Origin of the sequence: Alcanivorax sp. 1008 (assembly GCF_020667895.1) — a bacterium.
Classification (GTDB): Bacteria; Pseudomonadota; Gammaproteobacteria; order Pseudomonadales; family Alcanivoracaceae; genus PGZG01.
Genome location: NZ_JAFMPS010000002.1, coordinates 130474 through 356286, shown reverse-complemented (window position 1 = coordinate 356286; position 225813 = coordinate 130474). Strand labels below are relative to the sequence as shown.

Below are 225813 nucleotides of genomic sequence, written 5' to 3'. Positions count from 1 at the left end.
CTGCGTGGCCGCCGCTTTGTGAAGCGGTATCACCCGCTCGCCAGCTATTTTGAGGAAGGTGGGCATCTGGTCATGATGGAAGCTCCGAAACGCTGTGCGCAGTTGATTGGGACATTTGCAAAGGCACATGCCGAGCCTGACAATGATGTGCGAGTTGAAGAGCGGCCGGCTGCTTAAATAGGGAAAAGTTATGCGACTACTTTCGGCGGGTTTGGTGATTTTTTCTGTTCTTGCCGGATGTGGCGGCGGATCCTCTTCAGGTGGTGGCGCCATTGACCCGGGCCCTGCGCCAGGGCCCGATGACCCACCGATAACCGTTGGTGACTGGTACAAGCCGCCTCTTTTCGTGACTTGGCAGTGGCAGTTATCAGAGGAGGTTAATACTTCATACGATGTCGACCTTTACGACATTGACCTGTTCGATTCACCAGAGGCATTAGTCGAGCAGCTGCAAGACAATGGCATAAAAGTAATCTGCTATTTTTCTGCAGGCTCTTATGAGGAGTGGCGTGATGACGCCGACAGCTTTGCGGACTCCGATCTGGGTAATAAGCTTGATGGCTGGGCGGGTGAGCGCTGGTTGGATATTCGCTCCGCCAATGTCCGTACAATTATGGAAAGCCGCCTCGATCTGGCCGTGCTGAAAGGGTGTGATGGCGTAGAGCCGGACAACATGGATGGCTATACCAATAAGCCGGGTTTCAAGCTAACGCCGCAGGACCAAATCTCCTACAACCGCTTCATCGCAAATGCAGCCCATACCCGAGGACTGTCAGTTGGCTTGAAGAACGATCTTGATCAGATAGAAGAGCTGGTTGATTACTATGACTTTGCTGTGAACGAGCAGTGTTTCCAATATAACGAGTGCGAAGCGCTTTCGCCGTTTACGGATAATGGTAAGCCGGTTATGAATGCGGAGTATAAAAATAAGTATGTGACAGATGCAGTTGAAAGGGACGCGCTCTGCGTTGAGTCTATCAATATGCTATTTAGTACCCTGATATTGCCGCTTAATCTGGATGATGAGTTCCGCTATAGCTGTCTGTAATGACCATAAGACCGGTTACAGGCATGATCGTGCAGAATGCCCGGGCTAGCTTATTAGGCTTTTTATCGTTGAAGGCGCTGACGCAGCCTTGATGCCAGGAGTGGGTTGATGAAAGTTAGGGAAGGTTTTGTTGAGTCGGCGGGCCATCAGTTGGCTTATTTGGCGGTGAATGAGCATTTGGCAACGGATAAAGAGCCGGCCATTGTGTTTATCCATGGTGTGTTGGCGTCGGTAAATTTCTGGCGAGATTGTGTTCCGCCGGAGTTTAAGGAGGGCAGGGCTTGGTATTCGCTGAGCCTGCCCGCCCATCATCCTTCGACGGTCCCACAGAATTTTTCTATCGGTGATGTGGACGATGGCTGGTTCTTCCAGGTCATGAGTGGTGGGTTAAAGGGGTTGCTGGGCGACAGGAAGGCGATAGTAGTTGGCCATTCTACGGGTGGCTTTAGTGCGCTGAACATTGCCATTCATCATGCCCCCAATGTGATTGGTATTGTCAGTGTGGCGGGCTTCCATGTTGGTAAATGGGGCGGTGTCGAAGGCATGCTTTTGAAGATTGCGGGCTTAGGTAAGTGGGCCAAGGGCTTGTTTGTCTCCAATATTTCTATTTCCAAATCAAGCCACTTTGTGCGGCGTATATTTGCCTCATTGTTGGCCCATGATCACAAGGCATTTCGGTCAAATCCGTTGAGCAAGCGCATGCTGGAGAATATTGAACCAAATACTCTCTCGCAGGACCCGTCGGCACTATTTGTGTTGTTTAATGGCATAACGTCTTTGGAGATCGCTGACCAGTTACACAAGATCGATATGCCGTGCTATATCTTCTCTGGCACACATGATCCAGTGGTGCCTGCAGAGCAGTCACATGTGTTGGCTGCTAAAGTTCCAAATGCCAAGTCGGTGGAATTCCAGAATGTAGGGCATATGCCTTTCATAGAGGATTCCGATGCCTACTTCGAAGCATTGAATCTGGCTCTTAAAGACATAACAGACAGAGCCTTTAGTCAGGGCCATAGCAAGGATAATAATTGATGGCCTACCCAGCCACCGCGGTAGGTTTGGTCACCAGTCTTGCCTGCGGGAAGTGGCAGGTAAAGGTACTGCCTTTGCCCACCTCGCTTTTGATTTCCAGCCTTCCCTGATGGCGGATCATGATGTGTTTGACGATGGCCAGGCCCAGGCCAGTGCCACCGGTTTCACTATGGCGACTGCTGTCCGGGCGGTAGAAGCGTTCGGTCAGGCGCGGTATATGGGTCGGGTCGATGCCGTGGCCGGTATCGCTGACAGAGAAATGCGCGCCCCGTTCGTCCTGCCAGTAGCGAATGTTGATTTCGCTTTTTGCCGGTGAGTATTTCACCGCGTTGCTGATCAGGTTGCTGAAAGCACTTTCCAACTCCGCTGGGCTGCCGATCAGGCGAGCATCCACGGGAACGTCCACACTGATTTTTTGTTGCTTGTCGCCGCTGAGGGTTTCGGCGTCGTCGCGCATGCGTTGCAGCAGGCCATGCAATAGCACTGCCTGCTGAACCCCTTCCGGCTGACTGCTTTCCAGGCGCGACAGCATTAGCAGATCGTGAACCAGTGCTTCCATGCGCGAGGACTGTTGATCCATTTGATGCAATGCCCGGCGCAGCCGAGTCTGCTCATCCGGCACTGAGCCGAGCAGGGTTTCCAGATAGCCTTTCAGCACAGTTAGCGGAGTTTTCAGTTCGTGGCTGACATTGGCGACGAAGTCCTTGCGCATCTGTTCCAGCTTATGCAGGCGAGTCACATCACGAACCATAATCAGCCGGTCGCCTGGACCAAACTCAGTAACGTGGTACTGCAAGATGCGGTTGTCGTCTTTCGGTGAGGCCAGCTCAAGTGGCTCGCGAAACAGGCCTTGCTGAAGATAGTTGTACAGACGGGGATCACGAATCAGGTTGGTGAGCACCTGATTCATGTCCTGCGAGTGACGGAAACCGAGGAACTGCTCTGCGGTCTGGTTGAAATACTCCAGCCGGCCGTGGCGATCAATCAACAGCACCGCATCTTCCAGGGCATTCACCGATGACTGGGCGCGCTGGATGATGCCGGCCAGTTCTTCCTGAGCGCGGCGTTCCTTGCGGAAGAGATGTTCCAGGCGGGTGTACAGATCACCCCACAGGCCGGAGCTATCCGGTGGCTCGGTGTGTTCTTTCTGAGTTAGCCAGGAATACAGCTCGAATAATTGACGCAGATGCCAGACGATATAGCCGGCCAGCGCGATCACCACCGGCCATAAGCTGTCTAGAGAAACGGCGGCCAGCGCTGCAATCCCTGAAAGAATCAGGATGCGGTTAACTTCACTGGCCAGTCTCGACTTCATGCTGGGTACCTCAGTCGTGAGTGATCAGTATAAGGGTGTTGCGATCAGGAGGCGACGGCAGTCTTGGTGGAAAACCGGTAGCCGGTGCCGCGCACAGTCTGAATAAAACGATCGAAGTTATGCGGCTCCAGAGCCTTGCGCAGACGCCGGATATGCACGTCGATGGTGCGGTCTTCCACGTAGACATTGCCGCCCCACACCTGATCGAGCAGCTGGGTGCGCGAGTAGGCGCGCTCCTGGTGGGTCATAAAGAACTCCAGCAGGCGATATTCGGTTGGCCCCATGTCCACAGGGATATCATTAGCGGAGATGCGATGGCTAACCGGGTCGAGACACAGCCCCTCAACTTCGATGGCTTTATCTGTGGCGCCGGCGCTGCTGCGACGCAAAACCGCCTTGATGCGCGAGATCAGCTCGCGGGTAGAAAAAGGCTTGGTGATGTAATCATCAGCGCCAACTTCGAGGCCCTGAATCTTGTTATCTTCCTCGCTCTTGGCGGTGAGCATGATGATCGGCACTTCACTGGTGGTGTCATCACGCTTCAGGCGCCGCGCCAGTTCGATGCCGCTGATTGACGGCAGCATCCAGTCGAGCAGTACCAGGTCTGGTCGCTGGTCGACAATAATTTCGTGGCCCCTTTGGGCATTGTCGGCTTCGAGTACATCAAAGTCCGCCAGCTCAAGGGCAACTGCCACCATTTCCCTGATGGCCGGTTCGTCATCAATGATCAGGATTCTGTGCTTGGCCATATCCACTACTTCTCGCTATGTGTATGGAGGCCTATTTGATTGCGTTTACATGACAAGGTTATGACAGATACTCCCCCAGCAGGCCGATAAATACTACTAACCCCACCCACTGGTTATTGAGAAAGGCCTGAAAACAGCCGTCACGGCTGCGCTCGCGCATCAACCAGTGTTGGTAAATAAACAGGCCGGCAGCGATGGCCAGCCCGGCCAGCCAGAACGCACCGAAGCTGAGCTGCCGCCCCAGCAGCCACAGGGCGAACAAGGTCATGGCCTGCAGGGCGCCGATCATCAGTTTATCCATCTCACCAAACAGGATGGCCGTACTTTTAACGCCGATCTTCAGGTCGTCGTCCCGGTCGACCATAGCGTATTCCGTATCGTAGGCCACGGTCCAAAGCAGGTTCGCGGTGTATAGCAGCCAGGCGATGGCGGGCACGCTGTTGGTCTCGGCAGCAAATGCCATTGGAATGGCCCAGGAAAATGCCGCCCCGAGCACCACCTGAGGCAGGTGGGTATAGCGCTTCATAAACGGATACAGCACCGCCAGCGCCAGCGCGCCAAACGAAAGCAGGATGGTGAAAGTGTTCAGAAACAGCACCAGCACGAAGGCGACGGCGGCAAGGGCGCAGAACAGCATCAGCGCCTGTTTGCCAGATAGCGCGCCGGTGGCCAGCGGTCGCCCTTCAGTACGCTTCACCTGGCCATCGATATTGCGGTCGGCGAAGTCGTTGATTACGCAGCCGGCGGCACGCATCACGATTACGCCGAGGGTAAAGATGATTACGGTGCCTATGCTGGGTGAGCCCTGACCGGCAATCCACACCGCCCATAGGGTTGGCCAGAGCAGCAGCAGGGTGCCCACCGGCCGATCCAGCCGCATCAGCTGGATCCATGGCCACAGTTGCGGATAACGGGCTTGGACAAAGCTCAGCATGTTTGCCTCAGTGGTTCAGAATGCGTTGGTTGATGGTTTGCAGCCAGGCCGCTTCGTTCCACAGGCCATCGCCGTGGGGGCGAGCCTGCACGGCGGGACAGATGCTGGTGACACCCCGTTCCAGAGCCTGTTCAACGGCGAACTCACAGACCTCCCGGACCCAGCCCCAGTCCGCACTGTTCTCGCTGGCAAGCTGGACAAAGCCGGCGCCGATGACCGGGTTGATACGTCGTACTCGGGAAAAGTCATGCAAAGTTCGAATACGTTCATCAAGGTGGCGCTGCCACTGTTCGCGGCCTCGATGCCAGGCGATGGCGGCAACCCGATTTTGCAGGCCGGCGGCTATTGCTGGCGCTGCGGCTTTGAGCAGCCCGCCGCTGGCCAGAGTAAAGGTTGGGTCGTCGTTGAGCCACACGTGGCTGTCGACAAAATCCAGCTCCGAAGTGTCCAGTGCACGCAGGTGTTTCTCGCTTGCGGCACCAGCAGAAACGCCAAACGCTACCGAGGGAAATAGAGCGCGCAGGCTGCGTGGCACGTCCAGCAGATACTGTTCTGCGCGCTGCTCGGTACCACGGGACCAGATCCCCAGCCGGGCCAGACGATTAGCCGGATGGCTGCCGAAAATATGGCGGCTGGCCCCGTAGGCCGCTGGCGGCAACGGAAAATGCTGACAGAAGTCCACCGCCACCACGGTATCCAGCAAGCCCTCGCGCTTGAGCAGATCCAGGGTCTGTGACCAGACATCGATAAAGTCCTGGGGCCGGCGGATAAAGCTGCGTCTTGATTGCCGGTCTGGCAGAAAGCGGCTGCCCAGCCAGAGGCGCAGATTGCGGCTACGGGCCTGACGGGCCAGCTCGATCAGGCTGCGGCGGGGGTGGACCTGCACCGCCGCTCGTTGTGGTGGCAGTACCTCAAAGCGGTCCAGCACCACGCCATCGGAGCGGGCGGCGATAAGGTGCGGGAAGGCATCAATGCGCAGGGCGTTGTAGCCCCGTTCCACAAGGCCGTCCAAACAGGCGGGTAGCTGCCTGTACTCTCCCTGACGGGCGTCATTGCGGGTCAACCAGCTGTGGTCCCAGCTAGCCAGTGCAAGACGCGGTAATCCAATGCCGGACATTCAGCCAGCCCCTTAAGAACTGCACAACAGAGACCGGCAGCATACCTGTTTCTGTGAACGCCTCAATGGCTGCATAGCCGTCCGGCGGGCCAAAAGGCACTTTAGCTCGTCCGGGTTGTCGTAAAGCACCGACATGGGTTTATGATTCCCCTATGAAAAGACTTGTGCTGCTTACATGGTTGTTCAGTGCTCTGGCTTATGGCGGGGAGACCCTGCCAGATCAGGCGCGTCTGAGTGACGAGGAGAAGGATCATGAGACCCAGCAGCGCTTTGCTGCGCCGGTGATGGCGGCAGAGGAGCTGGAAGAGCTTTATCTGCAAAGCCCGGTGGAGATTGGCGAGTCCACCGCCCGAGCCATGCGCTCGGTGCAGGGGGAGTCGCTTTATTCCGATAGTGATGCCCAGTTTCAGGAGCGTCAGCGCACTGAAACCCGCGTCGCTCCGCCCAGCGAGCTAGCGCCGCCACCGCCGGTACCGGCAACGCTACCCGTTGGTGTGCCGATCCGTCAGCTGTAATCCGGTTAGATCCTCACAGACAGCGGGCAAAGCTGTTGGCCAGATTGTCCAGTAGTGCGCTGTAGCCCACCTTTCCCAGATCGCGGCCCAGCGGATCCGCTTCAACGATTCGGCACTGGCCTGTGCATAGCCGCTCCAGTAGAGCCCGACGTGACTCCGGCTCGGCCATAACGCAGCGGATGCCTTGCTGTTCAATCTGATTTACCAGTGCGATAAAGCGCCGGCTGCCCGGCGAAAGCTCCGTGCTGGCGCTAATCGGTGTCACCTGCCGCAGGCCGAAGCTTTCGGCAAAATAGCCCCAGGCATCGTGGTGGCTGATATAGGGACGCTCGGACAGGGGCGCTAACTGTGCCTGTATAGCTTGTCGTTGGGCGGCCAGACGGGCTGCAAACTGGCTGACAGCAGTGCTGACTGCTTCACTTGTTAGCCCCAGCTTATCGGCCTGATCAGGCAGCGCGCGGGCCAGTTGCAGCATATTATCTGGAGACAACCACAGGTGCGGATCAAGCGGGCCGTGATTATGGTCCTCATGGCCGTGGCCGTGGCCGTGGCCATGGTGCCCATCCTCGTCCTCGTCCACTGCCACCATCTCGCGCTGATAAATACCCTCCAGTGACAGCATTGCCAGCTCGTCTCCCCGGGTGCGAGCCATCAGCTTGGCCAGCGATGGTTCCGCATCCTTGCCCAGCCAGACTACCAGGTCCGCCTGCTGTACTTTGCGTGCCTGACCGGGGGTAAAGGAGGAATCGTGCGGCGTTTGTGAGGGCAGCAGAAAGGTATCCACCGTGACCGTATCACCCAGCACCTCGCGTAATAACATGGCCAGCGGCTCGATGCTGGCCAGCACCCGTGGCTTGCTATCGGCGCCCAGCGCTGACAAAGGACTGATCAGCAACAAAACAAAGACAAGCAAAGTGCGCACAGTGACTCCTTGGTGATGCAGCCCGGTACAGGCAAGGCCGGGTAGTTTATCATCAGCGCCTGATGAAGGAGGGGTAATGACTGAGCCACTGATCGACCTGCAGCGGATCTGTCTGGAACGGGATGGCCAGACCATCCTTGACCATGTGGACATGCAATTGGTGCCTGGCCGGATCACCACCCTGATCGGCCCCAACGGTGCTGGCAAAACCTGTCTGGCGCGGATCGCACTGGGGTTGATGCAGCCAACTAGTGGCAGTATGCATCGTCGCCCCGGCATGCGTATTGGTTATATGCCGCAGAAGTTGCGCATTGATGAAAGCTTGCCGCTGACCGTAGACCGATTTTTGTGGCTGGCCCAGCCCGGCCATGAAGACGATCGCATTGCTGCGTTAAAACGTACCGGCGTGGCCCATGTGCGGGATCGTGCTGTGCAAAAACTTTCCGGCGGCGAACTGCAGCGCGTATTGCTGGCGCGGGCTATTTTGCGCAAACCGGATCTGTTGGTGCTGGATGAACCGGCACAGGGCGTCGATGTGGTGGGTCAGAATGCCTTGTATGGCTTGCTTGCTGATGTGCGCGATGAACTTGGCTGCGGCATTTTGTTGATCTCTCACGATTTACATCTGGTGATGGCGGCCACCGATCAGGTGGTATGCCTGCAGCATCATGTCTGCTGCCACGGCACGCCGGAAGCGGTGCGGCTGGACCCGGCGTACCTTGCCCTGTTTGCCGGCCAGCACGTGCCGGCGGATAACCTTGCCGTGTATACCCACGATCATGACCACGACCACGATCTGCACGGTGATGTTCATAGCTGCAGCAATCCGCATCATCATCATTCCCATGAACACCAGGGCGGGCATAAACATGATTGAGCTGTTATTGCCGCCGCTGTTTGCTGGCCTTGCCGTGGCTCTGGTAGCTGGCCCCATGGGCGCCTTTGTGGTCTGGCGGCGCATGGCATTTTTTGGTGACACTCTGGCCCACGGTGCATTGCTTGGCGCTGCGTTTGGTATTGCTGTCGGCATCAGTTTGTATCCCGCCGTGGTGCTGGTATGCCTGGCCATGGCGTTAGTGCTGGTGGCGATGCAGCAACAGCGTCATCTGGCCAACGACACTTTGCTTGGCATGGTGTCCCATACCACTCTGGCACTGGGTATTGTGGCGGTCAGTTTGCAGCCCGGTGTGCGGGTGGATCTATTCGCATTTTTGTTTGGTGATTTGCTTGCGGTTAACTGGCAGGACGTTGTCTGGCTGGCCGGCGGCGCGGCATTAATTCTGTCCCTGATGATGCTCAACTGGCGCAATCTGTTAAGCCTTACTGTTGATGAAGACATGGCACGCGTTGAAGGCGTGCCAGTGGTGGCAACGCGAATTTTGTTGATGCTGTTATTGGCGCTGCTGATTGCCGGAGCTATTCGTACGGTGGGGGTGTTGTTGATCACCTCGCTGTTGGTGATGCCGGCCGCCAGTGCACGACGACTGGCAAAAACGCCGGAGCAAATGGCGGCGATTGCGGCGGTGCTCGGGACTATTGCAGTAGTTGGCGGGTTGGCGCTGAGCTGGCAAGTGGACACTCCGGTGGGACCGTCCATTGTGCTGGCTGCGGCCGGGGTGTTTTTGGCAACGCTGGTCAAGCCAGCCCGCGGCTGATTAAAGCAGGTTTTAACTTTTCATTGCCTTGGCATGGTGAGCCATATGCTCACCAATAAAACTGGCGATAAAGTAATAGCTATGGTCATAGCCCGGTTGCATGCGTAGCGTCAGCGGGTGACCGGCTTTATCGCAGGCCTGCTGCAACAACTCCGGCTTCAGCTGGTTAGCAAGAAAGTCATCCGCATCGCCCTGATCCACCAGCAACGGCAGTTTCTCGGCGGCGCTGGCAATAAGCGCGCAGCTATCCCATTGAAGCCAGTTGTCGTGATCATCGCCCAGATAAGCCGTGAACGCCTTTTCGCCCCAGGGTACCTGGCTCGGCGCCACGATCGGTGAAAAAGCGGAAACGCTGCAATAGCGACCGGGATTTTTCAGGGCAATCATCAAAGCGCCATGGCCGCCCATGGAGTGGCCGGAAATAGAACGCGCTGAAGTTACCGGAAAGTTTGCTTCAACTAATCCGGGTAGCTCATCAACGATGTAGTCGTACATGCGAAAGTGCGCTGCCCAAGGCGATTGCGTGGCATTGATATAAAAGCCAGCGCCTTGACCGAGATCGTAACCATCGTCGTTGGCAATATCATCACCACGGGGGCTGGTATCCGGCGCAATAATTACCACGCCGTGTTCCGCGGCATAACGCTGGGCGCCAGCCTTGGTGATAAAGTTCTGCTCGTTGCAGGTGAGACCAGATAGCCAGTACAGGGTTGGGCATTTTCCGTTTTGTGCCTGTGGTGGCAGATAAACGGAAAAACGCATGCTGCAACCAAGCGCTGCAGAATCGTGCTGCCAAACCTGCTGACTGCCGCCGAAGCAGGCGTGATCTTCAATCTTTTCCATTACCGTTACTGCCTCAGAAATAAATTACGGTGCGAATCGACTTGCCTTCATGCATTAGGTCGAACGCTTTGTTGATGTCTTCGAGTCCCATGGTATGGGTTACAAAGGGATCCAGCTGGATTTCGCCGCGCATGGATTGCTCGACCATGCCGGGCAACTGGCTGCGACCTTTAACGCCGCCGAATGCGGAGCCGCGCCAAACGCGACCGGTGACCAGCTGGAACGGCCTGGTGCTGATTTCCTGACCGGCACCGGCGACACCAATAATGATACTTTCGCCCCAGCCCTTGTGGCAGCACTCCAGGGCAGCGCGCATCACATTCACATTACCAATGCATTCAAAACTGAATTCGACGCCGCCATCGGTCATGTCGACGATTACTTCCTGAATTGGCTTGTCGTGATCTTTCGGATTAACACAATCGGTGGCGCCCATCTGTTTTGCCAGATCGAATTTTGCCGGGTTGGTATCGATGGCAATGATGCGCCCGGCTTTGGCTTGCTTGGCGCCCTGCACCACAGCAAGACCGATACCGCCCAGGCCGAACACGGCCACAGTGTCGCCTTGTTTTACTTTGGCGGTGTTATGTACCGCACCAATGCCGGTGGTGACCCCACAGCCGAGCAGACAAACTTTTTCATGCGGTGCTTCCGGGTTGATCTTGGCCAGTGATACTTCCGCGACCACGGTGTATTCGCTGAAGGTACTGGTGCCCATATAGTGATAGATCGGCTCGCCGTTGTAAGAGAAGCGGCTGGTGCCATCCGGCATCAGGCCCTTGCCCTGAGTGACGCGCACGGAGCTACACAGATTAGTCTTTCCGGAATTGCAGAATTTGCATTCACCGCATTCGGCGGTGTACAGCGGAATCACGTGGTCGCCGGGTTTAACGCTCGTGACACCTTCGCCCACCTCCATCACAATGCCTGCGCCTTCATGGCCCAATACCGCCGGGAACACACCTTCCGGATCATCGCCGCTCAGGGTAAAGGCGTCGGTATGGCAGACCCCGGTGTGGGTGATTTTGACCAGCACTTCCCCTTTCTTCGGCGGAGCCACATCGATCTCAACGATTTCCAGAGGTTTGCCCGGCCCGAAGGCAACGGCGGCGCGTGATTTCATGGTGTGGCTCCTGTGTCAGGCGTGCGCAATGGGTGATGCATTATCAACGGATCGCGGCAGATCGGTGTGAATGTGGGCAGATGCTTGCACCTGAGAGGTGATGGCGCAAGTGTAGTGGCGTCTCTGATGGCTGTTGAGCGATCAGCGCTATCGGTAAGATGAATTGTGGCGATAGGGGAGAGCACGCCAGTGATGAATGAAATGACCGGCCTGCATGAAGAGCGGCTGGATAAGGTATGCGCCACTTTGAAGGCCAGCGGCGCCCGGCGAGTGCTGGATCTTGGTTGCGGTGCCGGTGCTTTGCTATATCGATTATTGGCGGAGCCACAGTTCGAGCAGGTTGTTGGCCTTGAGCAGTCGTTGCTACGTCTGGCGGAGGCGCGGCAGATGCTGGCGCACCATCTAAATGGCGATTCGCTGCGATTGCAGTTGCTGGCCGGCTCTTACACAGAATCAAATGAATTGCTGGCCGGGTTCGATGCGGCGGCGATGGTGGAAACCATTGAGCATGTGCCGCCGGCAATGTTGTCGTTAGTAGAGGATATTGTGTTTGGTCAGTATCGGCCGCAGGTTCTTTTTATGACCACACCAAACCGGGAGTACAACCCGCTGTTTAATATGGCGCCAAATGAAATGCGCGAGCCGGATCACAAGTTTGAGTGGGATCGCATAAAGTTTCGTCGCTGGGCCAATGGGGTGGCAGGACGGCAAGGCTATAAGGTCATGTTCGGTGGTATCGGCGAGCATCATCCGGAAGCGGGCCAGCCTACGCAAACCGCCCTGTTCAGTCTGCACCAGAAAGGAGTTTCCTGACGGGAATCAGAGGTCCACGCGACGGCGTAGTGCTTTGGTCTGCCCCTGTTTCTTTTTGCTTTCTACGCGCTTGGCTTGAGAGGACCTTGATGGTCTGGTGGCGCGGCGTGGCTTCTTTTCCACGGTAACCGAGCGGATTAACTCTGCAAGGCGACTGCGGCCATCATCGCGGTTTTTTAGTTGGGTGCGAAATTGCTGCGCCTTGATAACAATAACGCCGTCATCGGTAATGCGGCTGTCTTTTAGTGCCAGCAATCGTTCTTTGTAAAGCTCTGGCAATGACGATGCGTGAATATCAAAACGCAGATGGACAGCGCTGGAGACCTTGTTGACGTTCTGGCCTCCAGCTCCTTGTGCACGAATGGCTTCAAGCTGAATTTCATTGTCCGGTACGGACAGGGTGGGCGTGATAACCAGTGCGGCAATCATTTTTTCTTTTTCGGCGCCAAATACTTCATCAGCGTCATAAACCACATCAGTTGAGATGCATCACCTTCGATCTTGATCTTGCCTTCCTGCATGCCCTGCATAAAGACCATCTGATTTTTGCCCGCCTGCATCAGGGTATCTACCGCATAGGAAGCATCTTCAAAGCTGAGCGTCACGGTGGGTGTGGGGTGCAGGCCGTGGCGGGGGATAATACGATCAGGCAAAAAGTGAAAAGAGCGCGCCGGTGGGCCAACTCGGGTGCGCCATTGCATCACCATGTCCTTGCCTGCCAGCTTGCTGCGGAACTCTTCATTACGCCATGCCAGCCAGCGCATTCTCCAACCGAGAATAAGCAGAATCAGCCAAAACTTCATTTGTTGTCCTCAACAAAATTGCCCGGGGGCATAGCAGTTATACAGCAAAGGCTACGCCATCGTGCTGCCTGAAGAAAGCGTAAGCGGAGCGCCTTATGGCTCTCCTGATCTGTTCGGGTATTAGCTGAGTAGTGGCGGCAGCTGTTTATTCAAGGCCTGTTTCTCACTGCAGGCGTCACCGGTCAGGGCATAGCCAAGCAGGGTGCCATCGTCACCGCGGAACAGACACTTGCTGTTCAGGCCTTCGCCTTCACAGTGCCACTCGCCTTTGGCTTGCGGTGCCGGTGGGCAGACAACCGTTGGACAAGCCGGGGTTTTGATAGAAACCGGCATAACGCCATAGGCCACCGGGGTTGGCTCACCAGCCAGTGTTTTGGCCAGCGCTCTGGAGGCAGACATCAGCGGCAGGATGTAGGGCAGCACCAGGCCTTCCACTTCGGCGCAGTCGCCTAGTGCGTAGACATCGGCGGCGCTGGTTTGCAGCAGACGGTCGACAACGATGCCACGGTCAACGTTGATGCCGGCGGTGGAGGCCAGCGCAATACGTGGGCGCAGACCGACCGCCTGCAGGACGATATCAGCCTGCACTTCATTGCCGTCAGAAAGACCTACCAGCACCCCGTCGCCGCTGTGATTACAGGTTTGAGCAAAGGGGCCGAAGTGGAATTTGACGCCGGCGGCCTCCAGTCCCTGTTGTACCGCGCGCGATGCTGGCTCCGGCAGCAGGGTTGGCAGGCAGCGACCCATTGGCTCTATTAGTTCCACCTCAAAGCCACCGGCAAGCAGGTCATTGGCAAACTCACAGCCAATCAGACCGCCGCCAATAATCAGCACTTTCTTTTTGCCGGCCACGGCCTTGCCGAAGCGAGCGTAATCCATCAGGTCGTTAACGGTGTAAACCTGATCCAGAGCATCACCGGTCATCGGCGGGCGGAATACATCAGCGCCCAGTGCCAGTACCAGCTTGCTGTAACCGATCTTTTCGGCACCGAATTCCACCTGCTTGGCCGCTGTATCAATGGCCGTGACGCTAACGCCCGTGCGGATGGTCACATCCAGCTGTGCAGAGGTCTGCTCGGCGCTGGCCATGGCCAGTGCGTCAGCATCCTTCTGTTTGGCAAAGCCATTGGACAGCATCGGCTTGGAGTAATTACGGCCATCGTCGCTGGTGAGCATGATCACCGGGGTGGTCTTGTCGAGCTTGCGCAGCTCTTTGATCAGGTTAAAGCCGGCCAGGCCGGTACCAATGACAATAATCGGTTGCATGATGGATCCCCGGTGCAGGAAAAGCAGATCGCGGACGAAAGAAGGGGCGCCTTGCGCCCCATCTCACTGGCCCTTAGATTTCGACCATCTCGAAGTCGTCCTTTGAGACGCCACAGTCCGGGCAGACCCAGTCTTCCGGTACGTCTTCCCAGGCAGTGCCCGGCGCGATGCCTTCTTCCGGCAGGCCCTCGGCCTCGTCATAGATAAAGCCGCAGACCACACATTCCCACTTTCTCATGTTCTACCTCTCAGGCTTGGCGCGCGGCTGATGCTGACATCGGCCGGTGGAATCTTCAGGGCTGGCTAACCTAGCCATGCGGGCGACAAAAATCAATGACAGCAGGGCATTTTGCCTGCAATTCCAGTGTTCTTTATGGTCTGTGTGGATTGCCAAGGACGGGGGCATTGCGCATAGTGCCGGCGCTGTTTGATGGAGATAACGTGAAAACTGCCAGTCCTTCGCCGTTTCTAGATGCCGAGCTGATGTGGCAGCCGCTGGCCCGTGTGCGGCCGCCAGATCCGCTGCGTAGTTGGCTTGCGGAGGGTGGTTCGCTGACCCGCCGGCTGCAGGGCCATGGCCAGTTCAGCGTCGAGCCGCTGTATCAAAAGATTAGTCGGCCCACGGCGGTGGAAGCCATGCTGCTGGGATTGCCCATGGGGCGCTGGGCGCTGATTCGCGAGGTGCTATTGCGGGTTGATGGGCAGCCGGTGGTGTTCGCCCGCAGCGTTCTGCCACTGCGATCGATTAGCGGGGCCAATCGGGTGTTGGGCCATCTGGCGCGCCGTTCTCTTGGGGCTGAGCTGTTCAAGCTGCCCCGCGCCACCCGGCGGGCAGTGTGGGCGGCGCAGGTGCCGCAGTCGCGCTTGCCGCTGCCGGTTAGTGAGTCTTGCTGGGGACGTCAGTCCCTGTTTATCAAGCGCGCCATGCCGCTGCTGGTGGCCGAGGTGTTTCTGCCGGGATTGCCCCGGTAAGCATGGTTCTAGCCAGATAGCGCCTGCCGCCGCAGTCGATAAAGGCGGGCGAATTCCTCCGGGTCCTTGCTTCCCTGACCCGCAATGGCGCTTTGTTGCTGGCCGGCAAGTCGTGACAGCCAGAAGCGCAGGGCAGCGATGGTGAGTGCCTCCGGGAGTAACGCCAGCTCCTCAGAAGTGAGTGTTCGCACACTTTGATAGCCATGAAGCATGGCCTGCTCATGTTCTGGTAATGGTTTTCCGTGGGTATCGACGCACCAGTCGTTGATGGCCACGGCCAGGTCGTAGACCGGGTGATCATGGCAGGCATTGTAGAAATCGAGCAGCCCGGTTAGCTGGTCATTCTTAAACAGGGCGTTGTCGCGGAACAGATCCGCGTGGACTAGCACTCGGGGGCCGCCGGTGTTTAGCCAGTGATCAATATGTTCTCTGGCGTGGGTCTTTTCCTCTCCTTCTTCCAGTTCATTCAGGCGTGCTGCAAGCAGGCTGCGCTCATCTCCCTGGGGTGCCGGGTTACTGATCTGAATGCCGTGCAGTTGCGCCAGCGCGACACCTATTTGCCGGCAGTGCCGTGGCTCAGGCTGATCAAGATGATGGCCCGGTAGACGAGGCACCAGCATGGCCGGTTTGCCGGCCATGCTGAATATCGTGCCGCGCGGATGGGCCAGCGGGCAGGGCACCGGCAATCCGACGGCCGCCGCCCGGGCGAGCACTTCCGCATACCAGGGCAGGGCCGTGGCGGGCAGTCGCTCGAACAGGGTCAGCACCACATCGGCGCGCATGCCAGTGTTGTCGTTGGCGTCAATCAGGTAGTTGCTGTTCTCGATTCCGGCACTGGCCGGACGAAAGGCGAGCAGCTGCAACCCGGCCTCTTCGAGTAGCTCAGACAGCTCGGTTTCGGTGATCGGAGTAAATACGCTCATGGCCAGCAGTCTAACAGGTCGCCCGGCCTTTCCTCAGCCGCCCGCTGGCGTATACTTGCCCACTGGCGCGGAACTGCAGGTCGCCGTGGGCGGCTAGAAAAACAACAATAAGGAGTCACCATGAGGGGTTATCACATTTTTCCGGTGCTACTGGTCGGGCTGTGTTCGGCGGCGACCGCCGAGATTGCCGTATACCGTGATGCACCGAACTCCTATGTCGCTACCAATATCATGATGACCAATGTGCAGGGGGGTCAGGTCGACCAGAGTCAGGGTGGTTTCAGCGTTCGCATGGGTGGCATGGTGGACCAGAACTTTGGTGCCGAAGTGCGTCTTGCTCGTGGTTTGTGGCATGAAACCCAGCGCCTGCCGGGATCTGTACGACTGCAGATTGATGTCGATCATATTGCCGGTGTTTATGCTGTTGGCCGTTTGCCCTTCGATGTGCCGCTGGTGGAGTTGCCGCTGGTCGACCGACTGTTTGTTCATGCCCTTGCCGGTGTTGCCGATGTTCGGCTGAGGGCAGAGCAGGACATCTGCATCGGCGGTTGTGGCAGTACCACCGTGACGCGCCGATCGAATCTCGATTTCTCCTGGGGCCTGGGCATCGGTGCAGAACTTAAATTGCCGAAAGTTGAACTGCCGGTGCTGAATATGCCGCGACGTGTTGGGTTGTCGTTGGAATATATGAATTACCAAGGCTGGAAAGATGTGGACGTCACCGGTATCGAGGCCGGTGTGATGGTGTTTTTCTAGGTATGTCTTTACGTAGTCGGGTTGAGCGTCTGGCCCTTGCCAGCTTGTTGAAACTGCCGGCGCCTTTGTGCGGCGCTGCGGCTTCGCTGGTTGAGCCGGAGGTGCGTGCTGGTCTGGATGCGCGCTTGCGCCTTTTGCTGTCCGCCAGTGGTCTGCGCCCGGAGCTGGATAGCCTGACGCCAGCCCAGGCCCGCCGTCAGTATGACGAGTTATTCACTTTGATGGACGTGCCCAGAGAGGCCGTGGGCAAGAGCGAAGATTTGGATTTTGCTGGCAATGGCGGTGATGTCACTGTGCGGGTCTACTGGCCTGAGGGACACACTGATGCATTGCGTCCCGGCGTGCTATTTTTTCATGGTGGCGGCCATGTGATTGGTTCGGTTAACGGCTACGATAACCTTTGCCGGTTTATATGTAATCGTCTTGGCGCCGTATTCGCCAGTGTTGAATACCGCTGTGGTCCTGAGTACAAATTTCCCACCGCTGCAGAAGATTCAATTGCCGCCTGGCAGTGGTTCCGCGCCCAAGCACCGTCACTGGGCGCGGACCCGACTCGATTGGGGGTAATGGGAGATAGCGCCGGAGGTAATCTGGCTGCCGTGGTTTGTCAGCAGGCACTGGCGCGCACCCTGCCATTACCGGCTGCCCAGTGTCTGATTTATCCGACGGTAGATGGGCGCATGATTGATGAGTCGGTGAGCCGTTATGCCGAGCACCTTGGCCTGACTCGCAGCCTGATTCACTGGTTCCGTGATCATTATTACCGCACCTTGCAGGATGCTCAGAACCCGCTTGCATCGCCGTTGCTTGCGGCCAGCGTTGAGCATTTGCCGGCGGCCCTGATTGCGGTGGCACGTGATCCATTGCGCGATCAGGGGTTGGCTTATGGCCAGCGTTTGCGTCACGCCGGTGTGGATGTTATCGAGCTGGACTATGATCATTTGATTCATGGCTTTATCGGCATGGGTGGAGTACTGCCGGAAGCGCGTCGCGCCTTGCTTGAAATCTGCCGCACCTTCGGCAAGATGCTCTGACCCCCCCAACAGGAAACCTTGATGCCTGAGCAAAAGCCCGTCGTCCTGATTGACGGCTCATCCTATCTATACCGCGCCTTTCATGCGTTACCACCACTGACCACCTCCACGGGTCAGCCCACCGGTGCGGTGCGCGGCGTGGCAAATATGTTGCGCCGCATGCTCAAGGATTATCAGCCGGATTATGTGGCTGTAATTTTCGACGCCAAGGGTAAAACTTTCCGCGATGAAATGTTCGAGCAATACAAAGCCAATCGACCGCCCATGCCGGACGATCTGCGTGCTCAGGTCGAGCCACTACACACATTGATCCGAGCCATGGGTCTGCCCCTGATCGTCGAAGACGGTGTGGAGGCGGACGATGTGATCGGCACCTTTGCTCGTCGTCTTGCGGCTGAAGGCCGGCCAGTGATTATCTCCACCGGCGACAAGGATATGGCGCAGCTGGTGGATGAGCATGTCACCCTGGTTAACACTATGACTGATACGGTAATGGACCCGGATGGCGTGGTGAAAAAGTTCGGCATCCCACCGTCGCTAATCATCGATTATCTGGCGTTGATGGGTGACAAGGTCGACAACATTCCCGGCGTGCCCGGCGTTGGTGAAAAAACCGCATTGGCGCTGATACAAGGCCTGGGTTCGCTGGAAAGTATTTATGCCAACCTGGATAAGGTGGCTGAGCTGGATTTCCGTGGTGCCAAGAAAATGCCAGAGAAACTGGCGGAGCATCGTGATATGGCATTTATGTCCTATCAACTCGCCACCATCAAAACGGATTGTGAATTAAAAGAGTCTCTGGAAGACCTGCGCCCGGCGTCGCCGGACCGGGAAGCGCTGGAGCGGCTATTTCGGGAGTTGGAGTTCAAGAGCTGGTTAAACGAAGTGCCGGGAAGCGAGTCCGGTAAAGCGCGTCCTGCCACGGTGCCGCCGGTTAGTGCCGCGCCTGCTGTCGCTGAGCTACAACTTTCCCGCGACGGCTATGAGACCGTGGTAGAGCTGGCGGATCTGCAACGCTGGATCGGCATGCTGCAGAAGGCAGATGTCTTTGCTTTTGATACGGAAACCACCAGCCTGAATTATATGGATGCCGAACTGGTCGGTGTTTCCTTTGCTATTGAAGCGGGGGTGGCCGCCTATGTGCCGGTGGCCCATGATTATCCCGGCGCGCCTGATCAACTTGATCGTGATCAGGTTCTGACGCTACTCAAACCCTTATTGGAAAGCGACCAGCATCGCAAGATCGGCCAGAACCTCAAATATGATATGAACGTGCTGGCCAACTATGACATTACCCTGCGTGGTGTTGAGTACGACACCATGCTGGAATCCTATGTGCTTGATTCAGTGGCCACACGCCATGATATGGATTCGCTGGCGCTGAAATATCTTGGCCATAAGAACATTGCCTTTGCAGAGATTGCCGGCAAGGGTAGCAAACAGCTCACCTTCAACCAGGTGGGGCTCGAAGAAGCAGCCCGCTATGCGGCCGAAGATGCTGATGTCACTCTGCAGCTACATCAGGCGCTATGGCCAAAGCTGGAGCATGTGCCATCTTTAGCCAAGGTGTTCCGAGAAATTGATATGCCTTTGGTGCCGGTGCTGTCCCATATCGAACGTAATGGCTGCCAACTGGATGCGGATATGTTGCGCCGCCAGAGTAATGAGTTGGCGAAGAAAATGATTGAGCTGGAACAGAAAGCCTGGGAGGTTGCCGGGCAACAGTTTAATCTCAGCTCGCCGAAGCAGCTTGGTGAAATTCTCTACGGCAAGCTTGGCATTCCTGTAGTAAAGAAGACCCCCAAGGGCCAGCCCTCTACCGCTGAGGCGGTGCTGGAAGAGTTGGCACTGGATTACGAGCTACCGCAGGTGATCATGGATTACCGCAGCGTTAGCAAATTGAAAAGCACCTATACGGACAAGCTGCCGGAAATGATCAGCTGGCGAAGTGGTCGTCTGCATACGTCCTATCACCAGGCGGTGGCGGCCACCGGGCGCCTGTCTTCCAGCGATCCCAATTTGCAGAATATTCCGGTGCGCTCTGAGGAAGGGCGACGCATTCGCCAGGCTTTTGTTGCGCCACCGGGCCGCAAGCTGGTTGCTGCGGATTACTCGCAGATTGAGCTGCGCATCATGGCGCACCTGTCCGGCGATACAGGCCTGCTCGATGCTTTCGCCAAAGGGCTGGATATTCACCGCGCTACCGCTGCCGAGGTCGCTGGTAAAGAAGTGGATGAGGTGACTGATCTGGAGCGGCGAAATGCCAAGGCCATTAACTTCGGCCTGATATATGGCATGAGCGCCTTCGGTCTGGCCAAGCAGCTGGGTATTGGCCGTCAGGAGGCCCAGCAGTATGTGGATAGCTATTTTGAAAAGTATCCCGGGGTGAAGCGCTATATGGAGCGCACCCGCGCGGAAGCTGCTGATAATGGCTATGTCGAGACCCTGTTCGGGCGTCGCCTGTATCTGCCGGATATTCAGTCACGTAATGCCAATATTCGTCAGGGCGCTGAGCGTACAGCGATTAATGCGCCCATGCAGGGCACCGCTGCCGACATTATCAAGCGGGCCATGATTGATGTGGATCGTTGGCTTAGGGAAAGCGGCATTGATGCATTGATGATTATGCAGGTACACGACGAACTGGTTTTTGAAGTGGCACAGGCGGACGTTGATGTGTTGGTGAAGGAAGTTTCCGCGCGTATGACAGCGGCGGTAAAACTGGATGTGCCATTGGTGGTGGATCCGGGGGTTGGCAACAACTGGGATGAGGCGCACTGACAGACTTGCCTGAGGGCGGAGCCCGGCGCATTATCGACAGCACAAGACAATAACAATGCGGAGTAATCATGTCGGGATCGTCAGAGCTTTCCCCGGAAATTCTTGAAGAGCTCCATGTGCTATTGCAGTTCAATCCGGACTGTAGCCAGCAAGGCATCAAGGTGCATCATCATACTGCCTCGGCAGAAACTGTTGCCGCTGCTGGCCGGTTGCACGCCAAGGGTTTGATCACCCAGGACGATGGCGGCTATCTGACCAGCCTTGGTCATAGCGCTATTGAACATGCTCGCGCCCTGTTACTGATTATGCAGCCCCGTCTGCACTGACGGGGATTTTCTGATCTATCTGCTTTATTGAGGTTGTCATGTCTGTCCAGTTTCCCGCCGTTGATCCCGATGGCCTGCTCGAATACTCCGTTGTTTTCACTGATCGCTCACTAAACCATATGTCGCAGCTTTTTCAGGGCGTGATGCGCGATATTCATACCACGCTGCGTCAGGTCTATGGGGCCCATGAAGTAGTGGTGGTGCCCGGTGGCGGTAGTTTTGGCATGGAAGCAGTGGCGCGGCAATTTGCCGGCGGGCAAAAATGTCTGATAATTCGTAACGGCTGGTTCAGCTACCGTTGGACGCAGATTTTCGAGATGGGGAACATTCCCTCAGCGGAGCTGGTGTTGAAAGCACGGCCGATTGAGCAGGGCGAAACCGCAGCATGGGCGCCGCCGCCGTTGGCCGAAGTGCTGGAAAGTATCCGCAGCGAAAAGCCATCTATGGTGTTTGCGCCCCACGTGGAAACTTCCTCGGGAATTATTCTGCCGCCGGACTACCTGCAAGCCGTAGCTGCAGCCGTGCACGAAGTTGGTGGTCTGTTTGTGCTGGACTGTGTTGCCTCCGGCGCTGTCTGGGTGGACATGAAGGCCAGCGGCGTTGATGTGCTCATCAGCGCGCCGCAGAAAGGCTGGAGTGCTTCACCCTGTGCCGCTCTGATCATGCTTGGCGAACAGGCGGTTGAGGTTATGCAGGGGCGCAACAGTAGCAGCTTTGCCTGTGACCTGAAGAAATGGCACCAGATCATGCAGGCCTACGTTAACGGCGGCCATGCCTACCACGCTACCATGCCTACGGATTCGCTGGTTCGCTTTCGTGACGCCATGCTGGAAACCCAGAAGATTGGTTTTGACCAGCTTAAAGAGCGGCAATGGGAACTGGGACGGCGGGTGCGAGCATTACTTGCTGAGAACGGATTTGCCAGTGTGGCTGCGCCGGAGTTCGCTGCGCCAGGTGTGGTTGTCAGCTATACCAGTGACGACATGATTCATAATGGCCGCAAGTTTATCGAACAGGGTCTGCAGACCGCAGCCGGTGTGCCGCTGATGTGTGATGAACCGGCAAGCTTCAAGACTTTCCGTATTGGTTTGTTCGGCCTGGATAAACTCAACGATATCGATCTGGCGGTGGCTAATCTTGGCAAAGCGATCGCCGAAATCAATGGTTGATAAAAACCATCAATAAGCTGCCACCTTTGGTTGCGGCTTATTGACCGCGCCGCTCCTCATGCTGTCTCCGCTCGCTAAACTCCGGTGGAGACTCCAGCGAGTGATTGTCAGTATGGTAACGCCCCTTCAGGTCGTCCCGCAGAATGCGGCCCCATAAAGGCACGCCAACAAAGTATCCGGCGCGGCCAATCATATGCGCAGCCACCGGCGCGGTGAGCATAATGAAAGCGATGATTGCAAGCACTCGCGCCCACACTTCAGCACTACCGAAAAATACTGCGGCGGCCAGCATGATCAGCCCGGAGCCGAGAGCGCCGGCCTTGGTGGTGGCATGCATGCGCATCAGCAGGTCCGGCATGCGTAACGCGCCCAGTGCGGCAAGCAACATCAGCAGTGAGCCCGCCAGCAGGAGCGGGGCAGCGATCCACTCAGTCATCGGCGTGTATCCCCCGTTTCTCCAGAAAGCGGGCAAAGCCCACAGCGGCAAGAAACGCGGTCAGCGCCAGCACCATGGCCACATCAAGAAAGGCAAAGCGCTGTGAGGCGATGGCGTGCACACCAATGAAGCCCACGGTCAGGGAGGCCATTAACTCCAGCGCAACGACGCGATCCGGCAGGCTGGGGCCACGCAACAACCTAACAAAGCTCAGTAGCAATGACAGGCTGAGAATGGCAAAAGAAAGCCAGATAACGATTTCCAGCATGGAGCCTCCTAGCGCAACAGTTCCAGAACCCGTGCCTCAAATTGTTTGATCTGGGCTCGGGTTTCTTCCAGGTCATCCAGATACATGACATGCAAATAGAGGGCGCGCCTGTCAGTGGACACATCCAGACTTAGCGTGCCGGGGGTCAGCGAGATAAGGTTGGCCACCAGAGCGATTTCCCCTTCCGTTTTGGCATCCAGAGGCACGGCAATTACCGCAGGCTTCATGTAATGGGTGGGCGTCACCACATCCCATGCCACCCGCAGATTAGAGCGCACCAGTTCCTTGGCAAAGTAGCAGGCAAACATGAATATTTTTGGCACCCGACGAACATAGGCTGAAAAAACCGGCACTTCACGCAGGGTCAGGCCAAGAATGATGTAGCCAAGAATAAATCCGGTTAACAGGCCGGCACCAGTAATGTTGCCGGATACGGCTACCCATATCAGTGCCAGCAATATGTTCCAGGCGAAGCCACCCATATCAGTTCACTCCCATCACAGACTGAATATAGGCCTGACTGTCCAGTAACTGCGATGCAGTATGTTCGGCCAGCCTATACACAGGCTCGGCAGCGACGCCGATAAGTACGGTCATAGTAGAAAGCGCTACGATGGTGATCACCATCAGGCTGGTGCCGCCTCGCTGTTGTGCTGGTGCCGCAGCACCTTCGGGCAGCGCCTTCCAGAATACTTCGGCCCAGATCTTGGTCATTGAGTAAAGCGTTAATAAACCCACCAGTAACGCCACGCCTACCAACCACCATTGCTGAGCTTCGACACCGGCCTTGATAACAATAAACTTTCCGAAGAAACCAGATAGTGGCGGCAGGCCGGCTAGCGACAGAGCCGGAATCAAAAACAGCACGCCGATCATCGGGTGGCTGCGCCAGACACCACCGAGTTGTTTCAGGTCGTAGCTACCCTGAAGTCGATACACTAGCCCGCTAATCAAAAACAGATTCGATTTAACAATGATGTGGTGAATGATGTAGAACACGCCGCCTATAATTGCCAGTGGTGTATACAAAGCAAGCCCCATCAGCATATAGCCAATCTGACTGATGATATGGAAAGAGAGAATGCGGCGGAATTCGAACTGTGCCGCCGCACCCAGAACTCCCACCAGCATGGTGGCGCCGGCCATGCCCAGCAGTAGATCGCGGGTTAGCGAATCGCCAAGCGGGAAGATCAGGGTGAATACGCGGAACAGAGCATAGACGCCCACTTTAGTCAGCAGGCCGGCAAACAGGGAAGACACCGCCACTCGAGGCGTGTGATAGGAGGCCGGCAGCCAGAAGAATAGAGGGAAGGCACCTGCCTTAATACCGAATGCCATCAGGAAAAGCATGGCGATCACCTGGACCATGGGGTTGTCCTGATGATCCGCAAGTTTAACCGCCAGATCCGCCATATTGAGCGTGCCCGTCAGGCCGTATAGCAGACCGATCGCTGACAGGAATATGGCGGAGGAAACCAGGTTCAAGGTGACATATTTAATCGCTCCTTCCATTTGTGCGCGTTCGCCACCAAGAATCAGTAGCGCAAAAGAAGCTACCAGCATGACTTCAAACCAGACGTACAGATTAAAAATATCGCCAGTTAAGAAAGCACCGTTAACGCCCGCCAGCAGGAGATGCATAAGCGGGTAATAGCCGTAATGTTCATGGGTCTTGCTAATCGTGGCGAGCGAATATACTGCGGTGGCCAGCCCGGTGATGCCGGTGAGCAGTACCATGATGCTGCTGAGCAAATCCGCTACCAGCACGATGCCGAAGGGTGCCGGCCAGTTGCCGGCATACATTACCTGAATGCCATCCGCATACACCGACAGTAGCAACCAGACAGATGCAATCATCAGCGCGCCGGTGCCAAGCACGCTAATGCCACGCTGCAATTGCCGCGAGCGCCACAGCACCAGAGAGAGCGCTCCGGAAATCAGCGGAATCAGAATGGGAAGAGTGGTTTGCAGGGCAACCGCACTGTTCATGTATCGGTGTCCTTCATCTGGTCCATATCGTCGGCCTTGACCACTTCATAGGCCCGGTGGATCAGCACCACGGCAAAAGCCAGCACGCCAAAACCAATCACGATGGCGGTCAGGATCAGGGCTTGCGCCAGCGGGTCGGCGACCACGCCATTCAATACCATGTCAGCCCCCTCCGGTATTAGTGGTGGCGCATAACGGGTCAGACCGCTGCTGGTAAAAATGAGCAGGTTGGCGGCGTTGGACAATAGCACCAGACCGATCACCAATTTGACGATGGAGCGGCGCAGAATCAGGTAGATCGCTGTGGCGTAAAGAACGCCAACTGCGGTGGCTAGCAAGGTGCTCATGCGTCCTCCGCTTCGGCCAGTGATAACAGAATGTTCAGTACGGTTCCGATCACTACCAGATAGACACCGATATCAAACATCAGTGGCGTGCCGATCTTCAGCATGCCGAACATGGGTACGCTCAGCTCGGTCCAGAGTGCACTGAGAAACGGCAAGCCGCTGAACATGGCGATAACGCCCGATGCAATTGCAATGGTAAGCCCCCAGCCGAGCAGGTCTCGCGGATCCAGCCAGATCAAGCGTCGCGCCGATTGCACATCAGTGAAAAAAAGATGCAGTGCGATAGCGGCGGATGCCACCAGCCCGCCAATAAAGCCGCCGCCCGGTTCGTTATGACCGCGCAGCAACAGGAACAGAGAAAACATGATTAGCAGTGGCAACAGGAAGTGGCCAGTGACACGCAGGATCAGGGAGTCAGGTTGGTTGGGCATATTCATCTAGACTTGTCCTCCGCGCGTAACCGGATCATGGCCAATACACCTGTGGCGGCCAGCGCCAGCACAAAAATTTCGCCAAGCGTATCCAGTGCCCGGAAGTCCACCAGAATCACATTGACAATATTGCGGCCATAACCTCCCGGCACGCTTTGCGCCACGTGCCAGTGAGAAATGCTGTCATACAGACGGGCGTCGGCAGCAAAAAGCAACAGACAGGTCATGGTGATGCCAACCGCGCTGGCCACCATTGCATCGCGCAGTCGCAGTGCTGTTGATGTTAGACGCAGGAATCCGGGCAAACGAAACAGCACAAGTACCAACAAGATTACCGTCAGTGTTTCCACCAGTACCTGAGTGATGCCGAGATCCGGCGCACTGAACATCACATATAGAAGGGCCACGGTGAAACCCACAGCGCCCAGGGAGGCAACGGCGCCAAGGCGTGATTCTGATCGTGCTGCTGCCAGGGCTGCGGCCACTAGCACGAATACCAGGGCATATTCGTGCAGCTGAATGCCCTGCAGATTGATGCCCATGGATAGCGCAGGCCAATGTATCAGCATTACAGTCCACACCAGCGCCATAAATGTGAGCAGAATAATCAGCAGGTAGTAGCGCAAGTAGCCGCTCTGAAAGAAGCGTGTTTGCCAGGCAGATATTTTTACCAGCCAGGAGATGGATGCATCGTAACCGCGCTCCGGGCCTGCTTTGGCCAAGGTGTCAGTAAAGCGCGTGTAATGGCGAAATTTATCGCGCCAAAAGTACAGGCACAGGCCCAGCGCAAGAGTGAGCGCGCTTAGTCCCAGAGCAACATTGATGCCGTGCCAAAGGGCAAGATTGGGCGTCACGCTACTGCCCGCCACAGCACTAACCGCTGCGCCCAGTAGTCGCTCATCTACCAGCGGCGCAAACAGGCCAAACAGCAGGCCAAGTGTTGCCAGTACAATCGGGCCCGCTAACAGGGCAGGGGGGGCTTCATGTGGCGTCTTTTTTGTTGCCGCGTTTTTGCCATACCACGGCAGGATGCCAATCAGTGCTGCCACGGCGACCGTCATTGCGGTGCCAGCAATGACCAGCATTGTTATCCAGAAGGCGGCGCTGGACAGTACCGACTCGAACAATAGCTCTTTGGCAACAAAACCGAACATTGGCAGTACGCCCGCCAGCGACAGGGCCGCCACACTGGCGGTCACGGCAGTTATTGGCATGGCACGAAACAGTCCGCCGGTGTCGCGCAAATCCTTACTACCGGTACCGTGATCAATGATCCCGGCGATCATAAACAGCGCACCCTTATACAGGGAGTGTGCCAGCAGGAAGGCCATGGCGGCGCTAAGCGCAATATCGGTACCCAGACCAATCAACATGGTCAGGGTGCCCAGTGCCATCACCGTGGAATAGGCCAGTACCTTTTTGATGCCTGTACTGCGCAGTGCCAGCCAGATGCCGATAAACAGGGTGATGGCGCCAACACCGCCGAGTACCGTGAGCCACAGTTGGGTGCCGCCGAGGGCTGGATTCAGTCGCGCCAGTAGATAGATACCTGCTTTGACCATGGTGGCGGAATGCAAATAGGCAGACACCGGGGTGGGCGCCGCCATGGCATTGGGTAGCCAGAAATGAAACGGAAACTGGGCTGATTTGGTGAAGGCGCCGAGCAGGATCAGGGCCAGTATGGGTGCGTACCAGGCGTGCTCACGAATTACATCGCCCTGACTGAGCAGTGCGGACAATTCATAGCTACCGCCTACCATTGCCAGCATGATCAGTCCTGTCATCAGGGCAAGGCCACCACCCACGGTGACGAACAACCCCTGTAGGGCGGAGCGCCGCGCCGCCGCATCCTCATGATTAAAACCGATCAATAAGTAGGAGGTGATGCTGGTCAGCTCCCAGAACACAAACAGGGAGATCAGGTTATCGGACAGCACTAAACCGAGCATGGAGGCCATAAAGGCGAGCAGGATGGCGTAGAAGCGGCCAAGATCCTGATGTTGTTCCAGATAGCGGCCGGCATAGGCAACAATAAACACGCCAATACCACTGATCAGCAGGGCGAACAGCAGCGACAGGCCATCGACCATAAACGACAGCTGGATACCAAGTGACGGAATCCAGTCATGGCGGATCAGCACGGGACCATCATTGACGCCACTCAACATGGAGGCGAAATAGATAAACAGTGTGGCCGGCCATACGGCAAGGGCCCAGCCGCTATGGCGGCCGAACAATTGATGTAGCCAGGGAGCCAGTGCGGCAACCCCGAAGCCGCCCAGCAGGGCATACAACATGGACAAACCCCTCGTCAGAACTCTGGAGCCATCATGCAAGTTTTACCGGTGTATCACACGAGGCAGGCAAAGACTGTTTACACCAGCGCAGCGTACTGGGACTCATTAACGGTGATCAGGTTCCCGGCCCATGGCATACTTGCGCCGCCTTTTCACGCTGACCTGTCCGGGGTGAACGCCGAGTGAGCGTTTTATTTGCCATTGTCCTGCTGCCGCTGATAGCCGCCTTGCTGCCGCGGCTTGTACAGTCCATGGGTCGCTCCACGGTGGCCATTGTGACGGCATTGCCGGTGCTGTTGGCATTGCTGCTGTTGCTCGGCACTGCACCCTCTGTATTGGTTGATGGCGAATTGTTGCAGGCCGCAGTGCCGTGGTTACCGCAGGCCGGTCTGATGCTGGCATTTCGTCTTGATGGTCTGGCCTGGCTGTTTGCCCTGCTGATTCTGGGCATTGGCCTGCTGGTGATTGTTTATGGCCATTACTATCTGGAAAAGAGCGACTCCGGCGGTCGCTTCTTTTCCCTGCTGCTGTTGTTTATGGCCGCCATGCTCGGGGTGGTCTGTTCGGATAACCTTCTGTTACTGGTGGTGTTCTGGGAGCTGACCAGTATCAGCTCGTTCCTGCTGATTGGTTACTGGTCGGGTCAGGCAGCGGCCCGTAAGGGCGCCCGGATGGCCCTGACCCTGACTGGAGCCGGTGGGCTGGCCTTGCTGGCCGGGGTAATCCTGATTGGCCAGACAGTGGGTAGCTACGATCTGGGTACCGTGCTGGCCAGCGGCGACCTGATCCGCTCGCACGCCCTGTACCCGTTGATGTTGGTTCTGGTGCTGCTGGGCGTATTTACCAAGTCGGCCCAGTTTCCGTTTCATTTCTGGCTGCCCCATGCCATGTCGGCACCCACCCCGGTATCCGCCTATCTGCACTCCGCCACCATGGTCAAGGCTGGGGTTTTTCTGTTGGCCCGTTTCTATCCGGCGCTGGCGGGGACTGATTTGTGGTTTGTGCTGGTTAGCTCCATCGGCCTGGTCACCCTGCTGCTGGGTGCCTGGATGGCGCTGTTCCGGCATGACCTGAAGGGCTTGCTGGCTTACTCCACTATCAGTCATCTGGGTCTGATTACCTTGCTGTTCGGTTTAAGCACCCGGCTGGCGGCAGTGGCGGCAGTGTTTCATGTCATCAACCATGCCACCTTCAAGGCCTCGCTATTTATGGCGGCTGGCATTATTGATCATGAAACGGGCACCCGGGATATCCGCAAGCTGGGCGGCCTGCGCCGTTACCTGCCTCACACCATGGCACTGGCCACCGTGGCGTCCATGGCCATGGCCGGGGTGCCGCTGCTGAATGGCTTTCTAAGCAAGGAGATGTTTTTTGCCGAGGCGGCGGATACACCTCTGTATGGCAGTCTTAACTGGCTGGTGCCGACGCTGGCCACCATCGCTGGCATGCTGTCGGTGGCCTATTCTCTGCGCTTTGTCCATGACGTGTTCTTTGGTCCAGTGCCAGCTGCGCTGGTGGCCCATGCACCCCATGAGCCGAGGCGCTTGATGCGCGTGCCGGTGGAGGTTCTGGTATTGCTGTGTCTGGCGGTAGGCGTGTTCCCGGCTGTGGTGGTCGGGCCGCTTTTGGCTGCGGCGGCTACGGCGACGCTAGGGGGAGAGCTGCCTGAATATAGTCTGGCAATCTGGCATGGCCTTAATGTGCCGTTCCTGATGAGCCTGCTGGCCCTGACTGGCGGCGTCGCCATATATGTCTGGCGCGCCCCCCTATTTGCATTGCAGCGGCGCTGGCCGCGGCCCCATGCGCCGGCCATCTTCGAGCAGGCGGTTCAAGCGTTGGTGGCGGTCGCCGGGCGCTTTGTCCGGTTTATCGACAACGGCGCTTTGCAGCGTTATGTGTCCTGGCTGATGCTGCCCGTGGCCTTGATCATGCTTGCCGCCATGGCCAGCAGACCTGACTGGCTGGGTGAGCATGCACTTACTCCGGTGGACGGTTTGTCGATTCTGGCAACCATTGTTGCGGTGCTGGCGGCGCTGGCCACCGTGGTGCTACGCCGGCAAAGGCTGGTTGCGTTGCTGATGATCAGTGTGGTCGGTCTGATCGTATCGTTGGCCTTCCTGCGTCTGTCAGCACCGGACCTTGCTTTGACCCAGTTATCGGTGGAGGTGGTCACCGTACTGCTGCTGATGCTGGCCATGTATTTCCTGCCTAGCCGGGGAGTCATTGAGTCCACCTGGTGGGACCGCAGCCGCGATCTGTTTCTGTCACTTTCCATAGGCGTTGGTGTGGGCCTGTTGGCTCTGTTCGCCATGACCCACCCGGGTGCCACGATATCTACGTTCTTCATCGACAACAGCATTCCCGGTGGCGGCGGGGCCAACGTGGTTAACGTCATTTTGGTGGATTTCCGAGGCTTCGACACGCTGGGAGAAATCACAGTGCTGGCGATTGCCGCTGCGGGTATTTATGCGCTGCTGGAAAATCTGGGCCTGTGCCTGCCGATCTATGATCCGGAAGGGCGTCCCTGGGCCAAGGATCGCTCGCCGCTGGTGTTGCAGATGATCTCCCGGGCGGTGCTGCCGATTGCTTTGCTGGTGGCCATGTACATTCTGGTGCGTGGCCATAATATGCCCGGCGGCGGGTTTATCGCCGGCCTGATTACTGCTGTCGCTCTGGTGCTGCAGTATGTGGCCAGTGGTGTTCATTGGGTGCATGCCCGGGTGCCACATAACTACCACCCGTTGGTGGCCTTCGGGGTGTTGCTGGCGGGGCTGACCGGGCTGGCCAGCTTGCTGTTGGGCTACCCGTTCCTGACCTCCACATTCGAGTATATCTATTGGCCAATCGTCGGTAAGTTCGAGCTGGCCAGTGCCATGCTGTTTGATCTGGGGGTCTACATCACCGTAGTGGGGGCCACCCTGCTGATTCTGGCGCGACTGGGCAAACTTAGTGTGGTCGAGCAGGAGGAGGGCAACTGATGGAAATCCTGCTGGCAATCATGATTGCTGTTCTGACCAGCTGTGGAATTTATTTGATTCTGCGGCTGCGTACCTTTCCGGTGGTGGTGGGGCTTACCTTGCTGAGTTACGCCGTGAACCTGTTCCTGTTCGCCATGGGCCGGCTGACTCTGAATGCTCCGGCGGTGATTGGTGCTACGGATCAATACACGGACCCGCTTCCCCAGGCGCTGGTGTTGACCGCCATTGTTATTGGCTTTGCCATGACGGCTTTTCTGATGGCGCTGGCGCTGCGGGCCTGGGGCGAGTTTGGTAACGATCACGTCGACGGCACAGCGATCCCCGGCAGTGATGGAGATGACCGTCGATGATAAGTCATCTGATTATGGCGCCGGTGCTGCTGCCGCTGTTTGCCGGCCTGCTGATTCTGCTGGAGGTTCGCCAGCGGCTTTGGCTGCGGCGGGCTACCGGGCTTATTGCTACGGCGCTGTTGTTACCCATCGCATTTTTGCTTTGGCAGCAGGCAGCAGCCGGTGACATAACGGTTTACCGTTTGGGTAACTGGCAGCCGCCATTTGGCATCGTGCTGGTGCTCGACCAGTTGTCAGCCATGATGCTGCTGATCACCGCGTTGTTGGCGTTGCCGGTGTACTTGCACGCCTGCCGTGGCGACGATCAGCCGGGGGCCAATTTTCATAGCCTGTTCCAGTTCCAGCTGCTGGGCATTAATGGCGCTTTCCTGACCGGCGACCTGTTTAATCTGTTCGTCTTTTTCGAGGTGCTGCTGATCGCCTCCTATGCGCTGCTGATGCACGGTCAGGGACCGCAACGTGCCAAGGCCGGGCTGCATTATGTGATTCTTAATCTGGCTGGATCGAGTCTGTTTCTGTTTGGTCTTGGGCTGTTATATGCCGCGACCGGCACCCTGAATATGGCGGATGTGGGCCGAGTGATCTGCGCAGGTGAGCTGGTCTCACCGCTGCTCCTGCAGGTTAGCGGCGCGCTGCTACTGGTGGTGTTTGCCCTGAAAGCAGCGCTATTGCCGCTGAGTTTCTGGTTGCCTGGCGCCTACTCAGCAGCCAGTGCCCCTGTGGCGGCATTGTTCGCGATTATGACCAAGGTGGGTTTGTACGCGATCTGGCGTATGTGGCCGCTGCTCTATGGTCTGCAGGACAGTCCATTGCATGGCATGGTATCGCCTTGGCTCTGGGGGCTTGCTCTGGCCACTATCGCCTTCGCTGCGCTCGGAGTGCTGTCGGCACAACGCCTTGCTGTGTTGGCCTCCTGGCTGGTGCTTGTGTCCGTGGGAACGTTAATGGCGGCGTTAACTGCTTCGACTCCGGCGGCCTGGGCGGCCGGGTTCTATTACATGATTCATTCCACCTTTGCTGCTGCGGCACTGTTCCTGCTGGTCGGTCTGATCAGCGCCCATCGCGGTGTGCTGGCGGATCAGATTGAGGAAGGCTCCGGCCTATCGCCCTTGCTCGGGCTGCTGTTTGTGGTGCTGGCGGTGATGCTGGTGGGCTTGCCGCCACTGTCCGGTTTTATCGGCAAGTTGGTGTTACTGCAGGCCGTGCCTGAGGCGGCGTTCTGGATCGTTTTGTTGCTGGCCAGCCTGTTGCTGTTGATTGCCTTTAGCCGAGCGGGTTCCACCGTTTTCTGGCGCCATCAGGCGGGGGGCAAGCCGGCCACCCTGCCGTTGGCCGCTGCTGCCCCGCTAACTTTTCTGTTGCTGCTGTGTGTGGCGATGGTGGTGCTGGCCGCGCCAATGATGAATGTCGCTGCCAGTACCGCAGAGCAGCTGGCTAACGCTCAGGGCTATATAGATGCTGTGCTCGGCGCCGCAGAGGTGATGCCATGAAGCGCTGGTTGCCCAGTCCGATGCTGAGCTTGATGCTGTGGGGTTTATGGCTATTGCTTGCCAATGACTTTTCACCCGGCCAGATGGTGCTTGGTGTGTTCTTCGCCTGGCTGATACCGGTTATCACCGAGCCCTTTTGGTTGCGTCGTCCACGTATTGTTAAGCCCGGCAAACTGGTCATGTTCGTGCTCATGGTGCATCGCGATATTCTGGTGGCCAATATGGCCGTGGCCAAGCTGATTCTGAGCTCCCCCAGCCAGCTGCGACCCGCGTTTGTTGAGGTGCCTCTGGATACGGATAACGAATTTGTCATCACGGTACTGGCCAGTGTGGTGTCGCTGACCCCAGGCACCGTGTCAGCGGATATCAGCGCCGATCGCCGCACGCTGCTGGTGCACGGACTGGATGTGGAAGATTCGGCAGCACTTGTGGCTTCGATCAAGCAGCGCTATGAGGCGCCCTTGAAGGAGATTTTTGGATGTTGAGCTTCGCCTTGAACGCGGCCTTTGTGATGGTTGGCATCGCCATGCTACTGGGTAGTTGGCGAGTGCTGGTTGGGCCAAGTTTGACTGACCGGGTATTGGCGCTGGACACCCTGTATATCAACAGCATCGCTTTGATTGTGCTGTTTGGTATTTACCTGGGCACCAGTATGTATTTCGAGGCAGCGCTGTTGATCGCGCTGATTGGCTTTGTCAGCACCGTGGCGGTGGCTAAATACCTGCTGCGTGGCGATATCATCGAATAGGAGCGGTCATGTCTGTCTGGGTAGAGGGGTTGGTGGCGGCACTGATATTGATCGGCGCGGGGTTTACCCTGGTGGGTTCCATCGGTCTGGTGCGTTTGCAGGATGTTTATACCCGTTTGCACGGGCCCACCAAGGCCACGACCCTGGGTGTGGGCGGTATTATCCTCGCGTCGCTGGTGTTTTTTACCGCCCAGACCGGCGTGCTTAGCGTCCACGAAGTGCTGATTACGCTGTTCCTGTTTATTACCGCACCGGTGTCTGCCCACCTGCTGGCCAAGACCGCCATGCACCGGCAGGAAAAAAAAGTGCAATCCACTCGTGGCGAGCCATGGCAGCAGTGAACTTTTTCAAAACAGCCCGGTCGTAGCTGGTGACTGCAGGCTGGTAACCCCCGATCCCCCGATCCCGCTGGTCTGCAGTCTCTTGGAACGGCGTCGGTCTTCCCCCAAAGGCCGTCGCAGCAAGCACCCTCGGCAGCCCATCCCCCCCGATTGCTGCCGGGGGTTTTTTTATGCTTCCGAAGTGATGGCGGGGGCAGGTAGATCGAGCCATTCACCAATCTTGTTCCACGCCTCCTCACAGCCCAGACCGTTGGTGGAGGAGAACAGCTGCAGTGTCAGCGGTGCGCGGTGGCCGGTTAGCTGTTTGGCGGTCTTCAGCAGAGTGTTCTTGGCCACGCCGTAGCTAAGCTTGTCGGCTTTGGTGAGCAACAGGTGCAGCGGCATATTCGCCTGGGCTGCCCACTGGATGATCATCTGGTCGAAATCCTTCAGTGGGTGCCGCACATCCATCAATAGAATCAGTCCCTTGAGGCATTCACGGCCGGAAAGATAGCCATCAATCTCCTTTTGCCAGGCGTCACGGGTGCTGCGATCTACCTTGGCGTAGCCATAGCCAGGCAAATCGACGATGCGCCGCCCTTCATCCACGGCAAAAAAGTTGAGCAGTTGGGTGCGCCCCGGTGTCTTTGAGGTCCGAGCCAGGCTCTTTTGCCCGCACAAACGGTTAATGGCGCTGGACTTTCCGGCGTTGGAGCGGCCGGCAAAAGCTATCTCCAGACCCTCGTCAGGGGGGCACTGGGCCAGCTTCTGGGCGCTCTTGTCGAACCGGATCTGGCGTAGTATCTGCTCGACCGGGTGCATTTTGGCGGGTGCGGACACGGGAAATCCTTGCGTTGATTACGGGTATGCCAGCCGCTGGGGCTGGTATATAATCCCCGCCGGCCTGCGTCCCGGCTTTCTACCGAAAGCCAAGACTATACGCAAACTCCTTTTGCCCGACACCGCCTGATGGTGTCCCCGGAGACCTACCATGCGCAAATTGATGCTTACCCTAATGCTTTCCGGCCTCGCCATGACGGCATCTGCCAGTGTTGAGGACAACTACAAGGCCAGCTGCACCTTCTGCCACTCCACCGGCGCCGCTGGTGCCCCGAAAACTGGTGACAAGGCCGCCTGGGCGCCGCGTCTGGAAAAAGGAATGGACGCCCTGCTGCAGAGCTCCAAGTCTGGTATTGGTGCCATGCCGCCGAAGGGCATGTGCAATAGCTGCACGGACGAAGATTTCAAAGCCCTGATCGAATACATGTCGAAGTAAGGATTGATGATGAACAAGCTTAAATTTGCAGTAGTAGTGTTCGCTGCCGCTCTGGCAGCACCGGCCATGGCAGCGGGTGACGCTGCAGCCGGTGAGAAAAAAGCCGCTGTTTGCGCGGCTTGTCATGGTCAGGACGGCAACAGTGCCGGCGGTGATTTTCCGTCGCTGGCCGGTCAGGGCGAAAAGTACCTGACCAAGCAGTTGATGGACTACAAGAGTGGCGCTCGTCAGAACCCCATCATGCAGGGTCAGGCTGCGGGCCTGTCGGAGCAGGATATGGCTGATCTGGCAGCGTTCTATGCCAGCAAAACCATCAAGGGTGGTAGCGCCAAGGCAGAGTTGGTTGAGCAGGGCGAGAGGTTGTTCCGCGGAGGCAATGCTGAAACTGGCGTGGCGGCCTGTGCCGGCTGCCATGGCCCGGCAGGTCAGGGTGTTGAGGCGGCTGGCTTTCCGGCGCTGGCCGGCCAGCATGCCAGCTACACTGAAGCGCAATTGCGCGCCTTCCGTGCTTCTGGTCGCAAGGACATTGGTGCGCCGGTGTACCGTCATAACGACACTGACGGTGAAGGTCTGGGCATGATGCAAGCCGTGAGCGCAAAGATGTCTGACGCAGAAATTCGTGCGGTAGCCAGTTATATCTCTGGCTTGAGCCAGTAAAGCTGTGTTGTAGTAACAAAAAAGGCAGCCAGAGGCTGCCTTTTTTGTTTTATTTCGGTAAAAAAGAGAGAAATCGGTCCCACTGGCGGGATATTTTCAAGGCAGGCCCTGTCCGATCAGACTTGGGCCGTTATGCCCGGTGCTTTTATCAGGAGAATGCAATGCGTCGTCATATGTTAACTTTACTGGCCGCCTTTGGCCTCGCCGTCTCGGTCAGTGCCTGCGCTGAGACAGACCATGCCAGTTTCGCTGTGGATACGCACTACCGCGTTCTGGAAAAGCCTGTGGCAGTGGATGATCCATCCAAGATCGAAGTTCGCGAATTCTTCTTTTATGGCTGCCCGCACTGTTATGACACCGAGGCTCTGGTAGAGCAGTGGCTGGTTGGCAAGCCTGATGACGTTAACTTTGTGCGCAGCCCGGTGCTGTTTATTAATGGTGCCGAGCCTTTGGCGCGAGCTTTCTACGTTGCCCAGAGCAAAGGTATTTTTGATCAGATACACAAGCCGATCTTTGATGCCATTCACAAGCATCGCGAGCCGCTTTTCACGGTTCCGGCACTGACCAACTTCTTCCGTAAGTACGGTGTCGAGCCCAAGGAGTTTAACGAGCTTTATGCATCTTTTGGCGTGTCTACCCGGATTCGTCAGGCTGATGCGGTATCCCGTGAGTCGAAAATCACCGGTGTGCCCGCGTTTACTGTTAACGGTAAGTACGTGGTCCTGCGCCAAAACCTGAAAACCCATGATGAGCTTTTCGGGGTGATAGAGTTTTTGGTGGAAAAAGAGCGTAAAGCGCGTGGTGGCTGATAGCAGCTTATGCTGATTGATCGGGCCCGTCTTGCCTATGCAGAATGGAAAACCCGCCCAGCGGGTTTTTCGTTTGTTCGCGAGGGCATGAAGCGTCAGCGCAGACCGAGCGTGGTGACGCTACCTGATGAGAGTCTCAAGCTACTAAGTTTTAACGTTCAGGCTGGAATTGGCACCCAGGCCTTTGGTGACTACATCACTGGCAGTTGGAAGCACTTTGTTGCCCACCCGCGTAGTGTGGAAAATATTGAGCGTATCGCGGAAATTGTTCAGAGCTATGATGTAGTCGCTCTGCAGGAAGTAGATGGCGGTAGTTTAAGATCGCGCAATCTTAACCAACTGGTGCATATGGCAACCAAAGCGGACTTTCCGTTTTGGCATCAGCAGCTGAACAGAAACCTTGGCCGCCTTGGTCAGTTCAGTAACGGTCTGCTCAGTCGTTTTGTCCCCTATCATATTGAAGATCATCGCCTGCCCGGGTTGCCAGGCCGCGGTGCTATTATTGCTCGTTACGGTCATCCGGATAATCCGCTGATTATGGTTGGCGTGCATCTGGCTCTGGGTGAAAAGTATCGCAACGCCCAGCTGGCCTATCTGTCGCGACTGCTCAAGAAATACCAGCATGTGATCATAATGGGGGACTTTAATTGTTTGCCCGAGCAGCTGGAGCGTTCGCCTCTGGCTGAGCTGGATCTGGTTATGCCAGATGATCCTTTGATGACCTATCCCAGCTGGGCGCCGGATCGGCATATTGATCATATTCTGTTATCGCCGTCATTGACTGTGGCGAACCGGGAAGTGTTAACCGATTGTCGATTATCGGATCATCTGCCGGTGGCCACCGAAATCCTGTTGCCTGCAGACATGCTTGAGGCTGCCCGCCATGCTCCCCGTGCACTGCCGCGCCATGACTGACCCACAGGAATGACTATGAGTGATTCTGCCGCAGAGCATTACATGACAGGTCTAGGCCTTGCCCAGTATGTCTATGGAGCGGAGAGGCTTGGCTTGCCGGCAAAGGAAATTTTGCTCGCCTGCGGCCTTGATCCGGTTTTGTCCGTGCAGCCGGCGCAGCGCATTCCGCAGCGCCAATATGAAAGTTTTCTGCTCCAGCTTGCCTTGCAAAGTGGTGACGAGCAGCTTGGTTTTCATATTGGCCATCAGGTGATGCCAGCAATCTATGGTGCCCTGCCGGCGTTGGGATTTAGTGCCGCCAATGGTCGGGAGGCGATTGTTATGGGGCTGCGCTATCAGGCGCTGGCGGCAGGGAATGTGGAAGGGTTTGAGGCTAGCGAAAAAGACGACGGCATGCTGTTTACCTGGACTATGGTGCATCAGAACCCGGTTATGCGTCGTCATGTAATCGACAATGTATTCGCACTATTGGCGCATATGTGGCGATTTATCAGTGGCGGCAATAACCTCGGTGCGCGCCTTGTAACGCTGGAGTACCCGGCGCCTTCCGCGGAAGTGCGTAAGGCCATGGAAGAACTGTATGGCTGCCCGGTGCGTTTTTCCGCCTCTTCCAACCAGATTGATATGGGGCCACTGCTTCTTGATGCGTCACTGAATATTCATGACCCGGAACAGTTGCGCGTGGCGGAGGAGCTGGCCCGGAAACAGCTGGCGGAGCAGCAACAAAGTCAGACCTGGTTGGCGCAAGTTAAACGTCAGGTGCGCGACCTTATGGTGGTACGTTCGCCGCGTCGTGAGACCGTCGCCGAGCGCTTGAATATATCTGTGCGGACGCTTGATCGTCGACTGGCGGAAGTGGATCTGACCTGGCAGAAACTGCTGGATAGCATGCGCGCACAGCTGGCCCGTGAATATCTGGCCGATCCTGAGATGAATGTGCAGGCCATTGCGACGCGCTTGGGCTTTGCCGATGTGCGAGCTTTCCAGCGCCGCTTTCGGGTCTGGACAGGCACCACCCCTTCGGACTACCGCAGCCGGCTCGCTTGAGACAACATCGCTCATATGGCTACTCAGGTTTTTGTTTACGGTACGTTGATGCGAGGAGAGCGAAACCATCACTGGATGCGTGGTGCAAAATTTATTGGCGGTGCTGTCACGGCTCCGCGATTCTCACTGTGGTCGTTAGGTGCTTATCCGGTGATTTGTCCAAGTGGGCGGACACAGGTTCTTGGTGAAGTATTTCGTCTCACCGATGCGCATCTGCGCCGTCTGGATATTCTGGAGGAGTATCCGCGCTTCTACCATCGCCGTCGCGAGCCAACCCGTTTTGGTCCCGCGTGGATCTATTACCAGAGCAACCCTCCACCACAGTCCCGGTTTTTGCCGGGGGGTAACTGGCGTCGCCGAACCCTGCGGCCTCTGTCACGAAATGGCTTTGCCGGTGTGGAAGCGGTACAGGGGCGCCAGCGCGATCTGTGCTAATCAGTAACGCGTCTCGGCCATGCCGGCAAACTGCTTTGCCAGATAGGTAGCATAGTTGTCCGTCATGCCAGAGAGAAAGTCCACCGCCCGCATAATGCATTGATAGATGCGTTGCTGCTCATCAAGCGCATTCAGTTCAGGTGGAAAGCTGTGGCGACCGATCAGATCGATGATGCGTTGGTGCCGATAGTTCGATTCGTCATGGCGTGCATGGGACACCGCGGCTTCGATCAGGCCGTTAAGTAGTGTGCCGATCACTTCAAAGGCGCCAATCTCCAGTTCTATCTTTCGCGGGTGTTCAAACACTTTCGTTTTGGCCAGTTGCTTGGCGTTTTCAACCACATCGCGCACCGCTGGTTCGCAATGAGAAATCAGGTCGCCTTGCAAAGTGCCGGCGAGAAGTTTGTCGTGATTGGCCATAAAGGCTTCTATGCCAGCTTCGATAAAACGTTCGATAATTTTGCCGCGTAGTAGTGCAGCCTTGCGGCCGACACGCATATCGGATTGCAACAGCGCGCGCACTTCATCGCTATCCGGGAATGCGGGTGCAAGCAGTGCATGTACCTCATCCCAGTGCAGCAGGTCCATTTCCAGCCCATCTTCCAGGTCGATAATGGCGTAGCAAAAATCGTCTGCGGCCTCCACCAGATAGGCCAGCGGGTGGCGCACATAGTGCATCGGCCCCAGCTTTATCAGTCCAGTGGCCTGACAGGTCTCCTCAAAGGCGGCGCTGTCCGCGACAAATGCGCTGTATTTTCCCGGGCGTGGGCAGTCGCTGTCGTCACAGGTGGAAGACAGCCACGGATATTTCAAGAACGTGGCCAGCGTCGCATAGGTGAGCCGCATGCCATCGTCATACTGGTGATATTCCGACTTGGTCAGAATGCGGAAACCCTCGGCGTTGCCCTCGAATAGCGAGAGATCGTTGCGTTGGCACGGCTCAACCAGGTCCAGCCATTGGCTGCCCTGATGTCGAAACCAGGCACGGATTGCTCGCTCGCCGGTGTGACCAAAGGGCGGGTTGCCAATATCGTGTGCCAGACAGGCGGACTGGACAATATCGCCCAGGTCCGCGGCGTCAACCTGTGGCGGCAGAAGCCCCTGTTTAGCTAACCGCTGACCCACCTGAATGCCAAGCGTTCTGCCCACACAGGACACCTCCAGAGAGTGGGTAAGCCGGTTGTGGACATGATCATTGGTAGCCAGTGGATGCACCTGGGTTTTTCTTGCCAGCCGCCGGAACGCGCCGGAGAAAATGATCTTATCGTGGTCGCGCAGAAAGGCAGTGCGACCGGACTCATCTTTCGAGCTTCGCTGACCTAATCGACGTTTGTTGAGAAGCGTTGCCCAATCCATCTTTTCTCCGCACTCAAGAAGCTGCAAGTCGTTTGCCGGAAAGATAGCCAAGCGTCACTGCGCCGAGCCACAAAGTCACTGACAGCATTAGCCAGCCGACACCATATAGCCATTGCTGTTGCTGAAACATCATCACCATTTCCAGGCTGAACACAGAAAAGGTAGTGAAGCCTCCGCAGATGCCCGCCGTAACAAAAAGATGCATGCCGCCACGGGTCCAGAAATGGGTTGCGGGCAGGGCGCTATAAAAGCCGATCAGCAGGGAGCCGATAACATTGGCGACTAAAGTGGGCCAGGGCAAATCAGCACCGGCCAGAGCCAGCCCGAGCAAGTAGCGACTGCCACCCCCCAGCGCACCGCCGACTGCGACCAACAAGTACAGGCGCCAGAGTGGAGTGCCGGACGGGCTACTCATGACAGCGTGGTCGCCAAAGTCAGTCCAAGCGCTGCAGCAATCAGACACAGGGCCAACGAAGCCAGCACATTGATGGCCGCACGCCCCCACTGATTGGCCTGCCAAAGGGCCAGGGTCTGTAAGCTGAATGAGGATACCGTGGTGTAGCTGCCAAGCATGCCAACTACCAGTAGCGCCCAGCCGGAAGTATGTTGTGGGGTTAACCAGTCCACCATGCCACCGGCTAGCAGTCCGATGGCCAGCGCTCCGCTAGCGTTAACCACCAATGTGCCCCAGGGAAAGCTGGATGGCAGCAAACGCTGCACCTGATTAACCAGCCACAGTCGCGTCATGGCGCCCAGAGCGCTGCCGGTCATTACCCAGAGCAAGGTCATTGCAGGCAGTTACCCATGACAATCCGATTCCGTAACTTGATATTCATCAGAGCCGAACCATACTGCACAACCCGGCCTCGCTCCAGTCACCGATTGAGTTCCTCGTCGGTGCAGGTGATGATGCAGTGCTAACGGCCCAGGTAACAGGAGATGCCCATGACTACCGTATTCGATTTCACCGCCCAGGATATTGCGGGTAAGGATGTTGACCTTTCCCAGTACAGGGGCAAGGTGCTGCTGATTGTTAACACCGCCAGCAAGTGCGGTTTCACCCCGCAGTACAAGGGTCTGCAGGCGGTTTTCGAGAAGTATCGGGAGCGTGGCTTCGAAGTGCTGGGTTTTCCCTGCAACCAGTTCGGCCACCAGGAGCCGGGCGATGAGGCGCAGATCAGCGAGTTCTGTGAACTCAATTTTGGTGTCGACTTCCCCCTGTTTGGCAAGATCGATGTGAATGGCGACGATGCTCATCCGCTCTACCGCCACCTGAAGGACGAGGCGCCAGGACTACTTGGTAGCAAAGCTGTGAAGTGGAATTTCACCAAGTTTCTGGTGAACCGCGACGGTCAGGTGGTGAAGCGTTATGCGCCTACTGATAAGCCTGAGGCTTTGGCAAAGGACATCGAAAAGTTGCTGTGAAGAAAAAGGCAGGCATCCACGGATGCCTGCCGAAGCAAAACCTGAGCAACCAGTAATCAGACTTTCTGTCTGGCCCGCTCAATAACTTCGAACAGACCCATTCCTGCCACCATGGCAGCGACAAAGATGCTGGCTTTCAGGCTGCCGCTACCGAAGGCCACCAGTGCCGGGCCCGGGCAGAAGCCGGCCAGACCCCAGCCGGCACCGAAAACCAGTGAGCCGATTACCAGCCTATGGTCGATATCGTTGTTGGTGGGAATGCGCATAGGTTCCCCAATCAGTGAAGTAGGGCGGCCACCAGCGACTCTAAAAGTCACCAGGCCTATCAACACGGCGCCGCCCATAACCAGTGCCAGAGATGGGTCCCAGTTGCCGAACAGGTCGAGAAAGCCAATTACTTTGGCCGGGTTAGTCATGCCGCCCAGAATCAGACCAAGGCCGAAAATAAGGCCGACCAGCAATGCACTGACAAGATGCTTGTGCATATTCAGAATCCTCCAGTGACGTGAACAACAACGTAAACGGTGACGAAGCCTGCGGTCATAAATGACAGCGTGGCGATTAACGAACGCATGGAAAGGCGGGACAGCCCACAAACGCCATGGCCGCTGGTGCAACCGGAGCCATAGCGAGTGCCGATACCGACCAGCAGGCCGGCGACGACCAGCATCGGATAGCTGGCATCAATCTGTGCTTGTGGCAGGGCGGTGACCAGTAACCAGACGCTTGGAGCGATCAACATGCCGGCGAGAAAGGCTACACGCCAGGCGATATCACCGCTCTTCGGTACCAGCAGGCCACCGAGTATGCCGCTGATGCCAGCAATACGTCCGTTGACTAGCAGGAACATGGCAGCGGCAACGCCGATCAGTGCCCCGCCGGCCAGCGAGGCCCAAGGGGTAAAAGCATTCCAGTCGATACTCATTTGGATCAATCCTCCACAGGACAGAAAAGCTGTTGTAGTTGGGCCAGCATGCTCATCACCCGTGGATCGGCGACACGGTAGTAGATCTGCTTACCGTCTCTGCGGGTTTCCACCAGTTCTTCGCGACGCAGTACGGCCAACTGTTGTGACAATGTCGGTTGCGTAATACCCGTGCGCACTTCCAGTTCACTGACGCAGCACTCATCCACGGTGAGCTGGCAAAGCAGCATCAGTCGATCAGGGTTGGCCAGCGTGCGCAGAAAGCCGGTGGCGGCATCGGCGGAGCCACGCAGTGCGTCAATATCCAGAGTGGCTTGGGGCATAGGTTGCCTCCGGCATCATTTAAGCGGAAGACAATATATAAAAATATAAAGTGATATGCAATACAGAATTACGCTAATAATCGCTGTTGCTCACAGGCCGTAGGGCAGGACAGCGTAATAGATGGCGAGGAAGTGGCACAGGCTGCCACCGACGGTAAATAGATGCCAGATGGCGTGGTTATAGGGCAGTTTGTCGGCCAGATAGAACACCACGCCCGCGGTGTAGACGATGCCACCGGCGACGGTCAGCTTCACCCCCAGCGGCCCGACTTGGGTATTCAGCTCACCGGCGGCAAACAGGATCAGCCAGCCCATGGCCAGATACACCAGCACCCGCAGGATCTTGTAGCGGTGGCCGAACAGCAGTTTGAGGATGATGCCCGCCAGCGCCAGCCCCCAAACGATTCCGAACAGAGTCCAGCCCGTGGGGCCGCGCAGGTTGACCAAAACAAATGGGGTGTAGGTGCCGGCAATCAGCAGGAAGATGGCGCAGTGATCGAGCATCTTCCAGATTTCTCTGGCCCGTGGCGACCGGCTGGCATGGTAGAAGGTAGAAGCGGAGTACAGCAGGATCAGGCTGGCACCAAAGATGCTGAAGCTAACAATTTTCCAGATATCACCCAGCGCTGCAGCTTTGCTGACCAGCAGTGCCGTGCCAACCACACTCATCAGGGCGCCAAGGCCATGGCTCAGGCTGTTCAGGCGTTCTTCGCGTAGTGTGTAGTGAGCTTCGTGAGGGAATTGCTCCAGTGACATGACCACTCCTGAGACCAGTACGCAGCCTATCACCTGCCGGTCGTTGCGGGGAACAGGAGATAGCGGCAATCTGCCTGCTTTTAGTTCACCCGTTTTTCTCCCACATCAATCCAAGCTTGACGAAAGTTTAATGGTGGGATGATGAAACGAATAACCAAGGCAGAGCTGCCTGAAAAGAATTGTGCTGTTTGCCAGAGACCATTTCGCTGGCGAAAAAAATGGCGCAGCTGTTGGGATGATGTGCGTTATTGCAGCGAACGCTGCCGGCGGTCACGGTGACTACTCTACTGTGGCTACGGCGAGCACTACGGCTGGATGATAATCCTGCGCTGCGTCATGCCTGTGATGCAGGACGCCTGATTATCGCCAGTCCGGAAAGGCTGCTCCCCTGTTCCCCTGTGGTTTCCTCGATGATGCGGGATATGGCTGGGCATCGACTGGATTTTCGACGTCAATGTCTTGCCAGCCTCGCCTCCGCCTTGTCTCACCGGCAGCATTGTCTGCTACTGGTTGAGAATGACCATATACAGACTTTGGTCCGGTTACTCAGTTTGTATGACATCAAGCACTTGATAATGGACGCCCATCCGGATGTCGAGCAGCAGCAGCGCCTTGAGCGAGAGCTGATCCGCGCTATGCCGCGGTTGCGTATCGACGCTATTGACTGCAACAGCCTGTTCAATGCACTGCAGCTTGGTATCGACGCCAATTCATTGCCGGCTGTGTTTAGCCAGTTTCGACGTTGTATCGAAAAGCAACTTCCAGTGGTGGAGTCATTTGACGCTCCCGAAGTATTGCCTGCCGCAGTAGTAGAAGATGAAATTCCGTCGGTTATTGATCAGCCTGACGCAAGGACGACGGACCGGTTTGCGGGCGGAGAGCAAGCTGGACTGGAACACTTGTACAAGTATCTTTTTGTTGATCGCGATGTGCGACATTACAAAGATACCCGCAATGGATTGCTGCACGATAGTGACGGTTCCCGTTTCTCCGTCTGGCTGGCAGATGGAGCTTTGTCGCCGCGGAGGATATGGACAGAGCTGGACCGTTATGCCGCACAGTATGGTGAGGACAAACATACAAGCTGGTTGCGTGTTGAATTATTCTGGCGTGAATTCTTCCGCTGGAATCTGATGTTGAGAGGGTCAAGTAGCTATCTGCGGCAATATTCATTGCCGCCTCTGTCCGTGGAAGAAAATCAGAAACTACAGGCATGGCAACAAGGGCGTACCGGGATACCGTTTATCGATGCAAACATGATCGAATTGCAACAGACGGGATTTATGAGCAATCGTGGCAGGCAGAATGTTGCCAGCTTTCTTATACATGACCTGCAAGTGCACTGGCTGTACGGCGCGGCATGGTTTGAACAAAACCTGCTGGACTTTGATCTTCCCAGCAATCTGGGCAACTGGGCCTATATTGCCGGATGCGGGAATGATCCACGGCCCCATCGACAGTTCAATATTCTGCGCCAGGCGGACCAGTATGATCCTCAAGCCAAGTACATCAGTCACTGGCTTCCGTGTCTCGCAGCTTTACCGTTGTCGGAACGGCACAGCTGTTTCTGTAGCCCGAACAATCCGCATTGTGCACCGATTATTCCGATGCCATCTGCCTGGCATCCTTATTTGCCCCAATCGAGCGACATGTGATGGCGGGCATTCAGGTAGTTTGGTTCAAGCGCGATCTTCGTGTGGCAGATCATTTGCCCCTACTTCATTCGCTGCAAAGTGGACCAACCGTTCCTCTATATGTGATCGAAACAGATTACTGGCGCCAACCTGATATGTCTTTGCGTCATTGGCTATTCGTCCGTGATTGCCTGAAGGATCTGGATCGGCAGCTACATGCCAAAGGCTCTGGTCTGATCGTCAGGACAGGGGATGTCTGTGATGTATTGTCGATGCTACATAAACGTCATGGTGTTGCTGGTCTCTGGTCCCACGAGGAAACCGGCAACGATTGGACATTCCAGCGTGACCGCCGGGTGGCGAGCTGGTGTCGCCAACATGGCATTGTCTGGCGAGAGATCCCGCAGCATGCAGTGGTACGAAGATTGGCCAACCGTGATCACTGGGGCAGGCACTGGCAGCAGCGTATGACTATGCCACCCGCTGCAGAGCCGGCGAACATTCCAGCTGTGCTTGAGGAGCCCTTGAGTTTACCGTCCGTGCTGGGCTTGGACCTGCGCCCCTGTCCGCTGCGGCAGCCGGGAGGACGGCAACAGGCGCTCAGGTTGCTGCAAGGCTTTCTTCATCATCGAGGCCGATTCTACCGAGGCAATATGTCCAGTCCGGTCAGTGCTGAGAATAGTTGCAGCCGACTTTCTCCTCATCTTGCCTGGGGGACTGTTTCTGTCCGGGAAGTACTGAATGGGCTCTGGCTGCGTCAGCAACAACAGCTGGAGTCGGGCTGGCGGAAATCCCTGCGTAGTTTCGAATCGAGGCTACATTGGCACTGTCATTTTATTCAAAAGTTGGAAGATCAGCCGGAAATTGAGTTTAGTAATATGCACCCCGGGTTCGACGACCTGAGGCCAGCCCAGGTTGATCCGGTGTATTTTGCAGCGTGGGCAGAGGGGCAAACCGGGTTCCCCTTTATTGATGCCTGTATGCGTTCACTTCATGCCACCGGTTGGTTGAACTTTCGCATGCGCGCCATGCTGATGGCATTCAGCAGCTACCACCTGTGGTTGCCATGGCGTCAACCATCTTTACATCTTGCGCGTCTGTTTACCGACTATGAGCCCGGAATTCATTACAGTCAGGTGCAGATGCAAAGTGGTACCACTGGCATCAATGCGCTGCGCATCTACAACCCGGTCAAGCAGAGTCAGGATCAGGATCCGGAGGGTATTTTTATCCGTCGGTGGGTGCCCGAACTTGCCGCTCTGCCCACAGCCTGGCTACATGAACCATGGCGCATGCCGGAGGCTCTGCAGCGCCGTTTTGGCGTAGTGCTTGGACAGGACTACCCGTTGCCAATTGTTGATCATCAGGCGGCGGGGCATGCGGCTCGAGCAAAAATCTCGGAACACCGTCGTCGCCATGGGGTTGCAGAGGCCTCTCAGCAAGTGCTGAGCAGGCATGGCAGTCGCAGGCGCGGATCTCGCCCGCGTTCGGCAGCGGGCCAGAAAAATCATCCTGACCAGCTCGATTTGGGGTTGTAAGCGAGGCTTTTGATTTGGCGGAGAGGGAGGGATTCGAACCCTCGTTACGCTATGAACGTAAACACGATTTCGAATCGTGCGCATTCAACCACTCTGCCACCTCTCCAGATGGTGTGAGGCAGGCATTCTAGCGACAACATGCCAACCAGGCGAGCATGGACTTTGTCAGGGTCTGTATCGATAAGGCCATGTCAATAGGCGCCGACTATGAGGGCAATTCTTTTGCATGCATCGCACTGCCTCGCTCATGGGCGTACCGTATTGGTGTCAGTGCTGAAGAGCACGTATTCACAAGGAGTGAAACATGATTGAACATGCCAAAGAGGTCGCCGATGAGCTGGCCAAGCTGCTGGCCGAGACCTACACCGCTTATCTGAAGACCCATAATTATCACTGGAACGTGACCGGACCGATGTTCCATGGCCTGCATACCATGTTCGAGGTTCAATACACCGAGTTGGCTTTGGCCGTGGATAGTATTGCTGAGCGTATTCGGGCGCTGGGCTCTTTTGCGCCGGGCAGCTATGCGGCCTTTGCGCGCCTGTCTGAGGTGAAGGATGATGAAACGGTGCCGCCGGCAGCCACCATGCTGGCCAATCTGGCTAGTGATCATCGTCTGATAGCAGAGCGCGCCAACAAGGTGATGAAGCTGGCGGCGAAACATGAAGATGAAGGTACCGCGGCGCTTGCCAGTGCGCGTATTGAAATTCATGAAAAGACCGCCTGGATGTTGTCGGCGCATCTTGAGTAACTCTTGGCCTGAGGCAAAGCCGGTAGCGGCTTGCATGGGTGTATAGTCAAAAAAATAGTGACAGGGAGGAGCTGCCCATGACCAGCAAGGGAGAAAGCGTTCGTGACATCATGGCGCGACATCCGGCATCAATTCGCGTTGGTACGGATTTGACTGAAGTCGTTGAGGTGCTGCTGCGCCAACATATGACGGGCTTGCCCGTGGTGGATGAGGCTGATCGTGTGGTTGGCTTTGTCTCAGAGCAGGACTGCCTGCGTACCTTGCTGGTGTCGAGCTATCACGGTGAAGGATCGCCGCGTGTCGAGGATGTGATGTTTCGAGAGCCGCTCACCGTGAAGCTGGATGATGCGGTGGTGGACGTTGCGGAGCAGATGGTCAAGCAAAAGCCGAAGATTTACCCGGTGGTGGATCAGAGTGGTCGTTTGCAGGGGCTGTTGATGCGAGGTCAGGTATTGGCCCATCTAATTGAAAGCCGGCGCCAATAGGCGCCGGTTCTCAGTCTGATTTCGGACCAATAATGATTGGATCAACTTGGGCCTATGATGATTGGATCAATGATGATGATGGGTGGAATGAGCCCGCCTTCAACTAGTTCAAGATCAAGGGTGATGTCAAAGTTCTTGCTGACTAGCCCAGCTCCTGCAATAGCAGCACTACCTTTCAGGCGCACTACTGCGGTGGTGCCGACCTCCCCGATGCCATCGCCTTCTGCGCTGATGCTCAGGCTCTGTAGTTCGACCTCATTTTCAACGGCTCCGCTGAGCAATTCTTCCAGTGTTGCAGTCAACCCTTCTGGGGTAATGTCGATTTGAATGCCTTCGCCAACTTCATTGACTGTCTCACCGGCAAAAGTGCCTGTGGCAGTTCCGTCCCAGGCGGTTCCCGGAGTGGTAACCAGAGTGCCCAGGCCATTGGCAAGGTGGAAGTCGGACGGTGCCTCATCAAGATCTGTTTCCGGATTAAAGCTCTCCGGGTCGAAGTTTCTTAACACGCTATCAAATCCAGTGTTGTCGGCACTGAACAGGGTGTTGAAGAAGTTGAAGGTACCATTGCCTTCCAGTGAGTAGGCAAGGTTGTTGACGTCCCAGGCAAACTCCATATTGCTGCAGAACTCGCCGTTGGCCTCGTCCCAAAATGCATAAGCCTCGTCGACATCAGCGGTGCCCCGCATGGCAAAATCGGTCAGCGTATGAACATTAACTGTGTCAATAGTGGAGCCAAATTGGCTGTACACCACATTGCATAAAACTGAATGATAGGTTTGTTCGTTATAGTCCACCCTCAGGATGATTGGCCCCTCTAGAGGGCTGTACTCCATCTCGTCATCTTCAGGGTCCTGAACAAGTGAAAAGTAGCCGCTACTTTCAACGTAGGCGACATACATATCCCCGTTGGCGTCTTTGATGTCTACGCGAGCACCAACCATCGGGCCGTCAGCCGTTGTGGCCGTACCTTGCAGGGCAACAAAGCTGGTTTGCTCGTCGCCATCCACCAGGTCTGACAGCTTGCAGCCGCTCAGGCCAACACTGGCACACACCGCCACAGTTAATGCTGAGTATCTGAATAATTGCCTCATGCTGTTCTCCTTTGAATTCCGTTCGCTCAGATCTTGAAGCCAATTTGCATGCCGACCGCGTAGGTGTCGCCTTCGCCAATGCCGCCACCAATATCAATATTGAAGCGGTCCCACGGGGTGATACCGATACCACCTGTGAGCATGTCGGAGACATTACTCTTCAGGTCGGTGCGGTAACCACCGCGAAGGTGGAAGTGGCGCCCTGCCGAAAGCTCTACACCGACCCTGGCAAACTGGGTGTCTAGCAGCAGGTCGTAGCCATTGCGTTGGGTCAGGTCCAGATTCGCTTCCAGCTTGAACAGGTCACCGTTGTAGCCTGCGGCGGCGGTGAGTACCGGTGCCATGTCGTAGTCAGTGCCATTCGGGCCGTCGTAACTTTGCGGGATCAGGTTTTCTATGGTGCCGGCCAGGGTTATCTTGCCGTCCTCGCCCACCCGGGTGCTCAGGCCCAGGTCCACGTTCAAGCCGCTGTGCGAGTTAACGTTGGTAGAGTCGACAATGTCGCCGGCATCGAAATTGGCAATATTTTCCTGGTAGGCGATCAGCTCAATGGTCTGGATTTTCACCGTGGCGCCACCGTCAACCTGTAGCCCGGCGAGTTCAAACCCCTTGCCCATCATCAGACCGTACTCCGCCAGCCAAAGCACTGAGGCATTAACTTGCGAGTTCAGGTTGTCCTGATCGCCAACACCATTGGCGATGGCTTCCAGCACGGTTCTGTCGGCCGGGTCGTAGGCGAATGCAGTGCCGATAGCCGCCTTGCCTTTGCCAACAAACGCCATTGGCAGGGACTCGTTGGGAATGGCCACCATCAGTGCGCCGCCAGCATCGATCTGAACCAGCTTGTTGCTGATATCGAACAGTGCGGCTTCAGTGTCATCAACCGCTTGATCCCTTGCAGGGCCGGGCGGTGGTGGGTTGTTTTCCAGTTCGTCGAGAAGGTCCTGGGCGTCTTCTGACGATTCGATAAAGCCGTCTTTGTCGGAGGCAATTACACCGAAGTTAACGGCAAAGCTGAACTGATCATCCTCATCAAATCGATTGAGCATGGCCGGGTTGTACAGGGCCTGATTATATTCGCCCATGGTCATGCCTGTGCCGCCTCGGGCCATGGCTCGGGCATCGTAAACCTCGGCGAAGGCCAGAGGGCTGATAACGGTGCCAGCAATGGCGCTGGCAAGCAGGATTTTACGCATGATGGCTTCCTTGGTGTTATTTGGTCCGATCCCGGCCGGCCGTGGGGTCCCCATCTAAGCCGGATGACTGACTCTAGCATGCTGCTCATAATGTACAAAATCCCTCCCGGAGAGTGCTTGCAGGCCATTTGCACGTTCGGTGATTGGCCTGCCCGGTTGCCTCCGGTAGGGTGACGACTCCCCCAAATTGATGAGAGATCACCATGGAGTATCAGGATATTCGCTATCAGGTCAGCAACCATATTCTGACCCTGACCCTGAACCGCCCTGAGCGCATGAACGCCTGGACTCTGCGGATGCGTGACGAAATGCTGGATGCGCTGTCCCGTGCTAACGCCGACGACGACATCCGGGTAATTGTGGTCACTGGCGAAGGCAAGGCCTTTTGCGCCGGGATGGAGCTGGTGCGTCCGGAAGGCAACATTTTTGGCTATGACACCCCTCAGGGGGACGAGCTGAATATCGAGGAAATACGGGATTCTGGCGGTGAGTTATCGCTTGCTCTGTACAACTGCAACAAGCCGGTTATCGCGGCCATCAATGGCGCCGCGGTGGGCATTGGTATAACCATGACCCTGCCCATGGATTTTCGTATTGCGTCTGAGGGAGCCAAGCTCGGCTTTGTCTTCAGCCAGCGAGGTATCGTCCCGGAGGCCTGTTCAAGCTGGTTCCTGCCCCGTTTGGTGGGTATGCAGCAGGCGCTGGAGTGGGTCTTGTCAGGGGAGATCTTTACCGCCGAGGAGGGTCTGGCAGGGGGCTTGATTCGCAGTGTCCACCCCCGTGGCACGGTGCTTGAGGCGGCCTACGCGCTGGCGGAGAAGCTGATGCAGAAGACCTCGCCCACGGCGGTGGCGCTGGCACGGCAGATGCTGTGGCGTAACCCCTCCTTTGACCATCCGATGATGGCCCACCAGATTGATTCACGACTGATGTATATCGCCAGTGAGCGCATGGATGGCCGGGACGGCTTTAAGGCCTTCCTGGAGAAGCGTGATCCAGTGTTCACGGCCAAGGTCTCCACTGACATGCCGGCAACGCCATTCTGGCAGGACCCGCCGCTGGCCTGAGCGGCGGCTTGCTGGCGTCAGTTCCATACAAGGCATGGCAATGCCAAGTGGTTAGGCTGCTCCCTGAAAACATCATTCAGGGAGTCTGGCTATGCGTAATCTGGAGCAATTTCTTGAGGCCTACGGAGAGAGCCATCGCCATCCGGTAAATCAGGTGGTTCACTTTATCTGTGTGCCGGCGATCTTTTTCTCGACGCTGGGCCTGCTTTGGCTGGTGCCCATTGGCGCTTGGCTGGGGTTGTCCGAATGGATTAATGGCGCCACCGCTCTGGCGGCCGTTGGCTTTGTTTTTTATGCGCGGCTGAAGTTCTGGGTATTGGCCATGATGGCGGTCTGGTTTGCCGTTTCGCTGGCCGGCATTCTGGCGATTCAGGCTGCAGGCTTGCCACTGCTGTGGATCTCATTGGCAGTCTGGCTGGTGGCGTGGGCAGTGCAGGTGTGGGGACACAAGGTGGAGGGCAAGAAGCCGTCGTTTATTGATGATCTGGTATTTTTGCTGGTCGGGCCGGTGTTTGTTTCTGTGGAGCTTGGCGCCAAGCTTGGTATTCGCAGTCGATACGCGTTGCATTCCTGAAGCTAAAAGCAGAACGCCAGCTACCCCTGTGGGTGGCTGGCGTTTTTATTGCCCGGTCAGGCGGTTGCTACTGCAGCCTGCGGTGCACTGTCCTCAACTGACGTACGGATCAGGTGGTCAAAGGCTGCCAATGACGCCTTGGAGCCCTCCCCCATGGCGATGATGATCTGCTTGTAGGGTGCAGTGGTGCAGTCCCCGGCGGCGAATACTCCCGGCACACTGGTCTGACCACGGGCATCCACTTCAATCTCACCGCGATTGCTAAGAGCAACAGTGCCCTTCAGCCAATCCGTATTGGGTATCAAGCCGATCTGTACAAACACACCCTGTAGCTCTAGCTGAACCACTTCATCGGTGATTCGGTTTTTGTAGGTCAGCCCATTCATGCGCTCGCCATCACCGTGCACTTCGGTGGTTAACGCGGAAACGATCACGTCCACATTCTTCAGGCTGCGCAGCTTGCGCTGCAGTACTTCGTCGGCACGCAGCTTGCTGTCGAACTCGATCAGGGTGACATGGGCGACCACGCCAGCCAAATCAATAGCCGCTTCCACACCGGAGTTGCCGCCACCGATTACTGCCACGCGCTTTCCCTTGAACAGCGGGCCGTCACAGTGGGGGCAATAGGCCACGCCGCGGCCACGGTATTCCTGCTCGCCGGGTACGTTCATTTCGCGCCAGCGTGCACCGGTAGCAAGCAATACGGCCTTGCTGCGCAGCACCGCACCATTGGCCAGGTGAACTTCAGTAACGCTGCCCGGCACCAGCTTGTCAGCGCGCTGATTGTTCATAATGTCCACCGGGTAGTCCTTAACATGCTGTTCCAGGCCGGCTGCCAGCTTGGGGCCGTCGGTTTCCTTCACCGAGATGAAGTTCTCGATGGCCATGGTATCCAGTACCTGGCCACCAAAGCGCTCCGCCACCACGCCAGTGCGAATGCCTTTGCGTGCCGCGTAAATTGCCGCCGCCGCGCCGGCAGGACCGCCGCCGACGATGAGCATGTCAAATTGTTCTTTAGCGTTGAGTTTCTCCGCATCACGCTCGGCGGCACCGGTATCAACTTTGGCGAGAATTTCTTCCAGAGTCATGCGACCCTGGCCGAAGCTTTCTCCGTTCAGGCGTACTGCAGGTACGGCCATAATCTGCTTTTCGTTCACTTCATCCTGAAACAGCGCACCATCGATCATAGTGTGACGCACGCCCGGATTCAGAGCCGCCATCAGGTTCAGTGCCTGAACCACGTCCGGGCAGTTGTGGCAGCTCAGGGATATATAGGTTTCAAATTCGAAGTTACCGTCCAGCGCTTTAATCTGGTCGATTATTTCTTGCTCAACCTTGGGCGGATAACCACTGACTTGTAGCAGGGCCAGCACCAAAGAGGTGAACTCATGTCCCATGGGCAGACCGGCAAAATGCACGCCGTTGTCTTCACCAGGGCGGTTTACCGCAAAGGTGGGCTTGCGCACGTTCGTATCATCAGCCTGACGCATGGTGATCTTGTCACTCAGCGGTACGATGTCATCAAGCAGCGCCAGCATTTTTTTGCTGTTTTCGCTGTCATCAGCATAGGCGACCAGCTCGATGGGGCTGACCAGTCTTTCCATATAGGCGCGAAGCTGAGTTTTGAGTGCGTCGTCAAGCATGAGTCAAATCCTTTGTAAGAATTTCAGGAAAATACAATCGCAATTGGGCAGTGCTATTGGGGTGTTACGCCGGCGCTTGTGGCGCCGGAGTACCCCTGCACCCGGATCGCGGATGCAGGGGAGTACAGGTCAATCAGATCTTGCCAACCAGATCCAGGGACGGTGCCAGAGTGGCTTCGCCTTCCTTCCACTTGGCCGGGCATACTTCGCCTGGGTGAGCGGCAACGTACTGTGCTGCTTTTACCTTGCGCAGAAGCTCAGAGGCGTCACGGCCGATGCCACCAGCGTTGACTTCGATAATCTGAATCTTGCCGTCTGGATCGATTACGAAAGTGCCACGCTCAGCCAGACCAGCTTCTTCAATCATCACTTCAAAGTTGCGGGAAATCAGGCCGGTCGGATCGCCGATCATCGGGTACTGAATCTTCTGGATGGTGTCAGAGGTGTCGTGCCATGCTTTGTGGGTGAAGTGGGTATCGGTGGAGACAGCGTAAATTTCCACGCCCATCTTCTTGAACTCGTCGTAGTTGTCGGCCAGATCGCCCAGCTCAGTTGGGCAAACGAAGGTGAAGTCCGCCGGGTAGAAGAATACGACCGACCACTTTCCCTTCAGGTCAGCTTCGCTAACGTCAATAAATTTACCGTTGTGGAAGGCTGTCGCTTTGAATGGCTTCACTTCAGTGTTGATCAGGTTCGACATGAGTAGCTCCTTAAGGTTGATTAGTCGGCCATCGGCGTGTGCCGAGAAAGCATATTAGGGAAAAATGACCCGAGGGTTAATATTATAATTCTTTCCGCTCCGATAGCTTATGGCTATGATTGCCCGGTAAGACTATGTCGGGCGGATACTTTTTATACAGGTGCTAATGAATCTGCAGGGTGGCTTGTTTCTCTGGGCTGATGGCTGGTTGCTGCTGGCGGGGCCGATCCATAATCGGCCGCACCGGCATGTGGCGGCATCGTTGCTGTTTGGCCTGGATCAGCAGCTGAGCGCGGAAGTGGCTGGTGACAAAGTGGTTGCCCGGGCCCTGCTAGTGGCCCCGGATGTGGAGCAATCCCTCGACTCTGCTGGCGCTACTATGGTGGTGCACCTTGATCCCGATAGCCCGCTCTGGTTGTCTTTGCGAGGGCTGCTGGTAAACGGCCATGCCCAGCTTGATTGGGGCGATGAACAGGCGGCCAGATTTCGCCAGCTGGCGGATAGTGTCAGCAGTGAGCCGGCCCATGAGCTGCTTGCCAGTCTGTTACAGGTGTCAGCTGCTGATACGGGGCCTGATCGCCCGGTTGATCCCCGCGCAATGAAGCTGGCTAGCCGGCTGCGCACGGAGCTGCCCGAGCAGCTTAACCTCACCGAGATTGCCGCTCAGCTGGGCCTGTCCGCCGCCCGTCTCAGTCGGCTGTTCCGAGAGGCTTTTGGTATTACGCCAAAGCGTTTTCTGCTGCACCTGAAAATACAGGGCGCCTTGCATTGCTGGCAGCCGGGAATCAGTGCTGCGGAGCTGGCAATGCGAGCCGGCTTTTACGACCAGCCGCACCTGATCCGCACTGCCCGGGAAATGTTTGATACCCTGCCTTCGGCATTAATGGGTAATCCTGCTTTTCGCCTGATTCGCGCCGAGCAGCGGTGATATAGTCTGCGGTCGCACTCGACCTGATTCTAATAACTCTTTTATCTTTAACAGGGAGCTCTTCATGAAACCGGAAACTATTGCCATTCACGGCGGCTTTGCTGGCGACCCCGAAACCCATGCGGTGGCGGTGCCGGTTTACCAGACCACCAGCTATTACTTTGACAACACCCAGCATGGTGCGGATCTGTTTGACCTGAAAGTGCCCGGCAATATCTACACCCGTATTACCAATCCCACCAATGCGGTGCTCGAACAGCGCGTGGCTGAGCTGGAGGGCGGTATTGGTGCACTGGCTTTGGCTTCTGGCATGGCGGCGATTACTGCGGCCATTCAGACCGTCGCCAAGGTGGGGGATAACATCGTTTCTGTTAGTAGGCTGTATGGCGGCACCTATAACTTTTTTGCCCATACCCTGCCGCAGCAAGGCATTGAAGTGCGCATGGCGTCCGGTGATGATCCGGCGGCGCTGGAAGCATTGATTGATGACAACACCAAGGCGGTTTTTTGCGAGTCCATCGGTAATCCGGCGGGCAATATTGTTGATCTGCAGGCGTTGGCTGATGTGGCCCACAAGCATGGCATTCCGCTGATGGTCGACAACACGGTGGCGACGCCAGTGTTATGTCGGCCGTTCGATTTTGGTGCTGATATTGTTATCCATTCACTGACTAAATATATGGGCGGCCACGGTACCACCGTCGCTGGTGTGATCGTCGATTCCGGTAAGTTTCCGTGGAAAGACAACCCCCGTTTTCCCCAGTTTAACGAGCCTGATCCAAGCTACCATGGTGTGGTTTACGCAGAAGCTCTGGGGCCAGCAGCCTTTATTGGCCGTGCCAGAGTGGTGCCGCTTCGCAATATGGGCGCAGCGCTAAGTCCGTTTAACGCGTTTCTGATTTTGCAGGGCATTGAAACTCTGTCATTGCGTATGGAGCGGCATTGTGAAAACGCTCAGAAGGTGGCGGAATTCCTGAAAGCACATAAAAAAGTGAAGTGGGTCAACTACGCCGGTTTGCCTGATGATCGTTACCACGATCTTTCCAAGCGCTATATGAAAGGCACCCCCTCGGCCATTCTCAGCTTTGGTATTGATGGTGGACGTGACGCAGGTGGACGTTTTATTGATGCGCTGCAGATGTTCAAGCGTCTGGTAAATATTGGTGATGCCAAGTCGCTGGCCTGTCATCCGGCAACCACCACCCACCGGCAGTTAGATGAAAAAGAAATGGAGCGTGCCGGCGTGTCGATAGATATGGTCAGATTATCCATTGGCATTGAGCATATCGATGATATTCTCGCCGACATTACCCAGGCGCTGGAAAAGGCCTGACAGAAGAATGACGTCCTGATAGAAAGCGATAAAAAAGGCCCCGCATAGCGGGGCTTTTTTATGCGCACTGATCGCGGTACTGGCCGGGTGACATGCCGGTCCAGCGTCGGAATGCTTTGGCGAAAGCACTCTCGTCAGAAAAACCAAGTTGCTCAGCGACGTCGCTAATACGCGCTTCTTGCTGCAAGGCCTTTTGGGCAAGCTGTAGCAGCTCTCGATCACGTATCTGTTTGAATGACATGCGCTCATCAGCCAGCAGGCGAATCAAATGTCGCCCGCTCATACCGAGGCTGTCCGCAACTTTCTCCTTGCCCCAGCGAGGTTGACTGCAGATTAGCGCGGCCACCTGCCGTGACAGGCTGTGATCACCCAGCTGGCTTAGCTGAGTGTCGGCCAGTTTGAGTAACTGGTCGCGCATTGCCGCGTTTGCTTGAATCAGCGGCAAGGAGAGCATGCCATGGGGGAAGCATATGCTGTTATTGGTGCTGTTAAATATCACCGGGCAGCCGAGCATTTCCTGATAGCGGGAAGCGTCATCCAGCGGTCCGTGGCAGAGTTCAACCCGGCTGGCCTGAAACCCTCCGCCACTATTCCAGTGACTCAGGTTAAGCAGCGCGGCGATTACCGTTTCCACCCGCTCGGCCATCCTTACCTGATAATGGGCGTGATAGCTCAGGCAAACTTCGTCGACCCCTGTCTGCAGGGAAAAGTCACCGCCTTCGCCAACGATCGGATAGTACTCAAGCAGGGCATCCAGGGACTCGCCATAGGTTTCGCAGCTCATCAGCAACAAGCCGGCCAGATCGAGGTGGCCGGCTTGCAACTCAAGGCCAAGGCGCAGGCCAATAAGGGGCTCGTCTGCGGCGCTGCAAAAGGCTTCCCATAAGGCGTCCTGGGACGCCAGAGGAACACGCTCAGCGTCATCCTGCTGCGCCAGCGGCAGATCAATGCCAAGGCGCCCGGCGGCCTGCCGGATGGCCTGAGCAAAACGTAAGGTGACCGTGGGCTGCCGTTGGTTCATGTCCTGAATTAACCGAGCTGGGGTCCCGAGGGAGCCGTTTAATATTAAGAATAATTGCGTAGTGTGGGCCCTGTCTCAGGGTAAATCTATCCCGCTCTTGTTGAGGTTTTGTCATGTATGCAGTGATTGGCGCCGGCCCCATGGGTCTGGCCACAGCCCGTAATCTGAAAAAATACAATATCCCGTTTACCGGCTTTGAAATTCACAGCGATGTTGGCGGCCTGTGGGATATCAATAGTCCGACTAGCACCATGTATGAGTCGGCCCACCTGATTTCCTCCAAGCGAATGACCGAGTTCAATGAATTCCCCATGCCAGACGATGTGGCGACCTATCCCCATCATCGGCAGATGGCCAAGTACTTCCGTGACTATGCAAAGCACTTTGATCTGTACCAGCACTATGAGTTTTCCACCGAGGTGCTGTCGGTGCAGCGTAAGGGTGATCTGTGGCAGGTGACAACCCGTAAAGATGGCAATGACACGGTGCGTGATTTTGAGGGAGTGCTGATCGCCAATGGCACCTTGCATGAACCTAATATCATCAGCCTGCCCGGCGACTTCTCCGGCGAGCTGATGCATGCGGCTCAATACAAGAGCGCAGATATTTTCCGGGACAAACGTGTATTGATCGTGGGTTGCGGAAACTCCGGCGCTGACATCGCTGTGGATGCTGTCCATCAGGCCGCCAGTGTCGATATGTCGGTGCGCCGTGGGTACTATTTCTTGCCGAAATTTCTGCTCGGAAAGCCGGTTGATGCATTGGGTGGAAAATTGAAAATGCCGCGCGCACTGAAGCAAAGACTCGATGCGTTGCTGATCCGAACAGTGATGGGCAAGCCGTCCGACTATGGGCTGCCTGATCCCGACTATCGTATGTACGAGTCACACCCTGTAATCAACTCTCTCGTGCTGCATCACCTCGGCCATGGCGATATCCGCCCGCGCCCGGATATCCGCAATGTGGAAGGCAACACCGTCACCTTTACCGACGGTAGCCAGGCGGACTATGACTTGATACTGACCGCCACGGGTTACAAGCTGCACTATCCGTTTATTGACCATAAGCAACTGAATTGGAGTGCCGGTGACGCTCCGTCCTTATATCTGAATGCTATGCATCCGGATTTAGACAATTTGTTTGTGATGGGTATGGTGGAGGCTACGGGGCTGGGTTGGGAAGGGCGTAACGAGCAGGCAGAAATGGTGGCGTTGTATATTCGCCAGTTAAAGGACGGTAAGCCTTCAGCGCAGAATTTGCGACGCATCAAAAAACAGAAGGCTGGCAAAAGGCTGGATGGGGGCTATAACTATCTGGCTCTGGAGCGGATGGCCTATTACGTTAGTAAGGACGAATACCGCGCCGCTGTGCTCGCGAATATTGCAGCGCTGAGATCCGATCTTGAGCCCTTGCCAGATTCCAGGGTTTTGGCATCGTGACTGACGTGGTGCCCATGAGTAACGTGGCAATGAGCTTCAACAGCGCCGATCTGGTAGTGATGAATGCTGCCATAGCATTGATGATGTTCGGCGTGTCACTACAGCTTAAGAAGCAGGACTTCTCACGTCTGCTGGTTGAGCCGAAGGCCCCCATTGCCGGTTTGATCGCTCAGTTTATTCTTCTGCCGCTGGCCACCTGTCTGGCGACTTGGGTATTACAAGTGCCAGCAGAGTTTGCCCTCGGCATGATTCTGGTGGCGTCCTGCCCGGGAGGAACCTTCTCAAACATTATGACCTGGATGGCCAAAGGCAATGTGGCTGTTTCGGTGACTATGACGGCGATCTCCAGTTTGGCAGCGGTGGTGATGACGCCTTTTAACTTCGCTTTCTATGGTTGGCTAAACCCGCATACCAGGCCATTGTTGCAGCAAATATCTATTGATCCGATCGATCTGCTTTCTCTGGTGGCGTTGGTACTGGCTTTGCCGATTTTTCTTGGCATGGCGGTGGGCAAGCGTTTTCCTTCTCAAGCCGCCAGTGCGGAGCAGCCCATGCGTTGGTTTTCGCTGCTGCTATTTTTTGCCTTCATCGTGATTGCCCTGCAGAAAAACTTCGCTTTATTTGTTAGTCATGTTGGCGCCATATTCCTGCTGGTGATTGCCCACAATGCTCTTGCCCTGCTGGTGGGGCATGGTGCTGGATTGATCGCTGATCTACCACGGGCTGATCGCCGGGCGGTAACTATGGAAGTGGGCATCCAAAACTCCGGGTTGGGACTCATGATCCTGTTCACCTTTTTCCCGCAGGCCGGCGGCATGATACTGATTACCGCCATGTGGGGGGTCTGGCACCTGGTTTCCGGTTTGACGCTGGCGCAGATATGGGCAAGGAGACCGCTATGAGTGATCGCCCCCGAGTATTGATAACCGGCATTGGTGGCTACATTGGCAGTCAGCTTGCCGGTCAGCTGATGCAGCTCTGCTACGTCACCGGCATTGATATCCGCGAGAACAAGTCATTGCCCTGTGCTCATCAGATTATGGATATACGTGATCCGACGTTGGTGGATGTGCTGCGTAAAGATGAAATTACCCACGTTGTCCATCTTGCTGCGGTACTAGAGGATAGCGGCGACAGGCAGAGAGATTTTGATATTGATGTAAATGGCACGCGCAATGTTCTGGATGCTTGCGTCGCCGCAGGTGTAAAGCACCTGACTGTGACCAGTTCTGGCGCTGCCTATGGCTATCACGCAGATAGTCCGGCCTGGCTGGATGAGCGGGATCCGCTGCGTGGCAATGTGGAGTTTGCTTACTCCGACCACAAGCGTCAGGTGGAGGAGATGCTGGCCAGTTACCGCACCTCCCATGCTGGTCTTAAGCAGCTGATTCTCCGTCCTGGAACAGTGCTGGGAGAAAACACCAAAAACCTGATTACCAATTTGTTTGCCCGAAAGCGACTGCTGGCGATTGCCGGTAGCGAGTCGCCCTTTGTATTTATCTGGGATCAGGATGTGGTCAATATTGTCCGCGACGGGGTGCTGCAGAGCAAAGCCGGGATCTTCAATCTTGCCGGTGACGGCGCGCTACCGATCCGCCGGATTGCGACAATTCTTGGCAAGCCGGTGTTGAACTTGCCGCCGCGACTACTCCGGATCGCACTTACTATTGGCAGAAGGCTGGGTATAGGCCGTTATGGCCCTGAGCAGATGGATTTTCTCCGCTATCGACCGGTGCTCAGCAATCAGCGCCTGAAGGATGAGTTTGGCTATACGCCAATGAAAACTTCAGAACAGGTTTTTCAGTTCTATGTCTCCCACGCCCGTGCCCGAGGTGATCTATGAATCGCGTGGTGCTGGTTACTGGAGCCGCTAGTGGTTTGGGTTGGGCGTTAAGCTGCGCCTTCTTGGCGGCAGGGGACAAGGTGGTGCTGGCAGATCGGGATCAACAGCTGCTGCAGCAGCGCAAACAGGAGTGTGACCCGGGCCGAATACTCACCTGTGTCTGTGACGTCACCGACCAGCAGCAGCTGGCCAATCTTATTGGCCACGTGGAAAGTCACTTCGGCGGCCTTGATGTACTGGTGAATAATGCTGGCATTACCCACCGCTCTCCCGCGGCCGACACAGATGCGGCAGTTTTAAAGAAGGTCATGGCGGTGGATTGGCAGGGACCGGTCGAGCTGACTTTGCTGGCACTACCCATGCTCAAGCGTAGTGCTGGCCAGATCATATGCATAGGCTCCATGGCCGGCTGGATGCCGGTGCCGGGCAGGGCGGCCTATTGCGCGGCCAAGTCAGCACTGGCGCAGTTTTTCGAGGTGCTGCGCCTGGAAGTTGCCGCCGATGGTGTGTCCGTATTAATGGTGTACCCGAGCTTTCTGGATACTCCGATTGAACAAAATGCTCTGGGTCACGATGGTGGGCTAGCAAAGCACGCGCGTTCCACCGTTGGTAATATTCGTAGTGCCCAGTGGATGGCGGAGAAAATTATTGGCGCCATGGATCAGCGTCGCCCATGGCTATTTCCTGATGGGTTGTCCGCATTTGCAAGTATTCTATGGCGAGTCTGGCCGTCGCTGTATATGCGGCTAGTTCGCCGTCGTTTTGCCAGCGAGCTACAACGCTAATGGAGTATCTTTGGCTATTAGCCATTTTTATACTTTTCGCGTACACCGTGGAAGCCGTCACCGGCTTTGGCAGCATTGTTATCGCGCTGTCGCTTGGCGCGCTGTTGATGCCAGTGCCGGAACTGTTGCCGATTCTGGTTCCACTAAATATTTTGATGACTGGCTGGCTGACTTCGCGGCTTTATCGGAATATCGATGTCCAGCTTTTACTCAGGCGTATTGTGCCGCTGATGTTGACGGGAACACTTCTAGGCTATTTATTACTTCCGTGGCTCAGTGAGCGTTGGTTAAAGCCATTATTTGGCCTTCTTATCCTGTGGTTTTCGGCCCGGGAGTTATGGCGCCTTAATCATGGAGGGGCGGTACATCATCCAAAATGGCTGACGCCGCCGCTTATGTTTTCGGCGGGGATTACTCACGGACTATTTGCCTCCGGCGGGCCTTTACTGGTTTATGCATTGGCTGGCACATCGTTGGACAAGGCTCGCTTTCGAGCGACATTGATTGCGGTATGGTTTCTTCTAAATAGCAGTCTCACTATTGCCTTTTTACTTGATGGGAGATTGCAGTCTGCGCTTCCAGCGGTATTAATGTTGGCGCCACTATTGCCTGTCGGCGTCTGGCTTGGTGAAAAGCTGCATCATCGGATTGACGAGGGTTTGTTCCGCAAGCTGGTCTACGGGCTGCTGATGGTTACTGGCTCAGTACTGCTAGGTGCAGGGTTGCTAGCCTGATGGGATGTACCCCCTAATCAGGCAGGGTTGGCATCAAGTAGCTGTCTGAAAAGCGTTAGCGCGCGGCTTTCTGGTAGAGATATCTGTTCCCAACGGATTGGGCTGCCTGCGTTAATCGGCTTCTCTACTGTAGCCTGCTGAAGCAGTCCGATTGGTGGGTGTTGATGGTGTGATGAGAATGGCACCGCTTCGCCCCGACACTGAAAGCCACCCAGTCCGCGGTCTATTTTTTCACCGGGCTGCATGTCCTTCTTGGCCAGAGCAATCACCCCGGTTTTCGGCTGCTTACTATTGTTTAGCAGAATCTCGCCACGTAATGCCATGGCGATGGTGGACGGGATCTCCAGGTGGCAAAGTTGAAATGGCTGGAGTAAAAAATAGTAAGGTCCTTCGCCCAGTTTCAGGTAGCGAAGCGCGTCTGCGTCCGGATGTCTGCCAACTATAAAAATGCCGGCGGGGCCGCCCGCATTTAGTACATAGTCACTGATTGGCCCGCCCAGGCTTTCCGCTTCAGCTGCTAGAGTGAGCGCCGCATCCTGTAGATTGGCTGATACCGGGCCAAGCATGCCGGGTCTGGCGATGCGGGCATCACAGCCATTGGCTACCAGTGCCTGCTCGCACTGAATCTTACTGCCATCGGTAAATGCGGTGACCTGCGCCAGACTGATGCCCTGTCGCTCTGCCCAGTACCGCATGTCCTTTGGGGTCGGGTGGTGATTGAGAAAGCCTTTGATGTTGCCGAGCACCAGCGGCTCAAAGCCCATGCTCAATGTCCGGCCATATAATGCGGCCAGACTGCCGGGTTGATCGCCCTCGGCCTCGCTCAGTATTCCCTGGCCAACAAAGGCGCTGCCTACGGTTATATGAAATTCCGTGTTCATGGTGACTACCGGCTTGCCGGCAGCCATTGCTTGCTCAACCACCTCGGTGGCATGCAAAACATCGCCACTGCATTCAACAATCAGGTCTGAGTGGCGTAGCAGGGTGTCCATATCGCCGCACAGCTTTTCCGCATAGGGGTGACTGATTTGTGCAGCAGGGCGGCGCGACAGCACTGGCCCCAACTGATACTGACTGCCGCGGGCCAGATGATCGGCAAGGCCGCGGCCAATAAAGCCGCTTCCGCTGATACCGATAACCGGTTTGGCTGGCATATCCGCCCCCTGAAGATGGAAGAAAAGAGACCCTGAAAACGGGATTCGTTATATTGCCACGCTAATCTGCAATGAGCGACGCCGTTGCCGGCATACGGTAACATGCGCAACTCCAGATTCCCCGGGGAGTGTCATGCCGTCAGTCCGAGAATCCTTTGTCCGTGCCATCAACCGGCTGGTTCGCCCGGGGTTGCTGCAGTACCGCAAGTTCACCGCCGGCGGGCGCGCGTTGCCCTCGTTTATTATTATCGGCACCCAGAAGGGTGGTACTACCAGTCTGTTTCATTATCTCAGCCAGCATCCCCAGCTGGTGCCTTCTTATCGCAAGGAGGTGCACTATTTCGATGGCGGCTTGAAGCCCAAGCGTGACAATTTTGCCCTTGGTGAGCGGTGGTATCGTTCCAACTTCCCGTTGCGTAAGCATATCCGGCAAGGCCAGCAGGCTTTTGAGGCTTCTCCGTTATATGTGTTTCACCCGCTTGCGCCTGAGCGTATCCATGCGCTGCTTCCTGATGCCAAGCTTATTCTGTTGCTGCGAGAGCCAACTGAGCGGGCACTTTCTCATTACTTCCATCAGGCCCGCAAAGGACGGGAAACGCTGTCAGTGATGGATGCGCTGCAGGGCGAGGAAGCACGTCTTGCACCAGTGCTGGCTGAGCACGATTACAAGCACCAAAGTTTTATGCATTTTTCTTACAAGCTTCGTGGCCACTATGCGGAGCAGATCCGTCGTTATCAGGGACTTTTCCCAAAAGAGAATCTTCTGATTTTGGGCAGCGAGAAGTTTTTTTCTGATCCCCATACCGCCCTTAGGAAGGTATTTGAGTTTGTTGGAGTGGATTCGTCTTTTCAGGTTCCGAATCTCAATGCTCGCAATGTGGGCAGTAATCGCAAGAGCGTTGATGCTGATGTCTATCAGTATCTGCAGGACTATTTTTCCCCTCACAATCAGGAGCTTTACGAGTTACTTGGTGAGGATTTCGACTGGTAGTAAAAAAGGGCGCATGGCGCCCCTTTGTTTATCCAGATTTTATCCAGCCAGAGATCCTGACCAGATTTCCTGTTCACAGCGCCTGCACGCCACCGCTTGTTAAGGTGCCGTCGCGATAGTCACGCAGCGCTTGATCAATTTCCGCCGCAGTATTCATCACGAAAGGACCATATTGGGCCACTGGCTCATTTAGTGGCCGCCCGGCGATAAGCAGGAATCTTCCGCCTTGGGCTCCGGCTGTTACTTCCAGCGTGTCGCCACTGCCAAGTAGTGCCGCCGCATGGGTGGGTATGTCTTTGCCATCACTTTGTAGCGTCCCCTCAAATACATAGATAAATGCATTGTGGCTGCTTGCCACCGGCAAGCTAAGGGACTGACTGGCGGCTAGCTCTACATCCATATAAACAGGCTCAGTGCCACCGGCCTGAATTGGTCCGCTATACTTATGGTTGGCGATCTCCAGAGTGCCGGCAATCATCTTGATGCGCACCCCCGGAAGAGGTTCCTGCCATGGCATGCTTGCCGCAGGGACATCGCGGTAGGCCGCTGGTTTCATTTTGTCTTTGGCCGGTAGATTCAACCAAAGCTGAAAGCCGCGCATTCGTCCTTCTTTCTGCTGCGGCATTTCCGAGTGGATTATGCCGCGACCACAGGTCATCCACTGCACGTCGCCGGGTCGCAGATCACCACGGTTGCCCATGTGATCTTCATGCAGCATATGGCCGTCCAGCATGTAAGTGACGGTCTCAAAGCCGCGATGCGGATGAGATGGGAAGCCGGCAATATAGTCATCGGCCTTATCGCTGGAGAACTCATCCAGCATCAAAAATGGATCAAGCCGGGCAAATTGGGATTGCCCCAGCGTGCGGCGTAGTTTTACGCCAGCTCCATCACTGGTGTTCATGCCGGGAATGATGCGAGCAAGTGTGCGTGTGGTCATGTCCCCATCTCCTTATTTGGCCGGTGTGCTGGTTTGCCGATTGTGCGGCGCTGAGTAATCGATCTGTGGGCCAAGTGGCACTACCCGCGACGGATTAATGGTCGGGTGGCTGCGGTAGTAATGGTGCTTGATATGCATCAGGTTAACCGTATCGGCGATGCCCGGCTGCTGATACAGGTCGCGCAAATAGTTGCTCAATGCCGGGTAGTCGGCAATGCGTCGAAGGTTGCACTTGAAGTGGCCCACATACACCGGGTCAAAGCGAACCAGTGTGGTAAACAAGCGCCAGTCTGCTTCGGTAATCTGATCGCCCACCAGCCAGCGTTGTTTCGTCAGCCGTGCTTCCAGCCAATCCAGTTCAGCAAACAATTCCTGTACTGCTTTTTCGTATGCACTTTGTCGGGTAGCAAAGCCCGCTTTGTAGACTCCGTTATTCACCCGGTCGTAGACCCGTGCATTTACCTCATCAATTTGCTGACTAAGTGCTTGCGGGTAGTAGTCACCTTCTTTTGCGCCAATGCCATCAAAAGCACTGTTCAGCATGCGGATAATGTCTGCGGATTCATTACTGACAATGGTTTGCTGTTGCTTGTCCCACAGCACTGGCACGGTTACCCGACCGGAATAATCGGGATTCGCTTTCAGGTACAGCTCATACAGATAAGCTAGCCCGTACAGTTCATCACCGGTCGCGTCGGGAAAGTCGGTATCCAGCGGCCAGCCATTCTCCAACATCAACGGGTTGACCACCGATACGCCAATCATATGTTGCAGGCCTTTAAGCTCGCGCATGATGAGCGTGCGATGGGCCCATGGGCACGCCAGCGATACATAAAGGTGGTAACGACCGCCTTCAGCCTGGAAGCCTGCCTTGCCGTCGGGGCCGGCGCTGCCATCGGCCGTTACCCAATTGCGAAACTGGGCTGCCGAGCGCTCAAAGTGGCCACCGGTGCTATCGGTGTCATACCACTTGTCTTGCCACTGTCCCTTTACAAGTAATCCCATGATGTCCTCCGGTGGCGGTCTGCAAGGCAGGCCCTATTTCGTTCAGGCTGCGGAGCCACTACTTTCCAAAAGTGTTTCGATTTCGGCGTGAGCACCTTGTAGTGCTTTAGCCTTGGCATCGTCGCCCATGTTAACGCCCTCGGCGAAAACGAATTGGACGTCGGTCAAGCCGATAAAACTGAAGAACTGACGCACGAAAGGCTCCTGATGGTCATTTGGGGTGTTGGCATAGATGCCACCGCGGGCCGCAAATACTCGCACCGGCTTATTGTCCAGCAGGCCAACCGGGCCGGTATCCGTGTACTTGAAGGTAATGCCGGCGCGAGCAATGTTGTCGACCCAGGCTTTGAACTGGGATGGCACGCCAAAGTTATACATTGGCAGGCCGATCACCACGATATCTGCGCTACGCAGCTCTGCAATCAGGGCGTCAGACTCTTCAACGTGCCCTTGCTGTTCCGCAGTGCGCTGCTCTGCAGGGGTAAAGAAAGCCCCTACTCGGCTGCTATCCAGATGCGCCAGAGGCTGTTCGGTGAGGTTGCGCAGGACAACCTGGCCTTGTGGATTGGCGGCTTGCCAGCGCTGGATAAAGGCGTTGGACAGCTGGCTGCTGTTGCCGTTATCGCCAAAGATGCTGGTACTGATATGGAGAAGCGTTGCCATGGTGAGGTCCTCGCAGGCTGACTGGATAAGATGGCTCCAGTATCAGATCTGGCATTCAGATGAAAAACCGCATAATTTGGCGCTATTAAATCAAATAAACTGATGTTTGGGAGTGGTTCATGGACTTGAAGGTGTCTTTGGAGCAGTGGCGAGCATTGCTTGCGGTGGTTGACGCGGGCGGCTATGCGCCTGCGGCAGAGGCGCTAGACAAGAGTCAGTCAGCGGTCAGCTATGCCATCCAAAAGCTGGAAACGGCGCTGCAGGTGAGGGTGTTCAAGCTCGAGGGGCGGCGTGCGGTATTGACCGAGGCCGGTGAGATTCTTTACCGCCGGGCCCAGGCGCTGGTGGAAGAGGCGAGCAGGCTGGAGTTGTCGGCGGAGACCCTGTCTCAGGGTGTTGAGGCCCAATTGTATATTGCTGTGGATGCGATTTTCCCGATGTGGCTCCTGTTGAAGTGCCTCGACAGATTCGCTGCCGAGTTTCCTGACATTCGGGTGGAGCTGCTGGAAACCGTACTCAGCGGCACCGATGAAACCCTGCTGCAGCATCAAGTGGATCTGGCCATTACTCCCAGAGTGCCACCGGGGTTTATTGGTGATGCGGTGATGCGCGCCCGCTTTGTTGCCGTGGCGCACCCGGATCATCCCCTTCATCATCTTGGTCGACCGTTAGTGTTTCAGGATTTGCGCCGCCACCGACAATTAGTGGTACGTGACTCCGGTAGTCGGCGTATGGATGCTGGCTGGCTTGGTGCCGAGCAACGCTGGACCGTCAGCCATCTAAGTACTTCTATTCGCGCGGCTGCCATGGGCCTCGGGTTTGCCTGGTACCCGGAAGAAAAAATCCGCGATGAATTGGCCAATGGCACATTGAAGCGCCTCATCATGGAAGAGGGTGAGGAACGTTTTGCTGATCTATATCTGGTATATGCGGAGGCCAATTATGCTGGCCCGGCTGCCCGTCGTTTGGGGGATATTTTGAAGCGCTCCTGTGCTGAGCTGTGCAACAAAAAGGCCTGAGCGGTTTCCCGCCAGGCCTTTTGTAAAGCAGGGCAGTGTCAGAGTTCGATTACATCAATCTCATATACGGTGGTGGTGCCGCTGACTTCATTTCCGACTATCAGCAGCGGCTTGCCAGAAGGGCTCTGTTTTGCGCCAACGAAGGTAAGTCCTTCTGGCGCCAAGTCTCCGGAAGTGCCGAGCGAGGGGTCACCGCTGAAGTCGCGATTGTTAATGTATTGGACGAACTGCGGCGCTTGCGGGTTGCTGATGTTGTAAACCATGATGCCGCCGACTCGCTCAAGGCCAATAAATGCAAACGTTTGGCCGTTAATATTGCCGAGAGCCAAACCTTCTGGCTCTGGCCCTTTGTCATCCGAGCGCGAGTCAAAATCGTTTTCGTCATTGTTGGAGTTAAAAAATTCGCCATTGCGAGCTGCAGTAATACGCTCGAAATCGTTACCACTATCGAACACCAGGGTGCCGTCGGCAGCGCGGATCGAGAATGAGCGGGCTCCATAGGCATAAAGCGCATCGTACTCACAATCCACTTCCGGGTCAGTTGTTAGCAAGGACGGATCACAGCCGTTGCTGACCCCTAGAGTGCTAGTGACATTCAGGCGGCCAAGATCTTCGTCCGCCTGAATGCCGGCGGCGCCAATGTCATCGGTCAGCACCATATCCTTGACTCGAATCTCCTCCGACCACGTGTCGTAATCACGAGCATCGCCTTCGTTGGCGGTGACAATATAGGTTTCACCGTTGAATGAGTAAGAGGCGATGGTGTCCGGCTGGTACATGCCGAACACGGGCCAGTTGCGGATATTGATACGGTCATCACGATTGCTGGCATCAAGCTCATTACCGAAGATGCGGTGATCCTTGAAACCCAGCGGTACGATGCTATCAACCGTTGCATTATCAATATCGATGATGGCGATGGCATTGTTTTCCTGCAGCGAAGCCCACGCTGTGCTGCCATCTTCAGATATCGCAATATACTCAGGTTCCAGGTCCTGAGCGACGCTGGCCCCTGGTCCAAAGATGCGTACGCCGCTGCTGATCAGGGAGGTCTTCTGGGTATTGAAGCTAGTGAACGATGCGGTATTGACCGTCAGGTTATCAACACCATCGGTGATATCGATGATGCTAACCGAGCCCTCTGGGTCGACGCTGTAATCGTCATTCGGCTCGCCCTCATTGGCCACCAGGACCTTATTTCCATCCGGAGTAAAGGCAAGCATATCGGGCAGTGCTCCTACCGTGGCTTCTCCAACTTTGGCAAAACTGGTGGAGTTGTAGAAAACTACCTTGCCTGGATCAGTTTTCGTGTTGGCCTCAATAGCTACCGCCACTAGCTTGCTGCTGACGGCAACACTATTGGCAACTCCGCCTTCGGCGGTGGCATCAATCGTGCTCATCAGTGATGGCATGCTCGGGTCCGACATATCCAGCACGTCGACGGTAATATCATTTGCATTAACTACAAACAGTCGATGCTGGCGAGCATCATAAGCAACAATTTCAGCAGCGGATTCGTCAAAGAAGTTGGCCGGATTGCCGGGTGGCGTATAGGTGCCAGCGACTTTTAGTTGCAGCAGGGTTGCGCTGGTTCCGTTGCTTCCATCGTCGCCTCCGCAGGCGCTCAGACTGGCGGCAATGGCTAGTGCAGAAAGAGTGTATTTCAGATTCATGGGTGGCCCCTGATATGGCAGTGAAATCAATGCATCAGGGTAGAAGTGGATTGTGACAGGTCAGCGGCGAAGATATGACAGAGGGATAACAGTTTTATTTCCTGGCGGCCCGCTGGAAAACAACGAAACTGTAATCGTAGGGATTCGGGCCTTCTGCTTTGAAATCCTGCCGTCCCGCTTCCTGCCACAGCGCCGTATCGTAGTCAGGGAAAAATGCATCGCCGTCTACGTTCGCATGTACTTCGGTGATATACAGCACATCTGCGCGCGGCAGTGCTTCGGCATAAATCTGCGCGCCACCAATCACCACCACCTCATCAACGCCATCAATAAGGGCAATGCTCTCGGCCAGACCAATGGCGTCATCCAGACTGGCAACGACCTTTGCGCCGTCGGCAACATAACCCGACTGGCGGCTGATGACGATATTGGCGCGGCCCGGCAATGGCCCTTTCAGCGACTCCCAGGTTTTCCGCCCCATGATAATCGGCTTGCCGAAAGTCGCCTGCTTGAAATACTTCAGGTCGCCGGGCAGGTACCAGGGCAGTTTGTTGTCACGGCCGATACAGCCGTTGGCGGCTTTGGCAACAATCAGCGACAGCATCATATGGCCACCGGCGCCTTGATGTGCGGGTGTGGGTCATAGCCTTCAAGGGAAAAATCTTCAAAGCGGAAGGCAAAAAGATCCTTAACTTGCGGATTAATTCTCATCACCGGTAGTGGGCGGGGCTCGCGGCTCAGCTGCAGTTCAGTTTGCTCCATATGATTGCTGTATAGGTGGGCGTCGCCGAGGGTATGTACGAAGTCACCCGGCTGCAAGCCACATACCTGCGCCATCATCATGGTGAGCAGAGCATAGGACGCGATGTTGAACGGCACCCCAAGGAAGATATCGCCACTACGCTGATAAAGCTGACAGGAGAGCTTGCCATCGGCCACATAAAACTGGAACAAACAGTGACATGGCGGCAGTGCCTGCCGGCCCTGCTCGGCGTTTTTGTCTGGGCTTAACGCTGGATCCGGCAGCACCGCCGGATTCCACGCGGAAACAACCAGACGGCGTGAATCAGGATTACGTTTAATCTCTGCGAGAATCTCACTGATCTGGTCAATCACTCGTCCATCATGGGTTTTCCAGCTACGCCACTGTTCGCCATAGACTGGACCGAGTTCCCCATCTTCAGTGGCCCACTCATCCCAGATTGATACACCGTTTTCTTTTAGATAACGGATATTGGTATCGCCGGATAGAAACCACAGCAGTTCGTGAATAATTGATTTCAGGTGCAGTTTTTTGGTCGTCAGCATTGGAAATCCTTCGCTGAGATCAAAGCGCATCTGGTAACCGAACACGGCGCGGGTGCCGGTGCCGGTGCGATCACTCTTGACCACCCCGTTATCGCGGACGTGGCGCAGCAGGTCGTGGTATTGCTTCATGGGTTGGCTCCCTGTTTGCGATAGCCCCAGACCATCAAGCCGGCACCGACAAAAATCATCGGCACGCTGAGCAGCATGCCCATGGTTAGCCAGTTGCCCACTAGATAGCCGATATGGGCGTCCGGTTCGCGGAAGAATTCAGCGCCAATGCGAGCGCAGCCATAGCCGATACCAAATAGGCCGGTGACCGCTGCGGCAGGACGGGGTTTGCGTGAATAAATCCATAGCAGAGCAAATAGTGCAACGCCTTCAAAGGCAAACTGGTACAGCTGTGATGGGTGGCGAACCAGCTGCAACGGGTCGCCTGGAAACACCATGCCCCATGACACATCCGTTGGTCTGCCCCACAGTTCGCCATTGATAAAGTTGCCGATACGGCCAGTGGCCAGACCGACCGGCACCATCGGTACGATAAAGTCAGCAACGGTGAAATAGCTCTTGCCGGTTTTGCGTTTGAAGTACCAGAAGGCGGTTAGTACGCCAAGCATGCCGCCGTGGAAAGACATGCCGCCCTGCTGCAATTTAACGATCCACAGCGGATCACTCAGCCACTGATCCAGACCGTAGAAAAGACCATAGCCGAGCCGTCCGCCGATGATCACGCCGACCGCACCGTAGAAAATCAGATCACCCACCTGCTCGCGGGTGAAAGGGCTGCCAGGCTTGCCGGCCCGCCAACTGCCCAGCAGCCAGGCGCCGGTGAAGCCGAGCAGGTAGGTCAGGCCATACCAGTGAACGGATAAGGGGCCAATTGAGAAAGCAACGGGATCAATCTGCGGAAAAGTCATAGCACCAATTTGAGTCCGATCAGAAACAGGGCGCCGGCAAATATACGCTTGAGTGTCGTCGCCGGCAGTCGGTGAGCCAGCCTGGCACCGAGCCGGGCTAGCGGGAAGCTGGTCAGCACTATACCTGCCGCGGCAGGGAGATACACGAAGCCAAGGCTTCCGTTGGGTAACTCCGGATGGTGCCAGCCGGCCACCACAAAGCCAATGCCGCCGCCAACAGCAATGGGCAGGCCACACACCGCCGAAATGGCTACGGCTTGCTGCATGCGCATCCCGCAGGCACTTAGAAACGGCACAGTCAGTGAGCCGCCACCAATGCCAAACATGGCTGATACTGTGCCAATGGCACTCCCGGCCAGCGCCAGTGCTCCACGGCCCGGCAGGCGCTCGTTCTCCCCATTGGCTAGACGGCCACTGCTCAGCGCCATCTGTACAGCGATCAGCATGGCAAAAATGCCGAACAACCTGCCTAACATGGCGCTACTGATGGCACTGGCGAAAAAGGCGCCGGCGAAGGCGCCGAGAAGAATGCCCGCGGATATGGGCAGGGCCACTGGCCAGCGCACCGCGCCAAGCCCTTGGTGAGTGAGGATGGCGCTGATCGAGGTGGCTGCTATGGTAGCCAGAGAGGTGGCGACGGCCAGCTGAGCTGTGATCGCGGCGGGAAAGTCCATCAGCGGGAAGATCATCAGCAGGGCAGGAACAATCACCACGCCGCCGCCCAGGCCAAGCGTGCCTGCCAACAGCCCGGCAACAATGCCAAGGGCAAGAAACAGGATTAGGATTTCAAGCACGGCAAGAACCTCAGCTACACTGCGCCGGTATGCTATCCCAGAAGTCCGGCCGGGTCTGCCCGGCACTGCAGGAGTGGGTCTGATTCATGTGTATCGTGTTGTTCGCTTGGCAAGTTCATGACAAACATCCGCTGCTGGTGGCGGCCAATCGTGATGAGTTCCATCACCGCCCGGCTGAGGCAGCTCGCTGGCGTGGAGATCTGCTGTGCGGCCTCGATCTGGCGGCCGGTGGCACCTGGCTGGGTGTTAGCCGTGCAGGCCGCTTTGCCGCAGTAACCAATTATCGCGAGCCAATTGCCGATCGGCTGCCCGGTAATCGATCCCGTGGCATGTTGCCGATGGGCTTTTTGGAGAGTGAGTTGGCGCCGCTGGAGTATCTTCAGGGGCTGCAGGCGGACCAGCACGAGTATGGCGGCTTTAATCTTCTGGTCAGTAATGGTCGGGAGCTGGCCTGGATGAGTAACCGTGGAGCCGAGCCCCAGCTGGTTGCGCCGGGAATTCATGCGTTAAGCAATGGCCAGCTGGACACAGACTGGCCGAAGGCTCAGCGTGGCCAGGCTCTACTGCGGCAGGTGGTCGCGAATGGCACGGGGGCAGTGGAGCCCGAGCGGCTGCTACAAATTCTCGAAGACGACAGTCTGCCGGATGACGACGCCTTGCCAGATACGGGTGTAGGTCTGGAGATGGAGCGCTTGGTGGCGCCGATTTTCATTCAGTCGGCGGCCTACGGCACCAGGGCCAGTACGGCGGTGATCCAGCATGCGGATGGCCGTTTCGATTTTGCTGAGCAGCGCTGGCAGCCGGGTGGCGGCCGGGCTGGCGACCCCAGTCGATTCGATTGATGGGGCTATCCCAACTAAAGGTAATAAACTTCTGCGTTTTTATTATTTCTGGTTTGGCTCCCGGTACGTAAACTAGGCGCCTCTCCTGATTCCGGGACCATACCGATGGACTGGCAAGGCTGGCTAACGATCTTTATCACCGCGGGTGTATTTATCACCCTGGTGAGCTCATCCCGACTGGGGCCGGACCTGGTGCTGATGGGCGCATTGCTGTTGTTAAGTATCAGCGGCGTGCTTAATCCTCAGGAGGCACTGTCCGGGTTCAGTAACAGCGGCCTGATTACCGTGGCGGCCATGTTTGTGGTGGCGGCGGGCATCCGCGCCTCCGGTGGGGTTGATCTGGTGGTGAACCGGATTCTCGGCAGGCCGAAAGGTGAGCGTGCGGCCATGGTGCGGTTGGCGGCGCCGGTGATTGCCCTGTCTGGTTTTCTTAATAACACTCCGGTGGTGGCCACCATGATTCCGGCGGTGACTCGCTGGGCCAAGCAGTTAAATCTGCCCGCTTCCTCGTTAATGATTCCGCTTAGCTACGCCTCAATTCTGGGCGGCACCCTGACGCTGATCGGTACCAGTACCAATCTGGTGGTCAACGGTCAGTACCAGACGCTTACCGGCAAGGCAGGCTTCGGACTTTTTGATATCACTGTGGTGGGTTTGGTCGCTGCTGTTGCCGGTATTACCTTTCTGCTTCTGGCAGGGCCACGGCTGTTACCGGCGCGGCGCAGTCCGGATGAAACCTTTGCCGATATGCGCAGTTTTACTTTTGAGGTGGCAGTGGCCACTGACGGCCCACTGGTTGGCAAGTCGATTGTCGAGGCAGGACTGCGGCATTTACAGCGTATATATCTGGCTGAAATCGAACGTCATGGCAGTGTGATTACTGCGGTGGCGCCGGATGAAATACTTCAGGGCGGTGATCGTCTGGTTTTTGTTGGTGAAACCGAAGCGATTATTGACGTATTGAGAATCAACGGGTTGGTGCCTTCCGTTGGCCGCCAGCCGGTTATTGAGCGCAACGTGCCAGAGCGAAAACTGGTTGAAGCGGTGGTTGCCCCAGGCTGCGAAGGAGTGGGGAAAACAATCAAGGATGCCCGCTTCCGTGACCGCTACGGAGCGGTGGTGCTGGCGGTGGCCCGCAATGGTGAACACATAAAAGGTCGACTCAGTTCCATCATTTTGCAGCCGGGTGATGTGTTGCTACTGGAGGCGCGCCAGGCATTCGTTAGTCGGCAAAAATACTCCCGCGACTTTCTGTTGATCAATGAGCTTGATGAGGAGCGTCCAGACCATAGCCGGGCATTGCTGTCATGGAGCATTCTGGGTGGCTTGGTAATGCTGGCGGCATTTGGCGTGACCAGCATGCTGAACGCGGCCCTGCTCGGTGCTGGCACCATGATTATGACCCGCTGCGTATCTGTGGCTGAGGCTAAACGCAGTCTTGATCTGACCGTGATTATCACTATTGCTGCCAGTTTTTCCATTGGTGCGGCGCTGCAGAAAACCGGTGCTGCACAGTACCTCGGTGAGGGCATTCTTGGGGTGGCCGGGGATAATCCGATCCTGCTGCTGGTGCTTACCTATCTGGCCGTATCGTTGCTAACGGAAACCATTACTAACAATGCTGCGGCGCTGATTATGCTGCCCATAGTGCTCGCCATTACCTCGGCGCTGGGTCTCAATGAAGGGCCGTTTGTTCTGGCCGTGATGATGGCGGCCTCTGCCAGCTTTGCAACTCCGCTGGGCTATCAGACCAATTTGATGGTGTATGGCCCCGGTGGCTATCGATTCAGTGACTTTCTGCGCATCGGTGTGCCCATGAATATCGTTGTTGGATCAGCAACCATTGCTGCGATCACTGTTTTCTGGCCACTGTCCAGCTGAATAAAATTGATTCAGCTGAGCAGCACGGTGATTTAATATGGCAGCCGGTCGACATGGGGTGGCCGGGATATCTTCTAGTAAATTAATAAAAGGGATGAGAGTAATGAGAAAAAAATTTATGGCGGCTTGCGTTGCCGCCACGGTGGGGTTGTCGGGCTGTGCGAGCATTCTTAGTGAGTCCAGGTATCCGGTTAGTATTAATAGTAATACTCCGGACGCGGTGGTAGTGGTCAAGAATCGTAGCGGTGTTGAAATGCACCGTGCGACTACTCCCGCCATGGTTACTTTGCCCGCCGGAGATGGTTTTTTCCGCAAGGCTAAATACACCATGGAGTTTGAGAAAGATGGATATGTTGGCTCCACCCAGAATCTTGAGCCATCTATGGACGGCTGGTATGTCGGCAATATTCTTTTTGGTGGTCTGATCGGTCTTTTAATAGTTGACCCGGCTACGGGGGCTATGTGGAAGTTGCCTGAGATGGCACATGGCAGCTTGGTTTTAGATCCGCAGTATCAAGCGGCGGAAGATCAAGGTGCCGAAGCTCAAGGCAAGTCAGCAGTTGATCGGCTACGCGACATAAAAGATTTGCATGACAATGGCATCCTCTCTACTGAGGAATATGAGGCTAAGAAAGCCGAGCTATTGGAGGAAATCTGATTTGCAGCGCCCCACCGGATTATTGGCTGGGGCGCTGTTAGTTGGCAGCAAGCATTTACACCGCACGCCGATGGCTGATCAGATCGCCTAGTCCTGCCTTGTCCAGCTGCAGGCCGATGTAAGACGCAATAACTTCGCCATTGTCCATGGCCAGTACTTCGAAGAGGAGTTTGCGTGCTGCAGTAATTTTCATCTTTCGGATCGCTGCCTTGACCCGCAAAAGGTGAGAGGCATTCATGCTCAGGGTGTCGACTCCCATAGCCATCAACATTAGCGCTGATGCCGGGTCGCCTGCCATTTCTCCACACACCGAAACAGGTTTGCCTTCAGCGTGGGCGTGCTCAATAACATGAATGATGGCCTGCAGCACGGCTGGATGCCAGGAGTTGTACAGTGCGGCGACCTGCCTGTTGTTGCGGTCTACCGCTAGCAGATACTGAGTAAGATCGTTGGTGCCGATGGAAAGAAAGTCCACTCGCTGGGCGAGCGCGCGTGCCTGATAAACCGCAGCCGGTACTTCAATCATTACGCCAACGGGAGGCATCACCACATCAAAGCCTTCGCCACGCACTTCCAGCCAGGCGCGATGGATAAGATGTTGTGCTTCCTCCACTTCGAAAACCGTCGTCACCATCGGCAGCATGATGCGCAGATTATTCAGGCCTTCACTGGCCTTCAGCATGGCGCGGATCTGCACCATGAAAATTTCCGGGTGGTCGAGGGTCAAGCGGATACCACGCCAGCCCAGGAACGGGTTCTCCTCTTCGATGGGAAAGTAGGGTAGCTCCTTGTCACCGCCAACATCCAGGGTGCGCATGGTGACAGGGTGCGGAGCAAAAGCCTCGAGCTGCTCACGGTAGATGATCTTCTGTTCATCTTCGGAGGGAAAGCGGTCGCGAACCATAAAAGGAATTTCTGTTCGGTATAACCCTACGCCTTCGGCGCCCCGCTCCAGTGAACGTGAGATGTCTGTCATCAGGCCGGTGTTGACCATGATGTCGATGCGCTTGCCATCTTCGGTTTCTGCCGGCAAGTCGCGCAGCTTTTCTAGTCCGGCAAGCAGGCTCTTTTCTTCCAGGATGATGGCTTCAAACTGGTGCTTCAGTTCGCTATTGGCGTTGGCAATCAGCCGTCCCTTGAAGCCATCGACAATGACCTCGCGGCCATCGAGCTGTTTTAGCGGTAAGCCGGCAGCCCCCACCACCGTGGGGATGCCCATGGAGCGAGCGACAATAGCCATATGCGAGTTGCGCGAACCGCGGCTGGTGGCAATGCCGACAATGTTTTCTCTCGGTACCTCCATCAGCATGGCCGTGGTGATTTCCTCGCCAACCAGAACCGTCTCGTCGGGGTATTCCACCTCGCGGCGCTGATCGCTTTGCAGATGTGCCAATACCCGGCGACCGATATCACGGACATCCGCGGCCCGTTCGCGCAGATAGCTGTCATCCATTAATTCAAAGTTGCGCACATGCTCGTCAATGACCATGCGCAAGGCACCCTGGGCCCATTGGCCAGCACGGATTTTTTCTACCACTTCGCCGGGCAGGGCATGACGGTCAAGCATGCGCAGATAGACTTCAAACAGTGCCTGCTCTTCGCGACCCAGACTGCGGCTAGCTCTTTCAGCCAATGCCCTGACTTCGTGGCGAGCCTTGACCAGAGCGTTGTCCAGCAGGGCGATTTCCGCGTTGATATCCTCGGCTTCCCGGTCTGGTACGGAGGACAGGTCCGCGGAGGGGTAAACCCGGATGGCAATCCCGATGGCTGCACCTTGAGCGCCGGGCAGGCCATCAAAGAAAGCCGGCTCAGGTTCACCGCCGCTAGTGCTATCGGTGGTCAGGTCGCCAGTGGCGCGGGCATGGGCCACCACAGCGGAAAGCTGGGCCGATATGGTCACCAGGAAGGCTTCTTCACTCTGGTCAAAGCGGCGGCTGTCACGCTGCTGCACTACCAGCACACCGAGTACTTCACCCTGATGCATCACTGGCACGCCAAGGAATGCGTGGAATGGATCTTCACCGGTTTCCGCCAGATAGAGGAACTTGGGGTGGGTGAAGGCGTCCTCGAGGTTAAGTGGTTCCTCGCGCTGGCCCACATGGCCCACCAGACCTTCGCTTACATCCAGACTGACATGGCCTACTGCTTCGGCTTTGAGGCCCTCCGAGGCCATCAGCACATAGCGCTGCCGGTCGCGGTTTAACAGGTAAATGGAGCAGACCTCCGTGCCCATGGCGTCACGCACGCGGCGCGCCATAAGGTCCAGAGCTGTACGCAGGTCGGTGGCGCTGTTGACCTCCTGAACAATGCGTCTCAGGGTATCAAGCACGCTCGTTCTCCCGTCGCAACTGGCGCATTGCCGGCGCCAGCTCCCGCAGTGCCCGCACATATACGCCGCGCTTGAACTGCACCACTTTGCGCACCGGATACCAATAGCTTACCCAGCGCCAATCGTTGAACTCGGGGCTGTCACTGGCGGCAAGGTCAATGGCGGACTCAGCGCTGATCAGTTTAAGCAGGAACCATTTCTGTCGCTGGCCAATACAGGATGGCTGGGAAGGGTAGCGTTTATTGCGCAGAAACCGCCGGGGTAGCCGATAGTTGAGCCAGCCCTCAGTGCAGGCCATCAACTCAACGTCATGTTGCTGCAGTCCCACTTCTTCATGGAGCTCGCGGTACAGGGTCTGCTCCGGGGTCTCGCCCGGCATCATGCCACCCTGTGGGAACTGCCAGGCATCCCGGTTGCCGACGCGCCGGCCCCAGAATACCTTGCCTTCCGGGCTCATCAGAATGATGCCCACGTTGAGCCGATAACCCTGTTCATCAATAATGCCGGACATTTCAACCGCCTTATAACTATCTGGCAATTAAACCTTGCTGGAGCCTGCTGTCGCAATGCGAACTGGCCGATAACCCCAATATTGTCGCCACAAATCATCGGAATCCTTTGATATGCTAGCCGCGGGGTACCGGTTACCAAGGAGAGTAGTGATGACGCTGGCGATTTTCGATTTGGACAATACGCTGATTGCTGGTGATTCAGATCATCTATGGGGCCAGTTTCTGGTAGAGCGTGGACTGGTCGATAGTCAGCAGTTCAAGGCTGCCAATGACCAGTTCTATCAGGATTATAAGGATGGCCGGCTGGATATTGAGGCGTATCTGCGTTTTGCCTTGCAGCCGTTGAGCGAGCATGCAATGTCTAACCTGATTGACTGGCGGAATGAGTTCCTTGCTGAAAAAATTGCGCCGATCATGTTGCCTGCGGCTGAGCGCCTGTTGCACAAGCATCGCGATCAAGGCGATACCCTGATGATTATTACGGCGACAAACGATTTTATTACTGGACCGATTGCCGAGCAGCTCGGCGTTGATCATTTGCTGGCCTCGCGTGCCCAGATGATTGGCAATCGTTACACCGGTGAGATTGACGGGGTGCCCTGTTTTCGCGACGGCAAGGTTCAGCGGCTGTATGAGTGGCTTGAGCAACACCATGAGGCGCTGCCTGGCAGTTGGTTTTACAGCGACTCGCATAACGACCTGCCGCTACTTCGTAAGGTTACTAATCCGGTGGCGGTGGATCCGGACCCGGTGCTTTTGCGTGAGGCCCAGATAGAGGGTTGGCAGGTTATTAGCCTGCGGGAGCAACAGGCATGAACCAGTGGCGCCTTACGCCGCTGCTGGCGGCGCTAGTGTTGAGCGGCTGTGATCAGGGTCCGACGGCGCCGCAGGAATCCTTTGCTCCAGTGGGCGAGAGGTCTGTGGAAAAAGTCGCCGTGGAGGCCTTGTTGCGTCAGGAGCAAACCGAAAGACTGCGTCGACTCAGTGCCAGCAGCCGGGTATTTCAGGATGCCATTAATGGACTGCTCGGCGACCCCGTTGATGAACGTTTGAATACCGCCAGAGAAGCCTGGACTCAGCTCTATCGCAGCTTCAATGAGGCTGTGGTTGTGCTGGCCTGTCGCGCTGCGGAATCACCGCAGCTGGCTACCATGCTGCAACGTGCCGATCCATTCCCCATCCTGCCCGGCTACATCGATGGCCTGCAGCAATGGCCAGACAGTGGCATCGTTAATGATGTCAGCCTGCCGCTCAGTCGTGAGTCCCTGTTGGGACAGCAGGGCATCAGTCTGCAGGAGGAAATCAGTGTTGGTTTTCAGGTCATCGGGTTCCTGCTGTTTGGTGAGCCAGATGCGCCGCGCACTGTGGCGGGCCTGAGGGCAGTTCATAAAGCACCGGAGGGCAGCCCGCTGGCAGTGGAAGAGCAGCCGGAGAATCGTCGTCGGGTATACCTCGGCTTGGCCAGCACGTTACTGGTGGAAGACTTGCTGGCCATGTCCGCGAATGCGGATCAGCTGGCACCGGTGGGTGCGGGTTGCCCGGTCGATGCACTGCGCCGCACTGCTGAGAGGATGATCCGGGTGGCAGGCATGGAGGATCGACAGTCTGTCGCCGGCGAATACTATTCCGCGCGGGCTCGTACCATTGCCATGGCTGGGTTACAGCAGGCCATGGCGCCTTGGCTGGAGCAGGATTCGGCACTAAGAGGCTGGTTAATGGAGAGTGGTGTGCAAGCTACTTTACCTGCGCCGTCTGCGGCTGGTGAGCCGGACATACTGTTGTTGCAGCAGTTGCATGCCGGGCTCAGCGCCGGGCGCTCGTTGTTGCAGTAGGGAGCTGTCGGGGAGGGGTGGCTTGGCCACCTCTCCCCGACCTCGCAGGGTCAGAAATTTAATCGGCCAAACACGCCAATCGAGTTGATGTCGTCGCCGAGCTGCAGATCCGCGCCAACGTTGACCTTCTCAGATACTTTGATCAGCGCTTCGCCATACAGGCCGATGTCGTTGTTATCGTACATTCTCATGGCGAAGACCCCACCCGAGAGTTCAATCTGATCACTGGTCTGGTGTCGTACGCCGCCAGCCATACGCAGGCCGGACTCGCTATCGCGATTGTTGCCGACCTCAACCCGGTCAAATAGCAGGTCACCGCTGACCACCAGATCCAGCCCCTGCTGCAGAGGGGTGTGGAAACCGAGGCCACCGCTGAGGCCAAGGCCATCATAATCAGCGGCGCCCACTTCCCCGTCATACAGGCTCAGGCCGCCGCGCAGGAAAAGGTGTTCGTCCAGAGCCCATGAAAGACGGCCGTAAAGTGCGTCGCGGTCGAAGCGGCGTCCCATATCCTGAAGATCGATGCCGAACTGGAAAAAGCTCCAATCGAAATTGTTGTCACGCACTGGGCTGGTCTGCGGTTGGGCAATGGCGGCACTGCTAATGGCGCTGACGAGCGGAATAACGAGAAAAAGCATGCTGCGTTTCATAAGCTCAATCCTTGCTGGTGGGACGAACAAGACCCGATCCTGCTGGCGAAGTTCCAGTCGGTATCGGGCAAAGTGGCAAAATGCCAAATTAGTCACAGGTCAGGGCTGGCCGGTTTGTTCTCTGGTCAGTCCGTAATAGCGGAACAGGAAAACATGTAGTACCGCCCCGGCCACCGCAGTCAGCAGGTCTAATATGATGCCGGCTGCCATATTGCTGCCGCTAAGGTTGGTGAGGATGGCGCCAGCCATGCCGCTGACGGCAAGTAGGCCGAGTAACATTGCCAGCCAGCCAGCGAGCATTTCCCACTGGGTTGCACGGGTGCGCAGTACGCTCTGTTTCAAGGCTTCCGCTGGGCCGGCTTTCTCCAGGGTGACGACAAAAGGGGCCATCGACAGGCGAATATAAATCCATGCGCCGGGAAGAATAAAAAGAAACAACCCCAGTGTGGCTCCCATCAGAACGGCAAGGTTGCACAGCAGCATGGCTGGCATGACGGCCAGTGCCAGCAGGGAGCACTCGCCAATGCCCCGCGCCTTGCCAGCGAGGATGGCTGCAAGCTGAACGATCAGAGCGGCTTCCGCAAAAGTGCGAATAATAAAAATAAGCGATAGCGTTGTGCCGTTAACGCTTATGGTTTCATCTGGCTGGGCGGTAAGGGGCGCGCCCAGAATCAGGGTCATCAGACTGGAAAGCAGCGAGAATGGAATCGCAATCAGGGCGATGGCTGGCAAGTTTCGCCACCAGAAGCTGAAGGTTTCTCGTAGTCGTTCAGAAAGCATGGCAAGAGTCGCGACGGAAAACGGAGAGGCAGTCTACCACCAGTACTTGCCCCAGTTCTCGGGGTTGGCCCAGAAACGGGAATTGTTCCATTCGCGACTGAAGTTGTAGCGGGCCAGGTCATAGCTGTACAGGGCCATTTCCCGGTCATCCTGACGGAACAAGGCGTCGCGGCGCATGCCCATGGCAAGGAAGCCGTTTGATGCCCAGCGCAGTGTCTGCGGCGCCAATTGCTGTTGATATAGAACCACCACCCGTTCCGTATGCAAGTTGCGCAATAAGCCAATCAGTTGGGCGCCGGATTCCCGGGTCATGTATTCCAGCTGATCGGCAATGATGGCCATATCAAAGCGTTGCAGCTTGGCGAGCGGTGTCACGGGGTCGCTTTCACTGAGAGTGTGCAGGCTGGCGCCGTGATGTTGACACCACTGTTCTATTTGCGGCACCGGGTTCAGGCTAATCAACAGCAGGGATGATGGCTGCACACTTTCGAGGATGGCTGCCAGAGCTGTCTGAGGTGTAGCGGCGGAAGCTGAGGAGCTAGTTGGCTGATTCATGCTTTTAGCATAGCGACATTTTTCCGGGAGTGCCGCCCCCACAGGAAAAACTCCTGCGCGGGCGGCCCGTTGCATGCTCAGCCGCCAAACAGCCCTTTGAAGAAGTAGAAGAACAGGATCGACAGGAATGCGCCGGCAGGCAGGGTCACCACCCAAGAGGTAAAGATGGTGCTGATCACTCTCAGATTCAGGGCGCTGATACCGCGGGCCATGCCCACGCCGAGGACCGCGCCGACCAGTGTATGAGTGGTCGACACCGGCACGCCGATACCTGAAGCCAGCACCACGGTGGAGGCGGCGGCCAGCTCTGCGGCAAAGCCCCGGCTTGGGGTGAGTTCAGTAATGCGTTTGCCAACCGTTTTCATAACCCGGCCACCAAGAATGGCGAGGCCGAAGACGATACCAACGGCACCAATCAGCAGGATCCAGTGTGGCATGGCTGACTTGCTGCCGATCTCGCCGCCGGAGGTTAGCACGCTATGGATGGCAGCCAGCGGTCCAACCGCATTGGCGACATCGTTGGAGCCGTGTGCAAAGGCCATGGCACAGGCGGTAAAAATCATCAGGATGGCAAATACTCGCTCCACCGAGGTAAAGCGAAAACCGCGGTTTTCTTCCGGGATTTCCTTTACCCGGGTTAGCAGGATGGCGCCAATAATGGCAATCAGCACGCCCAGTGCAACGGAGTAAAGTACGGCCTGAGCACCACTCAGATGCAGGCCAACATGCTTCAAGCCCTTGGTCATGGTAATCATGGCGACCATGAAGCCGGTCAGAAACATATAAAATGGCACGTAGCGTTTGGCTCGGGCGAACGGGTTCTCGGTGTCCAGAATGAGCTTCTGTACGCTTTTCACCAGGGCAAAGGCAATAAACCCGGCCAGTAGCGGCGAGGTTACCCAGGACAGCACGATATTGCCCATCTTGTCCCACTTCACAGCTTCCATGCCGATGCCAACGGCAGCAAAACCGACGATGGCGCCAATAATGGAATGAGTGGTAGAAACTGGCCAGCCATAGGCAGAGGCCACCGCCAGCCAAATGCCGGCGGCCAGTAGCGAGGCCATCATGCCGTAAATCAGTAGATGGGGGCTCTGCATGATGGACTCAGAGCTGACGATACCGCTGCGTATGGTCTCGGTGACCTCGCCGCCGGCCAGATAGGCGCCGGCGAATTCGAACACGATGGCAATCATAACCGCTTGTTTAACGGTCAGCGCCTTGGCGCCTACGGAGGTGCCCATGGCGTTGGCGACATCGTTGGCGCCCACGCCCCAAGCCATAAAGAAGCCGCACATGGCAGCCAGAATCAGAATCAGTGTGGTGTGCTCGACAAGCCATTCCATCGCTGCGGCCTCCTATCGGGCAACCAGAATTTGCAGGAAACCACCGACCTTTTGCGCCCGGTCAGCGAGATCCCCGACCCAGTCAACGATCTGATAGAGGAAAATCATGTCTACTGGAGGCCAGTCTTTCTCCAGAGTAAACAGGGTGCTGCGGATACGTATCTGCTGCTCGTCAGTGTCGCCTTCAATCCGATCCAGCTCTTCGAGCATACGCTCAATCAGCTTAACTACCTGGCCACCGAAGCCCGTCTCCACCAGTTCGTCCAGCTCATTGATGGCGGTCAGCGTTTGGGCGGAAGCATCAACGGCGCGGCGCACTAGTGCCAGCATGTCATCAGCGACCGCTGCCGGAATCTTCATCTCCCGGCCGAGCATCAGGCCTGCGATATCCTTGGCCTTGTTGGCCACCCGGTCCTGCATGCCGACCATATCCAGCAGGTCGCTGCGAGGCATGGGTAGAAAAAGACTGTTGGGCAGGTTTCGGCGGAACTCTCGTTTCAGGGTGTCGGCCTGATTTTCCAGCTCCTGAATACGCTGCTGGCATTCCCGGGCAAGCTGCCAATCATCAGCGACAACCGCCTCAAAGAACGGCACCAGGGCGGCGGTACAGGCTTGTACGGTTTCGTAGTGGGCTTGCAGGGGGGTAATGGGTGAGCGACCGAACAGGCCCGCTATAGAGCTGCCGAATGTCATGCTAGTGACTCCGCATTGTCATCTTATCGTCATAGTGCGGCGAGTATAGGGGGCACGGGCCAGCAAGTCATTCCTGATATGCGCCGGGGCTGACTCCGGGGCAGGCGCCGGGTACAGTGGGGTAAATAACTGGGAAGCAACCACGTTGAACAACCGTACTCCTGCCGGCAAGGCCGCAACCCACAAACCCGTGGACATGGATATTGATGTTCGCTGGGTTATGCGTGAGCTATTGGAAGAGGGCCGAGTCCCTCAGGAAGACTACAACGTTATCTCGACCACCCCGCGTGACAAGAAGGAGCTGGGCTGGCATCCCCTGCAGGTGGTGGCCAAGTACCAGCTGGCGGACAAGCTCCGCGGTGGCCGCATACTGGATATGGATTTCCTGTCTGAATGGTTGGCAGAGAAGTCAGGTTTGCCGCAGTTTCATGTGGATCCGCTGAAAATAAAGGTCGATCAGGTGACCACGGTGATGTCCTACGCGTTTGCCGAGCGACACGGCATCCTTGCTGTAGAGGTCTCCCGGGATAGCGTCACGGTGGCCTGCGACCAACCGTTCCGTCGCGACTGGGAAGATCACCTGCGCGCCACGCTGCGTGAGCGCGAGCTGAAAGTGGTGTTCGCCAACCCGGAAGATATGCAGCGTTACCGCATTGAGTTTTATAACCTCAGCCGCTCCATTGCAGGTGCTCGAGATCAGGGCGGCCAGTCGCTTAGTAATGTGACCAACTTCGAGCAATTACTAGAGCTTGGAGGTCGCGGCAATCTGGATGCTGAAGATCAGCATGTGGTCGCCATTGTAGACTGGATTCTGCAGTACGCCTTTAGCCAGCGGGCATCGGATATCCATCTGGAGCCGCGGCGGGATGTGGGCAAGATGCGCTTCCGTATTGATGGAGTGCTGCATGATGTTTACGAGCTGCCGGCGACAATTATGGCAGCAGTGGTGGCGCGTCTAAAAATTCTTGGTCGCTTGAATGTGGCAGAAAAGCGTCGCCCGCAGGACGGTCGACTGAAAACCCGAAATTCTGAAGGCGCAGAGATTGAACTGCGTTTGTCTACTTTGCCAACCGCCTTCGGCGAAAAAATGGTGATGCGGATCTTTGATCCGGACGTGCTAGTACGTTCTTTCGATCAGCTGGGCTTTAGCAAGGAAGATCACGAAGTCTGGCAGCGCATGACGCGCAGCACGCACGGCATTATTTTTGTTACCGGGCCGACCGGGTCGGGTAAAACAACCACCCTTTATTCAACCCTGAAGCAGCTCTCTACCTCTGAGGTAAATGTCTGCACCATTGAAGATCCGATTGAAATGGTGGAGCCAAGCTTTAATCAGATGCAAGTGCAGCACAATATTGATGTCGGCTTTGCGGACGGCGTCAAGGCGCTGCTGCGCCAGGATCCGGACATCATCATGATTGGTGAGATCCGTGATCTGGCGACTGCCGAGATGGCAGTGCAGGCGGCGCTTACTGGCCATCTGGTGCTTTCAACACTGCATACCAATGATGCGCCATCATCGATTACCCGACTGATTGATCTAGGCGTGCCCGCCTATCTGATCACATCCACGGTGATAGGTATTATGGCTCAGCGTCTGATACGCACCCTCTGTCCGGACTGCAAGCAGGAAGTGGCTACCGATGAGGTTGCATGGAATGAGCTGGTGCGGCCCTTCAAAATGAAAATGCCGGAAAAGGTTTGTCGTCCGGTGGGGTGTTTGGAATGTCGCGGTACAGGTTATCGCGGCCGTGTAGGCGTGTATGAAACTCTGCCGGTAACTGCGCCGTTGAAGTCGGTCATTCATCGCAATAATGATCTTGAGGCCATTACCCGGCAGGCATTGAAAAACGGCATGAAGCCACTGCGAATCAGTGGTGCATTAAAAGTCGCTCGCGGGCTGACTACAATTGAAGAGGTCATGCGAGTAACACCAATTCAAGATATCCTTTTTTAAAAACTGATTGTTAATTCGGAGACACACCGTGGTTGCTATTGTTATTGGCTTTGTGGTTTTGCTGCTGGTGCTGGTGGTTATGGGGGCAAAGATGGTGCCTCAGGGGTATGAGTATACGGTGGAACGTTTTGGTCGTTATACCCATACACTACGACCAGGCTTGGGCATTATTATTCCGCTGGTTGACTCTGTCGGCAGCAAGATCAACATGATGGAAAGCGTGCTGGATATTCCGCCCCAGGAAGTAATCTCGAAAGATAACGCGATGGTTACTATTGATGCGGTTTGTTTTTATCAGGTGGTCAATGCTGCAAAGGCCGCCTATGAAGTGAATCAGCTTGAATATGCTATTCGCAATTTGACTATGACCAATATCCGTACCGTGCTTGGCAGCATGGATCTGGATGAGATGCTTAGCCAGCGTGATGGCATTAACGAGCGCTTGCTGCGCATCGTTGATATGGCTACCAACCCCTGGGGCGTAAAGGTCACGCGTATTGAGATTCGGGATATTTCGCCGCCAGCGGATCTGGCAGAGGCCATGGCTGGTCAGATGAAGGCCGAGCGGGTAAAGCGTGCCAATATTCTGGAGGCGGAAGGTTTGCGGGCCGCGGCGATTTTGAAAGCCGAAGGTCTCAAGCAAGCAGATATCCTGCGCGCTGAAGGCGCCCGTCAGGCCGCCTTCCTCGACGCTGAGGCGCGTGAGCGAGCGGCTGAGGCGGAAGCCCGGGCCACGGATATGGTGTCAAAGGCAATTGCCGAGGGCGACATTCAGGCGATCAACTATTTCGTCGCACAGAAGTATGTCGAGGCTCTGGGGCAAATCGGTGCCTCACCAAACAGTAAGGTATTTATGCTGCCGGTAGATGCTACCGGTGTGATGGGCGCCATTGGAGGTGTCACTGAGATTGTTCGTCAGACCGTGGGCAAAGGAACAAGCTGATGGATTGGCTTTATCAGCTCGACTATCACCACTGGATCGTTCTTGGCCTGGTGCTGCTGGTACTTGAGGTTTTTGTCGGCGGCAGCTTGCTGATGTGGAATGGCCTGTCAGCAATCTGTGTCGGCATTCTGGTGCTACTGCTTCCGTTGATCGGCATCTATCCTGGATGGGAAATGCAGCTGATCATGTTCGGGGTTGGCGGTCTTGTTGCGCTGTACGCGTGGCGCCGCTACATCAATGAGCCTGTGGCCAGTGATGCGCCTGCACTTAATCGTCGCGGAGCCAGTCATGTTGGAGAGGTGGTCAGACTGGATCAGGCTATCGACAATGGCACCGGCTATATCCATCTGGATGACACTCGGTGGCCGGTGCATGGCCCAGACCTGCCGGAGGGTTCGCTGGTCAGGCTGGTTGCACTGGATGACATGGCATTTCAGGTGGAGCAGGTGGATAATCCGCCGGCATGATGCCTGCTGACTTCTCCTCTTTGCCTGATTCCCTGCGTTCGCTGGCGGAAAGCCATTGGCGAGCTTTTGTTGATTCCGGTCAGTCTCTGCCAGAGGTTCTGGTTCGTGACCTGCCTGTTGTGTGGGCAGGCTCAGACTATGTCGCCGAGCAAATGACCCGCAGGCCAGAGCTGACCCAGTGGTTGGCGGCGCCTGGACGTTTTGCCTCACGGCTGGATCCACTCACTTTGCGTGAAGAGCTCGACCAGTTGCTGGAAGGTGTCGAAGATGAGGCCGAGCTGCAACGCCGTCTAAGGTTTATGCGTCACTGCCATATGGCGCGAATTATCTGGCGAGATCTTCTCGGGTCGCCATGCCGCGGCGGTAGCGTGTACGCGGATACTGTCCATGATCTGAGTCTGCTTGCTGATACCCTGATTGATGTGGCTTTGACCGTACTTTACCGCTGGGCGACCGTTCGTGATGGCACGCCCACGGATGAGTCTGGCACCCCGGTGCAGTTGACGGTTTTGGCAATGGGCAAACTGGGCGCCCGTGAACTTAACCTGTCTTCTGATATTGATCTGATCTTCGCCTACGAATCCGAAGGTGAAACCCGTGGCGGTCGTCGCGAGCTTTCCAATCATGAGTTTTTTGTTCGTCTGGGCCAGCAGTTGATCCGCGCGCTTGATCAGCTGACTGCCGATGGCTTCGTCTTCCGGGTTGATATGCGTCTGCGGCCGTGGGGTAAAAGTGGCGTTCTGGCCGTGGGCTTTGATGCCATGGAGGGCTATTACGAGCAGCAGGGTCGTGAGTGGGAGCGCTATGCGATGATCAAAATGCGCCCGGTGGCGGGAGATATTGCCGCCGGTAAGCGTTTGCGTGATCGCCTTTCCCCTTTTGTCTATCGTCGCTATATCGACTTTGGTGCTTTCCAGTCATTGCGGGAAATGAAGGGGTTGATCGAGCGTGAGGTCAATCGCAAGGGTATTCAGGCAGACGTTAAGCTGGGCCCGGGTGGCATTCGCGAAGTGGAATTTATTGTTCAGGCATTCCAGTTGATTCGTGGCGGCCAGCTGCCGGTGTTGCGAGACCCGCGGTTGTTGGCGGTATTGCCGAAGCTGGAGCAGGCCGGCCTTCTGCCTGCCGATGCGGTGGCGGAATTGCGTGACAACTATATTTTTCTGCGCGATGTAGAGCATCGGTTGCAGGCGGTGGCAGATCGCCAGACCCAGCGCTTGCCAGACACCGATATCGGCTGGCAGCGACTGGCCTTTGCCATGGGCTTCGTGGAGCCAAGTGATTTTCAGCGGCGACTGAATCGGGTGCGTGATCAGGTGCGAGTGCATTTTGACCAGGTCGTGGCTGACCCGGAGCGTAACGCTGACGGTCATGTTGAGGCCGACGATGATCTCAGTGACTTATGGATGGGGCGCCTTGATAAGGCTGCCGCTATAGAGCGTCTGAGTAATCTGGGTATTTGTGACCCAGAGGCGGTGTTGAGCCGTCTGGCAGTATTTCGGGAGTCACGGCCGGTAACCAATATGCAAACCATTGGCCGTGAACGGCTCGATCGGTTGATGCCGTTTTTGATCGAGGCTATTGGTAATCAGGGAGAGGGAGATGTTGCCTGTGGGCGCTTGCTCGGCTTCCTTGAGGCAGTGCTGCGTCGTTCGGCCTATATTGCTTTGTTGGTGGAGAATCCTCTGGCGCTGGGGCAGCTGGTCAAACTGTCTGCGGCCAGTCCGTGGATTAGCGACCAGTTAACCCGCCACCCGGTATTGCTGGATGAGCTTCTGGACGTTCAGACGCTTTATGCTCCCCCGGGTCGCAGCGAGCTGGACGATGAGTTACGTCAGTTGCTTTTGCGTATTCCTGCTGATGATCTGGAGCAGCAGATGGAAGGGCTGCGTAACTTCAAGCAGGCCCACTTGCTACGCGTGGCTGCCTCTGAGGTTACCGAGGTACTGCCGCTGATGAAGGTCAGTGATTATCTGACCTGGCTGGCGGAGTCGATTCTCAATGAGGTGGTATGGCTGGCCTGGAATCCGCTGGTGGAGAAACACGGCAGACCAGTACGTCAAGACGGTGAAAACTGCGATCCCGATTTTGTGGTCATTGGCTATGGCAAGTTGGGTGGCATTGAGCTGGGACATGACTCGGATCTGGATCTGGTATTTCTCCACGATGCTTCCCCCGACGGCATGACAGACGGCGATCGATCGGTGGCTAACGAACAGTTCTTTGCCCGCCTTGGTCAGCGCATCATTCATATCCTTACCGCCCGCACCATGAGTGGGCAGTTGTACGATGCCGATATGCGCCTGCGTCCGTCCGGGGCCTCTGGCCTGCTGGTCAGCTCAATGGTGGCGTTCGAGCGTTATCAAAGTGAGCAGGCCTGGACCTGGGAGCATCAGGCACTGGTGCGGGCCCGCTTTGTCGCTGGTTGCGAACGTGCCGGCCGGGTGTTTGAGGATGTCCGTCACCGGGTGCTATGCAGGCCGCGGGACGAGGCCAAGTTACGTCAGGATGTGCTCGACATGCGTGAGCGTATGCTGGCCCAGCTGACCTTGCCCGGGGACGGTATGTTTGATCTGAAACGCAGTCCCGGTGGTATCGTTGATATCGAATTTATGGTGCAATATGGGGTTCTCAGATGGGCTCCCCGCTTCGGTGAACTGACCCGGTACACCGACAATGTGCGATTGCTGGAAACCCTGGCATCGCTTGATCTGATGCCGGCAGCGGATGCCGGCCTGCTTCGTGAGGCGTATCTCGCTTTTCGCTCTGCTGCCTACCGGCTGGCGCTGCGCAAGGAGCACGCCGTGGTCCCTGAGACCCGGTTCAGCGAGCTCAGCGAAGGAGTCCGCACCATCTGGAAAACCTGGTTTGAATTGTAGGAGCGCCGCCCCCGGCGCGAACATTTGCTGATTATTTGAGGGTATGGCCATGTCGATGGCGGATCGTGACGGTGTTATCTGGTTGGATGGTGAAATGGTTCCGTGGCGCGATGCCAAGGTTCACGTGCTGACGCATACCCTGCATTACGGTATGGGCGTTTTTGAAGGTGTGCGTGCCTATGCAACCGATAAGGGCGCCAGCATCTTTCGCCTGCGTGAACATACGGATCGGTTGTTCAATTCCGCGCACATCATGAATATGAAAATGCCGTTCAGCAAAGATCAGATCGATGCTGCCCAGTTGGCCGCGGTGCGGGAAAATAATTTACCATCAGCCTATCTGCGGCCAATGGTATTTTTTGGTAGCGAAGGCATGGGCCTGCGCGCCAGCAACCTGAAAGTACATGTCATGGTTGCGGCCTGGGAGTGGGGCGCGTACCTCGGAGCGGAAGCGATCGAAAAGGGCATCAAGGTGCGCACCAGTTCCTATACCCGACACCACGTCAATATCACCATGTGCAAAGCCAAGGCCAACGGCAATTACATCAACTCCATGCTGGCGCTGAACGAAGCGCTATCTGCGGGCTGTGATGAAGCTCTACTGCTTGACCCGGAAGGCTGTGTTGCCGAGGGTAGCGGCGAGAATATTTTTATTGTTAAGGATGGTGTGTTGTATACGCCAGAGTTGACCTCCTGTCTTGACGGCATCACCCGCAAGACATTGATTCAGCTGGCTGAGGAAAATGGCATTAAAGTGATCGAAAAGCGCATAACTCGCGATGAAGTATATATCGCAGACGAGGCTTTCTTTACTGGCACCGCTGCCGAGGTGACGCCGATTCGCGAACTGGATGGGCGTGCTATCGGTGAAGGTAAGCGAGGCCCGATCACGGAGAAGTTGCAGAGCATCTATTTCGCACTGGTGCGTGGTGAGCTTCCCCAATACAACCATTGGCTGTCGCCGGTCGCGGGCTGATGAAAGATAGTCTGCAGCTGGCTTTTTATCGCTTTGCAGCGAAAGGGTTCATTCCGGCACACTGGTTTGAACCGGATTTGCCGCCAGTGGAAAACCGGGCGGCCCGAACGGGCCGCCTTTCCATTGAAGTGGTCAGCCACTGCTGGAACTACTCTCATTTTCTGGTTTATCAGCTCAGCTCACTGGTGCGATATCCGCCACAGGATATCGATGTCACCATGACGGTTTTCTACGCTCCTGAGGACGAAAAGACATCACGGCTACTGCAGTTCTTTGCTGCTCAGAAAGTCCCGGGCGTGACCTGGAACTGGCGGCCGTTGCCGAGACAGCAGCTGTTTCGCCGCGGCATTGGCCGTAACCTGGCGGCGCTGGAAACAAAGGCAGACTGGGTCTGGTTTACCGATTGTGACCTGATGTTCCGTGAGGGTTGTCTTGATACGCTGGCGACACTTTTGCAGGGTCGTCGTGATGCGCTGGTGTTTCCTCAGGATGAGCACTGTACCGATCTGCTCGAAGAGGACAATCCGATGCTGAAAGCAGCTGCTGGCGAAGAGCAGGTGCTGGATATCGATACCTCTGAATTTGTTACTTTTCATCCATCTCGTGCCACCGGGCCGCTGCAGATCGCCCATGGTGATGTATGCCGTGCTGTTGGCTATTGCCGCAATATCCGCATTTACCAGACGCCGGTAGAGAGTTTTGCCAAGTGCCACGAAGACCGCGCGTTTCGCTGGTTGTTGCGCAGCCAGGGTGTGCCCTTGCCGATTCCTGGTGTGTACCGCATTCGCCACATCAAAAAAGGACGCTACAGCGGCAGCGAGACAGATACCCGTGTTCGCACCTGGTTGCGAATTCTTCAGGCGAGGCGGCGTGATCCTGTCGAGCGCAAGCCCTAACCTTATCAGGACGTAATCATGTTGTTCTGCATTTTTTCATTCAACCGCGGCCAGTTTCTCGAGAACTGCGTTGCCAGTATTGAACAATGCGCGCCGCATGCCCGGATCGCGGTATTCGACGACAACAGCTATGACGAGTATACCCGTGATGTGTTAAAGCGAATTGCCGACAAGCATGCAGTGATACAGCCAGGCCATCAGAGCCAGCGTCGACTGGGTGGTTTGTATGGCAATATGCAGACAGCACTGGAGTACGCCGCAGACGAGGATCTGGTCTGCTACTTGCAAGATGACACGCAGATGGTGCGTCCGCTGACAGAGCAGGACATGCTGGCGATCAACGCCCTGTTCGATGGTGATGAGCGGATCGGCTTTGTCAGTCCCTGCTTTTTACGCGGTCGTAACCGGCAGCGAGACGTTTCCAGCATGGTGTTTGATTCGGCCAGACAAATCTATTTCCGCCAGGGCACCCGGCAGAGCGCCGGGCAGAACTTTTCCGCACTGCTGATTATGCGTCCACAAAGATTACTGGCAAAAGGATGGAGCTTTGGCCGGTCAGAGCCGGAGAATGATCGTCAGGCCGCTGCGCTTTTTGGTCCCATGGCCTATTTGAAGACGCCTTTTGCAATGTGGCTGCCGGAAGTGCCGACCTATCGTGGCAAGCGTAAAACACTGGCGCTCAAGATTGCCGAGCGCCAGCGCCGCTCTGGCTACTTTCCCTTCCGGATTCTCAGCGATGAGGATGTGACAGCGCTGCGAGATCGGACACCCGACGTTCTGCCCATCGCTGAGGACTTTCTCTCTTGTACTGATGGTGATCCAAAGAAGCCGTGGGCGTACCACCCTATGCAGGATGACCGCTGGCTGCAAAAACTAAGCAGCGTGGAACTGGCGCTGCGCCGTTGGTTCCAGCGCGGCTGAGAGGCACAACTATGCGAGTATTCGTTCTCACCACCGGCCGTGCGGCATCGACAACATTCGCAGAGGCCTGTACGCATATCAACGGCATGACTGCCGGCCATGAAACGCACAAGGGCATGGTTGAAGGTCGCCTCGATTATCCAGACAACCACATTGAGTCTGATAATCGGCTGGTCTGGTTTCTTGGCTCCCTGGATAGGCTGTACGCGGACGAGCAGACGTTCTATGTCCATTTGGTTCGCGATCCTGAGAAGGTAGCGAGCAGTTATCGAGAGCGTTGGCATATCACCGTGTCAGTGGTGCGAGCCTTCTATCACGCTTTTTTGATGAATCGTAAAAAGCCGGATGCAGAGACTGCGCTGCAGGCTTGTCGACTATTTGTTGATACGGTTGAAGACAATATCCGCTTCTTTCTAAAGGGGCGCGATAACTGGATTGATGTCCGGGTTGAATCACTGGAAGAGGATTTCTTCCGCTTTATGGATAAAGCCGGATTGCAGGGTGATCGCGCTGCCATATCCGCGATCCTCAATCGGGTCAGCAATGTCAGCAAACGTAAGGGTAAGCGTCGAGGTCTGTTTAGCCGACTTCAGGCGCGGCTGTCATCGAAGAAGCTGGATATTTCCTGATACTACGTGAGCTGCTTTCGGGGGGTGGCTTGCCAGCATCAAGAAGTTGCCGGACTATTTAGTGATGGACTGAGCATTACCAGAAAATACATTTTGAATATTTCGCACAGGGGCATGCCATGATCGTCTGCCACAAATACAAGTTCATTTTTCTCAAGACCAACAAGACCGCCGGAACCTCTGTGGAAATTGCACTGTCCAGATTCTGCGACCAAGGCGACATCGTGACTCACCTTTCCGAGGATGAGGAGGAGCTGCGCGCCGACGGTGGTGGCCTTGCGTCGCAGCGTTACCGTGCTCCGTGGACCATGTATAACCCACGTGATTGGTATAATCGCATTGTCCATGGTGAGTATAAAAAGCTCTACTACAACCACATTCCAGCGTGGAAGCTGAAGAAACGGCTTGATCCAGAGATATGGGATGGCTACTACAAGTTTTGCGTTGAACGTAATCCATGGGACCGGGTGATTTCCCAGTACTACTGGCGCTGCCGTGATCTTGCCGAAGAAAGCCGCCCTTCTATAGACGAGTTTCTTGAGTCAACCCATGTGCGTTCACTGAGGCGCAAGGGTTTCCAGCTTTACACCATCGATGGCCAGCTGCAGGTAGACAAGATCTGTCGATATGAAAGTCTGGCGGAAGATCTGGAAGATGTGCGCCAGCATCTTGGTCTGCCTGAGCCGTTGGAGCTACCTAAAACCAAGGCCACATTCCGCAGCGACCGGCGACATTACCGCGAGGTACTAACGCCATCTCAGCGTGATCGTATTGCAAATATGTTTGCTGAAGAAATTCGTCTTATGGGTTATGAATACTGAGTGCCTCTACAGGCGATTGCATCTTTAATCAGGTTCGAGTTGAAGTCATTGATTATTTCTATGCCATTCTTGTTGCAAAAATCCTTGCCTTCCTGCCATTCGGACTTTCCTGCAACAAAAACAAAGTTGGCTCCATGCTGCTTCGCGGCGATATAATCTGACTTTGCATCGCCGAAATAGATGGCATGATCGAAACGCCCGTCTGTTTCGATGATTGCAGCCATGTTTTCAATCTTGGTTTTCGGGCTTCCGTATATGCCGTCAAAATAGCCCGCAAGGTTTCTTTTAGCAAAAACCTCATGCAGCTCATATTCTGCACCGCCAGACACAACGTAAATCTTCTTCCCGGCTTCCCTGAGGCGAAGAAGAAGTGACATAACTCCTGGAATACAGGGGCAAGACAGAAGAGCCTCTCGTGTAATGGTTTCATATCTTGCCAGCGCTAACTCATACTCCTTCTGAAAGTCAGTTATTCCCTTGATCTCGCTGAAAAAATGGAGGAATTTGGTGTAGCGAGAAACGCCTCCATTTTCCTTGTGATAGTGAATAAACTGTTCGACAAGGTCCAATGGTTCATCTGGTAGTGCTTGTGAAAACGCAGATGATTTGACCTCATTCGAATCAAGAATGACTCCATCGCAGTCAAAAAAAAATACATCAGTGGAATCCAGAGGTCTCAAGTTGTGCTCCCGCTGTCAACATATATGGGCTTGCTCGCGCAATGCTATTCTTGTGAGGGGTAGTATTGCAGGTCGTCGGCAGCAAGGCTGAGGCCTGACAGTTTCTCGAAGTTGCGGTTTGAATCCAGATAACACGCCTGCAACTTTGTTCTTAATTCACCTGTCATCTGTAGCGATCTATTTCCCGCCAATACACGGTAAAGGTACTTGTACAGGAATTCCGACGGTGTCCGCGCCTTGAGCCCCTCGCCGTATGGACGAATTGGCCAATTCCCGGGAATACGTTGTCTTACCTTATAGTCCTTTCCTGTTCCCTGCAGCGAAGACGAGCCAAGGCCGGAAATGCCAGTAAACTGTCGGATCTTCTCCCAAGTGCATTCGTCATGAAGACGTTCATAAAGCAGTGGCAAAACGTTATCTGGGCCCAGCGCCTCTTGCAGGGCACTCGTTAGATCATCAAATCTCGCTACATTCCCGCCATAGGCCGAGGGTTGGTCTACAAGTCGATCTATGTGCTCTTCAAAATCGCTTTGCGACGCGCCGATTATCCGGTTGGACAATTGAACATAAAGAGACCCAAGCCAGTCGGCCTGATTCCTGACATAGAAAAAAACACGTACACGCCCGCGATCCTTCCATGCATGCTTCTTAAACTGATGAAAATGTTCGGCCAAGTGATATGGCTCTCCAGCCGCAAGTGATGCACGTGCGTCGTTGCCGAAAATTCGTGCTGCATAAATTGCTTCATCGCTATAAAGAATATGTGTGCTGTTTGGCGACGAATTTTTAATGTCCTCGGATAGCATCAAGCCATGGCTTTCCCGCCAAACGCCAGGAGAGCAGTACAAGAAGCTCTTCTTGACGCGTGCCAGTATGTCGTTCTGATTATGAGGTGAGCCCCGGCCGAGTCCGCCTGATTGAGGAAAGACGGCATTCTGAAGATAGGTACTAGCTGTCTTATACAGACCGATATGGAAAGAGATATCAGGCATAAAGGGGCTCCAGATGCGCGTTCGGGGCTAGCACTACTACCAATTAAAGGCCCCAAGCGCAGCATAAGGCCATTTCTGGAGAGTGGTGGCGGTAAAACCGACATCATAATTCAACAAAACAACTCTAAGTAATTCTCGGCTCATAAACGGATCCCTGATCTACCGAATAGGATGTAGGAGTAAGTGCCCTGATCCTCAAGGAGGGGAATGTTGTCAGAAATATTTCCAGCAAATCTGCCATTTCCTTATGCCTATGATCAGTGGAGGTATACCCATCAAAGCCTATTAGACTGACTGCTGAGCACTGTCCTTGAACCGCAATTGCCAAACCATAGCCGGCTGCAAGATGGCTAGGGAGCTGGCACCAAGTGTCGTGCAGCAATGCAGTGTTTCTTGTGATCTGCAACCCATAATTCAGGATCTGCACGCCTTCCAGCCCAAGAGTAAGCTCTTCGCCTAGTCTGTTTATCGGCAAAGCGATCGGCTTTTGACTCTCCCTGTACTGAGCGGCTTCCAGCATAATTCGCGACCGATCAGATGCGACATGGATATCTATTAAATCGCTATCAATGAAATGATTCATATTCAAAGATATGACGACAACGTCGGATCTGCCCTTAATATACCGTTTGATTGCTTCTAAATGCTCGGCTACGCTCTCTCCGGCCCCGATAAGGACTGCTTCCTTGTCTTTGCACCACCCCGTGGCAACCCAGGTCCCTTCGACACTGCCTTCTTGTACGGACTCAGCTTCATTGAGAACTTTCGGGTTAAACGAAGAGGTGTTCCGGGAGCCCATAAATCTGATAGCGTCCAGTATCTCATCATGTGAGTATCGGCTATCTGAAAGCATTACTTGAATGTATGTCGGGTGAATATTCTTTGCTGCCGCAAGATAATAGAGGAGGCTGGGGCCCCATCGATGATGCCTCTGAAGGGGCTCAAAATATTTCAAAACCAAAGAATAAAGGCGCTCTGGATCTACATTGCTTTGTAAACGCTTTTGAAGCTCGAGAAGTAGAATCTCGGTAGCGGCGTTTCCGGCACCCCTTCCCATACCAAGTATTGTCGAGTCAATCCATTTTACGCCGAGATCAATGGCGGCAAGAGAGTTCTCGATTGCGTTGCCTTGATTGTTGTGCGTATGTATGCCTAGATCACCGCTCCAATGCTTACGCAATGCCGAGACGATTCTTGCCACTTCCTGTCTGTCCATATTGCCCAAGGAATCAGCAAAATAAAGAGTCGAAACATTTCCCCATCTTGAAATCTCCGCTGCTGCCCCTTGCAAAGTTTCATCTGGCTTTCCCGCCGACTGCATGAGGTTAACCACTACAGCGTATCCGAGCGCCCTCAGGGTGTCAGCAATATTCCTGGATTGTGGAATTTCGGAAAAATGAACGGCAAGTCTAACTATATGAACTGGCGATTCGGATTTGGGAGAAAAGAGCGCTTTTACTCCATCAGAAATCGGTTGATTGCGAGATAAGAATGTTTTGGCATCGACCATCACGGCTAGCTGAACATCCGGCGGAATTTGCAGAGTTTTTATGTACTCATCTGAGCTATATGCAAACGCCCCAAGAAATCGATCTTGGGGAAATATTCGAGTTCCCAGTTCAATGCAATGGACGCCAGCAGCCGCTATGTTCGCCAGATAGGCGCGAACAATCTCGGGGGAGAAATTCCAGTTGTTGTAATAACCACCGTCTCGAAAAGTACAATCGAGCACATTTATTTCATGGTTCATAAATAATCCTTAATCTTATCCAGGCGCATTTTCTCTGATTAAACCAAGCTGTCTTCTTACTGGCTTTCCGTAAATATCATCCAACCGGGAAATATATTCGGATGCGTCAAGACCTATCACGGCGGCGAGCTTCTCGTCGGCTTCGAATGCGCCAAGGTTAAAATAGTACTTATAGAACTCGATCTGCTCCGCTGGATCGTGAGTCTTTGCAAATGACTTGCACATATCCCTGTTCTTGTAGGCCACATTCGTCCCTTTGCTATCAATTTTCTTATTGACAATGTAGCCAGACGGATAAAGGCTGCTAAGGAAAAGGTCTGCATTGAAAACCTTAATTCTGGAAGGCTCGCACAGAATGCAGTTGTAGAGTACCTTGACAAGAGTATTCGCTGTGGTGAGTCGAAAGCGTGGCAAGGCCGCCGTTGCAAATAAGGGCAAGGCCCTTCTGATTTTATCAACGCTGAGGCGGTGTCGATGATATCTGTCGAGTTTGAAGAGTACTGCGAGCTTCAAATTTGATAGAGATTCCAGTTGGCGGTTGCGAACAACAGACCGCATTTTATGCGGCCCGTAAAAGGAGATGTCACATCGAGTGCCAGTGTTTTCCGGGAGGCCGTTCGGGCCGATATAACCGACCCGAACGACGAGATCAAATTGCTCTATTTCCTTTTCGTTATCTGCCCCCATGGCCGGGCCGACAATGGCAACAGTTCTTCCGTGTACCAGTGACTTCAACAAATCATCCGGGCAGCTCTTTGAGAGAAGATACTTGTTTTTCTGTGCAAAGATCTCGGTATTCGTCTTGATGGTTCCCCTCAGCTGGCAGCCGATATCAATATAGCCCAGATTCGATATCGACCGGATAATCCGGCGGTCGAGATTTTCCCGTTGAGCAAAAGGGTCATTTTCCAGATGGCCCAGGCTCGTGGAATAAAAAAGGCGCAAGTGTAGATTGAGTAAGGATCCTGTAAAAGGAGCCCATCTCTGCTTGGACAAAAATAGAATGCTGTCTGCTGAAAGCGGCAAGATAATACAGCGAAGATAGCTGATAAGTTTCTTCATACCTTGTATTCTTTTCTGTAGTTTTGATGGTGTTAAGGGGCGCCAAACTGCCGCTTGAGAGCAATTCCAGAGCTTGGTTCGTAATCGCGGTCGGAACAAGTTCCGGTAAGCGTATCACAAAGCGCCGATTTTGCTACCGGTCGGAGCGTTCTGGCGATCAGGGCTGAAGGTTCGTGGCCGTCGTAGGGAAGCCAGGCGGTGCCACGGGATATGGTTGGAGGCCGCCGCCCGCTGATGGCGTCGGGTCTTTCGGGTCTGGCTTAATCTGGATGCGTTACCCCCGGAATCATAGTGATTCTCTTGGTGTTAGCTCGGCTGAGCCGCCACATTTTCAGAGAGGAGAGTGGTATGACGGTTTCTGTCTTTCTTCCAATGCGCGCCGGTAGTGCTCGGGTAAGGGATAAGAATAGCCGCCCGTTCCTTAAATCCGGAGATAGTCTGTTTCAGCTAAAAATGCGAGCGGTCGTAGACTTGGCGAAAATGGATGCCATTGAGGAGGTTGTGATCTCGACTAATGATCGCTGCATTATAGAGCAGGCTTCTGAATTTTCAGGGGGTAAAATAAAGGTGCTTGAGCGCCCCGGTGAATTGTGCCTGTCCACTACAAAGGTCGTTGATCTTATAAATTATGTTCCTTCGGTCTGCAAAGGTGATCATATTTTCTGGTTGCACGTGACGTCGCCTTTTTTCGGCTTTGAGGAGTACAAGCAAGCACTTGAGATGTATTTCCAAGCCATTTCAGATGGGCAATTCGATTCATTGATGAGCGTTAACGAGATAAGGCAGTTTATATGGGACGATTCGAAAAAGGAGGTAATCAATGTAGATCGCAGAGTGAATCGTTGGCCCAATACTCAGGATATTGCGCCTCTTTATGAAATAAATCACGCTTTCTATATTGCAAGTCGCTTGGTTTACCAGGGCCTCAATGACCGAATCGGAGAGTCTCCAAAGCTTTTTATATGTGATGGCCTTTTGAAAATGGACATTGATTGGGAAGAAGACTTCAGGGTTGCAAAACTGATAGCAGATTCAGTGCTTTAACCTGATTATCCGTCCTTTTCAGCTTTGATGGTCCGTAGTCTTGCGTGCTACGTATTCGGGCAACTGGGCGATGCCATGGTCTGTCCAGGTCACCCCATGGCGAGCGTTGTAGATACGAAGTTGCTTGTTTTCATTAACCAGCCTGGGATCCTTGTAGCCGCGTTTGTGATCAAGATGAATGACGATGGCGTTATAGCGCACGTGCTTCGGTTTGACCCCGGCATTGATCAGGCGCACGCCGAACTCACGGTCCAGTCCACCCCACGGCATGCGCTCATCGAAGCCGTTGATACGCATCACATCTTCCAGCCAGGCTGAGCCGTTTGAGCCTTTGAAGTTACACTTGGTTGGTGTCAGGGCATTGAAGATTCTGGCCTGACGAGGAGTGGCAGTTAGCTTGCTGTTCTTGTAGCTGGATTTAAGGCCGTGAGCCTTTAACCACTTAAGATCGAAGCAACGCCCGGACAGGATGTCATCCTTGCTGATCGTCTCGCTGGTGCTCATTGGCAGCTTGTGATAGCCGCCGGACAGATAATGCTTCGGTTTCGCTTCGGCGGCGTGTACGGCAAGAAAATCAGCGCGTGGAATACAATCGCCATCAGTAAAAACCAGATAGGGAGCATCGGCCTGCAAAATTGCCTTGTTCAGAATCCGGCATTTACGAAAGCCGTCATCTTCCTGCCAGATATGCTTGATTGTCAGGCCGGTCTGCTCTCGCAAACGGTCAATGGTTTCCCGGGTGTCATCGCGGGAGCCGTCATCACCGATGACGATCTCGAAGTCCTTGTACTGCTGAACGCTGTAGCCCCACAGCACCTTCTCCAGCCAGACTGGAGAATTATAGGTTGTCATGATGACCGATATCTTCATCGCAGCAGTGTCTCGTATGTCAGGCCGGAAAATCCGTGCTGTAGTCAAAAGTGCTGAAATCATCCCGGTACAGTTCCTGTACCAGCGCGATCAGCTCGTCGTCATAGTAGCGGCGCAGCTTGTCGCCGGCACCGGTGGCGTTACGCTTGAACGAGGTCACCGGTTGTTGCAGATCAGGGCGAATGCGGCGTTTGATTTCCGCCAGGTCATGCTCCAGTGATTCTACCTTGCCGATGAAGTCAAACTGCTCCACCGGGATCAGCATCAGGGAGTGCTGTGGTGCCCAGTGGGCATTGCTGTACAGGAATCGCGGCGTCTTCTTTGCCTGCAGCAGAAAATCACGAAATGACGACTCCTTGCCGGCGCGCACGGCGCGTCGCTCTATCTTGTCCAGATAGGCGGACAGGGTGCGGGTGTAAGGATTGCGTACCACCGTAAACTTGAACAGGCTGGCAAAACGCTCCACCTCCGAGCGGCTGAGACGGGCCGGGGTGGCAAACATCTTCTTGGCATCCGGTGAGTCGACGTCGCGACCAAACTTGAGGCGCGCCAGATTGGTGACTACCGTCGAGTTGGCTGCCTTGGGTATCCGATTGCAAAAAAAGCCCAGCTCCATGTCGACCATGCCGCGGTCGTCGGCACTGCGAATCGAGGCCGGTGAGCGAAATGGATAGTGCCGGTAAAACGGCCGGAAAGGCAGTGTCAGGCCGTTAAGTAGAACCTTGTCAAAGGCTGAATGCATGGCGCGTCGTCGGTCTGTGCAGGCAAGCCTGCGGGTTAACGGTACGGCCGCTACTTTATCACAGCTGGCGGGCCTGACTGGTGGATGATCAGCTCTGGCTATGATAGCCATTCAGTAATGCCGGCCAGTCCTGTTGATTCCAGTGCAGCGCCGGGTGTAGGCCTTTTTCCTTGTTCAGCGAGCGTAGCAGGCGAGCCAGATTGGCTTGCTGCCAGTCACCCGGTGCACGCTTGCTGCATTTGTCGAAATCGATCAGCCAGCTGGTCCCGCTCTGATCAAGCAGAATGTTATGGATATTCAGATCGGTGTGATCAATGCCGGCAAGATGAAAGCGGCGGATCATGGCGCCGGTCTGTTGCCATTGATTGCCACTAAGGGGGGCGCGCTGTAACACCGCCAGCAGGTCGCTGGCATCGGCTATCCGGGCAATCAGCAAGTCTGCCCGATACAGGGGGCCGCGGCGGCTCATGCGTGCAGCCATTGGCTTCGGCACCGGCAAGCCGTCCCGATACATGGCTTCAAGCAGGCTCAATTCTCGCATGGCCCGGCTATGGGCCGGTCTGATGCCGGCATACAGGTCCTTGACCAGTCGGCCGAACAGACCGCCGCGGCGGTAGTGACGCAACACCAGATGGCGTTCGCCATCACGCACAAACCAGGTGGTGCCGCGGCCGGTGGCGGTGCCGGTGACCGCCTGGCGTGATTGCCAGAAAGAAGGCTCGAATACACTGCCAGACAGAGTTGACAGGCCATCCTCGCGCAGCCAGCAGGTATCCGTTCCCTGACGGATCTCGACAAAGCCCGCCGGCCGCTTCACCGGTAGGGGTTCCTGCCGTCGGGCTGGTTCTTGAAGCGCCGATGGACCCACAGGTACTGCTCCGGCGCCTTGCGAACATAGTGCTCAATAGTGGCGTTGATGCGGGTGGCATCGGCCAGATCGCTGTCGCCGGGGAAGTTTTCCAGCGGAGCACCGAACTCAATCCGGTAGCGCCCGCCTGGCAGTCGATAGTGAGCGGTGGGCACCACCACGGCACCACTCATGCGGACAATGCGCGTGGTCGCGGTAATGGTTGCCGCAGGCACGCCAAAGAACGGGGCGAACACCGCATGCTGCATTCCGTAGTCCTGGTCCGGTGCATACCAAACTGCCCGCCCTGCCTTCAGGTGGCGTACCAGGCCGCGCAGGTCTTCGCGGTCGATATAGTGCTCTACTTCGCGCCGGCCCCGCTTGATCAGCCAATCCAGCACCATATTGTTGTTAGGCCGATAAACCACGCTGAATGGGCGCACCTTGCCGAGCAGCCTGCTGCCCACATCAATAGTGTTGAAGTGCATGCCAAGCATGAGCACGCCCTTGCCTTCGCCAAGCGGGCCCTCGAGATTCTCCCGACCAATGATTTCCAGGCGCTTACCCAAATCAATGCGCTGGTTGCAGAAAGCCCCGGCCATTTCGGTCAGGGCTTCGCCGGTGCTAACCATGATTTGACGGCTCAGGGTCTGCTGTTGGCCGGCATCAAGCTCGGGGAAGCACAGGCGCACGTTGGTTTCTGCGATGCGTCGCCGGCTGCCAGCCAGATACCACGACAGTCGGCCAATGCCGCGACCGGCTGCGAGCAGCAAATTCCACGGCAGCTGGCCGGCCAGCCAGAACAGGGCTACACCAAACCAGGTCGGCCACCAGGTTGGGTGAGCAAGAGAAGTTGATCGTTTGCGTTTGGCCATGTCACCCCCGGAGGACAGCGCAGAAGTCTACTGGCTCGCCGGAGGCCTTTCCAGCGCAGGGGGTGGCGGTGATCGTGCTAACATCGCTTCGCTGGTGACCCGGGAGCTTGCATGCGTCTGTTATACACCCTGTTTTGGTATCTGCTCATTCCTGTGGTGCTGGTGCGCTTGTGGCAATTGGGTCGTCACGCGCCCGCCTACCGGCAACGCTGGAAAGAGCGTTTCGCCCTTGGCTATGGCGATGAGTTGGCCGACAGCGTCTGGATTCATGCTGCTTCTGTGGGGGAGATGTTGGCCGCCGCGCCAATGATTGAAGCGCTGTTGCAGCGCCACCCGGACACCCCCTTGCTTGTCACCACCACTACACCAACCGGCTCAGAGCGTGTTCAGGCCCTGTTTGGCAATCGCGTACGTCATGTTTATTGGCCCTGGGATACGCCCTGCGCTTTGCGCCGCTTCTGGCGTGCTTTTAATCCACGGTTGGTGATTCTTCTGGAAACTGAACTGTGGCCGAATTTGCTCGCTGCCGCCGCCGCCCGGCAGGTGCCGGTAATGTTGGTTAATGGCCGGCTATCGGAGCGCAGCCATCGCCGCTACCGCCGCCTGAGCTGGCTGATGCGGCCCATGTTGGCCAGCCTGGAAGCGCTCGCTGTACAGACTTCGGCAGAGGCGCAGCGCTTTATTGATCTGGGTGCACGGCGTCAGCGGGTTACCGTCACCGGCAACGTGAAATTTGATATTGCTTTGGATGATGCGTTGGTGGCTCGTGCGGCCCATTTGCGCGAGGGTCTGGGCCAGCGCCCCATATGGATTGCTGCCAGTACCCATCCGGGGGAGGACGAGGTGATGTTGGCTGCCCATAAACGTCTGCGCCAGCAGCAACCTGAGGCGCTCTTGGTGCTGGTGCCCCGTCATCAGGAGAGATTTTCTCAGGTCGCGGAGCAGGTGCTGGCCAGTGGTCATACTATGGCGCGGCGCAGTCTTGAGCAGCTTCCGGCGCCGCAAACCTCGGTCTATCTTGCCGATACCATGGGCGAGCTGCTGATGCTGTATGGCGTGGCGGACATTGCTTTTGTGGCCGGTTCTTTGGCACCCATTGGTGGCCACAATCTACTTGAGCCCGCGCTTTGGTCCAAGCCGGTTATCAGCGGTCCGGTGCTGCACAATTTCACTTTAATCGCCGAGTTACTCGATTCCGCAGGCGGTCATCGGGTGGTGCAGGATGCTGATCAGCTTGGTGCGTTGCTGGATGAGCTGTTCGGTGATCCGCAGCGGTGTCAGCAGATGGGGGACAGGGCACGGCAGGTGGTGGAGCAGCATCGTGGCGCCCTGGCCAAGTTGCTTGAGGTGCTAGAGCAGTATTGGCCGGCGGCTTGATGCGCCGCCGGCCAATGACCATCACTCAGTCAGGTCTACGTTAATTTCGCTGCTTAGCCAGCCGTTGATCAGGTCAATATCATCCGTGGTCAGATCTCCCGCAGTGGCCTGTAGTTGCAGGCTGGCGACAATGTAGTCGTAGCGTGCTGCTGAGTAGTCACGCTGGTTGGCGTACAGATTGCGCTGGGCAGTCAGTACGTCGACAACATTGCGAGTGCCGACCTCATAGCCAGATTCTGTAGCACGTAGAGCGGATTCGGCAGAGCGCAGGGCCTGTTTGCGAGCCGCCACGTTCAGGGCGCTGGCCTGTACCTGGCGAGCCAGTGACTGGGCACCCTGACCAACATCTCGCCATACCAGCCGATAGGCTTCTTCCGCCGCTTGATAGCGGTAGCTGGCTTCCTTGCGCTGACTGTTCAGGCCACCGCCAGCGAATAGCGGCATGGAGGCCTCGATGCCGATGCTTTTGCCGTCGTAGTCGGCCTGGCCGGGCACTGCGGGACCATCAATATTTGAGTAACCCACTACTTCGTAGCGACCCACCAGGTTGACGCTAGGCAGCTGGGCGGAAGTGCGTTGCCGCGCCGCTGCCTTGGCGCTGTCAGCTTCGTAGCGGCTGGCCAGTACCTGCGGATTATTGCTGCGCGCTCGTTCCATCCAGAAAGAAGGCAGTGAGGGTTCCGGGCCAGCCATGGGCAGGTCTTCACGCAGACCAGCCAGCTTTATCCAGGTTTTACCCGTCATTGCTTCCAGCTGGTCGCGGGAAATATCGAAATCCGCTTCGGCCAGAATCAGGCCTGCACGGGAAAGATCGTAAGCTGCCTTGGCTTCTTCGACGTCGGTAATCGGCACCAGGCCAACATCAAAACGCTCCTGGGTCTGCTCCAGCTGACGACTTAGTGCACGCTCTTCTGCTTGAGCGGTGTGCAGGTCTTCCCAGCGTCGCAGCACATCCAGATAACGCTGGGTGACACGCAGCAGAAAGTCTTGACGCGCTTGTTCGAAGCGGGCCTCGCCGGCGTTGCTCAGGGCCTTGCCTTGATTCTTGCTGTACCAGGCATCCGGTCGAAACAGCGGCTGCACCAGAGTCAATGCAGCGACATCGCTGGTGGCCCGGCTTTCGCCGACTGGGCCTTCGGGATCGCGATAGCTACGGGTTAATCCGTAGCTGGCGGTGACGCTGGGCATTAATGCAGCACGTCCCTGATTGGCAAGTTGCTGGTCAGCCTCCAAAGAGCGCTGTGCAGCGGCCCATTCCGGGTCTGCGCCGGAAGCAGCATTAAGAATATCTGTCAGATCGGCGGTATCAGCCAGCGCCTGACCGCAAAGCAGTGAGGCAAGCAGGATGGTGGTAATTCGCATGACGAGTCCTCAAAGGATCGGTGGCGGCAGCAGTGGATAGTAATGGAAAGCTGCAGGGATGACATTGTCGCTTGAGGACGGTTCCCAAACCCTTGTAGAAAATGGGGTTTTACAAGGTTTTTCATCACTGTTCCGTGATTCGGTGCTGGCGTATAGTGGCTCATCCTCAAGAGCGCATATTACCGGAGAAAACGCCGTGCCGGACGATCAAATTCAACCGACTCCCGCCGCCCTGTCTGCCATTGAGCAGTCCTGTCAGCCCATCGCAGGTTCGGAAAAAATATATATCACCGGCAGTCGTCCGGACATTCGCGTGCCGATGCGCCAGATCACGCAATCACCGACGCCGCTGGCTAATGGAGAGTTTGAGCAGAACCCGCCGATTGCCGTGTATGACACATCTGGACCCTATACTGATCGTTCAGTACAGATTGATGTGCGCAAGGGTTTGCAGCCGTTGCGTGATGGCTGGATTGCCGAGCGAGCGGACAGTGAAGAACTGAGCGGGCTGTCCAGTGATTTTGGTCGCCGGCGCGAACAAGACCCGATGACTGCCGGCTTGCGCTTTGCTGCTATCCGCAAACCGCGTCGCGCCAAGTCTGGCGCCAATGTTTCCCAAATGCATTATGCGCGCAAGGGCATCATCACGCCGGAAATGGAATATATCGCTATTCGTGAAAACCAGAATCTGGCCGCTGCCCGTGCCGCCGGGCTACCGGTAGACCAGCATCCGGGGCAATCCTTTGGCGCGGCGATTCCTGCGGAGATCACCCCGGAATTTGTTCGTGATGAAGTTGCCCGTGGTCGTGCGGTGATTCCGGCCAACATTAACCACCCGGAAATCGAGCCGATGATTATCGGTCGTAATTTCCTGACCAAGATCAACGCCAATATCGGCAACTCCGCAGTTACCTCTTCCATTGAAGAAGAGGTGGCGAAGATGACGTGGTCGACTCGCTGGGGTGGTGACACGGTGATGGATCTTTCCACCGGCAAACACATCCATGAAACTCGCGAATGGATTCTGCGTAACTCGCCCGTGCCTATTGGTACTGTGCCCATCTATCAGGCGTTGGAAAAAGTAAATGGCATTGCCGAAGACCTGACTTGGGAAATTTATCGTGACACTCTGATCGAGCAGGCCGAGCAGGGTGTGGATTACTTCACCATCCACGCGGGTGTATTGCTGCGTTACGTGCCGATGACTGCCAAGCGGGTCACCGGCATTGTTTCTCGCGGTGGTTCCATTCTTGCCAAGTGGTGTCTGGCGCATCACAAGGAAAATTTCCTCTACACCCATTTCGAGGAAATTTGCGAAATTATGAAAGCCTACGACGTCACCTTCTCACTGGGTGATGGTCTGCGCCCCGGCTCTATTGCTGACGCCAATGATGAAGCCCAGTTCGCTGAATTGCGCACCCTTGGCGAGCTGACGAAAATCGCCTGGAAGCACGACGTGCAGGTAATGATCGAAGGCCCCGGTCACGTGCCGATGCATATGATCAAGCAGAATATGGAAGAGCAGCTAAAGTGGTGTGACGAGGCGCCGTTCTACACTCTCGGGCCACTGACCATCGATATTTCCCCAGGCTATGACCATATTTCTTCCGCTATCGGCGCTGCCATGATCGGTTGGTACGGCACCGCCATGCTCTGCTACGTGACACCGAAAGAGCATCTTGGCCTGCCCAATCGCGATGACGTAAAAGAAGGCATCATTGCCTACAAGATTGCTGCTCATGCGGCAGATCTGGCCAAGGGCCACCCTGGTGCCCAGTTGCGTGACAACGCGCTGTCAAAAGCACGTTTCGAGTTCCGCTGGGAAGACCAGTTTAATCTTGGTCTGGATCCGGATCGTGCCCGTGCCTTCCACGATGAAACCATGCCCAAGGAAGCCCATAAAGTCGCCCACTTCTGTTCCATGTGCGGACCCAAGTTCTGCTCCATGGAGATATCACAGCAGGTGCGCGATTACGCCGCCGGCCTGGAAGCGGAGAAGGGCATGGCGGAAAAATCTGAACAGTTCCGCAGCTTGGGCAGCGAGATTTATCACCCGGCGGAAAAAGATGCATAAACCCCGGTTTGATGCTGGCGACGTTGAAGTCCTCAATCGGGAAACTCCGTTCCAGGGGTTTTTCCGCGTGGATCGACTGACCCTGCGTCACCGTCTCTACAGGGGGGGTTGGAGTGGGCCGCTTAATCGCGAGCTGTTTATGCGGCGCGATGCGGCGGCGGCGCTCCCCTATGACCCGCAGCGAGGTGAAATCCTGTTGGTCGAGCAGTTTCGGGTTGGTGCGCTGGAGTGGCGTGACAGCCCCTGGTGTCTGGAAATGATTGCCGGTATAGCGGACAAACAAGGCGAGAGTGCAGAAGACTTAATCCGCCGTGAAGCAATAGAAGAAGCCGGTATTACTCTCACCGAGATGGAACAGATCGCCTATTACATGCCCAGTCCCGGTGGCAGTAATGAGCGGCTGCGGATTTTCGTCGCCCGAGCGGACCTGAGCCATGCCGGCGGTGTGTTTGGTCATGAAGGGGAAGGTGAAGATATTCGCGCCTTCACGGTGCCGGTTGATGATATTCCCGCCCTGCTGGCCAGTGGCCGGCTCGACAATGCCGCATCAATTATCGCCATGCAGTGGATGCTGCTGCACAGATCTTCGCTGGACGCAAGATGGCGGTGATAGTGCCGCTATGCTTATAGTCGAATTATGACTGAGTCCTGGGCCGCCAATAAGCGTTACCGCGTGGACCTTCCTGAGCTGATTAGCCAGGGGGAACAGAACTATGCCCGGCTGATGAGGCTGATGCGGGCACTGGGTGATGCGGATCATGTCCGTCTGGTGGTCGGTAGCCAGGGGGAAAGAACGCTCAATGTGCGGGTGTTGCAGCGCTGTCGTTATACTACCGAAATCAGCCTGCAGCAGGACACCTTGCATGCTCTGTTGCCGGGCCCATCGCTGACGGTGCGGTTGTACCATGATGCACGGCTGGCGGAAGTGACCGAGGCCAGCCCATTTCAGCGCGTGGCGGCCCGCCATGACTACCCCAACCCGGCCATGCACCAGCGCGATGAAAAGCAGCAGTGGAACCGCTTTCTTGGCGAATGGCTGCGTCATTTGCATGATCACGGCCGGGCCGATAGCGGTTCCTGGCGTGAACAGGTTGGCGTCCGTAACGGCTGATGGTGGTAATAAACCCATGCTTTGGTTATAAGTGCATGTAATCGCTTGAGGGAGCGCAGGCATTGAGTAAGGAAGGAGCAGGGCCGTTGCGGGTAGTGCAGGTTTCAGACTGCCACCTGTTTGCGAGCACGGAAGGAAAACTGCTGGGTTTGAACACCCAGTTCAGTCTCGACAGGGTGCTGGAGCTGGTTCAGTCCGAGCAGCCCTCCATGGATATAATTCTGGCGACGGGTGATCTGGCTCAGGACTCCTCGCTGGAGGCCTACCAGCGTCTCGATGCTGCGCTTGGTGAGTTCGGCGTGCCGACCTACTGGATCGAAGGCAACCATGACAAACCGGCCCCCATGCTGCAGGCTCTTAAGGGGCATAAGGCACAAATGGGTCCGCTGGTGATCGAGCGCGGCGAATGGACTATCGTCATGCTCGACTCCACCATCCCCGGCGAAGTTCCGGGCGAGCTTTATGATGATGACATCGAGTTTTTGCGGCGCTCACTGAAGAATGCTGCCGGCCAGCACATCATGGTGTGCCTGCACCACCATCCTATTCCCATGGGCTGCAAGTGGCTTGATACCCAGGTGGTGTCCAGCGCGGACCGTTTCTTTGAAGTGATCGACGCGGAGCCCCGTGTGCGAGCGGTAGTCTGGGGCCATGTTCATCAGGAGTTCGATGGCGAGCGGCAGGGCGTGCGCTTGTTTGCGGTGCCGTCCACCTGCGTCCAGTTCAAGCCGCATAGTGATGATTTTGCCGTCGACAAGCAGCCCCCCGGGTACCGCTGGTTTGATCTCTACCCTGATGGACGAATCGAGACGCAAGTATCACGGGTGCAGGGGATTGAGTTTGAAGTGGATATGTCGGTGAAAGGCTATTGACCTCGCTTCTCTATATTCACGGCTTTAACAGTTCGCCCCAATCCCTCAAGGCCCGCCAGATGGCGCAGCACTTCGCCGCCCACAGCTCCTCTGCCCGATTAATTGTTCCATCCCTGCCGCCCGCTCCCCGGGAGGCGATGGCATTGCTGGAGCGGGAAATCGCCGGGGCGGGGTCAGTGGCTCTGGTGGGCTCCTCCCTGGGCGGCTTCTATGCAACCTGGCTGGCTCACCGCCATGGTTTGAAAGCGGCGCTGATCAATCCGGCAGTGCGCCCGTGGGGCTTACTGGATCAGTACTCTGGTGAGCAGGCCAATTACCATACCGGCGAGCGCTACACCCTGCAGCCCGGCTGGGTCGACGACCTGCGCCACTATGAGGTTGACGAAATCAGCGCACCGGAAAATCTGCTGGTGATGCTGCAGACCGGCGATGAAACCCTGAACTGGCGCGACGCCTGGGACTACTATGGCGACTGTAATTTGTATCGCGCGCTCGGCGGCAGTCACGGCTTTGATGACTTTGATGCGCTGATTCCGTTAGTGTTGCGGTTTTCCGGGATCTCTCTGAACTGAGCAATTCATGAGCAATAACTATACCGCCGAGAATATCGAGGTTCTCTCCGGACTGGATCCGGTTAAAAAGCGTCCGGGCATGTATACGGACACCAGCCGTCCGAATCATCTGGCTCAGGAAGTCATCGACAACTCGGTCGATGAAGCGCTGGCCGGCCATGCCAAGAATATCCGTGTCACCTTGCACAAAGACGGCTGCGTCGAAGTGGAAGACGATGGTCGTGGCATGCCGGTGGATTTGCATCCGCAGCTGAAGAAGCCGGGTATCGAAGTGATCCTGTGTACCCTGCATGCCGGTGGCAAGTTTTCCAACAGCAACTACCAGTTCTCCGGCGGCTTGCATGGCGTCGGCGTGTCCGTGGTCAATGCCCTGTCAAAGCAGCTTGAAGTTCAGGTCAAGCGTGATGGCAACGTCTATAAAATGACCTTTGCCCATGGCGACAAGCAATCCGATCTGGAAGTGATTGATACCGTTGGTAAGCGCAACACCGGCACCATGCTGCGTTTCTGGCCGGAAGAAAAATATTTCGACAGTCCGAAAATTTCCGTCAGCCGCCTGCGTCATCTACTTCGCGCCAAGGCGGTATTGTGCCCCGGACTGGCAGTTACTCTTGTTGACCACAACAGTGGCGAAACAGAAAGCTGGCAGTACGAAGATGGTCTGGTCGAATATCTGCTTGATGCTACCCGTGGTTGGGAGAAGGTTCCTGAGGCGCCATTTGATGGAGCCATGCGCGCTGAAACAGAAGCCGCGGACTGGGCTGTACTGTGGTTGCCGGAAGGTGGCGAATTGGTTACCGAGTCCTACGTTAACCTGATTCCTACTGCCCAGGGTGGCACCCATGTTAACGGCCTTCGGGCAGGTTTGCTCGAGGCCATGAGAGAGTTCTGCGAGTTCCGCAATCTGTTGCCGCGCGGGGTCAAGCTATCGCCGGAGGATATCTGGGACCGGGCCTGCTACGTGCTCAGCATCAAGATGCAGGATCCCCAGTTTGCTGGTCAGACCAAAGAGCGCCTCAGTTCACGACAAACCGCCGCGTTTGTTTCCGGTGTGGTTAAGGATGCCTTTAGCCTGTGGTTAAACCAGCACACCGCAGAGGCGGAAAAGTTGGCGGATCTGTGCATCAACAATGCACAGAAGCGCATGCGCGCCGCGAAAAAAGTGGTGCGCAAAAAAGTGACTGCGGGCCCTGCGCTGCCCGGCAAGCTGGCGGATTGTGCCAGCGATGATCCAGCCCAGACTGAACTGTTTCTGGTGGAAGGTGATTCCGCAGGTGGTTCCGCCAAGCAGGCGCGTAGCCGCGAATTTCAGGCAATCATGCCACTGCGCGGCAAGATCCTGAATAGCTGGGAGGTGGACTCCGCCGAAGTACTTGGTTCTCAGGAAATCCATGATATCGCGGTAGCGCTCGGTATTGAGCCGGGTAGCGATGATCTGGGTCCGCTGCGTTACGGCAAGGTGTGTATTCTCGCCGATGCGGACTCCGATGGTTTGCATATCGCCACCTTGTTATGCGCATTGTTCGTACGTCACTTCCCGGCGCTGGTGAAAAATGGACATGTGTTTGTTGCTATGCCGCCGCTGTTCCGTATCGATATTGGCAAGGATATTTATTACGCCCTCGATGAGTCAGAAAAGCAGGGCGTGATGGATCGCATTCGTGCTGAGGGCAAGCGTGGCAAGATTCAGGTTACCCGTTTCAAAGGTCTGGGTGAGATGAATCCGCTGCAGTTGCGCGAAACCACCATGGCGCCGGACACCCGTCGACTGGTGCAGCTATCTATTGAAGCGGGCGATGATACCCATCAGCTGATGGACATGCTGCTGTCGAAAAAACGGGCTGGCGATCGCAAGGACTGGCTGGAAGATAAAGGCAACCTGGCAGAGATTTGATTGATGGCTGACGATTTCGAAAAAATTGCCCTGCGCGACTATACAGAGAAAGCGTACCTCGATTATTCGATGTACGTCATTCTCGATCGCGCCCTGCCGCATATTGGTGACGGCCTCAAGCCGGTGCAGCGGCGCATCATTTATGCAATGAGCGAGCTTGGTCTGAAGAACAGCTCCAAGCATAAAAAGTCTGCACGCACCGTGGGTGACGTGCTGGGTAAATATCATCCGCATGGTGATTCCGCCTGCTATGAGGCCATGGTGCTGATGGCGCAGCCGTTCAGCTATCGCTACCCATTAGTGGATGGCCAGGGTAACTGGGGTTCGCAGGACGACCCCAAATCCTTTGCAGCGATGCGTTATACCGAGTCGCGGCTGGCGCCTTATGCAGAAGCGCTGCTTAGCGAACTGGGTCAGGGCACGGCGGAGTGGGTGCCGAACTTTGACGGCACCCTTGACGAGCCGAAGTTGTTGCCGGCGCGGGTGCCCAATGTATTGATGAATGGCACCACCGGCATCGCCGTTGGCATGAGTACGGATATCCCTCCGCACAATTTGCGCGAAGTGGTTAATGCTTGTATTCATTTGCTGAAAGACCCCGGTGCTTCTCTGGATGATCTGGTCGAAATTATTCAGGGGCCGGACTATCCCACCGAAGCGGAAATCATTACTCCGCGTAACGACATTATTCGCATGTATGCGGAAGGTCGGGGCTCGCTGAAGATGCGTGCCATCTGGGAAATGGAAGAGGGTGACATTGTGGTCACCGCTTTGCCCTATCAGGTATCCGGCGCCAAGGTGCTGGAACAGATCGCCGACCAGATGAACAAGAAAAAGCTGCCTATGGTGAGCGATCTGCGTGATGAGTCGGATCACGAAAATCCGACCCGCCTGGTAATAACGCCGCGCTCCAATCGTGTCGACGTACAGCAGTTGATGAGCCACCTGTGCGCCAGTACTGATCTGGAGAAAAACTATCGGGTCAATCTGAACATGATTGGCATCGACGGCAAGCCAAGGGTCAAGTCGCTGGATGTGATTCTTAACGAGTGGCTGCAGTACCGTATGGTGACGGTACGCCGCCGCCTGCAGTATCGCCTCGATAAGGTTCTGGAGCGTCTGCATATTCTGGATGGCTTGCTGATTGCTTTCCTGAATATCGACGAAGTTATCAATATTATTCGCCATGAAGACGATCCCAAGACCGTGCTGATGGAACGCTTTGCTTTGTCAGACCGTCAGGCGGAAGCGATTCTGGAACTCAAGTTACGGCATATCGCCAAGCTTGAGGAAATGAAAATCCGTACAGAGCAAAGTGAGCTGGCGGATGAGCGTAAATATCTGGAAGACACCCTCGGCTCCATGTCACTAATGAAGAAGTTAGTCGCGAAAGAGCTCAAGGGTGATGCGGAAAAATACGGAGATGATCGTCGCTCGCCGATTGTTGAGCGCGATGAATCAAAAGCGCTGGATGAAAACGAGCTGGTCGCAGCTGAGCCGATTACCGTAGTGCTTTCTGAGCGTGGCTGGATACGTTCTGCCAAAGGTCACGATATTGATCCGTTGTCGCTGAGCTATAAATCCGGTGACGGCTTCCTTTCTGCGGCCAGTGGCAAATCGAACCAGCAGGCCTGTTTTATAGATTCTACAGGGCGCACCTACTCACTGGCGGCCCATGGGCTGCCCAGTGCCAGGGGTCATGGCGAGCCATTATCTGCCCTGCTGGCGCCGCCCAGTGGTGCCAGTTTTATTGCCGCCATGATGGGTGGTGATAAAGAAGCCTGGTTGCTGGCCAGTGATGCTGGTTACGGTTTCGTTGCCCGCCTTGGTGATTTGCATGCCAACAAAAAGGCGGGCAAGGCTGCGCTCACGGTACCAGCAAATGGCAAGGTGCTTGCGCCACGCCGTATTCGCAATCCTCAGGAAGACCTGGTTGCGGTGCTGGCTAACGATGGTCGCCTGCTGGTATTTGCCCTGAAGGATTTGCCGGAGATGCCGCGTGGCAAGGGTAACAAGATGATGGCCATTCCGTCCGCGAGACTGGCGGATCGCTCCGAGTTTGTGCAGGACGTTCAGGTGCTTGGTGCAGACGATACGCTGTTGGTGTACGCCGGCAAGCGGCATATCGGCCTGAAGCCTTCTGATCTTGAGCACTACTATGGTGAACGTGGTCGTCGCGGAGCCAAGTTGCCGCGAGGCTTCCAGAACGTTGACCGGATGGAGGTGGAGCGCAAGGGCTAAGCCCCTGCGCTCCGCTGTATCAGATCACGCCCTGCGCCAGCATGGCGTCGGCAACTTTGACAAAGCCGGCGATGTTGGCGCCATCAACATAATCTACTTTGCCTTCTTTGGCGCCGTACTCAACACAGTTGTGGTGGATGCGCTGCATAATCTTGTGCAGTTTTTGGTCCACTTCGCCTTCGGTCCAGGTGAGGCGCTGACTGTTCTGGCTCATTTCCAAGCCACTTACTGACACGCCACCAGCGTTGGATGCCTTGCCCGGTGCATAAAGAATGCCTACCTCGCGAAACACTTCAATGGCGGGCAAAGTGGATGGCATGTTGGCTCCTTCCGCTATGCAAAAGCAGCCATTTTGAATCAACAGGCGAGCATCCTCTGCGTGCAGTTCATTCTGTGTTGCGCAGGGCAGTGCCACGTCACAGGGAATAGACCAGGGATTGCTGCCAGCGCTATAGACGAGGTTAAACTCCGTGGCCATCTCGGCCAGAGAGCCCCGTCTTTCATTTTTTAAGTGGCGCAGGAAGTACCATTGATCAATGGTCATGCCTTCCGGGAAATGCAGCATGCCGGAAGAGTCAGACATGCTCATTACCTTGCCGCCGAGTTCAAGCGTTTTGCGGGCCGCGTACTGGGCAACGCTGCCGGCACCTGAAATCGTCACACGCAGTCCTTCTAGGGATTGGTCTCGTGTCTTAAGCATTTCCTCAACAAAATACAAAAGGCCATAGCCGGTGGCTTCCGGGCGCAGCAGGCTGCCACCATATGCGAAGCCCTTGCCGGTAAATGTTCCGGTGAATTCATTGGTGAGCTTCTTGTACATACCAAACATATAGCCCACTTCACGGGCGCCCACACCTATATCGCCAGCGGGCACATCCAGATTGGGTCCAATATGCCGATAGAGCTCACACATAAAAGCCTGACAAAAGCGCATCACCTCATTATCGCTTTTACCTTTCGGATCAAAATCACTGCCGCCCTTGGCGCCGCCCATGGGTAGCGAGGTAAGACCATTTTTGAAGGTTTGCTCGAAGGCGAGGAATTTCAATATGCCAAGGTTAACTGACGGGTGAAAACGCAAGCCGCCTTTGTAGGGGCCAATGGCGCTGTTCATCTGTACCCGATAGCCCCGGTTGACTTGTACCTGACCGTTATCGTCCACCCAGCATACACGGAAGATGATTACTCGCTCAGGCTCAACCAGGCGATCAATTAGCCCCGGCTGTTGATAGCGTTTGGTACGTTCAATAAAAGGCCACAGAGAGTGCAGCACTTCCTCGGCAGCCTGATGAAATGGCGCCTGCTCCGGGTCACGTTGACGGAGTTGCTGGAGGAAAGCGTCCAGAGAGATAGGCACATAGACCTCCTTATGAGTGTTTTGAGTACTATAGCCGCTTTTGTTATGCGCCTCCTATTTTCCACCCCCTTATATAGGGGGGGTGGTGAGTCCCTGGTGCATTGGCTAACATCAGGACGGGACAGAAAAATATTAAAAACAGGAGAAAGTCATGATTGGAATCTTCAGAACGGTATTTTTGACGGGCATGCTGGTAGTCGCGCCTGTTTGGGCTGAAAGCGAGGCGCCAGCTCAGGAGCAGGGTTCGGTGGTAGAGGAGTCAGCACAGGCTGTGGCAGAGGATGAGACGCTGGTGGATGTCAGTGTGACCGGTGAGCAAGTAGTCACTGTGAACACAGGTAACGAGAAAGTTGACGCAGCTGCCAATCTGGTTGCCCGCTGCGCAGAGCGCAAAGCTGCTCACACTGCCTGCGGAAGTGGTTTTAAAGCGATTGCCTGTAAAAAGTCTGTCGATATGACTCGTTACCGCGGTCTCGACTGCCCCGACCTATAACCGCCTGTCTTGGCGATCATTCAGGTTAAGCAAATCGAGCAGAGTGGCGAGGTCCGCCACTCTGCTAATAACCTCCAGTTTTTGTCCGCGGCGCAGTCTGCGCAAGCGGTACTCTGCCCGTAGGGCAAGACTCCGATCGCCGATCTGCATGAGCCAGACCATGGTCAGGTTGCTCGCGGCGCGGGTAAAGCGGGCGCCCTTGGCGCCGCCACTCAGGTGTTCTTGATAGCGGCGCTGAGGGTCGGTGCTGATGCCGGTATACAGACGGCCATCACAGTCGAGCAGATACAGCCACCAAAGTGGCTCGTCGCCGCTCATTCTTGAGGGCAGATCACGATGGTGCCAACCGAGCGTCGTTCGAACAGGGCAGCAAAGGCTTCACCGGCTTGCTCCAGAGCAAAGCGTTGATCTGCCTGTGGCTTGAGCTTGCCGGCCAGAGTCCATTCCACCAGGGTGCTGATCACCGGCGGCACGATGGCCGGACTGGTCATTACGGCGCCTCCCCAGTTCACCCCATGGATACTGCACTGTTTGAGCAGCGGCAGGTTCAACGGAATGCTGGCAATGCCGGTGACAAAGCCCACCACCAGAAAACGGCCACCGGGGTTAAGCAGGCGCAGTGCCGGTTCTGCTGTGGTGCCGCCCACGGGATCGTAGACCACATCGATGCCTTTGCTGCCGGCGGCTGACTTGGCAGCTTTGCGCCACTCCGGATCGGTGTAATCGACTACCGCATCAGCGCCGGCATCCAGACAGCGTTGGCGTTTTTCCTCCGTGCCGGCGCAGGCAATCACCCGCGCACCCATGGCCTTGGCGATCTCGATGGCAGTGCTGCCCGTGGTGCCAGAGGCACCCAGCACCAGCAGGGTTTCATCGGCCTTGAGGTTGCCGATCTCACGCAAGCCATACAGACCGGTGGCATAGGCAATAAAGAAGTTGGCCGCATCTTCCAGCTTCAGCTGCGCAGGCAGGGGGAAGCAGGACATGGCCGGCAGGGTCAGTTGCTCGGCCATGGCGCCCATAAAGGCAAAGCCGGCCACTGCATCACCGACCTTCAGGTGGCTGACGCCTTCTCCTACGGCTTCCACCGTGCCGGAGAATGAGCTGCCCGGCACAAATGGCAGCGGCGGCTTGATCTGGTACTCACCCTTGATCAGCAGGCCATCAAAGTAGCCCACGCCAACCCCGGCAACACGCAGTTGCACCTCGCCTTTGTTCGGCGCCCGGCCGGCAATATCGGAGACCTTCAGGGCCGAAGGATCGCCAAAGGCTTCCACTTGTAATGCGCGCATGCTGCTCTCCCGTATTGTTTTGATGTGATTAGCTGGCCTTAGTATAGCGGCCCGGCGTGACCAGATATCACCTCAGCGGGCGCCATGCTGTCATTGTTGCAGACAGCTGCTGGGGAGTAGCCTTTCTGCTCTGCGGCACTTTGAGCCGTGCAGACCAATCAACAAGGAGACCGATCATGGCTGAAGCCTATATTGTCGACGCCGTCCGTACTGCTGGGGGGCGCCGGAATGGCCGCCTGAGCCGCAAGCATCCCGCCGATCTGGGTGGCATCGTGATTGATGCATTGCTCGACCGTACCGGTGTTGACCCGGCTGCCGTTGAAGATGTGATCTTCGGCTGCGTCAGCCAGATCGGTCCGCAGACTTTTAACGTTGCACGCACCAGCATCCTCAGCTCGAAGCTACCGGAATCCGTACCTGGTGTGTCCATTGACCGGCAATGCGGCTCTTCCCAGCAGGCCATCCATTTCGCTGCTCAGGCAGTCATGTCCGGCACTCAGGACCTGGTTATTGCCGGCGGTGTGGAAAACATGAGCATGGTGCCGATTGGCGCGCCGATGACTAAGGTGATGGACTTGGGTTCTCCGTTTGACGGTGAAATCAGCAAGCGTTATCCGGGCGAGCAGTTCAGCCAATTTACTGGCGCCGAGCGTATGGCAGCCAAGTATGGAGTAACCCGCGAAGAGCTGGCCCGCTTTGCTTATAACAGCCATGTAAATGGCGCGGCGGCGACCACCGCTGGCAAGTTCAAGGACGAAATTATCCCCATTGAAGTGGAGATAGAAGGCCAGAAAGTGGTTCACGATACCGATGAAGGTATTCGTTGGGAGCCGGATTACGATTCCATGTTAAGCCTGGCGCCACTGCAGGAAGGCGGAGTGATTTCCGCTGCGTTTGCCAGCCAGATTTGTGACGGCGCATCCGCAGTACTGGTGGCCAGTGAAGCAGCAGTAAAAAAATATGGACTCAAGCCTTTAGCGCGTATTCATACCATGGCGGTAGTGGGTTCTGATCCAACCATGGTGCTGGAAGGCCCTATTCCGGCCACCGAAAAAGTTTTGCAAAAATCCGGTCTGAAAATTGAAGACATGGATCTGTATGAGGTTAACGAAGCCTTCGGTTCCGTGCCGCTGGCCTGGGCCAAGGCGGTAGGCGCAGACATGACCAAGCTGAACGTGAATGGTGGCGCTCAGGCTCTTGGTCATCCGCTCGGCGCCACTGGCAGCAAGCTGGCTGGTTCCTTGATCCACGAACTGCGTCGTCGTGGCGGTCGTTATGGCCTGCTGGCCATTTGTGAAGGCCTGGGAACAGCTAACGCGACTATCTTTGAGGTGCTCTGACTTCGAGATACTTTGATAAAAATACCTATCTCGATGTAATAAAAATGGCGCCATAAGGCGCCATTTTTACTTTCCGCAGCAGGTTTCAGGCAACGACAAAGATCTGATTACCCTCAACTTCCACTGGCCATGTCTTCAGTGCCTTCTCTTTGCGCACAGCATTGAGTAGCTGGACGCCGGGTGGAAAGTTAGCCCACTCCACAACTTCGCCGGTACGGATATCAAAGCGCGCCCGGTGTAGCGGGCATTGAACGCACTTGTCCTCAACGATCTTGCCCTTTTCCATGGATCGGAAAAGGTGGGTACAGCGTGCCTCGGTGGCATAAACACCATCCGACAGGTGAAAAATCAGCACCTTGTCGTCATCGACCTTGACCAGCTTGCTGGTGCCTTGAGCGATTTCTGAAATCTTGGCTACGGGGTGACGCATGTGAAGCTCCTTGCTGTAGTGATTTGCCTGATTGTGCCTGGTAAAGGAGCAGGCACGGCTTTTCTGATCTGCTGGCAAGCAATTAATCCATCGAGCAAGATTGCAGAACCGGGCGACATATACAAGCACTCTGGGCAAAAGCCTGCGCGGCCTATGCTTTATTCAAGTATCAGGCGTGGGTAATAGTCTTCATTGTAGGGAAGCGGCTGTTCCATTCGTGCGGCTATTTCATTGGCCAGCTGCCGGCGCAATCGAGAGACGATGGTGCCACAGGCCGGCACATTGCGTGATGCACCAAATATTTCGGAGCGTGCACTATCCAGTTGCCGAATGATTTCCTCGCGGGTAGTAGATGGCAGAATGCTACTTTCGATATAGGCGGATGCTGCGCGAAGGTCGTCCTTGGCTTCGCCAGTGTAGTCCTGCACCAATTCATCGGAAACACTGGCGCAGTAATCGTGCAGACGCAGCAGTGGAATAAGCAGGGGATCGATGTTGGCTGGCATGATACTAACCTCATTTAGGGCGACGCAGATGATGGAACATCAAGCGAACAAATGACAGCAGGTTCCGTGCCACTTTTACATGGTCTTTATGACATTGCGAAGGCGATGGCGAAATGATGTTGGCGATTCACCCGTCCACTTGCGGAATGCTCTGGAGAAATTAGCCGGGTTTTGATAGCCCAGCTTAGTTGCAACCGCCTGTACTGAAAGACCACTATGCTCAAATAAATTTTGTGCATCGCGACGCCGGCATTCTTCAACTATCAGCAAAAAGGATGTGCCATGACGCTGCAGTTTTCGCTTCAGTGTGCGAGTTGAAATGCATAGCTTTTCTGCCACTTGCTCAAGTCTCGGATAGCCATCACCGGTTAATACCAGCTCCGCGCGTACGCGTTGAGTGATATCTGCCTCCTGGTCGGCGGCCAGTGCCAGTTCCTTTTCACATAGTTCGATCGCTCCACGGGAGGCAAGCGGGTCCGCCATCACTGGTCGTTGGCAAAGGTAGCCTTGCGGCAGGCGCAACATATTGACCGGCTGCTGGAAGTGGGTGGTCGGCAACCGATGTTGCCATTCCTTGTGGTAGTCAGGCTCGGCGTTGTCGAAGCATATTTCCATACCGGGAATATCCAGCAGGTCACGACCGAGTAGCACCGCCGTGGCGCGGGCAATGCCAAGCAAAATATTTTCCACGAAGAACTGACGCATCACAGGAATCGGTTGCCGCTCGCGCAGGATCAGGTTGCCATACTGGTCATCTTCAACGAACTCAAAGGTGAAGCCGGCTTGCCGCAGTCGCGCATAGCGCACTGAAATTTCCTGAGCCTGACGCAGAGTCGCTGCACTCATGGCGGCATATCCCAACACCCCATGCACCGTTGGCCGCATGCGCAGGCCATACTCGTAGCCAAGCGCCGGATCTGCGCTCAGGGCCTGGGCGCGCATCACCAGCAGCGTCCACTGGGTGGGGGACATGCGCGCCTGACTGTTGTCCAGCAGAGCGGGGTCCAGCGGCACGCCCTGCAGCAGGGTAGCGTCAGAAATTCCGCGCTCCGCCAGAATCTCAAGCAGCAGCTGCAAGTAAGCGATAGAGATGCTGGGCTGTTTGGCGCGATACGGGTCTTTCATCTTGGGCCTCATCTGGCATGGCCCATAATGATATGAAGTTTGGCGCGCCAGCGCATCACGGTGTTTTAAAGGGGGTCTTACACTTGCCTCTGGTGCATTTCCGGCGGCGACAAGAAGAGGGTGGTATGGCTGTGCAGTTGGATGGGGCGGTGGTTGCGATAACCGGAGCAGGGCGCGGCATTGGCATGGCAATCGCCAGGCGACTGGCGGCGGCCGGTGCCCGGGTTAGCATTGGTGATATCGACGCAGCGCTGGCTGAGCAGGCTGCGGCCGCGGTAAATGGCTTTGGCTGCGCCCTTGATGTGCGGGATGCGACCTCCTGTGCGGCCTGGCTTGAAGCCACTGAGCAAGCCCTCGGCCCGGTGGATGTGATCATCAATAACGCCGGCATTATGCCCGCCGGTGCCTTTCTTGATGAGAGTGATGCCCTGAGTGACACCCAAATCGACATTAACCTGCGCGGGGTGATACATGGCTGCAAGTTGGCCATGCCGGGTATGGTGGCCCGTGGTCGCGGTCATGTGGTCAACGTGGCCTCCATGGCGGGCCGTCTCGCCGTGCCTGGTCTGGCAGTGTATTGCGCTACCAAGTTCGCCGTAGTCGGGCTGACTGAAACCCTGCGCGAGGAATATCGCGATAGCGGCGTTGCATTTACCACGGTGATGCCAGCCAAGGTCACCACCGAGCTGGCCGCCGGCACCGACAGCGCTGCCCGTGGCGTGCCAACGGTGACCCCGGAGGATGTTGCTGAAGCAGTGTACGATGCCATCACCCATCAACTTCCGGAAGTAACCTTGCCGCGCTATTTACTCGCCCTGAATCCACTGCAAAGCGCAGCGCCCCATTGGTTGCTGCGTGGTGTGCGTCGGGTGTTCGGTGATCGCCGCGTGCTGGAAAAAATAGATGCCAGGGCTCGTGCCAGTTATGACCAGCGTATTGGCGCGCTGGCGAAAAAATCCTGAGGAGGCTGTGATGGCACAGGCGAAAAAGAAGGCCGCTTCCAAGGCGCGCCCAATGGACGTAGAAGTAGTGGTGATTGGTGCCGGAATTAGTGGCATTGGCGCAGCGATACGATTGCGCGAGCAGGGCGAAACAGATTTTATCGTGCTGGAAAAAGCCGAAGCCCTTGGCGGCACCTGGCGCGACAACACCTACCCGGGCTGCGCCTGCGATGTGCCGTCCGCGTTGTATTCCTATTCCTTTGCTCAGAACCCGAACTGGAGCCGGGTATTCGCCGGGCAGGCGGAAATTCTCGACTATGTGAATGATGTCGCCGCCCGCTTTCAGGTGGAGCCCCACATTCACTATGGTGAACCTGCCATTAGCACCCAGTGGGATGAGCGCCGCTGTCGCTGGATGGTGCGCACAGCCAAAGGTGAATATCACGCCCGCACGATTATCTCCTGCGCCGGCTACCTGCATGAGCCTCAGATTCCCGATATTCCCGGGCTAAAAGAATTTAGCGGTACTGTTTTTCATTCCTCGCACTGGGATCATCAGCATGACTTGCGTGGCGAACGGGTCGCGGTGATCGGCACTGGTGCATCGGCCATCCAGTTTGTCCCGGAGATTCAGCCTTTGGTGAAACAGCTGGTACTGTTCCAGCGCACCCCTCAGTGGATCTTGCCAAAACCCAATCAGGCCATGGGCAGCACCTCGCAAAAATTGCTTGGCTTGCCAATGGCAATGGGCGCCCTGCGTGCGGCGTTATATTCCGGGCTTGAAGCCTTTGGCGTTGGCTTTCGCAGGCCGGTGCTGCTCAAGCAAATCGAAAAGATTGCCCGGGCCCATATCAATCTGACGGTTAAGGACCCGGAGCTGCGTGCAAAGCTAACTCCGGACTACACCCTCGGTTGTAAGCGTGTGCTGCTATCGAACAACTATTACCCCGCGCTAACACAGGCAAACGTGGATGTGCTTGCCACCGGCGTTAAAGAAGTGCGCGGTAATGTATTAGTTGGCCATGATGGCAGTGAGCGGGAAGTGGACACTATTATTCTTGGCACCGGCTTCCATGTTTCCGATCCGCCGATTGCCGAACAGGTGCGCGGTACCGATGGCCGCACCTTGGAGGAGATCTGGAATGGCAGCCCACAAGCCTACCGTGGTACCACCATTGCCGGCTTTCCAAACCTGTTTCTGGTGCTTGGCCCGAATTTGGCGATTGGTAACAATTCTGCATTTATCGTTATCGAGTCGCAGCTCAACTATGCCATGGGTGCGTTAAAGAGCATGCGCGACAAAAACCTGATCCGTTTGGAAGTGCGGGAGGCGGTGCAGCGGCGTTACAACAGCAAAGTACAAAAGGCGTTGCAGGGAACCGTGTGGAATACGGGCGGTTGCTCCAGCTATTACATCGACCGTAATGGCAAAAACAGCATCGGCTTTCCATGGAGCAGTAACACCATGCAGCGATTACTGCAGCAATTTGACGTGCAGAGTTATGACACCCAGGCAGCCGATGAAGTAATCGGTGAAAGCATGTCTGTGACCGGTTGAGGAAAGTTAATGACAGAACCAAAACGAGCCCTGGTACTTGGCTGTGGCGCGGTGGCTGGCGCCGCTTGGCAGATCGCCATATTGAATGAGTTGCAGCAACGCCTGGGATGGGATGCCCGCGATGCAGATATTCTTATCGGCACCTCCGCCGGTGCCGTGCTCGCCACCCTGCTCGGCGCTGGGGTCGGCGTCGAGCGCATGCTCGCCAGCCAGCGTGGCGAGCTGCAGGATTGCAAATGGAATCACGACACAGATACCGGCGGCGCTATTCCGCCCCTGCCGCGCCTCGGCTTGAGCGGGGCAAAGCTGTTTGTCCATGGCCTGCGCGGTGAGGTATCACCCCTTACTGCTATCACCGGCCTGATGCCGCACGGTCGCACGGACATGCAGCCTATGATGAATTTGATAGACAGTGTGATCACTCCGGGGAAATGGGTGCCGCACCGTAACACCTGGCTGATTGCCGTGGATGCGGAAAGCGGCCAGCGTGTCGCCCTTGGTCGCGAACATACTGATATGCCGGCCAATCGGGCGGTATGTGCCTCCTATGCCGTACCTGGCGTGTGCCCGCCAGTGCAGTGGCAAGGCAGCACCTATCTGGATGGTGGCATTGCCTCACCAGCTTCCGCCGACTTGCTGTTGGGCGCCGATATCGAAGAAGCCATTGTGCTAGCCCCTATGGCCTCCATGCAGATGGATAATCCGCGCTCGCCTCTGGCGAAGATTGAACGTCGGGTGCGCCGCTATATGACCGCGATTGTTGATCGGGAAGTGGCGCAGCTTCGCGCCGCCGGCATACGCGTAACCCGCATTGATCCGGGCCCTGAGGATCTGGCGGCATTCGGATTCAATATGCTGGACCCAGCCAGGCGTGTTCGTGTGTTTGAAGCTGCCAGCCGTACCGCCGGCCCGGTGGTGCGGCAAGCCCTCGAGGATGCCTGCTGATCAGCGGGTCCACACATCCGTCAGGTTCTTTCCCTGTTGTAAGATTTTGCTTACATGAATCGGTTTGACTCTATTAGATAATCCTTCTGGCCCAGGATTGCGGTGCGGAAGTAAACAGTGCTAATTTCTATCGTGATTCAGAGCGCGCCTTTTAATTATTTCAGCCGTAAGAGTGAGATAGTATGAAGCTATATTGCGTTTTTTCTATTCTGTTTTCATTTCTTCTCTCGGCACAAGCTGTGGCGGACGACACTGAAAATCTGGAAGTTAGAGAGCTAATAGATCATGTGTTGGCGAGCTTGGAGAGAGGGGAATATGCAGAGCTAGCCGATCTATATCATTATCCTAAAGAGTGGTCTGCTGATCAGCTCAAGGAAGACAAATGCAACATGGAGAAAAACTTGGCATATATGGGAGAGCGGTTCGGAAAGCCCTTGAGCGCAAGAACCTTCAAAGAAGCAAAGAATTACTTGCACTTAGGTATTATGAGCGCTTCTAACGATTTCTGGTCTAATTACACGCAAACGATGACAGTTGAGCTTGATATCGAATATCAAAAGGAAGGAAGCGATGTGCTTGTCTTGGAGTTGGTAAAAATTGGGTCGGAAATAAAACTAAAAGCAATTGTCTATGGTCTGAAATTAGACTCTCCTATGGCAGTTATGAGGTTTAAGGAATTTGGCCAAGAATTTACTTTAGATCGGAAAAAGCGTGCCGAAAGTGGAGTGTGCACGTTTGGCATATAATAAGAAGTCTAATTTAATATATTTAGCTCACCCGCTTTCGCGGACACCTTCTCCTAACAGAGAAGACTGGCAATGCCCTGATATAAAAACCCAGAAAGATTTGGGTTTATGCAAGACCACGTACGAGAGCTAGCCGTTTTTTTTACGGCGCCTGGCTGCCAGCGTCCCGGGCCCGAACTCGGGCATGACCTCCCGGGGCTTGAGCGGCTCGTGGCACTCGGAACAGCTGATCTCAGGGACAAAGTACTCGCCGCAGCCCTGGTGTTTGTAGACCATGGGCGCACCGTTGCCGTCATCCATCCATTTGTCGCCCCAGCGCACCATCATCATGATGATCGGGTACAGGTCGAGGCCCTTTTCCGTCAGTCGGTATTCATAGCGCGGCGGGCTTGACTGGTATTCCACTTTTTTCAGCACACCTTGCGCCACCAGCTTTTTCAGGCGCTCGGACAGTCGGTGCCGGGAAATGCCCAATTTTTTTTGGAAATCCTCAAAGCGCCGCACCCGCAGGAATGCATCCCGCAGGATCAGCAAGGTCCAGCGATCGCCAATGACCGACAGGGTTCTGGCCACGGAGCATGTCTCTTCCTGTAACTCTTCCCAGCGCATGACTCACCTTTTTGGCCCGGATTGATTGAGCCGTAATGGGGCTATTGGGGCATTGTAACCTTGTGCGTTCCATTGTGGAACTTACTATCTTTGAGCGGGAGTCCTGAAGCATCAGGCATGGCGCGATACGGGCGCAGGTGCGCGGGTCAACAGGTCGCCCTCGGCCACAGGAGAGACAATATGATCAGGATTCAGGAACGGTCAGAAGTGGTCGAGCGGGATGGCACGGATATGAGCACCGCCTGCGTGCTTTGCTCGCACAACTGCGGCCTCAAGGTGGATGTCAAGGATAACCGCATCGACAAGGTCCGCGCCGATGACACCAACCCAGCCACCACCGGATACAGCTGCAACAAGGCCTATAGCATCGGCCACTATGTGGAGCACAAGCAGCGCCTGGAGCACCCGCTCAAGCGCACCGCTGACGGTGAGTACGTCAGGATTTCCTGGGACGAAGCCATTACCGAGATTGCCGCGAAGCTGAATGCTATTCGCGACACGTCTGGCCCCACCGCCATTGCCCTCAATGGCATCGGTGGCCAGAGCAATCATATGGACGCACTGTTCGCCATGGGGTTTATGGGAGTGGTAGGCACGCCCTGGTACTTCAGTTCCTACGCGCAGGAAAAATCCCAACACCACTGGATCGACCAGCAAATGGCGAAGTCGCCGCCGGGTCTGTATTTCCATGCGGATGCCTGGAACAGTGATGTGATCCTGCTAATGGGCACCAACCCGCTGCTGAGTAACCGCGGCCATAACCCCACAGAGGGATTCAAGAAATTTTTCAAGAATGAAAACAACCGGCTGTTTGTGGTGGACCCGCGCCGCTCGGAGACGGCCCGCCGCGCCCATGTGCATCTGGCAGGCAAGCCCGGCACCGATGCCTACCTGCTGATGGCCATGGTGAAACACATTCTCGACAAGCAGCTGTTTGATTCCGGCTTCCTGAAAGACAAGGCGGTGAATTTTACCGAACTTGAGAAAGCGTTCAGGGATATATCAGTACACGCCATGTGCGCCGCGTGTGAGCTGGATGTGGAATCCGTGACTGACGTGGCCGAGCAATTTGCCCGCGCGGGGAAGGCCAGCATTTTCTATGACCTCGGTGTGGAACAGATACGTCACTCCACGCTGGTCTCCTGGTTGATGAAGGTGTTGTCCATGATCACCGGCAATTACGCTCAGCCCGGTGGCAATATTTTCTCCGGCAGTTTTTCGCCTGCTGTTGCCCCCGTGCCCGCCATGAAGCCTTATATTGCCCCGGTATCCGGCATACAGGGCATTGCCACGCTGGCGCCCATGGGCATGTTCTCGCCTTACCTGCTGCCGGAGGAAATCGAGGCGGGCAACATTCAGGCGTTGATTGTGGAAGGCTCTAATCCGCTGCTGGCCTATGCCGATACCCGCCGTTTTGAAAGGGCCCTGCGAAAGCTAGATTTGCTGGTCGTCATCGAGCCCGCCTTTACCGAGACCGCTCGGGTGGCCGATTACGTGTTGCCAACGCCCACAGGCTACGAAAAGTGGGAGTGGTGCACCTTTCCCAAGGGCTACCCGGAAATTTATGCACAGCTCAGGCCGCCGATCCTGAGTGGCCCAGCAGAAGCCTTGCCAGAAGCCGAGATTTACAGCCGGCTGGTGACCGCCATGGGGCTGGTTCCGAAAGCGCCTGAGGTGTTGCACCAGTTGGCCGGCCAAAAGCATCTGGGCCTGTTTTTTGGCGCCCTCGGCGGCATTGCCGCTTTGCGTGGCCGCATGGACTCGAACAAGACACTGGGCCACGCCATCTTTCGGGCTTACCAGACCCTGGGGCCAAGACTGGAAAACCCCTCGCTGGTCACCGTCTGGCTCACCAGTGTGCTCTATGCCTTATCCTGCCGTCGCGATGTGGTTCGTCACTTGGGGCCCGATTACCGCTTCGCCTCACCCTTCAGGCTCGCCGAGGAGTTGGCTGAGCGTGTCATTAAGCACCCGGAAGGGGTGCAAGTGGCACTGAAGGACGTCGGGGAAAACTTTTCTGAGGCAGTACGAACGCGTAACGGCAAGGTCAACCTCGTGCCGAAAGTTGTGTTGCCACTGATTAAACAGGCCATCGCCTATTCGGAATCAGAAGACGATAGCTTCCCCTACATGGTGTCTGCCGGTGAACGCACCCAGTGGACCGCCAACACCATTCAGCGCAGTAACGAGTGGCGTAAAGGTAAGGGGCCGCACTTCTGGATCAAGGTCAGCCCGAAGCTCGCCGAAGAAATCGGCGCAAAGCAGGACGATATCGTGATTCTGGAAACCGCCGTGGGCCAGCTCGATGCCCCGGTGATTATTTCAGACACTATGCCCGACAAGCTGGTGTCCATCCCCAATGGCTTTGGCATGGAATACCCGGATCCGGAAACCGGCGAGCTGAAACCAGTGGGCCGGAATGCCAACCTGATTACCAGCCTGGATGAGCGTGACCCGATCACGGGGTGCCCATACCTCAAGCATCAGCCGTGTCGGGTTTATAAAAAGGATCTGCTACCAATGAACGCCCCGGCAATTTGAAATAATGGATACACGTTGAGCTTTGCCCGGAAGCCCGGTCCAAAGATTAAGTCATTTTTTACTTAACATTTACTGCCTAAAAGAGTTTGATTAAAGAATGGAAATTGAGCGCGATATCCCGCTGGTTGAAGAAATCCTTGGCTCTTTTAAAAGAGTCATTGGTGAAGATTACAATGCATATAAAAATCACGTATATCGCGTTATCAATCTTTGCTACTCACTTTCCCAACTTGATCCTGTTGGGAAGGAAAAGGTTCAAATTGCTGCATGCTTTCATGACATAGGGATTTGGACTAAGAAGACCCTGGATTATCTTCCTCCGTCAGAGACTGCTGCATCAGACTACCTTCGAGCAACAGGAAGAGATGTGTGGGTGCCGGAGATCTGCGAAATGGTGGAAATGCACCATAGAATTCGATCCTGTAGTGATTGCCGATTTCCTCTGGTGGAATCCTTCCGCCGAGCGGATATTGCAGACTTCTCACTAGGGCTGGTGCCAATGGGCATCGACAGGGAGGTTATTTCCAGGGTTAAAGCAGAGTTCCCGAACAGCGGCTTCCATAAGAGATTGGCTCAGTTGGCTACTATGTGGATTGTCAGGCATCCACTTAATCCATTGCCAATGTTTCGTGGCTAGCGCCCTCGCAATCCGTTTCTAAGCAGCCTCTATATGCGATCAAATTTCAGTGACGATAGGCCCCTGGTGTGACGCCCGTCCAGCCCTTGAATGCACGGATGAATGCACCGGTTTCAGTGAATCCAACTCTAAGGGCAATGTCGGCTACGGGCATACGGTATAGCGTAAGATAGTGAATTGCAGAGTCTCGACGGATAACGTCCTTGATTTCTTGGTAGATTATTCCTTCTTTTTTCAGTTTTTGACGAAGGGTTTTAGGCGTCATATGTAGTGTTCTTGCCACCTCATCAAAGGAGGGGAATCTGCAATCGGTGCAGGCGTCCAGTTGTCGCCGGATCTTTGCGCTGTAGCTGTCGTCATCGGCGGGAACAATCAGTAGCCCAGCGGGAGTTTGTTGAGTGTAATGGGCGAAATCATCATCGCTCTTGACGATCGGTTGATCCAGATAGTGGGCGCCAAAGCGGATGCTGAGGCTATCCTGGTTGAAGTCTCTGGGGCAGGGGAATATGTACTGGTATTCAGCTTCGTGGGGTGGTGATGGGAAGTCAAAGCTGACATGCTTGAGTACGATATTCCGGTCGATAAGCCAGCTGGAGAACCGGTGCCACCCGGAGAGAATAAACTCAGCGAAAAGGTGATTCTCATCCAGAGCTGGGCTGTGCAGGCTGACCTCGATTAAAGCGCCATTCGACTCCTCAGTGAGAGATATTTCATAGCCTGGATTGATGTACCTATGGAAGTCCATGCCTAGCTTGAGTGCATGCCTCAGCGTTGGAGTGTGCAGCATCAGCATGCCGGTATACCTGAAGGCGCCAAGTTTGAGAGGCGTTTCAGTCAGATTAAGGTTCTCGTCCCCAAGGGCCTTCCACGCGCTCCGTGTTAGTGTGACATAGCTTTCGTAGGGTATGCGGGCCCGTTCATCGTCGAGTACCGCTTCTGATATGCCCGCGTGGCGTAAATGCTCTTGGTAATCGATGTTCGCGCGCTTAAGTGAGAGTAGAAGCGTTCTCACGTAATGGCTGGCAATCGTCGTTTTCTGCATATCTGTCTCTAATTGGAGCGAGCTCGAAAGACGCAGCCATCAAGGTATGAGAGTCGCGAGGGCTAAGTAATTACGGTAGCAGCGCTGCCTACGCTGCGCAATCGACCCATTCCCCCTTGCTAGATCCCTGCCAGGGTTCGAATGTGTGCATTGAAAAGTGACTTTGTGTCATGTGGCTCCATTAATCCCGACGCCTATAATCATTGTATCAGTGGGCATGGCGGGCATATTTTCCGAGTGCAGAACCCGCGGTTCGAGAATTCAGAATAAGAATAGACGCAGAGGCTGTCATGTACCTTTATCACTCGATTCAGCGGAATGCCAAGATATTTGGCAAGCAGATCGCTACGGTATGCTCCGGCCGCCAATATACTTGGGCAGAGACCGAACAGCGTATAGCTAGGCTGGCAGGTGCGCTGGCTGCCCATGGTGTCAAGGCAGGAGAGCACTTGGCTATTCTGTCAACGAACTCGGCGCGCTACTTTGAGTATTTCTACGCTGCTCCATGGGTTGGCGCGATCCTCGTTCCACTGAATATTCGTTGGTCCGTTAAAGAGAATGTCTATTCGATAGAAGACTCTAACAGTACCGTGCTTTTTGTAGATGACGCGTTCATGGAGATGGGCCGCCAGCTGACAGCTGAAACAGACCGAATACGCCTGACCATTTATATGGGCGACAAAGAAACCCCGGAAGGAATGCTAGGCTTTGAGCAGCTGATAGAAAAGGGAGAGGCAATTGCTCCTGTAGCTAGCGGTTATGACAGTCTGGCGGGCATCTTTTACACCGGAGGAACCACGGGGTTTCCCAAGGGAGTCATGCTCTCTCATCAGAATATGTGGACTTGCGCTATCTCTGTGATGGCGAATATTGGCCTTAATTGTGAGAATGACCGGTACCTGCATGCCGCGCCCATGTTTCACCTTGCGGATGCAGCCTTTTCGCAATCGGCAGCTATCGGTGGGCTGACACATGTATTCATTCCTTTTTTTGAGGCTGAATCGGTCATCAGGACTATTGAGACGGAGCGAGTAACCCACACGTTACTGGTCCCCACAATGATTAGCATGTTACTGGCGTCGCCCTCATTATCGACAGCCGATTTAAGTTCTCTAAAGACAATAGTGTACGGGGCATCTCCTATGCCCGAGGGTACTCTCATTGAGGCGATGAAGAAGATGCCAACTGTTGGCTTTGTTCAGGCATATGGTCAATCTGAGCTGGGCCCACTATGCAGTATTCTCGGCGCCGAATGGCATGTCCTGGAAGGACCAAAAGCGGGCAAGCTGAGATCGGCCGGGCTACCGGGCTACTGTGTGAACGTTGAGATTCGGGATGCAGACGGACAGGAATTGCCCAGAGGGAAAGTGGGCGAGGTGGTGGTATGCGGCCCCAATAGCATGATGGGGTACTGGAATAAGCCTGAGCAGACCGCCAGTACATTGATTGATGGCTGGGTGATGACAGGCGATGTCGGCTACATGGATGAGGACGGCTTCATTTTTCTGGTTGATCGCTCAAAGGACATGATTATCTCCGGTGGCGAAAATGTTTTTTCGGTCGAAGTCGAGAGTGCTCTTTCGACGCACCCTGCAGTAATGGAGTCCGTAGTAATCGGAATTCCGGATGAGCAATGGGGTGAAGCCGTTCACGCAATCGTGCGTCTCAAGAATGGAGAGAGCGCTACTCGAGAAAGCATTATTTCTCATTGTCGTACACTTATTGCGGGCTACAAAGTGCCTCGTAGTTTGGAGTTCCGTGAGGATCCGTTTCCGACCACAGGTGCGGGGAAACTACGCAAAGTGGAATTGCGGCAGCCATTCTGGGCGGGGGTTGATCGGGGGATTAACTAAGAGGTCTTTCCATGGCTGTGCGCTGCCCGGCATTTTTATGTCGGGCTTTTTTATGCCCCGCACATTAGTTCTTGCGGTACGTGAATCATCGTATCTATCTAACAACATTCCGCCACCTTGTGGTAATTCATTGGTGCGATTCCATCATTGTTGACGAAAGGCGACTGCCTGAAAATATTGCCATTGCAATAAAAACCCATCGTTGGCCAGGTAGGACGAGATAGATGAACGATATTCGGTTTGATGAAAAGGTGGCAATCGTAACGGGAGCAGGTGGTGGTTTAGGGCGTGCCTATGCTCTGGATCTTGCCAAGCGTGGTGCCCGCGTTGTGGTCAACGACCTTGGAGGCAGTGGACATGGTGAAGGGGCAAGCTCTTCGGCGGCAGATAGTGTTGTTGAAGAAATAAGAACTGCAGGAGGCGATGCCGTAGCGAACTACAACTCGGTTGAAGACGGTGCGCAGATTGTCCAGACCGCGATAGATAACTATGGCCGTATCGATATTGTTATTAACAACGCTGGAATCCTGAGAGATAGCAGCTTTGCAAAGATGCAGGATAAGGACTGGGAAATGATCCATAGGATCCATGTCTACGGTGCTTATAAAGTTACCAAAGCTGCGTGGCCCTATATGCTGGAGCAAGGGTTCGGTCGAATTATCTTTACAACGTCTGCTGCGGGAATCTACGGAAACTTCGGTCAGGCAAACTATAGTGCTGCAAAATCCGCTTTGATCGGCCTGGGGCGAACTCTGGCAGTCGAGGGTGGCCGCAAGAACATTCAGTCAAACATCATTGCCCCTATTGCGGGATCACGCCTGACAGAAACAATCTGGCCGGAAGAAGTTTTGAATGCTACTAGTCCAGAGTTCGTCGTTCCTCTCGTCATCAAGCTATGTGCTGAAGAAAACAAAGAGAATGGCTCCCTATTTGAAGTCGGCGCAGGGTGGTTCAGCAAGATACGCTATCAGCGTACCCGTGGGCTGGCACTGGGCACCGAGAGTCCGATTACAGCCGAGCAGATCGCAGATCAATGGGCAACGGTTATCGATTTTACCGATGCTGATACCGCCGAGAGCATTGTCGATACCTTCAAAGCTGTCAGTAAGTGCGTGGGCATCGATTTGCTTGCGGCCAAAAAGTAACTACCCATTTAGAGCGGAGTCAGGCGATGGCAAGTGCACGTGTATCTGGTGTGGGCATGGTCAAGTTCGCCAAGCCAGGCCAGCAAGAGTCATACCGGGTGATGGCCTCAACGGCGATCAAGCAAGCGATAGAAGATGCGGGCATTGAATACAATCAGGTCGAACAGGCGTATGCAGCTTACATATATGGCGATAGCTGCTGTGGCCAGCATGCTTTGTATGATGTAGGGATGAGCGGAATTCCAGTCATAAATGTGAACAACAACTGCTCTTCTGGTTCGTCAGCACTTTTTCTGGCGCGTCAGGCCGTCGAGTCCGGTGCAGTTGAGTGCGCATTGGCATTCGGGTTCGAGGAAATGCAACGCGGTGCGTTGGGTTCGGCGTGGGATGATCGTGAGTCGCCATTTGGCCCAATGATGAACAGGCTGGGCGAATTGTCTGACGCACCGGATGGACCTCTGGCATTAAGGATGTTTGGTCAGGCAGGTACTGCTTATATCGACAAGTACAGTGCTGACCCAAAGATCTTTGGTATGGTCTCTGTAAAAACCCGCAGTCACGCCATACGCAACCCCTACTCACTTTTCGATCAGCCCCTCACATTGGATGAAGTGATGGGAGCCCCCGTGATTTACCCGCCACACCTGACACGTTTAATGGCTTGTCCTCCCACCTGTGGTGCGGCGGCTGCTGTGATTTGTAGTGAAGCATTTGCTCGCAAAAATGGGCTGAATGCTGGCGTCGAGATCGTGGCTCAAGCCATGGTGACGGATTTGGCTGACAGCTGGACCGACCCCATTAACCTGATTGGTGCCGAGATGACGCGCAAGGCGGCTAGCCAGGTCTACGAGCAGGCGGGACTAGGCCCGGAAGATATTCAGGTGATCGAGCTCCACGACTGTTTCACGACAAACGAAGTCATTACCTATGAAGGACTCGGTTTGTGTGCCGAGGGAGGCGCCGAGAAGTTTATCGTCGAAGCAGACAATACCTACGGCGGAAAGTTTGTTGTTAATCCTTCAGGCGGATTGATGTCCAAGGGGCACCCGATCGGCGCTACTGGCCTTGCACAATGCGCAGAGCTGGTTTGGCACCTGCGCGGACAAGCTGGCGATCGTCAGGTGGAAGGTGCGCGGGTGGCATTGCAGCACAACCTGGGGCTCGGTGGTGCTGCTGTCGTGACGATGTATCGCAAGGTATAACCCTGCCTGAAGAAAATACAGCGCAGCAGACACGGTGTTTCGCCGGCGGGGATGAATATCATTGAAATAGGAGAAGTGCATGCTGGATAGATCCCGGATTGGCCATGAGTTCGAGAGTTTTAGTGCGGAAGTAGAGAAGGGTCGTCTTAGGTTTTTCGCGAAGTCCATCGGTGAGACTGATCCCGTGTACTGGGACGAAGCCGCCGCAAGGAGTGCCGGTTACAGGAATATTCCCGCGCCGCCCACTTTTCCATTTTCACTGGATATGGATGGGCCTGAATTACTGCCTGTTATTGATTTTCTGAAGATGGATGTCAGTCGAATTCTTCATGGTGCCCAGGAGTTCGAGTATCCCGGAATGATCTATGCGGGAGATACCATAACGGTAAAATCTAAGCTAAAGGATATTTTCGATAAGAAGAGCGGTGCTTTGGAATTTGTTGTCATGGAAAATTCCTACACCAACCAGAACAACGAAGTTGTAGCTAAATCTACCTGCACGCTGGTTTATCGAAACGCATGATCGAGAGAGGGGAAAAACTATGTCTGAAGTTGTCGTAGGAACGGAAATCGCGTCGTTAGAGCTTCCGCCGATTTCCCGGTTTACATTGGCTCTTTACGCGGGCGCATCTGGCGATCATAACCCGATTCATATTGACAGCGATTTTGCTAAAAAGGCGGGAATGCCGGATGTATTCGCGCACGGGATGCTGTCTATGGCGTATCTTGGGCGCATGCTGACAAACTGGCAGCCCCAGTCAAGGTTGGTTAAGTTCAGTAGTCGGTTTTTGACCATCACACAACTATACGATGTGATTATGTGTAGTGGAAAAGTCACTGAGGTGTTCGAAGAAGGCGGGCAGCAGCGAGCGCGTATTGAAGTGATCGCTGCGAGGAAGGATGGAACGCAGACGCTGGCGGGCGAGGCTATCGTTGCGATTTAGGAATTCGCTCGGAGTGCTCCTTTGGTTTTTTGGGCAGCCCCACGATTAGGCAGCCCAGAGGGTCCCTGGCGATTAGAGCTCGCCAAGGACCTCTGAAAATAGTTCCTAGCCTAGGGCGCCTGATTTTTTCATTTCTTCAATCTCGTCACCACTGAAACCCAGCTCCTGCAAAACTTGCTGGCTATCGGCACCGAGCGAGCCGCCGGCATGCTTGTATCTTGGTCGGTTTCGGGAGAACTTGATTGGGCAGCCAATCTGCCTTAGCACAGAGCCATTTGGCGTGCTGACTTCCACAACCATATCACGCTCTCTAAGTTGTGGGTGTTCCATTGCTTCTATGACTGTCAGGACAGGCTCTACGCACGCGTCGATATCTTTGAAGACATCCCGCCATTCCGAGAATGCCTTGCTTGCGAATATTCTTGTAAGCTCTTCGCGCAAGAATCTTTGATCTTGTGTCTTTTGGCTCAGTCCGAGTTTGCTTAGTTCGGGGCGGCCGACGGCGTCACATAACAGTTTCATAAATTGGGGCTCCAGACTGCCAACTGAAAAGTATCGACCATCTGAAGTCTTGTAGTAATCGTAGAATGAACCGCCGTTAAGCATATCCTCTCCGCGCCCCGGTGAGATGCCAGTGCCAAGTGCTACCGCGCCGGTCATTCCGTTTAGAGCAAAAGAGGCATCAGTCATGCTGATATCGACCATCTGCCCTTTATTACTGCGCTGGCGCTCGATCACTGCAGCCAGAATCCCAGTGACCGCGTGCAAGGAGCCGCCGGCGATGTCGGCTAGCTGAATTCCTAGCGGAAGCGGTCCCTCACCGGCGCGCCCGGTATAACTGGCTGAGCCGGACGTCGCAAGATAGTTGATATCATGGCCAGGGCGATTTTTGTATGGGCCAGTTTGGCCATAGCCAGTGATGGCGCAGTAGATCAGTCGGGGATTAATCGTCTTAAGGGTTTCATAGCCAATTCCGAGACGATCCATGACTCCGGGGCGAAACTGTTCGACGACAATGTCGTACTGCTGGACCAGTTGTTTTACGATTTCGACGGCGCCCGGGTTCTTCAGGTTTAGCCCTATTGAGCTTTTCGAACGGTTTAGATATGAGTGGCTATAAGTGACGCCATGCTCATCAAATGGCGGTAGCTGCCGGGTGAGCTCAGGGCGACCTGGTGCCTCAACGCGCAGTACTTCTGCGCCCATGTCTGCCAGCATCATGGTGGCGTATGGCCCGGGCAGCAGTGTCGATAGGTCCAGAACTTTCAGTCCAGTTAGGGGCATGATGTAAACCTGTTGATGAGTTGGTGAGGCGGCGCGGATAGAAGTGCTGCAGTTTCCGAGAGCCAATTTTCATATCGCAGAATAGGCACTCTGAAAATGTTTAGAAATGACAAATAGGTACTGTTAAGTTCACAAAAGTTGACGCGCTGCTCGTGATAAGGCATCAACAACAACCTGCCGATCGATTATTTAGTCCGGCGGGCGAAAATTAATCGGGTTGAGCAGTCGCGTATGGGGTCAATGCGGCTTTGGCGCCATGAACGCACCATTCGCCCAGTTGGGTCTGGATTCCGGGTAACAGGTACGCTAACAATTCGCCGAAGTCGGGGCGCCGGAAGATGGCGCCCCTTAGCTCCGCATTACATCAACGGACTAGCTAGATAAGGCGGATAACCACAATGCATCACATCTGCGCATACAATTAACGACGCCTATGTATCTGTTAGTTTGTCCGCGAGCGACGTTTGAAAGTTTGCGTGTGCGCTACCGTAGCGACGCCGTCATCAGCGTTAACAGTGTAGAAAGTAAGAGTAAGGTCGTTACCCTGAATTTCTGAAATCACAAAGCCGAGCACGTTTCCCTGCTGATAGATGAACGGATTGCGCGTGGCGTCCCCCTCCAGCTCCCGTGTTTTGGCGCCGGCCCCGGAAATCATGAAGATAGTATTGCCACACTCGGGGATGGAGTGAAGCAGTTGCAGGTCGTGATCATGTCCAGCGACAAAAAGATCGACCTTGCCGCAGATATTTTTCTCGAGCCAGCGGCGATAGTTCTCCCCGGAGAAACGACGAGTGAACAAATCGATGGATGTGATGCCTTCATAGTTTCCAGCATTGCCATGCATGCCATTGGAAAGATACGGATGGTGGCCATAAGCAATTTTCCATTGTGCATTGCTGCTTGCCAGGGCATTGCGGGCCCACTCGCCTTGCTGCCACTCATACCAGACCCAGTATTCCGGATCGGTCTCAAACACGGTCATGAAGGGGTTGGAGTCGAGCGCCAGAAAGGTGGCGGTAGGCGCGCCGCTGTTGGCGGGGTGCGAGTGTTCATAGTAGCGAGAGGGCATGATCCAGCGGTCAGTGGCGCGGTCGTTCCGGTAGCTATATTCAACCTGAATCTCGCCAGTCCGGTTCCAGTTTCCGATGCCGTCGACGACCAGGCTGTTGTCGTGATTGCCGAGCGCCATGTAGAAGGGGAAGTTGGCATTGCGCATGGGCTGTTCGAATTTTCGATCAAATGCATCTTCATAAGGTGATTGCGGGTTCTCATCATAGATATTGTCGCCCAGCCCAATAGCAAACTCGCAGCCACCTTTCTGGTCGCACACAGCTCCCATGGCGTTGGCAACCAGCTCCTGTTCACGGGCGCCGGTGCCGAAGTCCCCAACTGCTACAAATCGAAGTGAAGCTGAGGTGTCGCCGTCGACGGCATAGTCCAAAGGCTTGAACACGGCCTTTACCTCAATATCGCTATCCAGTTTAACCCAGCAGTGCAGCCGCTCGGCGCTGTCACAGCCGCGCCAGTGAGAGAAGCGATAGCCAGCATCCGGGGTGGCGATAAGCTGCGCTTTCTTGATGCCAAATCTGCCTTGGAGATCCTCGTAGTCGCGTACCAGACAGGTGCCAGAATCTGCGCGACAATTGATCATTGCCGGGTTCGACGTGACTGTGCCGCCAGCGGTGGTGATCACCTTGAGGTCACAGGCAGAGATAGCCAAACAGGTGCTTAATAATATAGCGAGTCGAGTCAGTTTTCCGGTTCCACAGATGTTGGTCAGCATGATTGAGCCTTTTAATTGTTATTGGGGCGAAGCAGCGTTAGGAATCAAGTGAACAGTGATGCGCAGGCACTTCCGTGTGCTGGAATACATGCCAGCGTGACAGAGGGCAGTAGCTGACTGTATCGTCTGAATGCTCACAAAATGGGACATAGTGCATGCAGAAAGAGTCAGATTTTGGTCTGAGTCTTGTACGGACGCTCATCGGGCAAGAATAAATGCGTAGACGCGCCGTCTGCAGGCAGTGGAAACCCTTAGTTATGCAGGCGAGTAAAGAAAAGATTTATAGGCTGCCCTGCGTGGCGTGAGCCATGCGCCGGCTTGGATGTTTGGAATGATGATGGGACTGAGAATAGTTCTGCAGATAGTCGGTTTAATAATGCTTATTGCAGGCTTATTCCTGACATATAGCCCGGATTTTGTGAGTAAATAGATTATTAGGAAAATTCCGTGGAGAAATTACATGTTGAGTTATCGCAAGTCCAGCCTTGTGACGTTGTGCTGGCTTTCTCTTTTTGGATGGTCAGGCGACATTGTGGCGCAGCCAGAGGGCATGCTGTCTGCCGAGGAGTCGGATCCGGGAATGATGGGCTGGATGGTAGGGAGTCCGCCGCCTGCAGACAAGCTTATCATGCAGCCGGAGTCTGACTTTTTCAGCTTCCCGAAACTGCGATGGACGGTTTGCCATATTCGTGAGCTGATGCCAACCAAGCAGGTTGGAAAAGGCATTATGCCAGCAATTCCTTTTCGATACGCCCTCGACGACAACATAGATGAGGTTTCATTTATCCCTCTTGGGGGTACCACGCCGATGACCTGGGAACAGTCATTATCTGCCAATTACACAGATGGTGTTTTGATTCTTCATAAGGGCAAGGTGGTGTACGAGAAGTATTTGGGGTGCCTTGGTGAGGCTGGCAAGCATGCGGCTATGTCCATGACGAAATCCGTTACCGGTCTGCTGGCTGAGATTCTCGTTGTGGAGGGCAAGCTGGATGAAACCGCCAGAGTCTCTTCCATTGTTCCTGAGCTTGAGGGTAGTGCGTTCGGTAGCGCGACTGTTCGTCAGGTAATGGATATGACCACAGGCCTGAATTACAGTGAGGATTACTCGAATCCCAAAGCCGATATCTGGGTTTATTCTCAGGCTGCAAGCCCGTTGCCGAAGCCGAAAGGCTATGTCGGCCCAAATGGCTATTTTGAGTACCTGCAAACCGTTAAGCAGCAAGGGGATCATGGTGAGGCATTTGGCTACCGGACGATTAATAGTGATGCGCTTGGATGGATCATCGCGCGGGTCGAGGGAAAAGATGTTGCAGCACTGACTTCCGAGCGAATCTGGCAGAAGATCGGCGCGGAACAAGATGGCTACATGACCGTTGATGCAAAGGGTGTTCCTTTTGCCGGAGGCGGCCTCAGTGCCGGCCTACGCGATCTGGGGCGTCTTGGCCAGTTAATGCTTGATGAAGGGAAGCTTAATGGCAAGCGATTGTTCCCGAAGCAGGTGGTGAGAAATATCCGTGCTGGCGGTGATAAGGGAGCCTTTGCCAAAGCCGGTTATGCCACGCTGGCTGGTGGGAGCTACCGTAGCATGTGGTGGGTTTTCCATAACGATCACGGCGCCTTTGCCGCCCGTGGCGTGCATGGTCAGACCATCTACGTGGATCCAACGGCAGATATGGTTATCGTCAGACTGGCGTCTTACCCTGTTGCCAAGAATGCCAAGATTGACCCGACATCGTTGCCGGCATACCAGGCGGTGGCAGAGTATCTTCTTCAGAAATGAAGAAGCCGGAGCATGCTAATGAGAAACGCCGCCCTGTTCTCGGTCGCCATCGCCTTTTTTCTCGTTGCGATCGCCCTGTTCTATATCGGCATGAACATGCCCGAACTGAATCGCAATCTTGAGCGCCTTTCAGTGGCCAGCGATGTGGTGACGGAAGAGTTCCCCGGTTTGCTGGACACTGCCAATCGCCTTGAACCACATGTTTCACCATTACTGGATGAGGTCGCAGCCAGCCGGCTGCTGGTGGGTCAGGTCGTGCAGGAAGCTGCCGCGTATCGGAGTGAGCTGCCTGCAATGATGTCGAGAGTGGATGCAATGGAATCGCGGCTCGCGGCGGTACAGGCGCAGTTGCCGGAGGTCATGACCCGTCTGGACGCACTGCTGGAAGAATCGAAAGTCTGGCGCCCGGTCACTGAATCCGCGCTGAAGGAATCAGAGGCCTGGCGCTCCAGTATTCCGGATTATCTGATTCGCTCTGAGCAGCTTGTCGCCGGTGCCAGACAAGCTGGAAAGGAGGCGTCCGCAGGGATGGTTGGTGGCCTTATCAGCGGCACACTGAGTCTGCCTTTTCAGGCCCTTGCTAACGTCGGTGTGCTGATTGATCGTCGTTCGATGTCGGCGCGTTTCCTTACCGATGAGGATCAGGCCAACCTGCGCAACGCCGCAATCCATATGCTGCAGAATCCCGAAGAGGGCCTTGCCAGCTGGTCGTCGGTTGGTAGTGGCCATGCCGGTACTGTCGAGGTGGTGGAATCGGCTATCCGAGATGAAGGCCCATGCCATACCCTGAGAATCACCAACCTTTTCCAGCAAGGAAAATCGGACGTTATGACGCGCAAAATTTGTCGGAATGTTGAAGGTAAATGGGCGCTGGCAAAATAGTATTTGATATGTCACTCACAATTTCATGTATGGACTGAGGAATAAAGATGTCTGAGCGATTGACTCATCTGGATGATCAGGGTCGCGCCGCCATGGTGGACATAACCGCCAAGCCTGAGACAGACCGTCGTGCGTTGGCGGAGTGCCGTGTGCGCATGTTGCCAGAGACGCTGGCGATGATAGTAGATGGTCGTCACGCCAAAGGTGATGTGCTGGCGGTGGCGCGTATCGCCGGTATTCAGGCGGCCAAGCGCACCGCAGATCTTATCCCCCTGTGTCACCCGTTAATGCTTAGCAAGGTGCGCGTTAGTCTTGAGGCAGAGGGCGATAGCTGCCTGCATATCCTGGCCGAGTGCCGGGTTAAGGGCGCCACCGGTGTGGAGATGGAAGCGCTGACGGCGGTCTCGGTGGCGGCGTTAACGGTATATGACATGTGCAAGGCAGTGGATCGTGGCATGGAAATTACTGGCTTACGCCTGCTGGAAAAGAGCGGCGGCCGGTCCGGAGATTTTCGCCGTGATGGTGGAGTGGAGCTAGCGTGAAAATTTCCCTGCTTTACTTCGCTCGCTTTCGTCAATGCCTGGGTGTTGATCAAGAAATCATTGATACCGCTGCGGGTAGCACCGTGGCAGATATTATTGATTCTCTGGCCGCCCGTGGCGGTATCTGGCAGGAGCTGTTTGCTGGTGATGCTAGCGTTATGGCCGCCATTAACGAGCAGATGGCCACGTTAGCGAGTGCCGTGCAAGATGGCGACACATTGGCACTCTTCCCGCCAGTCACCGGGGGCTAAATGGACACGGCGCTGCTCGACACGTTAATTACACAAGTGCCATTGGATGTGCAAAGGGCCTCCGACTGGCTACATGCTGACGCAGGCGCCAGCGGCGCGGTGGTGATGTTCAGCGGTCTGGTACGCGGCGAACAGGGTGAAGTGGATACGCTGACACTGGAGCACTATCCCGGCATGAGTGATCGCGTTCTGGCTGAGCTTGCTGCTGATGTTGCAACCCGTTGGCCGCTGCAGCGTGTGCTGGCGTGGCACCGCGTTGGCAGCATGTCGGTGGGTGATGTGATTGTGCTGGTTGGCGTCACTGCGGCTCATCGGCAGGAGGCGTTCTTGGCAGCCAGTTGCCTGATGGATCTGCTGAAAACGCAGGTGCCGTTGTGGAAGAAGGTTAATGGTCCACAGGGTGAGCAGTGGGTTGAGGCGCGGGACAAGGATCTGCAGGCGGCGCAACGCTGGCTGTAAATCGTTAACGATTAAACGGCTCGACAGTAACGTATTCGCCTTGTGATACGGATCCCTGATCCTGCCCTAGCACGATAAAACAGTTTGCCTTACTCATACTTGTGAGCACGCCAGACCCCTGATTGCCTAATGGTGTTACCAATAACTCGCCGTCTTCACTCTGGCTGACGATGCCGCGCTGGTAATCCGCACGTCCCGGCTTTTTCTTGATCGGCGCCTGCAGTTTTGCCTGCATGGTCAGGGCAGCTTGCCAGCCGTTGCCTTGCATGCTGAGCAGGGCTGGCATGGCCAGTTGCATCAAGGTGACCAGCGCGGAAACAGGATTGCCGGGCAGGCCGAAAAATACGCTATTGGGCAGCTTGCCAAAGGCAAATGGCTTGCCCGGTTTGATGGCTACTTTCCAGATATGGATGTCACCGATGTCGCCGACTACCTGACGTACCAGGTCGGCCTCGCCAACGGAAACGCCGCCGGAGGTGATCACTGCATCAGCGCTGGCATCTGCCTCGAGAAAACGTTGCCGCAGCGCTTTGGCATTATCAGCAACATGGCCCATGTCGATAACCGTAAAGCCTGTTTCGCTCAGTGCCGCCTGCAACATGGCGCGATTACTGTCGTAGATCTGTCCGGGACCAAGTGGTTGCCCGGCGGGCACTAGTTCGTCGCCGGTGGAAATCAGGGCGACGCGCAAACGGCGCTGCACTTTCACGGTAGCAATGCCCTGAGAGGCCAGCAGGCCAATATCGGCAGCGCGCAGGCGCCGGCCAGCGGGGAGCAGGGTTTCGCTAGCGCGGATGTCTTCTCCCCGGCGGCGAATGTTTTCTCCCGACTGCAGTTCCCGCTGCAGGCTGACAAGGTCATCGTGACACAGCACCTGCTCCTGCATGATCACTGCGGCGGCGCCCTCTGGCACATTGGCACCGGTCATGATGCGCACGCACTGGCCTGGCTGCAGCGTTCCATTGAAGGGGTGACCGGCGAAGCTGCTACCGATCAGCGTCAGGGCAGTCTTGCTGTGCAGGTCGGCCTGATGAATGGCGTAGCCATCCATGGCGGAGTTGTCTGCCGGCGGCACATCATGGGCGGCGGTGATTGCTTCGCTGGTAACGCGACCTATGGCCTCGGTCAGCGACACAGACTGGCCAGTATTGATCGCCGTAACGGAATCAAGCAAGCGCGCGCGGCACACTTCCAGGGGCAGCATGCCGGGTTCGTCATGACAGGCCATCAGATTACTTCCTTGAAAAACAGCTCTGGATTGTACCTGTGAATCCTCACTGGATGTCAGGCCTTGGTGCTATGGCAGCGGCCAGTGATGGGCGCTAACATGGGCTCAGGTACCGAGCTGCCATGCCTTCACTGAGGTCTTAATCGGCCATCCGTATGGTGTTGCAGCCGTGGTCATTCTGGCCACCGGGTCGCAGGGGAAACGCTGCGGCCTCCCGCATTCGGAAAGGTGACCCCATGCTACAGGACCGTTATGGCAGACGGTTCCGTTATCTGCGCCTGTCGGTAACGGATGTCTGTAATTTTCGCTGCACCTATTGTTTGCCGTCTGGCTACCAGGCGCCGGCGGGCGCTGTGCCTGAAGGGTTTCTCGGGGCGGAGGAGATCGCGGTGATTGCCGCCGCTTTTGCTCGCTTGGGAACCAGCAAGATTCGCCTAACCGGTGGTGAGCCAGGTTTGCGCGCCGACCTTCCCGAGCTGATCCGTATCTGTAAACAGACAGAAGGGATTAACACGGTGGCCTTGACCACCAATGGCTATCGCTTGCCCAAGCAAATTCACGATTGGCATCAGGCCGGGTTGGATCGACTGAATGTCAGTATCGATTCACTGGATCGGCAGGAGTTTGCCAGCATCACCGGCCATGACAAGTTGCCGACCATCCTTGATGGCCTGGACCAGGCTCTGTCGTTGGGCATGCAAGATATCAAGATTAATGCTGTGCTATTGCGCGATGGCTATGCCGATCGCATGCAAAGTTTTCTTTCCTGGCTGCGCGACATGCCGGTTACCCTGCGTTTTATCGAATTGATGCAAACCGGCGACAACAGCGTATTTTTTCGTGACCAGCATTTGCGCGGACAAGAGATGCTGACAATGTTGGTTGAGCAGGGTTGGCAGGAGACTGCGCGGGCGCAGGATGCGGGGCCCGCCCGTGAGCTGTGGCATCCGGACTACGCCGGGCGCATAGGTTTTATCATGCCCTATAGCAGTGACTTCTGCGCCAGCTGTAACCGCTTGCGGGTGTCAGCTCTTGGACGCCTTCATCTATGTTTGTTCGCAGATCAGGGTCACGACATTCGCAGCTGGTGCCGCGACGGCGATGTCGAGGGATTGATGCAGCACCTGCAGGATATGATTGGAGATAAAGGGGAGAGCCACTTGCTACAGCAGCAACACACCGGCGCTACCCGACACTTTGCCATGATTGGCGGTTGAATATTTCGGAGCTTATATGAGCCAGTCCACGACAGAGTTTGTTTCGCTGCGCATCGCCGTGCTTACTGTATCGGATACACGCACACCGGATACAGATACGTCCGGTGCACTGCTGGTTGAAAAATTGTCTGAAGCGGGCCATCAGCTGGCAGATCGCGCTTTGCTGCGTGATGACATCTGGCAGTTGCGTGAGCAGGTGTGCCGTTGGGTTGGTGAAGGAGACGTGCAAGTTATTCTGGTCACCGGCGGCACCGGTTTTACTGGACGTGACTCCACCCCGGAGGCCCTGGCGCCACTATTTAATAAAAGTGTCGATGGTTTTGGAGAGCTATTCCGTCAGCTTTCCTACAGCGAGATCGGCACCTCTACCGTTCAGTCGCGCGCCGTGGCGGGGCTCGCCGATGGCGTGCTGATCTGCTGTCTGCCGGGCTCTACTGGTGCTTGCCGCACGGCCTGGGATGGCATTCTTGCCAGTCAGTTGGATAGTCGCTTTCGTCCCTGCAACTTTGTTCAACACCTGCGCGGTGGGCACGGTCAGCGCTGTGGCTGAACAGCCGGCCATGCTGAATGATTGGCAGTTGCTAGTGTTGGCCGGGGGGCGGGGCAGTCGCCTGGATGGCCTCGACAAGGGCCTGATGCTGATTGATGGGCAACCGGCCGTGCTGCATTTGCAGGCACGACTTTGCGCTCCGGCCATGCTGGTTAGTGCTAATCGCAATGCAGATCGTTATGCCAGTCTTGGTGTGAGGACGGTGGCGGATCAGCGTCAGGAGTTCTGCGGGCCGTTAGCCGGCCTGGAAGCACTGTTGTTGCAATGCAGTAGCGCTCGGGCAGTAGTCGTGCCCTGTGATATGCCAGATTTGCCGCTTTCACTGGCGCAAGACTTGTTGGCCCAACTCGAAGATGAAGACAGCATCGCTGTTGCCCACGATGGTGAGCGGTTGCAGCCTTTGTGCATGGCGTTGTCATCGGCCCGCTGGCGTGGGGATCTGTCACGCTATCTGGATCAGGGTGGTCGCAGTGTGCACGGTTGGCTGGAGGGCAAGCCGCTACGGGTTTGTCAGTTTTCATCAGCACAGGCCTTTTGCAACCTGAACACCGCCGAAGATCTGGCCAGCTATCAACGGTAGGGCTGCTTGATCCTGCCGGTAGCTCGGGCATCATTGTGATCATCGCTCAAGGAAGTATTGGCACCATGACAACTCTGCGACCCGGCATCTACAAGCATTACAAAGGCAACATGTATCAGGTTGTCGAAGTGGCTACCCACAGTGAGACCCTGGAAAAGGTAGTGGTGTATCGGCCCATGTATGGAGAGCAGGGTTTGTGGGTGCGGCCATTGGCTATGTTCACCGAGGAGGTGGATGTTGCGGGGGTGATGGTGCCGCGCTTCGCCTGGCAGTCCGCCAGCCCGGCACCGCAAGCAATCAAGCCGCCAGCGGCCCAGGCGGCTCAGGTTCAGGCCGTGCGGCGCACGGCCGCGCCAGCACTGGCACCGGTTGCGACTCCGGCGGCAACATCGGCTGGCAATCCGGCGGATGCATCCGTGGAAGAGCGGGTTAAGGCAGCCATGTCGGCGGGCGATGACAAGCCGGACTTTTCTTCCATACCCCTGTTTGATAATCCGGCCACCGCAATCAAAGCGGGGCTTGCTGGCGTGGCTGTATTGATTCTGCTGATCTGGTTGTTCTGACTCAGTCCGACAACCAGCTTACCTTGCCTTCGCAGACGGTAAGGCGCACTGCGCCGGGCAGGTTGGTGTCAATCCATGGGCTGTTCTTTCCAGCGGATAACCAATGTTCGCTATGGGTTTGCTGGGCGTGCATGTCCACAACACACAGGCTGGCGGCGCGGCCGATTTCCAGATGACCGATTTGCTGGCCAAGGCAGCGAGCCGGACCACTGGTCAGTAGTTCGATGGCGCGCGGCAGTGTCAGTGCCTGTTTTTCTACCAGTAACAGCATAAGCGGCAGCAGGGTTTCGATGCCTGAGATGCCTGCTTTGGTGGCCGGGAACGGTGCCTGTTTGCTTGAGGAGCCGAGCGGTAAATGCTGCGAGCAGACCGCATCAATGGTGCCATCGGCCACGGCCGCCAGCAGGGCATCGCGATCACTGCGGCTGCGTAGCGGCGGGATGATATGGCAATCGCTGTTGAAATTTTCCAGTGCTGATTCGTCCAGCAGCAGATGATGAATGCTGACATCCGCAGTCACCGGCAATCCACGACGCTTGGCATCACGCAGTAACTCGGCGCTGGCGGCACAGCTGATTTGCTGGATATGCAGACGTACGCCGGTGGTTTCGCAAAGTAGCAGTGCGCGACTCAGTTCAATGGTTTCGGCGACGGCGGGAATACCCGGCAAGCCAAGCCGCGAAGCCACCGGGCCGTCGTGGGCGCAACCGCCGGCGGACAGGGCGGCGTCCTGGGGGCGCAGCATAACCGGAATGTCGAAGGTGGCGGCGTACTCGAAGCAGCGCTTCATCACCAAGGTGTCTTGCAGTGGCTTGCCGGCGTTGCTGACGCCGATGCAGCCGGCCTCTTTCAGGGTAACCATTTCCGCCAGCTGACGACCTTCCAGCCCTTGAGTCATGGCAGCCAGCGGCAGCACTTTGGCAAAGCCGGATTTGAATGAGCGCTCCCGAATCAGGCGCACGATAGCTGCGTTATCAATTACCGGATTGGTATCCGGTTGCGCGCACAGATGGGTGATACCGGCGCTGGCAGCGGCCAGTGCTTCCGAGGCAATCGAGCCGTTACGGCCGCCGGAGGATTCAGATAGGTGTACGCAGGTGTCTACCAGGCCGGGTAACACCAGCATGCCCTCGGCGTTGATAATTTCCGCGCCGGGTGCATCCAGGCTGGCAGCAATTCGCACAAGCCGGCCGTTCTCAATGAGGATGTCGAGCACCTCATCGCGGCCAGTATTCGGATCAATAACGCGGCCCTTGCGAATCAGCAGGTGAGCTTTCTGGTTCATAGACCGCTCTCCTGTCCGCTAATGGACATGGACATCACCGCCATGCGCACAGCGATACCAAAGGTGACCTGATGGAGGATCACCGAGCGTGGTCCGTCGGCCACTTCCGAGGCAATTTCCACGCCGCGATTAATCGGTCCCGGGTGCATAACAATGGCATCCGGTTTGGCTGGCCGCAGGCGCTCGTTATTTAATCCATACAGGCGGTAGAACTCGCCCTCCGAGGGCAGCAGGGCCGAGTCCATGCGCTCTTTTTGCAGGCGCAGGGCAATCACCACATCCACATCACGCAGGCCAGAGGCAAGATCGGTGTAGACGCTGACGCCAAGACTTTCGATGTCCTTCGGCAGCAGGGTTTTCGGAGCGATCACCCGGACTTCCTCGGCGCCGAGAATATTCAGTGCGTGAATTTGCGAACGTGCCACCCGCGAGTGCAGTACATCGCCGATGATGGCCACCTTGAGTCCTTCAAAGCCGCCCTTGTAGTGACGGATGGTGTACATGTCGAGCATGGCCTGGGTCGGGTGCGCGTGGCGGCCGTCGCCGGCATTGATCACAGCCACCTGTGGGGTGACATGGTTGGCGATAAAAAACGGTGCGCCGGAATCGGAGTGGCGCACGATAAACATGTCGCTGGCCATGGCTTCCAGATTCCACAGCATGTCCATCAGGGTCTCACCCTTGCTGGTGGCGCTCTTGGCAATATCGATATTCAGCACATCTGCCGACAGCCGCTTGGCGGCCAGTTCAAAGGTACTGCGCGTGCGGGTACTGGGTTCGAAGAACAGGTTGACCACGGTCTTGCCGCGTAGCAGCGGCACCTTCTTGATGGAGCGGTCGCCGACTTCAACAAAGCTGGCAGCGCCATCAAGGATTTCTTCAAGCAGGGAGCGGGGCAGGCCTTCAATGGAAAGGAAGTGCTTCAGCCGGCCATCGGCGGTGAGCTGGATATTCGCGGATGGCGGCGAGTGAATCATGCAGGCGTCATCTCGATAATGTCCGCAGCGAGTGGTGCGGGTCCGCGTAATTCTACTCGCTGGTGGGGTGGTAATGCCAAGGTCTGGCCACAAATATCCGCACACATTGGCAATTGTCGGTGGCCGATATCAAACAGGGTGGTCAAAATAATGGATGCTGGCCGGCCAAAATCGAACAGTTCGTTCATGGCGGCGCGAATAGTTCGGCCGGTCATCAGTACATCGTCCACCAGCACGATATGGGTGCCTTCCACTTCGAATGGCAGCTGGCTGGGCTTGACGTTGGGGTGCAGTCCGCGGTGGGTGAAGTCGTCGCGGTAGAAGCTGATATCCAGAGAGCCAAGCGGGATCTCATCGTTGAGGCGTTGTCGCAGGGCCTCAGCCACCCACACTCCGCCGGAGTGGATGCCGACCATGGCGAAGTTCTGGATGCCGCGTTGCTCCAGCTGCTGTCGCAGTGCGGCGGCCATGGCATCAAGGCGTTGATCAATATCGCTGCTGGTCCAGTTCACGATTGCTCCTGAGGGGTGATTCCACCGTCGCGGAAATAGCTTTCAATCATCAGCACGGCGGCAAGGCTGTCAACGCGTGGGTCCGGGCCGCGCTTGTTGCGGCTGCCAAGTTGGTCGCGGGCCTCACGGGTAGACAGGCGCTCATCCACCATCCACACCGGCTTGCTGAAGCGGCCATGCAGCTGCCGGGCGAAGCGTCGCGCACGGCTACTGGACTCGCTTTCGCTGTCATCCATATTCAGCGGCAAGCCGACAACAAAGCCGGATGGTTGCCATTCCTGCACCAGTTTCTCGATGGCAGGCCAGTCCGGCACCCCATCACGGCTGACAAGTGCTGCCAATGGATTGGCGGTGCCAGTCAGGGACTGACCACAGGCTACACCAATCTTTTTGCTGCCATAATCGAAACCGAGCAGTGTCTCAGGCATGGCCGGCGTCACCGCTGAGCAGGCGGATATCCACGCCGAGAGTATTTGCCGCCGCCTGCCAGCGCTCGCTAATCGGCACGTCGAACAGGGTGGCAGCATCTGCTGGCACGCTTAGCCAGGTGTTATCCAGCATTTCCTGCTCCAACTGGCCCGGGCCCCAGCCGGCATAGCCCAGCGCTGTCAGGCTACGATTCGGTCCATGCCCGGCGGCAATCGCCTCGAGAATATCGCGCGAAGTGGTGAGCTGCAGTCCCTCCATCAGTTGCTGGCTGGAGGTCCATTCCTCGGTGGTGCTTGGGTGCAGGATAAAGCCGGTTTCCGGGCGCATGGGGCCGCCCTGAACCACCTGATGGCGGCCAGTCAGCGGATCATGCTCGATGCTGAGGTCTTCCAGAATGTCGTCCACGGTCAGTGATGAGGGACGATTCACGGTCAGCCCCATGGCGCCTTCCGCACTGTGCTCAACCACCCAGATGACGCTGTGGTGGAAGTTGGGATCAGCCAGTTGTGGCATGGCGATCAGGAAATGATTTTTCAGGCTTGGGTAGCTCATGGCATCAGTATTGGGGTGAAGCAGGTGAGGAACAAGTCGCGAGACAAGAATTCAGTGAGAAGTCAGCCGTTCGCGGGCGTCAAAGCGCCAGGTGCGGATGATTTCCAGGATATCCACATTGCGGCGCATTTCGTCTGGAAACGGAGCAAACGGCGCGGCCAGACGGACACTCTGAATGGCGGCCTCATCAAGGAAGCGCTGCCCGGAAGACTGGGTGACCTCAATGTTTTGCACCGTGCCGTTAGGCTTTAGCTGCACGGCTAGCCGGACATTGCCAAAGATACCCTCGCTGAGTGCCTTTTGCGGGAAATTGCGGGTGCCGATTTCTTCCACAGCACGGCGAAAGGAGTCCAGATAAAGGGCCTCGTAATGGGCCTTGGCGGATACCGAGGTCAGGTGATGGATCCGAGGGCGTTTTGCGTAGGCCTGCTTCTGAGCGTCCAATCGAGCCTGCAGGCTGGCGATCTCCTTGCTCAGGGCGGCGTCAGATTCCTGCTTGGACTTGGGCAGAGGTGTTGGCGGTGTCGGCTTGTCGATGGTGGCCGGTGCCTTGCGTGAGGACACCCCCTGAGTGGTGATAACGACTCGCTGGGTTGGCACCGGCGAGGGGTCCACCGTGGAGGGCGCCTGCAGATTCACCTGGGCGATATTCTGGCTATCAAATGGCGATTGCTCGGTGGTGGTCACCTCCCGCTTTTCGTCCAGATCCCCTGAGGCCTGCTGGTTGGCCTGGGCAAGAAAGTCGGCGTCCTCTGGCTCGATGTCACTGAGCTGCTGGGCAATGGTGATTTCGATGGTGCGAGCACCCGGAGTCGGCTCGTCCGCGCTAAAGCCCAGACCAAGGATCAGTACGGCATGGAAGGCCAGCGCCAGGAACAGCATAAAGCTGAGCCGGTCGGCAGCGCTGACAGGAGCGGCGGCGGCCATGGCTACTCCGCAACTAGCTGTTCAAGCAGGCAGTCAAATAACTGCCCGGCAATGTTCAGCCCATAGATCTCGTCCAGCTCGCGAATGCAGGTCGGGCTGGTGACGTTGATCTCGGTGAGGTAATCGCCGATTACATCAAGGCCGACGAAATACAGTCCCTTGGCCTTCAGCACCGGGCCCACTTGCTGGCAAATCCAGCGGTCGCGCTCGGTTAGCTCCCGGCCCACGCCGCTGCCGCCGGCAGCCAGATTGCCGCGTAGCTCGCCTTCTTTGGGCACCCGGGCAAGGGCATAGGGCACCGGCTCGCCATTGATCATCAGGATGCGCTTGTCACCTTGAACGATCTCCGGGATGTAGCGCTGGGCCATGATCGGGGTTTTGCCGTGCTGGGTCAGCACTTCGATAATCACGCTGATATTGGGGCTATTCGCCGGCACCCGGAAGATGTTTGAGCCACCCATACCATCAAGGGGCTTCATCACCACGTCGCGCTGCTCTGAGACAAACGCCTTGAGCTGGTCGGCCCGGCTGGCTACCAGAGTCGGGCTGCAGCAATGGGGAAACTCCGTGGCAAACAGCTTTTCGTTGCAGTCGCGCACGCTCTGGGTGCGATTGACCACCAGTACGCCCTCACGCTCAGCCTTTTCCAGCAGATAGGTGACGTAGATGTAGTCATTGTTGAACGGCGGGTCCTGACGCATCAGCACCATGTCGAGGGTGGCCAGATCCAGCTCCGTGCTAGCTCCCTTGTCAAACCACTGCTCGTGATTATCGGTTACATGCAGCTCCGCGGCCTGGGCAAAGGTCCGGCCTTCACGTACGTAGAGGTCGCCTGGCGTCATATACAGCACTTGCCAGCCACGCCTGCGGGCCTCCAGCAGCATGGCGAAGGTGCTGTCCTTCCACGGTTTGATCTTTTCGATGGGGTCCATTACGACCCCGAGGCGGATTGTCATTGCGGCTCCCTTGGCGGCGTGGACATGTTAGCAGTGCCGCTTCCCGGAGACACCATCCGTCAAAGCGCTTTTTTGCAGCCTTTATAAGGTGTTATAGATTGAATGTGGAAACTGTGTTAAAACTCGCCACTGGACTAGGGAAAACATCGTACTAAACGATAAAAAATCCAAAAAATAAGGTAAAACAATAAGTTAGGCCTCATAACTGCGGACGGCTGAAGGCTGCAATCAATGACTGAAGAAAACTTCCAGGATCTTAAGGTGATGGTCATCGACGACTCGAAGACCATCCGGCGTACCGCCGAAACCCTGCTCAAAAAAGCCGGCTGTGAGGTGATCACTGCTACCGACGGTTTTGATGCGTTGGCGAAGATCGCTGATACCAAACCCAATATTATTTTTGTCGACATCATGATGCCGCGTCTGGATGGTTATCAGACCTGTGCGCTGATCAAGAACAACAGCGCCTTTAAGAATACACCGGTGATCATGTTGTCTTCCAAAGATGGCCTTTTTGATAAGGCCAAAGGGCGGATTGTTGGTTCGGATGAATATCTGACCAAGCCGTTCTCAAAAGAAGAATTGCTTGGCGCTATTCGCCAGCACGTTCAGATGTAATTGCCATCTTGGCCATGTTGGCCGAGTGGAAGTGAGGATGCCGTTATGGCGAAGATTTTGATTGTCGACGACTCTCCTACCGAAACTTATAAGTTGCGGGAGATTCTCGAGCGCCATGGACATTCGGTTATTGAGGCGGTGAATGGTGCGGACGGCGTGGCTGTGGCGCGTGCAGAACTGCCCGAACTGGTGTTGATGGATGTGGTTATGCCGGGGTTGAATGGTTTTCAGGCTACCCGGCAGCTAACCAAGGGCTCTGACACAGCGCACATTCCGATCATTATCGTCACCACCAAGGATCAGGAAACTGATCGGGTTTGGGGGCAGCGTCAGGGTGCTAAAGACTATCTGACCAAGCCGGTCGACGAGGAAGTGCTGATGCGCACCGTCGATCGGATGCTGGCGGAAGGGTAAGGGAGTGGTGTTGTGAGTACTGCATCCGCGGCCTTTATCAAACTGGCGGAACTTTCTGCTCGCTGTCGTGAGCGGTCGTGGCAGTTGCCGTCCCGTCAGGATGTCGTGCAGTACTGGAGTGGTATTGGCTTTCTGCTTGATGGTCGTCGGTACGTGGCGCCGTTGGAGCAGGTGTCCGAAATACTTCAGGCGCCTTCCTACACGCGGGTGCCGGGTGTGCATCACTGGATGAAGGGCATCGCCAATGTGCGTGGCCGTTTGATGGCAGTGATGGATCTGACTGGCTTTCTCGAAAAGAGTACGCCGCTGCAGGAAAAACGTCGTCGCTTGCTGGTGATTGATCAGGGCGACCTGTACACCGGTGTAACGGTGGACGATGTATACGGCATGCAGCACTTTCCGGTAACCGGTTATACCGCTGAGCCGGAAGATGTCGATGAAGCAGTGCGGCCCTTTTTACAGGGCGGTTATGAAAAAGATGGAGAGATCTGGCAGGTGTTCAGTATTGAGCATCTCGCAGAGGATCCGAGGTTTCTGCAGGTTGCTCGTACGGGCTGACGTTGCAGGGGAACGGGTGAAACAACAAGAGCAAGGCAGGCCAGGAGCCACGTTATGAATTTCAATCCGGGAGAGGTGTTCGCCAGATTGCGGGGAGGTGCCAGCGGTCCGCTGACGCTGGGTCTGTATGCGGGCGCAGCTATTGCTGTACTGCTGGCGGTATTCAATTTTAGTTATCTGGCGATTCAGGCCAACGTGGCCAAAGATAACATTACCTACGCTTCTGAGCTGCGAGTTGTATCACAGCAGATCGCCAAAAACGCGCTGGAAGCGGCTGCGGGTAACGCCGAGGCTTTCGGGGAACTGGAAGCGGCCAAGACTACCTTCCAGGAAAGCTGGGATCAGGTTAGCGAGGCCAGCGTTGGAGATCCTGAGCTGCTTGGCCGCGTGGGTTTGCTCTGGGATGATGTGAAAGACAGTGCAAACGTCATTCTGAGTGGTGAGGACACGGTACTTGATTTGCATGAAGTGGCAGCCACCCTGTCTCAGACTGTGCCCATGTTGCAGGCAGAGTATGAGGGTGTTGTCGACATTCTGATTATGGGTGAGGCGAATCCTGATCAGGTTGCAATTGCCTCCCGTCAGTCTCTGTTGGCAGAAAGAATTGTTCGCGCTATTGACCGAGTGCTCGCCGGTGGTGAGGGTGCGGTTCAGGCGGCTGACAGTTTCGGCCGTGACGCCAGCCAGTTCGGTCGAATCATGAACGGCATGATCGAGGGCGATGACGCTCTCGGCATTGAGCGTATTGACGATCCGGAAGCGCTCGACTATCTCGCCGAAATTGCTTCGCTGTTCGATGAATTCGTTAACCAGTCCGTTGATGAAATTCTTGAGACCGCGCCGGAGTTGTTCCAGGTGCGTGCTGCTGCGGATAGCATCTTCGCTCGCTCTCAGGACCTGCTGCTTGAGTCCACCAATCTGGCGGATGAATTCGAACAGTCCACTGCAGGCGTTTTCCCATCGGTTCTGGCCGGTCTGATTTTCTCCGGTGTTGCGCTGGGTCTGTTCGTTATCATCGTGTTGCAGCGTGTCACTGAAGACCGCAAGAAGAAAGATGAGCTGGAAGCAGAAAACCAGCGGAACCAGTCTGCTATTTTGCGTCTGCTTGACGAGCTCGGCGACCTCGCTGACGGTGACCTGACAGTACAGGCGACGGTAACCGAGGATTTCACCGGTGCTATCGCTGACTCTATTAACTTCTCCATTGACCAGCTGCGCTCTCTGGTACAAACCATTAACCAGACCGCTGTACAGGTGGCATCCGCTGCCCAGGAAACCCAGTCTACGGCTATGCATCTTGCCGAAGCGTCGGAGCATCAGGCGCAGGAAATTGCCGGTGCATCCGCCGCTGTGAACGAAATGGCGGTCTCCATTGACCAGGTATCTGCCAACGCCTCTGAGTCCGCCGCCGTTGCGGAACGAGCGGTAGCCATCGCCAACAAGGGCGCTGAAGTGGTACAGGCAACCATCCACGGCATGGATACCATTCGTGAGCAGATTCAGGAAACTTCAAAGCGGATCAAGCGACTGGGTGAATCTTCCCAGGAGATTGGTGACATCGTATCGCTGATTAACGACATTGCGGACCAGACCAACATTCTGGCTCTTAACGCGGCGATTCAGGCGTCTATGGCTGGTGAAGCAGGTCGAGGCTTCGCGGTTGTTGCGGACGAAGTACAGCGTCTTGCGGAACGTTCCGCTGCGGCAACAAAGCAGATTGAAACGCTGGTAAAAACTATTCAGACCGATACCAACGAAGCGGTTATCTCGATGGAACAAACCACCGCCGAGGTAGTGAAGGGTGCTCGCCTGGCCCAGGATGCGGGTGTCGCGCTGGAAGAAATTGAGAACGTATCGAAAAACCTGGCTGACCTGATTCAGAACATTTCCAACGCTGCACGTCAGCAGGCGGCCTCTGCGGGCCACATCTCCAACACCATGAACGTTATTCAGGAGATTACCTCGCAGACTTCGTCGGGTACCACGGCCACCGCACGGTCGATTGGTAACCTCGCCGAGATGGCTCAGGAAATGCGTAATTCGGTAGCCGGTTTCCGCCTGCCGACTTAAGTCGCAGGCTGAGCCGGTTCCGGAGTCGGAACCATGATGTCGAGTGCTGCCGTGAAAGATCGCTGGTCGATCAAAAATACGCCTGTCATGGAGCAGGAGCAGTTCGAGCTCTGGCAGGCGTTGCTAGAAGATCGTACTGGTATGACTTTGAACCAGGAGCGTAAGACGTTTCTGGAGACCAGTCTTAATATTCGTATGCGCGAGCTCGGCATTACTGACTACGACGTTTACTACGAGCAGCTGGTTGCCGGTACAACGGAATCGAAGGCAATGGAGTGGTCGGTATTGGTAGACCGCCTCACCGTTCAGGAAACCAGCTTCTTCCGGCATGAGAGTTCCTACGCCTTGGTGGAGGAATACGTCAGCAAGTTTGTCGAGCGGCCAGGTAAGCAGTCGCTGGATGTCTGGAGTGTCGGCTGCTCAACGGGCGAAGAGCCGTATTCTCTGGCCATGCTGATCAATGAGATTTTTAGCGAAAAGAAGAGCCAGCATTTCTTTGGCATTACGGCAACCGATATCAGTTTGCCGACTCTCGGCAAGGCCCGCCGCGGTATCTATCCGGCCCGGCGAGTTGATCGAGTTGATGTCAGTATGCGGGACAAATATTTTGAAAGCGTCAGCGAGCGCGAGTATCAAGTTGTGCCTTCGCTTCGCGATCGAATCTGTTTTGCGCGTCTGAACGTTCTTGAAATCAATAAGGCGCCAATGCAGGACATGGATCTGATTTTTTGTCAGAACATGCTGATTTATTTCAGACGCTGGAGAAAGCGTCAGATTGTTACGCACATGGCCGAGCGCCTTGCCCCAGGGGGCATGATGGTGCTTGGTCTTGGTGAGATTACCGACTGGAGTCACCCGGATCTTGAGCGGGTGCCATTTAAAGACACCCTGGCGTTTCGTCGGCGTCAGGGTTGATCGGGAGCGGACATGACCGACAGGCATGACTATCTGGCACTCGACTGGGTTCGCGGAGAAATTCAGGAGACCCTGAATCAGGCGCAACAAGCGCTGGAAGCCTTCGTAGAAAATCCGGACGACTCCACCCGCATGCGTTTTTGTCAGACCTATTTGCATCAGGTGTATGGCACCTTGCAGATGGTCGAGTTTTATGGCGCTGCGTTACTTGCCGAAGAAATGGAGAAGCTTGCCCAGGCTTTGCTTGATGGTAAGGTTTCTCAGCTTGCGGACGCTCAGGAAACCCTGATGCGTGCCATCTTGCAGTTACCCCCCTATCTCGATCGTGTTCAGGCGGGTCGTCGCGATCTGCCGTTGGTACTTTTACCGCTATTGAATGACCTGCGTGCATCACGCGGTGAGTCCCTGCTTTCTGAAACATCCCTGTTCAAGCCGGATCTTGCCGGCGGTGCCAGTCACGGGTCTGTTCCGCAGTCCGTATTTGAGGATCCGTCGTTCCCGCAGCTTGCGCGCAAAATTCGCCAGATGTATCAGATCGCGCTGCTGGGTGTTATCCGCGGTGAAAACCTGCCTTCCAACTATGGGTTTATGGCGAAGGTATTTACCAAGCTGAAGCACGTTAGCGGAGATGCCGCTATGGCTCCGCTCTGGCAAGTTTCTTCAGCGATGGTTGAAGGGCTTTCTTTAGGGGGGATTCAGCCGGGCACATCTGTTAAATCCGTGCTCGCTCAGCTGGATCGTTTGCTCAGACTGCTTGCCGGTGATGGCGCATCCGTATTGGCTAAGGCTCCTCCGGCGGAGCTGATGAAGAACCTGCTTTATTACATCGCAAAAAGTGATGTTGACGGCCCGGTGTTGCGTGAGGTTCGGGAAAATTATCGTCTTAGTGATGCGTTGCCTTCTGAGGAATTGATCAGTTCCGAGCGCGCCAAGATGAGCGGCCCGGATCAGGCGGCCATGGCGTCGGTGGTGATGGCGCTGTCAGAAGAGATTAACAAGGTTAAGGATGCTCTGGAGACCTTCGTTCATAACGAAGAAACCGATGGCAGCAAGTTGAAGCCGCAAAGCCAGACCCTGAAGCAAGTTGCGGATACTGTTGCTGTGCTTGGCCTGGGGCAGCCGCGCAAACTGGTTGAAGAGCAGCTCGAAGTAATCGATGCCATCGCGGCGGGCAAGAGCGCGCCGGACCGCTCCCTGCTTATGGATGTGGCCGGTGCGTTGCTGTACGTCGAGGCTACGTTGCAGGGCATGACCGGCGATCGTCGCTCTTCAGAGCGACAGAGCGCGTTGACCTCTGTGCCGGATCACGTTGAACGGGCCCGCGATGCGGTGATTCGCGAATGCCGTGCCGGGCTTGAAGAAGCTAAAGATGGCATCGTCGAATTTATCGCTTCGCAGTGGCAGAAAGACCACCTTGCCGAGGTGCCTGCGAAGATCACTGCGGTGCGTGGTGGCCTGGCGATGATTTTGCTGGTGCGGCCGGCGGCGATACTGCGTCAGTGCGTGAACTACATCAACGAAAAGCTGCTGCCGGAAGATGCGAGCAAGCCTGATTGGCGCAGCATGGACACATTGGCAGACGCCATTACCAGTGTGGAGTACTACCTCGAACGAATTACTGACGATCCGGAGTCCGGCGATGAGATGCTGGATTTGGCTCGCAACAGCGTCGAATTGCTGGGCTATCCTATTGCCGATGCGGAGTTTGGTAGGGGAGCGGGAGACGCTGAAGCTGTAGCCTCTGGTGTGTCCGCTTTGGCGACTGAAGAGATCAGTCTTTCGGTGCTACCCATTAGTGAGCCAGTGGCGGCGCAGCCCGTCGCAACTGAGCCGGCCGCCAAACAATCTGAAGACATATCTGAAGACATAGATGAATATGCGACAGAGGAAGTGTCCTTCGAGATCGCTGACGAGGTTTCTGAAGACTCCTCTGAAGAGCCTGACTTAGAGCCGGCTGCGCCGGTGAGTGCGCCAGCCCCTGCACCGGAGCGGGCCGAAGCCGGCGACGACGATCTTATTGATGACGAGATCGTTGAGATCTTTGTCGAAGAAGCCGGCGAAGTACTCGAAGCGTTGAATGAATACTTTCCGCGCTGGGCATCCAATCAGAATGATGAGGAGGCGCTGATAGAATTTCGTCGTGCCTTCCATACCCTGAAAGGTTCAGGGCGGATGGTCGGTGCGACCACGGTGGGCGAGTTGGCCTGGTCTATCGAGAATATGATGAACCGGGTAATCGACCGGACCATCGTGGCAACGCCCATATTGATTGAGCTGGTGCGCACGGTACACGGATTGATTCCTGCTCTGGTGGACGCATTTGCACGCCGCCTTTCCAATCCCTGGGATGTTACTCCGCTCAGCGAGGCCGCGTTTACGCTGGCTGGTGGGGGCACTATCGAGAGCGTGCCGGATGTCACCGCCTCTAGTGTTGCCGCTGAGTCTGTAGCTGAGGAGCCAGTCAGCGAAGCCGCCGAAGAGCCGCAGGAAATCGACGCTTCTGAAGAAGATGACGGCGATGATTCTGATGATGTGCTGCTGGATATTTTTAAATCAGAAGCGCATACCAATATCGCAATGCTGCGCGACTGGTTAGCGAATATTGATCCTGATCTGGCAGAAAATGATCTTGATGATGTGGTCTACCGCGCTTTTCATACGCTGAAAGGCAGCGCCAGAATGGCCGGTGTTCCAGCGGTAGCTGCTGTGGCTGAGCCTGCCGAAGCCTATGCCAGGGCGCTTGCCGGGGCAGGCGGCACGGCAAGCCGGGCCGCCGTTGACTTGATTCGTGATATTACCGAAGCGCTCAACGAAGGGTTAGTCGGCTCTGAGGGCAGTGCCGTTAGTATTGCCGATGCCGACGTACTGATTGAGCGCCTTCATGATGCAATGGCTTTTGCCGATGGAGGCTCCGGGCCAGACCCGCACTTGGTGTCTGTTTTCCTTTCCGCTGGCATGGACCTGATTCTCGATGCAGACAGCCTGCTGGCGGCCTGGTCCCAGAACCCCACCGAGATTTCCGGGCTGGAAAAACTGCGTGATGAACTGGGCTTGCTTGCGGGTAGTGCAGATACCGCGGGTCTCAACGAAATTTCGGAGTTGGCCAGAGCGCTGGAAAGTTGCTATGCAGCTTTGTCGGCACAACAGATTCGTTTGACTGGCGACTTCCTGGATGTCGCCACCCGCGCCCACGAGTCGCTGCTCGATATGATGGATAATCTGGCGGCAGCTCAGGGCATTAAGAGAGATCCTGCCCTATTGGCCTCGCTGGCGGCTTTCCTCGAAGGCGGCCCGGACGATGACGGCCCCGGCGGGATGGAAGTCGAAGAGATCGATTTTTCCGCATTCAGTGAAGAAGAAATTACCGCAACTCCAGCGCCCGCAGATGACAGTGCTTGGGAAAGTGATCTGCCCCCCTTGCCAGATGTGGACTCCTCTTCTTTTGTAGCCACCGAAGAAGTTGAGCTGGCATCAGAAGTTGATCCTGAGCTACTGGAAATTTTCCTCGAGGAAGCTGAGGAAGTTATGGAAAGTGCCGGTGCGGCACTGGATGCGTGGCAGGGAGGGGATGCCAGCCAGTTGGCAGGCCTGCAGCGAGACCTGCACACCCTGAAGGGCGGCGCGAGAATGGCTGGCATTCGACCCATCGGTGACCTGGCTCATGAGCTGGAGAGCCTTTATGAGGGTTTTGCTGCTGGTCAGTTTAGCGCCAGCGACGAACTGTTCGTATTACTGCACCGCTGCCATGATTCCCTCGCTGACATGGTCGATGCCATCCGTGCATCTGGCAATTGTGATCAGGCTCCTGAGTTGGTTGAGGCAATCGCCTCTTTCCTTGCTGGTGGCGATGTTGCTGCGGGCGACGAGCAGGCTAATTCGCTGGACCAGTCGGCGCCGCCAATTGAAGTCGTTGATTCCGCTGAAGATGAGATTCTGCAGCAGCTGATTGATTCGGAAGATGCCGAAGCGGTGGTTCAGCCTGCTGATATTCCTGCTGCGCCCGTTGTGCTGGAGGAGGAAAGCACTCCGCCTCCTCAAGCAGAGCGTGACCCAGAGTTGGTTGAAATATTTCTAGAGGAAGCCGATGAGATTCTCGAAGCGGCTGGCACTAGCCTTGAATCCTGGATGGAAGCAACAGACAACTTGATTGAAGTGCAGTCCCTGCAGCGTGACCTTCATACCTTGAAGGGCGGTGCGCGGATGGCCGAGATACCGGAGCTTGGTGACTTGGGTCATGAGCTTGAGAACCTTTACGAAGGTCTCGCCATGGGCTCTTTGAAGGCCTCGCCGGTGATGTTTGAGTTATTGCACCGCTGCCATGATCGGCTCGCCGAGATGGTGGAGGGCATCAAGGCGTCGCAGGCACTCAACCCGGCTAATGATCTGATCGCTGCAATTCATAGTTATATTGCCGATCCTGCTGCCTTTGTTTTGCCCGATGTGTCGGCGAATCAGGCAGCAGTGCAAGTGGCACCAGCTTCTTTTGCATCGCCTGTTGATGTTCAGCCTTCGGCAGTTGCGCAACCACAAGCGCCGGAGAAAGCTGCTGCCTCCGCAAGCTTTGTTCTGCCCGCCGATGTTGATGCAGATATTCTGGAGATTTTTGTCGAGGAATCCGCAGAGCTTTGCGAGGCTTTGGAAACTCATCTGACCGCCTGGGAACAGCAGCCTGATAATTCAGAGGCTGGGGCGGAGCTCAATCGTGTGCTGCACACCCTGAAAGGCGGTGCCCGACTTGCCGGTTTGAAAGAGCTGGGCGATATCAGCCACGATTTCGAAACTGCGCTAGAAGAGACTGACCTGCGCCAGGCTCCAACGGCCGAGTTTTTTGCTCGCATGCATGCCTGGCAGGACAAGATTAATGAGCTGGTGGAGCAGATCCGTAATGCGGCGGCTGGCCGGCAGTCAGCTGCTCAATCGCCTGCGGCAAGTTTGCCAGCAGCACCACAGGCAGAACCTGCGGCGACCGCGAAAGCAAAAGTTGAGCCACAGCAGCAAAAGCTCACACGTCGCCAGCAGGCTCAGCAGCAGCCGCAGGAAATGGTGCGCATTGACGCTGGCATGCTTGAGTCACTGGTTAACCTGGCCGGTGAAACCAGTATTAACCGCGGTCGTGTGGAGCAGGGCGTAACTGAATTCGCTAACCACGTGCAGGAGATGGGTAACACCATCGAACGTCTGTATGAACAGCTGCGCCGTCTGGATGTGGAAACCGAATCGCAGATCATGTCCACCTACCAGCAGGGTCTGGAGAGTGGCGACTTCGGCGAAGACTTCGATCCGCTTGAGATGGATCAGTACTCCGAGTTGCACCAGATTACCAAGCAGCTTTCCGAGTCGGCCTCTGACTTGCTGGATCTGAAAACCACTTTGATCGATCGTACTCGCGATACTGAAACATTGCTGTTGCAGCAGTCACGAATCAATACGGAACTGCAGGAGCGCCTGATGCGAACCCGCATGGTGCCGTTTACCCGATTGGTGCCGCGTCTACGCCGTATTGTTCGTCAGGTTTCTGGTGAGATTAGCAAGAAAGTTGAGTTTGATGTGGTTAACCCGGAAGGCGAGCTGGACCGGACGCTGATGGAGCGGATCGTTGCGCCGCTCGAGCACATGCTGCGTAACGGCGTTGACCACGGTATTGAAGAGCCGGCCGAGCGCCGCGCCGCTGGCAAGGATGAAACCGGACGTATCACTCTTGAGCTGACCCGAGAGGGTGGCGAGGTAGTGATGATCCTGTCTGATGATGGCAAGGGTATTGATACTGATGCGGTTCGTCGTAAGGCGGTGGAGCGGGGCTTGATGGAAGAAGGCTCCCGCCTGACAGATCAGGAAGTTCAGCAATTTATTTTCAATGCAGGTTTCTCCACCGCAGCGAAGGTAACCCAGATTTCCGGTCGTGGTGTTGGCATGGATGTGGTGTCCTCTGAGATCAAGCAGATGGGCGGCTCCGTCACCATCGATTCGAAGAAGGGGATTGGCACGCGCTTTATGATTCGCCTGCCGTTTACTCTGGCGATGAACCGCGCTCTGATGATTCGCGCCGGCGAGGATGTCTATGCCATTCCGCTTAACCAGATTGAAGGTATTGTGCGGATCAGCCCCTACGAGCTGGAAAACTATTTTGGCGAGGAAGATACCCCCTTCGTTTATGCCGGTCAGTCCTACGAACTGGACTATATTGGTAACTTTGTCCTTGGGCAGAAAAAGCCATCACATCTGATGGCGCAGCAGTCGCCTTTGCCGGTGTTGTTGATTCGTAGCACCGAGCACCAGGTTGCGGTTCTGGTCGATGGCCTGGTGGGCTCGCGGGAAGTTGTGGTGAAGTCTGTTGGCCCACAGCTTGCCACTGTGGCGGGTATCAGTGGTGCCACCATTCTTGGTGATGGCTCGGTTGTAATCATTCTTGATGTGCACTCGCTAATCCGTGCCGCGCACATGCAGCGGCAGCACGGCTTGCTTGAGAGGCGTGCCCGCCAGGATGCCAACCTGCCAGAGGAAATTATTCCAGAGGCGCCGGTTGTCGAAGAGAAGCGCGTGCCTCTTGTTATGGTCACAGATGACTCCGTAACGGTGAGAAAAGTTACTACCCGTCTGCTGGAGCGGAATGGCTTTGAAGTCATGACCGCGAAAGATGGTGTGGATGCTATCGCCAAGCTGGAAGAGCGCCGCCCGGATCTGATGCTTCTGGATATCGAGATGCCGCGTATGGATGGTTTCGAAGTGGCCTCCCATGTTCGCCATGATTCCCGCTTGAAGAATATCCCGATTATCATGATTACCTCTCGTACCGGTGAGAAGCACCGTGAAAGAGCGTTTGAGATTGGTGTCGATCGTTACATGGGCAAACCTTTCCAGGAAGGCGAGCTGCTTGAAACCATTCAGGAGCTGTTGGCGCGGATACAGGAGATTGCCGGCACATGACCTCCGCTGGTCCGCGTATCGGCATCATTGCCGACACAACGCTTCAGGGGCACCTGCTTTCCTCTGCAGTGCGAGGCCAAGGTTACAATGTGGTGGTTAACAGTGATCCCGGTAGTATTGAGCAGAGCTGGCTGACTTCTGGTGATTTGGATCTGTGGGTGGTTGACCTCAATCACGAAGATCGTTGGCAGGATTTTCTTGATCATTTGCTGGAAGGCACCCCGGTACCGATTCTCTTTTCAGATGGCCAGGCGCCGGCCCGCAATTCGCCGCTTTATCCGCGTTGGGAAAGACGCCTGCTGAGTAAGATGTTGGACTATGTGGGTCGCCCACAAGTGGACGTCAAATTGGAATCTCTGGCGCCTGCCAAGCCAGCTATCAGTATTCCCACGCCAAGCGAGTTTCGTAAGGTAGCCATCGGTCCGGTGCCAGAGCGAGTATGGGTTTTGGGGGCGTCATTGGGTGGTCCGGCTGCAGTGAAAGTGTTTCTTGACTGCCTGCCCGCGGAGTTACCGGTCGCATTTATTCTGGCCCAGCACATCGATAGCAGTTTTCTTGAAACCCTGGCAGGCGTTCTTTGCCGTGATAATAGTTTTGCCTGTCGTGTCGGCTACGATGGTGAGCAGTTGAGTCATGGCACCGTGTTAATTGCGCCGGTGGAATATGAAGTGGCGTTTACGGAAACAGGCCGGCTAATGTCTACCGGAAAGCCATGGGAAGGCCCTTATTCGCCCTCCATTGATCAGGTCATTAATAACGTCTCGTCCCGGTTTGCGGATCGAGCTGGTGCTATTCTGTTCAGTGGCATGGGTAATGATGGCTCTATTGCCGGGCCGGCCATGAAGGGGCGTGGTGGGCCGGTCTGGGCCCAGAGTGCTGACAGTTGCGCGTGCAGCAGTCAGCCGGATTCGGTTCGTGATACGGGTTGTGTCAGTTATTCGGGAACACCGGAGAAGTTGGCGTTGGCACTGGTGGAGTATGTCCGTCAGGATATTCGTCGGGGACTGCACTGATTAGGAGAATAATATGGCTGAATTGCCGAAAGAAATTCCCGGGTTGCTGATCCCGATGCATGGCCGCCCATGGGTGGTTCCCAATATTGTCGTGGCGGAAATCATTCCCCTACGCCAGCCTGACCGTCCTGGCCATGGTCCTGAATGGCTGTTGGGCTGGCTCAGCTGGCGTGATCAGGATATTCCCTTGCTGTCGTTTGAGAGACTTAATGAAAGTGGTCAGGTAACCATCGGGCCGGAAGCGCGGATAGCGGTAATTAACACCGTTACCGGCAAGCTGAAATTCTATGCAGTGATTATCCAGGGGATCCCGCGTCAGTCTCGTATTGGCAAGGACGATTTGGTTGAGGAGCCCGTAGATAATGGCCCAGCGGAATCCATGTATGTGCAGATGGGTGGAGACCTTGCGGTGATTCCGGACCTCGATGCCATAGAGCAGGCGATTTCAGGCCTGATGCATTAATGAGCGTAGATCGTGCCCGGCTTGCCCAGCTTGCCAGTCAGTCCACGTTCTACAAGGGCAGGTTTCGTAATCTCGAACGCATCCCATCCCATGGGTTAAAAGATTTTTTTCGATGGCAGATCGAGTCCGGCGGAGGCTTTCCGCCGGGGAAGCGATTCCCTCTTCTCAAGCCCGATCCGCACCTGTTGGCGGAGCCAGCTAAGGTGCCGCGCCTTACCTGGCTTGGACATGCTTCTTTCCTGTTCCAGTTCAGAAATTGCAATGTACTGACAGACCCGGTTTTCTCCGAGCGCTGTAGCCCGGTACAGTTCATCGGTCCTAAACGCTATACCCCGGCGCCCCTTCAGGTAGGCGAGCTGCCGCCGATTACTCATGTCCTGATTTCACACAATCACTACGATCATCTTGACGAAAAAACCGTGCGTGACCTGCATCGACGTTTTGGCAGTAAATTGCAATTTTTTGTTCCTACCGGAGTGGCGGATTGGTTTACAAAGCGCGGCATCACCAATGTGGTGGAACTCGGCTGGTGGCAGGCATCCATAGACTCCCATGGTGAGGCGGAACTGTTTTGTTTGCCGACGCAGCATTTTAGTGGCCGTAGCGCGACGGATCGGAATGCCAGCTTGTGGTGTAGCTGGCTGATGGAAGTTGACGGCTTCCGTCTCTATTTTGGGGGCGATACCGGGTATGCATCTTTGTTTCGAGATATTGGCTCCCTGTTCGCACCGATTGATCTGGCGCTACTACCCATCGGTGCCTATGATCCGCGCTGGTTTATGGGGCCTGTCCATGTCGATCCTGATGAGGCTTTGCGAATCCATCAGGATATTGGTGCGCGCTGCTCAGTGGCGATGCACTGGGGCACCTTTGTGCTGACCAGTGAAGCAATGGATGAGCCACCACGGCGATTACGCCAAGCGATGGCGCAAGCGGGCATTCAGGATGACGTTTTTCGGGTGTTCCAGCACGGCGAAACACAGCAATTTGCGGAATTGATTAAATGAAAGAAATGCATGTTTGGGAGGCGCGCCTGCTACGCGCGTTTTCCCGGTTGCCATTGTCCTGGGTGGTTGGCCTGGCTTCGATATTGGCGAAGCTGTTTGCCTTTGTTCCCTTATCAGTGGCAACTCCCCATCGTAGCGCGCTGATTAATGCATTGGTTTGCTTCCCCGAAAAGAACTGGCAGGCAGCAAAAAAGTTTGCCCGCCAATCTGTCATAGAGACTGCCCGAACCCTGGCGGGCTACAGCCATGTGTGGCTCCGGCCGCCGGAGGAAACGCTTTCCCGAATAACTAAAGTGCAAGGTTTGCAGGCCTGGCAGCAGGCCATAGAAAGTGATCGACCAATACTGTACCTGTCCTTACATCAGTCCAGCTGGGAAGTGCCGGTGTTACTGGTCGGAAAAAATGACCCAGGTGCGCTTATCATGTACCAGCCGGTAGAAGGTAGTGCTCTGGAAGGGCTGGTTAAAAAGGGTAGAGAGGCAACGGGTTGCACTCTGATTCCGACTAATGGAGAAGGTGTGCGGGCGGCGCTGGCTGGGCTTGCCCACGGTAAGTCCATGGCACTACTGGCAGACCATGAGCCGGGAGGGCGGAGCAACCCTTTTGTGCCATTCTTTGGTCATGATGTGATGGTGCCAGCGTTTATCTACAAAGTGATCAAGCGCTTTCAGCCCCATGTCTTTTTTATAAGTGCCCAGCGTAGCGATGATTATCACTATGAAGTCTGGCTGGATCAGGCTGATCCAGCCATGCTCGCCATGAATGAACATGATACGCTAAAGGCCATGACCGCGGGCTTCGAGACTATTATTCGGCGCAACCCCACCCAGTACCAATGGACCTACAAGCGGTTCAGGCGTGGCCCAGGCGGAGCGCGAGGTTGGTATAGGCCGGCGGCGCTCAAGCGTCTGCAGGCAGGCGAGTCACCCGCTAGCGTATTTGTTGAGCCAAAACCTGTTTCCAAGGATGAATAACCAGAAGGCTGGAGATCTACCATGATTGGTAATACTGAAATTTCCTGGGGCTGGATGGCCAAACTGTTTCACTGGCTAATGTTTTTGGTGATTGTTGGTGCCTACGTAGCGGTCAACATGCACGAAATGTTTGAAGAGGGTTCCGCCCAGCGGGACTGGTGGATGATGCTCCACAAGAGCTGTGGTTTGACGGTTTTTGTCCTGGTTTGGTTGCGCCTGGGATGGCGTATGGGGCAGCCAGTGCCGGAAAATTTTGCAGGCCCGCTGATGAGCAAGCTGGCCAGTATCGGCCATGGGTTGCTTTATCTGCTGATGATTGTGGTGCCGGCTTCGGCCCTGCTTATGTCGCAACTTGCGGGCTATCCCGTGAGCTGGTTTGGCCTGGTTGAATTACCAGTTTGGCTGGATGTAAATAAAGAGCTGGCCGGACAGTTAAAAGACCTGCATGCGGAAGTGCTGGCGCCAGCATTATTTGTGCTAATCATTGCGCATCTGCTCGGCGCATTGTGGCATCACTACTTTGACAAGGATGACATTCTTAAGCGGATGTTGCCCTTCTGGCGCAGTCGCGGCTTGTAGCTCTGGCCTTCAAGTTATTCTCCGCGCGCCATCCAGATTGCTGCCAGCAGGGCAGAGGGAGCCGTCTCGGCGCGCAGCACCCTTTGTCCCAGTGCAAACGGACGAAAACCCCGCTTGCCAGCGTGCTCCAACTCCTCAGCACTGAAGCCCCCTTCTGGCCCGGTAAGCAATTGGATGTCGCTGGCGTCCTGCAAGGCAGCGGGAGGTAAAGGCTGCTCGCCTGGATGGGCAATTAGCTTTAGCGTGTCATTCTGTTGCTGCAGATATTCGTCCAGGCTCAGTGGGGCATGGATAAGCGGAATCCTGTTCATGCCGCATTGCTCGCAGGCGCTGGTCACAACCTGTTGCCAGTGTGGCAGGCGCTTGTCCAGACGTCCTCCACCAAGGCGTACTTCGGTGCGAGAAGTGGTAATCAGTTGAAAGGACGCTGCGCCAAGTTCGGTGCCTTTTTGCAGCGCATAGTCCATCCGATCTCCCTTGATTACTGGCAGTGCCAGATGCACGGCGCAGGACGGCGTTCGGTCTGTTTGTTGAAACTCAAGCGGTAGCACCTGCACCTGGCGTTTGCCAATGGCTTCAATACGCGCACGCCACTCTCCACCCTTGCCATTGAACAGGGTGATTTCATTGCCAGGCTGCATCCTCAGCACCTTACTGATGTGATGGCTGGCGTCCTCACCCAGCTCGACAATGCTGTCCAGCTGGAAGTTCTGGTTATCGAAAAAGCGGCGCATCTGGCTTTCCTGTGATTTAGTCGCGAGTCGCGATATCAATACCTTCCATGGCAACCTTGGCCAGATGGTCAATCTGTTCAGGAGTGATGACATACGGAGGCATAAAGTAGGTTACGCTGCCGAGCGGTCGGAGTAGGGCCTGACGGGTCAGCGCGTGTTGATAGACACGCATGCCGCGACGTTCGCGCCAGTCATAGGGGGTCCGAGATGCCTTGTCGCGAACCATTTCCACGGCGGCAATCATGCCGGTTTGACGGACCTCTGCCACATGGGGGTGATCATTCAATGGTTCCAGTGCGCGCGCCATATGGGCGGACAGCACGCGATTGTTTTCAATCACATTGTCGGTGGCGAAAATGTCCATAGTGGCATTGGCAGCAGCGCAGGCCAGTGGGTTGCCGGTATAACTATGTGAGTGCAGGAAGGCGCGCAGGGTATCGTAATCGTCATAAAACATTTGATAGATATGGTCGCTGGTGAGCACTGCGCAAAGTGGCAGATAGCCACCGGTCAGGCCTTTTGACAGGGCCATAAAATCCGGCGTGATACCCGCCTGCTCGCAGGCAAATAGCGTGCCGGTGCGGCCAAAGCCTACGGCGATTTCGTCAGCAATCAGGTGGACCCCATAGCGATCACAGGCCTCCCGTAGCAGCTTTAGATAAATCGGGTGGTACATGCGCATATTGCCAGCACATTGAACCAGTGGCTCCACGATAACAGCGCAAATTTCTTCATGTTTTTCAGCAAGAATTTTTTGCATGCCCTCAAACTGTCGGCGTGAATGCTGCTCCCAGCTTTCCCCGGGTTCGCGGTGGTAGCAGTCCGGACTGGGCGCGGTGAGCACTTCCATTAGCAGAGGTTTGTAGGTGTGCTTATAAAGATCGACATCACCAACAGCCAGAGCGGCAAGTGTTTCGCCATGATAGCTGTTGCCAAGAGTGACAAAGCGTTTCTTTTTCGGCTTGCCCGCGTTTTGCCAGTAGTGAAAGCTCATTTTCAGTGCGACTTCGATACCAGAGGAACCGTTGTCAGCAAAAAATACCCGGGATAGTCCCGGCGCAGTCAGGCCAACCAGTCTCTCCGCCAGTTCAATTACTGGCTCATGGCTGAAGCCTGCCAGAATGACATGCTCAAGTTTCTCCAGCTGATCGCGCACGGCACTATTGATGCGTGGGTTGGCGTGGCCAAAAATATTTACCCACCAGGAGCTGACAGCATCGATATATCGATTGCCATCAAAGTCTTCCAGCCAGACTCCTTCACCGCGGCGGATTGGAATCACGGGTAGTGACTGGTGATCCTTCATTTGCGTGCAGGGATGCCAGAGCACCTCCAGGTCACGGTTCATCAGGGCTTGATTGCTGGACATAGCGACTCCACAGGTTGCGCTGCATGATGATACGGGTCAGATGCTCTGGCCGCAAAAGCAGTGTCAGAAGTCGATGAGCAGGTAGCAGACAAAAAAAACCGACGGAATCAGGGGGGATGCCGTCGGCCAAGAGTTGCAGTTTGCGAAGCGGCACTAAGTCGGGGGGACAGCAGGCCGGCTGGGGGACCGGCGTGCCGCTTCGCAAAACCATGTTCTCGAACATGCTGTGAACAGGGAGTGACGAGGTTTCACGGCATAGCTGGATGTTGTAAAGCAATGCTGTGAAGTGAGATCAGGTGTTGCTCTCAAGCCACTGCAGCAATGTGCTGCATTGATCCTTGCTCACCGCCGTGCCGGGGAGTACCGAGGTGGGCCTTGGCTGTCGGTCGAACCAGAACTTGCCACTGTGACCAATGGGAGCCTGACTGCTGGCCAGCCACACCATGGTATCGGCGCCCATGCGGCTATCGCGAAGCCAGCCCTGCATGCGCCGGTTAAAGGCGGGTAGAGACTTTGCCACGCCTGGAGTTGCGGCCCAGCCCGGGTGCATGCTGCTGAAGAAAATCTGTGGATTTTGTTGCGCCCAGTATTCTGTCACTGCAACCAGCGCCCGCTTTGCTCGGGCATAGGCCTTGCTGCCATCGTAGGGCTCGTTGGCGAACTGCATGTCACCAAGTTTCAGTGGCTGCAGATACATGCCGCCGCTGGACACATTAATGACCCTGCCCCGCGCCTGTGAAAGGGATGGCAGCAGCAGGTTGGTCAGTAGCCACGGACAAAGCAGATTGATGGCCAGAGCGCGCTCATGACCGTCTGCGGTGAGGCCATGTTCCGCAAACAGCGCGCCAGCGTTATTGATCAGTATGTCGATACGCGGATATCGATTGGCCAACTCGGCGCCCACCCGCTTTACCTCGGCCAGCGATGACAGCTCGGCCTCGCAGGTGCTCACCTTATCGGTGGCGGCACCACTGAACTCGCGCACCGATCTTGCTGCCCGGGCGACCTTGAGGGAGTCGCGGCCTACCAGAACAACGCTCGCGCCCAGTCTGGACAGCTCACAGGCTGCGGCCAGCCCGAGGCCGGTGGTGGCGCCGGTGATCACCGCGGTCTTGCCACCCACAGAATCGGACAGCCCCTTGTTTGCCATGGCCAAATAGCCATGTTCGGTGAAGCGTAGTGCTGCCGGTAGCAGCAGGGCATGGCCAAGTCGGTCGGCCAGTCCCGGGCGCTGAATTTCAGTCTGCCTGGTCAGTGCCTGCTGCAAGCCGTTAACTGCCCGTTTGCCCATACGCACCATGAGCGGATTGAGCAGTTTTTCAACGTGACCAGCAGGCCCCTGAAAACGCAGCTCAGCGTGATACTCGATGTCAGTAGAGTCAGGGCCGACAGAGCGCAGGCGGATCACATCGTGGGCGCTGAAGCCATCACCCTGACCCTGAAGATCAATACGCAGCGGAGCATCCAGCGCAGTCACCGTGTAGCGCATGGGCACCCGTCGCCCGGCGCTATTCAGGATCAGGTCGAACTCGCTACCCGGCTTTGGTTCGCCGGGAGTCAGTTTGCTGGCCCTGTAGACGCCCGGATCCCACTGCTCGCTAGTGGAAAAATCAGCCAAATAGCGAAAGCAGTCGGCGATTGGTCGGGGGACCCTGATGGTTTCCTGCAGAGTGATCATGGTGCTGTCCTGATTCAGATGGTGCCATTCTCACGAAGTGCGAGTGAAGAGCACATGATCAGGGCAGCAGACTTTCCAGACGCAACTGCTCGTCGTAGGTTTCCCGTTGCCGAACCAGATAGGCCTGGTCGCCATCCACCATGACTTCGGCGGCACGATTGCGACTGTTGTAATTGCTTGCCATGGAGAAGCCATAGGCACCGGCAGAACGGATTGCCAGCAGGTCACCGCTTTCCAGGGCCAGGGTGCGCTCCTTGCCAAGAAAGTCTCCGGTTTCGCACACCGGACCAACGATATCCCATTGGCGACAATCGGCATCGTGTGGCTGCACCGGAATGATCTCCATCCAGGCGGAATACAGGCTTGGTCGAATCAGATCATTCATGGCGCCATCAACAATGGCGAAATTCTTTTCCGCCGTTGGCTTCAAATACAAAACCTTGCTGACAAATAACCCGGCGTTGGCAGCAATAGCGCGGCCCGGCTCGATATGTACCGGCATGTCTGCAGGAATATGCTTGAGCAGTGCCGCAATATATTCTGCTGGCTCCGGTGGTGTTTCATCGCGATAGCGCACGCCAAGGCCGCCGCCAAGATCAAGATGACGAATCGGAATGCCCTTGGCCTGCAGTCGCTCGACCAGATCCAGCACCCGCTTGAGCGCATCTTCAAAGGGCGTCAGTTTGGTCAGCTGGCTACCAATATGACAATCGACGCCAATCACCTCAATGTGCGGCAAATCTGCGGCGTGCTGATAAAGCGCTGGAGCCTGTTCGATATCGACGCCGAATTTATTTTCCTTCAAGCCGGTGGAAATATAGGGGTGAGTCTGGGCATCCACATCCGGGTTGACGCGGATAGCAATGCGGGCAACCTGATCCTGTTCGCCGGCAACAAGATTGAGCAGCTCCAGCTCAGCAGCAGACTCAACATTAAAACAGTGGATGCCCGCTTTGAGGGCCAGCTCCATTTCATCGGCGGTTTTACCCACGCCAGAAAAAACGATCTTGTCCGGATCGCCGCCGGCGCGCAGCACGCGAGTGAGCTCGCCTCCGGAGACGATGTCAAAGCCGGCGCCAAGCCGAGCTAATACATTTAATACGGCGATATTGGAATTGGCTTTGACGGCGTAGCACACCTGATGGGGGTGCTCGCCAAAAGCCTCATCAAAGGCGCGGAAATGGCGTTCCAGCGTGGCCCGGGAATAGACATACAGTGGCGTGGCAAAGCGCTCAGCCAAATCGGCAACGGCAATTTCCTCGGCAAACAGTTCGCCGTCACGGTACTGAAAATGATCCATGCTCAGGGTCCGGTGGTGAGGTCGGTGGGGGGAGACTCGGCGTCCTGCTTTTCCTGATCTTGCTGTTCGGATTTCACCGGCTTGTCAGGTTCTGCGAAATACAGCGCGCCGCTCTGGCCGCAGGCACTCAGCCACAGGGTTAGCAAAATAAAGGTCAGCAGGCGCACGGAGGTCTCCTTGGTTCAGGGGGCGAGTATAGCCGCTTGCGTCGTCAGCGTCCCCGGCCGGTCAGGATTGACTTGGTCACATTGCCGGTGCCAATCAGACGCTCGCTACCATCTTCGTTGATCACCAGTGCATCGCAGCGCATGGCTCCAAGAGTGCGGCCCAGTCGGTCGACCCAGCTGCGGATCACCACTGTTTCACCGTGCAGGGCGGCGCGTAGCACGCTGGTGTGCACTTCCACGGATACCGGATGCTGGTCGTCGTTCAGTTGTGGCACAACGGCGAAGAAACAGGCCACGTCCATCATTGCGTAAAGAATGCCGCCATGCAGGGCACCCTGAGGGTTGGCGGTGAAGTCGTTGACCGCGAAGCGGACCTCGGCGCGGCCATCGGCGCTATGTACCAGTTCGAGATCACAGGCGCGGTGCAGGGGGTGGTTGAGGACGCCTTCGCGTACCTGTTGCAGTCGGCTCATGGTGGGCTCCGGATTGTTGACGGGCCGCACTGTGCCTGCGCTTGCGGCTGCTGTCTATGACCGGAAGTGGCCTGAATTAATGGCCCGAAAATCATGACTCGCCGGTCATCGGATCGCGCTTCAACCTGCCCGGCATAAGAGTAAAGTATGACGTAGGTCACATTATGACCAGATTGCAGTACCGGTTCCTAGGTCCGGATAAAACAACAATATGGCATCAGGGCGGTGGCCACCATGCGCATCTGTTTGCCGGGAGACGTTTATGAGATTGCTTCTTGCTTTGGTGTTGTTGTGCCCGGCCTGGGTCATGGCAGATACCGATGATTTTGTTCTGGGTCTTTTTCGTCTTGAGCGTTGTGCCTTTATGTCGTCCTCGGACAATGCACGGGTGGATCGAGTTGAGGAGTGCCGAGACATTCTCGCTGATGTAGATGCCACCTTTACAGAGCTGGGTGATTTGGAGTCTGCAGAGCTGGTTGACTCGCTTGCCGAAAACTGGGCTCAGCTGACTGAATTGTATGATCGGGGTTTTGATGATCCGACATCATTTCGCGATCACTACACCTCAGATGATATTCGTCTCAACCGTATCGCGTTGGTCGAGACGCTAGGTGACAGGATTCCCAGCCCGCCGAACCCGGTGGCGTTGGCGGTGTTAATGGAGCGTACCGCCAGCGAATATATCTGGCGCGCCGAAGCGACCATGGGTGCGGGCATGAGTGCCACCGAGATTCTTGATCTGGAAACCATGGTGATGGATATGGATGGTCAGTTCGAGAATCTTCGCGACCGCTTTCCGCAGGATTCTGGTCTGCGTTATGCCTACTCCCGCTACCAGTTTATTCGTGGTTCGTTGTTGAATTACAACTCCGACACGGTGCCCTATCTGGTGGACCGTTATTCCAGCGACATCACGGAAGTGCTGCGTAAGATGGAGCGCGTTAAGTCATAACTCATTGCCGCGGGCAAACGTTTGCCAGAACAGCACCGCTTGCCGGTGCTGTCTGGTTAGCGTCAGAGCGGCGGCGAAGGCCTTGCCGCTGTAGGTGCTTTCCAGTTCCAGACCATTTTTGCCGCCACTGCTGATGGCGTGGCGCGAATCAGGGGTAGCCACCCCGTAACCTTCACCAAAATACTCTTCATGCCAAAGCCACTGCGCATTGCATTTCGCCGGCAGTGTACTGTCTGCGTTGCGCAGTGAGCGCCAGACCTGGTCGACCATGCCGCTAACCACATCGGGATGACATGCAGTGAAAGAGCCGACCTTGGCCGGTGCCACCTGTATGGCATGAACGGTAACCTGCGGTAATACCAAGGCCGCCCCGGCGATAATTCCTGCCACCGTGGCGCCGCTACCTGCAGCAACCACAATATGTTTTGGCGCCGGCAATTCGCCGTTACGGATTTGCTGGTCAAGCTCGAGCATGGCATTAACATAGGCAAAGGTTGCCACCGGAGCAGAGCAGCCGGCGTAGAGAAAATAGCTTTTTCGGTCAAGCCGGCGCGGGTGCAAATACCAGTTCAGCGCGGCTGAAAAAAGACTACCTCTTGCCGTCAGTGTGGCGCCGGCATTACGCATTATTCGTTGATTGAGCCTGACGATGTCGGTTTCCGGCTGCGGAAAGGTAATTACCTCGCAGTGCAGATTCTCCCGCTGACACATTAGTGCAGTGGCTACCCCGGCATTGGTGCCTGTAGCACCCATAGTAATGACCCGGTTGGCCTGTCGGCGACGAATGTCCGCCAGAACAAACTCAAGTTTTCGCGGCTTGTTACCACCTTGATCGCTGCGGGTCAGATCATCTCGTTTGATAAACAGCAGATCGCTGTCGGCAAATTTTTCCACTGGCGTGGGCAATTCACACAGCTCAACCGGCTGTAGAGATGAGAGGGCTGAAAAACGGCGCAGCAGGGGGAAATGTTCAGCGGCCATGCCCGGCATCCAGAGGGGGCCACCATTGCGCGTGGCCTTGAGAGTCGAGTGCCAGCAGATCGCCGAACTGAAGCAGCACCGCTTCGCTTTGTGTGGGGCGCAGGAATATCCAGTCATCCACGTTTAGCTGTTGGGATGCAGACCCGTTGAGCATCATTTGATTGGAGCTGCTGCCGTACAGGCTGTTCTCACTCAGACCGGCGGGTGACTCCGGTTTGGCCATCCATTTGCCGCCATAAATAAACAGTGTGGTGGCCCGATTCGGGTCCCAGCTCTGCCAAAGGCTGCCGATGGGCAATGGCCCTGGCATGGTCAGGCCATCCAGCTTTTTCAACACTGGTGTCGCGATAAAGGCGGCCGGCTGAAAGTCCTGCAGCAGCGGCAAGTCAAAGTCCGTCCCTTTGACCAGGCAAGAGCCGGCGGAGACTTCGTTAAGCGGCGAGCTCTCGTCATGCAGGCGAATGGTTGGGCTGCCTGCCCCATTGAGTACTAAGTCATCGCTCCACAGGTCGTTGTGCTGGCTGCGGATGCGATCCACAAAAGATTGGTAAATGGTATTGGATTTGCGCAGCGACGTTTCCGTGCTTTCAATGAATCCCGGCATCTTGCCAACATGGGCGTCATATCCCATCAGGCCTGCCAGTTGCAGATGCTGGGGATGCTGACGAATCAGATTGAGCAAGTCATCAATTTCTTCAGCTTGCCGTAGGCCGCCGCGATGCAGGCCCACATCAATTTCGATGCTGATTCGAAAGCGCTGCTGCAGGGTTTCGGCAAGCGCCAGATACTGTTCAAGACGCGGTAGGCTATCTATCAACCACTGCACTTGCGCGGCTGGATCAAAGCCGTTGCCGGGTTCCAGCTCAGCATAAAACTGCGCCGCCGCCGCAACCGGCATGGGCTTGCCTAAAAGCAGGTCGGCGTCTGGTTCCGCTGCTGCCAGCGCATTCATAAATGGTTGGTGAAAAGTCATCAGGCGCTGGGAGCCGGTTAGCGCCATGACTTCGCGAATCAACGCCAGCGACGGAAGTGACTTGGCAACAATACGAAATGCCTTGCCGGCGGGCAGGTTATCGATCAGTCGTTCGCAGTTGGCACGCAAGCGCTGGCGATCAATAACGAGTAACGGTCGCCCAGCGCCGAGGGACTGCAGCGTGCCCTGCAGGCCGGCGAAATAATCATTGTGTGGTGCGCCACGATCACCCGGCTTTAACCACCATGCGCCGAGGCCCACAGCGGCAGCGCCGATTAGAAACTGACGGCGCTTCATGCTGCAGGCTCACCGAGAATATGGCGCAGGTGAGCGTTCAGCAGCTTGCCCTGGGGGTCGAGCTGGCGACGCAGTGTACGGAAGGTTTCAAGTCCCGGATGCACGCTGGCAAGGCTGGCAGCATCCATAGTATGTAGTTTGCCCCAGTGTGGACGGCCTTCATAACGCTGCATGATCGGCTCCACGGCATTGAACAGGGTGTTGTATTCCTGACGGTGATACTGGTGCACCGATAGCGAAGCACCGGGACGGCCGCTGAACATGCCGATCAGGCTATTGTCCGCAGCGGTGTAGCGAAACTCGATGGGGAAAAATACATTCATGCGGTCGTCGCGGATTTTTGCGCAGACCTCTTCAAGGCACTCCAGACCTTTATCCAGCGGCACCGTATATTCCATTTCATTGAATGGCACGCTGCGTTTCTGGGCATAGATTACGTGGGCTGGGCCGCGCCGGATTTCTTCCTCGACAAAGAAGGTTACCGCTTTCTGAATTGCCGGAATCAGCCAGGGCGCCTTCATTGAAACGTCGCTGGCCAGCTCCAGCAGTTCGTTGCTGTCCGCCTCTGCCGGCGGAGTGTCCGGCTCATCGGTGGTGCGGGTGATTTTGACAATGGCGGTTTCGCCACGGGGGAAGGCAAAGAACTCCAGATTACGCGTCTTGTGGTGTTCCCGCTCCATCAGATCCATGGCGTCGCGCAGGCCCATTACCCGGGTTTCATCCTGCAGCCGATAGGCGGGTACATTTTTAAAGGTCAGTTCGGTAACGATGCCAAGGGCGCCGAGGGAGGCGCAGGCCGCGCGAAACAGATCGCCATCCGCTTCGCTTAGCTCAAGCACCTCGCCATCCACGGTCATCAGGCGCATGCCGGCGACCATGCCAGACAGGCTTGGCAGTGAGGTGCCCGTGCCATGGGTGGAAGTGGCCACCGCACCAGCCAGTGACTGCAGGTTAATGTCCGGCTCGTTCATAAAGCTCTGGCCGATCTCCCAGTTCTGGGCGCTGGCCATGCCGATACGGGTACCGGGGCCGAAGCTGGCGGTAAGGGCATCAGCGTTATGCCGGCGAATGCCGCTCATGCCCTCAAGGGAAATCATGGTGTGGTCGGTGGGCACCAGGCCGCTAAAGGAGTGGCTGCCACCGAACACTCGTACCGTGCCGCTGGCTGCCTTCAGAATCTGCCGCAGGGCGTCCTCATCCATGGGGAAGTGCATGGCTTCCGGGCTGGCGACCTGATTGCCGGACCAGTTCTGCCAATGTAAGGCGCTGGCAGCATTGGCCAGTAGTCGGCCGGGCAGGGCCATGGCGCCGGCGCCCAGCGCCATGGCTTTAAGCAGTGCGCGCCGCTGCAGGTTGATGCTCATCATTGGAAAGCCCTCGCGTGGTTATGGCACTATCGTACCATAACTATCGTGTCTGGCCAGTTGTCTGTTCAAGTCAGCTATGCGGACTCAGCCATGAGGATAGTGCTCGCCGGTGAGCTGCTCTGACAGCTGCCACAGGCGCTGGCCTTTTTCTGCGTCCTGAGCATAGCGGCGGGCGCGGGCCGGTGCCGGTGCGCCCATGGCTTCGAACCAGCCCCTCGGGCCGTAGTAATGACCACCCTCGGCATCCGCAGAGGTGGCGGCGTACAGGGTGGGCCAGGCACCTTTTTCGGCGCTCTGGGTAAACAGCGGCCAAACCAAGTCCACAACCTTACCGATTTTCAAAGGGCTCTGCTCAACAATGCCGGGCACCGCCAGATTGGTGTTGGAAACCCCCGGGTGGCAGGCCAGCGAACGGGTCAATGCTCCCGCTTGCTGCAGCCGTCGATCGAGCTCAATGGCAAACATAAGATTGGCCAGCTTCGATTGGGCATAGGCTTTCTGCCGACCGTACTCACCTTTCAAGGTCAGATTGTCGAAATGAATCTTGCCGCCGCGATGGGCAATGCTGCTCACCGTGACAATGCGCGACCCTGGTACCTTCTCCATCCGCTCAAGCAACTGCAGGGTCAGGGTGAAGTGACCAAAGTGGTTGGTGCCTATTTGCTGTTCAAAGCCATCCTCAGTGAGGCCTTCTTCAAGCCACATCAGCCCGGCATTGTTGAGTAGCAGATCTATCTTTTCCTGCTGATGACGAATCAGGGTGGCGGCGTCACGCACGCTTTTCTGGCTGGAAAGATCAAGCGGCACAAAGGATAGCGAAGCGTTTGGGATGTCCGCACGAATCTCTTCCATTGCCTGGCGAGCCTTCTTTTCATTGCGGCACGCCATCACCACATGGGCGCCGCGTTGGGCCAGTTCACGGGTGGCATGAAAGCCGATGCCACTATTGGCGCCGGTGATCACGGCGACACGGCCATCCTGTGGCGGAATCTGATTCGGGGTCCAGCTCATGATTTCTCCTTAATCGAAATGGCAAAGACGAGGAGGGCAGTGTGCCCAAGTTGTTCGGCGGCCGCACGGTACAGGTGCGCCAATTATTATTCTTTCGGTGTCACAAAGGGTGTCACAAAGGGTGTCACCAAACTGCATTCTGGCTGCCATAAATCTGCTGCCGCTTTTTAATCATTCCGACCATGTTTCGTCATAACCGAATCCTAACCTCGCATCACGCCATTGTGGCGCCATTTCAACATTGTGCCTGTTTCGAGGAAACGTCATGACTATTCAGGAAAATATTGATCAGCAGCTGATTGATAGCGGCAGTGAGCCGATGTCCAATCTGTCGTCTAACACCCATATGGCCGATATTATTCAGGCCCGTTTTTCCCGCCGTACGGTGCTGCAAGGTACGCTGGGCGCTGCAGCTGTGGGCTTCCTCGGTGCTGGCTTGAGCGGTTGTGGTGGCGACTCGAGTAGCGCTGACGGCAGTAAGACGCTGCAAGCGCCGCGTATTACTTTTGACGCCATTCCAACTTCCCGTGCTGACACCATTACTCTGCCAGCGGGCTACCAGTGGACGCCACTGATTCCCTGGGGCACGCCGATCCTGGGAAGCTTTCCCGCATTCCGTGATGACGGCATGAACACCGGCACCGAGCAGTTGCAGCAGGTCGGCTCCCATCATGATGGCATGCACTTCTTCCCCATCAACGGTGCCTCTGATCATGGCCTGCTGGTGTTGAACCATGAGTACATTGACTCAAAAGTATTTCATGCTGACGGCCCCAGTGCGGCGCCGCGCCCGCAGGATGAAGTGCTCAAGGAAATGGCTGCCCACGGTGTTTCTGTTGTGGAAGTCCGTCGCAGCGCAGCCGGCGGTTCCAACTGGGAAGTGGTTGCTGGTGTTTATAACCGTCGTATCACCGCATTGACCGAGATGGAAATGCGTGGCCCGGTTCGTGGCAATGACAAGCTGAAAACAAAGTTCAGCCCCACCGGCGTTCTTGCCCGTGGCACGTTGAACAACTGCTCCCACGGTTACACCCCGTGGGGCACCTACCTGACCTGTGAAGAGAACTGGTCCGGCTACTTCCGTAACTCCACCGACGACTCTGCCAGCCGTCCGCGCGAACAGTTTCGTTATGGTGTGCCCCATTCCGGTCAGACCAGTCGTTACCAGTGGGAAACTGCCACTCCGGCGCTGGGCAACAACCTCAGCACTCGTTTCGATTGCGGCTCCACCGGCGCCTCAGCGGTAGAAGATTTCCGTAATGAAGCCAACACCATGGGCTGGATTGTGGAGATCGACCCGTTTGATCCGTTCTCCACACCGAAGAAGCGCACCACCATGGGCCGCTTTGGCCATGAAGGAATCGTCTTTGCAGCTCCGGTGGTTGGTGAGCCGGTGGTGTTCTATTCCGGCGACGACGCCCGTAACGAATACATCTACAAGTTTGTCAGCAAAAACGTCTACCAGCAGGGAATGCGTGGTGATGATCTGCTCGACGAAGGCATCCTGTATGTTGCCAAGTTCAATGGTGATGGTTCCGGTGAGTGGTTAGCGCTGGATCTGGATGACCCCACTTTCGCAGCGGCGGTAGCGGCGGCAGACGGCAACGTGGTTAGCGGAATTAACTTCGACGGCTTTGCCGATCAGGGTGACGTACTGCTGAATACCCGTTTGGCCGCTGATATTGCCGGCGCCACCAAAATGGATCGCCCGGAGTGGGGCGCAGTATGTCCACGCACTGGCATGGTCTACTTTACTTTGACCAATAACTCCAGCCGCGCCACCACGGACGAACCCAATCCGCGCGCCAGCAACACCACCGGCCATATTATTCGCTGGTTGGAAGATGGCAGCTCTGCTGCAACTTCTTTCCAGTGGGATATCTTTATGCTGGCCGGTGGCACCAGTGGCCCGATGGCCGGCGCGGTGTTCCCCGGTGACGTTTCAGAAATGCCTTTGACCGAGGACAATATCGCTGCAAGCCCGGACGGCATCTGGTTCGACGGCGCCGGTGTATTGTGGATTCAGACAGATATGTCAGGTAATCAGCAGGCAGGTCTAAGCGCCGATGGCGATTTTGGTAATAACCAGATGCTTGCTGCGGAAACCGATACCGGTGTGATTCGCCGCTTCCTGGTTGGCCCCAAGGATGCGGAAGTGACAGGGGTGGTAATGGCGCCGGATCGCAAGACCATGTTTGTTAATATCCAGCATCCAGGTGATCGTTCGCAGCCCGGCGAGTTTACCTCTAACTTCCCGGCTAATGATGGGGTCAGCCGCCCCCGCTCTACCACGGTGGTTATTACCCGCACGGACGGTGGTGTGATTGGCGTTTGATTTAACCTGCTTGTGTTGATATGCCCGGCCTTGTGCCGGGCATTTTTTTATTGGCCGGGAAGCTGGCCGCGCTGAAACAGAGACAACAGGTCCATGCTCACCGCCAGACAAACATGAACAAATACACCGCCCCAGATGGAGCGGCTAAGACTGGCCAGCACACACAGAATAAGTCCGAATAATAACGAGCCAGCACATTCAAGAAATGGCTTGGGCAAATGAATGGTCAGGTACACCAAACTGGATACGTAAATCGAGCCAATGCCCAGCGACGGTTGCAGCCCGCGCAACAGAAAGCCGCGATAGAAGAACTCAATGCAGAAAAACTGCATTACATAGATCAGCTCCCACAGCAGCAGATCAGTCCAGCTACGGCCGGCCAGATGATAAAAAGGATAGGTGTTTAAAAAGGTGCTGTTGAACGAAGCCAGAATGGCCATGCCGGCCATGATGCCGCCGAAGATTGCGTAGTAACGCCAGTGGTGTAACACATCATTCAGGCGAAGTCCGTATTCCATGGGTGACTCGCGCAGTAGCAGCTTGATCGCCAGTACCGGCACCAGTACATAACCAATCAGCAGCCACATGCCCCACCAGGCATGGCCTGACAGCGTTCCCCAGGGGGACTGGCGCAGCCAGCGGAACCAGGGAGCGACGGATTGGTCGGTAAGATTGGCAAACCATTGCAGCCCTTCGCCAAGACTGGTTTGTATGGCAAGGTAATGATTGATGATCAGCGCCACGGACGTGACCACCGCCACAATCAGCATGCGCCGGTGATCAACTGCAGTGGGAAGCGGTTGTTGCAGCAGATTGCGGATGGGGGTCAGCAAGCCTGATCCAGCGGCCACGGCTCAGTCCTTTGGTGGCGCAAACCTGGCCAGTTGCTCTGGCGTTGCTTCGGTCTGATATTTTGCCTTCCACTGGTCGTAGGGCATGCCGTAGATAATTTCGCGGGCGGCACTCTGGTCGATAGCTACGCCCTGTTCGTCAGCGGCGGCCACGTACCACTTCGACAGACAGTTGCGGCAGAATCCGGCCAGATTCATCAGTTCAATATTCTGTACGTCCTTGCGGCTGTCCAGATGCTCCAGCAGGCGGCGGAACACGGCGGCTTCGATGGCAGTGGTATCAGTCATGTCGGCTCCCTGAAAATCGAAAAACAAATGATACAAACGAAAGGGCCGGCTAAGGCCGGCCCGGATCGTCTTACTTGCGCTTCATCGAGTCAAAGAACTCGGCGTTGGTCTTGGTTTGCTTGAGGCGGTCGATCAAAAATTCGATGGCGCCGATTTCGTCCATGGGATGCAGTACCTTGCGCAGAATCCACATGTTCTTCAGTTCGTCTTCGCTGACCAGACGCTCTTCGCGACGGGTGCCGGACTTCTTGATGTTGATGGCCGGGAACACGCGCTTCTCGGAAACCTTGCGGTCCAGATGCAGTTCCATGTTGCCGGTGCCTTTGAATTCCTCAAAGATCACTTCGTCCATCTTCGAGCCGGTTTCTACCAGCGCGGTGGCAAGAATAGTTAGCGAGCCGCCTTCTTCGATGTTTCGAGCCGCACCAAAGAAACGCTTCGGCTTTTCCAGTGCATGGGCATCCACACCACCGGTCAGTACCTTGCCAGAGCTTGGTTGCACGGTGTTGTAGGCGCGGGCCAGACGGGTCACAGAATCAAGCAGGATGATCACATCCTTTTTGTGCTCAACCAGACGCTTGGCTTTCTCGATCACCATTTCGGCCACCTGAACGTGGCGTGCTGGCGGCTCGTCAAAGGTAGAAGCAACCACTTCGCCGCGCACGGTGCGCGACATTTCAGTGACTTCTTCCGGACGCTCGTCGATCAGCAGCACGATCATATGTGCTTCCGGGTTGTTGCGAGCGATGGAATGGGCGATCTGCTGCAGCAGCATGGTCTTACCGGCTTTCGGCGGTGCCACGATCAGGCCGCGCTGGCCTTTGCCGATTGGGGCAACCAGATCGATGATTCTGGAGGTGATGTCTTCGGTGGAGCCATTGCCCAGTTCCATCACCATGCGCTCGGTGGGGAACAGCGGCGTCAGGTTCTCGAACAGGATCTTGTTCTTGGCGTTCTCAGGGCGGTCAAAGTTGATTTCATCAACCTTGAGCATGGCAAAGTAACGTTCGCCTTCTTTAGGGGGGCGAATTTTGCCGGCAATGGTGTCACCAGTGCGCAGATTGAAACGGCGAATCTGGCTGGGGGAAACGTAGATGTCGTCAGGGCCGGCTAGATAGGAGCCCTCGGCGCTGCGCAGGAAACCAAAACCGTCCTGCAGAATTTCAAGCACCCCGTCACCGGAGATATCGTCACCGTTTTTGGCAACTTTCTTCAGAATGGAAAAAATCACATCCTGCTTACGGGTGCGAGCCATGTTATCGAGGCCCGCCTGCTTGGCGATTTCGATCAGTTCGCTGATCGGCTTTTTCTTAAGTTCAGACAGATTCATGGGTGTATGGTCAGGTTCCGGAAATTATCGGGGCTTGCACCGGGGAGGTGCAGGATCAGGGTTTTCGCAAGGGAAAACGGGTTCGGCGAGGGGCCGAAAGTCTAAGGGAGCGTCTAACGCCTGACGGAATCTAACAGCCTGCACCGGGGCTGTCTAGCCCCGGCCGGCCATTATGTGATCAATGGACGGATGGCCCGGTATGGCCGGGCACCACCTGCCAGTCTCAGAGGGTGCTATCGAGGAACGCGGTCAGCTGTGATTTGGACAGTGCACCAACCTTGGTGGCCTCAACACTGCCGCCCTTGAACACCGCCAGAGTCGGGATACCACGCACGCCGAATTTGCGCGGGGTGTCCGGGTTCTCATCGATGTTGATCTTGGCCACAGTCAGCTTGCCCTCGTACTCTTTCGACACCTCGTCGAGGATCGGGGCGATCATTTTGCAGGGGCCGCACCAGGGCGCCCAGTAGTCGACCAGCACCGGACCTTCGGCTTTCAGTACGTCTTGCTCGAAGCTGGCATCGGTGACATGGATGATATCGCCGCTCATGATTCTCTCCTGAAGAAGTATTTATACAGGCGGGCATCATACCAGCACCGGGCCCGGCTGTTTCAAGGAATCGTAACGATGATGTCGATAGAGATTCGCTGTCGATGTCACGATGATCAATCCCATCCCCCTGCAGAGGGCGTACAATCGGCGTGAATAAAGGAGGATTCTGCCTTGCCTGATGAACAGAAACAGCTCGCCGCCATTGATCTTGGCTCCAACAGCTTCCATATGGTGGTGGCCGTACTTGCTCAGAACGAGATTCGTTTACAGGAAGGCCTGTCTGAAAAGGTCCAGCTGGGAGCGGGGCTGGATAGTGATAACCGCCTTACCGAGGACGCCCAGCAACGGGCGCTGGATTGTCTGAGTCGATTTGCCCAGCGCATCCGCGGTATTCCGCTGGGCTCCGTGCGGGTGGTGGGCACCAATACCTTGCGGGTGGCGCGCAATGCCCGCCAGTTCATTGCCCGGGCGGAAAAGCTGCTTGGCCATGACATCGAGATTGTCGCCGGACGGGAAGAAGCACGTCTCATCTATCTCGGCGTTTCCCATACTCTGCCGGACAATGGCGGCAGTCGTCGGCTGGTGGTGGATATTGGCGGCGGCAGCACGGAGCTGATTATTGGTGAGCGCTTCGAATCCGTGGAAACCGAATCCCTGCATATGGGCTGCGTCAGTTTCAGCCAGCGCTACTTCAACAATGGCGAGATCACCGAGAAGCCTTTTAACAAAGCCATTACTGCGGCCCGGCGGGAAGTGCTGTCCATTGAGGCCGCATACCGGAATCTGGGCTGGCAGCAGGCGGTGGGCGCTTCGGGCACCATCAAGGCCATTGCCCAGGTATGCCAGGACAATGGCTGGAGTGATGGTGCTGTCACCCTTGAAGGCTTGCAGAAAATTCGTAAACGGCTATTGCGCAGTGGCCATATCAACAATCTGGATCTGAAAGGCCTGCGTGAGGATCGCGCCGCAATCTTTCCTGCCGGCGTTGCCATCCTGACCGGTATTTTCGAGCAGCTTGGTCTGGAGAAGATGGACTTCTCCAGCGGCGCCCTGCGCGAAGGTGTGCTCTATGATCTGGTCGGCCGCTTCAGTCACGAGGATGTGCGCGAGCGCAGCATTCAGGCAATGATGAAACGTCATCGCGTGGACGAGGTGCAGGCCCAGCGGGTACATGACACCGCCATGGCGTTGCATGGTCAGGCCTGTAAAAGCTGGAAGCTGGCCGGCGATACCCTGATCGATACATTACGTTGGGCCGCGTTGTTGCATGAAGTGGGTTTTGCGGTATCCCACGCCCAGTTTCACAAGCATGGTGCCTACCTGTTATCGAACAGTGATCTGTCCGGGTTCTCCCGTCAGGAGCAGGATCTGGTAGCGTTGCTGATTCGCGCCCATCGGCGCAAGGTGCCGCTGGCCGCATTTGCAGAACGTCAGCCGGAAGAACAGATGCCGTTGCTGCGTCTGGCGCTGCTGCTGCGCATCGCCGCGCTGCTGCATCACGGCCGTTATGACACCGCGCTGCCAGATATTCGCCTGCGTGCCGGTGAAGACACGCTGGCGCTGACATTCCCTGCCGGCTGGTTGAAAGATCATCCGTTAACGCTCGCGGACTTCGAGCAGGAGCAGGAATTTTTCCGCGTCGCCGGCTACACCCTAACCGTAAAGTAGGGGGCGCTTAGCCGCAGATTTTTTCCAGCAGAACCTGCTGCGCCACCATGGGCTCCTGCGGATTAATCTCCACGCGCCGGTAGCTGCCGTCCGCATCCAGTGCCCAGGATCTGGAATTGTCCTGCAGATATAGCATCAGGCCGTCATCAATAACCCGCTTCTTTAACACCGGATCAAGAATCGGGAAGCAGGTTTCAATGCGGTTAAACAGGTTACGCTCCATCCAGTCGGCACTGGAGCAATACACCAGCTCCTCACCTTCGTGGTGAAAATGATAAACCCGAGTATGTTCGAGGAAGCGGCCAATAATAGAGCGCACCCGAATATTGTCACTGAGCCCGGGAATGCCGGGACGCAGGCAGCAAATGCCGCGAATAATCAGATCGATTTCCACGCCCGCCTGACTGGCCTGATACAGCGCCTGAATGATCTGTTGTTCGGTCAATGCGTTGAACTTGGCAATGATGCGCGCCGGCTTGCCCGCCAGTGCCTGCTCGGTTTCGAACTCGATCAGCTCAAGAATGGATTTGTGCAGGGTGAAAGGGGAGTGCTTCAGCTGCTTAAGGCGGGCTGGCTTACCCATGCCGGTTAGCTCAAGAAAAATCTTGTGCACGTCCTGACACAGATCTTCATCCGCCGTCAGCAAACCATAGTCCGTATAAATCTTGGCTGTCTTGGCGTGGTAGTTACCCGTGCCAAGATGGGCGTAGCGTTTGATGCCGTCCGCCTCGCGCCGCACCACCAGCATCATCTTGGCGTGGGTTTTGTAGCCCACCACACCATAGACAACGATGGCGCCGGCTTCCTGCAAGCGCCGCGCGCCTTCAATATTACTTTCTTCATCGAAGCGGGCGCGCAGCTCCACCACTGCGGTAACTTCTTTACCGTTTCGTGCCGCGGTTTCCAGGTGATCAAGAATTTCCGAGTTGGTGCCGGTACGATAAATGGTTTGCTTGATGGCCAGCACCTTGGGGTCCCGAGCTGCTTCCGCAAGAAAGCTGATTACCGGGTTAAACGAATCGAACGGATGGTGTAGCAGGATATCGCCCTGCTTCATGGCGTCGAAAAGACTATCGTTATTACGGATAACAGCCGGCGTACGTGGGCTAAAGGGCGGGTAATGCAGGCGCGGCTTTTTTACATCCGTGAACATGCGAGCCAAATTTACCGGACCATTGACCTCGTAAAGATCCTGATCCCGTAACTCGAATTGCTTGAGCAAATAATCAATCAACTGGCGCGGGCAGTTGTCGGCCACTTCAAGGCGTACTTCATCGCCATAGCGGCGCGACAGCAGCTCGCCTTTAAGTGCGCTGGCCAGATCGTCCACATCTTTGGAGACCTGCAAGTCGGCGTTACGGGTTACCCGGAACTGGTAGCAGCCGGTGGCCTTCATGCCCGGGAAAAGATCACTGACATGGGCGTGAATCATTGACGACAGGAAGACAAAATTGTCGTTACCGTCCTGACAGATATCATCCGGCATGCGAATCAGTCGTGGCAGCGAACGCGGCGCTGGCACAATGGCCAGGCCGCTTTGCCGGCCAAAGCCGTCCTTGCCTTCCAGCGGCACAATAAAATTCAGGCTTTTGTTCACCAGGCGTGGGAAGGGATGGGCCGGGTCTAGTGCGATGGGAGTCAGCACCGGATAAATCTGATCGCGGAAATAGCGCTTTACCCAGTCGGCCTGTTCTGCCGTCCAGAATTCGCGGCGCAGGAAGTTCACGCCTTCCTCGGCCAGTGCGGGCAGCAGCACATCGTTAAGCAAATGATACTGACGGTTGACCGCCTCATGGGCAATCTCGCCGATCTGCTTGAGGATCTCGCCGGGCAGCATGCCGTCTGGCCCCGGTGTGCCGGCCCCGGTTTCCAGCTGGTTTTGCAGGGCGGCCACACGGATCTCGAAAAACTCGTCCATGTTGCTGGAGAAAATCAGCAAAAAATTAAGCCGCTCCATCAACGGGTGGCGCTCATCGCTGGCCTGCTCAAGCACGCGCAGGTTGAACTGCAACAGGCTTAGCTCCCGGTTAATGTAGTAATCCGGCTTGCCTAGATCCATTGCCGGCTGTCCAGCCGCCATGTCATTCATGCGATCCACCCAATCTATGTAGTAGCGGCTTTGGCCGCGAACGCTCTTTGTTCAACTAGTGCAATCTTTCCGCAACGTTTCTATGTCAGCAGGATGTCAGCAGGATGACAGCGCTGCGATTTAATTGTTCAGCCCTTTAACAACTCCGCCGCCCGTGGCGCAAAATAGGTCAGGATGCCGTCCGCGCCCGCCCGTTTGATGCAAGTCAGCGACTCCAGAATCACCTTGTCCGCATCCAGCCAGCCGTTCTGGAAAGCGGCCATATGCATGGCGTACTCCCCACTGACCTGATACACGAAGGTGGGTGCCCGAAAGGTCTCCTTCACTGCCCGGACGATATCCAGATAGGGCATGCCCGGCTTGACCATAATCATGTCGGCGCCTTCCTGCAGATCCAGCGCCACTTCATGCAGGGCCTCGTCGGCGTTGGCCGGGTCCATCTGATAGGTTTTCTTGTCGGCCTTGCCCAGATTGCCGGCGGAGCCCACCGCATCGCGGAACGGGCCGTAATAGGCGGAAGCATACTTGGCCGAATAGGCAAGGATGCGAGTATGCACATAACTGGCCTGTTCCAGTGCCGAGCGAATCGCGCCAATGCGGCCGTCCATCATATCGCTGGGCGCCACCACATCCGCGCCGGCCTCGGCATGGCTCAGGGCCTGCTTCACCAGCGCCTCAATGGTGATGTCGTTCATCACATAGCCGTCGCTGTCGATAATGCCGTCCTGACCGTGGCTGGTGAACGGGTCCAGCGCCACGTCAGTAATCACCCCCATATCCGGCACCGCTTCCTTGATGGCGCGCACGGCGCGTTGGGCCAGACCATTGGGATTCCAGGCCTCGGCGGCATCCAGACTTTTCGCTTGCTGTGGTGTCACCGGGAACAATGCCACCGCCGGGATGTCCAGCTGCCGCAGCCGCTGCACCTCGGCCACCAGCAGATCAATGCTCAGTCGCTCAACCCCGGGCATGGAGGCAATGCTCTCGCGCTGGTTGCTACCCTCTATAACGAACATCGGGCAGATCAGATCCGCCGGGGTCAGCACCGTCTGTTGCATCAGGCGACGGGAAAAGGCATCGCGGCGCATCCGCCGCAGGCGAGTGGCGGGCCAGGGACCGCGAGGCAGAACAGGCTGTGACACGGAACTCTCCAGTCGAGGATGAGGGTTATTCAATTATTGCTAACCGGGGTAGTGTAACGCTCCGGGAGACGAATCACAGGAGGCGGTTGTGGGTAAAAAGATGGTTTTGGTGGCGATTATCGTGGCGGCGGTGCTGGCCTGGTTCGGATTAGGGCTGGATCAGCACCTGACCTTCGAGGCGATTCGCGCCCGCCAGGACGACCTGCAACGCTACTATCAGACCGAGCCGTTCCAGCTTCTCGGCCTGTACTTTGTGGCCTATATCATCATGGCGGCCCTGTCCCTGCCGGGGGCGGCCCTGCTGACCCTGCTTGGCGGGGCTATTTTTGGCCTGTTCGCCGGCACCCTGGTGGTGTCGTTTGCCAGCACCATTGGTGCCACTCTGGCCATGCTGCTGTCGCGCACCCTGTTCCATGATGCGGTGGCCAAACGCTTTAAGGGCTCCCTCGACAAGATCAACGCTGGCATCGAACGGGACGGTGCTTTCTACCTGTTCGCCCTGCGACTGGTGCCAGTGTTTCCGTTCTTCGTTATCAACCTTGCCATGGGCCTTACCAAGATCAAGGCACGGCGTTTCTATTGGGTCAGCCAGCTTGGCATGCTGCCCGGCACCCTGGTGTTTGTGAACGCGGGCACCCAGCTGGCGCAACTGGAATCCACCGCCGGCATTCTGTCGCCGGGCTTGATCGGTGCGTTCGCCTTGCTGGCACTGTTTCCATGGATCGCCCGCAAACTGCTGGAGCGCATCCGTAGCCGCCACGTTTATCGCGGCTGGAAAAAGCCCAAGCACTTTGATCGCAACCTGATTGTGATTGGTGGTGGCGCCGCCGGTCTGGTGACCAGCTATATCGCTGCCGCAGTAAAAGCCAACGTCAGCCTGATCGAAGACAACAAGATGGGCGGCGATTGCCTGAACACCGGCTGCGTGCCCAGCAAGGCGCTGATTCGTTCGGCCCACACCGCCCACCAGATTCGCAACGCGGAGCAGTTCGGTTTGCAGGCATCCGCACCGACGGTGGACTTCCCCGCCGTAATGAAACGCATCCAGCGGGTAATCGGCGATATCGAACCCCATGACTCGGTGGATCGTTACAGCGCTTTGGGTGTGGATTGCATTAAAGGCCGCGCCACCCTGACCACGCCATGGAGCGTGCAAGTGGAGGGCCGCCCGCTAACCGCCCGGCATATCGTGATTGCCACCGGCGGCCGCCCGAAAGTGCCGCTAATCCCTGGACTATCCCACGCCGGCTACCTCACTTCAGAAAACCTATGGCAGCTGGAAACCCAGCCGGAACATCTGCTGGTGCTGGGCGGCGGGCCAATCGGTTGCGAGCTGGCGCAAGCGTTCCGGCGCCTGGGCAGTGAAGTGACCATTATTGAATTTATGGATCGCTTGCTGCCGCGCGACGACGAAGATGTGGGCGCTGCGGTGCAGGCTCGCTTCGAGCAGGAAGGCATTCGCGTGATCACCGGCCACCGCGCCGTGGGCGTGGTGCTGGAAGGCAGCCGGCGCACCATTGAATGCGCCCCGGCGGGCAAAGAGGGCAGTAGCACCAAAGTTACCGGCGATACGATTCTAGTGGCGGTAGGGCGCGAAGCGAATACGGAAGAAATGGGTTTGGATGTGCTCGGCATTCCGCTACGCCGCGACGGCACCATCGAAACCAACGAGTATCTGCAAACCCGCTTGCCCAATATCTACGCCTGCGGCGATGTCACCGGGCCATACCAGTTCACCCATGTGGCCGGCCATCAGGCCTGGTATGCGGCGGTCAACGCGCTGTTCGGTTTTGTGTGGAAGTTTCAGGTGGATTACTCGGTGATTCCCTTTGTGGTGTTCAGTGACCCGCAAGTGGCGCGCGTTGGCCTGAATGAGCAGGAAGCCAGGCAGCAGGGCGTCAGCTATGAAATCACCCGCTACGGCATCGACGATCTGGATCGCGCCATTGCGGAAGATGAAGCCTACGGCTATATCAAGGTGCTCACTGTACCGGGCAAGGACAAGATTCTGGGCGTCACCATTGTCGGCGCACATGCCGGCGAAATGATTGCCGAATACGTGTTGGCCATGCGCCACGGCCTGGGCCTTAACAAGGTTCTTGGCACCATCCATGCATATCCCACCTTTATGGAGGCCAACAAGTACGTGGCCGGAGAGTGGAAGCGAGCCCATGCGCCGCAGGGCTTGTTGGAGTGGGTGCGCAAGTTTCATCAGTGGCGGCTTCGCTAGAGCAGGCCATTCGGATAGCAGGGCGCTTTGCAGAATTTCAGATTAAGGAACGTGGCCAGCATGAGTACTAAAGAAGGCGGTAAAAACAGGGGCAAGCGCTGGATGCTTGCGGGATTGATCGTGCCGGCGCTGTTTGCCCTGGCGTTGTTGTTCCTGCAACACGCCGAGAGCAAGCGGGTTGCCGAACAGAAGTACAGCCTGTTGCGCGCCGCGGCGGACCTGCCTTATCAGGTCTACGAATCCTCCATGCTGGCGGACCTGCCAGCGCCCGTGGCCCGTTACTTTCGCTATGCACTAACCGATGGCCAGCCATTGATTGGTGCAGTGGATCTTAGCCAAAGCGGAATCCTGAGAACCTCCGTCAGCAGCCCCGACTGGACAGCCTTCACCGCCAAACAACGGGTGGTGCCAGTGGCTCCGGGCTTTGTCTGGAATGCCCGCGTGGCAGTGCGCCCCGGCTTTTATGTCTCCGTGCTGGATAGCTACAACATGGGTGTCGGCGTTGGCCGCGTCAGCCTGTATGGCGCGATCAGCGTAGTGCAGGCAGAAAATATCGCCGAGCTGAACTCTGGTGCCTTGCATCGCTATTTGGCAGAGGCGCCTTGGTATCCCACCGCGTTGCTGCCCCAGGCCGGTGTGCAATGGACAGCGGTGGATGACAACACCGCCATCGCCTCGCTCACCGACAATGGCAACACCGTCTCAGTTGAGTTCCGCTTCAACGAAACCGGACAAATAACCGGCATGTACACGGACGGCCGCTTTGGCCAGTTCGATGGCGGCTATCGCAAAACTCCCTGGCAAGGCGAATTCCGCAACTACGAGTTGGTTGATGGCATGCAGGTGCCACGCTACGGCGAAGTGGGCTGGGTGGTTGATGGCCAGCTTGAGCTAGTCTGGAAGGGCGAGGTGGAAAACTTCCGTTATGGCTTTTTAACCAGCGAGGATACTGGTTCGAGCCAATGATCAATCGCCAGACAGAATTTCCTTATTCCATGCAGGGGGCTAGCGCGTGAGTTGGTTGCTGACCAAGTACTTCATTACCGCTGCGGTAGTGGTGGCCGTATCCGAAGTGGCCAAACGCAGTGACAAGCTCGGCGCCCTGATCGCTGCGTTGCCACTGGTCACCGTGCTGGCATTGATCTGGCTGTATGTGGAACAGCAACCGCAGGAAAAGATTGCCAACCACGCCTGGTACACCTTCTGGTATGTACTGCCGACCTTGCCAATGTTTCTGGCGTTTCCGGCGTTGTTGCCGAGGATCGGATTCTGGCCGACGTTGCTGGCTTGCGTGGTGATGACGGTGGTGTTGTTTGCAGGGTTTGGGGTGGTGATGCGGCGGTTTGGGGTTGAGTTGCTTTGATTTGAGGTGCTTAAGCTGACATGCCCTGAGCCTGCCGAGTACGACGAGTTCCCCTTATTGCTCCTTCCTTAATCCTGCTGACGCCAGTCTTTATGGGTGGCTCTAAATGAACCTAGGCGAACCAAGCGAGGCTAGATAGATCGGGGAAACGCTGTCGAATGAGCTCTTTTCTGGCAGGGAAAATCACTGTGTCGAGAAGTGCTCTACGGGTGGCCGTTTGCCAGTGTGGTGAAGAGCTTACAAGTGAAAATGTGGCGTGAAATAAAGAGAAGTTGGGGCTTGAATTAGAAGATCAGGAGCTTCCGGAGTCCCAGGTTTCATGGCCAAGTCCTATGCGATGCCACGCCTCTTTGAATTGATGATGATCGTAAGAGGTCGGTTGCAGCCAGTAAGATACGCGCCCTTCTTTTTCTCCGCGATGAGCCAATGACTTTACCTCTTCGGGTAAAAGAACAAAAACATTTGGCTCTTTTGCGACATTGTTTACGATGAGCCAGAAGTCACCCATAATTTTTTCAAGTGAGTTTCCGAGCGGAACTGGATTTCGCTTTGAAAGTGATTTTACTTGAACCCCAATAAACTCGGTGCCTTTTTTGTTGTATGCAATTATGTCAATGCCCCGTGCATTTCTGGCTGTTGGCATAACATTCCAGCCCATGCACGATAGCTTGTAACAAGCATAATACATTCCGATATTTCCAGTTACCTGAGTCTCCAATTTCACGCCGGGTTCCTTGTGTGCCTGTTGTGTTCTATTCATGTAGCATTTTCTGTAATTCTTTACGGAGCCACGCTAGCATTCTTCATGGTGCTTTTGAGGATGGTGAGCGTAGCGGCGTGAGCCCACAGGCGCTACTTTTTACTATCTAGAAAGCCTTGCAAAAGCGCCCTGGCTGCTATTTTCCCGCGGAGCGGAAATCCAATCTTATTACCCCGTATGTCTTTGATTACCAATAAATTCGAATCAAACCAAAAGTCCCTTATAACAGTGTCATCCAAAATTTCTGATATTTCTTCGGCCTTTAACTGGTAATCAAGTTCGTATACATAGCCACTTGTAACCCAGTGTGCCATGTAGACACCTTTATCAGTGATAAAGAAAACACCCCATTTCCGGAGCTTTTTATCGTCGTACATCGTTGTGTATTCTTTAAAAAGAACTTCTTTCGAACCGTCATTGACCTTGTCCAGTATAATCGGCCTAAAAGCAGCGGTATGCATTGGGCCGGTTGATGTTTGCATTGGGCCGGGGCTTGCACATGCTGTTAATGCAAAAAATACAAATATACTCATAAGAAAAATCACGTTTTTTTTCATTACAACTTCCTATAATAGGATTAATAATTACTCCACGCCTCAGCGTGATCAAGAATTTCAGCGTCTTGTTATGTTTTAGAATTCCCACTAATTTCTTTTAACTTCTCAAATAATTTACCGCTTCTTGCAAATTCAACAAATTGACTCTTTGACACACATAAGGATATCGCATATCCATTTTTCCGCCCCGGCAGAAGCCCCCAAACTGCGCCCATGCACTCCTCAAATTCAAAAAAAACTGGAACAGATGAATTTGTCCAAGCTTTATGAAAGGCTTCGTCAGGAAAAGGTACAATGAATATTCCCTTTTGATCGGTTCGACGGAAATCTTCGAAGCCTTTAGTGAACCTCTTAGAATCAGTTTTCCTTCTTGATCCATTTAATACCCATACCATTCTTTTATAGAATCGTTCTCTGGATCTTTGCTCTTCCGGCTTAATGTGAGAATACTGAAACTCAACTACAAAGCCATCTCCAGTTCGAACATCGGCAATGTGCCGCTCTCCGGTGTCTTCATCTTTTAGAACGGTTTCCTGCCATTCTTCCGGAAAATAGTCCTTCCACTCTCTGTGCCACTCCGTCTCATTTTCCCAATAAGTGTCACAATCTCTTTTTCTTTTATGGGCCCAATGGTTGACTTTGACTTCGCCACATCGAGATACCATCTCTGAGCCACAGCATGGGCATTCCCCCGTGCGGCCAGGCTCTGCCTCTACCCTTTCTCCGTTAACTATTGCGTATTTCATTCTGGCTCATAGATTGGGATGTCTGTGATTGCGTGGAAACATAACGCCTCACATCACCCGCTGTAAAAAGCGGAGCGACGAAGGAGCGGCGCTTTTTTCAGTCCGAGCGAATTTGATTGTTCGATGCTCATCCAATTCATGCGGTGCGCTTTGCGTAATCCTCACGCCAGGTTTTCAATGAAGTCATGTCAGCCAAAAGATCGTCTGGCTTGGGCAGCTCCACAGGTGATTCTGTTGGCTGCGAGTGTTCAAACCCTGAGTATTTAGTCATGAGCGAATCAAGGCGATTGCAATCGGTGCCCTTTAATTTGGCCAGATCCTTGAGTTTCAACGTATGGACCGGTCGTTGGAATCTTTGAACCACCCCGCACAGCAGATCATTTTCAATAGAGCGCTCCACCAATGTCCTGAAGTCGCTACATATCGACTTCATCAAGATTTCGGCATGTTCAAACTCGCCATTTTCACTCGCCTTTTTTGCATCCTGATACCGCTGATTCATGAGTGTGTTCAGGGCGGATTTAATATCGCTCTGCGAAAGTGGAATGGGGGCTGGCTCTCCGGTCCCCCAGTCCGCAGAGCGGATGCTCACCACATCGGTCCTGATGGTCTTTTTCTCGGCAAAATGCCGGACTGTTCCCAGCAAGGACAGGCGGTGAGTAAAGACAATGATCTGTTTATCCTGAGATAACTCGATCAGCCTTTGAACCACAGCCTCCTCATAGCTTTGGTCTAGCGAGGATATTGGATCGTCAAAAATAAACGGGGCCTGATTGCTCTTGCCGGTGACATCGGCCAAAAATGCCGCAATGGAAACGATCCTATTTTCTCCCTCGCTCAGGACATCGGCGAGCCCATTCTGAGAGGCCCCTCTAAGCTGGAGCTTATGAAGGACGCGGCCCTTGGAGACTTTTGACTTCACGAGCTCGACCTTCACCTGAGACGCGCCAAGGGCCTTGAGCTCCGAGTTGAATCTTTGCACGAACGCATCCGTGATCAAGGCTTCTGCCAGCTCCCCTTTCTTCAGGGACAGGGCTTTGGTGTTGGTCGACTTCTTGGCTTCCTGAATTTGGTTCAGTAGCTTCAACCGGGCGACTTCTTCATCAATGGCGGCGCGGTGCTCAGACAACCACCTTCTGGCCTGTAAGTTGTTTAGCTTCTTCTTGATCTCCTCCCGATTGTCACTTTTGGCATCTTCGTCATATTTTTCCGCTAGTTCATCTAGGCTTTTCGACTGGGCGCTGGCTGCTTCAATCCATTTCGGTGAGAGCAGCGGATCGGGAATGGCTTCTTCGGAATCGATCTCAGGAAGCAGGTCTTTTCTGGCCTGCAATTGGGCAAAGAAATGCGTAACTTGGCTGGCGACTTCATCTTGTGGAATGCCAGCCGCATCGATACGAGTCTTCAGCGCCTCCGATGTCGGTAGCGCCTCGATAGTTTGACTGGCGGTCTCGTATTCCTTGGCCGCATCGGATGCGGCTTTCTGCATTTCGCCATTCACGAAATTCTCAAAGGAGGCCAACCGCTCCTGGGCCTCCTGGGACAAGGTCTGGTGACACAGGACACAATAGGAACCATTAGTAACATTCGGATATTCGGCTTCTTTATAGGCAGCCGATACGGAATAGTTCCGGGCCGCTTCCCAAAGTTCTTTCCAGACATCGGAGCCTATGCCTTCCAGCTCGCTGCCGGAGAACACCTTTTGCGCCGCCGTATCTGCCGCCGTCTTTTTGAGGATCGACTTCTTCTTGGCTGCAATGATCCGTCGGTAATTCTCGTCCGATAATTGTTCCAGATACTTTTGGGCATCCTGGACCAGAGTGTCGATATGCTGTTTCTGCTTTCTAAGCTGCCTCGCCTTTTCTGCCGGTGCCTGTTCGGCAAGGCGCTGCTGCAGCGTTTGCATCTCGGTATCGTCAGCACTGCTAAATGCGCAATGCTTGTCGATGTCCTGGGTGGTGGTCTTGGCACTGATGGCTTCGTACCAGATGCCTTCTGGAGTTACCTTCTTGTCAGCCGGAATATTTGGCTTTTTGGAATGGTGCCGGTTGGCCTCGTTGTCTAATGCCGATGCGACCTTTTCACATGCGAGGATGAGTGAACTGAAGAACGATAGAGCCGGCGGCTCGTAGCTCACCTCGTCTTCGCTGCTAACAAAGACCTTGCCAAACGAGGTGTCGAAAATATCAACGCTATTAAGCTCATCGCAGATACCTTGACCAGACCAGGTATGAGTCTTCGGTACGCCGTCCTGCTCAAACGAAATGCAGGCTTTCTGTGCGACAGAGCCGGGCTTATAGACATTGCGATGGAGGGTGCCCGTCTCGCGGGCTCCGCATACATGTTTGAGGAGTCTGACGTAACCGGACTTGCCTGACCCGTTGTTGCCATAAACAATCGTGATATTGCCCTTACCGAACTCAAGTGGCTTCTTCGGAGCAAGGGCGTTTACTCCTTCGATTTCACTGATTGAACACAAACGCAGGGAGCCTGCTGCGCCCTGGGAGAACGCGGTAGCAGGAAAGGAACAGGTCGTTTTGGGCAGCTTGCCGTCGGCTTCCTGCTGGCAAAGGTTTGCGAGCTCAGAGACGTCCTTGTCATCAAGCTCAGACTGCTGAAGTAGCCGAGTAGCCGCAATCTGGAGCCACTGGGGGCGCTCTGAAAGCCATTTAGTCAAGTTGTCGATTATATTAGCCATTTATCAGAAATTCCCTATGTGCAGGCTCTTTTATCTTGGTAAGCATCGAACGACCTGCGCAGCGGCGCACGAGGTGCGTCCGGCGCCCAAAAGGCCCGCACCGGCGCTGCTTGTTATAACTATAAGCACCCGCTGTCATTTGAGAATTCCTATAGCAGCAAGCACAACACCAACTAAAAATAAAAGCAGGGAAACGCCCAATGCAAGCATCGGATCCTTACCATCTAGCCCCTCAGATATAGATGCAAGCATCTCTCTAATAGACCGATCAGAAACATCTTCCTTGTCCTCGATCGCACTAACATGAAATTCTTTAACGGCTTGCACTGAGTTGCCAATTTTCACGCAAAGATAGAACTTGAAGGCAAGAAATAGGGCGGCGCTCACGGAAAATACGATAGCTGCGAATTTTAGATATATCACGCATGAGATGGGCGCGCTTGAAGATAGCAAGCCAACCGCAATAGCCACACCGCCTGTGTTTGCTAGCAATATAGCCTTGCTTGTTCCCTCAAATACTTCTCGCCCGTTCCTTGACTGGTTTGCTGCCTGAGCAACCAGAAAGCTATGAAGCTTTTCTTTGTCTTCTTCACTTTTATCTGAGTATTTCATGAAATATTACTCTCTCTCTGAGAGTTATAACGCCGCCAACAGGGGCGCCGTTAGGCGTCCCTGTGCGTGGCCTTGTTATGCATCTTTTCCTAGGCGAAACTTTGTTTCCGAGCTAAACATCGTTGGTCCGCCTTCCCACTCCAACTTCTTCTCTCTACCAAGAGTGAAGACAATATGCGGGATCTCGCCTTCGTTTATTCCAGTGGCTCTCCTGATCCCGTCTTCGGTTAACTCGCCATGTTCGGTAATGGCAGCGAGAACCTGCCTCTCTTTCTCATCCCACGACCGATCTACCTGCTCCTTGGCAGACCTATCTATAGTTTCACTTATTAGTGATTCAACTTGTTCTGCAAAACCTTCAAGCCGGTCACTTGTTGAGCCTTGATCGGCGATCAAGTTTTCTATTCTTGCATTTAGTTCTTTTTTCAATGCATCAAAACTATTCTCAAGTTCGCTCTTTTCGAGGCTTGTATCTTCATCAGTTGTTCTCCAGACATGATTTCGCATATCTGTGACGGTGTCCTTCATCATACTGAACGTATCTGAATAGAGCTTATCGAATAGGACCTCTAATCGGTCTACAGTAGAATTAATGTTAGACGAAGCTTTTTCGAGCTCCTGGGATGTCTTGTTTGACATTCTGTAGAAAGTGACTGATAGCCATATCGCGAAGCCTCCTATAATTAAGGAGACAATTGATGCCACCAGTCCTGTTATCTCAGCCCCTGTCATTCGCCTTCCCCTTCTATTGCATAACGCTATGCTCACCGGGTAAATTTGCGATGGCGGCTTTTGTGCGGATCTATGCACAAAAGGTGACAGCGGAAATTTATCCGGTGCAGCTGATTGTTATGTGCTTTTACCATGGAACAGATCCCATGCTAGAGTCTCTAGAAAGCCACTAAGCCTCTCTCCGTTTTCGCCAGCAAGCCTGTAAGCCTCTTGGTGGCTGCCAATAGCGGAGCAGCCATCTATTCCCAATAGAACCGTGTAAAGAGCATCCGTCAATGCCTCTGAGACGATCTTATTAGCAACGCCAATCTGGGCTTCGCTGAAACCGCTTTCTCTCATCAGTTGAAGGCGAGAGATTTCACTATCAGGGGAGAAGTATCCATTACGGATATACTCCCTAAGTTCTTTAAACTCTGCCACGAACCTTTCAGGACTCATTGCCGCCTCTACCGCACATAACAGTTATTAGACAGCATGCTGTGTTTCCAGAAAAAAGCGGCATGCTGTCTAACTCGGCCCTGATCTGGTTGTTGGCTGACATTATTGAACAAAATCAACGCCCCGCGTGTAAGCCATTTCCTACAAGATGGGAAAATATACCGATGGCTGCTATCCAATTATTCACACTGTACATACAGCCACTGCAGTAATGAATGCTGTGCTACAGAAGGGAAGAAGAGATGCGTCGTACTGATACAGCGTCCCGATTGGTCTTTCCCTCAACCTGTGCTCAACTCTGTCCCTGAACCTTTTATTATCAGGAGCCGCCATGACCCCGCTTATCGAAACGCCAGCCCCGATCCTGCTTCCAGTGATGGCCCTGGTGGGCTGGTCGCTGGTGATGTGGCTGTGGATGTACGTTACCCGGCTGCCGGCCATGAGAAAAGCGAAAATGAAACCGGATCCGAATGCGCCGCGTGGTGAACAGATGAGTCAGTTGCCGGCATCGGTACGCTGGAAGGCGGATAACTACAATCATTTGATGGAGCAGCCCACCATTTTTTATGCGGCAGCGCTGGCGTTGGCGGTGATGGGGCAGGGCGATGGAATCAATTTGATATTAGCGTGGGCTTATGTGGGGCTGCGTGTGGTGCATAGTTTGTTGCAGGCACTGGTGAATATTATTGAGCTGCGTTTTGCCCTGTTTGCGCTATCCACCTTGCCGCTGATTGCCATGGCGTGGAATGGCTTGGTAGCGATGCTGTAAGGAGCTGACTGCGAAAGCTCGTAGTACTGCCCGCAAGCGCCAGCTCGCGAAGGAGCTTGCGGGCTATTGCTGCTAGTGCGTTAGCGGCTGTCCACCTCTATTACACCCAGGGTTGTGCCGCTAACCATGGTGCCATCATCACCGATAACCAGCCCGGCGTAGAAGCTGTTGTACAAGGGGTTCCATCCGAGCCACTTGGAAAATTCGGTTTCTCCAGTGTTCCAGTCCAGTGCTTCGATGGTCCACGCGTTCCAGCGTGCACCCACACAGTAGAACATGTTTGAGCTGGCGCTCATGGTCGGTACACCATTGGGACAGCTGGTTTCGGTATTTACCCAGGCAGTTTCCAGGGTTCTGGTTACCGGATCCCATTCGAATTTATGCACTCCAAATGGCTGGTATTCGGTAAAGCCACTGAGAGCTACAGTGATGCCATTGGTGAAGTTGTCGATTAGATCGTTGCCGCTGGTGTCAGGCAGTGCGTCTACATTGCGGTAATCGTTGCTGACGACCACCGCGCCATAGCCGCGCACAAGCACTGACTGTTCTGACAGGGTGGCGGCTCGCGCCGGGTCACCGAAATCCACCGGTACTTCCGCAGCGATGCGTCGGTCTTTGCCCTCAGCAATGGGCTGCCAGTCCTCGGGAATTTCATCGCGCCAGAAGAGCACCAGGTGTGACAGCTCCTGGCCGTCGGTGATGACCACAAAGCGGTCGCCATTGCCGGTGCCCATCAATGATGGTGTTGAGCCAGAGCCTGGCCCCAGTCGGCCGGACCCTGTGGTGTCGCCGCCCGCTTCGTAGAGCGCCCGCCAGGCGCCGTCGTTTTCGTTTGTGCTCAGGGTGGTTCCGGTCCACTGCACCCTGTTCATGGCCTTTTCGCTAACGACGTAGATTCCGCCGGTCTCGTCTGCGGAGATAGAATTTGATATCTCCTCGCCGGTCTGTGCATCACCGAGCTGGACAGTATGGAAAGCGGAAAAATCACGGCTCATTACCGCAACCGTGCCTAGCTTGGTGGCCACCGCCAGACTGCCGTCCCACAGCAAGGTCATGCCAACAATTGGATCTTCCTGTGCGTCACCGCGCAGCACGCTATCCGGCAAGGTGAATTGTCGCTCCAGGGCGATAGGCGATCCTGCATCACCGTGCACTGCATCGACATAGGCCAGCACGGTCACACCGTCAACGGTGAAGAAGCGGTTCTCGTGGTCTACCAGCGTGTAGGCTCCGGATGTGGCGTTGCCAATGTCGTCCAGGCCCGTCCCGGAAGGCTTGTCCAGACGGTCAATCAGCGGCAGCCCTTTCGCATTGGCCGCCAGTTTGTAGACCGCACCAAAAGTAGAGCCCCAGTACACCCGGCTACCGTCAGCATATCGGGGTGACATGGCCACTGTCGGGTTGGTCAGGCCGGTGCCTACATAGTCTGGTGCGCGAAGGTCCCAACGACGCATCGCCGCGGGATAGGGGCTTGAGCCCTGAGAGTAGGGTGTGCGGTGGGTCATGGGCCACGGGCTGTCGGCAAGGAAGGGATTTGAGGGTGGCTCGTGTCCGTCAGCTGACAGCGCGAGACTGCTCATTAGTGTTAGGCTCAGGCCGGTGGCTGCAGACGTGAATGTCCGCGTGAATTTTCGAACCAGCATATTGCTCTCCTTATGGCTGGGTGCGCATGATCGGGGCCGGCACCCCGAGTGCCAGCCACGTAAGACTAGAAGACCGCGAAGCCGAATAAGTGGCGTTAGGCGGCAAGGACTTGCTAAATGGCGACAGAACACCCTGCAAGTAGTGAGAACATCGTAGGCGCAGGAAACACCACCATGGCCACGTGGGCCGGGGCCATTGTGCGCGCACTGCATGAGGCTGGCTGTGACCCTGCGGCGGTGTTGGCATCGGTGGGAATTGATCAGGCACGTACTGACGACACAGCGCACCGCATTCCAGTACACGTGATGACGGCGTTGTGGCGAAGTGCCGTGGCCTCTTCCGGAGATCCGGCTTTTGGGTTGCGAGTGGCCAGGCAGGTCAACGTGACCACATTCCACGCACTGGTGATGGCTGCCATGGCCAGTGACAATTTACCGCAAGCCGTAGATCGCTTGTGTCAGTTTGCATCCATGGTTAGTGACGGGCTGGATATGCAATGCCGTGCCAATGATCAGGTAATGACTATTACCGTGGGCAGCAAGCCGGGTTATCCACGCTTTGCGGCACCGAGTGTCGAGGCCACTATCGGCGCACTGGTGCTGATCGGCAGGCAGATGGTTGGTACCGGTGTCAGACCAGCGCGTGTCATGTTCCGCCATCGGGCCTGCTGCTCCCCCGCGGTATACCGCGATTTTTTCCAGTGTCCGGTAAATTTTTCGGCACGTTGTGATGGGATCAGCATTGCTTTAGCTGACCTTCCCAGAGACGCATTGATTACCCGCAGTCCGAGCCTCGCTCAAGCAAATGCAACGATGTGCAAACAATATATTGACCAGCGTAGTCAGGGCCGGTTGCAGGCGGCGGTCAGGGCGCGGCTCTTCAGCCGCCTGGAGGTTAGCGCCCCGCTGTTATTGCCGCTGGTAGCTGAAGATCTCGCCATGAGTGAGCGTAAGCTACAGCGTCTGTTACGTGAGGAAGGTTGGCAGTTTAGGCAGATTATTGACGAGGTGCGAGCCGATTACATGCTAACGCTACTTAGTGATGGCGATGTCCAATTACAGCAGGCTGCGGATCGATTGGGATTTGATTCTGTCAGTGCCTTTAACCGTGCGTGCCAGCGGTGGCATGGTTGCGCGCCTGGTCTGTTACGTGCGTCTTTGCGTGACGGTAGCTTTTCCTCAAGTGGCAGCCTATAACTCGGATGGCTCTATCCGCAAAGAGCAGCGCGTCGAAAGCGAACTCGATATTCATGCGCACGCCGGGTATGACCATGCTTTGTCGTGCGGCTATGTTACGGCAAGCCTCTCTTCCAGCATTGCCATCATCTTTTCTTTGGTAATGCGCTGTTTCACAGGGCGACAGCCAGCTAACGCTTCCAGCCGGTGCTGGTCCATGATTGACAGTCTTCCCTTCTCATAAAAAATGATGCCCGCATCGCGTAATCGGTTGAGTGCGCCGTTCAATGTTTGCCGCGATGTGCCGGCCAGGCTGGCCAGAGCGTCCTGCGAGATCTGATACGGGATGCGTGTGTGTGCGCCGTCCGGTTGACCACAAAGGTCGCCAAGAAATACAAACAAGTAGGCGCAACGCGTGGCAACATCAGCGCTCTGCATCACCGCGCAGAAGTCGATCATGCCAAGGAACTTTGCATTCGAGGTGGCCAGCATCGCGCTGGATAAACTGGGCCACTGATCAAGCAGTTTCTGGAATTTGATGGCTTCTATCTGCAGGAATGAGGCGCTTTCCCGGATCATTACTTCATTGGCGCGAACGGTCCCGGCAAGCACTTCAGCTTCGCCAAGAATATCACCAGGTGTTCCTATCCCGATGGATGCGAGTCGGCCATCCAGCAACACTTGACTGATTTGGCAGAAGCCACTGACCTGTAGCCAGACATGGTTGGCCGAGGCCCCCGTTTGCCACAGATAGTCGTCTTTCCTCACGGTTATCAGCCGGCTCTGGGCGAGCAATTCTTTGCGCAGATCATGTTGGGCTCCGAACACCTTGTCCAGCAGTCCCAACGTGTTAGTGGCCTTTATATCTCCCATGGTTTTTCTTTACTCTGGTGGGCGCGGAAACCGGTGCGCAAAGCGCTCTGCCATGGCAGCGATGGTCAGACTTGGGTTGACGCCTACATTGGCGGGAATAGCCGCTCCATCCACGACATATAGGCCGGGACAACCGAAGACTTCGTGGTCGACGTTGATGACACCCTGCTCCGGTGTGCCCGCTATCACCGCGCCGCCCAGTACATGGGCTGTGACGGACATGTTGCCAACGCTCTCTGCCACCATGTTCTGTGGGATGCCGTTGCTTGCCGCCGCGAAATGACGCGCCGCGGCATTCGCCTGCGGCAGGTAAGAGGGCGAGCGCCCGCCTTTGGACAGACGTGACTTGAGCCCGCGGCGGCCACCTCGGAACAGTGTCCGACCGTAATCAAAACATAGTTCGTTGTCCGCCTGTTGCATGACCGTGAGGTAGGTCATACGCCGATACCAGCCTCTCGAGAACCAGGTAAACAGACCTTGTGCTGGTTTCAGAATGAGCGCTGCTAGCGTCTTCAGCGCGCGAACAAATGGTCGGGTGCCATCAACCATGGGCACCATATACAGTTTCATGAATCCGTAGCTGGGTGGCAGCCGGTTCTGGGTGATATGGGTGTGTTCATCGGGGTAGAAGTGTGAGGAAATGCTGGTGCCGTGGGTCAGGTCAGTATTTGCATCCCGGGCGAGGATGCCGACCAGTGCTTCGCTGTTGGTGCGCACGTGTTGTCCCAGCGCCTTGGATACTTTGGGCAGGGTACGATGCTGGTCGCGGCTCGAGAACAGAATTTCCATTGTGCCGAGTGCCCCGGCGGCAACCACAACCTTAGGTGCGTGCAGGGGTGCCAGCGGGCGACCAGTCAGGCTGTGCTTGCGGTGAACTCGATAGCCGCCGCCGGTCAGCGCTTCGATATGGCTGACGCGAGTCTCCGGTAAAATTTCTACGCCTGCTTTCTCGGCAAAATACAGGTAGTTTTTGTCCAGACTATTCTTGGCGCCCTCGGTACATCCCGTGAAGCATTGACCGCACTGTGTGCAGCCTGAGCGCATGGGGCCCTTGCCGTTAAAGTACGGGTCGCGTGGTGTGTTTGCAGGGTCGCCAAAAAAAATGCTTTGCGGCACCGGGCCGCATGTTTTTGCAGCCCCCATGGCGACTGCCGCTTTTTTTAGCCAGTCATCCTGCCGGCCCCGATAGGGATTGTCGGCAATACCCAGCATGTAGCTTGCGGTGGCGAAGTGAGGTGCCAGTTCGGCGTGCCAATCCGGATTCAGGTCGCACCAGGCAGGGTCGCCGTAGAACGACGGCTTGGGCTTCAGTGAAACTGCTCCGTAAACCATGCTGCCGCCGCCGACGGCAACGCCACGGAGGATGGCCACATGCTGGAAGATTTCCTGGGCAAAAAAACCATGTAGTCCCAGTGATGGTGCCCACGTCAGCGCACGTGCACTGACGGCGGCCTGATGGAAATCATCTTTTGTAAGCCGTCGGCCCTGTTCCAGTATGGCTACCCGCCAGCCTTTTTCCGCCAGCCGCAAGGCTGTGACACTGCCGCCGAAACCAGAGCCGATGACCAGAACGTCAAAGTCTGACGGGCTCATGACGCACGCTCAAGCAGGAAAGGAAAAGCAAAGAGGCGGATCAGCGGCTTGTCCACAAAGGTAATCCCCAGCAGGGTATTGGCATCGATTGCGCGCAGCTCATCGCGCACCCAGCGCCATGGCCGCGGCGCATCAGGGCCGTAACACAGCGCTAGCCCGTCACTGCCGTCTACCAAGGACTTTACTGACGTCACCGTCATGGTGAGCCGTTCCTCGGTCTGCCCCTTGTGTATTAGCACATTGGTAGCGCTGGTTGCCGTGGTGAAACGCTTTCCCTGCCAGCCAGGCAGGCCGCTTAAGTTGAGGGTTGGTCGGGCTGATGCGCGCATCCATGCCGGTCCCAGAAAGCGTGCCCTGAAGAAACCCTCGCACATGCCGGGCTCCGGCAACGCGAGGCACGCATACAGTGCTTTCAGTTGCCCAATACTGGCAGTATTCACATTCATGGTTGGCCTCCAAAATAGCGTAACAATGGTGTTACGATAAATAAGGGAAGTCAACCACCGCTCGGGCAAAAGCAGAAGGAGGCAATTTGGAGAACAAGGAAAACATGGGCCAGCGCGGGGCCAATCGCAGGGGAAGGCCACCGGTGACGGGCGAGGCGTTGGCGCGCAAGCAGGAAACGGTGCTGCGCGCGGTGGCCGACCTGCTCGGTGAAGTACCGGCCAACGAGCTGTCCGTGGAGCAGGTGATTCTGGCGGCTGGAACATCGCGACCGACCTTTTATCGCTGGTTCCCCGGTGGCCTGGAGCAGGCGGTAGAGATGTTGGTGGCCAGCGCCAACGAGGATTTAATGGCGCGCATCCTGTCCGTCCTTGGCACCACCTCCGACACGCCAACGCGGGTCAATGCTGGTGTACAAGCTTACTTCGACTGGGCCGTAGCCATGGGGCCTCTGGCTCGTGCGATCTATAGGGAAGGTTTTGATAGCACTTCACCGGCCTGGCGTTATCGGCAGGCAACCCTTGAGGCGGTTTACCAGATCATGACGCGCGAAGCGTCACGCTTGGGCTTGCGGGATGTGATGCCGCTGGAAGTGGAAACGCTGGTAGGTTGGCTGGAGTCTGCAATGGTGGTGCTGATGCGCCAGCATCCGATCAGCGATGATGTCGTTGCCCGGCAGGCGCGTTTTGCCAGCGCCATGTTTCTGCGCATGATTGAGTTCCTCGAACAGCAGGCTTAACGTCAGGATAGTTCGCCAGTTTGATGCTGTAAGGAGCTGACTGTGAAAACCCGTATTACTGCCCGCGAACTGTTCGCCATCGACCTGCCCATCCTGCAGTCCCCCATGGCCGGTGCCCAGGACGCGGCGTTAACGCTGGCGGTGTCCGAGGCGGGCGGTCTGGGTGGTTTGCCCTGTGCCATGTTGTCGGCGGAGGTGTTGCAGAAGCAGCTGGCCTGGCTGACCGCGCGCACCAGCAAACCCTATAACCTGAATTTCTTCTGCCACACACCGCCCACGGTGGACGACCAGAAAGAGGTGGCGTGGCGGGCCTCACTGGCGGCCTATTTCCGTGAGTTCAATATTGATCCTTTGCAGATTCCGCAGGGGCCGCAGCGTCAGCCGTTCAATCATGATGTGGCGGATCTGGTGGAGCCGTTCCAGCCGCCGGTGGTGAGTTTTCATTTCGGTTTGCCGGAGGCGGAGCTGCTTGACCGGGTTAATGGTTGGGGCGCGCTGGTGATGGCGTCGGCGACTACGGTGGAGGAGGCCCGTTGGCTGGAGGCCAATGGCGCCGACGTGATCATCGCTCAGGGTGTGGAAGCGGGCGGCCACCGGGGCATGTTTCTGGATGATGATATCAATACGCAGGTGGGCACTTTTGCCTTGCTGCCACAGATAGTCCGCGCGGTGCAGTTGCCGGTGGTGGCCGCTGGTGGCATTGCTGATGGGGCAGGCATTGCGGCGGCGTTGCAGTTAGGCGCGGTGGCGGCGCAACTGGGCACCGCGTTTTTGTTGTGCGATGAGTCGCGCATTTCGGCGCTGCATCAGGCTGCCTTGCAGGAACCTGCGGCGCAGGTCACGGCGCTGACTAATCTTTTCAGTGGCCGTCCCGCCCGTGGCATCGTTAACCGGCTGATGCGCGAGCAGGGGCCCATGAGTCGGCGGGTGCCCCAGTTTCCTTTGGCGGGCACGGCGATTACGGCGCTGCGCAAGGCGGCGGAGCAGCAGGGCAGTAGTGATTTCTCGCCATTGTGGGCCGGGCAGAATGTGACTGGCTGCCGCAAGGTGGCTGCCGCCGAGCTGGTGCGAGAGTTGGCGCAGCAGCTGTCAGAGCTGACGCCGGGTTAGCCTGGTAAATATTTATCTGCATTTCGTGGCATTGTGCCGCCAAAGAGCGGGTGATACGTTTTCTTTAATTTGTATCACTCAGTCAGGTGCTGTCCATGAATGCTCCCGTTTCGTCGCTACAAACCCAGTGGCCCGCGCCGCTTACCGCTCGCGAGTGGGATAAGCGATTCCCGGGGATTCTGGATGCGGTGGGTTTGGTGGCGGCGGGCGCCAACATCATCATGCAGCTGGCTCTGCCACCGGTGGGCTACGGCGTAGCGGAAAGCCGGGTGACCAGTGGCTCCGTTTTCCATCATCCCTTCAAACGCACGCGCACCACGCTGACCTATCTGGCGGTGGCCATGCTGGGTAATGACGAGGAGAAGCAGGCCTATCGCATGGCGGTCAATCGCTCCCACGCCCAGGTGCGCTCCACGGACGACTCGCCGGTGAAGTACAACGCCTTTGATCCGCAGCTGCAGTTATGGGTGGCCGCCTGTTTGTACTGGGGCTATGCGGATTTGCTGGAAAAGATGCATGGCAAACTGAGCCGTGAGCAGGCGCAGGAGCTGTACAGGCTGGCTGAGCCGCTGGGTACCACCTTGCAGGTGCGTGCGGATATGTGGCCGGCGACGCTGGACGAGTTCGATGCCTATTGGCAGGAAAATCTGAAGAACCTGCAGATCGATGATTATATTCGCGGGGTGCTGCTGGATATTGCTGATCTGAACTTTATGCCCGCTCCCATAAAACTGATATTTGGTCGCTTTAACCGCTTTGTCACCGCGGGCTTTCTGCCCGCAGAGATGCGCGAGCAGATGCACCTGCAGTGGAGCGATGCGCAGCAGCGGCGTTTTCAGCGGGTGCTGTCGCTGGTGTTCCGTGTTAACCGGTTTGTTCCCCGCGTGGTGCGACAGGCGCCAACACTATTGCTGATGCGGGATTTCCGTCAGCGCCTGCGCAACAGCAAATCTATGGTGTAAGACGTTGCTGCGGTTGACCGGCTTGGCTGGCCACGGCGTCCTGCGTGTCTGTTTCCGGCCGCTGCCACTCCGGGCCTGCCCATAGGTGTTTCAGTCGTAGCCACAAGGTCCCTGGTCTGCCCACGTCGCGGAACATGGCGATAAATTCATGCAAAGTCAGGGTCACCGGGTTGTAGCTATGAATCGGCCGGGTGATGCCATATTCCGGCGGCAGATCTTCACGCTCTTCAACAAAAGTGCCGAACAGTCGGTCCCAGATAATTAGCGTGCCGGCAAAATTGCGGTCGATATATTCCGGGTTGCGTCCGTGGTGAACACGGTGATGCGATGGTGTGTTGAAAATAAACTCAATGGGTCGCGGAAGCTTGTAGACCCACTGGGTGTGAATGAACCACTGGTAGGATAGATTCAAGGCCAGCGCAAACATGGTCCAGACCGGGTCGAAGCCGAGCAGGATGGCCGGCGTAAAAAACATGAACAGACCGCTGAAGGCGTAGAGGATGCTCTGCCGCCCGGCGGTGGTGAAGTTCATGTGTTCGGATGCGTGGTGAACCACATGGGTGGCCCAGAACCAGCGTACTTTGTGCGCCACCACATGGTAGCCGTAGAACAGCAGGTCAATCAGCAGGTACAGCCCGATAAATGTAAGCGGCGTGATCTCAATGGTCATCAGCCGATACTGATAAACCCAATTCAGAACCGTAAAGACAAATAATGCGTTGACCACCACTTCCAGCAACACATAGCCAACCCCGAGTGCCATGCTGGCAGCGGAGTCCTTCAGGCTGTAGATGTCTGTGTGCCGGAATCGCCAGGCCTCCAGCACGACGGTGAGGGAAAATAACGGCAGCATGGCGACCAGAATCAGTTGTTTAGGGTCGGCGGCTTGATAGGCGGCAATAGCAAATTCGATTGGGTCCATTGTGGGCCTCCTGAGTGACCTGACAATGCTATGACCTCGGCCATATTTGAGATTGACGGATCCCGCCTAAATTTTATCTAATCACGCCATGTCGCCTTACTCTTCCATGCCCTCTGCCATTCGCGTTAATGGCTCCTACGTTCGAGTCCTTATCGACTGGCTGGATCGCTATCAACTGAGCGCACCGTCCCTTCGGGCTGCGGTGCAGCGCTATGGGCCCGGCGATCCAGTGCCTCTGGCACAGTGGCGAGAGCTGCTGCAGCGGGCCGAAGCGGTCCATCCCGGTGACGGGCGTGGCTTGGAAATTGGCGCCTGTATCAGTACCGAGCGAGTTGGTGTGCTGGGCTATCTGGTAGCTGCCAGCGATAACGTTGGTCAGGCGCTCCATGCTTACCAGCGCTTTGAGGCATTGTTTTACGGCATCCAGATGGCGCGCATCAGCATTCGCGGAAGTACCGCTGAGCTTGGCTGGCCACTAGCCGGCCGCAACAGTCCGGGGCTACTAACAGACGAAACCGCTATTTCCGCGCTGGTTAGCTATATGCGTCAGTTGGCACCCAGCGCACCAGGGCCGGTGGAGGTGGCATTCTCGAGTCCGGCACCGGCCCAGCCGCAGGTTTATGAGGCATTTTTTGGTTGCCGGGTGATATTCGCAGCACCTTATGTGAGAGTGCGTTTCCCTGCGGCCTATCTGGATATTCCGCTGCAGACAGCAAACCCGTCCTTAAGGGCGTTGCTTGATCGGCAGTCATTGGCATTGAGTAGTGCGCTGCCTGGCGGTCAATTTTTTGCGCTTCAGGTGCAGCAAGTGATATTGCGACTATTGCCGGCTGCTCGAGCGGCGCTGGCAGATGTGGCAGATGAAATGGCTATGTCGACGCGAACCTTGCAGCGCCGACTGAGGGAGGAAGGACAGTCTTTTCAGGGGTTGCTCGATCGCACTCGGCAGGAGCTGGCGCAGACCTATCTGACTGACGTGTCGTTGTCGCTAGTGGAAATAACCATGCTGCTCGGCTTTGCCGAGCAGAGTTCTTTCAATCGCGCATTCCGGCAATGGTTTGACCTATCTCCGGCAAAGTGGCGGCGGAATCAGCGCGCCACCATGCCGCCGTCCACCGCCAGTGCCTGACCAGTAATGAAGCCGGCCTGCGGCGAGGTGATCCAGACGATGGTGTCGGCGACCTCTTGTACTGTGCCCATGCGGTTCATGGGGTGCAGCGCATCAAAGGCTTTTTCGGTTTCCGGGTCCTGATGGGTGATCCGGTCAATCATTTCCGTTTTGATGGCGCCGGGGCAGATGGCATTTACCCGGACGCCGCTGGTGGCATATTCCAGCGCGGCAGTTTTGGTCAGCTGAACCACACCGCCTTTCGAGGCGCAGTAGGCGGGTAACCCGGCGAAGCCGATCAACCCGGCCACTGAGGCCAGATTGACGATGGCGCCGCTGCCTTGTTTCTGCATGATCTTCAATTGTTCCTGCATGCACACGAACAGGCCGCGCAGGTTGATACTGATTACCCGGTCAAAGTTATCCAGCGAGGACTCTGCGGTGGGCGCCTGCTCGCCTTCGATGCCGGCGTTATTACAGGCCACATCCAGGCGACCGAATAGCTCCATGATTTCCCCATGCATGGCGCGGACTTGCTCCGGGTCGCTGACATCGCAGGCAATAAAGATCGCATCGGCGCCAGTGCGGCGCAGTTCAGCGGCAGCGGCCTCACCGCGCTCGGTATCACGGTCTGATACCACTACCCGACATCCGGCCTTGCTATAGGCAGCCGCAGCGGCATAGCCAATGCCAGTGGCAGCTCCGGTAACCAGTGCAACGGTGTCCTTGGCAAACATGGCGATCTCCTTGCGTCGTGTTTCGGGATAGCCATACTGGCAGCATTGTTCAAACCATGAGTTGATCTGGCGCAATGTCCCGTTGGCGACCTCCCAGCACACCGGCTTCCAAATACATCACCCCGCAAGGCTATCGGGCGATGAATGAAGAGTTGCAGCACCTGTGGAAGGTGAAACGCCCGGAGGTGACCCGTTCCGTGCAGGAGGCCGCTGCCCAGGGCGACCGTTCGGAAAATGCGGAGTACATATATGGCAAAAAGATGCTACGCGAGATTGATAGCCGTATTCGTTTTCTGAGCAAGCGTCTGGACGACATGAATGTGGTGGACCGCCCACCTGCGGATCAAAGCCGGGTGTTTTTCGGTGCCTGGGTAACGCTGGAGGACGAAGACGGCGTGCAGTCCACCTTCCGTCTGGTGGGCCCGGATGAAACTGATGGCAAGCTTGGCTATATCAGTATCGATTCACCATTAGCCCGCGCGCTGTTAAAAAAACAGGTGGATGATGAGGCTGAAGTTGATACGCCTTCCGGTGCCAAGCTCTGGTACATTAGCGGCATTCGTTACCAGCAGGATTAGGCTCCACTATGACTGAAGTTCCTGAAAGTCGTTTTTCCATGATCGTTCGCCGCTCGCTGGCGGGCGGCTTGCTGATCCTGCTGCCCATGGTGATTGTCGGCACTATTTTTAGCTGGATATATGATGCGGCCAGCGGGCTGATCTCACCCTTTACCGGCCCGGTTATTGCCACCTTTGGTTTGCCCAAAGTGCTGGCGGATTTGATCGTGATAGCGCTGCTGATTCTGTTGTGTTTTTTGATTGGCACTTTGGTGGCAACCCGTCTTGGTGCCTGGTTGTGGCTGCGTGCGGAAGAAGTGCTGATGGTGCGCGTGCCCGGCTATCGCAGTGTGCGTGAAATCACGGCGCAGTTATTGGGCAATAGTAATGACTCGCCATTCAAGCGCGGTGAAGTGGCCAGAGTGTGGCTGTATGGCCGTCAGGTGGAGGTGTCCGTGCTGGGTCTGGTGACGTCGCGCCATGAGGATGGCCGGGTGAGCGTATTCGTGCCCACTGGGCCGAATCCGACCACCGGTTTTATCTATCACGTCAGTACGGATCTGGTGGAGTTCCACCCGGAGATCCGGGTGGAGCAGATGATGAAGAGTGTGATTGCCTGCGGCGCGGGTACTTCTGCACTGATCGGCCAGCTGCCCCGTTAGGATGGGCTTCTGCCTATTATCCAGGGCCTTTCTATCTAGGACAAAGCGCCAGTGCTTTTTCTTCAATCTGCGGCTGAATAGTGGCGTCGGCGTTGTACTTGGCGGTTAGCTCATCCAGCGCATCAAGGTCGTCTTCACTGATGCCGTACTTTTCCTCCAGCTTGATCAGCTCTGCTTCCAGCTGTGCCGGTTGGTCCCACAGCTTCTGGTTCAGGCAGTGCTGCTCTGCGGAGTAATCAATGAACTGCTGCTGGCTCATATCCAGTGCCAGGGCGCTGGCGGGCAGCAAGGTAAGGGCGGCAGCGAAGGTGGTAATGGTGGTAACAAGGGCAACTGGCTTCATTATGGCTCTCCCGGTTTATTATTTTGGGTGACGCTGGTGATAGGAGTGTCCTGCCAGCTGTGGGTCTGGTCAATCCCTGATCGGCGCTATCAGTTTTCCTCTAGTCTTCCGCTTGCTCGGCCTCTTCCAGTGCGGTCATGGCTTCCAGCCAGTCGCCTTCCACGCTTTCACATTGCTTGCGCAGGGTGCCCTGACGGGCCAGCAGGTCATTTAAGGTGGCTTTCTGATCCGCCTGATAGAGCGCTTCATCACCTAATTTGGTTTCTACTTCAGCGAGCTGCTGCTGCAGTTTCTCCAGCTGCTTTTCCAGCTTGTCGGCGGCCTGTTTCAGTGGCCGCAGGTTGGCCCGTTTCTGGGCCGCCTGCTGGCGCTTGAGTTTGTTGTCACTGGTGCCGGCGGGGCTGTCGCTGACGCTGCTGGTTTGCTTGTTGCGTTCACGCAGCCAGCGGGCGTAGTCATCCAGATCACCCTCCCATTTCGTTACTGTGCCGTTGGCCACCAGCACCAGTTCGTCGACGGTGGTTTCCAGCAGGTGCCGGTCGTGGGAAACCAGTATCACCGCGCCTTCAAATTCCTGCAGCGCCATGGTCAGCGCTTCGCGCATATCCAGATCAAGGTGGTTGGCCGGCTCATCAAGCAATAGCAGTGCTGGCTTTTGTTGCACCAGCAGGGCCAGCGCAAGGCGTGATTTTTCGCCGCCGGAAAAACGTTTCACTTCGGCAAAGGCGTCGTCGCCGTGGAAACCAAATCGGCCCAGCTCTTTGCGTACCTGTAGCTCTTCCCATTTCGGCTGGGCCAGTTGCATCAGGGCAAAGGCAGTTTTGTCCTGGGGCAGGGCGTCCACCTGTTGCTGATGGAAATAACCGATCACCAGTTCCGGGCCAACGGTGAACTTGCCGCTCAGGGCGGGCAGCTGGGTGGCCAGAGTTTTGATCAGGGTGGATTTGCCCGCGCCGTTGGGGCCGAGCAGACCAAGGCGGCTTTCCGGGCGGATAGAAAAGGTCACATCATGAAGGATGGCCGTGTCGCCATAACCGCACTGCACCTTGACCAGATCGAGCATGGGGTTGGGCAGTTTGAGCGGTTTGGGGAAGCTGAAACTGAAACCGTCTTCCGCATGGGCGGGGGCAATTAATTCCAGTTTCGCCAGTGCCTTCAGACGGCTTTGTGCTTGCCGGGCTTTGGTGGCCTGGGCGCGAAAGCGGTCGATAAATTTTTGCAGGTGAGCGGCCTGGGCTTTTTGTTTTTCGTACACATGGGTTTGCTGGGCCATGCGCTCGGCCCGCTGCCGTTCGAAGGCGGAATAGTTGCCGCTGTACAGGGTCAGGCGCTGCTGTTCGATATGCAGAATATGGCTGATGGTGGCGTCGAGAAAATCCCGGTCGTGGGAAATCAGCAGCAGGGTTTGCGGTGCCTGTTGCAGCCAGTCCTGCAGCCACAGCACCGCATCCAGATCCAGGTGGTTGGTGGGTTCGTCGAGCAGCAGCAGGTCGGCATCCGCCAGCAGCACCCGGGCCAGATTAAGGCGCATGCGCCAGCCACCGGAGAAGCTGGCCACCGGATTGTTTTGCGCGTCAGCGGCAAAACCCAGACCGGCCAGCACTTCAGCGGCGCGGGCGGGTAGTGACCAGGCATTAAGGGCATCGAGTTTTTCATGGGCATGACCAATGGCCATGCCGTCAGCACTGGCTTCCGCATCACGCAGGGCCTGTTCCGCGGCGCGCAGCGGTGTGTTGCCATCCAGCACATAGTCGATGGCGGGCTGGTCCAGCGCCGGGACTTCCTGAGCCATGATCGCCATGCGCCAGTCTGCGGGCACGGACAGGCTGCCAGCGTCCGCTTCAAGATGGCCGCTGAGCAGGGCGAACAGGGAGCTTTTACCGCAACCATTGCGACCGGTCAGGCCGATTTTCCAACCACCGTGCAGGGTCATGCTGGCGTGGTCGAGAAGAATATCGGGGCCGCGTCGCAGGCGCAGGCTTTCAAGCTGGATCATGACGGAGCCGGGTGGAAAATGAAGCGCGAGTGTAGCAGAGCGGGAGATGTTTCTGTCAGGCCGACAGACTCTGTTCGCCGATTCGCGGCTGTTCCAGCCATGCTCTGGCCCACACCGCTAACTCGGTGGCGCTCATTGGTTTGCCCAGCAGGAAGCCCTGAATCATGTCGCAACCAAAACTTTCCAGCAGCATGACGGTTTCCCGGTTTTCCACCCCTTCGGCCACCACTTCCAGACCCATGTTATGGCCCAGCTCAATGGTTGAGTGAACGATCACCGCATCGTCGTCGCTGTGGTCCAGATTCAGAACAAAGGATTTGTCGATCTTCAGTTCGTCCACCGGCATACGCTTCAGTTGCGACAGGGACGAATAGCCCGTGCCGAAATCATCCACCGCCAGTCGCAGGCCAATGCCTTTTAGTCGTGCCAGCATGGCGTGGCCCTGATACTCGTCTTTCATTACCGAGCTTTCGGTGATTTCCAGACATAAAGCCTGGGGCTCTACTTCGGCGTTAGTCAGCAAGGTGGCGATAAAGCCGGGCAGGTCTTCATCCTGCAAATCGCTGGCGGAAATATTCACCGACAGTTGCACCATCAGGTGCTCGCGGTGCCATTGCTGCAACTGCTGCACGGCGGCTTTCAGCACCCAGCGGGTCAGTCGATTGATATGACCAGCGTCTTCGGCAATGACAATAAATTCATCCGGACGCAGTGGTCCCAGGGTGGGGTGGTGCCAGCGGATCAATGCTTCGGCGCCGATTCGTTCGCGATCTCTTAGCGCCGCTTTCGGCTGGTAAAGCAGGTGCAAATCTTCGTTGATCAGTGCTTCCTTGAGGTCGCGGGCCAGCGACAAGCGGCGCAGGTGACGCTCATCCCAGCCGGGCTGATATACCGCCACCTGGTGGCCTGCCTGCTTGGCATCGTACATGGCGATGTCGGCGCGTCGCATCAGGGTTTCGCCATCGGTGCCGTGTTCGGGGAACAGGGCAATACCAATGCTGGCTTCAACATTCAGGTGCAGGTCATCCAGTTCTACGGTTTGTACAACCCGGTCACGAATGCGGTGGGCCACGTGGATGGCCTGGGCGGTATCGACATCGCTGAGCAGCAGTAAAAACTCATCGGCACCAAGACGGGCTGACAAGTCTCGCTCCTTGGTATTGGTGGCAAGGCGCCGCGCCACAACACCCAATACCTGATCGCCCACGCCATGGCCAAGGGCGTCGTTAATTTCCTTGAAGCGGTTCAGGTCCAGTGCCATGACCGCGAAGGGCTTGCCGTCTTTAATGGCTTCCTCCAGCAACAGCAGGGCAACGCGACGGTTGGGCAGGCCAGTGAGGGAGTCATGTTCTGCCTGATGAACAAGGCGCTGCTCGCGTTCCGCGATGGCGCCCTGCATGGCATTGAACGCTTTCGCCAGGGCACTGAACTGGTCATCGCCGCGCACCGCCATGACGGTGTTGTAGTGGCCCGAGGTAATGCGCTGCGCGGCATTGGCCAGTGCCGTCACCGGGCGGCTGATGCCACGGGCCAGCAGCACCGCAGCCAGTACGGCCAGCAGCAGGCCGGCAATGGTCAGCCATATCAGCTGTCGGTCCAGGGCATGGGACGGCGCCAGCACACGCTCCATGGGTAACTGCAGCACGGCACTGACTTCATCAGATAGCGGCAAGGTGAGGAACAGGAAGTTGGCACCTTCGGCAACCGCCTGACCCGGCTCGCTGGAATGGTTGGTGTTGGCAAGCCAGCTGGCGGCGGTCTTCGCCTGCTCGGGCAATAAGGTGCTGGCGATCAGGTCGCGTCCGGTTGTGCTGAGCAGGGAGACATCCAGATTGGTGAGCTGGGACAGATTCCAGACCAGCGCTTCATCAAGCAGATAGCCCACCACCAGCCAGTCGTTCTGGCCTGTATCCGGCACGGGAATCATAACGATTTCATAGGCCTGCCCGGCGAGGATCAGGTAGTCCACCCGGCTCGCCCTGTCCTGCGGCAGGTTCCTTGGTGCGGCGGCTCTTTGCGGGCTGATCAGCCGGCCCTGATTGTTGGATAGCAGCACCAGATCCGCTTTCAGCAGGCTGGCCAGCCCGGTCAGCGCGTTATTGATGGTGGTGACATCGTCGGCTATGACGGCCTGCCGGAATGACTCGTCCATGGCCAGCATGCGGCTGGGCGTACTCAACTGGGTGGCGTGGTGGCCGAGTAGTTCAGAGAAAATATCCGCGCCGATACGCAGTTCCCGTGCGGCGTCCTCCACCAGAGAGTCGTGGATGGCATGGCGCGAGGTCAGGTGGCTGGCCAGTTGCAGCGCACCGACAAGCCCGACCAGAATCAGCATCAATTTGCCGAGGTGGCTGTGGCGCATGAATGCTCCAGACGGGTTATTCGACCTTAATGGCCGCTGTTATTGTTATCTGCCTTGGTGACCAACTCTAGCGCAGGGGAGGCGTCGGCAACAGCTCTACAACGGTCCACAGGTCGGTTTTACAGGCCATTACAGCCGAGGGATGACGCCGCTCAGGTGACGCTGCACTTCCAGCCACTCGATTACCGTGCGCCAGGCATCACGGTCCTGCTGATCTGCTTCGCGCAGGTCAAGCACGCCGCATCCTTCGCCGGCGGCCCGAACATATAGCTGGGTGTCGCGCAGGGTGCTCAGGAACGGAATCTTCAGGCTGGTCAGGAATAGCTCCAGACGGGAGTACATGCGGGTGCGCTCGCGGGCGCGGTTGGCAATCACCGCCAGTCGTTTCGGTCTGCGCCGATTGGCGGGGGATAGCATCACCGCCTGCATAAAGCGGGTGGCGGCGCGAATATCGATGGGGCTGGGCAGCACCGGCACCAAAACCACCCGGGAAATATTCAGCAAGGCATTCAGGGCACTACCGTCGAGGCCCGCCGGGGAATCGATGATCAGCAGATCGTTGGTCTGGCGCAGGGCCTGTTGTAGCTTGCCGGCATGAAAGCTTCTGTCTAACGGGATGGATATCAGGCGGATATCGTCGTTGCCACCTTGCTGGCGTTGCCGGCACCACTGGGAGGCGGATTGCTGGGGGTCAAGGTCGAGCAGGGTGACGTCGCGGCCGCTGCCGGCGTAGTAGCTGGCCAGACTGGTGGAAAGCGTGGTTTTGCCGCAGCCGCCCTTGGCGTTGGCCAGCAGAATGACAAAATGCTGGTCAGCCCGGTTTGCAACGGGGCGCGCCGGGGTCAGAACATCATCTTGTGGAGTTACTGCACTTTCGCTGACAGACATGGTCTCCCCTTTCTGGTGCCACTATAGGATAGCGTAGCCCACTGTGCAGCAGCCGATATGAAAATCGTGACAGGGTGCATCCGTGTGCCATGACAAGGGCAGTTAAACGCCTGTATGCTTGCCGCTTCGCCGGCAATCAGGGGGGGTTGAGGCCATGAAGTATTTTTTGTTGGTTATCGCCCTGGCGGCTGCGGTGCTGGCGGCACTGATGTACGTGCCGATGGAAAACGGTCAACCGTTGATTCAGCCAGACAGCCTTCGTCAGGGTGTCTCCGAGTCGACCGGATTATTTTCCGCTGGACAGCAGGATGAACTGCCTGCCATGTACCGCTGGCGTGATTCATCCGGGAACTGGCAGTTTGGTCAGGTGCCGCCACCTGGTGTGGTAGCGGAACCGATGGAACAAAAAGAGATCCGCACATTGTCCTCTGAGGCTATTCGTCAGGGGACTTCGGTAGATTCACAATAATTACATTACTCGCAATGGAGGCAAGATGAACAAGTTTGCACTGCTGATCGCTGGTACGGTGGCATTGACTGCCTGTGGCGACAATGCGCCCAAGGTTAGTTTGGATAATGACGACCAGAAAGCGGCTTACGCGCTGGGCTTTCGTACCGGTGAGCAGATGCAGGGCCGGATGGATGGTATCGATCTGGACAGCTTTTTGGCCGGCATGCGCACTGGTGCACTGGGTGAAGGCGACAAGGCTCTGATGGACCCGGAAACCATGGATGAAGTGATCATGGCTTTCCAGCAGAAGAAGATGGAAGAGGAGCAGGCTGAAATGGCTCGTGAGGCAGATGAAAACCTGGCCGAAGGCGCAGCATTTCGCGCTGCTGATGCCGAGAAAGAGGGCGTCACCGTAACCGATAGCGGCTTGCAGTACGAAGTGCTGGCCTCTGGCGACGGCGCCAGCCCTGCTGCTACCGACACCGTGGTTGCTCATTACCATGGCACCCTGATCGACGGCACCGTATTCGACAGCTCGGTTGATCGTGGCGAGCCGGCTACCTTCCCGCTGGATCGTGTTATCGAAGGTTGGCAGGAAGCTCTGCCGATGATGAAGATCGGTGACAAGTGGCGCATCGTGCTGCCGCCGCACCTGGCCTATGGTGAGCAGGGCGCGGGTGGTGTGATTGGCCCGAATGCTACGCTGATATTCGAAGTGGAACTGCTCGACATCGTTAAAGAGTAATACCCTGGCACACCACCGGCCTGAGCCGGTGGTGTGTTCTCCTGTCCTAATTCCCGCCGTACTACGTCAGTGTACCAACATCCGCTGTGGCGGACTTTCCCGTTGGTGAATGCTTACAATTAGCTGATCTTCCAGAGCAAACCTCTCTTCCAGCTTGATCAACAACTCATGCAGTCGCTGTGGCAGATTAGCTCGCAGGGCGGTGATATTGCCGTTGCTGTCAAAGTCGTCATTGAATGCCAGGGCTGCATCCGTGGACTCTTCCAGTCGTTGCAGGATGGCGGCTACCAGGGCCCGGTTTTCCGGCTGGGTATGGTGGACCTCTCGGGCCAGTTCCCGGTAAACCTCGAAGTATCCGGCGCTGACATAATCCATCAGCAACTGACAGAACTGCTGCACCCGCTGGGGTAGTGGACTGCGTTGTCGGTCGCTGCTGATCAGGGTGCGCAGGCTGAATAGCATGCGCAGAATCTGCTGGCGTTCGCCCAGCCATTGCTGGACCAGTAATTCAATCCGTTGCCATTGCTGCAGGGCAGCGTGGGAATGGTATGACATGGCTTCCTCCGAAATTCCGTCTTCGTCGTTCCCCTTGTTAGCGGGGGAGGACAAGTAAGGCGCGGCTCGGCGGCGCATGCAATTGGCCGTGGCTGAACTACCTCAAACTTTTTGCTTTTTGCGAATAATAGCGCGTAAAAACATAGGGTTAGCCAAAAGACGGATTTCTCATAAAAAGCCGTGGCGAAAGTCGCTGGAGTTATTGCAGCAGGGCGCTGATCCATGGCCACAGCCATGGCAGGGCGATGGCAGTGAGCAGGCCAGTGAGCCCCAAAGCCAGGGAGGAGTAAGCGCCCGCTCGCTCGCCATACTCGAATGCACGGGCGGTGCCAATGGCATGGGCCACCAGCCCAAGGGCCAGCCCGCGAATTCGGTCGTCGCTGACCTTGAGCAGGCGGAACACCAGTGGAGCGGCAAGCACCCCGACGATACCGGTGATGGCCACGGCGCCTGCCGCCAGAGCTGGGTAGCCGCCGGTCATGCGGCTGACTTCAAGAGCGATCGGGGTGGTGATGGATTTCGGCGCCAGCGAGCCAATAACATCCAGCGGCGCACCACACATGGCCGCCAGGCCGATTGCCAGGCCGGCTGCCAACGGGGCGCCAATCAGGATATATACCAGCACCTGTCCCCAGATCTTGCGCAGGGTGGTCAGCTGGCGATACAGCGGCCAGGCTAGCGCCACGGTGGCTGGGCCGAGGAAAAACTGCAGTACTGCGGTGCCGGCAAGGTAGTCCCGATAGGAAATCCCCAGCAGCAGCAGGGTGATAATCACTGGAACCATGGCCACCAGAAAGGGGTGAGCCAATGGATGCCGGCCGCTGCGTTCATACAGCCACCAGGCCAGACGGTAGCTGGCCAGCGTCAGGAACAGGGCAAACAGCGGGGTATTGAAGGCGCTCACGGCTGGCTCCGCAGTAACAGCTTGAGCAGGGCGGTGACCAAAACCAGGGCAATGATTGTGCCGGCGACGATGGATACCAGCAGGGCTAGACCATGCTTCGAGTAGCGCTCCCACTCCAGCACGATGCCAATACCGATGGGGAAGAACAGCAGGGTCAGATTACCAATCAGCAGATTGGCGGCGGGCGCCACTCGCTGCAGCACCGCCGCTCGGGTGGTCAGGGCAATCAGCAGCAGCACCATGCCCAGCACCGGGCCTGGCAGTGGCAGGCCGAGGGTGCGAACTAGCAGATCACCGGCAAACTGGAATGCCAGCAGGATCAGCAGACCATCAAGCATGGCGACGCAGAAGCTGGAACAGGGCGACGCCGGTCAGGCCGATCGCTACCAGTAGCGACCACATGGGCAGGGAGATGCCGAGGAACAGCCAGTCGATCTTGGCGCATTCGCCGGAGCCGGTCAGCACCATGCTCATGACTTCCAGAAACGGAAACACGTCCATCATGTAGTCCAGCGCCGGGCCGCAGGCGGGCACGTCCTCCGGCGGCAGCCCTTGCAGCCAGATATGGCGGGCGGCCACGGCACCACCGCCGATAGCGCCAATGCCGGCCAGCACAGCGTAAACCCGTTGGCCGACAGCGCCCGGGTTATGCAGGGTGGCGAGCAGGAAGAACAGCCCGGCAAAAATCACTCCGACACGCTGGAAAATACACAGTGGGCAGGGATCAAGTCCCTCGAAATGCTCCAGATACAGGGCGCCGGCGATGGCTACAAAGCAGGCCAGGAAGGCGAAAAAATTTAGTAAACGGGGTGCCAGCAGACGGGTTATCAGGGTCACTGCGACCTCTCCTGTCAGGTTCGGACAACGGCTAATGTGCGGCGAAGGTTAGGGAAAAGGCTGCCGACAGGCAACCTGCACAGTCGCAGACCATGCTTTGCGAGCGGGGTTCCGCTTAGCTGGCGGCGCGTTGTTCGGTCTGTTTGCGCAGCCAGGCTTCGTTGCCTTCTGCCCAACCGGACTCCCACCACTGGATCAGGGTTTCGTCGTCATGTGGGCAGCCGGCCGATGAACGACCGCTGAGGCCCCACAGACAGCCCTGATTGTAGGCTTTGTCACACTCATCATTGCTGTGTTGCGATTTCATCAGCGAACACTCCATGAACAGTCTTAACGCTACCACGGAGGGGTGGACACAATGATGCCGCTCGGTTCACAGAACGGCCCTTTGGTCTGCCGGATGATGTATCAGCTAGTCACGAAAGTAATCAGCGAGAAACTCAGCAAATGGCTGTTGTGGCTCGGCTTCCCGGGCGGCTTGCTCGGCAATGCTCTGCGCGGCCAGATCAGCAAACAGTTTGGCATCCTGCTCGCTGGGCGGCTGGTTGCGGAACAGACTGCGATGCTGCTGCGCCTGACGCATGGCGAACTCGAAGAAGCCGATCTTCTCCTGGGCCATGCATTCCAGTACCCGGGCGGAAGGGGTTAGTTGCGGATTGGCGATTTTGTCGCGCTGCAGGGTCAGCGAACGCTGGTAGTGAGAGCCACCTTCGGCCTGATCGTATAGCTGGGCCAGCTCCTGCATCTGATCAAGTAATTGATTGGCCCATTGGTGCAGGTCAACCTGACGCCCGCCACGGCATAGTTTGATATTTGCTTCGCGACCGTTGTACACGGTCTGGCGAATATTCTGTTTGGCGGCAATCTGATCGCAGGCTTCTACTAACGGCGAATCTTCAAGCAGGCAGAAGCTGGCAAACAGATCGATAAAGCGCATGGTGTCTTCGCTGATGCCCACCGGTTCGAACGGGTCCAGATCCAGCACCCGTACTTCGATGTACTCCACGCCGCCGCGTTGCAGGGCCTGAGTGGGGCGCTCACCTTGACGGATGCTGCGCTTGGGGCGGATGGATGAGTAGTACTCGTTTTCAATCTGCAGAATATTGTCGTTCAACTGACGGTAATCACCATCCACGCAGACGCCGATTTCTTCATAGGAAGGCTCCGGGGTATGGATGGCATGATTGAGTGTGCGCACATAGCTGTCGATATCGTTGTAGCTGATATGCAGGCTCGACTGGGCATTGTTTTGATAACCCAGATCACTCATGCGCAGCGAGGTGGCGCCAGGCCGGAACAGACTATGATCGGCGCGCTTGAGCAGCTGGTGGTCGCGCCCCTTGAGGAAAGATCCACACACCGCCGGGGAAGCGCCAAACAAATAGGTCAGCAACCAGCTGTAGCGATGAAAATTGCGCAGCAGGTCGAAGTAGCGCGCAGAAATATAATCCTGCAGCGGGCGCCGATCACTTTCTGCCTGTTGATGAATTTCCCAGAATGATTTTGGCCAGGAAAAGTTGTAGTGAATGCCGGCGATGGTTTGCATGCGGCGGCCATAACGGTGGCCAAGCCCCAGCCGGTAAATATGCTTCATGCGACCGATATTCGAGGTGCCGTAGTAGGCCACCGGAACGTCGTCATCACCACTGACCTTGCACGGCATGGAGTTAACCCAGAGTAACTCGTCGCCAAGTTGGCTATAGGTGTAGCGATGCACCCGATCAAGAAACTCCAGAGGTGTGCGCACGCCGGTGGTGGCCGGTGTAATGAATTCCAGCAGCGCCTCAGAGTAGTCCGTCGTGATATGCGGATGGGTCAGGGCGGAGCCCAGTGACTGCGGGTGAGGAGTATGCGCCAGTGTTCCCTGCGGGGTGATGCGCAGACTTTCCTTTTCTATGCCGCGCCGGATATCGCACAGTGTGGGTGCGATATTGGCATCCGTCAGAGCTTGCAGGCGGCGATTCAGAGTTTCGCTCATTCGCATTAATCCGCAGTGGCGGGCGCAGCGGTGGCCGCGCCTGCTGTTTATTTACCTTTCTTTTTCGCTTCTTCCTGAGCCTTGGCAAACAGTGCTGCCATACCACCAGTGGCTGCTGGCGGTGCGGATTTCTGTCTGCCTGCACCGCCACCGCCACCGCCACCAGGCCGGCCACCCTGACGAGGGCGATTGTTCTGGCTGCGATTGTCGCCAGCGGCGGGGCGTTCATCATGGCGATCTTCAAGGCGCATGGTCAGGCCAATACGTTTACGGGCCAGATCCACTTCTACCACTTTCACCTTGACGATGTCTCCCGGCGCCACCACTTCGTGAGGGTCCTTGACGAAGGTATTGGACAGGGCGGAAACATGCACCAGGCCATCCTGGTGTACGCCTATATCAACGAAGGCACCGAAGTTGGTGACGTTGGTAACCGCGCCTTCCAGAATCATGCCCGGCTTGAGGTCTTTCATTTCCTCAACGCCTTCCTTGAACTCGGCCGCCTTGAACTCCGGGCGAGGATCCCGCCCCGGTTTCTCCAGTTCGCTGATGATGTCTTTCACGGTTGGTACACCGAAGCGCTCGCAGGTGTAATCCGCCGGGTCCAGTTTGCGCAGGAAGCTGATATCGCCGATCAGGTCCTGCAGCGGGCGACCATGTTTGGCTGCGATCCGTTCAACCACCACATAGGCTTCCGGGTGTACTGCAGAGCTGTCCAGCGGATTTTCGCTGCGCATTACGCGCAGGAAGCCGGCGGCCTGTTCAAAAGTTTTCTCGCCCAGACGCGGCACCTGTTTCAGTGCATCACGATTGGCGAAGACGCCATTTTTTTCCCGGTAGCTGACGATGTTGCTGGCGATGGTGCTGTTCAGGCCAGCAATGCGCGCCAGCAGTGGCGCGGATGCGGTGTTCACATCAACGCCCACCGC

At 56.0% G+C, this 225813-nt stretch carries 229 protein-coding genes, 1 tRNA gene and 1 riboswitch (2 of these 231 cut by a window edge); of the genes, 114 read left to right on the top strand and 116 right to left on the bottom strand.

All coding sequences use genetic code 11. The annotated features are described in order from the left end of the window. The 3 genes from J1C54_RS04540 to J1C54_RS04530 form a co-directional block, all read left to right on the top strand. Positions 1 to 177 carry the 3' portion of an alpha/beta fold hydrolase gene (locus J1C54_RS04540; protein WP_229144948.1) on the top strand. 717 nt of this gene lie to the left of the window's left edge, so 177 of the gene's 894 nt are visible here — the last part of the coding sequence; the start codon falls outside the window, past its left edge; the stop codon is at positions 175 to 177. 13 nt (positions 178 to 190) lie between these two features. Further along, complete coding sequence (locus tag J1C54_RS04535) at positions 191 to 1048, top strand: endo alpha-1,4 polygalactosaminidase (protein WP_229144947.1); 858 nt, start codon at positions 191 to 193, stop codon at positions 1046 to 1048. Positions 1049 to 1156: 108 nt separating this feature from the next. Further along, entirely contained in the window at positions 1157 to 2083 is a 927-nt protein-coding gene (locus J1C54_RS04530; RefSeq protein ID WP_229144946.1) for an alpha/beta fold hydrolase, read from the top strand. Positions 2084 to 2087: 4 nt separating this feature from the next. On the opposite strand, the gene phoR is transcribed toward J1C54_RS04530, so the two are convergent. The 4 genes from phoR to J1C54_RS04510 are packed head-to-tail and all read right to left on the bottom strand — an operon-like array spanning position 2088 to position 6198. After that, complete coding sequence (gene phoR, locus J1C54_RS04525) at positions 2088 to 3398, bottom strand: phosphate regulon sensor histidine kinase PhoR (RefSeq protein ID WP_229144945.1); 1311 nt, start codon at positions 3396 to 3398, stop codon at positions 2088 to 2090. A gap of 44 nt (positions 3399 to 3442) precedes the next feature. Continuing rightward, on the bottom strand, positions 3443 to 4147 hold the full coding sequence (gene phoB / locus J1C54_RS04520; protein ID WP_229144851.1) for a phosphate regulon transcriptional regulator PhoB: 705 nt from the start codon (positions 4145 to 4147) through the stop codon (positions 3443 to 3445). Positions 4148 to 4205: 58 nt separating this feature from the next. Beyond that, positions 4206 to 5081 carry a 4-hydroxybenzoate octaprenyltransferase gene (ubiA, locus tag J1C54_RS04515; protein ID WP_229144849.1) on the bottom strand — a complete coding sequence of 292 codons (876 nt, stop codon included), beginning with the start codon at positions 5079 to 5081 and terminating at the stop codon, positions 4206 to 4208. A gap of 7 nt (positions 5082 to 5088) precedes the next feature. Next, on the bottom strand, positions 5089 to 6198 hold the full coding sequence (locus tag J1C54_RS04510) for a cellulase-like family protein (protein ID WP_229144847.1): 1110 nt from the start codon (positions 6196 to 6198) through the stop codon (positions 5089 to 5091). Between the two features lie 152 nt (positions 6199 to 6350). Here J1C54_RS04510 and J1C54_RS04505 point away from each other — a divergent pair, with 152 nt between their 5' ends. Further along, entirely contained in the window at positions 6351 to 6713 is a 363-nt protein-coding gene (locus J1C54_RS04505; RefSeq protein ID WP_229144846.1) for a hypothetical protein, read from the top strand. A 13-nt stretch (positions 6714 to 6726) separates the two neighbouring features. On the opposite strand, the gene J1C54_RS04500 is transcribed toward J1C54_RS04505, so the two are convergent. Further along, on the bottom strand, positions 6727 to 7635 hold the full coding sequence (locus J1C54_RS04500) for a metal ABC transporter solute-binding protein, Zn/Mn family (RefSeq protein WP_229144843.1): 909 nt from the start codon (positions 7633 to 7635) through the stop codon (positions 6727 to 6729). A gap of 76 nt (positions 7636 to 7711) precedes the next feature. On the opposite strand from J1C54_RS04500, the gene znuC reads away from it, so the two are divergent. Both znuC and znuB read left to right on the top strand, forming a co-directional pair. Then, complete coding sequence (gene znuC / locus J1C54_RS04495; protein ID WP_229144840.1) at positions 7712 to 8512, top strand: zinc ABC transporter ATP-binding protein ZnuC; 801 nt, start codon at positions 7712 to 7714, stop codon at positions 8510 to 8512. Continuing rightward, a complete protein-coding gene (gene znuB, locus J1C54_RS04490) occupies positions 8505 to 9290 on the top strand; it encodes a zinc ABC transporter permease subunit ZnuB (RefSeq protein WP_229144838.1) in 786 nt (261 codons plus the stop codon). Before znuC ends, znuB begins: the two co-directional genes overlap by 8 nt. Before the next feature lie 12 nt (positions 9291 to 9302). On the opposite strand, the gene fghA is transcribed toward znuB, so the two are convergent. Together fghA and J1C54_RS04480 are read right to left on the bottom strand one after the other, a co-directional pair. Next, entirely contained in the window at positions 9303 to 10133 is an 831-nt protein-coding gene (gene fghA / locus J1C54_RS04485) for an S-formylglutathione hydrolase (RefSeq protein ID WP_229144836.1), read from the bottom strand. A gap of 13 nt (positions 10134 to 10146) precedes the next feature. After that, positions 10147 to 11256 (bottom strand): S-(hydroxymethyl)glutathione dehydrogenase/class III alcohol dehydrogenase, encoded by a 1110-nt coding sequence (locus J1C54_RS04480; protein WP_229144834.1) that lies wholly within the window; start codon positions 11254 to 11256, stop codon positions 10147 to 10149. Positions 11257 to 11448: 192 nt separating this feature from the next. Between J1C54_RS04480 and J1C54_RS04475 the strand changes: the two genes are divergently transcribed. Beyond that, positions 11449 to 12069, top strand: coding sequence for a methyltransferase (locus tag J1C54_RS04475; protein WP_229145530.1), 621 nt, complete (start codon positions 11449 to 11451; stop codon positions 12067 to 12069). 6 nt (positions 12070 to 12075) lie between these two features. Here J1C54_RS04475 and arfB read toward each other — a convergent pair whose 3' ends face one another. The 4 genes from arfB to rd all read right to left on the bottom strand — a co-directional run bounded on the left by arfB (position 12076) and on the right by rd (position 14376). Then, entirely contained in the window at positions 12076 to 12498 is a 423-nt protein-coding gene (arfB, locus tag J1C54_RS04470; protein ID WP_229145529.1) for an alternative ribosome rescue aminoacyl-tRNA hydrolase ArfB, read from the bottom strand. Beyond that, complete coding sequence (locus J1C54_RS04465) at positions 12495 to 12872, bottom strand: hypothetical protein (RefSeq protein WP_229144832.1); 378 nt, start codon at positions 12870 to 12872, stop codon at positions 12495 to 12497. Before J1C54_RS04465 ends, arfB begins: the two co-directional genes overlap by 4 nt. Positions 12873 to 12992: 120 nt before the next feature. After that, positions 12993 to 14138, bottom strand: coding sequence for an NAD(P)/FAD-dependent oxidoreductase (locus J1C54_RS04460; protein ID WP_229144830.1), 1146 nt, complete (start codon positions 14136 to 14138; stop codon positions 12993 to 12995). 73 nt (positions 14139 to 14211) lie between these two features. Then, positions 14212 to 14376 carry a rubredoxin gene (rd, locus tag J1C54_RS04455; RefSeq protein ID WP_229144828.1) on the bottom strand — a complete coding sequence of 55 codons (165 nt, stop codon included), beginning with the start codon at positions 14374 to 14376 and terminating at the stop codon, positions 14212 to 14214. 203 nt (positions 14377 to 14579) lie between these two features. On the opposite strand from rd, the gene J1C54_RS04450 reads away from it, so the two are divergent. After that, positions 14580 to 15110 (top strand): chorismate lyase, encoded by a 531-nt coding sequence (locus J1C54_RS04450; protein WP_229144827.1) that lies wholly within the window; start codon positions 14580 to 14582, stop codon positions 15108 to 15110. A gap of 8 nt (positions 15111 to 15118) precedes the next feature. Here the strand turns inward: J1C54_RS04450 and J1C54_RS04445 are convergent, their stop codons facing one another. Beyond that, entirely contained in the window at positions 15119 to 16033 is a 915-nt protein-coding gene (locus J1C54_RS04445; RefSeq protein WP_229144825.1) for a homoserine kinase, read from the bottom strand. 120 nt (positions 16034 to 16153) lie between these two features. On the opposite strand from J1C54_RS04445, the gene J1C54_RS04440 reads away from it, so the two are divergent. The 5 genes from J1C54_RS04440 to J1C54_RS04420 all read left to right on the top strand — a co-directional run bounded on the left by J1C54_RS04440 (position 16154) and on the right by J1C54_RS04420 (position 22099). After that, positions 16154 to 16789, top strand: coding sequence for an outer membrane beta-barrel protein (locus J1C54_RS04440; protein WP_229144823.1), 636 nt, complete (start codon positions 16154 to 16156; stop codon positions 16787 to 16789). A 2-nt stretch (positions 16790 to 16791) separates the two neighbouring features. Continuing rightward, positions 16792 to 17823: an alpha/beta hydrolase gene (locus J1C54_RS04435; RefSeq protein ID WP_229144821.1), complete on the top strand. Its 1032-nt coding sequence runs from the start codon at positions 16792 to 16794 to the stop codon at positions 17821 to 17823. A gap of 21 nt (positions 17824 to 17844) precedes the next feature. Beyond that, positions 17845 to 20604, top strand: a complete 2760-nt coding sequence (gene polA / locus J1C54_RS04430) for a DNA polymerase I (protein WP_229144819.1) — start codon at positions 17845 to 17847, stop codon at positions 20602 to 20604. Positions 20605 to 20672: 68 nt separating this feature from the next. Continuing rightward, entirely contained in the window at positions 20673 to 20930 is a 258-nt protein-coding gene (locus J1C54_RS04425; RefSeq protein WP_229144817.1) for a TIGR02647 family protein, read from the top strand. 38 nt (positions 20931 to 20968) lie between these two features. Beyond that, positions 20969 to 22099 carry an aminotransferase class V-fold PLP-dependent enzyme gene (locus J1C54_RS04420; protein ID WP_229144816.1) on the top strand — a complete coding sequence of 377 codons (1131 nt, stop codon included), beginning with the start codon at positions 20969 to 20971 and terminating at the stop codon, positions 22097 to 22099. Positions 22100 to 22136: 37 nt separating this feature from the next. Here J1C54_RS04420 and mnhG read toward each other — a convergent pair whose 3' ends face one another. Genes mnhG through J1C54_RS04385 form a run of 7 tightly spaced genes read right to left on the bottom strand, consistent with a single transcriptional unit; the run spans position 22137 to position 27867 of the window. After that, positions 22137 to 22535 (bottom strand): monovalent cation/H(+) antiporter subunit G, encoded by a 399-nt coding sequence (gene mnhG, locus J1C54_RS04415; RefSeq protein WP_229144814.1) that lies wholly within the window; start codon positions 22533 to 22535, stop codon positions 22137 to 22139. Then, on the bottom strand, positions 22528 to 22800 hold the full coding sequence (locus tag J1C54_RS04410) for a monovalent cation/H+ antiporter complex subunit F (RefSeq protein ID WP_229145528.1): 273 nt from the start codon (positions 22798 to 22800) through the stop codon (positions 22528 to 22530). The genes mnhG and J1C54_RS04410 overlap by 8 nt, the downstream gene beginning before the upstream one ends. An 11-nt stretch (positions 22801 to 22811) precedes the next feature. Then, the gene (locus J1C54_RS04405; protein ID WP_229144812.1) at positions 22812 to 23285 is read right to left on the bottom strand and encodes a Na+/H+ antiporter subunit E; all 474 of its coding nucleotides are present in this window, start codon (positions 23283 to 23285) and stop codon (positions 22812 to 22814) included. Between the two features lies 1 nt (position 23286). Continuing rightward, positions 23287 to 24792, bottom strand: coding sequence for a Na+/H+ antiporter subunit D (locus J1C54_RS04400; protein ID WP_229144807.1), 1506 nt, complete (start codon positions 24790 to 24792; stop codon positions 23287 to 23289). Further along, positions 24789 to 25139: a Na+/H+ antiporter subunit C gene (locus J1C54_RS04395; RefSeq protein ID WP_229144805.1), complete on the bottom strand. Its 351-nt coding sequence runs from the start codon at positions 25137 to 25139 to the stop codon at positions 24789 to 24791. The genes J1C54_RS04400 and J1C54_RS04395 overlap by 4 nt, the downstream gene beginning before the upstream one ends. Further along, on the bottom strand, positions 25136 to 25576 hold the full coding sequence (locus J1C54_RS04390) for a Na+/H+ antiporter subunit B (RefSeq protein ID WP_229144804.1): 441 nt from the start codon (positions 25574 to 25576) through the stop codon (positions 25136 to 25138). The genes J1C54_RS04395 and J1C54_RS04390 overlap by 4 nt, the downstream gene beginning before the upstream one ends. Further along, positions 25573 to 27867, bottom strand: coding sequence for a putative monovalent cation/H+ antiporter subunit A (locus J1C54_RS04385; RefSeq protein ID WP_229144802.1), 2295 nt, complete (start codon positions 27865 to 27867; stop codon positions 25573 to 25575). Before J1C54_RS04385 ends, J1C54_RS04390 begins: the two co-directional genes overlap by 4 nt. 182 nt (positions 27868 to 28049) lie before the next feature. Between J1C54_RS04385 and J1C54_RS04380 the strand changes: the two genes are divergently transcribed. From J1C54_RS04380 to J1C54_RS04355, 6 genes are read left to right on the top strand one after another with little or no spacing between them, the layout of a single operon-like run. Then, on the top strand, positions 28050 to 30845 hold the full coding sequence (locus J1C54_RS04380) for a monovalent cation/H+ antiporter subunit A (protein ID WP_229144800.1): 2796 nt from the start codon (positions 28050 to 28052) through the stop codon (positions 30843 to 30845). Next, complete coding sequence (locus J1C54_RS04375) at positions 30845 to 31195, top strand: Na+/H+ antiporter subunit C (protein WP_229144799.1); 351 nt, start codon at positions 30845 to 30847, stop codon at positions 31193 to 31195. The genes J1C54_RS04380 and J1C54_RS04375 overlap by 1 nt, the downstream gene beginning before the upstream one ends. Then, complete coding sequence (locus tag J1C54_RS04370) at positions 31192 to 32685, top strand: monovalent cation/H+ antiporter subunit D (protein WP_229144797.1); 1494 nt, start codon at positions 31192 to 31194, stop codon at positions 32683 to 32685. The genes J1C54_RS04375 and J1C54_RS04370 overlap by 4 nt, the downstream gene beginning before the upstream one ends. Further along, a complete protein-coding gene (locus tag J1C54_RS04365) occupies positions 32682 to 33170 on the top strand; it encodes a Na+/H+ antiporter subunit E (protein WP_229144795.1) in 489 nt (162 codons plus the stop codon). The genes J1C54_RS04370 and J1C54_RS04365 overlap by 4 nt, the downstream gene beginning before the upstream one ends. Continuing rightward, positions 33164 to 33433: a K+/H+ antiporter subunit F gene (locus J1C54_RS04360; RefSeq protein WP_229144794.1), complete on the top strand. Its 270-nt coding sequence runs from the start codon at positions 33164 to 33166 to the stop codon at positions 33431 to 33433. The genes J1C54_RS04365 and J1C54_RS04360 overlap by 7 nt, the downstream gene beginning before the upstream one ends. 8 nt (positions 33434 to 33441) lie before the next feature. After that, the gene (locus J1C54_RS04355) at positions 33442 to 33774 is read left to right on the top strand and encodes a Na+/H+ antiporter subunit G (protein ID WP_229144792.1); all 333 of its coding nucleotides are present in this window, start codon (positions 33442 to 33444) and stop codon (positions 33772 to 33774) included. A gap of 168 nt (positions 33775 to 33942) precedes the next feature. On the opposite strand, the gene yihA is transcribed toward J1C54_RS04355, so the two are convergent. Next, the gene (gene yihA, locus J1C54_RS04350) at positions 33943 to 34575 is read right to left on the bottom strand and encodes a ribosome biogenesis GTP-binding protein YihA/YsxC (protein WP_229145527.1); all 633 of its coding nucleotides are present in this window, start codon (positions 34573 to 34575) and stop codon (positions 33943 to 33945) included. A 169-nt stretch (positions 34576 to 34744) separates the two neighbouring features. Here yihA and J1C54_RS04345 point away from each other — a divergent pair, with 169 nt between their 5' ends. From J1C54_RS04345 to J1C54_RS04320, 6 genes are all read left to right on the top strand, one after another. Then, positions 34745 to 35029 carry a cytochrome c5 family protein gene (locus tag J1C54_RS04345; protein ID WP_229144790.1) on the top strand — a complete coding sequence of 95 codons (285 nt, stop codon included), beginning with the start codon at positions 34745 to 34747 and terminating at the stop codon, positions 35027 to 35029. A 9-nt stretch (positions 35030 to 35038) separates the two neighbouring features. Then, on the top strand, positions 35039 to 35686 hold the full coding sequence (locus J1C54_RS04340; RefSeq protein WP_229144789.1) for a cytochrome c: 648 nt from the start codon (positions 35039 to 35041) through the stop codon (positions 35684 to 35686). A 161-nt stretch (positions 35687 to 35847) separates the two neighbouring features. Next, the gene (locus J1C54_RS04335; RefSeq protein WP_229144788.1) at positions 35848 to 36495 is read left to right on the top strand and encodes a thiol:disulfide interchange protein DsbA/DsbL; all 648 of its coding nucleotides are present in this window, start codon (positions 35848 to 35850) and stop codon (positions 36493 to 36495) included. 9 nt (positions 36496 to 36504) lie between these two features. Beyond that, entirely contained in the window at positions 36505 to 37410 is a 906-nt protein-coding gene (locus J1C54_RS04330; protein ID WP_229144787.1) for an endonuclease/exonuclease/phosphatase family protein, read from the top strand. Positions 37411 to 37425: 15 nt separating this feature from the next. Further along, a complete protein-coding gene (locus tag J1C54_RS04325; protein WP_229144786.1) occupies positions 37426 to 38457 on the top strand; it encodes an AraC family transcriptional regulator in 1032 nt (343 codons plus the stop codon). A 15-nt stretch (positions 38458 to 38472) separates the two neighbouring features. Continuing rightward, the gene (locus J1C54_RS04320; protein ID WP_229144785.1) at positions 38473 to 38892 is read left to right on the top strand and encodes a gamma-glutamylcyclotransferase; all 420 of its coding nucleotides are present in this window, start codon (positions 38473 to 38475) and stop codon (positions 38890 to 38892) included. Here J1C54_RS04320 and J1C54_RS04315 read toward each other — a convergent pair whose 3' ends face one another. The 3 genes from J1C54_RS04315 to crcB are packed head-to-tail and all read right to left on the bottom strand — an operon-like array spanning position 38893 to position 41037. Further along, positions 38893 to 40248, bottom strand: coding sequence for a deoxyguanosinetriphosphate triphosphohydrolase (locus J1C54_RS04315; protein WP_229144784.1), 1356 nt, complete (start codon positions 40246 to 40248; stop codon positions 38893 to 38895). 13 nt (positions 40249 to 40261) lie between these two features. Further along, entirely contained in the window at positions 40262 to 40663 is a 402-nt protein-coding gene (locus tag J1C54_RS04310) for a CrcB family protein (protein WP_229144783.1), read from the bottom strand. Next, positions 40660 to 41037 carry a fluoride efflux transporter CrcB gene (gene crcB / locus J1C54_RS04305; RefSeq protein WP_229144782.1) on the bottom strand — a complete coding sequence of 126 codons (378 nt, stop codon included), beginning with the start codon at positions 41035 to 41037 and terminating at the stop codon, positions 40660 to 40662. Before crcB ends, J1C54_RS04310 begins: the two co-directional genes overlap by 4 nt. A gap of 156 nt (positions 41038 to 41193) precedes the next feature. Between crcB and J1C54_RS04300 the strand changes: the two genes are divergently transcribed. Then, positions 41194 to 41673, top strand: coding sequence for a glutathione peroxidase (locus J1C54_RS04300; protein ID WP_229144780.1), 480 nt, complete (start codon positions 41194 to 41196; stop codon positions 41671 to 41673). A 56-nt stretch (positions 41674 to 41729) separates the two neighbouring features. Here the strand turns inward: J1C54_RS04300 and J1C54_RS04295 are convergent, their stop codons facing one another. The 4 genes from J1C54_RS04295 to J1C54_RS04280 form a co-directional block, all read right to left on the bottom strand. Next, the gene (locus J1C54_RS04295) at positions 41730 to 42158 is read right to left on the bottom strand and encodes a DUF6691 family protein (protein WP_229144779.1); all 429 of its coding nucleotides are present in this window, start codon (positions 42156 to 42158) and stop codon (positions 41730 to 41732) included. A 2-nt stretch (positions 42159 to 42160) separates the two neighbouring features. Then, complete coding sequence (locus tag J1C54_RS04290) at positions 42161 to 42598, bottom strand: YeeE/YedE family protein (RefSeq protein WP_229144777.1); 438 nt, start codon at positions 42596 to 42598, stop codon at positions 42161 to 42163. Between the two features lie 5 nt (positions 42599 to 42603). Then, positions 42604 to 42921 (bottom strand): helix-turn-helix transcriptional regulator, encoded by a 318-nt coding sequence (locus tag J1C54_RS04285; protein ID WP_229144775.1) that lies wholly within the window; start codon positions 42919 to 42921, stop codon positions 42604 to 42606. A gap of 90 nt (positions 42922 to 43011) precedes the next feature. Beyond that, a complete protein-coding gene (locus J1C54_RS04280) occupies positions 43012 to 43677 on the bottom strand; it encodes a hemolysin III family protein (RefSeq protein ID WP_229144774.1) in 666 nt (221 codons plus the stop codon). A gap of 138 nt (positions 43678 to 43815) precedes the next feature. On the opposite strand from J1C54_RS04280, the gene J1C54_RS04275 reads away from it, so the two are divergent. The 3 genes from J1C54_RS04275 to J1C54_RS04265 are packed head-to-tail and all read left to right on the top strand — an operon-like array spanning position 43816 to position 46849. After that, entirely contained in the window at positions 43816 to 43956 is a 141-nt protein-coding gene (locus J1C54_RS04275) for a DUF2256 domain-containing protein (protein ID WP_370635608.1), read from the top strand. Further along, a complete protein-coding gene (locus tag J1C54_RS04270) occupies positions 43953 to 45332 on the top strand; it encodes a DASH family cryptochrome (RefSeq protein WP_229144771.1) in 1380 nt (459 codons plus the stop codon). Before J1C54_RS04275 ends, J1C54_RS04270 begins: the two co-directional genes overlap by 4 nt. Next, positions 45332 to 46849, top strand: a complete 1518-nt coding sequence (locus J1C54_RS04265) for a deoxyribodipyrimidine photo-lyase (protein WP_229145526.1) — start codon at positions 45332 to 45334, stop codon at positions 46847 to 46849. The genes J1C54_RS04270 and J1C54_RS04265 overlap by 1 nt, the downstream gene beginning before the upstream one ends. Positions 46850 to 46864: 15 nt before the next feature. On the opposite strand, the gene J1C54_RS04260 is transcribed toward J1C54_RS04265, so the two are convergent. Continuing rightward, positions 46865 to 46955, bottom strand: a tRNA-Ser gene (locus tag J1C54_RS04260). 198 nt (positions 46956 to 47153) lie between these two features. On the opposite strand from J1C54_RS04260, the gene J1C54_RS04255 reads away from it, so the two are divergent. Beyond that, on the top strand, positions 47154 to 47600 hold the full coding sequence (locus J1C54_RS04255) for a Dps family protein (RefSeq protein WP_229144764.1): 447 nt from the start codon (positions 47154 to 47156) through the stop codon (positions 47598 to 47600). Positions 47601 to 47677: 77 nt separating this feature from the next. Beyond that, positions 47678 to 48085, top strand: coding sequence for a CBS domain-containing protein (locus J1C54_RS04250; RefSeq protein ID WP_229144763.1), 408 nt, complete (start codon positions 47678 to 47680; stop codon positions 48083 to 48085). A 41-nt stretch (positions 48086 to 48126) separates the two neighbouring features. Here J1C54_RS04250 and J1C54_RS04245 read toward each other — a convergent pair whose 3' ends face one another. Then, a complete protein-coding gene (locus J1C54_RS04245; protein WP_229144761.1) occupies positions 48127 to 49176 on the bottom strand; it encodes a hypothetical protein in 1050 nt (349 codons plus the stop codon). A 26-nt stretch (positions 49177 to 49202) separates the two neighbouring features. Further along, positions 49203 to 50372 (bottom strand): conjugal transfer protein TraF, encoded by a 1170-nt coding sequence (gene traF, locus J1C54_RS04240; protein ID WP_229144760.1) that lies wholly within the window; start codon positions 50370 to 50372, stop codon positions 49203 to 49205. A 203-nt stretch (positions 50373 to 50575) separates the two neighbouring features. Between traF and J1C54_RS04235 the strand changes: the two genes are divergently transcribed. Together J1C54_RS04235 and J1C54_RS04230 are read left to right on the top strand one after the other, a co-directional pair. Beyond that, complete coding sequence (locus J1C54_RS04235; protein WP_229144759.1) at positions 50576 to 51439, top strand: crotonase/enoyl-CoA hydratase family protein; 864 nt, start codon at positions 50576 to 50578, stop codon at positions 51437 to 51439. A gap of 91 nt (positions 51440 to 51530) precedes the next feature. Further along, a complete protein-coding gene (locus J1C54_RS04230) occupies positions 51531 to 52013 on the top strand; it encodes a DUF962 domain-containing protein (RefSeq protein ID WP_229144758.1) in 483 nt (160 codons plus the stop codon). A 56-nt stretch (positions 52014 to 52069) separates the two neighbouring features. Here the strand turns inward: J1C54_RS04230 and ahpF are convergent, their stop codons facing one another. Next, the gene (gene ahpF / locus J1C54_RS04225) at positions 52070 to 53656 is read right to left on the bottom strand and encodes an alkyl hydroperoxide reductase subunit F (RefSeq protein WP_229144757.1); all 1587 of its coding nucleotides are present in this window, start codon (positions 53654 to 53656) and stop codon (positions 52070 to 52072) included. 133 nt (positions 53657 to 53789) lie between these two features. Then, on the bottom strand, positions 53790 to 54356 hold the full coding sequence (gene ahpC, locus J1C54_RS04220; RefSeq protein WP_229144755.1) for an alkyl hydroperoxide reductase subunit C: 567 nt from the start codon (positions 54354 to 54356) through the stop codon (positions 53790 to 53792). Between the two features lie 166 nt (positions 54357 to 54522). Between ahpC and J1C54_RS04215 the strand changes: the two genes are divergently transcribed. Together J1C54_RS04215 and J1C54_RS04210 are read left to right on the top strand one after the other, a co-directional pair. Beyond that, complete coding sequence (locus J1C54_RS04215; protein WP_229144753.1) at positions 54523 to 55284, top strand: AraC family transcriptional regulator; 762 nt, start codon at positions 54523 to 54525, stop codon at positions 55282 to 55284. A gap of 64 nt (positions 55285 to 55348) precedes the next feature. Next, positions 55349 to 56617 (top strand): O-acetylhomoserine aminocarboxypropyltransferase/cysteine synthase family protein, encoded by a 1269-nt coding sequence (locus J1C54_RS04210; protein WP_229144752.1) that lies wholly within the window; start codon positions 55349 to 55351, stop codon positions 56615 to 56617. A gap of 58 nt (positions 56618 to 56675) precedes the next feature. Here J1C54_RS04210 and J1C54_RS04205 read toward each other — a convergent pair whose 3' ends face one another. Further along, positions 56676 to 57638: an AraC family transcriptional regulator gene (locus J1C54_RS04205; protein ID WP_229144751.1), complete on the bottom strand. Its 963-nt coding sequence runs from the start codon at positions 57636 to 57638 to the stop codon at positions 56676 to 56678. Positions 57639 to 57751: 113 nt separating this feature from the next. On the opposite strand from J1C54_RS04205, the gene J1C54_RS04200 reads away from it, so the two are divergent. From J1C54_RS04200 to J1C54_RS04180, 5 genes are read left to right on the top strand one after another with little or no spacing between them, the layout of a single operon-like run. Next, a complete protein-coding gene (locus tag J1C54_RS04200; protein ID WP_229144750.1) occupies positions 57752 to 59077 on the top strand; it encodes an NAD(P)/FAD-dependent oxidoreductase in 1326 nt (441 codons plus the stop codon). Continuing rightward, complete coding sequence (locus tag J1C54_RS04195) at positions 59074 to 59979, top strand: bile acid:sodium symporter family protein (protein WP_370635607.1); 906 nt, start codon at positions 59074 to 59076, stop codon at positions 59977 to 59979. Before J1C54_RS04200 ends, J1C54_RS04195 begins: the two co-directional genes overlap by 4 nt. After that, positions 59976 to 60920: an SDR family oxidoreductase gene (locus tag J1C54_RS04190; protein ID WP_229144749.1), complete on the top strand. Its 945-nt coding sequence runs from the start codon at positions 59976 to 59978 to the stop codon at positions 60918 to 60920. The genes J1C54_RS04195 and J1C54_RS04190 overlap by 4 nt, the downstream gene beginning before the upstream one ends. Next, positions 60917 to 61705: an SDR family oxidoreductase gene (locus J1C54_RS04185; RefSeq protein WP_229144747.1), complete on the top strand. Its 789-nt coding sequence runs from the start codon at positions 60917 to 60919 to the stop codon at positions 61703 to 61705. Before J1C54_RS04190 ends, J1C54_RS04185 begins: the two co-directional genes overlap by 4 nt. After that, positions 61705 to 62439, top strand: a complete 735-nt coding sequence (locus J1C54_RS04180; RefSeq protein WP_229144746.1) for a sulfite exporter TauE/SafE family protein — start codon at positions 61705 to 61707, stop codon at positions 62437 to 62439. Before J1C54_RS04185 ends, J1C54_RS04180 begins: the two co-directional genes overlap by 1 nt. A gap of 17 nt (positions 62440 to 62456) precedes the next feature. Here J1C54_RS04180 and J1C54_RS04175 read toward each other — a convergent pair whose 3' ends face one another. Then, on the bottom strand, positions 62457 to 63593 hold the full coding sequence (locus J1C54_RS04175; RefSeq protein ID WP_229144745.1) for a hypothetical protein: 1137 nt from the start codon (positions 63591 to 63593) through the stop codon (positions 62457 to 62459). A 133-nt stretch (positions 63594 to 63726) separates the two neighbouring features. On the opposite strand from J1C54_RS04175, the gene J1C54_RS04170 reads away from it, so the two are divergent. Next, positions 63727 to 64584, top strand: coding sequence for a sulfotransferase (locus tag J1C54_RS04170; RefSeq protein ID WP_229144743.1), 858 nt, complete (start codon positions 63727 to 63729; stop codon positions 64582 to 64584). A 73-nt stretch (positions 64585 to 64657) separates the two neighbouring features. Here the strand turns inward: J1C54_RS04170 and J1C54_RS04165 are convergent, their stop codons facing one another. From J1C54_RS04165 to J1C54_RS04155, 3 genes are read right to left on the bottom strand one after another with little or no spacing between them, the layout of a single operon-like run. After that, positions 64658 to 65524, bottom strand: a complete 867-nt coding sequence (locus tag J1C54_RS04165; protein WP_229144742.1) for a pirin family protein — start codon at positions 65522 to 65524, stop codon at positions 64658 to 64660. Positions 65525 to 65536: 12 nt separating this feature from the next. Next, on the bottom strand, positions 65537 to 66529 hold the full coding sequence (locus tag J1C54_RS04160; protein WP_229144741.1) for a glutathione S-transferase family protein: 993 nt from the start codon (positions 66527 to 66529) through the stop codon (positions 65537 to 65539). A 42-nt stretch (positions 66530 to 66571) separates the two neighbouring features. Beyond that, positions 66572 to 67192: an FMN-dependent NADH-azoreductase gene (locus J1C54_RS04155; RefSeq protein ID WP_229144740.1), complete on the bottom strand. Its 621-nt coding sequence runs from the start codon at positions 67190 to 67192 to the stop codon at positions 66572 to 66574. A 119-nt stretch (positions 67193 to 67311) separates the two neighbouring features. Between J1C54_RS04155 and J1C54_RS04150 the strand changes: the two genes are divergently transcribed. Then, on the top strand, positions 67312 to 68211 hold the full coding sequence (locus J1C54_RS04150) for a LysR family transcriptional regulator (protein ID WP_229144738.1): 900 nt from the start codon (positions 67312 to 67314) through the stop codon (positions 68209 to 68211). Between the two features lie 38 nt (positions 68212 to 68249). On the opposite strand, the gene J1C54_RS04145 is transcribed toward J1C54_RS04150, so the two are convergent. From J1C54_RS04145 to J1C54_RS04125, 5 genes are all read right to left on the bottom strand, one after another. Beyond that, positions 68250 to 69884, bottom strand: coding sequence for a choice-of-anchor I family protein (locus tag J1C54_RS04145; RefSeq protein WP_229144737.1), 1635 nt, complete (start codon positions 69882 to 69884; stop codon positions 68250 to 68252). Positions 69885 to 69978: 94 nt separating this feature from the next. Further along, a complete protein-coding gene (locus tag J1C54_RS04140; RefSeq protein WP_229144735.1) occupies positions 69979 to 70491 on the bottom strand; it encodes a dihydrofolate reductase in 513 nt (170 codons plus the stop codon). After that, positions 70488 to 71321, bottom strand: a complete 834-nt coding sequence (locus J1C54_RS04135; protein ID WP_229144734.1) for a thymidylate synthase — start codon at positions 71319 to 71321, stop codon at positions 70488 to 70490. The genes J1C54_RS04140 and J1C54_RS04135 overlap by 4 nt, the downstream gene beginning before the upstream one ends. Then, positions 71318 to 72109 carry a prolipoprotein diacylglyceryl transferase gene (lgt, locus tag J1C54_RS04130; protein ID WP_229144733.1) on the bottom strand — a complete coding sequence of 264 codons (792 nt, stop codon included), beginning with the start codon at positions 72107 to 72109 and terminating at the stop codon, positions 71318 to 71320. The genes J1C54_RS04135 and lgt overlap by 4 nt, the downstream gene beginning before the upstream one ends. Next, complete coding sequence (locus J1C54_RS04125; protein ID WP_229144732.1) at positions 72106 to 72903, bottom strand: sulfite exporter TauE/SafE family protein; 798 nt, start codon at positions 72901 to 72903, stop codon at positions 72106 to 72108. Before J1C54_RS04125 ends, lgt begins: the two co-directional genes overlap by 4 nt. 86 nt (positions 72904 to 72989) lie before the next feature. Between J1C54_RS04125 and J1C54_RS04120 the strand changes: the two genes are divergently transcribed. The 3 genes from J1C54_RS04120 (at position 72990) to J1C54_RS04110 (ending at position 76284) form a co-directional block, all read left to right on the top strand. Then, a complete protein-coding gene (locus tag J1C54_RS04120) occupies positions 72990 to 73745 on the top strand; it encodes an NRDE family protein (protein WP_229144731.1) in 756 nt (251 codons plus the stop codon). 105 nt (positions 73746 to 73850) lie between these two features. Beyond that, positions 73851 to 75626 carry an SLC13 family permease gene (locus J1C54_RS04115; RefSeq protein WP_229144730.1) on the top strand — a complete coding sequence of 592 codons (1776 nt, stop codon included), beginning with the start codon at positions 73851 to 73853 and terminating at the stop codon, positions 75624 to 75626. Positions 75627 to 75729: 103 nt separating this feature from the next. After that, positions 75730 to 76284 (top strand): SHOCT domain-containing protein, encoded by a 555-nt coding sequence (locus J1C54_RS04110; RefSeq protein ID WP_229144728.1) that lies wholly within the window; start codon positions 75730 to 75732, stop codon positions 76282 to 76284. 55 nt (positions 76285 to 76339) lie between these two features. Here J1C54_RS04110 and ptsP read toward each other — a convergent pair whose 3' ends face one another. Both ptsP and J1C54_RS04100 read right to left on the bottom strand, forming a co-directional pair. After that, a complete protein-coding gene (gene ptsP / locus J1C54_RS04105) occupies positions 76340 to 78613 on the bottom strand; it encodes a phosphoenolpyruvate--protein phosphotransferase (protein WP_229144727.1) in 2274 nt (757 codons plus the stop codon). Further along, entirely contained in the window at positions 78606 to 79115 is a 510-nt protein-coding gene (locus J1C54_RS04100) for an RNA pyrophosphohydrolase (RefSeq protein ID WP_370635612.1), read from the bottom strand. The genes ptsP and J1C54_RS04100 overlap by 8 nt, the downstream gene beginning before the upstream one ends. Positions 79116 to 79275: 160 nt before the next feature. On the opposite strand from J1C54_RS04100, the gene J1C54_RS04095 reads away from it, so the two are divergent. Continuing rightward, a complete protein-coding gene (locus tag J1C54_RS04095; protein ID WP_229144724.1) occupies positions 79276 to 79941 on the top strand; it encodes an HAD family phosphatase in 666 nt (221 codons plus the stop codon). Next, positions 79938 to 80957, top strand: coding sequence for an imelysin family protein (locus J1C54_RS04090; RefSeq protein WP_229144722.1), 1020 nt, complete (start codon positions 79938 to 79940; stop codon positions 80955 to 80957). The genes J1C54_RS04095 and J1C54_RS04090 overlap by 4 nt, the downstream gene beginning before the upstream one ends. A gap of 50 nt (positions 80958 to 81007) precedes the next feature. Here J1C54_RS04090 and J1C54_RS04085 read toward each other — a convergent pair whose 3' ends face one another. The 5 genes from J1C54_RS04085 to J1C54_RS04065 form a co-directional block, all read right to left on the bottom strand. Beyond that, complete coding sequence (locus J1C54_RS04085; protein WP_229144720.1) at positions 81008 to 81607, bottom strand: hypothetical protein; 600 nt, start codon at positions 81605 to 81607, stop codon at positions 81008 to 81010. 99 nt (positions 81608 to 81706) lie between these two features. Next, complete coding sequence (locus J1C54_RS04080) at positions 81707 to 82387, bottom strand: YciC family protein (protein WP_229144718.1); 681 nt, start codon at positions 82385 to 82387, stop codon at positions 81707 to 81709. Positions 82388 to 82420: 33 nt separating this feature from the next. Continuing rightward, positions 82421 to 82984: a DUF6231 family protein gene (locus J1C54_RS04075; RefSeq protein ID WP_229144717.1), complete on the bottom strand. Its 564-nt coding sequence runs from the start codon at positions 82982 to 82984 to the stop codon at positions 82421 to 82423. 35 nt (positions 82985 to 83019) lie between these two features. Next, entirely contained in the window at positions 83020 to 84288 is a 1269-nt protein-coding gene (locus J1C54_RS04070; RefSeq protein WP_229144715.1) for an inorganic phosphate transporter, read from the bottom strand. Positions 84289 to 84300: 12 nt separating this feature from the next. Beyond that, positions 84301 to 84981, bottom strand: coding sequence for a TIGR00153 family protein (locus J1C54_RS04065; protein WP_229144714.1), 681 nt, complete (start codon positions 84979 to 84981; stop codon positions 84301 to 84303). A 196-nt stretch (positions 84982 to 85177) separates the two neighbouring features. On the opposite strand from J1C54_RS04065, the gene J1C54_RS04060 reads away from it, so the two are divergent. The 9 genes from J1C54_RS04060 (at position 85178) to J1C54_RS04020 (ending at position 95470) form a co-directional block, all read left to right on the top strand. Continuing rightward, complete coding sequence (locus J1C54_RS04060) at positions 85178 to 86938, top strand: GspE/PulE family protein (protein WP_229145524.1); 1761 nt, start codon at positions 85178 to 85180, stop codon at positions 86936 to 86938. A 28-nt stretch (positions 86939 to 86966) separates the two neighbouring features. Next, a complete protein-coding gene (locus J1C54_RS04055) occupies positions 86967 to 87881 on the top strand; it encodes an SPFH domain-containing protein (protein WP_229144713.1) in 915 nt (304 codons plus the stop codon). Continuing rightward, the gene (locus J1C54_RS04050) at positions 87881 to 88348 is read left to right on the top strand and encodes an NfeD family protein (RefSeq protein WP_229144710.1); all 468 of its coding nucleotides are present in this window, start codon (positions 87881 to 87883) and stop codon (positions 88346 to 88348) included. The genes J1C54_RS04055 and J1C54_RS04050 overlap by 1 nt, the downstream gene beginning before the upstream one ends. Further along, a complete protein-coding gene (gene glnE, locus J1C54_RS04045; protein WP_229144708.1) occupies positions 88345 to 91227 on the top strand; it encodes a bifunctional [glutamate--ammonia ligase]-adenylyl-L-tyrosine phosphorylase/[glutamate--ammonia-ligase] adenylyltransferase in 2883 nt (960 codons plus the stop codon). Before J1C54_RS04050 ends, glnE begins: the two co-directional genes overlap by 4 nt. Before the next feature lie 49 nt (positions 91228 to 91276). Then, entirely contained in the window at positions 91277 to 92203 is a 927-nt protein-coding gene (locus J1C54_RS04040; RefSeq protein ID WP_229144706.1) for a branched-chain amino acid transaminase, read from the top strand. Beyond that, positions 92203 to 93099 (top strand): glycosyltransferase family A protein, encoded by an 897-nt coding sequence (locus tag J1C54_RS04035; protein WP_229144705.1) that lies wholly within the window; start codon positions 92203 to 92205, stop codon positions 93097 to 93099. Before J1C54_RS04040 ends, J1C54_RS04035 begins: the two co-directional genes overlap by 1 nt. Before the next feature lie 18 nt (positions 93100 to 93117). Continuing rightward, positions 93118 to 94020, top strand: coding sequence for a glycosyltransferase (locus J1C54_RS04030; RefSeq protein WP_229144703.1), 903 nt, complete (start codon positions 93118 to 93120; stop codon positions 94018 to 94020). An 11-nt stretch (positions 94021 to 94031) separates the two neighbouring features. Next, a complete protein-coding gene (locus J1C54_RS04025) occupies positions 94032 to 94649 on the top strand; it encodes a hypothetical protein (protein ID WP_229144702.1) in 618 nt (205 codons plus the stop codon). A 119-nt stretch (positions 94650 to 94768) separates the two neighbouring features. Then, positions 94769 to 95470, top strand: coding sequence for a sulfotransferase family 2 domain-containing protein (locus tag J1C54_RS04020; RefSeq protein WP_229144699.1), 702 nt, complete (start codon positions 94769 to 94771; stop codon positions 95468 to 95470). On the opposite strand, the gene J1C54_RS04015 is transcribed toward J1C54_RS04020, so the two are convergent. The 4 genes from J1C54_RS04015 to J1C54_RS04000 form a co-directional block, all read right to left on the bottom strand. Further along, positions 95458 to 96150, bottom strand: a complete 693-nt coding sequence (locus J1C54_RS04015) for an HAD family hydrolase (RefSeq protein ID WP_229144697.1) — start codon at positions 96148 to 96150, stop codon at positions 95458 to 95460. The two genes, J1C54_RS04020 and J1C54_RS04015, sit on opposite strands and share 13 nt — an antisense overlap. Positions 96151 to 96194: 44 nt before the next feature. Then, positions 96195 to 97142 (bottom strand): hypothetical protein, encoded by a 948-nt coding sequence (locus tag J1C54_RS04010; protein ID WP_229144696.1) that lies wholly within the window; start codon positions 97140 to 97142, stop codon positions 96195 to 96197. Between the two features lie 124 nt (positions 97143 to 97266). Beyond that, entirely contained in the window at positions 97267 to 98892 is a 1626-nt protein-coding gene (locus J1C54_RS04005; protein ID WP_229144695.1) for an aldolase catalytic domain-containing protein, read from the bottom strand. Positions 98893 to 98907: 15 nt separating this feature from the next. Next, positions 98908 to 99954 (bottom strand): hypothetical protein, encoded by a 1047-nt coding sequence (locus J1C54_RS04000; protein ID WP_229144694.1) that lies wholly within the window; start codon positions 99952 to 99954, stop codon positions 98908 to 98910. Between the two features lie 348 nt (positions 99955 to 100302). On the opposite strand from J1C54_RS04000, the gene J1C54_RS03995 reads away from it, so the two are divergent. Next, the gene (locus tag J1C54_RS03995) at positions 100303 to 100998 is read left to right on the top strand and encodes a cytidylyltransferase domain-containing protein (protein WP_229144693.1); all 696 of its coding nucleotides are present in this window, start codon (positions 100303 to 100305) and stop codon (positions 100996 to 100998) included. An 18-nt stretch (positions 100999 to 101016) separates the two neighbouring features. Here the strand turns inward: J1C54_RS03995 and J1C54_RS03990 are convergent, their stop codons facing one another. The 4 genes from J1C54_RS03990 to lpxL all read right to left on the bottom strand — a co-directional run bounded on the left by J1C54_RS03990 (position 101017) and on the right by lpxL (position 104332). Continuing rightward, positions 101017 to 101850, bottom strand: a complete 834-nt coding sequence (locus J1C54_RS03990; protein WP_229144692.1) for a glycosyltransferase family 2 protein — start codon at positions 101848 to 101850, stop codon at positions 101017 to 101019. Positions 101851 to 101887: 37 nt separating this feature from the next. Continuing rightward, positions 101888 to 102610 (bottom strand): sulfotransferase family protein, encoded by a 723-nt coding sequence (locus tag J1C54_RS03985; RefSeq protein ID WP_229144691.1) that lies wholly within the window; start codon positions 102608 to 102610, stop codon positions 101888 to 101890. 88 nt (positions 102611 to 102698) lie between these two features. After that, positions 102699 to 103427, bottom strand: a complete 729-nt coding sequence (locus J1C54_RS03980) for a 3-deoxy-D-manno-octulosonic acid kinase (RefSeq protein ID WP_229144690.1) — start codon at positions 103425 to 103427, stop codon at positions 102699 to 102701. Next, on the bottom strand, positions 103424 to 104332 hold the full coding sequence (gene lpxL, locus J1C54_RS03975) for an LpxL/LpxP family Kdo(2)-lipid IV(A) lauroyl/palmitoleoyl acyltransferase (protein WP_229144689.1): 909 nt from the start codon (positions 104330 to 104332) through the stop codon (positions 103424 to 103426). The genes J1C54_RS03980 and lpxL overlap by 4 nt, the downstream gene beginning before the upstream one ends. 111 nt (positions 104333 to 104443) lie before the next feature. Here lpxL and waaA point away from each other — a divergent pair, with 111 nt between their 5' ends. Further along, positions 104444 to 105709 carry a lipid IV(A) 3-deoxy-D-manno-octulosonic acid transferase gene (gene waaA, locus J1C54_RS03970; RefSeq protein ID WP_229144688.1) on the top strand — a complete coding sequence of 422 codons (1266 nt, stop codon included), beginning with the start codon at positions 104444 to 104446 and terminating at the stop codon, positions 105707 to 105709. 21 nt (positions 105710 to 105730) lie between these two features. Here the strand turns inward: waaA and J1C54_RS03965 are convergent, their stop codons facing one another. Beyond that, a complete protein-coding gene (locus J1C54_RS03965; protein WP_229144687.1) occupies positions 105731 to 107071 on the bottom strand; it encodes a TolC family outer membrane protein in 1341 nt (446 codons plus the stop codon). A gap of 196 nt (positions 107072 to 107267) precedes the next feature. Here J1C54_RS03965 and thiC point away from each other — a divergent pair, with 196 nt between their 5' ends. The 7 genes from thiC to parC all read left to right on the top strand — a co-directional run bounded on the left by thiC (position 107268) and on the right by parC (position 115835). Continuing rightward, positions 107268 to 109145 carry a phosphomethylpyrimidine synthase ThiC gene (thiC, locus tag J1C54_RS03960; protein ID WP_370635606.1) on the top strand — a complete coding sequence of 626 codons (1878 nt, stop codon included), beginning with the start codon at positions 107268 to 107270 and terminating at the stop codon, positions 109143 to 109145. Next, a complete protein-coding gene (locus J1C54_RS03955) occupies positions 109138 to 109755 on the top strand; it encodes an NUDIX domain-containing protein (RefSeq protein ID WP_229144686.1) in 618 nt (205 codons plus the stop codon). The genes thiC and J1C54_RS03955 overlap by 8 nt, the downstream gene beginning before the upstream one ends. Positions 109756 to 109782: 27 nt before the next feature. After that, positions 109783 to 110256, top strand: coding sequence for a DUF1249 domain-containing protein (locus J1C54_RS03950; RefSeq protein ID WP_229144685.1), 474 nt, complete (start codon positions 109783 to 109785; stop codon positions 110254 to 110256). Positions 110257 to 110318: 62 nt separating this feature from the next. Then, positions 110319 to 111128: a 3',5'-cyclic-AMP phosphodiesterase gene (gene cpdA / locus J1C54_RS03945; RefSeq protein ID WP_229144684.1), complete on the top strand. Its 810-nt coding sequence runs from the start codon at positions 110319 to 110321 to the stop codon at positions 111126 to 111128. Continuing rightward, the gene (locus tag J1C54_RS03940; RefSeq protein WP_229144683.1) at positions 111125 to 111700 is read left to right on the top strand and encodes a YqiA/YcfP family alpha/beta fold hydrolase; all 576 of its coding nucleotides are present in this window, start codon (positions 111125 to 111127) and stop codon (positions 111698 to 111700) included. Before cpdA ends, J1C54_RS03940 begins: the two co-directional genes overlap by 4 nt. Positions 111701 to 111707: 7 nt before the next feature. Further along, a complete protein-coding gene (gene parE / locus J1C54_RS03935; protein WP_229144682.1) occupies positions 111708 to 113594 on the top strand; it encodes a DNA topoisomerase IV subunit B in 1887 nt (628 codons plus the stop codon). 3 nt (positions 113595 to 113597) lie between these two features. Beyond that, complete coding sequence (gene parC / locus J1C54_RS03930) at positions 113598 to 115835, top strand: DNA topoisomerase IV subunit A (RefSeq protein ID WP_229144681.1); 2238 nt, start codon at positions 113598 to 113600, stop codon at positions 115833 to 115835. Positions 115836 to 115854: 19 nt separating this feature from the next. Here the strand turns inward: parC and gdhA are convergent, their stop codons facing one another. Further along, entirely contained in the window at positions 115855 to 117186 is a 1332-nt protein-coding gene (gene gdhA, locus J1C54_RS03925; protein ID WP_229145522.1) for an NADP-specific glutamate dehydrogenase, read from the bottom strand. Positions 117187 to 117343: 157 nt separating this feature from the next. On the opposite strand from gdhA, the gene J1C54_RS03920 reads away from it, so the two are divergent. Continuing rightward, positions 117344 to 117685 carry a hypothetical protein gene (locus J1C54_RS03920; RefSeq protein ID WP_229144679.1) on the top strand — a complete coding sequence of 114 codons (342 nt, stop codon included), beginning with the start codon at positions 117344 to 117346 and terminating at the stop codon, positions 117683 to 117685. Here J1C54_RS03920 and J1C54_RS03915 read toward each other — a convergent pair. Together J1C54_RS03915 and J1C54_RS03910 are read right to left on the bottom strand one after the other, a co-directional pair. Next, the gene (locus J1C54_RS03915; protein ID WP_229144677.1) at positions 117680 to 118003 is read right to left on the bottom strand and encodes a GIY-YIG nuclease family protein; all 324 of its coding nucleotides are present in this window, start codon (positions 118001 to 118003) and stop codon (positions 117680 to 117682) included. The two genes, J1C54_RS03920 and J1C54_RS03915, sit on opposite strands and share 6 nt — an antisense overlap. Further along, the gene (locus J1C54_RS03910; RefSeq protein WP_229144676.1) at positions 118000 to 118977 is read right to left on the bottom strand and encodes an NADPH:quinone oxidoreductase family protein; all 978 of its coding nucleotides are present in this window, start codon (positions 118975 to 118977) and stop codon (positions 118000 to 118002) included. The genes J1C54_RS03915 and J1C54_RS03910 overlap by 4 nt, the downstream gene beginning before the upstream one ends. 176 nt (positions 118978 to 119153) lie before the next feature. Between J1C54_RS03910 and J1C54_RS03905 the strand changes: the two genes are divergently transcribed. After that, positions 119154 to 120317, top strand: coding sequence for an acetyl-CoA C-acyltransferase (locus J1C54_RS03905; protein ID WP_229144675.1), 1164 nt, complete (start codon positions 119154 to 119156; stop codon positions 120315 to 120317). Between the two features lie 85 nt (positions 120318 to 120402). Here the strand turns inward: J1C54_RS03905 and J1C54_RS03900 are convergent, their stop codons facing one another. The 3 genes from J1C54_RS03900 to J1C54_RS03890 all read right to left on the bottom strand — a co-directional run bounded on the left by J1C54_RS03900 (position 120403) and on the right by J1C54_RS03890 (position 122378). Next, positions 120403 to 120747, bottom strand: coding sequence for a Rieske (2Fe-2S) protein (locus J1C54_RS03900; RefSeq protein WP_229144674.1), 345 nt, complete (start codon positions 120745 to 120747; stop codon positions 120403 to 120405). A gap of 158 nt (positions 120748 to 120905) precedes the next feature. Beyond that, positions 120906 to 121253, bottom strand: a complete 348-nt coding sequence (locus tag J1C54_RS03895; protein ID WP_229144673.1) for a hypothetical protein — start codon at positions 121251 to 121253, stop codon at positions 120906 to 120908. Positions 121254 to 121328: 75 nt separating this feature from the next. After that, on the bottom strand, positions 121329 to 122378 hold the full coding sequence (locus J1C54_RS03890) for an AraC family transcriptional regulator (RefSeq protein ID WP_229144672.1): 1050 nt from the start codon (positions 122376 to 122378) through the stop codon (positions 121329 to 121331). Between the two features lie 125 nt (positions 122379 to 122503). Here J1C54_RS03890 and J1C54_RS03885 point away from each other — a divergent pair, with 125 nt between their 5' ends. The 4 genes from J1C54_RS03885 to J1C54_RS03870 all read left to right on the top strand — a co-directional run bounded on the left by J1C54_RS03885 (position 122504) and on the right by J1C54_RS03870 (position 126568). After that, positions 122504 to 123340, top strand: a complete 837-nt coding sequence (locus J1C54_RS03885; protein ID WP_229144671.1) for an SDR family oxidoreductase — start codon at positions 122504 to 122506, stop codon at positions 123338 to 123340. Between the two features lie 10 nt (positions 123341 to 123350). Next, on the top strand, positions 123351 to 124877 hold the full coding sequence (locus J1C54_RS03880) for an NAD(P)/FAD-dependent oxidoreductase (protein ID WP_229144670.1): 1527 nt from the start codon (positions 123351 to 123353) through the stop codon (positions 124875 to 124877). Between the two features lie 9 nt (positions 124878 to 124886). Beyond that, positions 124887 to 125822 carry a patatin-like phospholipase family protein gene (locus tag J1C54_RS03875; RefSeq protein WP_229144668.1) on the top strand — a complete coding sequence of 312 codons (936 nt, stop codon included), beginning with the start codon at positions 124887 to 124889 and terminating at the stop codon, positions 125820 to 125822. A gap of 182 nt (positions 125823 to 126004) precedes the next feature. Then, complete coding sequence (locus J1C54_RS03870) at positions 126005 to 126568, top strand: hypothetical protein (RefSeq protein WP_229144667.1); 564 nt, start codon at positions 126005 to 126007, stop codon at positions 126566 to 126568. 129 nt (positions 126569 to 126697) lie between these two features. Here the strand turns inward: J1C54_RS03870 and J1C54_RS03865 are convergent, their stop codons facing one another. Next, on the bottom strand, positions 126698 to 127177 hold the full coding sequence (locus J1C54_RS03865; RefSeq protein ID WP_229144666.1) for a helix-turn-helix domain-containing protein: 480 nt from the start codon (positions 127175 to 127177) through the stop codon (positions 126698 to 126700). 180 nt (positions 127178 to 127357) lie between these two features. Here J1C54_RS03865 and J1C54_RS03860 point away from each other — a divergent pair, with 180 nt between their 5' ends. Together J1C54_RS03860 and J1C54_RS03855 are read left to right on the top strand one after the other, a co-directional pair. After that, positions 127358 to 129718: a molybdopterin-dependent oxidoreductase gene (locus J1C54_RS03860; RefSeq protein WP_229144665.1), complete on the top strand. Its 2361-nt coding sequence runs from the start codon at positions 127358 to 127360 to the stop codon at positions 129716 to 129718. A 97-nt stretch (positions 129719 to 129815) separates the two neighbouring features. Continuing rightward, positions 129816 to 130355: an HD domain-containing protein gene (locus J1C54_RS03855; protein WP_229144664.1), complete on the top strand. Its 540-nt coding sequence runs from the start codon at positions 129816 to 129818 to the stop codon at positions 130353 to 130355. A 46-nt stretch (positions 130356 to 130401) separates the two neighbouring features. Here the strand turns inward: J1C54_RS03855 and J1C54_RS03850 are convergent, their stop codons facing one another. Further along, positions 130402 to 131397, bottom strand: coding sequence for an AraC family transcriptional regulator (locus J1C54_RS03850; RefSeq protein WP_229144663.1), 996 nt, complete (start codon positions 131395 to 131397; stop codon positions 130402 to 130404). Between the two features lie 290 nt (positions 131398 to 131687). Between J1C54_RS03850 and J1C54_RS03845 the strand changes: the two genes are divergently transcribed. The 5 genes from J1C54_RS03845 to J1C54_RS03825 all read left to right on the top strand — a co-directional run bounded on the left by J1C54_RS03845 (position 131688) and on the right by J1C54_RS03825 (position 136541). Then, positions 131688 to 133250: a long-chain-fatty-acid--CoA ligase gene (locus tag J1C54_RS03845; protein WP_229144662.1), complete on the top strand. Its 1563-nt coding sequence runs from the start codon at positions 131688 to 131690 to the stop codon at positions 133248 to 133250. A 224-nt stretch (positions 133251 to 133474) separates the two neighbouring features. Continuing rightward, entirely contained in the window at positions 133475 to 134395 is a 921-nt protein-coding gene (locus J1C54_RS03840) for an SDR family oxidoreductase (RefSeq protein ID WP_229144661.1), read from the top strand. A gap of 26 nt (positions 134396 to 134421) precedes the next feature. Beyond that, positions 134422 to 135597, top strand: a complete 1176-nt coding sequence (locus tag J1C54_RS03835) for a lipid-transfer protein (RefSeq protein ID WP_229144660.1) — start codon at positions 134422 to 134424, stop codon at positions 135595 to 135597. A 79-nt stretch (positions 135598 to 135676) separates the two neighbouring features. Next, positions 135677 to 136120 carry a MaoC family dehydratase N-terminal domain-containing protein gene (locus tag J1C54_RS03830; RefSeq protein ID WP_229144659.1) on the top strand — a complete coding sequence of 148 codons (444 nt, stop codon included), beginning with the start codon at positions 135677 to 135679 and terminating at the stop codon, positions 136118 to 136120. Positions 136121 to 136139: 19 nt separating this feature from the next. Beyond that, positions 136140 to 136541 carry a MaoC family dehydratase gene (locus J1C54_RS03825; protein WP_229144658.1) on the top strand — a complete coding sequence of 134 codons (402 nt, stop codon included), beginning with the start codon at positions 136140 to 136142 and terminating at the stop codon, positions 136539 to 136541. A 105-nt stretch (positions 136542 to 136646) separates the two neighbouring features. On the opposite strand, the gene J1C54_RS03820 is transcribed toward J1C54_RS03825, so the two are convergent. Together J1C54_RS03820 and J1C54_RS03815 are read right to left on the bottom strand one after the other, a co-directional pair. Next, positions 136647 to 137825 carry a CaiB/BaiF CoA-transferase family protein gene (locus J1C54_RS03820; protein ID WP_229144656.1) on the bottom strand — a complete coding sequence of 393 codons (1179 nt, stop codon included), beginning with the start codon at positions 137823 to 137825 and terminating at the stop codon, positions 136647 to 136649. A gap of 442 nt (positions 137826 to 138267) precedes the next feature. Then, complete coding sequence (locus J1C54_RS03815) at positions 138268 to 139608, bottom strand: metallophosphoesterase (RefSeq protein ID WP_229144655.1); 1341 nt, start codon at positions 139606 to 139608, stop codon at positions 138268 to 138270. Between the two features lie 460 nt (positions 139609 to 140068). Here J1C54_RS03815 and J1C54_RS03810 point away from each other — a divergent pair, with 460 nt between their 5' ends. Genes J1C54_RS03810 through J1C54_RS03790 form a run of 5 tightly spaced genes read left to right on the top strand, consistent with a single transcriptional unit; the run spans position 140069 to position 143525 of the window. Further along, positions 140069 to 141391 (top strand): serine hydrolase, encoded by a 1323-nt coding sequence (locus J1C54_RS03810; protein WP_229144652.1) that lies wholly within the window; start codon positions 140069 to 140071, stop codon positions 141389 to 141391. 18 nt (positions 141392 to 141409) lie between these two features. Beyond that, positions 141410 to 142273, top strand: coding sequence for a hypothetical protein (locus tag J1C54_RS03805; protein WP_229144650.1), 864 nt, complete (start codon positions 141410 to 141412; stop codon positions 142271 to 142273). Between the two features lie 47 nt (positions 142274 to 142320). Beyond that, the gene (gene moaC / locus J1C54_RS03800) at positions 142321 to 142815 is read left to right on the top strand and encodes a cyclic pyranopterin monophosphate synthase MoaC (RefSeq protein ID WP_229144648.1); all 495 of its coding nucleotides are present in this window, start codon (positions 142321 to 142323) and stop codon (positions 142813 to 142815) included. Continuing rightward, positions 142812 to 143066 carry a MoaD/ThiS family protein gene (locus J1C54_RS03795; protein ID WP_229144646.1) on the top strand — a complete coding sequence of 85 codons (255 nt, stop codon included), beginning with the start codon at positions 142812 to 142814 and terminating at the stop codon, positions 143064 to 143066. The genes moaC and J1C54_RS03795 overlap by 4 nt, the downstream gene beginning before the upstream one ends. Further along, positions 143067 to 143525 (top strand): molybdenum cofactor biosynthesis protein MoaE, encoded by a 459-nt coding sequence (locus J1C54_RS03790; RefSeq protein WP_229144644.1) that lies wholly within the window; start codon positions 143067 to 143069, stop codon positions 143523 to 143525. Between the two features lie 4 nt (positions 143526 to 143529). On the opposite strand, the gene glp is transcribed toward J1C54_RS03790, so the two are convergent. Next, positions 143530 to 144753, bottom strand: coding sequence for a gephyrin-like molybdotransferase Glp (gene glp / locus J1C54_RS03785; protein WP_229144642.1), 1224 nt, complete (start codon positions 144751 to 144753; stop codon positions 143530 to 143532). 98 nt (positions 144754 to 144851) lie between these two features. Next, positions 144852 to 145000: riboswitch (molybdenum cofactor riboswitch) on the top strand. On the opposite strand from glp, the gene moaA reads away from it, so the two are divergent. From moaA to J1C54_RS16695, 4 genes are all read left to right on the top strand, one after another. Further along, positions 144990 to 145970 (top strand): GTP 3',8-cyclase MoaA, encoded by a 981-nt coding sequence (gene moaA, locus J1C54_RS03780; protein WP_229144640.1) that lies wholly within the window; start codon positions 144990 to 144992, stop codon positions 145968 to 145970. It overlaps the preceding riboswitch by 11 nt. Positions 145971 to 145986: 16 nt before the next feature. Continuing rightward, positions 145987 to 146520, top strand: a complete 534-nt coding sequence (moaB, locus tag J1C54_RS03775) for a molybdenum cofactor biosynthesis protein B (protein WP_229144638.1) — start codon at positions 145987 to 145989, stop codon at positions 146518 to 146520. Beyond that, the gene (mobA, locus tag J1C54_RS03770; protein WP_229144636.1) at positions 146513 to 147100 is read left to right on the top strand and encodes a molybdenum cofactor guanylyltransferase; all 588 of its coding nucleotides are present in this window, start codon (positions 146513 to 146515) and stop codon (positions 147098 to 147100) included. Before moaB ends, mobA begins: the two co-directional genes overlap by 8 nt. A 65-nt stretch (positions 147101 to 147165) precedes the next feature. After that, a complete protein-coding gene (locus J1C54_RS16695) occupies positions 147166 to 147663 on the top strand; it encodes a DUF1653 domain-containing protein (protein ID WP_370635605.1) in 498 nt (165 codons plus the stop codon). 1 nt (position 147664) lies between these two features. Here J1C54_RS16695 and J1C54_RS03760 read toward each other — a convergent pair whose 3' ends face one another. From J1C54_RS03760 to gshB, 7 genes are read right to left on the bottom strand one after another with little or no spacing between them, the layout of a single operon-like run. Beyond that, on the bottom strand, positions 147665 to 148948 hold the full coding sequence (locus J1C54_RS03760) for a dihydroorotase (protein WP_229144634.1): 1284 nt from the start codon (positions 148946 to 148948) through the stop codon (positions 147665 to 147667). Continuing rightward, positions 148945 to 149925 (bottom strand): aspartate carbamoyltransferase catalytic subunit, encoded by a 981-nt coding sequence (locus tag J1C54_RS03755; protein WP_229144632.1) that lies wholly within the window; start codon positions 149923 to 149925, stop codon positions 148945 to 148947. The genes J1C54_RS03760 and J1C54_RS03755 overlap by 4 nt, the downstream gene beginning before the upstream one ends. Beyond that, entirely contained in the window at positions 149922 to 150437 is a 516-nt protein-coding gene (gene pyrR, locus J1C54_RS03750; protein ID WP_370635604.1) for a bifunctional pyr operon transcriptional regulator/uracil phosphoribosyltransferase PyrR, read from the bottom strand. Before pyrR ends, J1C54_RS03755 begins: the two co-directional genes overlap by 4 nt. After that, the gene (ruvX, locus tag J1C54_RS03745) at positions 150434 to 150865 is read right to left on the bottom strand and encodes a Holliday junction resolvase RuvX (protein WP_229144630.1); all 432 of its coding nucleotides are present in this window, start codon (positions 150863 to 150865) and stop codon (positions 150434 to 150436) included. The genes pyrR and ruvX overlap by 4 nt, the downstream gene beginning before the upstream one ends. Beyond that, entirely contained in the window at positions 150858 to 151418 is a 561-nt protein-coding gene (locus J1C54_RS03740) for a YqgE/AlgH family protein (protein WP_229144628.1), read from the bottom strand. The genes ruvX and J1C54_RS03740 overlap by 8 nt, the downstream gene beginning before the upstream one ends. A gap of 51 nt (positions 151419 to 151469) precedes the next feature. Further along, a complete protein-coding gene (locus J1C54_RS03735; RefSeq protein WP_229144626.1) occupies positions 151470 to 152345 on the bottom strand; it encodes an energy transducer TonB in 876 nt (291 codons plus the stop codon). 2 nt (positions 152346 to 152347) lie between these two features. Further along, a complete protein-coding gene (gshB, locus tag J1C54_RS03730; RefSeq protein WP_229144624.1) occupies positions 152348 to 153301 on the bottom strand; it encodes a glutathione synthase in 954 nt (317 codons plus the stop codon). A 231-nt stretch (positions 153302 to 153532) separates the two neighbouring features. Here gshB and pilG point away from each other — a divergent pair, with 231 nt between their 5' ends. The 11 genes from pilG to J1C54_RS03675 are packed head-to-tail and all read left to right on the top strand — an operon-like array spanning position 153533 to position 168836. Beyond that, positions 153533 to 153919 (top strand): twitching motility response regulator PilG, encoded by a 387-nt coding sequence (gene pilG / locus J1C54_RS03725; protein WP_229144622.1) that lies wholly within the window; start codon positions 153533 to 153535, stop codon positions 153917 to 153919. A gap of 45 nt (positions 153920 to 153964) precedes the next feature. Beyond that, a complete protein-coding gene (gene pilH / locus J1C54_RS03720) occupies positions 153965 to 154333 on the top strand; it encodes a twitching motility response regulator PilH (protein WP_229144620.1) in 369 nt (122 codons plus the stop codon). 12 nt (positions 154334 to 154345) lie between these two features. After that, on the top strand, positions 154346 to 154891 hold the full coding sequence (locus tag J1C54_RS03715) for a chemotaxis protein CheW (protein WP_229144618.1): 546 nt from the start codon (positions 154346 to 154348) through the stop codon (positions 154889 to 154891). Between the two features lie 54 nt (positions 154892 to 154945). Then, positions 154946 to 156961, top strand: coding sequence for a methyl-accepting chemotaxis protein (locus J1C54_RS03710; RefSeq protein WP_229144616.1), 2016 nt, complete (start codon positions 154946 to 154948; stop codon positions 156959 to 156961). A 33-nt stretch (positions 156962 to 156994) separates the two neighbouring features. Continuing rightward, complete coding sequence (locus tag J1C54_RS03705; protein ID WP_304504398.1) at positions 156995 to 157876, top strand: protein-glutamate O-methyltransferase CheR; 882 nt, start codon at positions 156995 to 156997, stop codon at positions 157874 to 157876. A 12-nt stretch (positions 157877 to 157888) separates the two neighbouring features. Beyond that, complete coding sequence (locus tag J1C54_RS03700) at positions 157889 to 164800, top strand: Hpt domain-containing protein (RefSeq protein WP_229144615.1); 6912 nt, start codon at positions 157889 to 157891, stop codon at positions 164798 to 164800. Next, positions 164797 to 165813 carry a chemotaxis protein CheB gene (locus J1C54_RS03695; RefSeq protein ID WP_229144614.1) on the top strand — a complete coding sequence of 339 codons (1017 nt, stop codon included), beginning with the start codon at positions 164797 to 164799 and terminating at the stop codon, positions 165811 to 165813. The genes J1C54_RS03700 and J1C54_RS03695 overlap by 4 nt, the downstream gene beginning before the upstream one ends. A 13-nt stretch (positions 165814 to 165826) precedes the next feature. After that, a complete protein-coding gene (locus J1C54_RS03690) occupies positions 165827 to 166276 on the top strand; it encodes a chemotaxis protein CheW (RefSeq protein ID WP_229144613.1) in 450 nt (149 codons plus the stop codon). Beyond that, the gene (locus J1C54_RS03685; protein WP_229144612.1) at positions 166276 to 167283 is read left to right on the top strand and encodes an MBL fold metallo-hydrolase; all 1008 of its coding nucleotides are present in this window, start codon (positions 166276 to 166278) and stop codon (positions 167281 to 167283) included. The genes J1C54_RS03690 and J1C54_RS03685 overlap by 1 nt, the downstream gene beginning before the upstream one ends. After that, positions 167280 to 168257 carry a lysophospholipid acyltransferase family protein gene (locus J1C54_RS03680; RefSeq protein ID WP_229144611.1) on the top strand — a complete coding sequence of 326 codons (978 nt, stop codon included), beginning with the start codon at positions 167280 to 167282 and terminating at the stop codon, positions 168255 to 168257. The genes J1C54_RS03685 and J1C54_RS03680 overlap by 4 nt, the downstream gene beginning before the upstream one ends. A 21-nt stretch (positions 168258 to 168278) precedes the next feature. After that, on the top strand, positions 168279 to 168836 hold the full coding sequence (locus tag J1C54_RS03675) for a cytochrome b (protein WP_229144609.1): 558 nt from the start codon (positions 168279 to 168281) through the stop codon (positions 168834 to 168836). Positions 168837 to 168850: 14 nt separating this feature from the next. Here the strand turns inward: J1C54_RS03675 and J1C54_RS03670 are convergent, their stop codons facing one another. From J1C54_RS03670 to J1C54_RS03645, 6 genes are all read right to left on the bottom strand, one after another. Then, complete coding sequence (locus J1C54_RS03670) at positions 168851 to 169570, bottom strand: 16S rRNA (uracil(1498)-N(3))-methyltransferase (RefSeq protein ID WP_229144607.1); 720 nt, start codon at positions 169568 to 169570, stop codon at positions 168851 to 168853. Positions 169571 to 169586: 16 nt separating this feature from the next. Further along, the gene (locus J1C54_RS03665) at positions 169587 to 170939 is read right to left on the bottom strand and encodes an adenosylmethionine--8-amino-7-oxononanoate transaminase (protein ID WP_229144605.1); all 1353 of its coding nucleotides are present in this window, start codon (positions 170937 to 170939) and stop codon (positions 169587 to 169589) included. Positions 170940 to 171231: 292 nt separating this feature from the next. Next, on the bottom strand, positions 171232 to 172617 hold the full coding sequence (locus J1C54_RS03660; protein WP_229144603.1) for an SDR family NAD(P)-dependent oxidoreductase: 1386 nt from the start codon (positions 172615 to 172617) through the stop codon (positions 171232 to 171234). 58 nt (positions 172618 to 172675) lie between these two features. Further along, on the bottom strand, positions 172676 to 173917 hold the full coding sequence (gene lysA / locus J1C54_RS03655; protein WP_229144601.1) for a diaminopimelate decarboxylase: 1242 nt from the start codon (positions 173915 to 173917) through the stop codon (positions 172676 to 172678). 2 nt (positions 173918 to 173919) lie between these two features. Beyond that, positions 173920 to 174084 carry a lipoprotein gene (locus J1C54_RS03650; RefSeq protein WP_229144599.1) on the bottom strand — a complete coding sequence of 55 codons (165 nt, stop codon included), beginning with the start codon at positions 174082 to 174084 and terminating at the stop codon, positions 173920 to 173922. Between the two features lie 44 nt (positions 174085 to 174128). Beyond that, complete coding sequence (locus J1C54_RS03645) at positions 174129 to 174557, bottom strand: PaaI family thioesterase (RefSeq protein ID WP_229144597.1); 429 nt, start codon at positions 174555 to 174557, stop codon at positions 174129 to 174131. 262 nt (positions 174558 to 174819) lie between these two features. Between J1C54_RS03645 and J1C54_RS03640 the strand changes: the two genes are divergently transcribed. After that, positions 174820 to 175509 (top strand): hypothetical protein, encoded by a 690-nt coding sequence (locus tag J1C54_RS03640; protein ID WP_229144595.1) that lies wholly within the window; start codon positions 174820 to 174822, stop codon positions 175507 to 175509. Here the strand turns inward: J1C54_RS03640 and J1C54_RS03635 are convergent. From J1C54_RS03635 to J1C54_RS03620, 4 genes are all read right to left on the bottom strand, one after another. Then, complete coding sequence (locus J1C54_RS03635; RefSeq protein ID WP_229144588.1) at positions 175504 to 176490, bottom strand: 1-aminocyclopropane-1-carboxylate deaminase/D-cysteine desulfhydrase; 987 nt, start codon at positions 176488 to 176490, stop codon at positions 175504 to 175506. The genes J1C54_RS03640 and J1C54_RS03635 overlap by 6 nt on opposite strands. Beyond that, a complete protein-coding gene (locus tag J1C54_RS03630; protein ID WP_229144586.1) occupies positions 176480 to 177760 on the bottom strand; it encodes an alanine racemase in 1281 nt (426 codons plus the stop codon). The genes J1C54_RS03635 and J1C54_RS03630 overlap by 11 nt, the downstream gene beginning before the upstream one ends. After that, the gene (locus tag J1C54_RS03625) at positions 177757 to 179127 is read right to left on the bottom strand and encodes a D-arabinono-1,4-lactone oxidase (RefSeq protein ID WP_229144584.1); all 1371 of its coding nucleotides are present in this window, start codon (positions 179125 to 179127) and stop codon (positions 177757 to 177759) included. The genes J1C54_RS03630 and J1C54_RS03625 overlap by 4 nt, the downstream gene beginning before the upstream one ends. 84 nt (positions 179128 to 179211) lie before the next feature. Further along, positions 179212 to 180138 (bottom strand): oxidoreductase, encoded by a 927-nt coding sequence (locus J1C54_RS03620; RefSeq protein WP_229144576.1) that lies wholly within the window; start codon positions 180136 to 180138, stop codon positions 179212 to 179214. 265 nt (positions 180139 to 180403) lie between these two features. Between J1C54_RS03620 and J1C54_RS03615 the strand changes: the two genes are divergently transcribed. Next, on the top strand, positions 180404 to 182473 hold the full coding sequence (locus J1C54_RS03615) for a PhoX family phosphatase (RefSeq protein ID WP_229144571.1): 2070 nt from the start codon (positions 180404 to 180406) through the stop codon (positions 182471 to 182473). 47 nt (positions 182474 to 182520) lie between these two features. Here J1C54_RS03615 and J1C54_RS03610 read toward each other — a convergent pair whose 3' ends face one another. From J1C54_RS03610 to trxA, 4 genes are all read right to left on the bottom strand, one after another. Beyond that, positions 182521 to 183324, bottom strand: coding sequence for a CPBP family intramembrane glutamic endopeptidase (locus J1C54_RS03610; RefSeq protein ID WP_229144569.1), 804 nt, complete (start codon positions 183322 to 183324; stop codon positions 182521 to 182523). A 3-nt stretch (positions 183325 to 183327) separates the two neighbouring features. Next, positions 183328 to 183612, bottom strand: coding sequence for a DUF1244 domain-containing protein (locus J1C54_RS03605; RefSeq protein ID WP_229144567.1), 285 nt, complete (start codon positions 183610 to 183612; stop codon positions 183328 to 183330). 70 nt (positions 183613 to 183682) lie between these two features. After that, positions 183683 to 184942: a transcription termination factor Rho gene (gene rho / locus J1C54_RS03600; protein ID WP_229144565.1), complete on the bottom strand. Its 1260-nt coding sequence runs from the start codon at positions 184940 to 184942 to the stop codon at positions 183683 to 183685. A 223-nt stretch (positions 184943 to 185165) separates the two neighbouring features. Further along, positions 185166 to 185492, bottom strand: a complete 327-nt coding sequence (trxA, locus tag J1C54_RS03595; protein ID WP_229144563.1) for a thioredoxin TrxA — start codon at positions 185490 to 185492, stop codon at positions 185166 to 185168. A 174-nt stretch (positions 185493 to 185666) separates the two neighbouring features. Between trxA and ppx the strand changes: the two genes are divergently transcribed. Next, positions 185667 to 187163, top strand: a complete 1497-nt coding sequence (gene ppx, locus J1C54_RS03590; RefSeq protein WP_255612486.1) for an exopolyphosphatase — start codon at positions 185667 to 185669, stop codon at positions 187161 to 187163. Positions 187164 to 187170: 7 nt separating this feature from the next. Here ppx and ppk1 read toward each other — a convergent pair whose 3' ends face one another. Both ppk1 and hemB read right to left on the bottom strand, forming a co-directional pair. After that, positions 187171 to 189252: a polyphosphate kinase 1 gene (gene ppk1 / locus J1C54_RS03585; RefSeq protein WP_229144561.1), complete on the bottom strand. Its 2082-nt coding sequence runs from the start codon at positions 189250 to 189252 to the stop codon at positions 187171 to 187173. Between the two features lie 128 nt (positions 189253 to 189380). Next, the gene (gene hemB / locus J1C54_RS03580; protein ID WP_370635603.1) at positions 189381 to 190394 is read right to left on the bottom strand and encodes a porphobilinogen synthase; all 1014 of its coding nucleotides are present in this window, start codon (positions 190392 to 190394) and stop codon (positions 189381 to 189383) included. Positions 190395 to 190482: 88 nt separating this feature from the next. Between hemB and J1C54_RS03575 the strand changes: the two genes are divergently transcribed. The 3 genes from J1C54_RS03575 to J1C54_RS03565 are packed head-to-tail and all read left to right on the top strand — an operon-like array spanning position 190483 to position 193987. Beyond that, on the top strand, positions 190483 to 192624 hold the full coding sequence (locus tag J1C54_RS03575) for an FAD-dependent oxidoreductase (protein WP_370635602.1): 2142 nt from the start codon (positions 190483 to 190485) through the stop codon (positions 192622 to 192624). A gap of 60 nt (positions 192625 to 192684) precedes the next feature. Then, positions 192685 to 193590, top strand: a complete 906-nt coding sequence (locus J1C54_RS03570) for a DUF6544 family protein (RefSeq protein WP_229144559.1) — start codon at positions 192685 to 192687, stop codon at positions 193588 to 193590. Positions 193591 to 193636: 46 nt separating this feature from the next. Next, positions 193637 to 193987 (top strand): DUF3147 family protein, encoded by a 351-nt coding sequence (locus tag J1C54_RS03565; protein WP_229144557.1) that lies wholly within the window; start codon positions 193637 to 193639, stop codon positions 193985 to 193987. A 292-nt stretch (positions 193988 to 194279) separates the two neighbouring features. Here the strand turns inward: J1C54_RS03565 and J1C54_RS03560 are convergent, their stop codons facing one another. The 7 genes from J1C54_RS03560 to J1C54_RS03530 all read right to left on the bottom strand — a co-directional run bounded on the left by J1C54_RS03560 (position 194280) and on the right by J1C54_RS03530 (position 200530). Continuing rightward, complete coding sequence (locus J1C54_RS03560; protein ID WP_229144556.1) at positions 194280 to 194711, bottom strand: hypothetical protein; 432 nt, start codon at positions 194709 to 194711, stop codon at positions 194280 to 194282. A 128-nt stretch (positions 194712 to 194839) separates the two neighbouring features. Continuing rightward, a complete protein-coding gene (locus J1C54_RS03555; RefSeq protein WP_229144555.1) occupies positions 194840 to 195304 on the bottom strand; it encodes a hypothetical protein in 465 nt (154 codons plus the stop codon). A 68-nt stretch (positions 195305 to 195372) separates the two neighbouring features. Continuing rightward, a complete protein-coding gene (locus J1C54_RS03550; RefSeq protein WP_229144554.1) occupies positions 195373 to 196050 on the bottom strand; it encodes a competence protein CoiA in 678 nt (225 codons plus the stop codon). 136 nt (positions 196051 to 196186) lie between these two features. Further along, positions 196187 to 198748: a hypothetical protein gene (locus J1C54_RS03545; RefSeq protein ID WP_229144549.1), complete on the bottom strand. Its 2562-nt coding sequence runs from the start codon at positions 198746 to 198748 to the stop codon at positions 196187 to 196189. Between the two features lie 135 nt (positions 198749 to 198883). Further along, entirely contained in the window at positions 198884 to 199360 is a 477-nt protein-coding gene (locus tag J1C54_RS03540) for a hypothetical protein (protein ID WP_229144547.1), read from the bottom strand. Positions 199361 to 199435: 75 nt separating this feature from the next. Further along, on the bottom strand, positions 199436 to 200092 hold the full coding sequence (locus J1C54_RS03535) for a hypothetical protein (RefSeq protein ID WP_229144542.1): 657 nt from the start codon (positions 200090 to 200092) through the stop codon (positions 199436 to 199438). Between the two features lie 117 nt (positions 200093 to 200209). Beyond that, complete coding sequence (locus tag J1C54_RS03530; RefSeq protein WP_229144540.1) at positions 200210 to 200530, bottom strand: hypothetical protein; 321 nt, start codon at positions 200528 to 200530, stop codon at positions 200210 to 200212. A 331-nt stretch (positions 200531 to 200861) separates the two neighbouring features. Between J1C54_RS03530 and J1C54_RS03525 the strand changes: the two genes are divergently transcribed. Then, positions 200862 to 201299, top strand: a complete 438-nt coding sequence (locus tag J1C54_RS03525; RefSeq protein WP_229144539.1) for an MAPEG family protein — start codon at positions 200862 to 200864, stop codon at positions 201297 to 201299. A gap of 80 nt (positions 201300 to 201379) precedes the next feature. Here the strand turns inward: J1C54_RS03525 and J1C54_RS03520 are convergent, their stop codons facing one another. Then, positions 201380 to 202942, bottom strand: coding sequence for a hypothetical protein (locus tag J1C54_RS03520; protein WP_229144538.1), 1563 nt, complete (start codon positions 202940 to 202942; stop codon positions 201380 to 201382). Positions 202943 to 203059: 117 nt separating this feature from the next. Between J1C54_RS03520 and J1C54_RS03515 the strand changes: the two genes are divergently transcribed. Beyond that, a complete protein-coding gene (locus J1C54_RS03515) occupies positions 203060 to 204139 on the top strand; it encodes an AraC family transcriptional regulator (RefSeq protein ID WP_229144536.1) in 1080 nt (359 codons plus the stop codon). Positions 204140 to 204229: 90 nt separating this feature from the next. On the opposite strand, the gene J1C54_RS03510 is transcribed toward J1C54_RS03515, so the two are convergent. Genes J1C54_RS03510 through J1C54_RS03500 form a run of 3 tightly spaced genes read right to left on the bottom strand, consistent with a single transcriptional unit; the run spans position 204230 to position 207030 of the window. Next, positions 204230 to 204991 carry a Crp/Fnr family transcriptional regulator gene (locus J1C54_RS03510; protein WP_229144534.1) on the bottom strand — a complete coding sequence of 254 codons (762 nt, stop codon included), beginning with the start codon at positions 204989 to 204991 and terminating at the stop codon, positions 204230 to 204232. 9 nt (positions 204992 to 205000) lie between these two features. Beyond that, the gene (locus J1C54_RS03505; protein WP_229144532.1) at positions 205001 to 206584 is read right to left on the bottom strand and encodes an FAD-dependent oxidoreductase; all 1584 of its coding nucleotides are present in this window, start codon (positions 206582 to 206584) and stop codon (positions 205001 to 205003) included. Further along, on the bottom strand, positions 206581 to 207030 hold the full coding sequence (locus J1C54_RS03500) for a hypothetical protein (protein WP_229144531.1): 450 nt from the start codon (positions 207028 to 207030) through the stop codon (positions 206581 to 206583). The genes J1C54_RS03505 and J1C54_RS03500 overlap by 4 nt, the downstream gene beginning before the upstream one ends. Positions 207031 to 207116: 86 nt before the next feature. Here J1C54_RS03500 and J1C54_RS03495 point away from each other — a divergent pair, with 86 nt between their 5' ends. The 3 genes from J1C54_RS03495 (at position 207117) to J1C54_RS03485 (ending at position 209839) form a co-directional block, all read left to right on the top strand. After that, on the top strand, positions 207117 to 207767 hold the full coding sequence (locus tag J1C54_RS03495) for a TetR/AcrR family transcriptional regulator (protein ID WP_229144529.1): 651 nt from the start codon (positions 207117 to 207119) through the stop codon (positions 207765 to 207767). Between the two features lie 42 nt (positions 207768 to 207809). Beyond that, on the top strand, positions 207810 to 208877 hold the full coding sequence (locus tag J1C54_RS03490) for an NAD(P)H-dependent flavin oxidoreductase (RefSeq protein ID WP_370635601.1): 1068 nt from the start codon (positions 207810 to 207812) through the stop codon (positions 208875 to 208877). A gap of 95 nt (positions 208878 to 208972) precedes the next feature. Next, positions 208973 to 209839: an oxygenase MpaB family protein gene (locus J1C54_RS03485; protein WP_229144527.1), complete on the top strand. Its 867-nt coding sequence runs from the start codon at positions 208973 to 208975 to the stop codon at positions 209837 to 209839. Here the strand turns inward: J1C54_RS03485 and J1C54_RS03480 are convergent. After that, positions 209829 to 210761, bottom strand: coding sequence for a sterol desaturase family protein (locus J1C54_RS03480; RefSeq protein ID WP_229144524.1), 933 nt, complete (start codon positions 210759 to 210761; stop codon positions 209829 to 209831). The genes J1C54_RS03485 and J1C54_RS03480 overlap by 11 nt on opposite strands. An 88-nt stretch (positions 210762 to 210849) precedes the next feature. Here J1C54_RS03480 and J1C54_RS03475 point away from each other — a divergent pair, with 88 nt between their 5' ends. After that, the gene (locus J1C54_RS03475) at positions 210850 to 211890 is read left to right on the top strand and encodes an AraC family transcriptional regulator (protein ID WP_229144523.1); all 1041 of its coding nucleotides are present in this window, start codon (positions 210850 to 210852) and stop codon (positions 211888 to 211890) included. Here the strand turns inward: J1C54_RS03475 and J1C54_RS03470 are convergent. Continuing rightward, entirely contained in the window at positions 211851 to 212606 is a 756-nt protein-coding gene (locus J1C54_RS03470) for a glucose 1-dehydrogenase (RefSeq protein ID WP_229144521.1), read from the bottom strand. The genes J1C54_RS03475 and J1C54_RS03470 overlap by 40 nt on opposite strands. Before the next feature lie 74 nt (positions 212607 to 212680). On the opposite strand from J1C54_RS03470, the gene greB reads away from it, so the two are divergent. Together greB and J1C54_RS03460 are read left to right on the top strand one after the other, a co-directional pair. After that, positions 212681 to 213184: a transcription elongation factor GreB gene (gene greB / locus J1C54_RS03465; RefSeq protein ID WP_229144519.1), complete on the top strand. Its 504-nt coding sequence runs from the start codon at positions 212681 to 212683 to the stop codon at positions 213182 to 213184. An 8-nt stretch (positions 213185 to 213192) separates the two neighbouring features. Then, positions 213193 to 213825 (top strand): DUF502 domain-containing protein, encoded by a 633-nt coding sequence (locus J1C54_RS03460; RefSeq protein ID WP_229144518.1) that lies wholly within the window; start codon positions 213193 to 213195, stop codon positions 213823 to 213825. Positions 213826 to 213856: 31 nt separating this feature from the next. Here J1C54_RS03460 and J1C54_RS03455 read toward each other — a convergent pair whose 3' ends face one another. The 4 genes from J1C54_RS03455 to J1C54_RS03440 form a co-directional block, all read right to left on the bottom strand. Then, positions 213857 to 214168, bottom strand: a complete 312-nt coding sequence (locus J1C54_RS03455; RefSeq protein ID WP_229144516.1) for a hypothetical protein — start codon at positions 214166 to 214168, stop codon at positions 213857 to 213859. A gap of 100 nt (positions 214169 to 214268) precedes the next feature. Beyond that, complete coding sequence (locus J1C54_RS03450; protein ID WP_229144515.1) at positions 214269 to 216164, bottom strand: ATP-binding cassette domain-containing protein; 1896 nt, start codon at positions 216162 to 216164, stop codon at positions 214269 to 214271. Between the two features lie 55 nt (positions 216165 to 216219). After that, complete coding sequence (locus tag J1C54_RS03445; RefSeq protein WP_229144513.1) at positions 216220 to 218526, bottom strand: bifunctional diguanylate cyclase/phosphodiesterase; 2307 nt, start codon at positions 218524 to 218526, stop codon at positions 216220 to 216222. A 129-nt stretch (positions 218527 to 218655) separates the two neighbouring features. After that, a complete protein-coding gene (locus tag J1C54_RS03440) occupies positions 218656 to 219414 on the bottom strand; it encodes a ParA family protein (RefSeq protein ID WP_229144511.1) in 759 nt (252 codons plus the stop codon). A 154-nt stretch (positions 219415 to 219568) separates the two neighbouring features. Here J1C54_RS03440 and J1C54_RS03435 point away from each other — a divergent pair, with 154 nt between their 5' ends. Continuing rightward, on the top strand, positions 219569 to 219883 hold the full coding sequence (locus J1C54_RS03435; RefSeq protein ID WP_229144510.1) for a DUF4124 domain-containing protein: 315 nt from the start codon (positions 219569 to 219571) through the stop codon (positions 219881 to 219883). 25 nt (positions 219884 to 219908) lie between these two features. Further along, on the top strand, positions 219909 to 220610 hold the full coding sequence (locus J1C54_RS16550) for an FKBP-type peptidyl-prolyl cis-trans isomerase (RefSeq protein WP_255612484.1): 702 nt from the start codon (positions 219909 to 219911) through the stop codon (positions 220608 to 220610). 66 nt (positions 220611 to 220676) lie between these two features. Here J1C54_RS16550 and J1C54_RS03420 read toward each other — a convergent pair whose 3' ends face one another. The 7 genes from J1C54_RS03420 to J1C54_RS03390 form a co-directional block, all read right to left on the bottom strand. Then, positions 220677 to 221165 carry an Rsd/AlgQ family anti-sigma factor gene (locus J1C54_RS03420; protein WP_229144508.1) on the bottom strand — a complete coding sequence of 163 codons (489 nt, stop codon included), beginning with the start codon at positions 221163 to 221165 and terminating at the stop codon, positions 220677 to 220679. 199 nt (positions 221166 to 221364) lie between these two features. After that, positions 221365 to 222069: an LrgB family protein gene (locus J1C54_RS03415; RefSeq protein ID WP_229144506.1), complete on the bottom strand. Its 705-nt coding sequence runs from the start codon at positions 222067 to 222069 to the stop codon at positions 221365 to 221367. Beyond that, a complete protein-coding gene (locus J1C54_RS03410) occupies positions 222066 to 222407 on the bottom strand; it encodes a CidA/LrgA family protein (protein ID WP_229144505.1) in 342 nt (113 codons plus the stop codon). The genes J1C54_RS03415 and J1C54_RS03410 overlap by 4 nt, the downstream gene beginning before the upstream one ends. Beyond that, positions 222400 to 222906: a disulfide bond formation protein B gene (locus J1C54_RS03405; RefSeq protein WP_370635600.1), complete on the bottom strand. Its 507-nt coding sequence runs from the start codon at positions 222904 to 222906 to the stop codon at positions 222400 to 222402. The genes J1C54_RS03410 and J1C54_RS03405 overlap by 8 nt, the downstream gene beginning before the upstream one ends. A gap of 115 nt (positions 222907 to 223021) precedes the next feature. After that, entirely contained in the window at positions 223022 to 223213 is a 192-nt protein-coding gene (gene rmf / locus J1C54_RS03400; protein ID WP_229144503.1) for a ribosome modulation factor, read from the bottom strand. A 105-nt stretch (positions 223214 to 223318) separates the two neighbouring features. Then, positions 223319 to 224884 carry a glutamate--cysteine ligase gene (gene gshA, locus J1C54_RS03395; RefSeq protein ID WP_229144502.1) on the bottom strand — a complete coding sequence of 522 codons (1566 nt, stop codon included), beginning with the start codon at positions 224882 to 224884 and terminating at the stop codon, positions 223319 to 223321. 47 nt (positions 224885 to 224931) lie between these two features. Then, a protein-coding gene (locus J1C54_RS03390) for a Tex family protein (RefSeq protein ID WP_229144500.1) crosses the window boundary here: on the bottom strand, positions 224932 to 225813 show its 3' end. The gene runs 1500 nt beyond the window's last position; only the last 882 of its 2382 coding nucleotides appear in the window; its start codon lies off the right edge, out of view; its stop codon occupies positions 224932 to 224934.

Coding starts and splice junctions, on each gene's coding strand:
- J1C54_RS04210 (WP_229144752.1), top strand. CDS start 55,349: ATGAAACCGGAAACTATTGCCATTCACGGCGGCTTTGCTGGCGACCCC.
- J1C54_RS03475 (WP_229144523.1), top strand. CDS start 210,850: ATGTCGCCTTACTCTTCCATGCCCTCTGCCATTCGCGTTAATGGCTCC.
- J1C54_RS04460 (WP_229144830.1), bottom strand. CDS start 14,138: ATGCAACCGATTATTGTCATTGGTACCGGCCTGGCCGGCTTTAACCTG.
- phoR (WP_229144945.1), bottom strand. CDS start 3,398: ATGAAGTCGAGACTGGCCAGTGAAGTTAACCGCATCCTGATTCTTTCA.
- J1C54_RS04030 (WP_229144703.1), top strand. CDS start 93,118: ATGTTGTTCTGCATTTTTTCATTCAACCGCGGCCAGTTTCTCGAGAAC.
- yihA (WP_229145527.1), bottom strand. CDS start 34,575: ATGCACCCGGTCGAGCAGATACTACGCCAGATCCGGTTCGACAAGAGC.
- J1C54_RS04385 (WP_229144802.1), bottom strand. CDS start 27,867: ATGTTGTATGCCCTGCTGGGCGGCTTCGGGGTTGCCGCACTGGCTCCC.
- J1C54_RS03820 (WP_229144656.1), bottom strand. CDS start 137,825: ATGCCCCTAACTGGACTGAAAGTTCTGGACCTATCGACACTGCTGCCC.
- J1C54_RS04115 (WP_229144730.1), top strand. CDS start 73,851: ATGGACTGGCAAGGCTGGCTAACGATCTTTATCACCGCGGGTGTATTT.
- ppk1 (WP_229144561.1), bottom strand. CDS start 189,252: ATGAATGACATGGCGGCTGGACAGCCGGCAATGGATCTAGGCAAGCCG.
- J1C54_RS03825 (WP_229144658.1), top strand. CDS start 136,140: ATGTCTGAAGTTGTCGTAGGAACGGAAATCGCGTCGTTAGAGCTTCCG.
- J1C54_RS03695 (WP_229144614.1), top strand. CDS start 164,797: ATGACCTCCGCTGGTCCGCGTATCGGCATCATTGCCGACACAACGCTT.
- J1C54_RS03450 (WP_229144515.1), bottom strand. CDS start 216,164: ATGATCCAGCTTGAAAGCCTGCGCCTGCGACGCGGCCCCGATATTCTT.
- J1C54_RS04005 (WP_229144695.1), bottom strand. CDS start 98,892: ATGAACCATGAAATAAATGTGCTCGATTGTACTTTTCGAGACGGTGGT.
- J1C54_RS03860 (WP_229144665.1), top strand. CDS start 127,358: ATGATCAGGATTCAGGAACGGTCAGAAGTGGTCGAGCGGGATGGCACG.
- J1C54_RS03505 (WP_229144532.1), bottom strand. CDS start 206,584: ATGAGCCCGTCAGACTTTGACGTTCTGGTCATCGGCTCTGGTTTCGGC.
- J1C54_RS04445 (WP_229144825.1), bottom strand. CDS start 16,033: ATGAGCGTATTTACTCCGATCACCGAAACCGAGCTGTCTGAGCTACTC.
- J1C54_RS03880 (WP_229144670.1), top strand. CDS start 123,351: ATGGCACAGGCGAAAAAGAAGGCCGCTTCCAAGGCGCGCCCAATGGAC.
- J1C54_RS04035 (WP_229144705.1), top strand. CDS start 92,203: ATGAAAGATAGTCTGCAGCTGGCTTTTTATCGCTTTGCAGCGAAAGGG.
- J1C54_RS04155 (WP_229144740.1), bottom strand. CDS start 67,192: ATGGCAACGCTTCTCCATATCAGTACCAGCATCTTTGGCGATAACGGC.
- parC (WP_229144681.1), top strand. CDS start 113,598: ATGGCTGACGATTTCGAAAAAATTGCCCTGCGCGACTATACAGAGAAA.
- J1C54_RS03670 (WP_229144607.1), bottom strand. CDS start 169,570: ATGCGCCGCTTTTTCGATAACCAGAACTTCCAGCTGGACAGCATTGTC.
- J1C54_RS03740 (WP_229144628.1), bottom strand. CDS start 151,418: ATGAGCTACCCAAGCCTGAAAAATCATTTCCTGATCGCCATGCCACAA.
- J1C54_RS04245 (WP_229144761.1), bottom strand. CDS start 49,176: ATGAGGCAATTATTCAGATACTCAGCATTAACTGTGGCGGTGTGTGCC.
- J1C54_RS03875 (WP_229144668.1), top strand. CDS start 124,887: ATGACAGAACCAAAACGAGCCCTGGTACTTGGCTGTGGCGCGGTGGCT.
- J1C54_RS04480 (WP_229144834.1), bottom strand. CDS start 11,256: ATGAAATCACGCGCCGCCGTTGCCTTCGGGCCGGGCAAACCTCTGGAA.
- J1C54_RS04020 (WP_229144699.1), top strand. CDS start 94,769: ATGATCGTCTGCCACAAATACAAGTTCATTTTTCTCAAGACCAACAAG.
- J1C54_RS03615 (WP_229144571.1), top strand. CDS start 180,404: ATGACTATTCAGGAAAATATTGATCAGCAGCTGATTGATAGCGGCAGT.
- lpxL (WP_229144689.1), bottom strand. CDS start 104,332: ATGGCCAAACGCAAACGATCAACTTCTCTTGCTCACCCAACCTGGTGG.
- glnE (WP_229144708.1), top strand. CDS start 88,345: ATGATGCCTGCTGACTTCTCCTCTTTGCCTGATTCCCTGCGTTCGCTG.
- J1C54_RS16695 (WP_370635605.1), top strand. CDS start 147,166: ATGACAACTCTGCGACCCGGCATCTACAAGCATTACAAAGGCAACATG.
- trxA (WP_229144563.1), bottom strand. CDS start 185,492: ATGAGCGGCGATATCATCCATGTCACCGATGCCAGCTTCGAGCAAGAC.
- J1C54_RS03705 (WP_304504398.1), top strand. CDS start 156,995: ATGATGTCGAGTGCTGCCGTGAAAGATCGCTGGTCGATCAAAAATACG.
- J1C54_RS03540 (WP_229144547.1), bottom strand. CDS start 199,360: ATGAAATACTCAGATAAAAGTGAAGAAGACAAAGAAAAGCTTCATAGC.
- J1C54_RS03625 (WP_229144584.1), bottom strand. CDS start 179,127: ATGATGAGCATCAACCTGCAGCGGCGCGCACTGCTTAAAGCCATGGCG.
- J1C54_RS03845 (WP_229144662.1), top strand. CDS start 131,688: ATGTACCTTTATCACTCGATTCAGCGGAATGCCAAGATATTTGGCAAG.
- J1C54_RS03510 (WP_229144534.1), bottom strand. CDS start 204,991: ATGGGAGATATAAAGGCCACTAACACGTTGGGACTGCTGGACAAGGTG.
- J1C54_RS04295 (WP_229144779.1), bottom strand. CDS start 42,158: ATGCACAAGCATCTTGTCAGTGCATTGCTGGTCGGCCTTATTTTCGGC.
- J1C54_RS04405 (WP_229144812.1), bottom strand. CDS start 23,285: ATGGGTGGCTTCGCCTGGAACATATTGCTGGCACTGATATGGGTAGCC.
- pilG (WP_229144622.1), top strand. CDS start 153,533: ATGACTGAAGAAAACTTCCAGGATCTTAAGGTGATGGTCATCGACGAC.
- J1C54_RS03460 (WP_229144518.1), top strand. CDS start 213,193: ATGACTGAAGTTCCTGAAAGTCGTTTTTCCATGATCGTTCGCCGCTCG.
- J1C54_RS04420 (WP_229144816.1), top strand. CDS start 20,969: ATGTCTGTCCAGTTTCCCGCCGTTGATCCCGATGGCCTGCTCGAATAC.
- J1C54_RS03455 (WP_229144516.1), bottom strand. CDS start 214,168: ATGAAGCCAGTTGCCCTTGTTACCACCATTACCACCTTCGCTGCCGCC.
- J1C54_RS03855 (WP_229144664.1), top strand. CDS start 129,816: ATGGAAATTGAGCGCGATATCCCGCTGGTTGAAGAAATCCTTGGCTCT.
- lysA (WP_229144601.1), bottom strand. CDS start 173,917: ATGGATCATTTTCAGTACCGTGACGGCGAACTGTTTGCCGAGGAAATT.
- J1C54_RS04160 (WP_229144741.1), bottom strand. CDS start 66,529: ATGGGATTACTTGTAAAGGGACAGTGGCAAGACAAGTGGTATGACACC.
- J1C54_RS03990 (WP_229144692.1), bottom strand. CDS start 101,850: ATGACAACCTATAATTCTCCAGTCTGGCTGGAGAAGGTGCTGTGGGGC.
- polA (WP_229144819.1), top strand. CDS start 17,845: ATGCCTGAGCAAAAGCCCGTCGTCCTGATTGACGGCTCATCCTATCTA.
- J1C54_RS04235 (WP_229144759.1), top strand. CDS start 50,576: ATGGAGTATCAGGATATTCGCTATCAGGTCAGCAACCATATTCTGACC.
- J1C54_RS03665 (WP_229144605.1), bottom strand. CDS start 170,939: ATGTCCAGCAATCAAGCCCTGATGAACCGTGACCTGGAGGTGCTCTGG.
- J1C54_RS04150 (WP_229144738.1), top strand. CDS start 67,312: ATGGACTTGAAGGTGTCTTTGGAGCAGTGGCGAGCATTGCTTGCGGTG.
- J1C54_RS03555 (WP_229144555.1), bottom strand. CDS start 195,304: ATGAAAAAAAACGTGATTTTTCTTATGAGTATATTTGTATTTTTTGCA.
- J1C54_RS04140 (WP_229144735.1), bottom strand. CDS start 70,491: ATGATGCTGTCGCTGATTGTTGCCAAAGCCGCCAACGGCTGTATCGGC.
- ahpF (WP_229144757.1), bottom strand. CDS start 53,656: ATGCTTGACGACGCACTCAAAACTCAGCTTCGCGCCTATATGGAAAGA.
- J1C54_RS04250 (WP_229144763.1), top strand. CDS start 47,678: ATGACCAGCAAGGGAGAAAGCGTTCGTGACATCATGGCGCGACATCCG.
- J1C54_RS03420 (WP_229144508.1), bottom strand. CDS start 221,165: ATGTCATACCATTCCCACGCTGCCCTGCAGCAATGGCAACGGATTGAA.
- moaC (WP_229144648.1), top strand. CDS start 142,321: ATGTCTGAGCGATTGACTCATCTGGATGATCAGGGTCGCGCCGCCATG.
- J1C54_RS04340 (WP_229144789.1), top strand. CDS start 35,039: ATGAACAAGCTTAAATTTGCAGTAGTAGTGTTCGCTGCCGCTCTGGCA.
- J1C54_RS03710 (WP_229144616.1), top strand. CDS start 154,946: ATGAATTTCAATCCGGGAGAGGTGTTCGCCAGATTGCGGGGAGGTGCC.
- J1C54_RS04230 (WP_229144758.1), top strand. CDS start 51,531: ATGCGTAATCTGGAGCAATTTCTTGAGGCCTACGGAGAGAGCCATCGC.
- J1C54_RS03950 (WP_229144685.1), top strand. CDS start 109,783: ATGACTGAGTCCTGGGCCGCCAATAAGCGTTACCGCGTGGACCTTCCT.
- J1C54_RS04375 (WP_229144799.1), top strand. CDS start 30,845: ATGGAAATCCTGCTGGCAATCATGATTGCTGTTCTGACCAGCTGTGGA.
- J1C54_RS03525 (WP_229144539.1), top strand. CDS start 200,862: ATGACCCCGCTTATCGAAACGCCAGCCCCGATCCTGCTTCCAGTGATG.
- J1C54_RS04255 (WP_229144764.1), top strand. CDS start 47,154: ATGATTGAACATGCCAAAGAGGTCGCCGATGAGCTGGCCAAGCTGCTG.
- J1C54_RS03675 (WP_229144609.1), top strand. CDS start 168,279: ATGATTGGTAATACTGAAATTTCCTGGGGCTGGATGGCCAAACTGTTT.
- parE (WP_229144682.1), top strand. CDS start 111,708: ATGAGCAATAACTATACCGCCGAGAATATCGAGGTTCTCTCCGGACTG.
- J1C54_RS03435 (WP_229144510.1), top strand. CDS start 219,569: ATGAAGTATTTTTTGTTGGTTATCGCCCTGGCGGCTGCGGTGCTGGCG.
- J1C54_RS04395 (WP_229144805.1), bottom strand. CDS start 25,139: ATGAGCACCTTGCTAGCCACCGCAGTTGGCGTTCTTTACGCCACAGCG.
- J1C54_RS04025 (WP_229144702.1), top strand. CDS start 94,032: ATGCGAGTATTCGTTCTCACCACCGGCCGTGCGGCATCGACAACATTC.
- moaA (WP_229144640.1), top strand. CDS start 144,990: ATGCTACAGGACCGTTATGGCAGACGGTTCCGTTATCTGCGCCTGTCG.
- J1C54_RS04215 (WP_229144753.1), top strand. CDS start 54,523: ATGAATCTGCAGGGTGGCTTGTTTCTCTGGGCTGATGGCTGGTTGCTG.
- J1C54_RS03895 (WP_229144673.1), bottom strand. CDS start 121,253: ATGCCAGCCAACATCGATCCCCTGCTTATTCCACTGCTGCGTCTGCAC.
- J1C54_RS03645 (WP_229144597.1), bottom strand. CDS start 174,557: ATGAGCCGACTGCAACAGGTACGCGAAGGCGTCCTCAACCACCCCCTG.
- J1C54_RS04310 (WP_229144783.1), bottom strand. CDS start 40,663: ATGAGTAGCCCGTCCGGCACTCCACTCTGGCGCCTGTACTTGTTGGTC.
- mnhG (WP_229144814.1), bottom strand. CDS start 22,535: ATGACTGAGTGGATCGCTGCCCCGCTCCTGCTGGCGGGCTCACTGCTG.
- J1C54_RS04275 (WP_370635608.1), top strand. CDS start 43,816: ATGATGAAACGAATAACCAAGGCAGAGCTGCCTGAAAAGAATTGTGCT.
- J1C54_RS03480 (WP_229144524.1), bottom strand. CDS start 210,761: ATGGACCCAATCGAATTTGCTATTGCCGCCTATCAAGCCGCCGACCCT.
- fghA (WP_229144836.1), bottom strand. CDS start 10,133: ATGGAAAAGATTGAAGATCACGCCTGCTTCGGCGGCAGTCAGCAGGTT.
- J1C54_RS04505 (WP_229144846.1), top strand. CDS start 6,351: ATGAAAAGACTTGTGCTGCTTACATGGTTGTTCAGTGCTCTGGCTTAT.
- J1C54_RS04365 (WP_229144795.1), top strand. CDS start 32,682: ATGAAGCGCTGGTTGCCCAGTCCGATGCTGAGCTTGATGCTGTGGGGT.
- J1C54_RS03920 (WP_229144679.1), top strand. CDS start 117,344: ATGATTGGAATCTTCAGAACGGTATTTTTGACGGGCATGCTGGTAGTC.
- waaA (WP_229144688.1), top strand. CDS start 104,444: ATGCGTCTGTTATACACCCTGTTTTGGTATCTGCTCATTCCTGTGGTG.
- J1C54_RS03620 (WP_229144576.1), bottom strand. CDS start 180,138: ATGAGCTGGACCCCGAATCAGATTCCGCCACAGGATGGCCGTGTCGCC.
- J1C54_RS04535 (WP_229144947.1), top strand. CDS start 191: ATGCGACTACTTTCGGCGGGTTTGGTGATTTTTTCTGTTCTTGCCGGA.
- J1C54_RS04475 (WP_229145530.1), top strand. CDS start 11,449: ATGAATGAAATGACCGGCCTGCATGAAGAGCGGCTGGATAAGGTATGC.
- phoB (WP_229144851.1), bottom strand. CDS start 4,147: ATGGCCAAGCACAGAATCCTGATCATTGATGACGAACCGGCCATCAGG.
- J1C54_RS03865 (WP_229144666.1), bottom strand. CDS start 127,177: ATGCGCTGGGAAGAGTTACAGGAAGAGACATGCTCCGTGGCCAGAACC.
- J1C54_RS04330 (WP_229144787.1), top strand. CDS start 36,505: ATGCTGATTGATCGGGCCCGTCTTGCCTATGCAGAATGGAAAACCCGC.
- J1C54_RS04390 (WP_229144804.1), bottom strand. CDS start 25,576: ATGAATATGCCCAACCAACCTGACTCCCTGATCCTGCGTGTCACTGGC.
- J1C54_RS03485 (WP_229144527.1), top strand. CDS start 208,973: ATGAATGCTCCCGTTTCGTCGCTACAAACCCAGTGGCCCGCGCCGCTT.
- J1C54_RS04010 (WP_229144696.1), bottom strand. CDS start 97,142: ATGCCTGATATCTCTTTCCATATCGGTCTGTATAAGACAGCTAGTACC.
- J1C54_RS04355 (WP_229144792.1), top strand. CDS start 33,442: ATGTCTGTCTGGGTAGAGGGGTTGGTGGCGGCACTGATATTGATCGGC.
- glp (WP_229144642.1), bottom strand. CDS start 144,753: ATGGCCTGTCATGACGAACCCGGCATGCTGCCCCTGGAAGTGTGCCGC.
- lgt (WP_229144733.1), bottom strand. CDS start 72,109: ATGACTTTTCCGCAGATTGATCCCGTTGCTTTCTCAATTGGCCCCTTA.
- J1C54_RS03915 (WP_229144677.1), bottom strand. CDS start 118,003: ATGAGCGGCGACGAGCCACTTTGGTGGCTGTATCTGCTCGACTGTGAT.
- J1C54_RS04370 (WP_229144797.1), top strand. CDS start 31,192: ATGATAAGTCATCTGATTATGGCGCCGGTGCTGCTGCCGCTGTTTGCC.
- J1C54_RS04290 (WP_229144777.1), bottom strand. CDS start 42,598: ATGAGTATCGACTGGAATGCTTTTACCCCTTGGGCCTCGCTGGCCGGC.
- J1C54_RS04280 (WP_229144774.1), bottom strand. CDS start 43,677: ATGTCACTGGAGCAATTCCCTCACGAAGCTCACTACACACTACGCGAA.
- J1C54_RS03910 (WP_229144676.1), bottom strand. CDS start 118,977: ATGCGCGCATTACAAGTGGAAGCCTTTGGCGATCCTTCGGCCCTGAAG.
- J1C54_RS04265 (WP_229145526.1), top strand. CDS start 45,332: ATGGCGGGCATTCAGGTAGTTTGGTTCAAGCGCGATCTTCGTGTGGCA.
- J1C54_RS04065 (WP_229144714.1), bottom strand. CDS start 84,981: ATGACATTCGGCAGCTCTATAGCGGGCCTGTTCGGTCGCTCACCCATT.
- J1C54_RS04435 (WP_229144821.1), top strand. CDS start 16,792: ATGTCTTTACGTAGTCGGGTTGAGCGTCTGGCCCTTGCCAGCTTGTTG.
- J1C54_RS03470 (WP_229144521.1), bottom strand. CDS start 212,606: ATGTTTGCCAAGGACACCGTTGCACTGGTTACCGGAGCTGCCACTGGC.
- J1C54_RS04315 (WP_229144784.1), bottom strand. CDS start 40,248: ATGGATTGGGCAACGCTTCTCAACAAACGTCGATTAGGTCAGCGAAGC.
- J1C54_RS04085 (WP_229144720.1), bottom strand. CDS start 81,607: ATGAAACGCAGCATGCTTTTTCTCGTTATTCCGCTCGTCAGCGCCATT.
- J1C54_RS03535 (WP_229144542.1), bottom strand. CDS start 200,092: ATGACAGGGGCTGAGATAACAGGACTGGTGGCATCAATTGTCTCCTTA.
- J1C54_RS03870 (WP_229144667.1), top strand. CDS start 126,005: ATGAAGCTATATTGCGTTTTTTCTATTCTGTTTTCATTTCTTCTCTCG.
- J1C54_RS03900 (WP_229144674.1), bottom strand. CDS start 120,747: ATGCGTCACCCCGTAGCCAAGATTTCAGAAATCGCTCAAGGCACCAGC.
- moaB (WP_229144638.1), top strand. CDS start 145,987: ATGAGCCAGTCCACGACAGAGTTTGTTTCGCTGCGCATCGCCGTGCTT.
- rmf (WP_229144503.1), bottom strand. CDS start 223,213: ATGAAATCGCAACACAGCAATGATGAGTGTGACAAAGCCTACAATCAG.
- J1C54_RS04320 (WP_229144785.1), top strand. CDS start 38,473: ATGGCTACTCAGGTTTTTGTTTACGGTACGTTGATGCGAGGAGAGCGA.
- J1C54_RS04440 (WP_229144823.1), top strand. CDS start 16,154: ATGAGGGGTTATCACATTTTTCCGGTGCTACTGGTCGGGCTGTGTTCG.
- J1C54_RS04050 (WP_229144710.1), top strand. CDS start 87,881: ATGGATTGGCTTTATCAGCTCGACTATCACCACTGGATCGTTCTTGGC.
- J1C54_RS04120 (WP_229144731.1), top strand. CDS start 72,990: ATGTGTATCGTGTTGTTCGCTTGGCAAGTTCATGACAAACATCCGCTG.
- J1C54_RS04175 (WP_229144745.1), bottom strand. CDS start 63,593: ATGCCAGCCAAACCGGTTATCGGTATCAGCGGAAGCGGCTTTATTGGC.
- J1C54_RS04345 (WP_229144790.1), top strand. CDS start 34,745: ATGCGCAAATTGATGCTTACCCTAATGCTTTCCGGCCTCGCCATGACG.
- traF (WP_229144760.1), bottom strand. CDS start 50,372: ATGCGTAAAATCCTGCTTGCCAGCGCCATTGCTGGCACCGTTATCAGC.
- J1C54_RS04095 (WP_229144724.1), top strand. CDS start 79,276: ATGACGCTGGCGATTTTCGATTTGGACAATACGCTGATTGCTGGTGAT.
- J1C54_RS03830 (WP_229144659.1), top strand. CDS start 135,677: ATGCTGGATAGATCCCGGATTGGCCATGAGTTCGAGAGTTTTAGTGCG.
- arfB (WP_229145529.1), bottom strand. CDS start 12,498: ATGATTGCCGCACTGGTTATCACGCCCACCCTGTCCGTACCGGACAAT.
- J1C54_RS03760 (WP_229144634.1), bottom strand. CDS start 148,948: ATGAACCAGAAAGCTCACCTGCTGATTCGCAAGGGCCGCGTTATTGAT.
- J1C54_RS04510 (WP_229144847.1), bottom strand. CDS start 6,198: ATGTCCGGCATTGGATTACCGCGTCTTGCACTGGCTAGCTGGGACCAC.
- J1C54_RS03680 (WP_229144611.1), top strand. CDS start 167,280: ATGAAAGAAATGCATGTTTGGGAGGCGCGCCTGCTACGCGCGTTTTCC.
- J1C54_RS04200 (WP_229144750.1), top strand. CDS start 57,752: ATGTATGCAGTGATTGGCGCCGGCCCCATGGGTCTGGCCACAGCCCGT.
- J1C54_RS03410 (WP_229144505.1), bottom strand. CDS start 222,407: ATGCTTGATGGTCTGCTGATCCTGCTGGCATTCCAGTTTGCCGGTGAT.
- J1C54_RS04180 (WP_229144746.1), top strand. CDS start 61,705: ATGGAGTATCTTTGGCTATTAGCCATTTTTATACTTTTCGCGTACACC.
- J1C54_RS04530 (WP_229144946.1), top strand. CDS start 1,157: ATGAAAGTTAGGGAAGGTTTTGTTGAGTCGGCGGGCCATCAGTTGGCT.
- J1C54_RS03810 (WP_229144652.1), top strand. CDS start 140,069: ATGTTGAGTTATCGCAAGTCCAGCCTTGTGACGTTGTGCTGGCTTTCT.
- J1C54_RS03985 (WP_229144691.1), bottom strand. CDS start 102,610: ATGCATTCAGCCTTTGACAAGGTTCTACTTAACGGCCTGACACTGCCT.
- rho (WP_229144565.1), bottom strand. CDS start 184,942: ATGAATCTGTCTGAACTTAAGAAAAAGCCGATCAGCGAACTGATCGAA.
- J1C54_RS04080 (WP_229144718.1), bottom strand. CDS start 82,387: ATGCTTTCTGAACGACTACGAGAAACCTTCAGCTTCTGGTGGCGAAAC.
- J1C54_RS03995 (WP_229144693.1), top strand. CDS start 100,303: ATGACGGTTTCTGTCTTTCTTCCAATGCGCGCCGGTAGTGCTCGGGTA.
- J1C54_RS04185 (WP_229144747.1), top strand. CDS start 60,917: ATGAATCGCGTGGTGCTGGTTACTGGAGCCGCTAGTGGTTTGGGTTGG.
- J1C54_RS03660 (WP_229144603.1), bottom strand. CDS start 172,617: ATGATCACTCTGCAGGAAACCATCAGGGTCCCCCGACCAATCGCCGAC.
- J1C54_RS16550 (WP_255612484.1), top strand. CDS start 219,909: ATGAACAAGTTTGCACTGCTGATCGCTGGTACGGTGGCATTGACTGCC.
- J1C54_RS04400 (WP_229144807.1), bottom strand. CDS start 24,792: ATGAACAGTGCGGTTGCCCTGCAAACCACTCTTCCCATTCTGATTCCG.
- J1C54_RS03500 (WP_229144531.1), bottom strand. CDS start 207,030: ATGAATGTGAATACTGCCAGTATTGGGCAACTGAAAGCACTGTATGCG.
- J1C54_RS04000 (WP_229144694.1), bottom strand. CDS start 99,954: ATGAAGAAACTTATCAGCTATCTTCGCTGTATTATCTTGCCGCTTTCA.
- J1C54_RS04325 (WP_229144786.1), top strand. CDS start 37,426: ATGAGTGATTCTGCCGCAGAGCATTACATGACAGGTCTAGGCCTTGCC.
- J1C54_RS03815 (WP_229144655.1), bottom strand. CDS start 139,608: ATGCTGACCAACATCTGTGGAACCGGAAAACTGACTCGACTCGCTATA.
- J1C54_RS03515 (WP_229144536.1), top strand. CDS start 203,060: ATGGCGACAGAACACCCTGCAAGTAGTGAGAACATCGTAGGCGCAGGA.
- J1C54_RS03755 (WP_229144632.1), bottom strand. CDS start 149,925: ATGATTCACTCGCCGCCATCCGCGAATATCCAGCTCACCGCCGATGGC.
- ahpC (WP_229144755.1), bottom strand. CDS start 54,356: ATGTCGAACCTGATCAACACTGAAGTGAAGCCATTCAAAGCGACAGCC.
- pilH (WP_229144620.1), top strand. CDS start 153,965: ATGGCGAAGATTTTGATTGTCGACGACTCTCCTACCGAAACTTATAAG.
- J1C54_RS03685 (WP_229144612.1), top strand. CDS start 166,276: ATGAGCGTAGATCGTGCCCGGCTTGCCCAGCTTGCCAGTCAGTCCACG.
- rd (WP_229144828.1), bottom strand. CDS start 14,376: ATGAGAAAGTGGGAATGTGTGGTCTGCGGCTTTATCTATGACGAGGCC.
- J1C54_RS03545 (WP_229144549.1), bottom strand. CDS start 198,748: ATGGCTAATATAATCGACAACTTGACTAAATGGCTTTCAGAGCGCCCC.
- J1C54_RS03605 (WP_229144567.1), bottom strand. CDS start 183,612: ATGACTGATACCACTGCCATCGAAGCCGCCGTGTTCCGCCGCCTGCTG.
- greB (WP_229144519.1), top strand. CDS start 212,681: ATGTCCCGTTGGCGACCTCCCAGCACACCGGCTTCCAAATACATCACC.
- ubiA (WP_229144849.1), bottom strand. CDS start 5,081: ATGCTGAGCTTTGTCCAAGCCCGTTATCCGCAACTGTGGCCATGGATC.
- J1C54_RS04300 (WP_229144780.1), top strand. CDS start 41,194: ATGACTACCGTATTCGATTTCACCGCCCAGGATATTGCGGGTAAGGAT.
- ruvX (WP_229144630.1), bottom strand. CDS start 150,865: ATGCCTGAGACACTGCTCGGTTTCGATTATGGCAGCAAAAAGATTGGT.
- J1C54_RS04425 (WP_229144817.1), top strand. CDS start 20,673: ATGTCGGGATCGTCAGAGCTTTCCCCGGAAATTCTTGAAGAGCTCCAT.
- J1C54_RS04335 (WP_229144788.1), top strand. CDS start 35,848: ATGCGTCGTCATATGTTAACTTTACTGGCCGCCTTTGGCCTCGCCGTC.
- J1C54_RS03955 (WP_229144686.1), top strand. CDS start 109,138: ATGCATAAACCCCGGTTTGATGCTGGCGACGTTGAAGTCCTCAATCGG.
- J1C54_RS03835 (WP_229144660.1), top strand. CDS start 134,422: ATGGCAAGTGCACGTGTATCTGGTGTGGGCATGGTCAAGTTCGCCAAG.
- J1C54_RS04170 (WP_229144743.1), top strand. CDS start 63,727: ATGCCGTCAGTCCGAGAATCCTTTGTCCGTGCCATCAACCGGCTGGTT.
- J1C54_RS03440 (WP_229144511.1), bottom strand. CDS start 219,414: ATGTCTGTCAGCGAAAGTGCAGTAACTCCACAAGATGATGTTCTGACC.
- J1C54_RS03550 (WP_229144554.1), bottom strand. CDS start 196,050: ATGAAATACGCAATAGTTAACGGAGAAAGGGTAGAGGCAGAGCCTGGC.
- J1C54_RS03700 (WP_229144615.1), top strand. CDS start 157,889: ATGACCGACAGGCATGACTATCTGGCACTCGACTGGGTTCGCGGAGAA.
- J1C54_RS03790 (WP_229144644.1), top strand. CDS start 143,067: ATGGACACGGCGCTGCTCGACACGTTAATTACACAAGTGCCATTGGAT.
- J1C54_RS04165 (WP_229144742.1), bottom strand. CDS start 65,524: ATGACCACACGCACACTTGCTCGCATCATTCCCGGCATGAACACCAGT.
- J1C54_RS03570 (WP_229144559.1), top strand. CDS start 192,685: ATGAGTACTAAAGAAGGCGGTAAAAACAGGGGCAAGCGCTGGATGCTT.
- crcB (WP_229144782.1), bottom strand. CDS start 41,037: ATGACCTTGCTCTGGGTAATGACCGGCAGCGCTCTGGGCGCCATGACG.
- J1C54_RS03445 (WP_229144513.1), bottom strand. CDS start 218,526: ATGCGCCACAGCCACCTCGGCAAATTGATGCTGATTCTGGTCGGGCTT.
- J1C54_RS03735 (WP_229144626.1), bottom strand. CDS start 152,345: ATGGCCGCCGCCGCTCCTGTCAGCGCTGCCGACCGGCTCAGCTTTATG.
- J1C54_RS04040 (WP_229144706.1), top strand. CDS start 91,277: ATGTCGATGGCGGATCGTGACGGTGTTATCTGGTTGGATGGTGAAATG.
- J1C54_RS04145 (WP_229144737.1), bottom strand. CDS start 69,884: ATGAATCTGAAATACACTCTTTCTGCACTAGCCATTGCCGCCAGTCTG.
- J1C54_RS04090 (WP_229144722.1), top strand. CDS start 79,938: ATGAACCAGTGGCGCCTTACGCCGCTGCTGGCGGCGCTAGTGTTGAGC.
- J1C54_RS04285 (WP_229144775.1), bottom strand. CDS start 42,921: ATGCCCCAAGCCACTCTGGATATTGACGCACTGCGTGGCTCCGCCGAT.
- J1C54_RS03850 (WP_229144663.1), bottom strand. CDS start 131,397: ATGCAGAAAACGACGATTGCCAGCCATTACGTGAGAACGCTTCTACTC.
- J1C54_RS04360 (WP_229144794.1), top strand. CDS start 33,164: ATGTTGAGCTTCGCCTTGAACGCGGCCTTTGTGATGGTTGGCATCGCC.
- J1C54_RS03640 (WP_229144595.1), top strand. CDS start 174,820: ATGAGATTGCTTCTTGCTTTGGTGTTGTTGTGCCCGGCCTGGGTCATG.
- J1C54_RS03635 (WP_229144588.1), bottom strand. CDS start 176,490: ATGGCCGCTGAACATTTCCCCCTGCTGCGCCGTTTTTCAGCCCTCTCA.
- J1C54_RS03965 (WP_229144687.1), bottom strand. CDS start 107,071: ATGCGAATTACCACCATCCTGCTTGCCTCACTGCTTTGCGGTCAGGCG.
- J1C54_RS03520 (WP_229144538.1), bottom strand. CDS start 202,942: ATGCTGGTTCGAAAATTCACGCGGACATTCACGTCTGCAGCCACCGGC.
- J1C54_RS03530 (WP_229144540.1), bottom strand. CDS start 200,530: ATGAGTCCTGAAAGGTTCGTGGCAGAGTTTAAAGAACTTAGGGAGTAT.
- J1C54_RS03840 (WP_229144661.1), top strand. CDS start 133,475: ATGAACGATATTCGGTTTGATGAAAAGGTGGCAATCGTAACGGGAGCA.
- J1C54_RS04110 (WP_229144728.1), top strand. CDS start 75,730: ATGAGAAAAAAATTTATGGCGGCTTGCGTTGCCGCCACGGTGGGGTTG.
- J1C54_RS03630 (WP_229144586.1), bottom strand. CDS start 177,760: ATGAAGCGCCGTCAGTTTCTAATCGGCGCTGCCGCTGTGGGCCTCGGC.
- J1C54_RS04190 (WP_229144749.1), top strand. CDS start 59,976: ATGAGTGATCGCCCCCGAGTATTGATAACCGGCATTGGTGGCTACATT.
- J1C54_RS03690 (WP_229144613.1), top strand. CDS start 165,827: ATGGCTGAATTGCCGAAAGAAATTCCCGGGTTGCTGATCCCGATGCAT.
- J1C54_RS03885 (WP_229144671.1), top strand. CDS start 122,504: ATGGCTGTGCAGTTGGATGGGGCGGTGGTTGCGATAACCGGAGCAGGG.
- znuB (WP_229144838.1), top strand. CDS start 8,505: ATGATTGAGCTGTTATTGCCGCCGCTGTTTGCTGGCCTTGCCGTGGCT.
- J1C54_RS03905 (WP_229144675.1), top strand. CDS start 119,154: ATGGCTGAAGCCTATATTGTCGACGCCGTCCGTACTGCTGGGGGGCGC.
- znuC (WP_229144840.1), top strand. CDS start 7,712: ATGACTGAGCCACTGATCGACCTGCAGCGGATCTGTCTGGAACGGGAT.
- J1C54_RS04135 (WP_229144734.1), bottom strand. CDS start 71,321: ATGAAGCAATACCACGACCTGCTGCGCCACGTCCGCGATAACGGGGTG.
- J1C54_RS04060 (WP_229145524.1), top strand. CDS start 85,178: ATGGATATTGATGTTCGCTGGGTTATGCGTGAGCTATTGGAAGAGGGC.
- J1C54_RS03890 (WP_229144672.1), bottom strand. CDS start 122,378: ATGAAAGACCCGTATCGCGCCAAACAGCCCAGCATCTCTATCGCTTAC.
- J1C54_RS03805 (WP_229144650.1), top strand. CDS start 141,410: ATGAGAAACGCCGCCCTGTTCTCGGTCGCCATCGCCTTTTTTCTCGTT.
- J1C54_RS04205 (WP_229144751.1), bottom strand. CDS start 57,638: ATGAACCAACGGCAGCCCACGGTCACCTTACGTTTTGCTCAGGCCATC.
- J1C54_RS04070 (WP_229144715.1), bottom strand. CDS start 84,288: ATGGAATGGCTTGTCGAGCACACCACACTGATTCTGATTCTGGCTGCC.
- J1C54_RS04465 (WP_229144832.1), bottom strand. CDS start 12,872: ATGAAGTTTTGGCTGATTCTGCTTATTCTCGGTTGGAGAATGCGCTGG.
- gshB (WP_229144624.1), bottom strand. CDS start 153,301: ATGACAATCCGCCTCGGGGTCGTAATGGACCCCATCGAAAAGATCAAA.
- gshA (WP_229144502.1), bottom strand. CDS start 224,884: ATGAGCGAAACTCTGAATCGCCGCCTGCAAGCTCTGACGGATGCCAAT.